General features: G+C 69.7%; 216 protein-coding genes and 6 tRNA genes (1 of these 222 running past the window's edge). 97 read left to right on the forward strand and 125 right to left on the reverse strand.

Annotated features, from left to right (window positions below; translation table 11 throughout):
• Positions 1–62: 62 nt before the first annotated feature.
• Positions 63–833, forward strand: coding sequence for an SGNH/GDSL hydrolase family protein (locus KHU32_RS19535; RefSeq protein ID WP_213671845.1), 771 nt, complete (start codon positions 63–65; stop codon positions 831–833).
• 47 nt (positions 834–880) lie between these two features.
• Here the strand turns inward: KHU32_RS19535 and KHU32_RS19540 are convergent, their stop codons facing one another.
• The 5 genes from KHU32_RS19540 to KHU32_RS19560 form a co-directional block, all read right to left on the reverse strand.
• Positions 881–1,834 carry a beta-ketoacyl-ACP synthase III gene (locus KHU32_RS19540; RefSeq protein WP_213671846.1) on the reverse strand — a complete coding sequence of 318 codons (954 nt, stop codon included), beginning with the start codon at positions 1,832–1,834 and terminating at the stop codon, positions 881–883.
• Between the two features lie 6 nt (positions 1,835–1,840).
• A complete protein-coding gene (plsX, locus tag KHU32_RS19545) occupies positions 1,841–2,920 on the reverse strand; it encodes a phosphate acyltransferase PlsX (RefSeq protein ID WP_213671847.1) in 1,080 nt (359 codons plus the stop codon).
• 33 nt (positions 2,921–2,953) lie between these two features.
• On the reverse strand, positions 2,954–3,154 hold the full coding sequence (rpmF, locus tag KHU32_RS19550; RefSeq protein ID WP_213671848.1) for a 50S ribosomal protein L32: 201 nt from the start codon (positions 3,152–3,154) through the stop codon (positions 2,954–2,956).
• A 118-nt stretch (positions 3,155–3,272) separates the two neighbouring features.
• The gene (locus KHU32_RS19555) at positions 3,273–3,764 is read right to left on the reverse strand and encodes a YceD family protein (protein ID WP_213671849.1); all 492 of its coding nucleotides are present in this window, start codon (positions 3,762–3,764) and stop codon (positions 3,273–3,275) included.
• Positions 3,761–4,291, reverse strand: coding sequence for a ubiquinol-cytochrome C chaperone family protein (locus KHU32_RS19560; protein WP_213671850.1), 531 nt, complete (start codon positions 4,289–4,291; stop codon positions 3,761–3,763). Before KHU32_RS19560 ends, KHU32_RS19555 begins: the two co-directional genes overlap by 4 nt.
• A gap of 71 nt (positions 4,292–4,362) precedes the next feature.
• On the opposite strand from KHU32_RS19560, the gene KHU32_RS19565 reads away from it, so the two are divergent.
• From KHU32_RS19565 to argF, 3 genes are all read left to right on the forward strand, one after another.
• Positions 4,363–4,926 carry an outer membrane protein assembly factor BamE gene (locus KHU32_RS19565; protein WP_213671851.1) on the forward strand — a complete coding sequence of 188 codons (564 nt, stop codon included), beginning with the start codon at positions 4,363–4,365 and terminating at the stop codon, positions 4,924–4,926.
• Positions 4,927–5,030: 104 nt separating this feature from the next.
• Complete coding sequence (locus tag KHU32_RS19570; protein ID WP_213671852.1) at positions 5,031–6,233, forward strand: aspartate aminotransferase family protein; 1,203 nt, start codon at positions 5,031–5,033, stop codon at positions 6,231–6,233.
• Positions 6,230–7,174, forward strand: coding sequence for an ornithine carbamoyltransferase (gene argF, locus KHU32_RS19575; RefSeq protein ID WP_213671853.1), 945 nt, complete (start codon positions 6,230–6,232; stop codon positions 7,172–7,174). Before KHU32_RS19570 ends, argF begins: the two co-directional genes overlap by 4 nt.
• A 100-nt stretch (positions 7,175–7,274) precedes the next feature.
• Here the strand turns inward: argF and KHU32_RS19580 are convergent, their stop codons facing one another.
• The 3 genes from KHU32_RS19580 to KHU32_RS19590 are packed head-to-tail and all read right to left on the reverse strand — an operon-like array spanning position 7,275 to position 10,235.
• Positions 7,275–8,228: a tripartite tricarboxylate transporter substrate binding protein gene (locus tag KHU32_RS19580; RefSeq protein ID WP_213671854.1), complete on the reverse strand. Its 954-nt coding sequence runs from the start codon at positions 8,226–8,228 to the stop codon at positions 7,275–7,277.
• A 49-nt stretch (positions 8,229–8,277) separates the two neighbouring features.
• Positions 8,278–9,234: a tripartite tricarboxylate transporter substrate binding protein gene (locus tag KHU32_RS19585; RefSeq protein WP_249681414.1), complete on the reverse strand. Its 957-nt coding sequence runs from the start codon at positions 9,232–9,234 to the stop codon at positions 8,278–8,280.
• Between the two features lie 11 nt (positions 9,235–9,245).
• Positions 9,246–10,235 carry a tripartite tricarboxylate transporter substrate binding protein gene (locus KHU32_RS19590; protein WP_213671856.1) on the reverse strand — a complete coding sequence of 330 codons (990 nt, stop codon included), beginning with the start codon at positions 10,233–10,235 and terminating at the stop codon, positions 9,246–9,248.
• A gap of 286 nt (positions 10,236–10,521) precedes the next feature.
• Between KHU32_RS19590 and lpdA the strand changes: the two genes are divergently transcribed.
• Positions 10,522–11,925, forward strand: a complete 1,404-nt coding sequence (gene lpdA, locus KHU32_RS19595) for a dihydrolipoyl dehydrogenase (RefSeq protein ID WP_249681416.1) — start codon at positions 10,522–10,524, stop codon at positions 11,923–11,925.
• A gap of 146 nt (positions 11,926–12,071) precedes the next feature.
• Here lpdA and KHU32_RS19600 read toward each other — a convergent pair whose 3' ends face one another.
• From KHU32_RS19600 to tcuA, 3 genes are read right to left on the reverse strand one after another with little or no spacing between them, the layout of a single operon-like run.
• Entirely contained in the window at positions 12,072–13,031 is a 960-nt protein-coding gene (locus KHU32_RS19600; RefSeq protein ID WP_249681419.1) for a Bug family tripartite tricarboxylate transporter substrate binding protein, read from the reverse strand.
• 59 nt (positions 13,032–13,090) lie between these two features.
• Positions 13,091–14,194, reverse strand: coding sequence for a tricarballylate utilization 4Fe-4S protein TcuB (tcuB, locus tag KHU32_RS19605; RefSeq protein ID WP_213671859.1), 1,104 nt, complete (start codon positions 14,192–14,194; stop codon positions 13,091–13,093).
• The gene (gene tcuA / locus KHU32_RS19610) at positions 14,181–15,575 is read right to left on the reverse strand and encodes an FAD-dependent tricarballylate dehydrogenase TcuA (RefSeq protein ID WP_213671860.1); all 1,395 of its coding nucleotides are present in this window, start codon (positions 15,573–15,575) and stop codon (positions 14,181–14,183) included. The genes tcuB and tcuA overlap by 14 nt, the downstream gene beginning before the upstream one ends.
• Positions 15,576–15,673: 98 nt before the next feature.
• Between tcuA and KHU32_RS19615 the strand changes: the two genes are divergently transcribed.
• The 3 genes from KHU32_RS19615 (at position 15,674) to KHU32_RS19625 (ending at position 19,451) form a co-directional block, all read left to right on the forward strand.
• The gene (locus KHU32_RS19615) at positions 15,674–16,399 is read left to right on the forward strand and encodes a GntR family transcriptional regulator (protein WP_213671861.1); all 726 of its coding nucleotides are present in this window, start codon (positions 15,674–15,676) and stop codon (positions 16,397–16,399) included.
• 73 nt (positions 16,400–16,472) lie between these two features.
• Complete coding sequence (locus tag KHU32_RS19620; protein ID WP_213671862.1) at positions 16,473–17,720, forward strand: sensor domain-containing diguanylate cyclase; 1,248 nt, start codon at positions 16,473–16,475, stop codon at positions 17,718–17,720.
• A 63-nt stretch (positions 17,721–17,783) separates the two neighbouring features.
• Positions 17,784–19,451: a M3 family oligoendopeptidase gene (locus tag KHU32_RS19625; protein ID WP_213671863.1), complete on the forward strand. Its 1,668-nt coding sequence runs from the start codon at positions 17,784–17,786 to the stop codon at positions 19,449–19,451.
• Positions 19,452–19,511: 60 nt separating this feature from the next.
• Here KHU32_RS19625 and KHU32_RS19630 read toward each other — a convergent pair whose 3' ends face one another.
• From KHU32_RS19630 to KHU32_RS19680, 11 genes are all read right to left on the reverse strand, one after another.
• A complete protein-coding gene (locus tag KHU32_RS19630; RefSeq protein ID WP_213671864.1) occupies positions 19,512–19,934 on the reverse strand; it encodes a DUF3830 family protein in 423 nt (140 codons plus the stop codon).
• 53 nt (positions 19,935–19,987) lie between these two features.
• Entirely contained in the window at positions 19,988–20,302 is a 315-nt protein-coding gene (locus KHU32_RS19635) for a DUF167 domain-containing protein (protein ID WP_213671865.1), read from the reverse strand.
• A 3-nt stretch (positions 20,303–20,305) separates the two neighbouring features.
• Complete coding sequence (locus KHU32_RS19640) at positions 20,306–20,995, reverse strand: VIT1/CCC1 transporter family protein (RefSeq protein WP_213671866.1); 690 nt, start codon at positions 20,993–20,995, stop codon at positions 20,306–20,308.
• An 18-nt stretch (positions 20,996–21,013) separates the two neighbouring features.
• Positions 21,014–21,178 (reverse strand): DUF3309 family protein, encoded by a 165-nt coding sequence (locus KHU32_RS19645; RefSeq protein WP_213671867.1) that lies wholly within the window; start codon positions 21,176–21,178, stop codon positions 21,014–21,016.
• Positions 21,179–21,313: 135 nt separating this feature from the next.
• Positions 21,314–22,363 carry an energy transducer TonB gene (locus tag KHU32_RS19650; protein WP_213671868.1) on the reverse strand — a complete coding sequence of 350 codons (1,050 nt, stop codon included), beginning with the start codon at positions 22,361–22,363 and terminating at the stop codon, positions 21,314–21,316.
• A 4-nt stretch (positions 22,364–22,367) separates the two neighbouring features.
• Positions 22,368–22,829, reverse strand: a complete 462-nt coding sequence (gene tolR, locus KHU32_RS19655; RefSeq protein ID WP_249681423.1) for a protein TolR — start codon at positions 22,827–22,829, stop codon at positions 22,368–22,370.
• A 6-nt stretch (positions 22,830–22,835) separates the two neighbouring features.
• On the reverse strand, positions 22,836–23,501 hold the full coding sequence (locus KHU32_RS19660; RefSeq protein ID WP_213671869.1) for a MotA/TolQ/ExbB proton channel family protein: 666 nt from the start codon (positions 23,499–23,501) through the stop codon (positions 22,836–22,838).
• A 10-nt stretch (positions 23,502–23,511) separates the two neighbouring features.
• A complete protein-coding gene (locus KHU32_RS19665; protein WP_213671870.1) occupies positions 23,512–23,934 on the reverse strand; it encodes a Tat pathway signal protein in 423 nt (140 codons plus the stop codon).
• Positions 23,935–24,105: 171 nt separating this feature from the next.
• Positions 24,106–27,807 carry a translocation/assembly module TamB domain-containing protein gene (locus KHU32_RS19670; protein WP_213671871.1) on the reverse strand — a complete coding sequence of 1,234 codons (3,702 nt, stop codon included), beginning with the start codon at positions 27,805–27,807 and terminating at the stop codon, positions 24,106–24,108.
• Complete coding sequence (locus tag KHU32_RS19675) at positions 27,807–29,648, reverse strand: autotransporter assembly complex protein TamA (protein ID WP_213671872.1); 1,842 nt, start codon at positions 29,646–29,648, stop codon at positions 27,807–27,809. Before KHU32_RS19675 ends, KHU32_RS19670 begins: the two co-directional genes overlap by 1 nt.
• 144 nt (positions 29,649–29,792) lie before the next feature.
• Entirely contained in the window at positions 29,793–30,632 is an 840-nt protein-coding gene (locus KHU32_RS19680) for an NADPH-dependent oxidoreductase (protein ID WP_249681424.1), read from the reverse strand.
• Between the two features lie 270 nt (positions 30,633–30,902).
• Between KHU32_RS19680 and KHU32_RS19685 the strand changes: the two genes are divergently transcribed.
• Positions 30,903–32,537 carry an ABC transporter substrate-binding protein gene (locus tag KHU32_RS19685; protein WP_213671873.1) on the forward strand — a complete coding sequence of 545 codons (1,635 nt, stop codon included), beginning with the start codon at positions 30,903–30,905 and terminating at the stop codon, positions 32,535–32,537.
• 100 nt (positions 32,538–32,637) lie between these two features.
• Entirely contained in the window at positions 32,638–33,897 is a 1,260-nt protein-coding gene (locus KHU32_RS19690) for a hydantoinase/carbamoylase family amidase (protein ID WP_213671874.1), read from the forward strand.
• Positions 33,898–33,972: 75 nt separating this feature from the next.
• On the opposite strand, the gene KHU32_RS19695 is transcribed toward KHU32_RS19690, so the two are convergent.
• A complete protein-coding gene (locus tag KHU32_RS19695; RefSeq protein WP_213671875.1) occupies positions 33,973–34,299 on the reverse strand; it encodes an NIPSNAP family protein in 327 nt (108 codons plus the stop codon).
• Between the two features lie 111 nt (positions 34,300–34,410).
• The gene (locus tag KHU32_RS19700) at positions 34,411–35,583 is read right to left on the reverse strand and encodes a pyridoxal-phosphate-dependent aminotransferase family protein (protein WP_213671876.1); all 1,173 of its coding nucleotides are present in this window, start codon (positions 35,581–35,583) and stop codon (positions 34,411–34,413) included.
• A gap of 137 nt (positions 35,584–35,720) precedes the next feature.
• Here KHU32_RS19700 and KHU32_RS19705 point away from each other — a divergent pair, with 137 nt between their 5' ends.
• Entirely contained in the window at positions 35,721–36,386 is a 666-nt protein-coding gene (locus KHU32_RS19705; RefSeq protein WP_213671877.1) for a DUF1028 domain-containing protein, read from the forward strand.
• Here the strand turns inward: KHU32_RS19705 and KHU32_RS19710 are convergent.
• Together KHU32_RS19710 and KHU32_RS19715 are read right to left on the reverse strand one after the other, a co-directional pair.
• Positions 36,383–37,186 (reverse strand): TAXI family TRAP transporter solute-binding subunit, encoded by an 804-nt coding sequence (locus KHU32_RS19710; protein ID WP_213671878.1) that lies wholly within the window; start codon positions 37,184–37,186, stop codon positions 36,383–36,385. The two genes, KHU32_RS19705 and KHU32_RS19710, sit on opposite strands and share 4 nt — an antisense overlap.
• Entirely contained in the window at positions 37,183–38,127 is a 945-nt protein-coding gene (locus KHU32_RS19715; RefSeq protein WP_213671879.1) for a glucokinase, read from the reverse strand. The genes KHU32_RS19710 and KHU32_RS19715 overlap by 4 nt, the downstream gene beginning before the upstream one ends.
• Before the next feature lie 199 nt (positions 38,128–38,326).
• On the opposite strand from KHU32_RS19715, the gene KHU32_RS19720 reads away from it, so the two are divergent.
• Complete coding sequence (locus KHU32_RS19720) at positions 38,327–39,091, forward strand: GntR family transcriptional regulator (RefSeq protein ID WP_213671880.1); 765 nt, start codon at positions 38,327–38,329, stop codon at positions 39,089–39,091.
• A gap of 6 nt (positions 39,092–39,097) precedes the next feature.
• On the opposite strand, the gene KHU32_RS19725 is transcribed toward KHU32_RS19720, so the two are convergent.
• Positions 39,098–40,957, reverse strand: coding sequence for an ABC-F family ATP-binding cassette domain-containing protein (locus KHU32_RS19725; protein WP_213671881.1), 1,860 nt, complete (start codon positions 40,955–40,957; stop codon positions 39,098–39,100).
• Positions 40,958–41,040: 83 nt separating this feature from the next.
• Here KHU32_RS19725 and ndk point away from each other — a divergent pair, with 83 nt between their 5' ends.
• Positions 41,041–41,463, forward strand: a complete 423-nt coding sequence (gene ndk / locus KHU32_RS19730) for a nucleoside-diphosphate kinase (protein ID WP_213671882.1) — start codon at positions 41,041–41,043, stop codon at positions 41,461–41,463.
• A 242-nt stretch (positions 41,464–41,705) separates the two neighbouring features.
• Here ndk and KHU32_RS19735 read toward each other — a convergent pair whose 3' ends face one another.
• From KHU32_RS19735 to purM, 3 genes are read right to left on the reverse strand one after another with little or no spacing between them, the layout of a single operon-like run.
• Positions 41,706–41,864 carry an aa3-type cytochrome c oxidase subunit IV gene (locus tag KHU32_RS19735; protein ID WP_213671883.1) on the reverse strand — a complete coding sequence of 53 codons (159 nt, stop codon included), beginning with the start codon at positions 41,862–41,864 and terminating at the stop codon, positions 41,706–41,708.
• A 22-nt stretch (positions 41,865–41,886) separates the two neighbouring features.
• On the reverse strand, positions 41,887–42,513 hold the full coding sequence (gene purN / locus KHU32_RS19740) for a phosphoribosylglycinamide formyltransferase (RefSeq protein WP_249681470.1): 627 nt from the start codon (positions 42,511–42,513) through the stop codon (positions 41,887–41,889).
• Positions 42,514–42,557: 44 nt separating this feature from the next.
• Positions 42,558–43,634 (reverse strand): phosphoribosylformylglycinamidine cyclo-ligase, encoded by a 1,077-nt coding sequence (gene purM / locus KHU32_RS19745; RefSeq protein ID WP_249681425.1) that lies wholly within the window; start codon positions 43,632–43,634, stop codon positions 42,558–42,560.
• Between the two features lie 35 nt (positions 43,635–43,669).
• Here purM and KHU32_RS19750 point away from each other — a divergent pair, with 35 nt between their 5' ends.
• The 6 genes from KHU32_RS19750 to KHU32_RS19775 are packed head-to-tail and all read left to right on the forward strand — an operon-like array spanning position 43,670 to position 50,459.
• Positions 43,670–44,320, forward strand: a complete 651-nt coding sequence (locus KHU32_RS19750; protein WP_213671885.1) for a hypothetical protein — start codon at positions 43,670–43,672, stop codon at positions 44,318–44,320.
• Positions 44,321–44,330: 10 nt separating this feature from the next.
• Positions 44,331–44,903 (forward strand): CDP-alcohol phosphatidyltransferase family protein, encoded by a 573-nt coding sequence (locus tag KHU32_RS19755; protein ID WP_213671886.1) that lies wholly within the window; start codon positions 44,331–44,333, stop codon positions 44,901–44,903.
• On the forward strand, positions 44,900–46,024 hold the full coding sequence (locus KHU32_RS19760) for an AI-2E family transporter (protein ID WP_213671887.1): 1,125 nt from the start codon (positions 44,900–44,902) through the stop codon (positions 46,022–46,024). The genes KHU32_RS19755 and KHU32_RS19760 overlap by 4 nt, the downstream gene beginning before the upstream one ends.
• Complete coding sequence (locus KHU32_RS19765) at positions 46,021–46,740, forward strand: chromosomal replication initiator DnaA (RefSeq protein WP_213671888.1); 720 nt, start codon at positions 46,021–46,023, stop codon at positions 46,738–46,740. The genes KHU32_RS19760 and KHU32_RS19765 overlap by 4 nt, the downstream gene beginning before the upstream one ends.
• Before the next feature lie 10 nt (positions 46,741–46,750).
• Positions 46,751–48,949 (forward strand): RNA degradosome polyphosphate kinase, encoded by a 2,199-nt coding sequence (locus KHU32_RS19770; protein ID WP_213671889.1) that lies wholly within the window; start codon positions 46,751–46,753, stop codon positions 48,947–48,949.
• A 7-nt stretch (positions 48,950–48,956) separates the two neighbouring features.
• Complete coding sequence (locus KHU32_RS19775; protein WP_213671890.1) at positions 48,957–50,459, forward strand: Ppx/GppA phosphatase family protein; 1,503 nt, start codon at positions 48,957–48,959, stop codon at positions 50,457–50,459.
• A gap of 76 nt (positions 50,460–50,535) precedes the next feature.
• Here the strand turns inward: KHU32_RS19775 and KHU32_RS19780 are convergent, their stop codons facing one another.
• The 4 genes from KHU32_RS19780 to KHU32_RS19795 form a co-directional block, all read right to left on the reverse strand.
• Positions 50,536–50,820 (reverse strand): hypothetical protein, encoded by a 285-nt coding sequence (locus KHU32_RS19780; RefSeq protein ID WP_213671891.1) that lies wholly within the window; start codon positions 50,818–50,820, stop codon positions 50,536–50,538.
• 86 nt (positions 50,821–50,906) lie between these two features.
• Positions 50,907–51,845: an AEC family transporter gene (locus tag KHU32_RS19785; RefSeq protein ID WP_213671892.1), complete on the reverse strand. Its 939-nt coding sequence runs from the start codon at positions 51,843–51,845 to the stop codon at positions 50,907–50,909.
• The gene (gmk, locus tag KHU32_RS19790; RefSeq protein WP_213671893.1) at positions 51,842–52,480 is read right to left on the reverse strand and encodes a guanylate kinase; all 639 of its coding nucleotides are present in this window, start codon (positions 52,478–52,480) and stop codon (positions 51,842–51,844) included. The genes KHU32_RS19785 and gmk overlap by 4 nt, the downstream gene beginning before the upstream one ends.
• Positions 52,470–53,372 carry a YicC/YloC family endoribonuclease gene (locus KHU32_RS19795; protein ID WP_213671894.1) on the reverse strand — a complete coding sequence of 301 codons (903 nt, stop codon included), beginning with the start codon at positions 53,370–53,372 and terminating at the stop codon, positions 52,470–52,472. Before KHU32_RS19795 ends, gmk begins: the two co-directional genes overlap by 11 nt.
• A 38-nt stretch (positions 53,373–53,410) precedes the next feature.
• On the opposite strand from KHU32_RS19795, the gene KHU32_RS19800 reads away from it, so the two are divergent.
• From KHU32_RS19800 to KHU32_RS19810, 3 genes are all read left to right on the forward strand, one after another.
• Positions 53,411–54,193, forward strand: a complete 783-nt coding sequence (locus KHU32_RS19800) for an SDR family NAD(P)-dependent oxidoreductase (RefSeq protein WP_213671895.1) — start codon at positions 53,411–53,413, stop codon at positions 54,191–54,193.
• Between the two features lie 72 nt (positions 54,194–54,265).
• Complete coding sequence (locus KHU32_RS19805) at positions 54,266–55,231, forward strand: Bug family tripartite tricarboxylate transporter substrate binding protein (RefSeq protein WP_213671896.1); 966 nt, start codon at positions 54,266–54,268, stop codon at positions 55,229–55,231.
• Positions 55,224–55,667 (forward strand): hypothetical protein, encoded by a 444-nt coding sequence (locus KHU32_RS19810; RefSeq protein ID WP_213671897.1) that lies wholly within the window; start codon positions 55,224–55,226, stop codon positions 55,665–55,667. Before KHU32_RS19805 ends, KHU32_RS19810 begins: the two co-directional genes overlap by 8 nt.
• An 81-nt stretch (positions 55,668–55,748) precedes the next feature.
• Here the strand turns inward: KHU32_RS19810 and rplQ are convergent, their stop codons facing one another.
• From rplQ to KHU32_RS20025, 43 genes are all read right to left on the reverse strand, one after another.
• Positions 55,749–56,171, reverse strand: coding sequence for a 50S ribosomal protein L17 (rplQ, locus tag KHU32_RS19815; RefSeq protein WP_213671898.1), 423 nt, complete (start codon positions 56,169–56,171; stop codon positions 55,749–55,751).
• Positions 56,172–56,192: 21 nt separating this feature from the next.
• Positions 56,193–57,209, reverse strand: coding sequence for a DNA-directed RNA polymerase subunit alpha (locus KHU32_RS19820; RefSeq protein ID WP_213671899.1), 1,017 nt, complete (start codon positions 57,207–57,209; stop codon positions 56,193–56,195).
• A gap of 99 nt (positions 57,210–57,308) precedes the next feature.
• Positions 57,309–57,707, reverse strand: a complete 399-nt coding sequence (rpsK, locus tag KHU32_RS19825) for a 30S ribosomal protein S11 (protein WP_213671900.1) — start codon at positions 57,705–57,707, stop codon at positions 57,309–57,311.
• A 1-nt stretch (position 57,708) separates the two neighbouring features.
• A complete protein-coding gene (rpsM, locus tag KHU32_RS19830; protein WP_213671901.1) occupies positions 57,709–58,086 on the reverse strand; it encodes a 30S ribosomal protein S13 in 378 nt (125 codons plus the stop codon).
• Between the two features lie 168 nt (positions 58,087–58,254).
• Positions 58,255–58,908 (reverse strand): adenylate kinase, encoded by a 654-nt coding sequence (locus tag KHU32_RS19835; protein ID WP_213671902.1) that lies wholly within the window; start codon positions 58,906–58,908, stop codon positions 58,255–58,257.
• A gap of 10 nt (positions 58,909–58,918) precedes the next feature.
• Positions 58,919–60,274, reverse strand: a complete 1,356-nt coding sequence (secY, locus tag KHU32_RS19840; RefSeq protein ID WP_213671903.1) for a preprotein translocase subunit SecY — start codon at positions 60,272–60,274, stop codon at positions 58,919–58,921.
• 95 nt (positions 60,275–60,369) lie between these two features.
• Positions 60,370–60,852, reverse strand: coding sequence for a 50S ribosomal protein L15 (rplO, locus tag KHU32_RS19845; protein ID WP_213671904.1), 483 nt, complete (start codon positions 60,850–60,852; stop codon positions 60,370–60,372).
• 34 nt (positions 60,853–60,886) lie between these two features.
• The gene (rpmD, locus tag KHU32_RS19850; RefSeq protein ID WP_213671905.1) at positions 60,887–61,075 is read right to left on the reverse strand and encodes a 50S ribosomal protein L30; all 189 of its coding nucleotides are present in this window, start codon (positions 61,073–61,075) and stop codon (positions 60,887–60,889) included.
• Positions 61,068–61,697 (reverse strand): 30S ribosomal protein S5, encoded by a 630-nt coding sequence (gene rpsE, locus KHU32_RS19855; protein WP_213671906.1) that lies wholly within the window; start codon positions 61,695–61,697, stop codon positions 61,068–61,070. Before rpsE ends, rpmD begins: the two co-directional genes overlap by 8 nt.
• Before the next feature lie 17 nt (positions 61,698–61,714).
• Positions 61,715–62,077, reverse strand: a complete 363-nt coding sequence (gene rplR / locus KHU32_RS19860) for a 50S ribosomal protein L18 (RefSeq protein WP_213671907.1) — start codon at positions 62,075–62,077, stop codon at positions 61,715–61,717.
• 1 nt (position 62,078) lies between these two features.
• Positions 62,079–62,612 carry a 50S ribosomal protein L6 gene (gene rplF, locus KHU32_RS19865; RefSeq protein ID WP_213671908.1) on the reverse strand — a complete coding sequence of 178 codons (534 nt, stop codon included), beginning with the start codon at positions 62,610–62,612 and terminating at the stop codon, positions 62,079–62,081.
• A gap of 12 nt (positions 62,613–62,624) precedes the next feature.
• Entirely contained in the window at positions 62,625–63,023 is a 399-nt protein-coding gene (gene rpsH / locus KHU32_RS19870; RefSeq protein WP_213671909.1) for a 30S ribosomal protein S8, read from the reverse strand.
• 12 nt (positions 63,024–63,035) lie between these two features.
• Complete coding sequence (gene rpsN, locus KHU32_RS19875; protein ID WP_213671910.1) at positions 63,036–63,341, reverse strand: 30S ribosomal protein S14; 306 nt, start codon at positions 63,339–63,341, stop codon at positions 63,036–63,038.
• A 55-nt stretch (positions 63,342–63,396) separates the two neighbouring features.
• The gene (gene rplE, locus KHU32_RS19880) at positions 63,397–63,939 is read right to left on the reverse strand and encodes a 50S ribosomal protein L5 (RefSeq protein WP_213672090.1); all 543 of its coding nucleotides are present in this window, start codon (positions 63,937–63,939) and stop codon (positions 63,397–63,399) included.
• Between the two features lie 143 nt (positions 63,940–64,082).
• Positions 64,083–64,403 carry a 50S ribosomal protein L24 gene (gene rplX / locus KHU32_RS19885; protein ID WP_213671911.1) on the reverse strand — a complete coding sequence of 107 codons (321 nt, stop codon included), beginning with the start codon at positions 64,401–64,403 and terminating at the stop codon, positions 64,083–64,085.
• A 2-nt stretch (positions 64,404–64,405) separates the two neighbouring features.
• Positions 64,406–64,774 (reverse strand): 50S ribosomal protein L14, encoded by a 369-nt coding sequence (gene rplN / locus KHU32_RS19890; protein ID WP_213671912.1) that lies wholly within the window; start codon positions 64,772–64,774, stop codon positions 64,406–64,408.
• Entirely contained in the window at positions 64,771–65,046 is a 276-nt protein-coding gene (rpsQ, locus tag KHU32_RS19895; protein WP_213671913.1) for a 30S ribosomal protein S17, read from the reverse strand. The genes rplN and rpsQ overlap by 4 nt, the downstream gene beginning before the upstream one ends.
• A gap of 14 nt (positions 65,047–65,060) precedes the next feature.
• Complete coding sequence (gene rpmC / locus KHU32_RS19900; RefSeq protein ID WP_213671914.1) at positions 65,061–65,267, reverse strand: 50S ribosomal protein L29; 207 nt, start codon at positions 65,265–65,267, stop codon at positions 65,061–65,063.
• A 5-nt stretch (positions 65,268–65,272) separates the two neighbouring features.
• Positions 65,273–65,695, reverse strand: coding sequence for a 50S ribosomal protein L16 (gene rplP / locus KHU32_RS19905; RefSeq protein WP_213671915.1), 423 nt, complete (start codon positions 65,693–65,695; stop codon positions 65,273–65,275).
• Between the two features lie 11 nt (positions 65,696–65,706).
• Positions 65,707–66,384, reverse strand: coding sequence for a 30S ribosomal protein S3 (gene rpsC, locus KHU32_RS19910; protein ID WP_213671916.1), 678 nt, complete (start codon positions 66,382–66,384; stop codon positions 65,707–65,709).
• Positions 66,384–66,788, reverse strand: coding sequence for a 50S ribosomal protein L22 (gene rplV, locus KHU32_RS19915; RefSeq protein ID WP_213671917.1), 405 nt, complete (start codon positions 66,786–66,788; stop codon positions 66,384–66,386). Before rplV ends, rpsC begins: the two co-directional genes overlap by 1 nt.
• 3 nt (positions 66,789–66,791) lie before the next feature.
• Entirely contained in the window at positions 66,792–67,070 is a 279-nt protein-coding gene (gene rpsS, locus KHU32_RS19920; RefSeq protein ID WP_213671918.1) for a 30S ribosomal protein S19, read from the reverse strand.
• Between the two features lie 5 nt (positions 67,071–67,075).
• Complete coding sequence (gene rplB, locus KHU32_RS19925; RefSeq protein ID WP_213671919.1) at positions 67,076–67,912, reverse strand: 50S ribosomal protein L2; 837 nt, start codon at positions 67,910–67,912, stop codon at positions 67,076–67,078.
• A gap of 3 nt (positions 67,913–67,915) precedes the next feature.
• Positions 67,916–68,212, reverse strand: coding sequence for a 50S ribosomal protein L23 (locus KHU32_RS19930; protein ID WP_213672091.1), 297 nt, complete (start codon positions 68,210–68,212; stop codon positions 67,916–67,918).
• Between the two features lie 35 nt (positions 68,213–68,247).
• A complete protein-coding gene (rplD, locus tag KHU32_RS19935) occupies positions 68,248–68,868 on the reverse strand; it encodes a 50S ribosomal protein L4 (protein WP_213671920.1) in 621 nt (206 codons plus the stop codon).
• A 10-nt stretch (positions 68,869–68,878) separates the two neighbouring features.
• A complete protein-coding gene (gene rplC, locus KHU32_RS19940; RefSeq protein WP_213671921.1) occupies positions 68,879–69,562 on the reverse strand; it encodes a 50S ribosomal protein L3 in 684 nt (227 codons plus the stop codon).
• 10 nt (positions 69,563–69,572) lie between these two features.
• A complete protein-coding gene (gene rpsJ, locus KHU32_RS19945; RefSeq protein WP_131550998.1) occupies positions 69,573–69,881 on the reverse strand; it encodes a 30S ribosomal protein S10 in 309 nt (102 codons plus the stop codon).
• 15 nt (positions 69,882–69,896) lie between these two features.
• Entirely contained in the window at positions 69,897–71,084 is a 1,188-nt protein-coding gene (gene tuf, locus KHU32_RS19950; RefSeq protein ID WP_213671922.1) for an elongation factor Tu, read from the reverse strand.
• 65 nt (positions 71,085–71,149) lie between these two features.
• A complete protein-coding gene (gene rpsG / locus KHU32_RS19955; protein ID WP_213671923.1) occupies positions 71,150–71,626 on the reverse strand; it encodes a 30S ribosomal protein S7 in 477 nt (158 codons plus the stop codon).
• Positions 71,627–71,637: 11 nt separating this feature from the next.
• Positions 71,638–72,009 carry a 30S ribosomal protein S12 gene (gene rpsL, locus KHU32_RS19960; protein WP_131546751.1) on the reverse strand — a complete coding sequence of 124 codons (372 nt, stop codon included), beginning with the start codon at positions 72,007–72,009 and terminating at the stop codon, positions 71,638–71,640.
• Positions 72,010–72,300: 291 nt separating this feature from the next.
• Positions 72,301–76,482, reverse strand: a complete 4,182-nt coding sequence (rpoC, locus tag KHU32_RS19965) for a DNA-directed RNA polymerase subunit beta' (RefSeq protein ID WP_213671924.1) — start codon at positions 76,480–76,482, stop codon at positions 72,301–72,303.
• Positions 76,483–76,564: 82 nt separating this feature from the next.
• A complete protein-coding gene (gene rpoB / locus KHU32_RS19970) occupies positions 76,565–80,752 on the reverse strand; it encodes a DNA-directed RNA polymerase subunit beta (RefSeq protein WP_213671925.1) in 4,188 nt (1,395 codons plus the stop codon).
• 196 nt (positions 80,753–80,948) lie between these two features.
• A complete protein-coding gene (gene rplL, locus KHU32_RS19975; protein WP_213671926.1) occupies positions 80,949–81,323 on the reverse strand; it encodes a 50S ribosomal protein L7/L12 in 375 nt (124 codons plus the stop codon).
• A 156-nt stretch (positions 81,324–81,479) separates the two neighbouring features.
• A complete protein-coding gene (gene rplJ, locus KHU32_RS19980; protein ID WP_213671927.1) occupies positions 81,480–81,995 on the reverse strand; it encodes a 50S ribosomal protein L10 in 516 nt (171 codons plus the stop codon).
• 324 nt (positions 81,996–82,319) lie between these two features.
• Positions 82,320–83,015: a 50S ribosomal protein L1 gene (gene rplA / locus KHU32_RS19985; protein ID WP_213671928.1), complete on the reverse strand. Its 696-nt coding sequence runs from the start codon at positions 83,013–83,015 to the stop codon at positions 82,320–82,322.
• A 4-nt stretch (positions 83,016–83,019) separates the two neighbouring features.
• Positions 83,020–83,454, reverse strand: a complete 435-nt coding sequence (gene rplK / locus KHU32_RS19990) for a 50S ribosomal protein L11 (RefSeq protein ID WP_213671929.1) — start codon at positions 83,452–83,454, stop codon at positions 83,020–83,022.
• A gap of 338 nt (positions 83,455–83,792) precedes the next feature.
• The gene (nusG, locus tag KHU32_RS19995; protein ID WP_213671930.1) at positions 83,793–84,329 is read right to left on the reverse strand and encodes a transcription termination/antitermination protein NusG; all 537 of its coding nucleotides are present in this window, start codon (positions 84,327–84,329) and stop codon (positions 83,793–83,795) included.
• An 87-nt stretch (positions 84,330–84,416) separates the two neighbouring features.
• The gene (gene secE, locus KHU32_RS20000; RefSeq protein WP_213671931.1) at positions 84,417–84,608 is read right to left on the reverse strand and encodes a preprotein translocase subunit SecE; all 192 of its coding nucleotides are present in this window, start codon (positions 84,606–84,608) and stop codon (positions 84,417–84,419) included.
• Between the two features lie 164 nt (positions 84,609–84,772).
• Positions 84,773–84,849, reverse strand: a tRNA-Trp gene (locus tag KHU32_RS20005).
• A 124-nt stretch (positions 84,850–84,973) separates the two neighbouring features.
• Positions 84,974–86,161, reverse strand: a complete 1,188-nt coding sequence (gene tuf, locus KHU32_RS20010) for an elongation factor Tu (RefSeq protein WP_213671932.1) — start codon at positions 86,159–86,161, stop codon at positions 84,974–84,976.
• A 92-nt stretch (positions 86,162–86,253) separates the two neighbouring features.
• A tRNA-Gly gene (locus KHU32_RS20015) sits at positions 86,254–86,327 on the reverse strand.
• A 68-nt stretch (positions 86,328–86,395) separates the two neighbouring features.
• Positions 86,396–86,478 (reverse strand) — tRNA-Tyr (locus tag KHU32_RS20020).
• A gap of 118 nt (positions 86,479–86,596) precedes the next feature.
• The gene (locus KHU32_RS20025) at positions 86,597–87,724 is read right to left on the reverse strand and encodes a phenylacetate--CoA ligase family protein (protein WP_213671933.1); all 1,128 of its coding nucleotides are present in this window, start codon (positions 87,722–87,724) and stop codon (positions 86,597–86,599) included.
• A 171-nt stretch (positions 87,725–87,895) separates the two neighbouring features.
• Here KHU32_RS20025 and KHU32_RS20030 point away from each other — a divergent pair, with 171 nt between their 5' ends.
• Positions 87,896–88,858 carry an N-carbamoyl-D-amino-acid hydrolase gene (locus KHU32_RS20030; protein WP_213671934.1) on the forward strand — a complete coding sequence of 321 codons (963 nt, stop codon included), beginning with the start codon at positions 87,896–87,898 and terminating at the stop codon, positions 88,856–88,858.
• Between the two features lie 17 nt (positions 88,859–88,875).
• On the opposite strand, the gene KHU32_RS20035 is transcribed toward KHU32_RS20030, so the two are convergent.
• Positions 88,876–89,637 (reverse strand): hypothetical protein, encoded by a 762-nt coding sequence (locus KHU32_RS20035; protein ID WP_213671935.1) that lies wholly within the window; start codon positions 89,635–89,637, stop codon positions 88,876–88,878.
• A 54-nt stretch (positions 89,638–89,691) separates the two neighbouring features.
• On the opposite strand from KHU32_RS20035, the gene KHU32_RS20040 reads away from it, so the two are divergent.
• The gene (locus KHU32_RS20040) at positions 89,692–91,119 is read left to right on the forward strand and encodes a glycosyltransferase (RefSeq protein WP_213671936.1); all 1,428 of its coding nucleotides are present in this window, start codon (positions 89,692–89,694) and stop codon (positions 91,117–91,119) included.
• 12 nt (positions 91,120–91,131) lie between these two features.
• Here KHU32_RS20040 and epmA read toward each other — a convergent pair whose 3' ends face one another.
• Positions 91,132–92,163: an EF-P lysine aminoacylase EpmA gene (gene epmA, locus KHU32_RS20045; protein ID WP_213671937.1), complete on the reverse strand. Its 1,032-nt coding sequence runs from the start codon at positions 92,161–92,163 to the stop codon at positions 91,132–91,134.
• 50 nt (positions 92,164–92,213) lie between these two features.
• Between epmA and KHU32_RS20050 the strand changes: the two genes are divergently transcribed.
• From KHU32_RS20050 to KHU32_RS20070, 5 genes are all read left to right on the forward strand, one after another.
• Positions 92,214–93,197, forward strand: coding sequence for a lysine-2,3-aminomutase-like protein (locus tag KHU32_RS20050; RefSeq protein ID WP_249681427.1), 984 nt, complete (start codon positions 92,214–92,216; stop codon positions 93,195–93,197).
• A 15-nt stretch (positions 93,198–93,212) separates the two neighbouring features.
• Positions 93,213–93,288: transfer RNA gene (locus KHU32_RS20055), tRNA-Lys, on the forward strand.
• 768 nt (positions 93,289–94,056) lie between these two features.
• Positions 94,057–94,989, forward strand: coding sequence for a DMT family transporter (locus tag KHU32_RS20060; protein ID WP_213671939.1), 933 nt, complete (start codon positions 94,057–94,059; stop codon positions 94,987–94,989).
• A gap of 130 nt (positions 94,990–95,119) precedes the next feature.
• Positions 95,120–95,752 (forward strand): dihydrofolate reductase family protein, encoded by a 633-nt coding sequence (locus tag KHU32_RS20065; protein ID WP_213671940.1) that lies wholly within the window; start codon positions 95,120–95,122, stop codon positions 95,750–95,752.
• Between the two features lie 294 nt (positions 95,753–96,046).
• Entirely contained in the window at positions 96,047–97,024 is a 978-nt protein-coding gene (locus tag KHU32_RS20070) for a Bug family tripartite tricarboxylate transporter substrate binding protein (protein WP_213671941.1), read from the forward strand.
• A gap of 101 nt (positions 97,025–97,125) precedes the next feature.
• On the opposite strand, the gene KHU32_RS20075 is transcribed toward KHU32_RS20070, so the two are convergent.
• The 4 genes from KHU32_RS20075 to KHU32_RS20085 are packed head-to-tail and all read right to left on the reverse strand — an operon-like array spanning position 97,126 to position 100,117.
• The gene (locus KHU32_RS20075) at positions 97,126–97,272 is read right to left on the reverse strand and encodes a hypothetical protein (protein ID WP_213671942.1); all 147 of its coding nucleotides are present in this window, start codon (positions 97,270–97,272) and stop codon (positions 97,126–97,128) included.
• A complete protein-coding gene (locus KHU32_RS23175; protein ID WP_249681431.1) occupies positions 97,259–98,062 on the reverse strand; it encodes an ABC transporter ATP-binding protein in 804 nt (267 codons plus the stop codon). The genes KHU32_RS20075 and KHU32_RS23175 overlap by 14 nt, the downstream gene beginning before the upstream one ends.
• On the reverse strand, positions 98,056–99,060 hold the full coding sequence (locus KHU32_RS23180) for an ABC transporter permease (protein ID WP_249681433.1): 1,005 nt from the start codon (positions 99,058–99,060) through the stop codon (positions 98,056–98,058). The genes KHU32_RS23175 and KHU32_RS23180 overlap by 7 nt, the downstream gene beginning before the upstream one ends.
• Before the next feature lie 4 nt (positions 99,061–99,064).
• Positions 99,065–100,117, reverse strand: a complete 1,053-nt coding sequence (locus tag KHU32_RS20085; protein WP_213671943.1) for an ABC transporter substrate-binding protein — start codon at positions 100,115–100,117, stop codon at positions 99,065–99,067.
• A gap of 494 nt (positions 100,118–100,611) precedes the next feature.
• On the opposite strand from KHU32_RS20085, the gene KHU32_RS20090 reads away from it, so the two are divergent.
• From KHU32_RS20090 to KHU32_RS20100, 3 genes are all read left to right on the forward strand, one after another.
• Positions 100,612–100,815, forward strand: a complete 204-nt coding sequence (locus KHU32_RS20090) for a hypothetical protein (protein ID WP_213671944.1) — start codon at positions 100,612–100,614, stop codon at positions 100,813–100,815.
• A gap of 116 nt (positions 100,816–100,931) precedes the next feature.
• A complete protein-coding gene (locus KHU32_RS20095; protein WP_213671945.1) occupies positions 100,932–101,303 on the forward strand; it encodes a hypothetical protein in 372 nt (123 codons plus the stop codon).
• Positions 101,300–102,310, forward strand: a complete 1,011-nt coding sequence (locus KHU32_RS20100; protein WP_213671946.1) for an isopenicillin N synthase family dioxygenase — start codon at positions 101,300–101,302, stop codon at positions 102,308–102,310. The genes KHU32_RS20095 and KHU32_RS20100 overlap by 4 nt, the downstream gene beginning before the upstream one ends.
• Positions 102,311–102,435: 125 nt before the next feature.
• Here the strand turns inward: KHU32_RS20100 and KHU32_RS20105 are convergent, their stop codons facing one another.
• From KHU32_RS20105 to KHU32_RS20120, 4 genes are all read right to left on the reverse strand, one after another.
• Positions 102,436–103,740 carry an O-acetylhomoserine aminocarboxypropyltransferase/cysteine synthase family protein gene (locus KHU32_RS20105; RefSeq protein WP_213671947.1) on the reverse strand — a complete coding sequence of 435 codons (1,305 nt, stop codon included), beginning with the start codon at positions 103,738–103,740 and terminating at the stop codon, positions 102,436–102,438.
• Positions 103,741–104,193: 453 nt separating this feature from the next.
• Complete coding sequence (locus KHU32_RS20110) at positions 104,194–105,180, reverse strand: Bug family tripartite tricarboxylate transporter substrate binding protein (RefSeq protein ID WP_213671948.1); 987 nt, start codon at positions 105,178–105,180, stop codon at positions 104,194–104,196.
• A gap of 37 nt (positions 105,181–105,217) precedes the next feature.
• Positions 105,218–105,898, reverse strand: a complete 681-nt coding sequence (locus tag KHU32_RS20115) for an NrsF family protein (protein ID WP_213671949.1) — start codon at positions 105,896–105,898, stop codon at positions 105,218–105,220.
• The gene (locus KHU32_RS20120; protein WP_213671950.1) at positions 105,895–106,512 is read right to left on the reverse strand and encodes a sigma-70 family RNA polymerase sigma factor; all 618 of its coding nucleotides are present in this window, start codon (positions 106,510–106,512) and stop codon (positions 105,895–105,897) included. Before KHU32_RS20120 ends, KHU32_RS20115 begins: the two co-directional genes overlap by 4 nt.
• A gap of 248 nt (positions 106,513–106,760) precedes the next feature.
• On the opposite strand from KHU32_RS20120, the gene KHU32_RS20125 reads away from it, so the two are divergent.
• Positions 106,761–106,851: transfer RNA gene (locus tag KHU32_RS20125), tRNA-Ser, on the forward strand.
• Positions 106,852–106,925: 74 nt separating this feature from the next.
• On the opposite strand, the gene KHU32_RS20130 is transcribed toward KHU32_RS20125, so the two are convergent.
• Entirely contained in the window at positions 106,926–108,512 is a 1,587-nt protein-coding gene (locus KHU32_RS20130) for an ABC transporter substrate-binding protein (protein WP_213671951.1), read from the reverse strand.
• A gap of 112 nt (positions 108,513–108,624) precedes the next feature.
• On the reverse strand, positions 108,625–109,476 hold the full coding sequence (locus KHU32_RS20135; protein ID WP_213671952.1) for a helix-turn-helix transcriptional regulator: 852 nt from the start codon (positions 109,474–109,476) through the stop codon (positions 108,625–108,627).
• 101 nt (positions 109,477–109,577) lie between these two features.
• Here KHU32_RS20135 and KHU32_RS20140 point away from each other — a divergent pair, with 101 nt between their 5' ends.
• The 5 genes from KHU32_RS20140 to arsB all read left to right on the forward strand — a co-directional run bounded on the left by KHU32_RS20140 (position 109,578) and on the right by arsB (position 113,765).
• Complete coding sequence (locus KHU32_RS20140; protein WP_213671953.1) at positions 109,578–110,468, forward strand: SDR family oxidoreductase; 891 nt, start codon at positions 109,578–109,580, stop codon at positions 110,466–110,468.
• A gap of 63 nt (positions 110,469–110,531) precedes the next feature.
• Positions 110,532–110,903, forward strand: coding sequence for an ArsR/SmtB family transcription factor (locus tag KHU32_RS20145; RefSeq protein ID WP_213671954.1), 372 nt, complete (start codon positions 110,532–110,534; stop codon positions 110,901–110,903).
• A gap of 2 nt (positions 110,904–110,905) precedes the next feature.
• Positions 110,906–112,270, forward strand: a complete 1,365-nt coding sequence (locus KHU32_RS20150) for an FAD-dependent oxidoreductase (protein ID WP_213671955.1) — start codon at positions 110,906–110,908, stop codon at positions 112,268–112,270.
• Positions 112,267–112,704 (forward strand): arsenate reductase (glutaredoxin), encoded by a 438-nt coding sequence (arsC, locus tag KHU32_RS20155; RefSeq protein ID WP_213671956.1) that lies wholly within the window; start codon positions 112,267–112,269, stop codon positions 112,702–112,704. Before KHU32_RS20150 ends, arsC begins: the two co-directional genes overlap by 4 nt.
• Positions 112,701–113,765, forward strand: a complete 1,065-nt coding sequence (gene arsB / locus KHU32_RS20160) for an ACR3 family arsenite efflux transporter (protein WP_213671957.1) — start codon at positions 112,701–112,703, stop codon at positions 113,763–113,765. Before arsC ends, arsB begins: the two co-directional genes overlap by 4 nt.
• 21 nt (positions 113,766–113,786) lie before the next feature.
• On the opposite strand, the gene KHU32_RS20165 is transcribed toward arsB, so the two are convergent.
• Both KHU32_RS20165 and KHU32_RS20170 read right to left on the reverse strand, forming a co-directional pair.
• Entirely contained in the window at positions 113,787–114,749 is a 963-nt protein-coding gene (locus KHU32_RS20165; protein ID WP_213671958.1) for a Bug family tripartite tricarboxylate transporter substrate binding protein, read from the reverse strand.
• A complete protein-coding gene (locus KHU32_RS20170) occupies positions 114,746–116,449 on the reverse strand; it encodes an acyl-CoA dehydrogenase family protein (protein ID WP_213671959.1) in 1,704 nt (567 codons plus the stop codon). Before KHU32_RS20170 ends, KHU32_RS20165 begins: the two co-directional genes overlap by 4 nt.
• A 103-nt stretch (positions 116,450–116,552) precedes the next feature.
• Here KHU32_RS20170 and KHU32_RS20175 point away from each other — a divergent pair, with 103 nt between their 5' ends.
• The 3 genes from KHU32_RS20175 to KHU32_RS20185 all read left to right on the forward strand — a co-directional run bounded on the left by KHU32_RS20175 (position 116,553) and on the right by KHU32_RS20185 (position 118,171).
• Positions 116,553–117,449 carry a LysR substrate-binding domain-containing protein gene (locus tag KHU32_RS20175; protein ID WP_213671960.1) on the forward strand — a complete coding sequence of 299 codons (897 nt, stop codon included), beginning with the start codon at positions 116,553–116,555 and terminating at the stop codon, positions 117,447–117,449.
• A gap of 138 nt (positions 117,450–117,587) precedes the next feature.
• A complete protein-coding gene (locus tag KHU32_RS20180) occupies positions 117,588–117,800 on the forward strand; it encodes a hypothetical protein (protein ID WP_213671961.1) in 213 nt (70 codons plus the stop codon).
• Positions 117,801–117,934: 134 nt separating this feature from the next.
• Positions 117,935–118,171, forward strand: coding sequence for a hypothetical protein (locus KHU32_RS20185; protein WP_213671962.1), 237 nt, complete (start codon positions 117,935–117,937; stop codon positions 118,169–118,171).
• Positions 118,172–118,233: 62 nt separating this feature from the next.
• Here the strand turns inward: KHU32_RS20185 and KHU32_RS20190 are convergent, their stop codons facing one another.
• Entirely contained in the window at positions 118,234–119,028 is a 795-nt protein-coding gene (locus KHU32_RS20190) for an enoyl-CoA hydratase/isomerase family protein (protein WP_213671963.1), read from the reverse strand.
• A 24-nt stretch (positions 119,029–119,052) separates the two neighbouring features.
• Entirely contained in the window at positions 119,053–119,739 is a 687-nt protein-coding gene (locus KHU32_RS20195) for a GntR family transcriptional regulator (RefSeq protein WP_213671964.1), read from the reverse strand.
• A 382-nt stretch (positions 119,740–120,121) separates the two neighbouring features.
• On the opposite strand from KHU32_RS20195, the gene KHU32_RS20200 reads away from it, so the two are divergent.
• The 5 genes from KHU32_RS20200 (at position 120,122) to KHU32_RS20220 (ending at position 124,339) form a co-directional block, all read left to right on the forward strand.
• Positions 120,122–121,306: a CaiB/BaiF CoA transferase family protein gene (locus KHU32_RS20200; protein ID WP_213671965.1), complete on the forward strand. Its 1,185-nt coding sequence runs from the start codon at positions 120,122–120,124 to the stop codon at positions 121,304–121,306.
• 448 nt (positions 121,307–121,754) lie between these two features.
• Positions 121,755–122,390 (forward strand): MarR family winged helix-turn-helix transcriptional regulator, encoded by a 636-nt coding sequence (locus KHU32_RS23185; protein ID WP_213671966.1) that lies wholly within the window; start codon positions 121,755–121,757, stop codon positions 122,388–122,390.
• A gap of 73 nt (positions 122,391–122,463) precedes the next feature.
• Entirely contained in the window at positions 122,464–122,679 is a 216-nt protein-coding gene (locus KHU32_RS20210) for a DUF4170 domain-containing protein (protein ID WP_213671967.1), read from the forward strand.
• A 140-nt stretch (positions 122,680–122,819) separates the two neighbouring features.
• The gene (locus KHU32_RS20215) at positions 122,820–124,040 is read left to right on the forward strand and encodes an NAD(P)/FAD-dependent oxidoreductase (RefSeq protein ID WP_213671968.1); all 1,221 of its coding nucleotides are present in this window, start codon (positions 122,820–122,822) and stop codon (positions 124,038–124,040) included.
• Positions 124,037–124,339 carry a SemiSWEET family sugar transporter gene (locus KHU32_RS20220; protein WP_213671969.1) on the forward strand — a complete coding sequence of 101 codons (303 nt, stop codon included), beginning with the start codon at positions 124,037–124,039 and terminating at the stop codon, positions 124,337–124,339. The genes KHU32_RS20215 and KHU32_RS20220 overlap by 4 nt, the downstream gene beginning before the upstream one ends.
• Positions 124,340–124,359: 20 nt before the next feature.
• On the opposite strand, the gene KHU32_RS20225 is transcribed toward KHU32_RS20220, so the two are convergent.
• The gene (locus KHU32_RS20225) at positions 124,360–125,550 is read right to left on the reverse strand and encodes a mandelate racemase/muconate lactonizing enzyme family protein (protein ID WP_213671970.1); all 1,191 of its coding nucleotides are present in this window, start codon (positions 125,548–125,550) and stop codon (positions 124,360–124,362) included.
• Between the two features lie 151 nt (positions 125,551–125,701).
• Between KHU32_RS20225 and KHU32_RS20230 the strand changes: the two genes are divergently transcribed.
• The 5 genes from KHU32_RS20230 to KHU32_RS20250 all read left to right on the forward strand — a co-directional run bounded on the left by KHU32_RS20230 (position 125,702) and on the right by KHU32_RS20250 (position 132,021).
• Entirely contained in the window at positions 125,702–126,664 is a 963-nt protein-coding gene (locus KHU32_RS20230) for a tripartite tricarboxylate transporter substrate binding protein (protein WP_213671971.1), read from the forward strand.
• A gap of 40 nt (positions 126,665–126,704) precedes the next feature.
• The gene (locus tag KHU32_RS20235) at positions 126,705–127,910 is read left to right on the forward strand and encodes a four-carbon acid sugar kinase family protein (protein WP_213671972.1); all 1,206 of its coding nucleotides are present in this window, start codon (positions 126,705–126,707) and stop codon (positions 127,908–127,910) included.
• On the forward strand, positions 127,907–128,899 hold the full coding sequence (pdxA, locus tag KHU32_RS20240) for a 4-hydroxythreonine-4-phosphate dehydrogenase PdxA (RefSeq protein WP_213671973.1): 993 nt from the start codon (positions 127,907–127,909) through the stop codon (positions 128,897–128,899). The genes KHU32_RS20235 and pdxA overlap by 4 nt, the downstream gene beginning before the upstream one ends.
• Before the next feature lie 81 nt (positions 128,900–128,980).
• Positions 128,981–130,633, forward strand: a complete 1,653-nt coding sequence (locus KHU32_RS20245) for an acetolactate synthase large subunit (RefSeq protein WP_213671974.1) — start codon at positions 128,981–128,983, stop codon at positions 130,631–130,633.
• The gene (locus KHU32_RS20250) at positions 130,630–132,021 is read left to right on the forward strand and encodes an aldehyde dehydrogenase family protein (protein WP_249681434.1); all 1,392 of its coding nucleotides are present in this window, start codon (positions 130,630–130,632) and stop codon (positions 132,019–132,021) included. Before KHU32_RS20245 ends, KHU32_RS20250 begins: the two co-directional genes overlap by 4 nt.
• Positions 132,022–132,031: 10 nt before the next feature.
• On the opposite strand, the gene KHU32_RS20255 is transcribed toward KHU32_RS20250, so the two are convergent.
• Positions 132,032–133,006, reverse strand: a complete 975-nt coding sequence (locus KHU32_RS20255; protein ID WP_213671975.1) for a tripartite tricarboxylate transporter substrate binding protein — start codon at positions 133,004–133,006, stop codon at positions 132,032–132,034.
• A gap of 58 nt (positions 133,007–133,064) precedes the next feature.
• Positions 133,065–134,201: a mandelate racemase/muconate lactonizing enzyme family protein gene (locus tag KHU32_RS20260; RefSeq protein ID WP_213671976.1), complete on the reverse strand. Its 1,137-nt coding sequence runs from the start codon at positions 134,199–134,201 to the stop codon at positions 133,065–133,067.
• A 94-nt stretch (positions 134,202–134,295) separates the two neighbouring features.
• Between KHU32_RS20260 and KHU32_RS20265 the strand changes: the two genes are divergently transcribed.
• Positions 134,296–135,276, forward strand: a complete 981-nt coding sequence (locus KHU32_RS20265) for a LacI family DNA-binding transcriptional regulator (RefSeq protein ID WP_213671977.1) — start codon at positions 134,296–134,298, stop codon at positions 135,274–135,276.
• Here the strand turns inward: KHU32_RS20265 and KHU32_RS20270 are convergent.
• From KHU32_RS20270 to KHU32_RS20290, 5 genes are all read right to left on the reverse strand, one after another.
• Positions 135,273–137,609, reverse strand: coding sequence for an Orn/Lys/Arg family decarboxylase (locus tag KHU32_RS20270; RefSeq protein WP_213671978.1), 2,337 nt, complete (start codon positions 137,607–137,609; stop codon positions 135,273–135,275). The two genes, KHU32_RS20265 and KHU32_RS20270, sit on opposite strands and share 4 nt — an antisense overlap.
• A 113-nt stretch (positions 137,610–137,722) precedes the next feature.
• Positions 137,723–138,208, reverse strand: a complete 486-nt coding sequence (locus KHU32_RS20275) for a CYTH domain-containing protein (RefSeq protein ID WP_213671979.1) — start codon at positions 138,206–138,208, stop codon at positions 137,723–137,725.
• 61 nt (positions 138,209–138,269) lie between these two features.
• Positions 138,270–139,247 (reverse strand): Bug family tripartite tricarboxylate transporter substrate binding protein, encoded by a 978-nt coding sequence (locus tag KHU32_RS20280; RefSeq protein ID WP_213671980.1) that lies wholly within the window; start codon positions 139,245–139,247, stop codon positions 138,270–138,272.
• 29 nt (positions 139,248–139,276) lie between these two features.
• On the reverse strand, positions 139,277–140,782 hold the full coding sequence (locus tag KHU32_RS20285) for a tripartite tricarboxylate transporter permease (RefSeq protein WP_213671981.1): 1,506 nt from the start codon (positions 140,780–140,782) through the stop codon (positions 139,277–139,279).
• Entirely contained in the window at positions 140,783–141,253 is a 471-nt protein-coding gene (locus tag KHU32_RS20290) for a tripartite tricarboxylate transporter TctB family protein (protein WP_213671982.1), read from the reverse strand.
• A 180-nt stretch (positions 141,254–141,433) separates the two neighbouring features.
• On the opposite strand from KHU32_RS20290, the gene KHU32_RS20295 reads away from it, so the two are divergent.
• Complete coding sequence (locus KHU32_RS20295) at positions 141,434–142,561, forward strand: Kelch repeat-containing protein (protein WP_213671983.1); 1,128 nt, start codon at positions 141,434–141,436, stop codon at positions 142,559–142,561.
• A 67-nt stretch (positions 142,562–142,628) separates the two neighbouring features.
• On the opposite strand, the gene KHU32_RS20300 is transcribed toward KHU32_RS20295, so the two are convergent.
• Positions 142,629–143,018 carry a nuclear transport factor 2 family protein gene (locus KHU32_RS20300; RefSeq protein WP_213671984.1) on the reverse strand — a complete coding sequence of 130 codons (390 nt, stop codon included), beginning with the start codon at positions 143,016–143,018 and terminating at the stop codon, positions 142,629–142,631.
• 183 nt (positions 143,019–143,201) lie between these two features.
• Here KHU32_RS20300 and KHU32_RS20305 point away from each other — a divergent pair, with 183 nt between their 5' ends.
• The 4 genes from KHU32_RS20305 to KHU32_RS20320 all read left to right on the forward strand — a co-directional run bounded on the left by KHU32_RS20305 (position 143,202) and on the right by KHU32_RS20320 (position 147,073).
• A complete protein-coding gene (locus tag KHU32_RS20305; protein ID WP_213671985.1) occupies positions 143,202–143,780 on the forward strand; it encodes a hypothetical protein in 579 nt (192 codons plus the stop codon).
• Between the two features lie 123 nt (positions 143,781–143,903).
• Positions 143,904–144,875, forward strand: coding sequence for a UDP-glucuronic acid decarboxylase family protein (locus KHU32_RS20310; protein ID WP_213671986.1), 972 nt, complete (start codon positions 143,904–143,906; stop codon positions 144,873–144,875).
• 58 nt (positions 144,876–144,933) lie between these two features.
• A complete protein-coding gene (locus KHU32_RS20315; RefSeq protein WP_213671987.1) occupies positions 144,934–145,608 on the forward strand; it encodes a hypothetical protein in 675 nt (224 codons plus the stop codon).
• Positions 145,601–147,073: a glycosyltransferase family 2 protein gene (locus tag KHU32_RS20320; RefSeq protein ID WP_213671988.1), complete on the forward strand. Its 1,473-nt coding sequence runs from the start codon at positions 145,601–145,603 to the stop codon at positions 147,071–147,073. Before KHU32_RS20315 ends, KHU32_RS20320 begins: the two co-directional genes overlap by 8 nt.
• A gap of 6 nt (positions 147,074–147,079) precedes the next feature.
• On the opposite strand, the gene KHU32_RS20325 is transcribed toward KHU32_RS20320, so the two are convergent.
• From KHU32_RS20325 to KHU32_RS20370, 10 genes are all read right to left on the reverse strand, one after another.
• On the reverse strand, positions 147,080–147,808 hold the full coding sequence (locus KHU32_RS20325) for a GntR family transcriptional regulator (protein ID WP_213671989.1): 729 nt from the start codon (positions 147,806–147,808) through the stop codon (positions 147,080–147,082).
• Positions 147,809–147,935: 127 nt separating this feature from the next.
• Positions 147,936–148,736: a MetQ/NlpA family ABC transporter substrate-binding protein gene (locus tag KHU32_RS20330; RefSeq protein ID WP_213671990.1), complete on the reverse strand. Its 801-nt coding sequence runs from the start codon at positions 148,734–148,736 to the stop codon at positions 147,936–147,938.
• 53 nt (positions 148,737–148,789) lie between these two features.
• On the reverse strand, positions 148,790–149,071 hold the full coding sequence (locus KHU32_RS20335) for a hypothetical protein (protein WP_213671991.1): 282 nt from the start codon (positions 149,069–149,071) through the stop codon (positions 148,790–148,792).
• A gap of 340 nt (positions 149,072–149,411) precedes the next feature.
• Positions 149,412–149,567 (reverse strand): hypothetical protein, encoded by a 156-nt coding sequence (locus KHU32_RS20340; RefSeq protein ID WP_213671992.1) that lies wholly within the window; start codon positions 149,565–149,567, stop codon positions 149,412–149,414.
• A 285-nt stretch (positions 149,568–149,852) separates the two neighbouring features.
• Positions 149,853–150,611, reverse strand: a complete 759-nt coding sequence (cnbZ, locus tag KHU32_RS20345) for a 2-amino-5-chloromuconate deaminase CnbZ (RefSeq protein ID WP_213671993.1) — start codon at positions 150,609–150,611, stop codon at positions 149,853–149,855.
• A gap of 89 nt (positions 150,612–150,700) precedes the next feature.
• Entirely contained in the window at positions 150,701–151,324 is a 624-nt protein-coding gene (locus KHU32_RS20350; RefSeq protein ID WP_213671994.1) for a response regulator transcription factor, read from the reverse strand.
• Positions 151,324–153,492 carry an ATP-binding protein gene (locus tag KHU32_RS20355; RefSeq protein ID WP_213671995.1) on the reverse strand — a complete coding sequence of 723 codons (2,169 nt, stop codon included), beginning with the start codon at positions 153,490–153,492 and terminating at the stop codon, positions 151,324–151,326. The genes KHU32_RS20350 and KHU32_RS20355 overlap by 1 nt, the downstream gene beginning before the upstream one ends.
• Before the next feature lie 126 nt (positions 153,493–153,618).
• Positions 153,619–154,572, reverse strand: coding sequence for a Bug family tripartite tricarboxylate transporter substrate binding protein (locus KHU32_RS20360; protein ID WP_213671996.1), 954 nt, complete (start codon positions 154,570–154,572; stop codon positions 153,619–153,621).
• A gap of 78 nt (positions 154,573–154,650) precedes the next feature.
• A tRNA-His gene (locus tag KHU32_RS20365) sits at positions 154,651–154,726 on the reverse strand.
• A gap of 85 nt (positions 154,727–154,811) precedes the next feature.
• Positions 154,812–155,999, reverse strand: coding sequence for an aminotransferase (locus KHU32_RS20370; protein WP_213671997.1), 1,188 nt, complete (start codon positions 155,997–155,999; stop codon positions 154,812–154,814).
• A gap of 288 nt (positions 156,000–156,287) precedes the next feature.
• Between KHU32_RS20370 and KHU32_RS20375 the strand changes: the two genes are divergently transcribed.
• The 14 genes from KHU32_RS20375 (at position 156,288) to KHU32_RS20440 (ending at position 175,186) form a co-directional block, all read left to right on the forward strand.
• Positions 156,288–156,626, forward strand: coding sequence for a P-II family nitrogen regulator (locus KHU32_RS20375; protein ID WP_213671998.1), 339 nt, complete (start codon positions 156,288–156,290; stop codon positions 156,624–156,626).
• 131 nt (positions 156,627–156,757) lie between these two features.
• Positions 156,758–158,182, forward strand: a complete 1,425-nt coding sequence (gene glnA, locus KHU32_RS20380; protein WP_213671999.1) for a type I glutamate--ammonia ligase — start codon at positions 156,758–156,760, stop codon at positions 158,180–158,182.
• A 188-nt stretch (positions 158,183–158,370) separates the two neighbouring features.
• Positions 158,371–158,631, forward strand: coding sequence for a DUF3297 family protein (locus tag KHU32_RS20385; RefSeq protein ID WP_213672094.1), 261 nt, complete (start codon positions 158,371–158,373; stop codon positions 158,629–158,631).
• 120 nt (positions 158,632–158,751) lie between these two features.
• Complete coding sequence (locus KHU32_RS20390) at positions 158,752–159,741, forward strand: YMGG-like glycine zipper-containing protein (RefSeq protein WP_249681438.1); 990 nt, start codon at positions 158,752–158,754, stop codon at positions 159,739–159,741.
• A 7-nt stretch (positions 159,742–159,748) separates the two neighbouring features.
• A complete protein-coding gene (locus KHU32_RS20395) occupies positions 159,749–162,640 on the forward strand; it encodes a caspase family protein (RefSeq protein WP_213672000.1) in 2,892 nt (963 codons plus the stop codon).
• A gap of 85 nt (positions 162,641–162,725) precedes the next feature.
• The gene (locus tag KHU32_RS20400; RefSeq protein ID WP_314073846.1) at positions 162,726–164,633 is read left to right on the forward strand and encodes a type VI secretion system Vgr family protein; all 1,908 of its coding nucleotides are present in this window, start codon (positions 162,726–162,728) and stop codon (positions 164,631–164,633) included.
• Position 164,634: 1 nt separating this feature from the next.
• Positions 164,635–165,225, forward strand: coding sequence for a DUF6931 family protein (locus tag KHU32_RS20405; protein WP_213672002.1), 591 nt, complete (start codon positions 164,635–164,637; stop codon positions 165,223–165,225).
• Positions 165,225–165,512 carry a PAAR domain-containing protein gene (locus tag KHU32_RS20410; protein ID WP_213672003.1) on the forward strand — a complete coding sequence of 96 codons (288 nt, stop codon included), beginning with the start codon at positions 165,225–165,227 and terminating at the stop codon, positions 165,510–165,512. Before KHU32_RS20405 ends, KHU32_RS20410 begins: the two co-directional genes overlap by 1 nt.
• Positions 165,513–165,671: 159 nt before the next feature.
• Positions 165,672–167,504: a type VI secretion system-associated FHA domain protein TagH gene (gene tagH / locus KHU32_RS20415; protein WP_213672004.1), complete on the forward strand. Its 1,833-nt coding sequence runs from the start codon at positions 165,672–165,674 to the stop codon at positions 167,502–167,504.
• A 65-nt stretch (positions 167,505–167,569) separates the two neighbouring features.
• The gene (tssK, locus tag KHU32_RS20420; protein WP_213672005.1) at positions 167,570–168,907 is read left to right on the forward strand and encodes a type VI secretion system baseplate subunit TssK; all 1,338 of its coding nucleotides are present in this window, start codon (positions 167,570–167,572) and stop codon (positions 168,905–168,907) included.
• Between the two features lie 124 nt (positions 168,908–169,031).
• Complete coding sequence (gene tssL, locus KHU32_RS20425) at positions 169,032–170,417, forward strand: type VI secretion system protein TssL, long form (protein WP_213672006.1); 1,386 nt, start codon at positions 169,032–169,034, stop codon at positions 170,415–170,417.
• Position 170,418: 1 nt separating this feature from the next.
• The gene (gene tssM, locus KHU32_RS20430) at positions 170,419–173,931 is read left to right on the forward strand and encodes a type VI secretion system membrane subunit TssM (protein WP_213672007.1); all 3,513 of its coding nucleotides are present in this window, start codon (positions 170,419–170,421) and stop codon (positions 173,929–173,931) included.
• Between the two features lie 2 nt (positions 173,932–173,933).
• On the forward strand, positions 173,934–174,482 hold the full coding sequence (gene tagF / locus KHU32_RS20435) for a type VI secretion system-associated protein TagF (RefSeq protein WP_213672008.1): 549 nt from the start codon (positions 173,934–173,936) through the stop codon (positions 174,480–174,482).
• Positions 174,479–175,186 carry a PP2C family protein-serine/threonine phosphatase gene (locus tag KHU32_RS20440; RefSeq protein WP_213672009.1) on the forward strand — a complete coding sequence of 236 codons (708 nt, stop codon included), beginning with the start codon at positions 174,479–174,481 and terminating at the stop codon, positions 175,184–175,186. The genes tagF and KHU32_RS20440 overlap by 4 nt, the downstream gene beginning before the upstream one ends.
• Before the next feature lie 41 nt (positions 175,187–175,227).
• Here the strand turns inward: KHU32_RS20440 and KHU32_RS20445 are convergent, their stop codons facing one another.
• The 3 genes from KHU32_RS20445 to tssH form a co-directional block, all read right to left on the reverse strand.
• Complete coding sequence (locus KHU32_RS20445) at positions 175,228–175,590, reverse strand: H-NS histone family protein (RefSeq protein ID WP_213672010.1); 363 nt, start codon at positions 175,588–175,590, stop codon at positions 175,228–175,230.
• A 196-nt stretch (positions 175,591–175,786) separates the two neighbouring features.
• Positions 175,787–176,266 carry an Hcp family type VI secretion system effector gene (locus KHU32_RS20450; RefSeq protein ID WP_213672011.1) on the reverse strand — a complete coding sequence of 160 codons (480 nt, stop codon included), beginning with the start codon at positions 176,264–176,266 and terminating at the stop codon, positions 175,787–175,789.
• A 229-nt stretch (positions 176,267–176,495) separates the two neighbouring features.
• Positions 176,496–179,129 (reverse strand): type VI secretion system ATPase TssH, encoded by a 2,634-nt coding sequence (gene tssH, locus KHU32_RS20455; RefSeq protein WP_213672012.1) that lies wholly within the window; start codon positions 179,127–179,129, stop codon positions 176,496–176,498.
• A gap of 237 nt (positions 179,130–179,366) precedes the next feature.
• Here tssH and tssA point away from each other — a divergent pair, with 237 nt between their 5' ends.
• From tssA to KHU32_RS20515, 12 genes are all read left to right on the forward strand, one after another.
• Complete coding sequence (gene tssA, locus KHU32_RS20460) at positions 179,367–180,512, forward strand: type VI secretion system protein TssA (protein ID WP_213672013.1); 1,146 nt, start codon at positions 179,367–179,369, stop codon at positions 180,510–180,512.
• Between the two features lie 179 nt (positions 180,513–180,691).
• Positions 180,692–181,198: a type VI secretion system contractile sheath small subunit gene (gene tssB / locus KHU32_RS20465; RefSeq protein ID WP_213672014.1), complete on the forward strand. Its 507-nt coding sequence runs from the start codon at positions 180,692–180,694 to the stop codon at positions 181,196–181,198.
• A 4-nt stretch (positions 181,199–181,202) separates the two neighbouring features.
• Positions 181,203–182,699, forward strand: a complete 1,497-nt coding sequence (gene tssC / locus KHU32_RS20470; protein ID WP_213672015.1) for a type VI secretion system contractile sheath large subunit — start codon at positions 181,203–181,205, stop codon at positions 182,697–182,699.
• A gap of 130 nt (positions 182,700–182,829) precedes the next feature.
• Positions 182,830–184,263 (forward strand): type VI secretion system contractile sheath large subunit, encoded by a 1,434-nt coding sequence (gene tssC / locus KHU32_RS20475; protein ID WP_213672016.1) that lies wholly within the window; start codon positions 182,830–182,832, stop codon positions 184,261–184,263.
• Between the two features lie 20 nt (positions 184,264–184,283).
• Complete coding sequence (locus tag KHU32_RS20480; RefSeq protein ID WP_213672017.1) at positions 184,284–185,084, forward strand: type VI secretion system accessory protein TagJ; 801 nt, start codon at positions 184,284–184,286, stop codon at positions 185,082–185,084.
• A 10-nt stretch (positions 185,085–185,094) separates the two neighbouring features.
• On the forward strand, positions 185,095–185,607 hold the full coding sequence (gene tssE / locus KHU32_RS20485) for a type VI secretion system baseplate subunit TssE (RefSeq protein WP_213672018.1): 513 nt from the start codon (positions 185,095–185,097) through the stop codon (positions 185,605–185,607).
• A 154-nt stretch (positions 185,608–185,761) separates the two neighbouring features.
• Positions 185,762–187,591, forward strand: coding sequence for a type VI secretion system baseplate subunit TssF (gene tssF / locus KHU32_RS20490; protein WP_213672019.1), 1,830 nt, complete (start codon positions 185,762–185,764; stop codon positions 187,589–187,591).
• Positions 187,588–188,775 (forward strand): type VI secretion system baseplate subunit TssG, encoded by a 1,188-nt coding sequence (gene tssG, locus KHU32_RS20495; RefSeq protein WP_213672020.1) that lies wholly within the window; start codon positions 187,588–187,590, stop codon positions 188,773–188,775. Before tssF ends, tssG begins: the two co-directional genes overlap by 4 nt.
• A 72-nt stretch (positions 188,776–188,847) precedes the next feature.
• Positions 188,848–190,335 (forward strand): class I SAM-dependent methyltransferase, encoded by a 1,488-nt coding sequence (locus KHU32_RS20500; protein ID WP_213672021.1) that lies wholly within the window; start codon positions 188,848–188,850, stop codon positions 190,333–190,335.
• Positions 190,336–190,337: 2 nt separating this feature from the next.
• Positions 190,338–191,816: a class I SAM-dependent methyltransferase gene (locus KHU32_RS20505; RefSeq protein ID WP_213672022.1), complete on the forward strand. Its 1,479-nt coding sequence runs from the start codon at positions 190,338–190,340 to the stop codon at positions 191,814–191,816.
• Between the two features lie 140 nt (positions 191,817–191,956).
• Positions 191,957–192,622: an OmpA family protein gene (locus KHU32_RS20510; RefSeq protein ID WP_213672023.1), complete on the forward strand. Its 666-nt coding sequence runs from the start codon at positions 191,957–191,959 to the stop codon at positions 192,620–192,622.
• A gap of 61 nt (positions 192,623–192,683) precedes the next feature.
• Positions 192,684–193,673 carry a hypothetical protein gene (locus tag KHU32_RS20515; RefSeq protein ID WP_213672024.1) on the forward strand — a complete coding sequence of 330 codons (990 nt, stop codon included), beginning with the start codon at positions 192,684–192,686 and terminating at the stop codon, positions 193,671–193,673.
• Positions 193,674–193,685: 12 nt separating this feature from the next.
• Here the strand turns inward: KHU32_RS20515 and KHU32_RS20520 are convergent, their stop codons facing one another.
• Positions 193,686–195,788, reverse strand: a complete 2,103-nt coding sequence (locus KHU32_RS20520; RefSeq protein WP_213672025.1) for a serine/threonine-protein kinase — start codon at positions 195,786–195,788, stop codon at positions 193,686–193,688.
• Between the two features lie 183 nt (positions 195,789–195,971).
• On the opposite strand from KHU32_RS20520, the gene KHU32_RS20525 reads away from it, so the two are divergent.
• On the forward strand, positions 195,972–196,769 hold the full coding sequence (locus KHU32_RS20525; RefSeq protein ID WP_213672026.1) for a hypothetical protein: 798 nt from the start codon (positions 195,972–195,974) through the stop codon (positions 196,767–196,769).
• 19 nt (positions 196,770–196,788) lie between these two features.
• Here the strand turns inward: KHU32_RS20525 and KHU32_RS20530 are convergent, their stop codons facing one another.
• Positions 196,789–197,655 (reverse strand): endonuclease/exonuclease/phosphatase family protein, encoded by an 867-nt coding sequence (locus KHU32_RS20530; protein WP_213672027.1) that lies wholly within the window; start codon positions 197,653–197,655, stop codon positions 196,789–196,791.
• A gap of 214 nt (positions 197,656–197,869) precedes the next feature.
• Between KHU32_RS20530 and KHU32_RS20535 the strand changes: the two genes are divergently transcribed.
• Positions 197,870–199,210, forward strand: a complete 1,341-nt coding sequence (locus KHU32_RS20535; protein WP_213672028.1) for an LLM class flavin-dependent oxidoreductase — start codon at positions 197,870–197,872, stop codon at positions 199,208–199,210.
• A gap of 214 nt (positions 199,211–199,424) precedes the next feature.
• A complete protein-coding gene (locus KHU32_RS20540; RefSeq protein ID WP_213672029.1) occupies positions 199,425–200,402 on the forward strand; it encodes a Bug family tripartite tricarboxylate transporter substrate binding protein in 978 nt (325 codons plus the stop codon).
• A gap of 41 nt (positions 200,403–200,443) precedes the next feature.
• Here KHU32_RS20540 and KHU32_RS20545 read toward each other — a convergent pair whose 3' ends face one another.
• The 5 genes from KHU32_RS20545 to KHU32_RS20565 form a co-directional block, all read right to left on the reverse strand.
• Positions 200,444–200,998 carry an HD domain-containing protein gene (locus tag KHU32_RS20545; RefSeq protein ID WP_213672030.1) on the reverse strand — a complete coding sequence of 185 codons (555 nt, stop codon included), beginning with the start codon at positions 200,996–200,998 and terminating at the stop codon, positions 200,444–200,446.
• A gap of 76 nt (positions 200,999–201,074) precedes the next feature.
• Entirely contained in the window at positions 201,075–201,671 is a 597-nt protein-coding gene (locus tag KHU32_RS20550; RefSeq protein ID WP_213672031.1) for a glutathione S-transferase C-terminal domain-containing protein, read from the reverse strand.
• Positions 201,672–201,744: 73 nt separating this feature from the next.
• A complete protein-coding gene (locus tag KHU32_RS20555; RefSeq protein WP_213672032.1) occupies positions 201,745–202,179 on the reverse strand; it encodes a flavodoxin family protein in 435 nt (144 codons plus the stop codon).
• A 53-nt stretch (positions 202,180–202,232) separates the two neighbouring features.
• Entirely contained in the window at positions 202,233–202,928 is a 696-nt protein-coding gene (locus tag KHU32_RS20560; protein ID WP_213672033.1) for a response regulator transcription factor, read from the reverse strand.
• Complete coding sequence (locus KHU32_RS20565; RefSeq protein ID WP_213672034.1) at positions 202,928–205,084, reverse strand: sensor histidine kinase; 2,157 nt, start codon at positions 205,082–205,084, stop codon at positions 202,928–202,930. Before KHU32_RS20565 ends, KHU32_RS20560 begins: the two co-directional genes overlap by 1 nt.
• Positions 205,085–205,707: 623 nt before the next feature.
• Here KHU32_RS20565 and KHU32_RS20570 point away from each other — a divergent pair.
• From KHU32_RS20570 to KHU32_RS20610, 9 genes are all read left to right on the forward strand, one after another.
• Entirely contained in the window at positions 205,708–206,295 is a 588-nt protein-coding gene (locus KHU32_RS20570) for a helix-turn-helix domain-containing protein (protein ID WP_213672035.1), read from the forward strand.
• Between the two features lie 180 nt (positions 206,296–206,475).
• On the forward strand, positions 206,476–207,480 hold the full coding sequence (locus tag KHU32_RS20575; RefSeq protein WP_213672036.1) for a TRAP transporter substrate-binding protein: 1,005 nt from the start codon (positions 206,476–206,478) through the stop codon (positions 207,478–207,480).
• Positions 207,477–210,440: an ATP-binding protein gene (locus KHU32_RS20580; protein WP_213672037.1), complete on the forward strand. Its 2,964-nt coding sequence runs from the start codon at positions 207,477–207,479 to the stop codon at positions 210,438–210,440. Before KHU32_RS20575 ends, KHU32_RS20580 begins: the two co-directional genes overlap by 4 nt.
• Positions 210,433–212,586, forward strand: a complete 2,154-nt coding sequence (locus tag KHU32_RS20585; RefSeq protein ID WP_213672038.1) for a putative bifunctional diguanylate cyclase/phosphodiesterase — start codon at positions 210,433–210,435, stop codon at positions 212,584–212,586. The genes KHU32_RS20580 and KHU32_RS20585 overlap by 8 nt, the downstream gene beginning before the upstream one ends.
• A 237-nt stretch (positions 212,587–212,823) precedes the next feature.
• Positions 212,824–213,438: a PEP-CTERM sorting domain-containing protein gene (locus tag KHU32_RS20590; protein WP_213672039.1), complete on the forward strand. Its 615-nt coding sequence runs from the start codon at positions 212,824–212,826 to the stop codon at positions 213,436–213,438.
• 188 nt (positions 213,439–213,626) lie between these two features.
• Positions 213,627–214,400, forward strand: a complete 774-nt coding sequence (locus KHU32_RS20595) for an ABC transporter ATP-binding protein (protein ID WP_213672040.1) — start codon at positions 213,627–213,629, stop codon at positions 214,398–214,400.
• On the forward strand, positions 214,390–215,157 hold the full coding sequence (locus tag KHU32_RS20600; protein WP_213672041.1) for an ABC transporter permease: 768 nt from the start codon (positions 214,390–214,392) through the stop codon (positions 215,155–215,157). Before KHU32_RS20595 ends, KHU32_RS20600 begins: the two co-directional genes overlap by 11 nt.
• Before the next feature lie 16 nt (positions 215,158–215,173).
• Complete coding sequence (locus KHU32_RS20605) at positions 215,174–216,139, forward strand: ABC transporter substrate-binding protein (protein WP_213672042.1); 966 nt, start codon at positions 215,174–215,176, stop codon at positions 216,137–216,139.
• Positions 216,139–216,912, forward strand: coding sequence for an ABC transporter permease (locus KHU32_RS20610; protein WP_213672043.1), 774 nt, complete (start codon positions 216,139–216,141; stop codon positions 216,910–216,912). The genes KHU32_RS20605 and KHU32_RS20610 overlap by 1 nt, the downstream gene beginning before the upstream one ends.
• A gap of 18 nt (positions 216,913–216,930) precedes the next feature.
• Here KHU32_RS20610 and KHU32_RS20615 read toward each other — a convergent pair whose 3' ends face one another.
• Both KHU32_RS20615 and KHU32_RS20620 read right to left on the reverse strand, forming a co-directional pair.
• Positions 216,931–218,619: a ShlB/FhaC/HecB family hemolysin secretion/activation protein gene (locus tag KHU32_RS20615; protein WP_213672044.1), complete on the reverse strand. Its 1,689-nt coding sequence runs from the start codon at positions 218,617–218,619 to the stop codon at positions 216,931–216,933.
• A 232-nt stretch (positions 218,620–218,851) separates the two neighbouring features.
• Positions 218,852–220,150, reverse strand: a complete 1,299-nt coding sequence (locus KHU32_RS20620; protein WP_213672045.1) for a hypothetical protein — start codon at positions 220,148–220,150, stop codon at positions 218,852–218,854.
• Positions 220,151–220,515: 365 nt separating this feature from the next.
• On the opposite strand from KHU32_RS20620, the gene KHU32_RS20625 reads away from it, so the two are divergent.
• Positions 220,516–221,490: an SMP-30/gluconolactonase/LRE family protein gene (locus KHU32_RS20625; RefSeq protein ID WP_249681478.1), complete on the forward strand. Its 975-nt coding sequence runs from the start codon at positions 220,516–220,518 to the stop codon at positions 221,488–221,490.
• A 119-nt stretch (positions 221,491–221,609) separates the two neighbouring features.
• The gene (locus tag KHU32_RS20630; protein WP_249681440.1) at positions 221,610–222,326 is read left to right on the forward strand and encodes a CBS domain-containing protein; all 717 of its coding nucleotides are present in this window, start codon (positions 221,610–221,612) and stop codon (positions 222,324–222,326) included.
• 10 nt (positions 222,327–222,336) lie between these two features.
• Here the strand turns inward: KHU32_RS20630 and KHU32_RS20635 are convergent, their stop codons facing one another.
• Positions 222,337–222,541, reverse strand: the end of a protein-coding gene (locus tag KHU32_RS20635) for an NAD(P)/FAD-dependent oxidoreductase (protein WP_213672047.1). It continues 1,127 nt past the right edge of the window; only the last 205 of its 1,332 coding nucleotides appear in the window; its start codon lies off the right edge, out of view; it ends in the stop codon at positions 222,337–222,339.

Genomic DNA, 222,541 nt, shown 5'->3' on the forward strand with positions numbered 1-222,541 from the left:
GCGGCGTGGCCGTCGGTATTGATGATTTCGTGACCTGTCGCCGACGTCTTCTCCGGAGTGCTTTGACACTCCTCCCGCTGTCGGGAGCGGCCCTTTCCGGCCCCGCCACCGCGCAGACCGCCGCCCCGCCCGCACCTGCCCCCACCCCAGCCGGCGATGCCCGCACGCCGCCCGATCAGGTGCGGATCCTTTTCTGCGGCGATTCGCTGGCGCAGGGCATGTTCCTCTCGCTCAACGGCATCCTCCGCCGGCGCGAGGGCGTGCGGGCCGTCAACGGAACGCTGCATGCCACCGGCGTCACGCGCAGCGACGAGCACGACTGGCCCACCGCCGCGCGCGACCTCGTGGCGCGCCATCGTCCCAACCTCGTCGTCTACTGGATCGGCGCCAACGACTTCCGCCCGCTCGTCGTGCGCGAGCAGCGGCTCCGATTCGCCTTCGGCACCGCAGGCTTCGCCGAGGCCTATGGTCGTCGCGTCACCGAGATGGTGGAGCCGGCCCTCGCCTCCGGCGCGCGCGTGGTCTGGTTCGGCCTGCCCAATATGCGCAACGCGCAATTCGCCGGCGCCGCGCGGCAGCTCAACGAAATCCAGCATGATGCGGTGACCATCGCCGGCGGCGCCTGGATCCCGACCTGGGACGCGACGAGCGACCCCGAGGGCCGCTTCACGCCGAGCGTCACGCTCGAGCGCGGGCCGCGCACCTTCCGCGCGGAGGACGGCGTTCACTTCACGGATTGGGGATACCGGCGGATCGCGTCGCTCTTCTTCAACGAGGTCGATCATTTCTTCCCGGAGCTGGCTCCAGGGTTGGGCGGCCTCAGCGTCGCCTGACGTGGCGGACCGCTAACCAGTCTCTGGTCGAATGGCCGCGCCGCCGCTCAGAAGCGGACGAGCGCGGCGCCCCAGGTCAGGCCGCCACCGATGGCCTCGAGCAGCACGAGGTCACCCGGGCGGATGCGCCCGTCGCCCACCGCCTCGGCCAGCGCCAGCGGCACGGAGGCGGCCGAGGTATTGGCGTGCCGGTCCACCGTCTTGACGACGCGGTCGGGGGAGAGGCCGAGCTTGCGGCCCATCGCATCGATGATGCGGATATTCGCCTGGTGCGGCACCAGCCACTTCACATCGGCCTTCTCGACCTTGTTCGCGGCCAGGGCCTCGTCCACCACGGCGGAGAGCTTGTTGACCGCCTGCCGGAAGACGAGGTTGCCCGCCATCTTCAGCGGGCCGGTCGTGCCCTCGACATAGAGAATGCCGGCCTGGCTGCCATCCGCATGCAGATGGGTGGAAAGCACGCCGCGATCGCCCGGCTCGTCCTCGGCCCGCAGCACCACCGCCCCCGCGCCGTCCCCGAAGAGGACGCAGGTCGAGCGGTCGGACCAGTCGAGGATACGGGAATAGACCTCGGCGCCGATGACCAGCACGCAGCGGGCCTGGCCCGCGCGGATCATCGCATCGCCGACGGAGAGGGCATAGATGAAGCCCGTGCAGGCGGCCGAGACGTCGAAGGCGAAGCCCTTCTTCACGCCCAGCGCCGCCTGGATATGCGCGCCCGTCGAGGGGAAGGCGTTGTCCGGCGTGGAGGTGGCGCAGATGATGCCGTCGACCTCGGAGGGATCGATGCCGGCCTGAGCCAGGGCCCGGCGGGCCGCCTCGGCGCCCAGCGAGGTCGCGGTGTCGTCAGGGCCGGCGAGGTGGCGCTGGCAGATGCCGCTGCGCTCCCGGATCCATTCGTCGCTCGTGTCCAGACCGAACTTCGCGGCCAAGGCCGCATTGTCCAGCACGTTGGACGGAAGATGGCCGCCGCAGCCGGCGATCACGGAACGAAGGGACAAGGCTGGTCAGTCCTGTTGAGCGACGATCGGGGGAATGGCCACGGGCGACGAAGCGGCCGCGAGCTGCGAAAGGCTCTCGCGGATCGTCTGCGTGAAGCCGTGCGTCACCATGTCCATGGCCACATCCACCGCATGGGCGAAGCCGGTCGCGTCGGTGCCGCCATGCGACTTCACGACCACGCCGTTGAGGCCAAGGAGAATAGCACCGTTATAGCGGCGCGGGTCCATCCATTCGCGCAGCCGCTCAAGGGCCGGGCGCGCGAGGAGGTAGCCCATGCGGGCCGGGATGCTGGAGGTGAAGACCTGCTTCAGCAGCTCGCGCATCAGCTTGTAGACGCCCTCGCCGGTCTTGAGCGCGACATTGCCGGTGAAGCCGTCCGTCACCACGACGTCGACGGTGCCGGCGGAGATGTCGTGCCCCTCAACGAAGCCGTGGAAATTCAGCCCGGCATGGCCGCGCAGCACCTCGGCCGCCTCGCGCACGCGATCGTCGCCCTTCAGCTCCTCGGAGCCGACGTTGAGCAGGCCGATGGTGGGGCTGGGCAGGCCGAGCACGGCGCGCGCGAAGGCGTCGCCCATGATGGTGAATTCGACGAGGTTCCGGGCGTCGCACTGCACATTGGCGCCGAGGTCCAGCATGACCACGTCGCCGCGCAGCGAGGGCGCGATGGCGGCCAGCGCGGGCCGGCTGATCTCGGGCATCGTCTTGATGACGATCTTGGCGAGCGCCATGAGCGCGCCGGTATTGCCGGCGGAGACGACGCCGGAGGCCTCGCCCGAGGCCACCGCGTCGATGGCCATGCGCATGGAGGATTTGCGGCCCTGGCGCAGGGCCTGGGTCGGCTTCATGTCGCCGGGAATGGCGTCCGGCGCGTGGCGCAGGACGCAGATCTTCGCAGCGCGCGGCCGGCGGGCCAGCGCGTCGCGAAGTCGTGCCTCGTCACCGAACAGCAGGAACTGCGCCTGGGGATGCCGCTCGGCGGCGAGCTCCAGCCCGTCCAGGACACTGTCCGGCGCGTGGTCTCCCCCCATCGCGTCGATGGCAAGGGAGAACCTTCGCAGGCTTCCTTCGGCTGGCGCCGCCATGTTCACCTACGAGGCGCCCCCCTGCCGGTCACGTTAGGCGCGGACCACGCCCTTCAGCGCGTCAGCGGCCGCAACCTCACGGCCGTCGTAGTGACCGCAGGAGGAGCAGACGTGATGCGGGCGCTTCAGCTCGCCGCAGTTGGAGCACTCCAGGTGCGCCTCCTTGGCGACCGCGTGATGGCTGCGGCGCATGCCCATGCGAGAGGGCGAGACTTTCTTCTTAGGGACGGCCATGGAGCCAGCCTTTCAACTCGATTCTGGGGGGCGGACTGCCCAAGCGGGAGCCACCGCGGCGGGCATGCAGCGGCAGAGAGGGGGGCGCTTAGCACCCATTCTCCCCCGCACGCAACCGTCAGGGACGACGAAGCTTCAACAGGGCAGCAAAGGGGCCATGCGTCTCCCGGTCGTCCACCCCTTCGGGGAGGGCGGCACCGGGCGCGCGGGGATAGGGATCGATCGCCAGGGACAGCTGCTGGGCCAGGGCCTCGCCCAGATCGGCGACGCCCTGCTCGCTCTCGATGTCGTCCGGATCGTCCTCGCCGTCGGAGGGCTCCACACCCTCGGGCAGCAGGCGCCAGGCCACCTCCTCCGCGACCGACTGATGGACGGGAACCAGGGTGACCCCGCATTCCTGCTCCAGCTCGGCCGTCAGGCGGCCGGTGACCAGGATGGCCCCCTCCTCGTCCGGGATGAGGCGAAGGTCGGCCTGCAGCACGTGCAGGGCCAGCAGGCCGAGCCGCCGGGACAGTGCCTCGCGATCGCTTGCCGCGGCCTCTAGCCGCATCGCCACGCCCTCCGCCGGCACATGGGCCAGGGCCAGTCGGCGGCTGAATTCCGGATTCATGCGAAATGCACCCTCCCCTGAAGCAGTTCGGCCAGGGCCTGGCCGGCCAGCACGCCGTCGATTCGCAGGGCCTGGGCGGCGAGTGCCTCGGCCGAACCTTCCGGCGCGTCCTCCCGGACCCAGACATTGCGCGCCAGCGCGGCCGCGAGCCCGGCCTCGTCGCCGGCGGCGATCGCCTCGGCATAGGCCTGGGCACGGCCATGAAAGCCTTCCCAGAGCATCTTCACCCGCTTGCCGACGGTCATGTCCCCGATGCCCATCTCACGGAGATTGAGGTCCATGTCGGAGAACATGGCGTCGAAGACCGCCTGCGCCAACGCGTCGCCGACCTTGGTGCCTTCGCCGCGCAGGCGGCGAATCAGCAGGGCGACGTGAAGGGCCACCAGCTCGAAACGGCCTGCCGCGGTGTCGGGCACGCCGAGCTCGGCGTAGAAATCGGGCTCCCGGGCCGCGGCCACCGCGACTCCATAGAGCATGAAGCCGGACCTTTCGTGGCGCGGTCGGCGGAAGAGGCCGAAGAGGCCCATGATGTCAGCTTCCTGGAAGTGCGGCCGAGGCGCGCATTGACCGCGACGGCCGGGTGTCGTTAATCCGGCACATGGCCCGACAACCCGCCCCGGTCAACATCCGCAAGCCCCTGATGGCCGCGCTGCTCCTGGCTGCGCCGGCGCTGGCCGGCTGCGCCTACCTGCCGCCCGCGCCAGAGCGGCCGCGCAACATCTTCTCCACGCCCATCGTGCCGCGAGGCCATGCGGTGTCGGAAGAGCAGATCCAGCAGATCACGCCGGGCGTGACGACGCGCTCCGACGTGCAGGCGCTGCTGGGCAGCCCCAGCCAGACCAGCACCTTCACGGATGACAGCTGGTATTATTTCAGCAGCTCGACGCAGCTGCGCCCCGGCCGGACCCTGGCCGTGCGCGACGAACGGGTCGTGGCCGTCAACTTCGGCCCCGAGGGCACCGTCACCGGCGTCCGCGAGATCGGCGAGGGCGACATGCCGCGGGTGAGCTTCGTGAGCCGCGAGACGCCGACCCCCGGCAACGACCGCTCGATCCTCCAGGCGCTGTTCGGCAATATCGGCCGCTTCAACTCCGGCCCGATGGGCGGGGCCGGCGGCGACATCGTCCCGACGGGCGGGCCGACGCCGAACACGGGGCGGTAACCGCCTCTTCATCGCCACGCGGATTGATTTTCGCCGTTTTTGCGTCAGACTGGAGGTTTCTCCCCGTAATTCGCGGGAAGAAGTCTCCAGAGGAGCGCTGAAGCGTGATCCCCGCCCTGATGCCGACCTACAACCGTGCCGATCTCGCCTTCGAGCGGGGCGACGGCGCCTATGTGTGGACGGAAGACGGGCGACGATTCCTCGACTTCGGCTCCGGCATCGCCACCACCTCGCTCGGCCACGCGCATCCGCATCTGGTGAAGACCATCGCGGAGCAGGCGGCGAAGGTCATGCATGTGAGCAACCTCTACCGGGTGCCCCAGGCTGAGAAGCTGGCGGCCCGGCACGTGGCGAATTCCTTCGCGGACAGCGTCTTCTTCTGCAACTCGGGCGCCGAGGCGAACGAGGGCATGATCAAGGCCGTCCGGAAATACCACGCCGAGAACGGCCATCCGGAGAAGTACCGGATGATCTGCTTCGAGGGCGCCTTCCACGGCCGCACGCTCGCCACCCTCTCGGCGACGGGCAACGAGAAGTACCTGGCCGGCTTCGGCCCGCCGGTGGACGGCTTCGACCATGTGCCCTTCGGCAACATGAACGCGGTGCGCGACGCCATCACGCCGGCCACGGCCGGCATCCTGATCGAGCCCATCCAGGGCGAGGGCGGCGTCCGCCCGGCCGACCTGCGGTTCCTGAAGGATCTCCGCGCGGTCTGCGACGAGTTCGGGCTCCTGCTCGCGCTCGACGAGGTGCAGACCGGCATGGGCCGCTCGGGCAAGCTCTGGGCGCATGAATGGGCCGGCATCGAGCCGGACGTCATGAGCTCGGCCAAGGGCATCGGCGGCGGCTTCCCGCTCGGCGCCGTCCTGGCCCGCGAGGCGGTCGCCAAGCACCTCAAGCCTGGCACGCATGGCACGACCTATGGCGGCGGCCCGCTGGCCTGCTCCGCCGGCAATGCCGTGCTGGACGTGGTGCTGGCCGACGGCTTCCTGGCCGGGGTGGACCGCGTCGCGCGCTACCTCTGGAAGGGTCTCGAGGCGCTGGCCGCCCGCCATCCGCATGTCGCCGAAGGCGTGCAGGGTGCGGGGCTGCTGGTCGGCCTCAAGCTCCGGCCGGAGGTCTCGAACAGCGAGATGCAGGCGGCCTGCGTGGCCGAGGGCCTGCTCACCGTCGCCGCCGGGATGAACGTGCTGCGGGTCGCCCCGCCGCTCATCGTCACCGAGGCGCAGGTGGACGAGGCCCTGGCGCTGATGGACCGCGCCTGCACCAAGCTCACGCCGGCCAAGTCTCCGGCCTTGGCAAAGTGAGCGCGGTGCTCAGGCCCATCGAGGGGGGTGGCGCGCCGCGCCACTTTCTTGAGCTCATGGACCATGATGCGGCGACGCTGCGCCGCATGCTCGACCTCGGCACCCGCGCCAAGCGCGGCGAAGTGGGCGGCAAGCCGCTGGCGGGCAAGCACATCGCCATGATCTTCGAGAAGCCGTCGACGCGCACGCGCGTCAGCTTCGAGGTGGGCATCCGCCAGCTCGGCGGCGAGGTGGTGACCCTGTCCAGCAAGGACACGCAACTGGGACGCGGCGAGACGCCTGCCGATACGGCGCGCGTGCTGTCCCGCTACGTGGATGCGATCATCCTGCGCACCGACCGCGTCTCGAAGATGCGGGAGCTGGCGGAATACGCGACGGTGCCGGTCATCAACGGCCTTACCGACGTGTCGCACCCCTGCCAGCTGATGGCGGACGTGATGACCTTCGAGGAACATCGCGGCCCCATCGCCGGCCAGACGGTGGCCTGGACCGGCGACGGCAACAACGTCGCGCAGAGCTTCATCCAGGCCGCGGCGCGCTTCGACTTCACCCTGAACATCGCGACCCCGCCGGAGCTGGCGCCGGATGCCGGCCTCATCAACTGGGCGCGGAGCCAGGGCGCGCGCGTCGAGCTGACCAACAGCCCGCAGGAAGCGGTCAAGGGCGCGCGCTGCGTCGTGACCGACACCTGGGTCTCGATGAGCGACGACAAGACCAGCGCCCGCCAGCGCCACAACATGCTGGCGCCCTATCAGGTGAACAAGGCGCTGCTCGGCCACGCCGTGCCGGACGCCATCGTGATGCATTGCCTGCCCGCCCATCGCGGCGAGGAGATCACCGACGAGGTGATGGACGGGCCGCAGAGCGTGGTCTTCGACGAGGCCGAGAACCGGCTGCACGCCCAGAAGGGCGTGCTGCTCTGGGCGCTCGGGCTGGCGTAATCCAGGGCGCGCGGCCTGCGCGCGCCCCCTCCCTACGACGAAGTGGCGCTCACCCGCCCGCCAACCGGGCGGCGGCTCCGCCGCCCGGTATCTGGGCGCATCAATCGATGCTCAGGTTCAGCCGCCGCACCATGTCCCGCTCGTAGGGCACCCGTTCCTGCGCGAAGGCCAGGTATTCCTGCGGCCCCAGATATTCGTTGGGCAGCTCCCATCGCCGCATGATCGCCTGGCACAGCTCGTCGTCCAGCGCCTTCTTCAGTGAACGATGCAGCACGTCCACGATCTCGGGCGGCATGCCCTTGGGCCCCACGATCCCATAGGGCGAGGTCACGCTCATCCCGAAGCCGAGCTCCAGCAGCGTGGGCGCATCGGGTGCCGAGCCCAGGCGCGTCGGCGTCCAGGCCGAGAGCAACCGGAACTCGCCGCTCTCCACCTGCGGCCGCCAGCTCTGGGAATCGGCCACCACGTCGATCTGCCGGCCGAGCAGCATGGTGACTCCCTCCTGCGAGCCGCGCGTCGGGATGTGCTCCATCCGCGCCTCGCGTCGGGCGAGGATGTCCTCCATCGCCAGGTGGTTGGTCGTCGCGATGCCGGAGGTGGAATAGGTCAGCGTGCCGGGCCGCTCGCGTGCCTCGCGCATCAGGTCGTCGAAGGTCTGCCAGCGGCTGTCGGCCCGGACGGCGGTGCCGAAGACGAAGCCCGTGACCTGCATGACGTAGGAGAAGTCCGTCACCGGATCCCAGGTGGGCTGCCGCGTCAGGAAGGGATGACGCAGGATCGAGAGGTGGTGATGCGCCAGCGTGTAGCCGTCCGGCCGCGCCTGTTGCGTCAGAAACATGGCGGCGCGCGTGCCCCGGGCGCCCGGCATGTTCTCGATGACGAAGTTCTGCCCCAGGTCCCTCCCCGAGATCTCGAACATCTGGCGGTGCAGCGCATCGAGGCTGCCGCCCGGCGGCCAGGGGATCAGGAACCGGATGGGCCGGTTCGGATAGCGACTTTGTGCCAGCGCCGGCGCCGCCAGGGGCAGCGCGGCCAGCAGAGTGCGTCTTTTCATTGTTGTCCCCCTGTGATGCGGCCTCGGGCGACGCGGCCGCGCGGCTATCTCACTCCATGCGGATGCCCAGCCTCGTCACGATCTCCTGCTCGTAGGCGGCACGCCGCACGATGAAGTCCTGGTATTGCTCGGTGTTGAGGTAGGCGAGCGGCATGTCGAACTGCGCGCGGACGCGCGTGTTCTCCGGGCTCATCAGCCCCCGGTGCATGACGTCGTGCAGGACGCGGACGACCCCCGGATCCATGCGCGGCGGCCCGCTGACCCCGTAGGGCGAGGTCACGACCATGTCGTGGCCCACTTCCTTCAGCGTCGGCACATTGGGGAAGCGGGGCGCCCGCTCCTCCGACCAGACGCAGAGCAGGCGCATCTGCCCGGCCTCGACATTGCCGGCCCAGGCGCTGCTGTCGGCGATCATGCTCACGCTGCCACTCAGCACGGCGGTGATGCCTTCACTGGCACCACGGAAGGGGACGTGGGTGATCTCCACGCCTTCGCGCGCGATGATGTCCTCCATCGCCAGGTGGTTGGAGGTGGCAATGCCGGAGGTGGAGAAGCTGAGCTTGCCCGGATTGGCCTTGGCGTAGGTGATCATCTCCCGGAAGCTCTGGAAGGGGCTGTCCGCCCGCACGGCGATGCCGAAGAGCCAGCCGGTCATGCCGATGATGTGGGTGAAGTCCTTCGTCGCATCCCATTGCGGCGTGCGGACGAGGAAGGGCCGGCGCACGACCGAGAGGTGCATCTGGCCGAGCGTATAGCCGTCCGGCCGCGCCTCGCGCGCCAGGTGCACGGCATGGAGCGTGCCGCCGGCGCCCGACCGGTTCTCGATCACCACGGGCTGGCCGAGCTCACGCGAGGCCAGCTCGGCGATGCTGCGGAGCTGGGAATCGGCGCTGCCGCCCGGCGGCCAGGGGAGGATCAGCCGGATGGGCCGGTCGGGATAACGGCCCTGGGCACTGGCGACGGCAGGGGCCGCAAGCGGCAGGGCGAAAAGGGCGCGACGTTGCATGAGGGCCTCCATCAGCCGTCCATCCGGATGCCGAGCCGGTTCACGATCTCCCGCTCATAGGCGGCGCGGCGGACAATGAAATCCTGGTACTGCTCGGTGTTGAGGTAGGCGACCGGCATGTCGAACTGGCCGCGGACGCGGGTATTTTCCGCGCTGAAGAGGCCTTCCTTCAGCGTGTCGTGCAGGGTGCGGACGATGCCCGGATCCATGCGCGGTGGGCCGCTGATCCCGTAGGGCGAGGTCACGACCATGTCGTGCCCCAGCTCCTTCAGCGTCGGCACGGTGGGGAACCGGCCGACCCGCTCCTCCGTCCAGACGCAGAGCAGGCGCATGCCCCCTGCCTCGACCTGCGGCGCCCAGGAGCTGGAATCGGCGATCATGTCGACCGTGCCGGAGAGCACGCCCGTCACGCCCTCGCTCGAGCCGCGGAAGGGCACGTGGGTGAAGCTCGCCCCCTCCCGCGCCGCGATATCCTCCATCGCGAGGTGGTTGGTGGTGGCGATGCCCGAGGTCGCGAAGCTCAGCTTGCCGGGGTTGGCCTTGGCGTAGGTGATCATCTCCCGGAAGGTCTGGAACGGGCTGTCCGCCTTCACGGCGATGCCATAGAGCCAGCCCGTGAGGCCGATGATATGCGTGAAGTCGGTCGTCGCATCCCATTGCGGCGTGCGGACCAGATAGGGCCGGCGCACGACGGAAAGATGCATCTGGCCGATGGTGTAGCCATCCGGCCGCGCCTCCCGCGCCAGGGTCAGGGCATGGAGCGTGCCGCCGGCGCCCGAGCGATTCTCGGCCACCACGGGCTGGCCCAGCGCCCGGCTCGCCAGGTCGGCGAGGTTGCGAAGCTGCACGTCGGAGCTGCTGCCGGGCGTCCAGGGGATGATCAGGCGGATCGGGCGATCGGGATATCGGGCCTGGGCTCTGGAAACCGCAGGCACGGCGAGAATGCCGGCGCCCACCATCAAGGCGTGACGACGCGAAAGCTCCGACCGAGCATGACTCATTCTAGTTAAACCTCCCGGACACGGCACATCTAACGGTGCCGTCATCTCCGGATCAGGCCATGGAACAGTCCGCCTGCCAAGCCAATTCGCCTGCGCGGACCAAGCCGCCTGACAGCGGGCGCCGCCCCGCCGCCACCCCCAGCCGCGGATGGCAGCGGCGAGCTGGGCGGGAGGCTCGCCGGTGGAACCTTCGGCCGAGGGCGCCTACCATGGCGGCCCATTGCCCCCGGCTTGCACGGGGGCCCCGGGCGCGTCAGTTTGCGCCGGATTTCTTAGAGGAACCCTCATGTCCGCCACCGTCCCTGACAGCTTCGACGTCATCGTCATCGGCGCCGGCCCCGGCGGCTATGTCTGCGCCATCCGCGCCGCGCAGCTCGGGATGAAGGTGGCCTGCGTCGAGAAGCGCGCGACGCTGGGCGGCACCTGCCTCAACGTCGGCTGCATCCCCTCCAAGGCGCTACTGCACTCGACCGAGCATTTCGAGGAAGCCAAGCACAAGCTCGAGACGCATGGCGTCATCGTGGGCGAGGTCCGCTACGACCTCGAGAAGATGATGGGCCACAAGACCAAGGTGGTGGACGCCAACGTGAAGGGCGTCGAGTTCCTCTTCAAGAAGAACAAGATCACCTGGCTGAAGGGCGCGGGCAGCATCACCGCCCCCGGCAAGGTCGCGGTGGACGGCAAGGAATACGCGGCCAAGCACATCGTCATCGCCACCGGCAGCGAGAGCGTGCCGCTCCCCGGCGTCGAGGTGGACGAGAAGCGGATCGTCACCTCCACGGGCGCGCTGGAGCTGGAGAAGGTTCCGGGCCACCTCGTCGTCATCGGCGGCGGCGTGATCGGCCTGGAGCTCGGCTCGGTGTGGCAGCGCCTGGGCGCGCAGGTCACCGTCGTGGAGTTCATGGACCGCCTGGCGCCCGGCCTCGACCTCGAGATCGGCAAGCAGTTCGAGCGCGCCATGACCAAGCAGGGCATGAAGCTCAAGCTCAAGACCAAGGTGACCGGCGCCAAGGCGAGCGATTCGGGCGTCGAGCTCACGCTGGCCCCTGCCGCCGGCGGCGCCGAGGAGAAGCTTTCCGCCGATATCGTGCTGCTGGCGATCGGCCGCCGCCCCCATCTCGCGGGCCTCGGCCTCGACAAGGTCGGCGTGAAGCTGGACGAGCGCGGCCGCGTGGAGGTGGACGGCCACTTCGCCACCAACGTGCCCGGCATCTACGCGATCGGCGACTGCATCACCGGCGCGATGCTCGCGCACAAGGCCGAGGATGAGGGCTCCGCGCTGGCGGAGATGATCGCGGGCCAGAAGCCGCACATCAACTACAACGCCATTCCTTCGGTCATCTACACTTGGCCCGAGGTCGCCGCCGTGGGCGAGACCGAGGAGCAGCTGAAGGCGCGCGGCGTGGCCTACAAGGTCGGCAAGTTCCCCTTCCTCGCGAATGGCCGCGCGCGCGCCATGGCGGAGACGGACGGGCTGGTGAAGATCATCGCCGACGCGAAGACCGACCTCGTTCTGGGCGGGCATATCATCGGCCCGGATGCCGGCACGCTGATCGCCGAGCTCGCCATGGCGATCGAGTTCGGGGCGAGCAGCGAGGATGTGGCGCGCACCTGCCACGCCCATCCGACGCTGAACGAGGCGGTGAAGGAAGCCGCCCTCGCCGTCGAAGGCCGCGCGCTGCATATTTGAGGCCCTCAGACGCCGTGCGCGCGCTCCGCGCGCTTGGCTTCGCCGCGCGACGGTCGCGCGGGATGCAAACGTGAATGGGCGGTGCCGGCCGCCTTGCGGCAGGGTTTAGCTCCAGCCTTTGAGACACCAGGCATGCGGCGAAAATCCTACTCCGCCCGCAGGTTTGCCCGCTGCACGACGGCGCTCCAGCGCTCGCGCTCCGTCACCAGGAAGCGCCCGAAATCCTCGGGCGTCGGGCTCGTCTCGATCTCCACGCCGTTCTCGACCATGCGGGCGCGCAGGCCCGGATCCTCCAGCGAAGCATTCAGCGCGGCATGGAGCCGGCCGATCGCCTCCCTCGGCGTGCCCGCCGGTGCCAGCAGCCCGTACCAGGTGGCGCTCTCGATCTCCGGAAAGCCCTCCTCCACCGAGGTCGGGACCTCGGGCAGGATCGAGGCGCGCTGGCGCCCGGCGATGGCCAGCGCGCGCAGTCGCCCCGAGGCCAGGAACGGCAGGAAGGGCGCGGCGGCATTGGTGATCATCTGCAGCCGGCCCGCGACCACGTCCGTCAGCGCGGGCGCCGTGCCGCGATAGTGGATGAACTCGATCGGGAAGCCGAGCGTGAGCGCCACCATCGCCCCCAGCGCATGCGCCGTGGTCCCCGCCCCCGGCGTGCCGAAGGTGATGGGCGGATGGGCGCGGGCATAGTCCCGCAGCTCCGCCAGGTTGCGGACAGGCAGTTCCGGGTTGACCGCGATGACATTGGGCGCGGCGCCGACGAGGCCGATGGCGGCAAAGCCGTTCACCACATCGTAGGGCACGCGGGGCACCGTGAGGCTCGAGATAACGAAGCTGCCGCTGCCCGCCAGCAGGATCGTGTAGCCGTCCGGCGGCGCCTTCGCGACGAGGTCGTTGCCGAGCAGCCCCCCTGCCCCGCCCCGGTTCTCCACGACGATCGGCTGGCCCAGCCGCGCCGCCATGGCCTCGGCCAGGAGGCGGCCGACGATGTCGTTGCTGCCGCCGGAGGTGAAGGGGATCACGAGGCGCAGCGGGCGGGCGGGAAAGCCCTGCGCCCGCGCCACGGCCGGCGCCGCCAGGAGCGTGAGTACCACGCGTCGTTCGATCATCCCGGCCATCCCCGTTTTGGCGGAGGATGGGCCCGGCGCTCAGCGCCTGTCCAGGCGCGTCAGGCGCGCTTTTCCTGCGCGCTCCGCAGCAGGGCCAGGCCGCGATACACGCCATGGACCATCTTGCTGTAGGGCAGCACCACGAAGAAGGCGAGCACGAGGCCCAGGTGCAGCGCCAGCATCACGCCCATCGCGCCCGTATGCCGCACGACCAGCAGCAGCAGCCCCGTGGCGCCGATCAGGAAGAGCAGCGACAGCATGGCGTATTCGCCGCCCAGCCAGCGCTTCGCCACCGGGCCGGGATCGGTGACCGTCTTCACCCAGAGCAGGCCCGCGGTGCCGATGCACAGCAGCACGCCGCCCCAGGTGCCGAACTGCACCGGCAGGCTCAGGAAGGCATGCGGCGACTTCCAGCCCAGGAAGTGATGATAGATCGTGCCCGTCGTCGTCGCGGCGAAGCAGAGCATGAAGCCGTAGAACATCGCCTGGTGGAACCAGCGCCGCGTCTGCGCGAAGCTGTCGTCGATGTCGTTGCAGCCATGCCCGCCGCCGCCGAGGTTGCGCAGCGTGAGGATGTCCACCGCCGCCGTCGCGACCGGCGCGGCCGCCAGCGGCTTCTGCCCCTTCCCCGGCGCCGTGCCGCGCCAGTAGCGCACCGCGCCCGCCGCCATCGCGATGAGCGCGTAGCCGAAGGTGAGCCCGGCCATGCCCGTCATCAGCCAATAGGGGATGACGCGGAAGAAGGCGCCGGTGCCGGTCTGCGCCGTGTAGAGGATCGCGGGGTCCTGCAGGGCCATGGTCAGCAGCAGCACCAGTGTCACCGCCAGCATCGCCACGGCGGAGACCACCGTGCCGTTGCGCTCGAAGGCCCGGCCCATGGGCGCGGGCCAGGCGTATTCGGCATAGGATTCGTTGCGGATGGTCGCGAAGGTCGCTGGGATGTTCACACCGAAGGCATGCGGCGGCGCGTACTGGCAGGCGTGATAGCAGCCCTTGCAGGAGTGGCAGAGGTTGGCGAGATGCGTGAGATCGCCCTGCGAGAATTCGCGCCGCAGCGTCATCGCCGGGAAGACGGCGCAATAGCCCTCGCAGTAGCGGCAGGCATTGCAGATCTCCATCTGCCGCCGGCCCTCGACGATGGCTTCGGATTCAGTTGCGGACATATTTCGCAGCTCCCTCGCCGGCGAGGCGGCCGAAGACGGTTCCGATGGTCATGCCGAATCCGGCAAGATAGCCCTGGCCCAGGATATTGCCGGCCATGATCTCGCCGGAGGCGAAGAGGTTCCCGCTGGGCTTGCCGTCCGCCATCATCACCTGCGCGCGGTCGTTCACCTTCACGCCGAGGAAGGTGAAGGTGATGCCCGGCGCCAGGGGATGGCCGTAGAAGGGCGGCGTGTCGATGCGGCGCGCCCAATGCGTCTTCTCGATCTCCAGCCCGTCCGTGCGGCAGTCGTCCAGCTTGTTGCCATGGAAGGTGCCGGGCAGCACCGCGGCATTGTACTCGTCCACCACGGCCTGCAGTTTCGCGGCGTCGAGGCCGAGCTTCTGCGCGAGCTCGGGAATGCTGCCCGCCTTCATGGGCGGGAAGACGCTGGGCAGGTAGTTGTGCAGCGCCTGGCTGTCGGTGATGGCGAAGGCGCGCTGATCCGGCTGCTGCGCGATCAGGCGGCCCCAGATGGCATAGCGCTTGGGCCAGACATCCTCGCCCTCGTCGTAGAAGCGCTCGACCTCCTTATTCACGACGATGGAAAAGGGCACGCAGTCGAGCCGCATGGCCAGCCCGCCATCCACCATCGGCGCGCGCGCATCGTTGGCGACGGCGTGGAACTGCGTGGGGTCGCCCACCTCCTGGATGCCGCTGGCCAGCAGGTCCTTCAGCACGGTTCCCTGCGCATAGGGCGTGCCGCGGATCTGGAAGTTGTCGGCCGCGTCGCCCCAGTATTCGCGCAGCCATTCGCGATTGGCCTGGAAGCCGCCGGCGGAAGCCACGATCGCCTTGAAACGGATCCGCTCGGGAAAACCGCGCCAGGAGATGATGGCCTCGGTCGCGAAGCCGTCCTTCACCTCGATATGCTGCACCTCGGTGTCGTAGAGGATGGTGACGCCGAGCGCCTCGGCGGTCCGGTACATCGCATTCACCAGCGCCTTGCCGCCGCCGAGGAAGAAGGCGTTGGTGCGGCTGAGGCTCAGCGTGCCGGAGAGGCTCGGCTGGAAGACCACGCCGCAATCCGCGAGGAAGCCCGGCGCGAACTGGCTCGCGCGGATGGTCATGCGCGCCAGCTCCTCGTTGGTGCGGCCGCCGGTCACGCGCAGCAGGTCGTCCCAGTATTCGTCTTCCAGGTAGCTCTCGGTGAGCACGCCGGTCGGCTTGGGATGCAGTGCGCGCAGATTGCGGGTGTGACGGCTGTTGCCACCGCGCATGGGCTTCGGCGCGTGCTCGGCGACGACGACGCTCGCCCCCGCCTGGCGCGCGGTGATCGCGGCGCAGAGCGCGGCATTGCCGCCGCCCACCACCAGCACGTCATAGGTGCGGGTGAAGTCCATGTCCTGTTCCGTTCCTGCTCCGCCGCGACTGTATCCGGCTGTATCCAAAACGCCAACCGGCCCTGGCTGGCCGCCTCCCGCCATCCTAGAATGCCGCCATGGACGCCAATTCCGGCCAGGGCCGCGGACAGGAAGCCTATCTCCAGGTGCGCGAAGCCATCCGCGACGGCACGCTCGCGCCCGGCCTTCGCCTGACGGAGACAGACCTCGCCGCGCGCTTCGGCGTCTCCCGCACGCCCATCCGACAGGCCATCGCCAGGCTGGAGGCCGAGGGCCTGCTCACTCACCAGGCGCGGCGCGGCCTCGCCGTCACGCGGCCGGATCACGGCCAGGTGGTCGAGCTCTATGTCATGCGCGAGATCCTGGAGGGCGCCGCCGCCGGCCTCGCCGCCCAGCATGCGAGCGAGACCGAGATCGAGGCGATGGAGGAGCTGGTGGCCGGCGAGCCCCAGGTCTTCGCCGATGCGGCGAAGCTCGCCGCCGTGAACCAGCGGCTGCATGGGCTGCTCTATCTCGCCGCGCATAACCGCTACCTGCTGCGCAGCCTGGAGCAGCTTTCCGCGACCATGGCGCTGCTGCCCTCGCTCCTCACCCTCGAGGGCCGCGCGCAGCAGGCGCATGAGGAGCATCTTCGCCTGCTTGCGGCGCTGCGCGCCCGCGACGGCGCGGCGGCGGCCGAGGCAGCGCGGCAGCATTCCCGCGCGGCGCAGCGCCATCGCCTGGCTTGGCTCGTCAATGTCTCCGGCGTGCCGCTCGCCGCCCCCGGCGGACAGACGCAGGCAAATGCGCGCGACGCGCTTGCCCCTCCGCGCCAGGGCCGGTAGGTCCTCCCCGCCGCCATCGGCACGATCCACCGTTGCCGACTTCCCGCCAAAGCCCCCCGCATGAGATGACGAGATGACGGACGCGGCCCTCAAAGACGACGAACGAAGCCTCGCGGATCCGAACGACCGCGTCGCCGCCTATACCGCCTGGGTCAGCGCCCTTCGCCAGGGCAAGACCGTCAAGCCGCCGGAGGCGGAAGGCGACGATGCGCTGGCCCGCCTCGGCCACGAACTGAAGCTCCTTTCGGAGGCCATCGCGCGGCGCGAGGCCGAGCTCACGCGCCTCAACCAGGTGGTGCTGTCCGCGGAGCGCGAGATCCTGGTCGAGGATGTGCTCGACAGCATCTTCAAGGGCTTCATCGGCATCATCCCCTACGACCGCATCGGCTGCGCCTTCCTCTCGGCCGGCGGCACACGGATGACCTCCTACTGGGCCCGCTCGAACATGGGCCCGATGCGGATCAACAAGGGCTATTCGCGGCCGCTCGCCGGCAGCAGCCTGCGCGAGGTGTTCCGCACCGGCGAGCCGCGGATCCTGAACGACCTCGAGGCCTATCTGGCCGAGCACCCGACCTCCAACGCCACGCGGAAGATCGTCGGCGAAGGCGGCCGCTCCAGCCTCACCTGCCCCCTCTTCATCGATGGCCGGCCGCTGGGCGTGATCTTCTTCACCAGCCAGAAGACCAATGTCTACAAGGACATCCATCAGGCCGTCTTCCGACAGATCGCCGGCCAGGTCGCGATCCTGATCAACAAGAGCCAGCTCTTCCAGGAACTGGTCGAGCGCAACCAGTTCCTCCTGCGGCAGGCCGAGCAGCTGACGGAGGCCGCGAACCGCGACGTGCTGACCGGCGTGCTGAACCGCCGCGCCTTCCTGCTCGCGCTGGACCGGCACCTGCAGGCCTGCGCGGCCGCCGGAAAGACGCTGGGGCTGATCATGGCGGATATCGACCACTTCAAGTCGATCAACGACACGCATGGCCATGCCGCCGGTGACAAGGCCCTGTGCGGCTTCACCGAGCGCCTTTCGCCCATGCTGCGCCAGGGCGACTATCTCGGGCGCTACGGCGGCGAGGAATTCCTCATCCTCCTCAGCGAGGTGGGCGCCGCCGAGCTCCCCTCCATCGCCGAGCGCTTCCGCTCGACGATCGCCGATACGCCCTTCGACCTCGGCGTCGCCGAACGCTCGCTGACCGTGAGCCTCGGCGCGACCGTGGCGCACGGCGTGGAGCAATCCGCCGAGGATGTCGTCGCCCTGGCCGACCGCGCGCTCTATGCCGCCAAGGAGGGCGGCCGGAACCGCTGGGTACTGGCCGCCTGACGACCCTGATTTCCTCCTGGCGGAACGGGGCTTAACCTCCCCTCTTCCACCGGAGTTCCGAGCATGCGTTTCGACGAGATCACGGCCCCCCGCCCCACCGCGGAATCCCTGGCGGCGGAGGCGAAGCGCATCGCCTCCCGGCTCGAGGCCGGCGACCGCGGCGCGGCCGTCGCCGAATGGGACACCGCCCGCCGCACGACGGACACCTGGAGCGCGCTCGTCCATCTCCGCTTCGCGCAGGACACGAAGGACGCCGAGGCCAAGGCCGCGCGCGAATATGCCGATGCGCTGTCGCCCGTCGCGACGGAGCACGAGGTCGCGATCAAGAAGCGCCTGATCGACGACCCGGACCGCGCGGGCGTGGAAGCGCTGGTCACGCCGCATGTGCTGAATCTCTGGCGGACCGACATCACCACCTTCGATCCCATCATCGCCGCGGATCTGGAGGAGGAAGCCCGCCTCACCGCGCGCTACACCGAGCTGCTGGCCTCGGCGAGCTTCGAGATCGACGGCGCGACGGTGAACCTCTCCGGCCTCGCGCCCTATGCCGAAAGCCCCGATCGCGAGATGCGCCACCGTGCGGAATCCCTGCGCTGGGCCTTCTTCGAGCAGCACGGCGCCGAACTGGATTCGCTCTACGACCAGCTCGTGAAGCTGCGGCACGGCATGGCACGCAAGCTCGGCGACGAGAGCTTCACTCCGCTGGCCTATCGCCGCATGCGCCGCACGGATTACGACGCGGCCGACGTCGCGCGCTATCGCGACCAGGTGGCCGAGCATGTCGTCCCGCTCATCGCGAAGCTGCTGGAATCCCGCCGCGCCGAGTTCGGCTGGGACAAGGTGCGCTACTGGGACGAGGCCCTGATCGACCCGGCCGGCAATCCCGCGCCCATCGGCGACCACGACACGCTCGTCGCCGCCGCGCAGACCATGTTCGACCGGATGGACCCGCGCCTGGCCGACTTCTACCGGATGATGCGGGCGGGCGGCTTCCTCGACCTGAAGAACCGGCCGGGCAAGGCGGGCGGGGGCTTCTGCACCAGCTTCCCCAGCGTCGGCGCGCCCTTCATCTTCGCGAACTTCAACGGCACGCATCACGATATCGGCGTCTTCACGCACGAGATGGGCCATGCCTTCCAGTGCTGGGAAAGCCGCAGCCTCCCCGGCATCGACCAGCTCTGGCCGACCATGGAGGCCTGCGAGATCCACTCGATGAGCCTCGAGTTCCTCACGCATCCGCAGATGGACCTGCTGGTCGGCGACGACGCGGCCGATCGCTTCCGGCGGATGCACCTGATCTCCTCGCTCGCCTTCCTGCCCTACGGCGTCTGCGTCGACCACTTCCAGCACGAGGTCTTCGCCCATCCCGAGGCCACGCCGGAGGAGCGGCACGCGATCTGGAAGAGGCTGGAGCAGCGCTACATGCCGTGGTCGGATTACGGCGATATCGGCTACCTGGCGAAGGGCGGGCGCTGGCAGGCCAAGCACCACATCTACAACAGCCCCTTCTACTACATCGACTACACGCTGGCGCTCTGCTGCGCGCTGCAGTTCTGGGTGAAGTCCCGGCACGATCCGAAGGCCGCGCTCGATGACTACGTCGCGCTCTGCGAACGCGGCGGCTCGGCGCCGTTCCAGGAACTGGTGAAGTCGGCGGGGCTGGTGTCGCCCTTCGCGCCGGGCGCGCTCGCGGAGGTGGTGAAGGAAGCCGAGAACTTCCTTGGGAACTGAGAGGGCGTCGCCCCCTCGAACTCCCCCGGCAGGAAACTCAGTTTCCTGCCCCTTCGATCATCAGGGCGCGCGGAACTCGATCGCCTTCGCGCCATCCCACAGGACCGAGCGGCCCACCTTCGCCAGCCGCTCGAGGTCGTCGCGGATCGTCAGGAAGTGGTTGCCGGCCAGCTGGCCCGCCTTGCTGGCGAAGCAGCAGGGCCCATAGGCCAGCAGGATCTCCGTCTCGCTCTCGCCGCTCACATGGCCCGGATGCACGATGATCTGCCCCGGCGCCGGATAGCTGGTCGCGTTCTCGTAGCCGATGGAGAGGTCCCGCTCGCCCATCGGGATCCAGCAGGCCTCGCCACTCCAGCGCACGTGGATGATCCGGTCGCGGTAAGGCAGCAGCTCGCGGAAGCGCGCGACCGTCTTCGGCGCGTCCTTCGTCTCGTAAGTCGCTCGGAAGAGCTCGCCGCCGATGTCGATGATGATGTCCGTCATGTGCCGATGTGTCTCCCCTTCGGTCTTCCCCTCGCCAAAGCACGGTCGCGCCGTTACGTCGAGCCCGCGATCCAGGCCTCGACCCTCGCTTTGAGATCCGCGGGATCGCCAGAGAGCTCCAGCAGCTTCAGCCGGGACTTCTCGCCGGTCGCGATCATCACTTCGGATTTACGGAGCCGCAGCGCCTTGGCCACGAAGGCGACCAGTGCCGCATTGGCGGCGCCATCCACGGGCGGCGCGGCTAGGCGAAGCTGCAGCATCCGCCGCCCGTCCGCCCCTTCGATGACGCCGTCGACGCCCTCCCGCGAGGCGCGCGGCGTCAGCCGCACGGCCAGCCGGAGTCCCTTTCCAACGATGCTGAAGGGCATGCGTCAGACCGCCTGACCGACGAGGCGCCCGATGGCGGCGGTCAGCCCCATGGCCAGCGCGCCCCAGAAGGCGACGCGCACCGCCGCCTGTCGCATGCTCGCTCCACCGGCCCAGGCTCCCAGCGCCCCCAGCAGCGCGAGTGAGGCCAGCGAGGCGATGGAAACCAGCGGCGCCGTCAGACGCGTCGGCGCCAGCAGCGCCGCGGCCAGCGGCAGGGCCGCGCCGATCGCGAAGCTCGCCGCCGAGGCCAAGGCGGCGGAGAGCGGCCGCGCGGCCGTCACCTCGGTGATGCCGAGCTCGTCGCGCAGATGCGCACCCAGCGCGTCCTTCGCCATGAGCTGATCGGCCACCTGGCCTGCCAGCGCAGGATCGAGGCCCCGATGCACGTAGATCTGCGCGAGCTCCTCGCGCTCGAAGGCGGGGTCCTCGTGCAGCTCCTGTCTTTCCCGCGCCAGCTCCGCCTTCTCGCTATCGGCCTGCGAGCTGACGGAGACGTATTCGCCCGCCGCCATGGAGGTGGCTCCCGCGACCATCCCGGCGACGCCGGCGATCAGGATGCTGGATCGCGTGCCGTCCGCGGCCGCGACCCCGACGATCAGGCTCGCCGTGGAGACGATGCCATCATTGGCCCCCAGCACCGCCGCCCGCAGCCAGCCGATGCGATCGACGCGGTGGCTTTCGCGGTGCGGCAAGGGGCCTCCTCTAGGCGGTCAGATACGTCCCATCACCAGAAGCACGATGACGACGACCAGCACAACACCCAGCACGCCGACGCCGCCGTGCCCGAAACCGTAGCCATAGCCCCCGAAGCGGCCGCTGAATCCGCCCAGCAGGGCGATGATGAGAATGATGATAAGGATGGTGCCGAGGGACATGGACGTTCTCCGCGATGGGGGCAGCGGGGCGGAAATCACCCCGGCAGCGCCTCGCGGTCATGCGAGGTGCTACGCCAACGCGCGATGGCAGGCGCGGTTGGCGCGGCACCGACGTCTTGCCCGATGCAGCCGCGCCTAGCGCAGCGTGAAGCGCACCGGCACGACCAGCTCCACCGGGTCGCCCGGCATTTCGGGCGGCGGGGCGGGCAGCGGCGAGGCCCGGCGGATCATCGCCGCCACCGCCTGGTCCAGATCCTCGTGGCCCGAGCTCCGCTCGATCCGCCAGGAGGCGACGGTGCCGTCGCGCCGCATGGCGAAGCGCAGCACGACCGTGCCTTCGGCGCGCCGCGTGCGGGCCGCGATCGGATAATCCTTGTGGCGCTCCAGCGCGGCCATCAACCGGCCGATGTAGCTGGCCGGCGGGCGTACCGGCGCCGGGGGCGCGGCGACGCTCGGCGCCGGGGCGGCGGCCGCGGGCTGCGCCTCCTGGGGCGGCGCGGGGCGCGGCGGCGCCGGACGGGGAGGCGTCGGGCGAGGCGGCGGCGGGGGCGCGATGGCGCGCACCGTCTCCTCCGGCGCATCCGGGGTCGGCGGCGGGGGCGGCGGCGGCGTCTCGACGGCCTCTTCCGGCGGCGGCGGGGGCACCGTCTCCTCGGCTTCCGGCGGCTCGGCTTCCAGCGGCGCGATCAGCGGCGTCGGCGCGATCTGCTCGGGCGGGGGCGTGTCCGGCGGCGGCTCGGCGGTGGCCTCGGGCGGCGGCGGAGGCGTCTCGTCCGGGGGCGGAGGGGGCGTGGCGTCAGGGGGCGGCGGCGGCGCCTCGTCCGGCGGCGGCTGGCGCAGGGCCTCGGGCGGCGGGGGCGGCGGGCTGTCGGGCGGCGGCGGCTCGACGGTATCGGGCGGCGGCGGGGTCGGCGCGGCCTCGGGCTGCGCGGCCTGCGTCTCCTCGGTGACTTCGGTGGGCGCCGCGGCCTCGGAAGGCGCGGCCTCCTCGACCGGCGAGACCTCGATCCCCACGGGCTCGGGCGCGGCGGGCGGCGACTGGGTCAGCCAGAGCAGCGGTCCCACGACGGCGGCATGCAGCAGGATCGCGGCCGCGGCCGGCAGGCCGAAGCGACGGACGGTGCCGGGCGGTGGCCTCAGCTCCGTTTCCTCGGGCAGCCTCAGCTGGGCCGAGAAGTCCGGCATGGTCTCAGCGAGCCTGGATGGCGGGGCCGGAGGGTTCGGCCTCGGCGATGAGGGACACGCGCGAGACGCCGGCGGCCGTCACCTTGCCCATGACGCGCATGACGTCGCCATAGGGCACGGTCCGGTCGCCGCGCACATAGACGGGGGCGTCGTTCGCCTCCGCCTCGCGGATGGCGCGGATGCGGTCCGAGAGCTCGGCCTCCGGCACCTGCTCGGCGCGCAGGAAGACCAGCCCCTCGCGATTCACACTGACCACGACCGGCGGCGCCGTCTGCGCCACCCGGGCTGCAGCGGTGCGCGGCAGCTGCACGGGCACGCCGACCATCATCATCGGTGCGGCCACCATGAAGATGATGAGCAGCACCAGCATCACGTCCACGAAGGGCGTGACGTTGATGTCCGACATCGCGGTGCCGGCGCTCTCCTCGTCGTCGTCGCCCGAATTGCCGGAGGTGCTCATCGCCATGGCGCGCTAGCCCGCCACCTGCTGGCGCGGCGCGCGGCTGAGCCGCAGCGCGAGGTCGGAGGCCGCGCCCAGCGCCTCCTGCCGGGCGCCGGTCAGGCCGCCCACGAAGCGGTTATAGGCCATGACCGCGGGAATGGCGGCGACCAGGCCGATCGCCGTCGCGAAGAGCGCCTCGGCGATGCCCGGCGCCACGACGGCCAGGCTGGTGTCGTTGCTGGCCGCGATGCCGGTGAAGCTGTTCATAATGCCCCAGACCGTGCCGAAGAGGCCGACGAAGGGGGCGACGGAACCCGTGGTCGCGAGGATCTGCAGACCCGGCTCCGTGCGCCGCACGGCGCGCAGCACCGCCTTGCGCATCGCGCCGTCGAGCCGCGCACGATACTCGCCGTCGGTCTCCTGCACGCCCTGACCCAGGCGCCATTCGGGCAGGCCCGCCCGCAGCGCGATCGCGGTCAGGTCGTCCGAGCCCTCGGCGATGATGGTCGGCGTCACGGAGGCGCTGGCCAGCGCCCGCACCTCGCGCCGCAGCCGGCCGAGCGCGAAACTCTTCTCGATGATCACCGCCCAGCAGGCGATGGAGGCCAGCGCGAGGCCGATCATCACCGCCTTGACGATCGGATCGGCGGCCAGGAACAGCCCGAGGGGCGTGAAGTCGTGCGGGACGGGGTTCATCGGCCGCGGGTCACTTCTCGAAGGTCACGCCGCTCACGCGGGAGGTCAGCGTGGCGCGCGTCACGCAGGCATTGCGCGCATCGGCCTCCTGGCTGCCGCAGGCGAGCACGTCGTTGAGCAGCATGCTGCCCACTCCATCGCAGCCCTGGCCGGTCATGTCGAAGAGGCGAACGACCGTGCGGCCGGCGGGCACCGGGCCGGCATCGACCGCCAGGCGGCGCGCCACCACGCCATCCTTGCCGAAGATCACGAGGTCGAGCCGCAGGGGGTCGAGCGCCTCGCCGCCGCTGTTGTTCAGCACCATCCACACGCGGCAGGCATTCTCGCGCGCCTCGAGGCGGTTCAGCTCGACGCGGATCGGGGACGCGGTCTGCGCCGCGAGGGGCGAAAGCCCGGCGACGACGAAAAGAGCGGTGAGAAAGCCGCGAAGCATGGCGAGGGTCCTTCGGCCGGGCGGGATCGTCCGGCAGATAGCCTCAACTGCGAGTCGATTGCAATTCGGCCCCGGCCATTATTGCGCACATCTCCGCATCTTCATGGCGCGACCGGCCGGCGCGAAGTTCCCCGCAAGAACCGCGCCCGATCCCCCGGGCACGATCATCGCCTAGTATTCGTACTCCCAGGTGACGCCGAGCCGGTCGCCGCCCGGGCCGGTCGAGGTCTGGCCCTCCAGCCGCAGCCGCGGCGTGAGCTCCACCTGGACGCCGACGCCCGGCGTGCCGCCGCTCGTCCCCTGCCGCACGCCGACATAGACGCCCGGCGCCACGTAGCGCCCGGCCTCGACCGCCGCGCCGCGGGGATTGTCGCCATCGCTGCCGACACCCAGCCGGTCCAGCCCCACCGCGCTGCGCAGGCGGTCCAGCACGCCGGCGCCGGCCGGCATCACGCCCGCCAGCTGCGCCACCGCCTGGGCGATGCCCGCCAGCTCGAAGGGCGAGAGCTTGCTCGTCTCGCGGTCGAAGAGCAGGCGCGCCAGCGCGTCGTCCTGCGGCAGCTCCGGCTCGGCCGTGACCTTCAGCTCGGGCGCGGTGGGCGTCCCCGTCACCGTCAGGTTGATGGTGTGCGAGCGGCTGCGCGAGGTGGCCAGGAAGTCCAGCGTCGGCATGAAGGTGCCGGAATCGAAGCCGATATTGCCGCGCGTGAACTGCAGCTGCCGGCCGATGAGGTCGAAGGTGCCACGCCGCATGCGTAGCCCGCCCGAGGGCACCGGCGCCGCCACCGTGCCGCCGATGGTGATCTCGCCGCCCAGCTCCGCCTCCAGGCCGCGGCCGCGCACGAAGACGGCGCGGGGGGCGGCGATGGTCAGGTTCAGCGTCATGGGCAGTTGCGGCCGCGCGGCCGCCGTCGCCGGGCGCGGCGCGGGCGGCGGGCGGCGCCCTGGCGGCAGGGGGCCGATCTCGCGCACCGGCCCCACGCTCGGCACGCTGCCGCCGAACTGCTCGGGGATGCGGATCTCGGCGCGCTGGATGGTCACCCGGCCCGCGAGGCTGCCGCCATCGGTCAGCGGACCGCGGACGGTGATGTCGGCGTCGATCGTGGCCTCGCCGGTCTCGCCGCTGACGGGGCGCGCCCGGTTGGCGGTCAGGCGGATCTCCGCCGGCAGGCCCTCGCCCATCGGCTCCACCCAGCCCTGGGCCGCAAGGGTGCCGCCGCCGGCCGTCCGCGCGGAGAAGGAGGAGATGACGAGGCGCTGCCCCTGCGCCGCGATCCGCGCCGCCAGCCCGTCCAGCCGCACGCCGTAGATGGGGTTGGAGTAGCTGCCCTCGGAGAGCACCACCGTGCCCGCCAGCTCCGGCGCCGCGGCCGTGCCGCTGGCCCGCAGGTCGAGCACGGCGCGCCCGGCGAAGCGATCCGCCCCGCCGGCCAGGAAGGGCCGCGCGAGCTGGCCGAGATCAAGCCGGCCGCGCACCGTCGCCTCGAAGGGCGCGGCCGGGCCAAGGCCCTGGGACTGCGACGCCTCGATGTTGAGCTGCACGCTGGGGCCGGCATTCACCTGCGCCTGGGCGCGGAAGGCCTGGCCCTGCATCCGTGCCGTGGCGGCGATGGCCGCGGCGGGGATGGAGGCGAAGGAGGGATCCGTCGAACGCAGCCCGGCCACACGGATATTGGCGTCCACCTGCGGCGCGGCGCTCGGCCCGGTGGCGTTCACCTGGCCGGAGACGGTGCCGGCCACCAGCCCGCCGCTGAGCGGGCCGAGCGGCACGTTGGAGATGTCCGCCCGCGCGGTCACATTGCCGCCGGCCAGCTGGCCGTTGAGCGCGAGGGTCCCGCCGCGGCGGCTGGTCAGCCGTGCGGGCTGCAGCGTGAGCTCGCCGGTCTCGGTGACCAGGATGCGCGCGGGGGCCGCCAGGCGCAGCGCGTCCTGCGCGGCGCGCGCCTCCAGGCGGCTCAGGGTGATGACGTTGAGCGCGCCCTCCTGGCCGAGATGCCCGGCGAGATCCAGGCCATAGGCCGGTGCCGTCACCCCGAGCCGGAAGTTCAGCGCGGCCAGCGTGCCCGTCATCTCGACCTGGGCCGAGGCGCGGGTGGCGCCCACGCCGACGCCCGTGCCGTTCAGCCGCAGTTCGACGCCCTGGGCCGCCATGCCGGTGGCGCCGGGGATCGCGCGCGCCTGCAGGTCGAGGGTGAGCCGCCCCGCGAGGCCCATGCCCAACGGTGCGAGATCGGGCGCCTCCAGGCGCAGCGCGCCGTCGAAGGGCCCGGTGGGAAGGCCGCCCTCGCCATGGCCGTTGAAGGCGATGCCGGCATAGCTCCCCTCGAGCTTGGTGAGCCGGAGGCGCTGGTCGTCGCGCCCGGCCTGGAGCGCGACGTTCAACGGCTTGCCGTCCAGCCGGCCGGTGGCCTCGGCGATCACCTCCTGCAGGGTGGCGCGGGCGGTGACGGCGAAGCTTTCCAGCAGGCGGCCGGAGGCGGTCAGGCGCTCGGTGGTGACACGCGCCTCGATATGCGGCGCCTCGGCGGTGCCGGTCAGCCGGCCCTCGGCCGAAACGGTGCCCTGGGTCGTCGGCGGATCGCGCGCCTCCAGGTTGAAGGCGACGTCGAAGGGGCTGGCGGCCGGGCCGCGCACGGTGGCGCGGAGGCGCTCGGCCTGCAGGGTCGCGTCCACGCGCCGGTCGGCGCCGCGCACCGTGGCGTTCAGCATGACGGTCTGGCCCAGCATCTCGTCGGCCGCCCCTGCCCCGTGCAAGCCGGTGCCGGCGACGCGGAGATCGAGTTCCGGCACCGTGACCGTGCCGCCGACCTCGCCGTCCAGGGTCAGGGCGGTCCAGCCCATGCCTTCCGGCAGCAGGCCGGCGAAGGTCTCGGGCCGCGCGGGCTCGGCGCGGAAGCGGAAGGCCAACGCCTGGGCCGCGCTCAGGGTGCCACTCAGCTCCGCACGACCGGCCGGCAGGGCCACGGTCAGGCGCTCGATGGTGATGGCGTTGTCGGCCGCCCGGCGCAGGGAGAGGCTGGGCGTGATGCGATCGGCCAAAGCGCGCTGCGCTTCCGGCACGAAGGGGCCGGGGCGGACCGTGCCGTCGAGGGTGACGGCGGCCGCGCCATCGGGCGCGACGGAAAGGCGGCCGCCCAGCTCGGCCCCGGTCTCGCCGAGCGAGGCGACGAGCCGCCATTCGGCGCCGCTTGCCGGGCCTTCGAGGTCGATCCGGGCGGCGAAGGGCGCCTGGGGCTGGCCGGCCAGCGCGGCCACGAGGCCGCCCGGCGGCTCGGAAGCCTCGACATGCGCGGTCAGCGCCGCGTTCTGCAGGGCCGCGTTCACGACGACGCTGCCCGGCCGGTCGAGCCGCGTCGCGGTGAGCGCCGTCTGCAGCCGCTGCGCCTCCAGCGAGAGCGAGCCGGCGAGCGACAGCGCCGCCGCCTGCCCGGCCACCGCTTCGCCGATCTCGATCCGCTCGGCCTCCAGGGCGTCGATGCGGATCGCGACGGGCAGCTGCGGCACGCTCGGGATCGCGATGGGCGTGGGCTCGGCCGGCGGGGCGTTGGGGTCGGAGGGCGGCAGGCGGTGCAGCGCGATGCGCCCGGCCCGCACGGAGGTCAGCCGCACGCGGCGGTCGAAGAGCTCGCGCCAGGCGAGCTCGATGCGCGCATTCTCGACCTCGATCCAGGCGCCCTGGGCATCGCGCATGGCGAGCCGCCGCACGGCGAGCTGGCCAGGCAGCGGGCCCGAGACGCCCTCAAGCTCCAGCCCCGGCACGAAGCGCATGGCGAGGCCGGCGGCGGCGTTCAGGCCGAAGGGCGTCAGCAGCGCGCCGACCAGCAGCACCGGGATGAGGATCAGGATCGCGAGGAGAAGGCCGAGCCAGCGCATCAGAAGGCGTGTCCGATCCCGATGTAGAAGCCGAAGGAGCCGCTGCCCTGCTGGCGCACCAGCGGGATCGCGACATCGGCACGGATGGGCCCGATGGGCGTGTAGTAGCGCGCGCCGACGCCCGCGCCGACGCGGATCTCGTCCGTGGGCGCGGCGGCGTTGGTGCCCACGGCGCCCGCATCGACGAAGGCCACCGCGCCGTAGGAGGAGCCGAAGCGCTGCCGCAGCTCGACCGAGCCCTCCAGCAGGCTCGCGCCGCCCGAGGGCTTTCCGCGCGAATCCCGGGGCCCGATGGACTGGAAGTCGTAGCCGCGCACGGAGCCGCCACCGCCGGCATAGAAGCGCTGCGGCGGCGGGACGGTGCTGGCGTTGCCGTTCAGCAGGCTGCCCAACGCCCCCCGCAGCGCGAGGATCGTGCGCCCGCCGCCCGAGAGGTCGAAATAGGTCGAGCCCGTGAGGCGCAGCGGAACGAAGGCCTGGCTCTCGGTGAAGGCATAGGAGGGCGTGATGCTGCCGAGCGCACGGATGCCGCGGCGCGGATCGAGCGCGCTGTCCGTGCTGTCGTAGCGCAGCTGCCCCGTGAAGCCCGCGATCTGATAGGGCGACATCCGTCCGCCCGAGGGGGCCGACTGGCCCACCTCGCCCACCGGCCCGGTGGAGAGCGTCCAGCGGTCGGTCAGCCGGCGCTCATAGAGCAGGCTGAAGATGGCGGCGTCGCGGTCGTAGCTGTCCAGCCGCTCGCGCACGAAGGCGAGGCTGCCCACGGCGGTTCCGACATAGCCGAGCGGCAGCGGCTGCCGCCAGGTCACGGCGGCGCGGGCGTTCATGCGGTCGATGTCGCTGCCGAGGCGGCTGCCCTCCAGCTCCACGCGCAGGTTTTCGGCCCCGCCGAGCAGGTTGCGGTGCTCCCAGGAGAGGCGGAGCGTGGCGCCGAAATTCGTCTCGTAGCCGGCCGAGGCGCTGATCGCGCGGAAGGGCCGCTCGCGCACCGTGACGGTGACGGGCAGCCGCCCATTGGCATCCAGCGCGGTGCCCGGGTCGATGCGGACCTGCGAGAAGGGCCCAAGGGCCGAGACATCCGCCCGCGCCTGGGTCAGGCGGCTGGGCAGGTAGGAGCGCTCGGCCAGGCGCAGGGCCGCCACGCGGCGCACCACCTCAGGGTTCACGCGCTCCGTGCCGGCGACCTCGGGCATGGCGAAGTCCGCACGGGGCCCGGGCTGCTCGGTGAAGGTGACGTCCATGGCATGGGCGCCGTGGTCGACCGTGACGGAACGGTCGATCCGCGCGAGGGGCCGGCCGTCCAGCCGCATCGCGTTCCAGGCGGCCTCCTGCGCGGCGATGACGGTCTCCGCCCGCGCGGGCTCGCCCGGCGTGACCGCGACGTCAGGCCCGCCGCCCAGCGTCTGGATGTTGCGGAAGGTGTAGCGCGGGCCCAGCGTGGCGCGGATCTCGATCGCCAGCGGCGCAGTCTGGGCGGCGAGCGCGGCCGGATCCAGCGATCCGCCGGGGACCACGATCTCGATCTGCCCGGCCCAATAGCCTTCGCTTTCCAGGGCCGGACGCAGCTTGTCGGCCTCGGCGCCGATGCGCGAGGCCACGCCTTCCGCATCGGTCGGCGCGCGCTCCTGGAGCGCGATCAGGCCGGAGGAGATGCGCAGCAGCCGGTCGAGCGTGTCGTCGCCCGTCGGCTTGATGGTGGCGCGATAGGGGAGGTTCGGCGCCTCGGCTGCCGCCGCGGCTGGAGGATCGCCGTCGGGCTGCGCCCGAAGCGGCGACGTCGCCGAAGTGAGGCCAGCCAGACAAGCCATCAAGAGCCAGTTGCGCGATATCCCGGGGGACAAGCACCTCTCCTTCCCGAACGCGCCTCAGGCACGCAGATTGCAGCCAATCGTGAACACCCGGAACGGTTTACGGTTTCGCGAAGCATGAAGAAAAGGGGCAAGCCCCCTTCTGCCCTCCCTCGGCGCGAAACCGTTTCCCCGCCTTCAGCGCAGCGGGAAGCCCATCGCCCGCAGCACGCCGCCCAGCTTTTCGCGCCCCGCCAGACCCTTGAGCTTGCCCATGCGGTTCAGCACGCGGCCGGTCCAGGTGGTCTGCGCCATCTCGAAACGGCCCGAGAAAGCGGAGAGCTTTTCGTCATAGGCGGCGACATGCGCGGCCTCGCGCGTGGAGTCGTAGGTTCCGTGATGCAGCACGGCGGCCTGCGAAAGGCGCGGCTTCACCTGGTTGGTGACGCCCGGCGCGGCATAGCCCACGCAGAGGCCGAAGACACCCGCCACGCCCGGAGGCAGCGCCAGCAGCTCGCCCACCCGGGCCGCATCGTTGCGAAGCGCGCCGATATAGACGGTGGAGAGGCCGATCGCCTCGGCCGCGACCACGGCGTTCTGCGCCGCCAGCCCGGCATCGATGGCACCGATCAGGAAGGTCTCGATATAGGGCAGCACCTCGAGCTCGGTGCCGTTGGCGCGGGCCAGGCGCTCGTTGCGCGAGAGATCCGCCAGGAAGACGAGGAAGATCGGGCACTGCTCGATATGCTTCTGCCCGCCGGCGATGCGCGCGAATTCCGCTTTCACGGCCGGATCGGTCACCGAGACGACGGACCAGGTCTGCATGTTGGAGCTGGTGGCGGCCGACTGCGCCGCCGCAATCAGGGTCTCCAGCGTGCCGTCCGGCGGGGCGTCGGGCCGGTAGCCGCGGACGGAGCGGTGCGAGAGCAGCAGCGCGATGTGGTCGTTCCACGGGCCGGCAGCCGGAATGGCATCGGCGCCGTAACGGAGGGCGAGCGCCTCTTCCTTCGAGACGGTAAGGGCGGTGTTCATGTCCATGGCGTTTTCCCGGGGCTTCGCGGCCAGTGTGGCAATGCAGCATGAGGGCGGCAAGCCACGCCAACCCGATGGATCACGGCGCAGCCGCGCGGCAGATGCCTCGGCTTTGGGCATCGGCGCCTGCCCTCCCCGTCGGAATCGTCGCCTTGGCCATCGAATCGATGGCGCTTCTGCGCTTCCGCCGGCTTAGGCTGGGGTCTTGGCCGAGGCGTGGTGGGGCACCGAACAGTGCCCTGCCCTGCTTTCGCTTGGGAAAAGAAGGGAGACCCAATGAAGACGAGCGTGCAGAGGAAGATCACCGTGAAGGGCCTGGCCGCGGCCCTGCTGCTGGCCACGGGCATCGCCCCCGCGATCAGCCCGGCCCAGGCGCAGCAGCCCGGCACCCTGCGCATCGCCATGACGGCGGCGGATGTGCCGACGACCAACGGCGCGCCCAATAACGGCTACGAAGGCCTGCGCTGGCTGGGCTATCCGATCTTCGAATCCCTCACCCTCTGGGATCTCTCGCGCGCGGACACGCTGGCGAGCGTCCGGCCCGGCCTCGCCGAATCCTGGGAGCAGGACCAGGCCGACCCTACCAAGTGGCGCTTCCGCCTGCGCAGCGGCGTCACCTTCCATGACGGCGCGCCCTGGAACGCGGATGCGGCCATCTGGGGCCTCGACCGCTTCTACCGGAACGACGCACCGAACTACGACCCGCAGGGCTCCGCCTTCACGCGGCCGCGCACCGCCGGCTTCGGCAGCTACCGCAAGCTCGACGACATGACGATCGAGATCACCACCGAGCGGCCGCTGAGCTACTTCCCCTATATCCTGCCTTACATCCTCTTCTCGTCGCCGCAGGCCTTCGAGGCGGCGGGGCGCGACTGGTCGCGCGTCGGCAATGCGCCGGCCGGCACCGGGCCCTTCCGCATCACGCGCTTCGTGCCGCGCCAGTCCGTCGAGCTCACGCGCAACGACAACTACTGGGATGTCCCGCGCCGGGCGAAGCTCAACCGCGTCATCCTGCTGCCGGTGCCCGACGCCAATACGCGCGTCGCCGCGCTGCGCTCGGGCCAGGTGGACTGGATCGAGGCGCCGCCGCCCGATGCGCTCCAGCCGCTGCGCTCAGCGGGCTTCAACGTGGTCACGAACTCCTACCCGCATGTCTGGCCCTGGCTCTTCGCCGCCGGCCGGCCCGACAGCCCGACCGCGGATGTCCGCGTGCGCCAGGCGCTCAACTACTGCGTCGACCGCGACGGGCTCGTCACCATGCTGAACGGCACCGCGGAGCCGGCGGTGGGCTTCTTCAACGCGTCCAACCCGCTCTTCGGCACGCCGCAGAACCGCTACCGCTTCGACCCCGCCCGCGGCCGCGCCCTGCTGGCCGAGGCCGGGTACAATGCGCAGCGACCGCTGCGGCTGAAGGTCAGCATCTCCAACTCGGGATCCGGCCAGATGCAGCCGCTGCCGATGAACGAGGCGCTGCAGCAGAACCTGCGCGAGAGCTGCGGCGTGCAGGTCAGCTTCGAGGTGGTGGAGTGGACGGTGCTGCTCGGCACGCTGCGCGCCGAGCCGACGGCGCCGGGCTGGCTGGGCGCGGATGCCGCGAATATCAGCCTCGTCTCCTCGGATGCCTTCCAGATGGCGCGCTGGTTCCTCTCGGCGAATTCGTCGCCGCGTGGCAGCAATGCCGGCCATTGGCGCGACGAGGCCTTCGATACGGCGATGACCGAGGTGGAGCGCGCGCGCTCGCCGGAGGAAGCCGCACCCGCACTGCGCCGCGCGCATGAGCGGCTCGTGGATGGCGCGCCCTGGCTCTACATCGTGCACGACACCAATCCGCGCGCCATGAGCCGGCGCGTGCACAACTTCGTCTCGGCGCAGTCCTGGTTCCAGGACCTCACCAACGTCGAGGTGCGCTGACCGGAACGGCGGCGCCGGGCATTCCGGCGCCGCCATCCGCTACTTCTCTTCTGCCGCAGGCCTGCAATGATGCCTTCTCAAAAACAGGGGGAGAGGTGTCATGAGGCTTTCCGAAGCGGTTTCCGCGCAGACGCCCCTGGTGCAACGGCTGCTGGATGGGGTCGCCACGATCGGCGCCGATCCGCCGGGCATCACCCGTGATGCCTTCGGCCGCGGCGAGAACGACGCCCAGTCCCTCATCGCCCGCGCTGCTGCCGAGCTCGGCCTGACCGCGCGCCTTGATGAGGCCGCCAATCTCTCGCTCCGCTGGCCCTCGGGCCATGACGCGCCGCCCGTGCTCATCGGCTCGCATCTCGACAGCGTGGTGCAGGGCGGCAATTTCGACGGCGCGGCCGGTGTCATCGCGGGCATCGGCGCCATCGCCGCGCTGCAGGCCGCCGGCATCGCGCCGAAGCGCGACATCGAAGTCCTGGCCCTGCGCTGCGAGGAGGCGGTGTGGTTCGGCCTCGGCCTGATCGGCAGCCGCGCCCTGCTCGCCCGCCTTCCGGCCGGTGCGCTGGAGCTGCCGCATGCGCGCAGCGGCCTCACTTTGGCGCAGAGCATCGATGCCTGCGGCGGCCATTCCGCCCGCCTGCGGGAGAACACGCCGCTCCGCGACCCGCGCTCGATCGGCGTCTATCTCGAGGTGCATATCGAGCAGGCACCGCAGCTCATCGAGGCGAATGCGCCCGTGGCGGTCTGCCTCGCCAATCCGGGGAATGTGCGGCACCCCTTCATCCGCATCCGCGGCGAGGACGCGCATACCGGCCTGCCCCACCGCTTCCGCCGCGACGCCGCCCTGGCCGGCGCCGATCTCTCCCTGGCGCTGGAGCGGCTGTGGCTGGACGAGGAAAAGGCCGGCCGGCCCATGGCCATCACCATCGGCCGCTTCCACACGCCGGCGGCGCGGCACAGCCTGACGGCGGTCTCCGGCGGCTTCGAGCTCAGCCTGGATCTGCGCGCCTATGATGCTGCGCATCTCGCGGCGCTGGAGAAGCGACTGGGCGCGATCGCGGCGGAGGTCGCCGCGCGCCGGAAGGTGGAGATCGTGCTGGGCGAGCGCAGCGCAGCCGCGCCGGGGCCGATGGACCCTGCCCTCATCGAGGCGCTGTCCGCCGCCGCCGCGCGCTGCGGCATCGCGGCGCCGCGGCTGAACAGCCCCGGCAGCCACGACGCCAACAACTTCGCGGCCAGCGGTGTGCCGACCGGCATGCTGCTGGTGCGGAACCAGAATGGCAGCCACAACCCCTACGAGGCCATGGACACGCCCGACCTGATGGCCGCCATCGGCGTCCTCGCCGAATGGCTGGCCAACGGCTGAACCGTCACTGGAGCATCTTTACCCGACCGGATGATTCCATCCGATCGGGTGATCATCCGGGGCTCGCGCCCCGGCTCACTTCACCGACGAGAAGGCCGTCGGCTGCAGGATCAGGTTGCTGACGGTGGCGACGATCGCGCCGTCCTTCTCCGTCTCGGCGCGCTTGGCGATCCATTCCGGATCGGCCTGGAACGCGGTCCACTTCTGCTCGCGCTCGGCCAGGGATTCCCATTCCAGCAGGTAGTAGAGATCCTGGTTGGAATCGCCGATCGTCACCGTCCAGAAGCCCGCCTGGCGGATGCCGTGCTTCTTCCAGATGTCGAGGGTGACGGTCTCGAACCGGCGCAGCAGGTTCGGCAGCCGGCCGGAGATGCAGTGATAGATGCGAAGCTCGTGAATCAAGACGGATACTCCCTGTTCTCTTTATGCGGCGAGACGATGCGGGCCGCGCGACGCGCTGTCGAGACGCGGCTATGATGTGGACGCCGCCGGTCGGCGGCGCCCTCCAGATTGTCAGCCCGCGAGGAAGGCCGCGGCTGCCGAAACGCCGGCCCCTGGCGACACTGCATGCCCCAGCTCGCGCAGCACCGATTCCAGCTGCACGAGGTCGGTCAGGACGGTGCCCTCGTCATGCCCCCCCATCACGCCGATGCGGATGACGCGGCCCTGCAGGCGGTTGCGGGCGCCGGCGATCACCGTCGCGTGGCGCTGATACATCAGGCGCACGATGTCGCCGCCCTCCAGCCCCGCCGGCACCTCGAAGACCACGACGGTGGAGGAGCGCCGGGGCGCCTTCGTGAACTCGGCAAGCCCCATCGCCGCGCCGCCGGCCCGCAGCGCCTCGGCCAGGCGGTGATGGCGCGCGAGCACCTTCGGCAGCGTCTCCGTCTCGATCAGGCGGAGTGCCGTGTGCAGCGCTGCCAGGTGCGAGACATTCGGCGTGAAGGGCGTCTCGTGCTTCTCGGCAGCGGCCAGCGCCTTGCGGAAGTCGAAGAAGAAGCGCGGCATCCCCTCGTTGCGCTGGACGCGCGCGCGGGCACGCTCGCTGAGGCTCACGAGGCCGAGGCCCGGCGGGCACATCAGCGCCTTCTGCGAAGCGGAGACGACGATGTCGACGCCCCATTCGTCCTGCCGCATCTCGATGCCGCCGAGCCCGCTGACGGAATCCGTCACCAGCAGCGTGCGCGTGTCGCGCGTCAGCCGGCCGAGCGCCTCGAGATCGGCGACGACGCCGGTGGAGCTCTCGTTATGGGTGACGAGCAGCGCGCCGTAATCGCCCTCGCGCAGCTTCGCGCCGATCACGGCGGGATCCGGCGCCTCGCCCCAGGTGAAGTCCAGCACCTCGACTTCGGCGCCGAGGCAGCGGCCGATCTCGGCGAAGCGCTCGCCGAATTGGCCGTGCGAGGCCACCAGCACGCGCTCGCCGGGCGCCAGGATATTGGCGAGCGTCGCCTCCATCGCGGCGGTGCCGGAACCGGCCAGGAAGACCACCGGATTCCGCGTGCCGAGGACGGGGCGGACCAGTTCCTCCGTCGCGGCCAGCAGCGCGCGGAATTCCGGGCCGCGATGGTTGATCATCGGCCGGCCCAGCGCCGCGCGAACCGCCTCCGGCACCTCCGTCGGCCCGGGAAGGCGCAGGCGATAGCCCGGGGGCGGGGCGAAGGAAGCGTCGGGCAATGCGGTCAACGGGCGAACCTCGGATGGAATGGCGCGCAGGTTGGGAGCGCCCGGGGGCGCCGTCAATTCGCCGGCGACACGTCTTCCACACGAAAAATCGGCCCGATTTCCCGTGACGCGGCGCCGCGGCGCGGTAGCCTGCGGCCATGACCTATTCGCTTCTCGGCCGCTGCGCGCGGACCGGCCAGTTCGGCGCTGCCGTCACGACCTCGGGCCTCGCCGTGGGGTCCCGCGTGCCGCACCTCGCTCCGCGCCTCGGCGGCGTGCTGACGCAGCACCGCACCGACCCCAGGCTGGGCCCGCGCGGGCTCGCCCTGCTCGCCGGCGGATGCTCCGCGGAGGAGACGCTGGCGGCGCTGGTGGCGAGCACGCCGCATCATCGCTGGCGGCAGCTCGCCTGCATCGACGCGCAGGGCCGCACCGCGCATTTCCATGGCGAGGCGGTGAAGCCCGCCCGGGGTGCCGTGCATGTGCAGGACGGCATCGCCCTCGGCAATATCCTCGCCCATGACGGCGTGCCGCAGGCCATGGCGGCGGCCTTCGCCGAAAGCGGGAGCGAGCCCCTGGCCGAGCGCCTGATGCGCGCGCTGGAGGCCGGCGAGGCGGCGGGCGGCGAGGGCCGCGCCGTCACCTCCTCCGCCCTGCTCGTCATGGAGCGGGAGGTCTTCCCCCTCGTCGATCTGCGCGTGGATCTGGCGCCCGAGGCCATCTCGGCGCTGCGCGACCTGTGGGACGCCTATGCGCCCTCGGTCGACGACTTCGTCACCCGCGCCATCGACCCGGATTCCTGGCCGGGCGCGCCCCTGACCTAGATCAGCCCCTGCTCCGCCGCGTAGCGCCGGGCGAGCGCGAGGGGCGCGGCCAGCGCGTCCCAGCCGCGCGGCAGGCCCGAGGACGCTTGTGCGTCGGAGGCCGCCAGCATCCGCAGCAGCTCCTCCACCAGGGCCGGCTCGGCGCGATCGCGGCGCACCACCATCAGATGGTTCACCGGCACGAAGCCATGCCGCTCCACGAAGGCCCGGCCTGCTGCCGCGACATCCGGGAAGACCGGCCGCGCCCATTCCATCGGCGGCGCGTCGGAGCCGAAGATCGCCGCATCCAGCAGGCCGTCCCGCAGCATGGCGCCGATCTCGGCACCCGCCGGCGCGCGCTCGGCCCAGGGCGGATCGCCGGCCTCGGCGACATGCGGATCCTCGAAGGTCGTCCAGCGCATCGCATCCGCCGCCACGCCGTGGAATTCCTGGAGAATGCCCCGCAGCCAGAGCCCCGTGGTCTGGCTATAGGCGCGCACCCCGATGCGCTTCCCCGCCAGGTCCGCCGGTCCGCGAATGGCGGAATCCGCGCGGCAGAGCAGCGACCCCTCCTGCAGGCGGGCGGAGAGGACGACGGGCAGCAGATCCAACGCCTTGCCGTGCGTCTCGGCCTGCAGATAGGTGGCGATGGCCATCTCGCTCACGTCGAAGCGCAGCTCGCGCACCATGGGCGCGAAGGCGCGCGTGATATTGGGGAAATCGGCGACATCCAGCCGCAGCAATTCCGAGGCGATGCGTCCGTCCAGCAGCGCCGCCGTATGGCGATAGCGGCCGATCGCGGCCTTCCAGCTCGTGGTCATCCTGCGCGCTCCTGCCCCTGGGCCGCCAGGCGGGCGAGACCCAGCAGGGCCGGCTGGGCGTAGCGGATCAGCCGGACGGGAATGCGGGTGAGATAGTCGCGCATCCGGGATCGGTCGCGGAAGCGCTCCAGGAACGCCTCGCGCGGGGCCATCTCGGCGAAGGACTGCGCGACGCCGCCGGCGAGGAAGACCCCGCCCCGAGCGCCCAGGGTTAGCGCCACGTCGCCGCAGAAGCCGCCGAGCGCGTGCCAGAACACGGACACGGCCTCCCGCGCCAGCGGATCCCCGGCGAGCGCGGCGGCATCGATGCCCGCCCCGTCCAGGACCGGCGCCGTCACTCCGCGCAGCCGCGCGAGCCCCGCATGCAGCGTGGCGAGGCCGATGCCGCCCAGCAGATCCTCCGTCGAGACCGCGCCCTGGCGCTCGCGCATCCAGGTGAGCAGCGCCTCCTCGGTCGCGTCGCGTGGCGCGAAGCTGGCATGGCCCGCCTCGGTGGCCAGCGCGCCCCGACCGGGCAGGAATCCCGCCACGCCGAGCCCCGTGCCCGGCGCCACCACCGCCATGGGCGCGCCTTCCAAGGGTTCACCCTCTGCCCAGATCTCGACCTCGTCGGCCGGCAGCGCGGGGAGCGACCAGGCGGTGGCTTCCAGGTCATTCACGAGCCGGACGCGGGCGAGGCCGAGCTGCCCGGCCAGGCCCTCGGCATCCAGCACCCAGGAGGCATTGGTGAGGGAGGCCCGCCCCGCCATGACCGGGGCCGCGACGGCCAGGATGGCCTCGCGCGGCGATCCCCCCAGGGAGGCCAGCGCCGCCCGCAAGGCGGAGGCCGGGTCGGCATGGTCGGCCACGCGCTGCGCGGCGACCTGGCCGAATTGTCCCTCGCGAGCGAGGGCGAAGCGGGCACGCGTCCCGCCGAGGTCAGCGATCAGAACATCCTGCATGCCCAAGGAGGTAGCGCGGATTCGCCCGGCGGGCATCCCTTGGCGCAGCGGGCCGCCGCGCCGTCCTCGGATTGCCAACACTTTTGCCCTTGGATTTGTCCGGCCAAGGAAGCGTTGGGGAAGAGTCAACCAAGCGCCATAGGTATGGGAGAAAAATTCCTGCCCTGGCAAGAAAGCTCCCAGGCCACTAGAAGGCGGCATGCAATCAGGGACAACCGTACCAACGAAACGCGATGCCGGTGATCCGCGTCCACGCTATCGGCAGATTGCCGACGAGCTGATCGCGCAGATCCGCGGGGGCATGCACCCCATCGGCTCGATGCTGCCGACGGAGACGGAACTCTGTACGCTCTACAGCGCCTCCCGCCACACCATCCGCGAGGCGCTGCGCCTCGTCGAGGAGGCGGGGCTGGTGTCGCGCCGCCAGGGCAGCGGCACGAGCGTCATCGCGCAGGCGACGCGCGGGCGCTTCGTGCAGGACATCACCAGCATGGGCGGCCTGCTGCAATATCCGGAGGAGACACGCCTCACCGCGCTGCGCGCCCGCGAGACCCAGCTGGATTCCGAGACCGCCTCCCTGCTGGGCGTGGCGGAAGGCGATACCTGGCTGCGCATCGAGGGCCTGCGCCGCGTGCGCGTCACCACCGCGCCCATCTGTTTCACCAACGTGCTGATCCCCACGGAATACGCCGCCGTGGTGGAGGAGATCGGCATGGACCGGGGGCCGATCTATTCGCTGATCGGCAAGCGCTTCGGCGTGCAGCTCGCCGGCGTCGAGGTGGACCTGACGGCCGGCGGCGTGCCGGAGAATCAGGCGGAACTGCTGGATTGCGAGCCGGGCGACCCGGCCCTGATCATCCGCCGGCGCTACATGGACGAGAACCAGCGGATCTTCGAGATGTCGGAGAGCTACCACCCCGCCCCCCGCTTCACCTACCGCGCGCTGGTGAAGCGGGAGAGCTGAGCCGCTTCAGGCGGCTTCGAGCTGTTCCGTGATGCCGAGCCACTCCGTCTCGAGCCGCTCCACATCCTTGGCGATCGCCGCGCGGCGGGCCGTCGCGCGGGCGATCAGGTCCGTCTTGCCGCCCTCATAGAGCTTCGGGTTCGCCAGGGCGCCCTCGATCACCTTGGCCTCCTCGGCGAGCTTGGAGAGCGTGAGCTCGATGCCCTTGAGCCGCGCGCGAAGCGGCGCGTGCTGCGGCCGCGCCTCGACCTGCGGCGCGGGCTTGCCTCCCTTCTTCTCCTCGCGCTTCGTCGCGCCGGAGGTGCGGCCACCGAGCTGCGCGCGGTAGTCGTCGAGGTCGCCTTCGAAGGGCGTCACCTTGCCGTCGGCCACCAGCCAGAGGCGATCGGCCACCAGCTCCACCAGATGCGGATCGTGGCTGATGAGGATGACCGCGCCCTCGTAATCGGCCAGCGCCTTCACCAGCGCGTCGCGTGCGTCGATGTCGAGGTGGTTGGTCGGCTCGTCGAGGATGAGCATGTGCGGCGCGTCGCGCGTGGTCAGCGCCATCAGCAGCCGCGCCTTCTCGCCGCCGGACAGACCGCTGACCTTGGTGTCGGCGCGGTTCGCGTCCAGCCCGAAGCGCGCGAGCTGCGAGCGGCACTGCGTCGCGGTCGATTTCGGCATCGCCTCGGCCATGTGCGTGAGCGGCGTGCCGTCGAGGTCGAGGTCGTCCTCCTGGTGCTGGGCGAAATAGCCCACGCGCATCCGCCGATCGCGATGCACGTCGCCCGACATGGGCGCGAGGCGCCCGGCGAGCACCTTGGCCAGCGTCGACTTGCCGTTGCCGTTGGCGCCGAGCAGCGCGATCCGGTCCTCCTGGTCGATGCGGATATCGAGGTTCCGCAGCACCACATGGTCGCCGTAGCCCGCCTGGCCGCGATTGACCGTGAGGATGGGCGGCGGCAGCTGCTCAGGCTGCGGGAAGACGAATTGCGTCGCGTGGTCCTCGATGACGGATTCGATGGCCGGCATCCGCTCCAGCGCCTTGAGGCGCGACTGGGCCTGCCGGGCCTTCGTCGCCTTGGCGCGGAAGCGGTCCACGAAGGACTGCATATGGGCGCGCTGCGCGGCCAGCTTCACGTTCATCGCGGCCTGCTGGGCCGCGCGCTCCGTCCGCACGCGCACGAAATTCTCGAAGTTGCCGGGATAGAGCGTGATCTTCTGGCGATCGAGATGCGCGATCGAGTCCACGCAGCGTTCCAGCAGCCCGCGATCGTGGCTAATGATGATCGCCGCCCCGCCGAAGCGCTGGATCCAGCCCTCCAGCCACATCGCCGCCTCGAGGTCGAGGTGGTTGGTCGGCTCGTCCAGCAGCAGCAGGTCGGGCTCGAGGAAGAGCGCCCGAGCCAGGGAGACGCGCATGCGCCAGCCGCCCGAATATTCCTTCGAGGGCCGGGCCTGGGCGGCGGCGTCGAAACCGAGGCCGGCCAGGATGGTCGCGGCGCGGGCGGGCGCGGCATCGGCCTGGATGGCGATCAGCCGCTCATGGATCTCGCCGGCGCGGATGGCCTCGGGATGCCCCTCCAGCTCGGCGAGGAGGCCGGCGCGCTCGGTATCGGCCTCCAGCACGATGTCGAGCAGCGAGGTGTCCCCGGCCGGGGTCTCCTGCGCCACATGGCCGATACGGGCGCGCTGGGCGATGCGGATCTCGCCGGAATCCGGCTGCAGCTCCCCCAGAATCGCCTTCAGCAGCGTGGACTTCCCCGCGCCGTTGCGGCCAACAAGGCCGACCTTGCGGCCGTCATCCACCTGCAGCGAGGCACCCTCCATGAGAGGGCGGCCGGCCATGCGGATGGTCAGATCCTGGATTGTGAGAACGGTCATGCCGGCGATTTAGCGATTTCGGGGCTTGCGCGGGAGGCCCCGCTTGGGCATCTGCGCGACAATCGCCCGTAAAGGACTTCCCCATGGCCATCGAACGCACCTTCAGCATCATCAAGCCCGACGCGACGCGCCGGAACCTCACCGGCAAGATCAACACGATCTTCGAGGAGAACGGCCTTCGCATCATCGCGCAGAAGCGCATCTGGATGAGCGAGCAGCAGGCCAAGACCTTCTACGGCGTCCATGCCGAGCGGCCCTTCTTCAAGGACCTCGTCTCCTTCATGACCTCCGGCCCCGTGGTCGTGCAGGTGCTGGAAGGCGAGAACGCCGTGGCCAAGAACCGTGAGCTGATGGGCGCGACGAACCCGGCCAATGCCGCCGAGGGCACGATCCGCAAGCTCTTCGCCGAGAGCATCGAGGCGAACAGCGCCCACGGTTCCGACAGCCTGGAGAATGCGGCGACCGAGATCGCCTACTTCTTCGCCGGCCTCGAGCTGCTGGCTTAAGACCGACCGGGGGGCCTCGCGCCCCCTGGCCCTGCGCCGGGAATCGCCCAACGCGCTTCCCGGCCACGCCGGCCCGTGCACGGCCAGCCTTTCGCCGCGACGCGCATGATCAGCGCGCCCCGATCGCGGCAAACCTTCCGACGATGTGATGCAGATGGCGGGAGCGCGTCCCCCGCGGGCCGGGGCCTCCAGGGGCCCTGGCATGGCCGCGCCCGCGCGATGGCGGGCCGCGGCGCTTCGGCTCAGCCGAAGAAGAGGTAGATCAGCACCAGCAGCACGATCACGGCGCCGACAGCCCAGGTCGACGCCTTGAGGAAGCTCTCATACATCGACCGGCGGTTGGCGATGATGTCCTCGGCCTTCACCTCGACCATATCGATGTGCATCTGCTGCTCGGCCATGATCCCGTAGTCCCTTCAAACCCTACCCGACGTCTCTACGAAGCGGAGCGACCTCGGGCAAGGGGTTGGCGAGCGCCCCGGCCGCCAAATTCGCCGCGACGACCGCCCTTCCCCGCTCCAGCCGGATCTTTCCGGCCGCCAGCCAGGCGAGCGCCGCCGGATAAAGGCGATGCTCCTGCGCCAGCACGCGGTCCCCCAGCGAGGCCTCCGTGTCGCCCTCCAGCACCGGAACGGCGGCCTGGGCGACGATCGGCCCCTCATCCACGCCGGGCGTGACGAGATGGACGGTGCAGCCATGCAGCCGCACGCCCGCCTCCAGCGCCCGGGCATGGGTGTCCAGGCCCGGGAAGGAAGGCAGCAGCGAGGGGTGGATATTGAGCATCCGCCCCTGCCAGTGCCCCACGAACTCCTCGGTCAGCACGCGCATGAAGCCCGCCAGCGCCACGATCTCGATGCGGTGCTGGGCCAGGGCGGCGTTCACCTCTGCCTCGAACTCCGGGCGGGTGCGGCCCTTGCTGGAGACCACCGCTGTCGGAATGCCGGCCGCGGCGGCCCGCTGCAGGCCGGCCGCCTCCGCCTTGTTCGACAGGACGAGGGCGATCGTCGCCGGATAGGCCGGCCGCTCGGCCGCCTCCAGCAGCGCGCCCATGTTGGAGCCGCGGCCGGAGATCAGGATGGCGACGCGCGGCTTGCTCAAAGGGCCAGACTGCCCTGCATGGCGACCTCGGCCTCGCCGGTGGCCGCGACCAGGCGGCCGATCCGGAACGCGGCCTCGCCGGCCTCGGTCAGCAGGGCGATGGCCTTGTCGGCCTCGGCTTCGGCCACGACCACGACCATGCCTAGGCCGCAGTTGAAGACCTTCAGCATCTCCGCCTCGGCGACGCCGCCGGCGCGGGCCAGCCAGGGGAAGACCGGCGGCAGCGGCCAGGAACCGGCCTGCACCTCGGCGGCCAGACCCTCCGGCAGCACGCGGGGCAGGTTGCCCGGCAGGCCGCCGCCGGTGATATGCGCGGCCGCCTTGAGCAGGCCGGCCTTGTGCAGGGCCAGGACGGACTTCACGTAGATCCGCGTCGGCACCAGCAGCGCCTCGCCGAGGGTCTTGCCCTCCGCGAAGGGAGCCGGGGCGTCCAGGGCGATGCCGGAGGCCTCGATGATCCGGCGGACCAGGGAGAAGCCGTTGGAATGCACGCCGGAGCTGGCGAGGCCGATCAGCACGTCGCCGGCCGCCACGTCGCGCGGCAGCAGGGCGCTCCGCTCGGCCGCGCCGACGGAGAAGCCGCCGAGGTCGTAGTCGCCGCCGTGGTACATGCCCGGCATCTCGGCCGTCTCGCCACCGACCAGCGCGCAGCCGGCCTGCCGGCAGCCCTCGGCGATGCCGGAGACGACCTCGGTCGCCTGGGCCACGTCCAGCTTCCCGGTCGCGAAATAGTCGAGGAAGAACAGCGGCTCGCCGCCCTGCACCACCAGGTCGTTCACGCACATGGCCACGAGGTCCACGCCCACATGGCCGTGGATCCCCGCCTCGATCGCCAGGCGCAGCTTGGTCCCCACGCCATCGGTGGAGCTGATGAGCACCGGATCGGTGAAGCCCGCCGCCTTCAGGTCGAAGAGCGCGCCGAAGCCACCGAGCCCGCCCATGGTGCCGGGCCGGTTGGTGCTCTTCGCGAAAGGCTTGATCCGCTCGACCAGCGCATCGCCGGCCTCGATGTCGACGCCGGCCTGCGCGTAGGTGAGACCGTTCTTCTCGGAACTGTTCAGGGCCGCCTCCAATGGGTTAAACCCGGGCCAGTGGAACGAGGATGGCCATGACGGCGAGACACCTATTGGCGGCCCTGGTCCTGGCGCTGCTCTTTTGCCCGCCCCTGAAGGCGCAGGACAACCCCCTCGTACAGCGGGGCGTCCCTGCGGAAGCCGCGGCCGGCAACGCGGTGGCGGCGCGCGACCAGGCCTATGCCAATGCGCGGCGACTCGCCTTCCAGCGGATGGCCGAGGCGCTGGGCGGCAATATCCAGACGCCCTCCGACGCCCAGCTGGAGCGGATGGTGGCCGCCATGATCGTCGAGGACGAGCGCACCAGCTCCACCCGCTACACCGGCCACCTCACCGTGCAGTTCTCGCCGGCGCAGGTCTCGGCGCTGACGGGGCGCAGCTTCGCCGGCACCGGCGCGGCGGGCGCGGCCGGCGGCATGGCGCTGAACATTCCCATGGCGGCCCAGGCCCATATCGAGGCCTCGACGCAGTTCAATTCCTTCCAGGAATGGCTGGAGCTGCGGCGCCGCCTGCGCGCTTCCAACAGCGTGGCCAGCATCGACGTCGTCGCCATCAGCCCGGACGCGGCGCGCATGCGCCTCGGCCTGCGCCAGCCGCCAAACGAGGCCGCGGCGGCCCTGGGTGCCGCGGGTGTCGCCGTCTCGCAGGATGGCGGGCGCTGGCAGCTCGGGCTCGGCGGGGGCTGATCCCCCCTCCATGCTCCCGGAAGGCCCCTCCGCGCATCATCTGCTGACGCTGCCCAATCTGATCACGATGGCACGTCTCGCGGCGGTTCCGGCGACGATCTGGCTGATCCTGCATCACCGGCTCGACATGGCCTTCCTGCTCTTCGTCGCCGCCGGCGTGTCCGACGCGCTGGACGGCTGGCTCGCGCGCTACACCGATTCGCGCACGGTGATCGGCGCGCTGCTCGATCCCGTGGCCGACAAGGCGCTGCTGGTCTCCGTCTATGTGACGCTGGCGGTGATGGGCGTCCTGCCCGACTGGCTGGCCATCCTGGTCGTCTTCCGGGACGTGACCATCGTGGGCGGGCTGCTGCTGCTCTGGGTGCTGGGCGCGCGAACGGCGATCAAGCCGCTCTACGTCTCCAAGCTGAACACGGCGATGCAACTCATCCTCGCGGGCATAGCGCTCTTCCAGGCCGGATTCGGCGTGGGGCTGGGGCCGACGCTGGTGATCCTGATCTGGCTCACGGCGGCCACGACCGCCTGGTCCGGCATCGCCTATATCTTCTCGGCCTCGCGCTGGCTGAAGGCCCCCTCCGCATGAACGAACCCGTCCCCGCCCCCGGCCGTGGCCGCCTCGCCCCCCTGGTGGCGACGCGGCGCCAGCGGCTGATGCTGAGCCTCGGCGCGCTGGGGACGGTGATCGGCGGCCTCTGGCTCTTCTCCGAGATCCTGACGCCCTTCGTCCTCGCGGGCTGCATCGCCTATTTCCTCGACCCGCTGGCGACGCGCATGACGCGCATGGGCCTGCCGCGCGGCCTGGCCGCCATCCTGCTGGTCTTCCTGCTGGTGCTGCTGACGCTGCTGTCGCTGCTGCTGCTCTATCCGCTCATCGTCTCGCAGATGGCCATGCTGCTGAACGCCCTGCCGAGCTACGTCAGCAGCATCACCGCGACGCTGCGGGATCTGCTGGTCTCGCTGGAGGAGGCCGCGGGGCCGGACCTCGTGGGCTCCCGCCTGCGCGAGCTGATCATCAGCCAGGCCAGCGCCATGGTGAGCTGGCTCGGCACCGCCGCGACGCGGCTGATCGGCGGCGGCTTCGCCCTCTTCAACGTCTTCACCCTGGCGATCGTGACGCCGGTGATGAGCTTCTACCTGCTGCGCGACTGGCCGGGGATGATGGCGCGGCTGGAGAGCTGGATGCCTCGCCGCTCCGCCTCGACCCTGCGGCAGCTGGCCCGCGACATCGACCGCGTGCTCTCCGCCTGGCTGCGCGGGCAGCTGCTCTGCTGCCTGATCCTCGGCGTCTATTACGCCGTGACCCTCTCGGCGATCGGGCTGGAGCTCGGCCTCACCGTCGGCCTGGTCTCGGGCTTCCTCTCCTTCATCCCCTATGTCGGCTCCATGACCGGCCTCGCGCTTTCGGTCCTGCTGGCGATCGGCCAGTGGGGCGATTGGAACGGGGTGCTGTGGGTGCTCGCCATCTTCTTCACCGGCCAGGCGGTCGAGGGCTACGTGATCTACCCGCGCCTGATGGGCGACCGGGTGCACCTGCACGCCGTCTGGGTCATCTTCGCGCTCTTCGCGGGCGGCGTGGCCTTCGGCTTCCTGGGCGTGCTGCTGGCCGTGCCCATGGCCGCGGCGATCGGCGTGCTGGCGCGGTACTGGCTGCGGCGTTACCTCGAAAGTCCCCTGTACCTCGACCCCCCAAGGACGGGCCTGTGATCCAGCTGACGCTGCCCATCGAACGTCCTCCCTCCTATGCCGCGGCCGATTTCGTGGCCGATTCCAGCAACGAGGAGGCACTGCACTGGCTGTCCGCCCCCGGTCGCTGGCCCGACCGCCGGCTCGTCCTGGCGGGGCCGTCCGGCACGGGGAAGACGCATCTGCTGCATGCGACGGCCGAGGCCCAGGGCTGGGCGATCATGCATGGCCCCTCCCTGCGCGGCCTTCCGCCCGTGCCCGAGCGCGGCGTGGCGCTGGACGATGCGGACCTGCCTGCCGAGGAGGAAGCGCTCCTTCACCTGATGAACGCCTGCGCCGAGGGCGGCCTGCCGCTGCTGATGGCGGCCCATCGCCCGCCCTCGCGCTGGCGCGTGGCGTTGCCCGACCTCCGCTCCCGCCTCGCCGCGACCGCCGTCGCCATGCTGGACGAGCCCTCGGACGCGCTGCTGGACGCGCTGCTGACCAAGCATCTGGCGGATCTGCAGTTCGACATCCCGGACGCCTTCATCGTGAGCGTCCTGCGCTACCGCCTGCCGCGCCGCGCCTCGGCGATCGCCGAGGCGGTCACGCGCCTGGGGCGGGCCTCGCTCGTCGCCGGGCGCCGGCTGACCCGCAGCCACGCCCTCGATACCATCAGACCCCTATTGGATGACGATTCTGGGACATCGGACGACGACGCGCCCGTTCCAGTCCCCCCCGATCCGGCGCTGCTGTAGAAGTGGTCCCATGACGAGCACCGAGATCCTCCCCTCGCCGAGCCCCTATCCGCAGAATGCGTCGTCCCACGACGACCCGATGACGGACCCGGGCCGGTTCTTCAACCGCGAACTCTCCTGGCTCGACTTCAACACCAGGGTGCTGGAGGAGGCGGCCAACCCGCAGCACCCGCTGCTGGAGCGCCTGCGCTTCGTCGCCATCTCCGGCTCGAACCTCGACGAATTCTACTCCGTCCGCGTCTCCGGCCTCGTCGGCCAGGAGCGTGAGGGCGTGAAGACCCTCTCCCCCGACGGCCTGACGCCCACCCAGCAGCTCGCGGCCATCCAGGCTCGCGCCATGACCCTGATCGAGGGCCAGCAGGAGGCCTGGCGCACGCTGCGGCACCTGCTGCGGCCGGCCAAGCTCGCCGTGCTCGACGCCGAGGAACTGCTGCCGGCGGAGATCGCCTGGCTCGAATCCTACTTCCTCGATCGCCTTTTCCCGATCCTGACGCCGCTGGCGGTGGACCCCGCGCACCCCTTCCCCTTCATCTCCAACCTCGCCTTCTGCATGGTGCTGAAGCTGGTGCGTGAGGCCGATGGCGGCACGATGCGCGCCCTGCTGACGCTGCCGCCCCAGGTGGACCGCTTCATCCGCCTGCCCGCCACGGCCGATGGCGGCATCCGCTTCGCCCTTCTCGAGGATGTGGTGGCGCTGAACCTGCACCACCTCTTCCCCGGCTTCATCCCGGCCGAGCGCGGCCTCTTCCGCCTCATCCGCGACACCGACGTCGAATTCGAGGAGGAGGCGGAGGATCTCGTCCGCTCCTACGAGACGGCGCTGAAGCGCCGCCGCCGCGGCCGTGCCATCCGCCTCGCCGTCGAGGCGCGGATGCCGGCCGACATGGTGGATTTCGTCGCCGAGGAGCTGGGCGCCGACCGCAACGCCGTCATCGTGCTGGAGGGGCTGCTGGGCGTCTCCGACCTCAACCAGCTCATCGTCGACGACCGGCCGGACCTGCTCTTCACGCCCTACACGCCACGCTTCCCCGAGCGCATCCTGGACTTCGGCGGCGATTGCTTCGCGGCGATCCGCGCGAAGGACATCGTCGTCCACCACCCCTATGAGAGCTTCGACGTGGTGGTGCAGTTCCTGCGCCAGGCGGCCCGCGATCCGAACGTCATCGGCATCAAGCAGACGCTGTACCGCACGAGCCGCGACAGCCCGATCGCCCGCGCGCTGATCGAGGCGGCCGAGGCGGGCAAGTCCGTCACGGCCATGGTGGAGCTGAAGGCCCGCTTCGACGAGGAGCGCAACATCTCCATCGCGCGCGAGCTGGAGGCGGCCGGCGTGCAGGTGGTCTTCGGCTTCGTCGAGCTGAAGACCCACGCCAAGATCAGCCTCGTGATCCGGCGCGAGGGCGGCGGGCTGCGCAGCTATGTGCATTTCGGCACGGGCAACTATCACCCGATCACCGCGCGCATCTACACCGACCTCTCCTTCTTCACGACGGACCCGGCGCTGACGCGCGATGCCTCGAAGCTGTTCAACTACATGACCGGCTATGCGCGCCCCGAGGCCATGGAGCGGCTCGCCTTCTCGCCGCTCACCATCCGCCCCTCGATGAATGCGCTGATCGAGCAGGAGATCGCCTTCGCGAAGGAGGGCAAGCCCGGCGGCATCTGGCTGAAGATGAACAGCCTGGTCGACAAGGACCTGGTCGACGCGCTCTACCGGGCCAGCCAGGCGGGCGTGAAGATCGAATGCGTGGTGCGCGGCATCTGCTGCCTGCGCCCCGGCGTGCCCGGCCTGTCCGAGAATATCAGCGTGAAGAGCATTGTCGGCCGCTTTCTGGAGCACAGCCGGATCTATGTCTTCGGCAACGGCCATCGCTTGCCCAGCCGCCGCGCGCGCGTCTTCATCAGCAGCGCCGACTGGATGGCGCGCAACATGGATTGGCGCGTGGAGACGATGGTGCCGGTTGAGAATCCGACCGTGCATGCCCAGGTGCTCGACCAGATCATGGTCACGAACCTCAAGGACGCCGCCCAGAGCTGGAACCTGGAATCGGACGGCACCTGGCGCCGCCAGACGCCCGACCCGCGGGCCTTCTCCGCCCACGAATACTTCATGACCAACCCTTCGCTCTCCGGTCGTGGCTCGGCGCTCAATCCGCCCGCGCCGCGCGCGCCGCGGCGGCACAAGACCGACCGGCTTCAACAGGACTGATTTCCGTATGACATCTCCGGGCCCCGACAAGCCACGCTTCGGCGTTGTGGACCTTGGCTCCAACTCCGTCCGTCTCGTGGTCTATGAGGGCCTGCGCCGGAATCCGCACGCCGTCTTCAACGAGAAGGCGGTGCTCGGCCTGGGGCGCGGCCTGCATGTGACCGGCCGGCTCAACGAGGAGGCGGCGGCCCAGACCCTGACCGTGCTGCGGCGCTATCACGCGCTGGCGCGCGGGATGGGCGCCGAGCCGGTGGAGGTGCTGGCCACCGCCGCCGTCCGCGATGCCAGCAACGGCGCCGAGTTCCTCGAAGGGCTCGAGACGGTGATGCCCGGCGTGCGCGTCACCGTCCTCTCGGGCAATGAGGAAGCGCGGCTCTCGGCCGAGGGGCTGCTCATGGGCGTGCCCTTCGCCGACGGCGTGCTGGGCGACCTCGGCGGCGGCTCGCTCGAGCTCGTGAAGCTGGCGCGCGGCGAGATCGTCGAGACCGTGTCCTTGCCGATCGGCACGCTCCGGCTCGCCGATCGCGCGGAGGGCGACATCGCCCGCGCGCGCGCCATCGTCGAGACGGAGCTGAAGCGCGTACCCTGGCTGGGCGCCACGCCGCTGAAGGATCTCTTCCTCGTCGGCGGCACCTTCCGCGCCATGGCGCGGATGCACATCTCCCAGACGGGCTACCCGCTCGCCATCGTCCATCACTATGCGATCCGCCGCGAGGAAGCGCGGGACCTGGCCGGCGTGGTCATGACCTCGCCCCGGAAGTCGCTGGAGCGCATGCCCTCCGCGCCCACCAAGCGCGTGTCGGACCTGCCCTTCGCCGCGGTGGTGATGCGCCGGCTGCTGCGCGCCTCCGGCGCCGCGCGCGTCGTCTTCTCGGCCAATGGCCTGCGCGAGGGCTGGTATGGCCGCCGCCTCCCCAGCGCGGAGCGCGCGCGGGACCCGCTGCTCGCCGCCGCCATGGAGCTCGGCGAGCGCCTGGGCCGCGACCTTGCTCTGCCGGAAGCCCTGCTCCGCTGGATCGAGCCGCTGGCCGAGGAGGGCACCGACCCTACCCTCCGCGCGGCCGCCTGCTGGATCAGCGACACCGGCTCCCGCGATCACCCGGAATACCGGGCCGAGCAGTCCTTCCTGCGGATCCTGCGGCTGCATGGCGTGGGCCTGGATCACCATGCGCGCGCCTTCCTCGCCCTCACCGCCGCACTCCGCTACGAGGCCGAGGCGGAGGCGCCCTGGCTGCAACCGGCGCGCATGCTGCTCTCCCCGGCGGCCATCCGCCGCGCGGAGATGGCAGGGGCCGCGTTCCGCCTGGCCTATACGCTTTGCGGCGGCGTCCCCGAGCTGCTGAACGCCACGGTGCTGCTGCGGCGTGGGCGCCGGCTGGTCCTGCAGCTGAACGAGGGCGCGGGCGTCTTCGCCGGCGAGAGCGTGCTGCGGCGGCTGGAGGCCCTGGCCGTCACCCTCGGGCTCGATCCGCTGCTGGAAGTGGCCGAGGGCGGCCCGCCGGCCGGCTGACAGGTCCCGGGAGCATTTCCCGTTCGCGGGGGCTCACGGCGAACGACCAGATGATCCCATCTGATCGGGTGATGCTCTAGCGGCGAAAGGCCATGGCGCCGGCGGCCGCCGCGCTGGCCAGGAAGAGGCCGAGCATCTGGCCCATGGGCAGGTCCAGGAAGGCGCCGACGCACCAGCTCGCCAGCGGCAGCAGGGCGATGCGAAGCAGCCGCCCGTCCTCCGGCTCATCCTCCGCGATGCGCGTGGGCGCCGCGCCGCGCCATGCCGGGCGCATGTCGTAGGGGCCAAGACCGCCGGGCGCCATCTGTTCCGCGGCGATGAGGCAGGGGAAAGGCCGGGGGGAGCGAATGCGGTATTCCATGCGGCGAAGATCGCCGCGACCGCCCCCTTGCGGCCAATCCGCGTTTCCTTAGCCGGCGAGAGGCGCCGCCTATCGGCCAGATCGCCTCAGCGAACCCCGGTGAAATAGGCGAGCAGCACCGAGAGGCTGACGATCGAAAGCAGCGTCGAGATCAGGACCGCCGCGCCCGAAGTGTCCGTGCCGGCGGCGTAGCGCCGCGCCAGGAGGAAGGCATTGGCGCCCGTCGGCAGGGCCGCAGCCGTGACGGCCACCGCCATCTCGATGGGCGTAAGTTCCATCGCCCGGCCGACCAGCCAGACGATCAGCGGCAGCCCGGCCAGCTTCAGCACCACCGTGACGCCGGTCTGCTTCCATCCCGCCCGTGCATCGAAGCCGTTGAGGCTCCCGCCCAGGCAGAAAAGCGCGACCGGCGGCGCCGCCGCGCCCAGCATTTCCAGCGTGGTGCGGGCCGGCGCCGGGACGGGCAGCTTCAGCGCGCTCCAGATGATGGCCGCCAGCACGGCCATCACGACCGGGTTGCGCACCACGCCGCTCGCCGTCGCGAGCAGCAGCCGGAGCGGCTCCGCCTTCTCGTTCTGCGCGATCTCCGCGACGATGGTGGCGGTGCCGAGCAGCAGCACGGAATGCAGCGCAAGGATCGAGATCAGCACCGAGAGCCCTTCCGGCCCGAAGCCCGCGGCGATGAGCGGGATGCCCATCATCACGGTGTTCCCGAAGGTCACGTTGAGCGCCAGGATCCCGCCCGTCGCCAGCGGCATGCGCGCCTGCCGGGAACCGATCAGCGTGACGACGTAAAGCACCGCCGCCCCCAGGAAGAAGGCCAGCGCCGCGGAACCGCCGCCCTGGTGCCCCGCCGTGCCGCTGGCGAAGAGCAGCGAGGGCGCAGCCAGGCTGAAGGCGAAGCTGTTGAGGCCGCGGAAGCCCGCGGCATCGATCCATTTGCGGGACGCTGCGAGATATCCCGCGAGGATGATGGCGAAGATCGGTGCCACCACCTGCAGGACCACAAGCGCCGCGCCGGTCATTCCCGCAGCAGCCCCGCGACGAAGTCGGGCAGCCATCGCTGCCGGGCGCGCTCGCCGCGCGCGGCCTGCAGGATCGCCCGCACGGCCTGGGCCGTGTCCTGGAAGTCCTCATTCACCAGCACGTGGTCGAACTCCTCCCAATGGGAAATCTCGTCGCGGGCCGCGGCCATGCGGCGCGCGATCTCCTCGGGGCTGTCCTGGCCGCGGCCGCGCAGCCGGCGCTCTAGTTCCCGGATCGAGGGCGGCAGGAGGAAGACGCCCACGACATCCCCGGGCAGCGCTTCTTTCAGGAGGCGGTGGCCCTGCCACTCGATGTCGAAGAGGACGTCGCGCCCCGATTCCAGCGCGGCCTCCACCGGAGCGCGCGGCGTGCCGTAGGAGCGGCCGAGGAAGCTGGCATGCTCGATGAAGCCATCGGCCTCGACCATCGCCGCGAATTCCTCGGGCGTCTTGAAGAAATAGTGCGTGCCCTCTCGTTCACCGGGGCGTGGCGCGCGGGTCGTGGCGCTGATGGAGAGGGCAAGGTCGCCCTCGGTCGCCAGCAGCTCGCGAGAGATGCTCGTCTTGCCGACGCCCGGCGCCGCCGAGAGCACCAGGCAGACGCCGCGCCGCGCGGCGAGACGATCACTCGACATTGGCGGCCTGCTCCCGGAGGCGTTCGATGGCGGCCTTGAGGTCGAGGCCGATGCGCGTCAGCGCCACGCTGGCCGATTTGGAGCAGAGCGTGTTCGCCTCGCGCACGAATTCCTGCACGAGGAAGTCGAGCTTGCGCCCGGCGCCCTCGCCTTCCTTCACCAGCGCGCGGGCGGCGCCGAGATGCGCGGCCAGCCGGTCCAACTCCTCGCGGACGTCGGACTTGGCGGCCAGCAGGGCCACTTCCTGCGCCAGCCGCTCCTCGGGGAAGCGGGCGCGCCCGGCCTCGCCCAGCAGGCCCGCCAGGGTCTCGTTGAGCCGGGCCTGCTGGGCGGCCGGCTGGTTCGCCGCCTCGGCGCCGGCGGCAGCGCAGAGCGCCTCGATCTCGTCGAGCAGCGCCGTCACGATATCGGCGAGACGGTCGCCCTCGGCGGCGCGGGACTCCCACAGCGTGTCCAGCGCGCCGCGGAAGGCGGCGAGCAGCACGGCACGCCGGGCCTCCTCCTCCGCCTCGGTCAGTTCCACCTGCTCGGCGCGCATGACGCCGGGCAGGGCCAGCAGCGCCTCGGCGCGCGGCGGCGCGGCGCCGGGGATGCGGGCCGCGAGGCTGGTGGCGAGCTCGAGGGCGCGCTCCAGCGCGGCCGGATCGGGCATCAGGGGCGCCCGGCTCTCGCCGCGCAGCGTGAGGCCGATCTGCACGTTGCCGCGCTTCAGCCGCTTCCCCGCAGCCTCGCGGGCCGGCGCCTCGAGGGCATCCAGGCCGGACGGCAGGCGGAAGCGGAGCTCCAGCCCGCGGCCGTTCACACTCTTCAATTCCCAGGCATAGGCGGTGCCATCGGCAAGGGTTCCGGCTTCCCGCGCGAAGCCCGTCATGCTGCATAAGCGCTTCTTCATGCGCAACTTGTCCCGCGCGCCAGCCAAGGAGTCCAGCGATGCCCTGGGCGAATGTTCTCATTACTGGAGCCTCTTCCGGCATCGGCTCGGCACTGGCCGAGGCCTGTGCCGGACCCGGCGTCACGCTCCATCTCTCGGCGCGCACGCCCGCCCGACTGGAGGGCATCATCGCCGCCTGCGAGGCCCGGGGCGCCACCGTCCGCCCGGTCGCGATGGACGTGCGGAATGCCGAGGGGATGGCCGCCTGGATCGGCGCCGCGGGCCGCTTGGATCTCGTCATCGCCAATGCGGGGGTGGGCGCCGGCACGGGCGATTCCTGGGAATCGGCGCGGGACTGCCGCGCCGTCTTCGAGACGAACCTGATGGGCGTGCTGAACACCGCCCTGCCCGCCATCGACGCCATGGCCGCCCAGGCGCCCGGGCCGGGCGGCCTGCGCGGCCGCATCGCCGTGGTGGCCTCCATCGCCGCCTTCGTGGCCTCGCCCAGCGCGCCCGCCTATGGCGCCAGCAAGTCGGCGGCGCAGCGCTGGGCCGAGGCCAGGGACGCGACGGAGCGCAAGCGCGGCATCCGGATGCATTCGGTCAATCCCGGCTTCGTCCGGACGCCGATGACCGCAGTCAACGAATTCCCCATGCCCTTCCTGATGGAGCCGGCCCGGGCCGCCCAAAGGGCGCTGGACGGCATCGCCGCCGGGCGGACACGCATCGTGTTCCCCCGGCGCCTCTATGCGATGGCGCGGATCGTCGATGCCCTTCCCCTCAGCTGGCGGACCCGCCTGCTGATGGCGGCACCGCCGAAGCCGCACGCCGAACCGGGCTGACCCCGCCGGGCGGCCGTGCTTGACGCGCCGCCCGCCCCAGCCGATTCCTCACCTGTATCCCGGGAAGTCACCATGACCCTGTCTCGTCGCCTCGCGATGTCTCTGCCGATCCTCGCCACGCCCGCCCTCGGCCTTGCCCAGACCGCCGCCTATCCGAGCCGCCCGATCCGCATGATCGTCCCCTTCGCGGCCGGCGGCGCGGCGGACAGCGCCACCCGCGCCATCAGCCCGCGGATGTCCGAGCGCCTGGGGCAGCCCATCGTGGTGGAGAACCGCACGGGCGCCAGCGGCTCCCTCGGCGGGGGCGAGGTCGCCCGTTCGCAGCCCGACGGGCTGACGCTGCTGATGGATGCCTCCAGCCACGTCGTGAATCCCGCCCTGATGCGCGGCCTGACCTTCGACTACGCCACCGCCTTCGCCCCGGTCTCCCTGGTGGTGACCTTTCCGCAGGTGCTGGCCGTGAAGGCGGACCTGCCGGTACGGACGCTGGCAGAATTCATCGCCCTCGCCCGCACGCGGCCGCTGAACATCGGCACCCAGGGCAATGCGACGGCGGGGCATCTCGGCCTGATCCAGTTCAGCCAGGCCGCCGGGATCGAGATGACGCATGTTCCCTATCGGGGCGGCGCCGATGCGGCGCGGGACCTCGCGGCCGGGACGCTGGACGGCGCCTTCATCACCATGCTTTCCGCCGGCCCGATCGTGGATAGCGGGCGCGCCCGCTTCATCGCCGTCTCCGCCCCCCAGCGCGTGCCGCTGCGCCCCGACATCCCCACCTTCGCGGAGCTCGGGACTCCCGGGATCGAGATCAGCGAATGGGCGGCCCTCTTCGCGCCGGCTGGCACGCCGGAGGCCATCCTGGCGACGCTCCACACCGCCCTGCGGGAGACGCTGGCGGAGGCGCCGGTCCAGGCGCGCCTGGCGCAGCTGGCCGCCGTCCCGGTCGGCAGCACGCCCGCCGATTTCGCGGGCTTCGTCCGCGACGGCCGGGCCACCATGGCGGAGCTCGTCCGCTCGGCGAATATCCGCCTTGATTAGGCGCACCCTCTTCGCGCTGCTGGCCCTCGGCACCACGGCGCTGACGCCCGCCCGTGCCGCGACGCCGGAGCTGCTCGAGCTCGCGGGTCAGCCGGTTCTGGAGCTGGCCAGGAACCCCCTGGTCGGCCCGCGCCTCCGCGCCATGACCGGCGGCCGTCAGCGCATCGTGAGCGACGCCGTCCGCGGCCCAGGCTCGCCGCTGGCCATCACCGGTTCCTGGATCCATGGCATGGCCTGCCCGACGGCCGGCTGCGACAAGGCGCGGATCTTCCTCGCCTTCGATACACAGACCGAGACGGTGGTGATCATGCTGCTGGAGAAGAACCGGCCGTCGCTCTTTATCCCGCCACGCGTGGCGCCCTGGCCGGCGGTGCTGGAGCCCGCGATCCGCGAATTCTCCCCGGAGCTCGCCGCGGTGATGCGCTTCCGGGACTGATCCCTCCATCGCCACAGAATGCAAAAAGGGCGGGAAGCCAAGCTTCCCGCCCTTTCTGTATGTTCCCGATGAGGGAGCGGCTTACGCCGCCTCCTGCTCCTCGGTCGCCTCGGGCTTCGGCCCGCTGTCGAGGCCCTTGGCGGCCACGTCGCGGTCGACCAGCTCGATCACGGCCATCGCCGCGGCGTCGCCGTAGCGGAAGCCCGCCTTCAGGACGCGGCAGTAACCGCCGGGGCGGCCCTTGTAGCGCTCCGCGATGGTGGAGAACAGCTTGTCCACCACCTTCTCGTCCATGATCACCGCATGGGCCTGACGGCGCGCGTGCAGACCGCCCTGCTTGCCGAGCGTGATGATGCGCTCGACATAGGGGCGCAGCTCCTTCGCCTTCGGCAGCGTGGTCGTGATCTGCTCGTGCTTGAGCAGGCTCGTCGCCATGTTGCGGAACATGGCGGCGCGGTGGGTGGAAGTGACGTTGAGCTTCCGCCCAGAAACACCGTGACGCATCTAACTATCTCCTGGCCGGGCTCAGAACGGCTCTTCGATCTTCTTCGCCAGGTCCTCGATGTTCTCGGGCGGCCAGCCGGTGATCGGCATACCGAGCGAGAGGCCCATCGAGGCCAGCACTTCCTTGATTTCGTTCAGCGACTTGCGGCCGAAATTCGGGGTCCGCAGCATCTCCTGCTCGCTCTTCTGAACGAGGTCGCCGATATAGACAATATTGTCGTTCTTCAGGCAGTTCGCCGAGCGGACGGACAGCTCGAGCTCGTCCACCTTGCGGAGCAGGTTACGGTTGAAGGGCAGGTCGTCCTGCACCTCGTCGCGCACCTTCTCGCGCGGCTCCTCGAAGGTCACGAAGAGCGCCAGCTGGTCCTGCAGGATGCGGGCGGCGAGCGCCACCGCGTCCTCGGGCACCACGGTGCCGTTGGTCTCCAGCGAAAGCACCAGGCGGTCGTAGTCGGTCACCTGACCCACGCGGGTCGGCTCGACGCGGTAGGACACCTTGCGGACCGGCGAGTAGATCGCATCGACGGGGATGAGCCCGATCGGCGCGTCCTCGGCACGGTTCTGCGAGGCGGGCACGTAGCCGCGGCCGACCTGCACCAGGAGCTCCATGGAAAGCTTGGCGCCGTCGTCGAGCGTGCAGATGACCAGCTCGGGATTGGCGATCTCGATGTCGCCCGAGGTCTGGATCTGGGCCGCCGTCACCTCGCCGGGACCGGTCGCCGTCAGGAGCAGGCGCTTCGCGCCCTCACCCTGGTAGCGGACGGCCAGCTGCTTGAGGTTGAGGATGATGTCGGTCACATCCTCGCGCGCGCCCGTCAGGCTGCTGAATTCATGCAGCACGCCGTCGATCTTCACGCCCGTCACCGCCGCGCCCTGGAGCGAGGACAGCAGGATCCGGCGCAGCGCATTGCCCAGGGTCTGGCCGAAGCCGCGCTCAAGCGGCTCCGCCACCAGGGTCGCCTGGCGCAGGTCCGTGCTGCCCGACTCGACCTGCAGCTTCTCGGGCTTGATCAGTGATTGCCAGTTGCGTTCGAGCAAGTGCGTCTCTCCTGGGAGCGGACCTGCCCGATTCCGGGGAACCGGGCAGGGAGATGCTCGCGATACATAAACCCGACGGCCTTGCGGCCGCCTTTGAAATCAGACCCGCCGGCGCTTGCGCGGGCGGCAGCCATTGTGGGGGATGGGGGTCACGTCGCGGATCGCGGTCACGTGGAAGCCCACCGTCTGCAGAGCGCGCAGCGCCGACTCACGCCCCGAACCCGGACCGGACACCATCACCTCGACGGTCTCCATGCCGTGCTCGCGCGCCTTCATGCCCGCATCCTCGGCGGCCATCTGCGCGGCGTAGGGCGTGCTCTTGCGGCTGCCCTTGAAGCCCTTCGAACCCGACGACGACCAGGCGATCGAATTGCCCTGGGCGTCCGTGATCGTCACGATCGTGTTGTTGAACGTCGCGAGAACATGCGCCACGCCGGAGCTGATGTTCTTCCGCTCCTTCTTGCGAGGGCGGTTCGAGGCGGAGGGTTGGCGCGCCATATTACTTCGTCACCTTCTTCTTGCCGGCAATGGCCACGGCCTTGCCCTTGCGCGTGCGCGCATTGGTGTGCGTCCGCTGACCACGGACCGGCAGGCCGCGGCGATGACGCAGGCCGCGGTAGCAGGCCATGTCCATCAGCCGCTTGATGTTCATCGCAACTTCACGCCGGAGGTCGCCCTCGACGCGGTAGTCACGGTCCACCACTTCACGCAGCTTCATCACCTCGTCGTCGGTGAGCTGGTTCACGCGGCGCTCCGCCGGAATGCCGACCTGCTCGCAGATCTGCTCGGCGTGCTTCGGGCCAATGCCGTAGATATAGCGCAGCGAGATCACCACGCGCTTGTTGGTGGGGATGTTAACGCCAGCGATGCGCGCCACGTTCCAGCTCCTGTGGGCCTGACGGCCCCGTCCAAATGGTTACCGCTCGACCGAAATACGGAGTCGCGGCGATACGTCCTGATCGAGCAAAGCAGAACACGGCCGAAGCATGCACCAGCACGCCGCGTCCGTGAGAGGCGGGGACTTAGGCCCAACCCCTCCCGTCCGTCAAGCACCCGATGTCAGAATCCTCTCTAAATCCGCCGTCACGACGGACATTTCCGCCATGCCGTCGACACTGCGCAGCTTACCCTGCGCCGCATAGTAGGGCAGCAACGGCGCCGTCTGCCGGTGATAGGCGGCCAGGCGGGCCCCTACCGTCTCGGCCTTGTCGTCGGCGCGCCGCGTGAATTCCTTGCTGCCGCAGACGTCGCAGACGCCCGATACCTTCGGCTGCTTGAACTTGTCGTGATACCCCTCGCCGCAATTGGCGCAGGTGAACCGGCCCGAGATCCGCTCGACCATCTGGGCGTCGTCGACCTTGAGCTCGATGACGTGGTCCAGGGTGAGCCCCTTCCCCGCCAGCATGCCGTCCAGCGCGGCCGCCTGGGGCGTCGTGCGGGGGAAGCCGTCCAGGATGAAGCCACGGGCCGCATCCGGCTGCTCGACGCGCGCGGCGAGCATGGAGGTGATCACCGAGTCGGGGATCAGCTCCCCGCGCTCCATGATGGCCTTGGCCTCGAGCCCGATGGGAGAGCCCGACTTCACCTCGGCCCGCAGCATGTCGCCGGTCGAGATCTGGACCAGGCCGAAGCGCTCCTCGAGCCGCTTGGCCTGGGTTCCCTTACCCGCGCCCGGTGGGCCCAGGAGAATGAGATTCATCGTCATGGTCTCACCGAGTCCGGGGGCCGCGGCCGCCCAGGCGGGCCTTCTTGATCAACCCTTCGTACTGGTGGGCGAAGAGGTGCGACTGCACCTGCGCCACCGTGTCCATCGTCACCGTCACGATGATCAGCAGCGAGGTACCGCCGAAGTAGAAGGGCACGCCGTAGTTCGAGATCAGGATCTCGGGGATGATGCAGACCACGCAGAGGTAGGCCGCGCCCACCACCGTCAATCGCGTCAGCACCCGGTCGAGATAGTCCGCCGTCTGCTGGCCGGGCCGGATGCCGGGCACGAAGCCGCCGTACTTCTTCAGGTTGTCCGCCGTCTCGGTCGGGTTGAACACCACGGCCGTGTAGAAGAAGGCGAAGAAGACGATCAGCGCGACGTAGAGCGCCATGTAGAGCGGCTGCCCGTGGGCGAGCATGTTCGCCATGGTCTGCAGCCAGGTGTCGGCCGTCCGGTCCGCGGAGAAGCCCGCGACCGTCGCCGGCAGCAGCAGCAGCGAGGAGGCGAAGATCGGCGGAATGACGCCCGAGGTGTTCAGCTTCAGCGGCAGGTGGGTGTTCTCACCGCCGAACATCCGGTTGCCGACCTGGCGCTTCGGATACTGGACGGGAATTCGTCGCTGCGCGCGCTCCATGAAGACCACGAGCGCGATCGTGCCGAGCGCGGCCAGCAGGAAGAAGATGATGAAGAAGGTGGACAGCGCGCCCGTCCGCCCGAGCTCCAGCGTCGAGATCAGCGCCGAAGGCAGGTTGGCCACGATGCCCGCGAAGATGATCAGCGAGATGCCGTTACCCACGCCGCGCGCGGTGATCTGCTCGCCGAGCCACATCAGGAACATGGTGCCGCCGACCAGCGTGATGGTGCTGGAGATGCGGAAGAACATCCCGGGATCCGAGACCGCTGGCCCGCCGGCGCCGCGGATCGCCTCCAGCCCCACAGCGATGCTATAGGCCTGCACGATCGCGATGACGAGCGTGAGATAGCGCGTGTACTGGTTCAGCTTCTTGCGGCCGCTCTCGCCCTCCTTCTTGAGGGCCTCCCAGCTGGGAATGGCGGCGGTCATGAGCTGAACGATGATGCTGGCCGAGATGTACGGCATGATGTTCAGCGCAAGCACGGTCATGCGGCCCAGAGCGCCGCCCGTGAACATGTCGAACATGCCGAGGATGCCGCCGCCATGCTGGCGCAGCATCTCGCCCATCACGGCGGCATCGACGCCCGGCACCGGCACATAGGTGCCGATCCGGTAGACGATGAGGGCGCCGAGCGTGAACCAGATTCGGTTCTTGAGCTCCGTCGCCTTGGCGAGGACGCCGAAGTTGAGGCTGTTACCAAGCTGATCGGTGGCCGAGGCCATGCGTCCATCCTTCTCCGGGCGCCACGCGCCCGGGCCTATGGATAATGCCCGGGGGCGCCACGTTCCAGAGTGGAGAGGCGCCCCGCGCCGCGGATTTACTCCGCGGCGGCTTCCGCAGCCGGGAGGTTCACCTTGCCGCCAGCGGCCTCGACCGCCGCGATCGCCGCCGCCGAAGCGCCGGAAACCGAGATGTCGACGGCGCGCTTGATCTCGCCGTTGCCCAGCAGGCGGACACCGACGAACTTCTTACCCTGCCGGACGATACCCGCGTCCCGCAGCGAAACCTCGGTGACGGGCTCGCCCGCCTTCAGCTTGCCTTCCTCGAACGCCTTCTCCAGCGTGCTGAGGTTGATGGTGGCGTACTGCAGGCGGAAGATGTTCTTGAACCCGCGCTTCGGCAGACGCCGATAGATCGGGAGCTGACCACCCTCGAAGCCGTTCAGCGACACGCCGCTCCGGGCCTTCTGACCCTTCACGCCGCGGCCGGACGTCTTGCCCTTGCCCGAGCCGATGCCGCGACCGACGCGCTTGAACTTCGGCCGCGCGCCCTCGTTGTCACGCAATTCGTTGAGCTTCATGACCATGTCCTTCGGAGATCCGACCGCTAAGCGGTCAGCTCTCCACCTTCACGAGATGCGCGACCTTGCGGATCATCCCGCGCACCGCGGGCGTGTCCTCAAGCTCGCGGGAGCGGTTGATCTTGTTGAGGCCGAGCCCGACCAGGGTCGCCTGCTGGCCCGGCTTCTTGCCGTTGCCCGAGGCGATCTGCGTCACGCGGACCGTCTGCTTCGTATCAGCCATTTGCCGCCTCCGCGGTCTCGACGGCGCCGTCCTTGCGCGGGCCAAGCAGGTCAGCGACCTTCTTGCCGCGACGGTTCGCCACCGCGCGCGGGCTGCTCGCCCGCGTCAGGGCGGCAAAGGTCGCCTTCACCATGTTATGCGGATTGGTCGAGCCGGTGCACTTCGCCACGACGTCGCCCATGCCGAGCGTCTCGAAGACGGCGCGCATCGGGCCACCGGCGATGATGCCCGTACCGGCCGGAGCCGAACGCAGCGTCACCTTGCCGGCGCCGAACTCGCCGATCACGTCGTGGTGCAGCGTGCGGCTCTCGCGCATCGGCACGCGGATCATGCCCTTCTTGGCACGCTCCGTCGCCTTGCGGATCGCCTCGGGCACTTCGCGTGCCTTGCCGCTGCCCCAGCCCACGCGGCCCTTCTGGTCGCCCACGACGACGAGCGCGGCGAAGCTGAAGCGACGACCGCCCTTCACCACCTTCGCGACGCGATTGATGGTGACCAGCTTGTCCTGCAGCTCGTCGCCACCGTCCTGATGAGCCTGCGGGCCACGATTGTTGTCGCGGTCGCGGCCACGGCCACGGCCCCGGTTCTCGCCCTCGCCGCCACTGCGCGGTTCACGTGCCATATTCGCTCTCCCCGCGCTCAGAAGGAGAGACCGCCCTCACGGGCAGCCTCCGCCAGAGCCTTGACGCGGCCATGATAAAGGAAGGGCCCGCGGTCGAAGACGACCGCATTGACGCCGGCGGCGATCGCGCGCTCGGCCACCAGCTTGCCCACGGTCGTCGCCGCGTCCTTGTCGGCGCCGGTCTTCAGGTCGCCCCGAAGATCCTTCTCGATCGTCGAAGCGGAAGCGACCGTGCGACCGGCCACGTCGTCGATGACCTGCGCGTAGATGTGGCGCCCGGAGCGGAACACCGAAAGCCGAGGGCGACCGGCGCCCTTGACCTTCAGCTGGTAGCGCAGACGGGCCCGGCGGCGCTGCCGCAATGCGAGTTTGTCGGCCATCTTACTTCTTCTTCCCCTCCTTCCGGAGGATGGTCTCGTTGTCGTACTTCACGCCCTTGCCCTTATAGGGCTCGGGGCCGCGATAGCCACGGATCTCAGCGGCGACCTGGCCGACCTTCTGCTTGTCCACACCCTCGACCTTGACCGAGGTGGGCTTCTCGCAGGTGATCTTGATGCCGGCCGGCTGCGGGTAGCGGATCTCGTGGCTGTAACCGAGGTTCATCACGAGATCGTTGCCCTGCATCGCGGCGCGATAGCCGGTACCGGTGATCTCCATCGACTTCGAGAAGCCGGCGGAAACGCCCGTAACCATGCCGTTCACCAGGCTGCGCGTCGTGCCCCAGAGGGTACGGCTGCGAGTATCGGAGCCGCGCGGCGTGACCGCGACTTCCTTTTCGCGGACCTCGACGTCGACGGCGTCCGTCAGATCGAGCTTCAGCTCACCGAGCTTGCCCTTGGCCACCAGCGTGCGACCGGCCAGGGAGACCTGGACGCCCGCGGGAATGGGGACCGGATATTTACCTACGCGTGACATATCGGCCCCCTATCAGAACACGCGGCAGAGGACTTCGCCGCCAACATTGGCAGCGCGGGCCTCATTGTCGCTCATCACGCCGCGAGGCGTGGACAGGATCTGGATGCCGAGGCCGTTGTAGAACTTCGGCAGCTCCTTGATCTTGGAATAGACGCGGCGGCCCGGCTTGGACACGCGCGCGATCTCCTTGATGGCGGGCTCGCCCTCGGAATACTTCAGCTCGATCTCGATCTGGCTGATGCCGGCGCGCAGCTCTTCGACGCGCCAGGCGCGGATGTAACCCTCGCGCTTGAGGACGTCGAGAACGTCGGTCTTCAGACGGCTGGCGGGCGCGACGCAACGCGTCTGCCGGGCGCCATGCGCGTTACGGATGCGGGTGAGCAGGTCGCCCAACGGGTCGGACATAGACATGTGCCGGGCTCCTTACCAGCTCGCCTTGACCACACCGGGGAGCTGGCCCTTGTTGGCCAGGTCCCGCAGCTGGTTGCGGCAAAGCTTGAACTTCCGGTAGTTACCGCGCGGGCGGCCAGTGATCTCGCAACGCAGGCGGACGCGGTTCTTCGCGCCGTTGCGCGGCATCTGCGCCAGCTTGAGGCTCGCCTCGAAGCGGTCCTCGATGGGGGCCTCGCGGTCCATCACCACGGTCTTCAGGGCGGCGCGCTTACGGGCGTGCTGCCCCACGAGCTTCTCGCGGTGCTTGTTCTTCTCGATGGAAGAGGTCTTGGCCATTAGGTCTATGGTCCTCCGGAACCTGCCGGCTGCCAGCCGGCGGTTTTCCAATGATTCAGTTGACGAAGGGGAGATCGAAAGCCTTCAGCAGAGCCTTGGCTTCCTTGTCCGTCTTCGCCGTGGTGACGAACACGATGTCCATGCCGCGCACCTGATCAACCTTATCATAGTTGATCTCGGGGAACACGATCTGCTCCTTCATCCCAAGGGAATAATTCCCCCGGCCGTCGAAGCCACGGTTGCCCGGGATACCGCGGAAGTCGCGAACGCGCGGCAGCGCGATCGTGACCAGGCGGTCCAGGAATTCGTACATGCGCGCCTTGCGGAGCGTCACCTTGCAGCCGATCGCCTGACCCTCGCGGATCTTGAAACCGGCGATCGCCTTCTTCGCCCGCGTACGGACGGGGCGCTGGCCCGAGATCAGCGTGAGGTCGGCAACGGCGGCGTCCAGCTTCTTCTGGTCGCCCGCGGCTTCACCCACGCCCATGTTGATGACGATCTTCTCGAGCTTCGGCACTTCCATCACGTTCGCGTAGCCGAACTCCTCCTGGAGCTTCGCCTTCACGGTCGCGAGGTAGAACGCCTGCAGGCGGGCCATCTCGGCCGGCGCGGCCGCAGCCTTGCCAGGAGCGCCGGGAATCGCCTCGACGCGACGGCTCGTCGTGTCGGGGGCGTCCGCCTTCTTCGAGTTCGCGACCGGCTTGTTCTTGTTGCCGGGCGCGTTGCCCTTCTTCGTTCCGCTCATGCGTCGAGCACCTCACCAGAGCCCTTCGCCACGCGGACCTTCTTCCCGTCCTCGAGGACGCGGAAGCCGACGCGGGCGGGCTTGTCCGTCTTCGGATCGATCAGCGCCAGGTTCGACAGGTGGATCGTCGCCTCAACGGAGACGATGCCCCCGGTCTCGCCCACGCGCGTCTGCTTCGTGTGCTTCTTGACCAGGTTGACACCCTGAACCACGGCGCGGTTCGCGTCCGGGATCACGCGGAGCACTTCGCCCCGCTTATTCTTGTCGCGACCGGACAGCACGTGCACCCGGTCGCCCTTCTTGATCTTGGCGGCCATGGTTAGAGGACCTCCGGCGCCAGCGAGATGATCTTCATGAACTTGCGCGCGCGCAGCTCGCGGACCACCGGTCCGAAGATGCGGGTGCCGATCGGCTCGCCAGCCTTGTTGATGAGCACGGCGGCGTTCCGGTCAAACCGGATCGCCGAGCCGTCCGAGCGGCGGACGGGATAGGACGTGCGCACGATGACCGCGCGCTCGACCGAGCCCTTCTTCACCTTGCCCCGGGGAATGGCTTCCTGAACGGCCACGACGATGATGTCGCCGACCGAGGCCGTCTTCCGCTTGGAGCCGCCCAGCACCTTGATGCACTGAACGCGACGCGCGCCGGAATTGTCGGCGACGTCCAGATTGCTCTCAACCGAGATCATGCCGCGGCTCCTTCGCTGACGTCAGCGGCAAGGGCCTCGCCATTGCGCGCGACCACGAGCCAGGCCTTGCGCTTGCTCAGCGGCGGGCACTCCTCGATGGAGACGAGATCGCCCTCCTTGCAGAGGTTGAGCTCGTCGTGCGCCGCGTACTTCTTGGAGCGCCGGATGAACTTCTTGTAGAGCGGATGCATCACGCGACGTTCGATCAAGACGGTAACCGTCTTGTCCATCTTGTCACTGACGACCCGTCCGGTGAGGACTCGCTTCGGCATCGCCGGGGTCTCCTCTATGCCTTGGCGGCCGTGCGCGAACGCTCGGCCAGGACGGTTTTCACACGGGCGATATCACGACGAACCGCCTGAATGCGGCCCGTCGCCTCCAGCTGCCCGGTGGCACGCTGGAAGCGAAGATTGAACTGCTCCTTGCGGAGGTCGATCAGCAAACCGCCGAGCTCGTCCTCCGACTTGGTGCGGATATCCACGATCTTGGTCATGATCCTCAGGCCTCCGCGCCGCCGAGGCGCGCAACGATCTTCGTGCGGATCGGCAGCTTGGCGGCCCCGAGCGTCAGGGCCTCCTTCGCCGTCTCCAGCGGGACGCCGTCGATCTCGAACATGATGCGGCCGGGCTTAACCCGCGCCGCCCAGAACTCCGGCGCACCCTTGCCGGAGCCCATACGGACTTCTGCGGGTTTCGTCGAGACCGGCACGTCCGGGAAGATGCGGATCCACACGCGCCCGGCACGCTTCATCGCACGCGTGATGGCACGGCGAGCGGCCTCGATCTGGCGCGCGGTGACGCGCTCCGGCTCGAGGGCCTTCAGGCCATAGCCGCCAAAGGACAGCGTGAAGCCGCCCTTGGCAACGCCCTTGATCCGGCCCTTATGGGCCTTCCGGTAATTGGTTCGCTTCGGCTGCAACATTTCAGTTCACCTTAACGCTGCGGCGCTTGTTCGTGAGCGCGCTTGTCCTGCGCTCCCGGATCATGGGCCATGATCTCGCCCTTGAAGATCCAGACCTTCACGCCGCAGGTACCATAGGTCGTCTTCGCCGTCGCGACGCCGTAGTCGATGTCGGCGCGCAGCGTGTGCAGCGGCACGCGGCCTTCGCGGTACCACTCCATGCGCGCGATCTCGGCGCCGCCGAGGCGGCCAGAGCAGTTGATCCGGATGCCGAGCGCACCCAGGCGCATCGCGGACTGCACGGCGCGCTTCATCGCACGGCGGAAGGCCACGCGGCGCTCCAGCTGCTGGGCGATGCTCTCGGCCACGAGAACGGCATCGAGCTCCGGCTTGCGGATCTCGAGGATGTTCAGCGAGACCTCGGCGCCTGCCTTGGCCGACAGCTCCTTGCGGAGGCTGTCGATGTCGGCGCCCTTCTTGCCGATGACGACGCCCGGGCGCGCGGCATGGATGGTCACGCGCGGCTTCTTCGCCGGGCGCTCCACCACCACCTTCGACACGCCGGCGGACTTCAGGCGGTCCTTCAGCGTCTCGCGCAGCTTCAGGTCGTCGTGCAGCTGCTTGGCATAGCCGTTATCGGCGAACCAGCGGCTGTCCCACGTCCGGTTGATGCCGAGGCGCAGACCGATCGGATTGACTTTGTGACCCATTACGCGGCCCCCACTTCGTTCGACGCCGCCGGCGCCTGCTGCTCGGCCACCACGATCTTGAGGTGGCTGAACCACTTCTCGATGCGGGAGGACTTGCCGCGACCGCGCGCCGCGAAGCGCTTCATGACGATCGAACGGCCCACTTCCGCCTTGGACACGACCAGGCGGTCGACGTCCAGCTGGTGGTTGTTCTCGGCATTGGCGATCGCGCTCTCGAGCGTCTTCTTCACCGTCTGCGCGATGCGGCGCTTGCTGAAGGTCAGCGTAGCGACAGCCTCGTGAGCCTTCGCGCCGCGGATCATCCCGGCGATCAGGTTCAGCTTACGCGGGCTCACGCGGATGTTGTGCGTGATGGCCTGCGCCTCGGAATCCGCGAGCCCGCGGGCATGCTTCGGCTTGCTCATGGCTTAGCCCCGCTTCGCCTTCTTGTCGGCCGAGTGACCACCGAAGGTCCGCGTCGGCGAGAATTCACCGAGCTTATGGCCAACCATGTTCTCAGAGATCTGCACCGGCAGGAACTTCTTGCCGTTGTAGACGCCGAAGGTAAGCCCGACGAACTGCGGCAGGATCGTGCTGCGGCGCGACCAGGTCTTAATGAGCTCGTTGCGGGTGGAGGCGCGAGCGGCCTCCGCCTTGGCGAGCAGATAGCCGTCGACAAACGGCCCCTTCCATACACTGCGCGGCATCGCGATCAGCCCTTCGTCGCGTTGCGGCGGCGCACAATCTGGCGATCCGTCCGCTTGTTGTTGCGCGTCTTAGCACCCTTGGTCGGCTTGCCCCAGGGCGTCACGGGGTGACGGCCGCCGGAGGTCCGGCCCTCGCCACCACCATGGGGGTGGTCGACGGGGTTCATGGTGACGCCACGGTTATGCGGCTTGCGGCCCAGCCAACGGCTGCGACCGGCCTTGCCCAGCTCCTGGTTGCTGTTGTCCGGGTTGGACACGGCACCGATGGAGGCGATGCACTCGCCACGCACCGTCCGGAGCTCGCCGGACATGAGCTTGATCTGCGCCAGGCCGGCATCCTTGCCCACCAGCTGCGCAAAGGTGCCCGCGGAGCGCGCGACCTTGCCGCCGGCACCCGGCTTCAGCTCGATGTTGTGGATGACCGTACCGACGGGGATCGCACCCAGCGGCATGGCATTGCCCGGCTTGATGTCCGCCTTGTCGCCGGCCACCACGGTGTCGCCCACCTTCAGGCGCTGCGGCGCCAGGATGTAGGCGAGCTCGTTGTCCTGATACTTGACCAGGGCAATGAAGGCCGTGCGGTTCGGATCGTACTCGATGCGCTCGACGGTCGCGGGGATGCCCCACTTCGCGCGGCGCTTGAAGTCGACGATGCGGTAGGTCTGCTTGTGCCCGCCCCCACGGAACCGCACGGTAATGCGGCCGTGATTGTTGCGGCCGCCGGAGTGGCTCTTGCCCTCCGTCAGCCCCTTCAGCGGCTTGCCCTTCCACAGGCTGGTCCGGTCGATCAGCACCGTGCCGCGCTGGCTCGGCGTGGTCGGATTGTAATGCTTGAGCGCCATGGCTTAGCTGAGCCCCGTGGTCAGATCGATGCTCTGGCCTTCGACCAGGCGCACCATCGCCTTCTTCCAGTCAGAACGCTTGCCGGGACGACCCTTGAAGCGCTTCGTCTTGCCCTTCACGAGCAGCGTGTTCACGGCCAGCACGTTCACGCCGAACAGTCCTTCGACCGCCTGCTTGATCTCGGGCTTGGACGCGTCGATCGCCACGCGGAAGGCGTACTGACCCATCTCGCTCATCAGCGTCGCCTTCTCGGTCACCAGCGGCGAGAGGATGCACTGGTACATCCGCTCCTTGCTGATGGCGGGCGCCGCCTTCGGCTTGCTGAACGTCGCGCTCATGCCAGGCGCTCCTTCAGGGCTTCCACGCCGGCGCGGGTAACCACCAGCACGTCGTGGTTGAGGATGTCGTACACGTTGGCACCCGCCGTCGGCAGCGCGTCCATCCCGGGGATGTTGCGCAGCACGCGGAGGAAGTTCGTGTCCACCGTCGCGTCGATGACCAGCGCCTTGGTCCAGCCCAGCGCCTTCACGCGCTTGGCCATCGCCGAGGTCTTGGCGTCGGCTTCGGTCGTCGCCGCATCGAGAACGATGAGCTTGCCGTCAGCGGCCTTCTGGCTGAGCGCGGAGATGAGGCCGAGGCGGCGCACCTTCTTGTTCAGCGAGTAGCCATGGTCGCGCACGACGGGGCCATGCACCACGCCGCCCTTGCGGAACTGCGGAGCGCGCAGCGAGCCCTGACGGGCCGAACCGGTGCCCTTCTGGCGGTACGGCTTCTTGGTCGTGCCGGAAACCTCGCCCATGCCCTTGACCTTGTGGGTCCCGGCACGGCGCTTGGCCAGCTGCCAATGCACGACGCGAGCCATGATATCGGCGCGCGGCGAAGTGCCGAACAGCTCGTCCGGCAGCTCGGCCTCGCCGGCCGGAGCATTGTCCAGCGTGATAACGGAAACTTGCATTATCCTACCCTCAGACCGTCGCCGTGGGGAACGGCGCCTCGGCCGGACGCGCGCGCTTCACAGCATCCCGCACCAGCACGTAGTCCCCGGCGGAGCCCGGGACCGCACCCTTGATGATCAGCAAGCCACGCTCGGCGTCGTGACCAGCGATCACGAGGTTCTGCGTGGTGATGCGATCAACGCCCAGGTGACCGGCCATCTTCTTGTTCTTGAAGACGCGACCCGGATCCTGCCGCTGACCCGTCGAGCCATGCGAACGATGGCTGATCGACACGCCGTGCGACGCCTCGAGGCCAGCGAAGTTCCAGCGCTTCATGACGCCGGCAAATCCCTTGCCCTTCGAGGTGCCCGTGACGTCGACCTTCTGGCCAGCCACGAAATGAGCGCCCGTGAGGACGGTGCCCGGCGCGATCAGCGCCTCGGCGTCCACGCGGAACTCGGTCACCTTCATCGGCGCCTCGACGCCAGCCTTCGCGAAGTGGCCGCGATTGGCCTTCGAGACGTTCTTCGGCTTCGCGTTGCCGATGCCCACCTGCAGAGCGGTGTAGCCATCCTTGTCGGCCGTACGCTGCGCCACGACGCGCACCGCATCGAGATGCAGCACCGTCACCGGCGTCGTCGAGCCGTCCTCATTGAAAAGCCGAGTCATGCCGAGCTTGCGCGCGATCAGCCCGGTGCGGACCTGGGTCGCCATGGTTCCGTCCTCAGATCTTGATCTCGACGTCCACGCCCGAGGCGAGGTCGAGCTTCATCAGCGCGTCCACGGTCTGCGGGGTGGGGTCGACGATGTCGAGAAGCCGGCGATGCGTCCGAATTTCGAACTGTTCGCGGCTCTTCTTGTCCACATGCGGCGAGCGGTTCACGGTGAAACGCTCGATCTGCGTCGGCAGCGGGATGGGCCCGCGCACGCGCGCACCCGTCCGCTTCGCGGTCTGGACGATCTCCCGCGTGCTGCCATCCAGCACGCGGTGATCGAACGCCTTGAGGCGGATTCGGATATTCTGGCTGTCCATGGCGAAGTGATCCGATTACTTCGAGATGGCGGCGACGACGCCGGCGCCGACGGTGCGGCCGCCTTCGCGGATGGCGAAGCGCAGGCCCTCATCCATCGCGATCGGCGCAATCAGCTCGACATCCATCGAAACGTTGTCGCCAGGCATCACCATCTCAACGCCCTCGGGCAGCTGCACGATGCCCGTCACGTCCGTCGTCCGGAAGTAGAACTGCGGACGATAGTTCGTGAAGAACGGCGTGTGACGGCCGCCCTCGTCCTTCGTCAGGATGTACGCCTCGGCCTTGAACTTCGTGTGCGGCGTGATCGAGCCCGGCTTCGCCAGAACCTGACCGCGCTCCACGTCCTCACGCTTCGTGCCGCGCAGCAGAGCGCCGATGTTGTCGCCCGCCTCGCCGCTGTCCAGCAGCTTGCGGAACATCTCGACGCCCGTCACCGTCGTCTTCACCGTCGCCTTCAGGCCGATGATCTCGACTTCCTCGCCGACCTTCACGATGCCGCGCTCCACGCGACCCGTGACCACCGTGCCACGACCCGAGATCGAGAACACGTCCTCGACCGGCATCAGGAACGGACGGTCCACCGCGCGCTCCGGCTGCGGAATGTAGCGGTCCACCTCGGCCATCAGCTTCAGAACGGCCTCTTCGCCGATCTCAGGCGTCTTGTCCTCGAGCGCCGCAACCGCAGAGCCACGAACGATGGGGATGTCGTCGCCCGGGAACTGGTAGGACGACAGCAGCTCGCGCAGCTCCATCTCCACCAGCTCGACCAGGTCGGGGTCCGCCAGATCCATCTTGTTCAGGAACACCACCAGCGCCGGAACGCCAACCTGGCGCGCCAGAAGGATGTGCTCGCGCGTCTGCGGCATCGGGCCGTCAGCGGCCGAGCACACCAGGATCGCGCCGTCCATCTGCGCCGCACCCGTGATCATGTTCTTCACGTAGTCGGCGTGGCCAGGGCAATCCACGTGCGCATAGTGACGGTTCGCCGTCTCGTACTCAACGTGAGACGTCGAGATCGTGATGCCGCGAGCCTTCTCCTCAGGAGCACGGTCGATCTGGTCATACGCCGTGAACGACGCGCCACCAGACTTCGCCAGAACCTTCGTGATCGCCGCCGTCAGGGACGTCTTGCCATGATCAACATGGCCGATCGTCCCAATGTTGCAGTGCGGCTTGTTCCGCTCAAACTTAGCCTTCGCCATCGTCGTGCATCCAATTCAAAGGGGGTTTACCAACGCCCGCGCGCGTCAGCGCGCCCTGTCATCTCTTACCAGCGGTAGTGGCTGAAAGCCTTGTTGGCCTCGGCCATCCGATGCGTGTCTTCGCGCTTCTTGACGGCCGTGCCGCGGTTGTTCACCGCGTCCATCAGCTCCGCCGAAAGGCGCTCCTCCATCGTGCTCTCGCCGCGCTTGCGCGCCGCATCGATGAGCCAGCGGATCGCGAGCGCCTGGCGCCGCTCCGGCCGAACCTCGACGGGCACCTGGTACGTGGCACCACCGACGCGGCGCGAGCGCACCTCGACGGCCGGCTTCACATTGTCCAGCGCCTCATGGAACAGGCGAAGCGGGTCGGCATTGGCGCCACCCTTACGCTTCAGCGTGTCCATGGCGGCATAGACGATGCCTTCCGCGGCGCTCTTCTTACCATCGTACATCAGCACGTTCATGAAACGGCTGAGCACCACGTCACCGAACTTGGGATCCGGCAGGACTTCGCGCTTCTCAGCGCTATGACGGCGAGACATCTCTCAGTTCCTCACTTCGGCCGCTTGGCGCCGTACAGCGAGCGCCGCTTGCGCCGCTTCGGCAGGCCCTGCGTATCAAGGACGCCGCGCAGGATGTGGTAGCGCACGCCCGGAAGATCCTTCACGCGGCCACCGCGGATCAGCACCACGGAGTGCTCCTGCAGGTTGTGGCCCTCGCCAGGAATGTAGCTCACGACCTCGAAGCCGTTCGTCAGGCGCACCTTGGCAACCTTACGAAGGGCCGAGTTCGGCTTCTTCGGCGTGGTCGTGTAAACGCGCGTGCAGACGCCGCGCTTCTGCGGGCAGCCTTCGAGGGCCGGAACCTTGTTCTGGCTACGGCGCGGCTCGCGCCCCTGCGCGATGAGCTGGTTGATCGTCGGCATGACGCCCCTTCGTAAACCCGTTCTGTGCGATCCACCCGCCAAAACGACACAGGGCCCGACGGGCGCTTGCGCGCTCCGACCGGGCCACCGCGTCAACCCCGGGCCTGAACGACTTCCCAGAGGGAAGAAGGGGCGACCGAAGCAAGGCGTTTGAACCAACATGCCGGCAGGCCATCTCTGACTGTCCCGGCGAGTTGCGCGTCTTACCCACCCCCCCGCTTTGAGTCAAGCGAGACGGGGCAGGATTCGCCCGGCGGGAGCAGACGCGCCCCCCGCCGTTTCCGCATACCGCTACTCGGCGGCGGCGGGGCTCGCATCCGGCTCGGGAAGAGCCGGGGTCGCAGGCAGGCGGCCGCTGTCGCGCTTGGCCGCCAGGATCTTCAGACGGTTCATCACGGAGCCCGTCCCTGCCGGGATCAGGCGGCCCACGATGACGTTCTCCTTGAGGCCGCCCAGGGTGTCCACCTTGCCGGCCGTGGCCGCCTCGGTGAGCACGCGGGTGGTCTCCTGGAAGGACGCCGCCGAGATGAAGCTCTGCGTCTGCAGGGAGGCCTTGGTGATGCCCTGCAGCACCGGCTCGGCACGCGCAGGACGCTCGCCCAGCTTCAGGCGCTTCTCGTTCTCCGCATCGAACTCGAAGCGGTCCACCTGCTCGCCGATGAGGTAGGTCGTCTCGCCCCCGTCGAGAATCTCAACCTTCTGCAGCATCTGGCGAACGATCACCTCGATGTGCTTGTCGTTGATCTTCACGCCCTGGAGTCGATAGACGTCCTGGATCTCGTTGACGAGGTAGTTCGCCAGCGCCTCGACACCCAGCACGCGCAGGATGTCGTGCGGCACGCGGGGGCCGTCGACCAGCGGATCGCCGGCCTTCACGTAGTCGCCCTCCTGCACCGAGACGTGCTTGCCCTTCGGCACCAGGTACTCGCGCTCGATGGCGGGCTCGTCGCCCATGGGCTCGCTCTTCACGATCACGCGGCGCTTGGCCTTGTAATCCTTGCCGAACTCCACCCGCCCGTCGATGTCGCTGATGATCGCGGCATCCTTGGGCCGGCGCGCCTCGAAGAGCTCCGCCACGCGCGGCAGACCGCCCGTGATGTCACGCGTCTTCGACGATTCGCGCGGCATGCGGGCCACCACGTCACCGGCTTCGACCGTCGCGCCGTTATCGACGCTCAGCACCGTGTCGGGGCTGAGGAAGTAGCGGGCCTCGGCGCCGTTCGGCAGCTTCATGATCTCGCCGCGGGCGTCCTTCATGACGATGCGCGGACGCAGGTCCACCGACTTGGTCGAGGCCTTGTAGTCCACCACCACCTTGGAGGTGAGGCCCGTCACGTCGTCGGTCCGCTCGACCAGGGTCACGCCCTCGATCAGATCGGCGTATTCGACCTTGCCTTCGCGCTCCGTGATGATCGGAAGGGTGAACGGGTCCCACTCGGCCAGCTTCTGGCCACGCACGACCGCCACGCCGTCGGTGATCAGCATCTTGGCGCCGTAGGGCACGCGGAAGCGCGCGCGCTCGCGGCCGTTGGCGTCAAGCAGCGCGACCTCGCAGTTACGGCTCATGACGATGGGCGAGCCGGAGCTGTTGGTCACGAGCTGGAGGTTGAAGAGCTTCGTCGTCGCGTCGACCGTCGCCTCCACCGCCGACTGTTCGGCGCCACGCTGCGCCGCACCGCCGATGTGGAAGGTACGCATCGTCAGCTGCGTGCCCGGCTCACCGATGGACTGCGCGGCGATGACGCCGACCGCCTCACCCATGTTCACGGGCGTGCCGCGCGCCAGGTCGCGGCCGTAGCAATGGCCGCAGACGCCCTGGAGCGACTCGCAGGTCAGCACCGAGCGGATCTTCACCCCCTCGACGCCGGCCTTCTCGATGCGCTCCGCATCGGCTTCCTCGACCAGCATGTTGTTCGCGAGGATGACCTCGCCCGTCGCCGGGTCGATCACGTCCTCCTGGGTCGTCCGACCCAGGATCCGCTCGGACAGCGACGACACCACGTCACCGCCATCCATGATCGCACGGACGTTGAGGCCGCGTTCGGTGCCGCAGTCCTCCTCCATGATGATGCAGTCCTGCGCCACGTCGACGAGACGGCGCGTCAGGTAACCCGAGTTCGCCGTCTTCAGCGCGGTGTCGGCCAGGCCCTTACGGGCGCCGTGCGTCGAGTTGAAGTACTCGAGGACGGTGAGGCCTTCCTTGAAGTTCGAGATGATCGGCTGCTCGATGATCTCGCCCGAAGGCTTGGCCATCAGGCCGCGCATGCCGGCCAGCTGGCGCATCTGCGCCGGCGACCCACGCGCACCGGAGTGAGACATCATCCACACGGAGTTGGTCGGCTTGCCGATCTCCTGCTTCTGAATCTCCTTCATCATCGCGGTCGCGACGGAGTCGGTGCAGCGCGACCAGGCGTCGACCACCTTGTTGTAGCGCTCGCCCGAGGTGATGAGGCCGTCGAGGTACTGCTGCTCGAACTCCTTCACCTCGGCCTTGGTCGTCGCGATGAGCCCTTCCTTCTCAGCGGGGATCATCATGTCGTTCTTGCCGAAGGAGATGCCCGCCTTCGCCGCGTGACGGAAGCCGAGACCCATCAGGCGGTCGGCGAAGATCACCGACTCCTTCTGGCCGCAATGGCGGTACACGGCGTCGATCACGTCCGAGATGGACTTCTTCGTCAGCAGCCGATTGATCAGCGAGAAGGGCAGCGCCGGATGCGGCGGCAGGAGCGCGCCCATCAGCATGCGGCCCGGCGTGGTGATCACGCGCTCAACGATCGGCTTGTTGTCGGCATCGACCGTGGCGCGGCGCGTCATGATCTTGCTGTGGATCGTCAGCGCGCCGACGGCCAGGGCATGCTCGATCTCGCCCAGATCGGCGATGCGCGGCGCCTTGTCGTCCTCGAACGCGCGGAACTCGGGCGTGTCGAGGCTGAGGTAGTAGAGGCCGAGGACGATGTCCTGCGACGGCACGATGATCGGCTTGCCGTTCGCGGGCGAGAGGATGTTGTTGGTCGACATCATCAGCACGCGCGCCTCCAGCTGAGCCTCGAGGCTCAGGGGGACGTGCACGGCCATCTGGTCACCGTCGAAGTCCGCGTTGAAGGCGGTGCAGACGAGCGGGTGCAGCTGGATCGCCTTGCCCTCGACGAGGACGGGCTCGAAGGCCTGGATGCCCAGGCGGTGCAGCGTGGGCGCCCGGTTCAGCATGACCGGGTGCTCGCGGATGACCTCTTCCAGGATGTCCCAGACCTCGGGACGCTCCTTCTCCACCATCCGCTTGGCCTGCTTGATGGTGCTGGCGTGGCCGTACTTCTCAAGCTTCGAGTAGATGAAGGGCTTGAAGAGCTCGAGCGCCATCTTCTTCGGCAGGCCGCACTGGTGCAGCTTCAGCTCGGGACCCACCACGATGACCGAACGGCCCGAGTAGTCCACGCGCTTGCCGAGCAGGTTCTGACGGAACCGGCCCTGCTTGCCCTTCAGCATGTCCGAGAGCGACTTCAGCGGGCGCTTGTTGGCGCCCGTGATCGCCCGGCCGCGACGGCCGTTGTCGAACAGCGCGTCCACCGACTCCTGCAGCATGCGCTTCTCGTTGCGCACGATGATGTCGGGGGCGCGCAGCTCGATCAGCCGCTTCAGGCGGTTGTTGCGGTTGATGACGCGGCGATAGAGGTCATTCAGGTCCGAGGTCGCGAAGCGGCCACCGTCCAGCGGCACCAGCGGGCGCAGCTCGGGCGGGATGACCGGCACGACGTCGAGGATCATCCACTCCGGACGCGCACCCGACTCGTTGAAGGCCTCGATCAGCTTCAGGCGCTTCACGAGCTTCTTGCGCTTGGCCTCGGAGGTGGTCTCCTTCAGCTCGGCGCGCAGGCGCACGCCGTCCTTGGCCATCTCCATGCCATGCAGGATCTCCTTCACGGCCTCGGCACCGATGCCGACGCGGAAGGCGTCCTCGCCGAACTCATCCTGCTTCGCGACGAACTGGTCCTCGTTCAGCAGCGAATGCAGCTTGAGGTCCGTCAGGCCGGGCTCGAGCACCACGTAGGATTCGAAGTACAGGACCTTCTCGAGCTCCTTCAGCGACATGTCGACCATCAGGCCGACACGGCTCGGGAGGCTCTTCAGGAACCAGATATGCGCGACGGGCGCCGCCAGCTCGATATGGCCCATGCGCTCGCGCCGGACCTTGGCGAGCGTCACCTCGACGCCGCACTTCTCGCAGACGATGCCGCGGAACTTCATCCGCTTGTACTTGCCGCACAGGCACTCGTAGTCCTTGATCGGGCCGAAGATGCGGGCGCAGAACAGCCCGTCCCGCTCCGGCTTGAAGGTGCGGTAGTTGATCGTCTCGGGCTTCTTGATCTCGCCATAGGACCAGGAGCGGATCTGCTCCGGCGACGCCATGGAGATCTTGATCTGGTCGAAAGTCATCGCCTGGCCGGTCTGGCCCAGGATCTTCATCAGCTCGTTCATGCCGCCTCGCTCTCCGCCCGGCGCGCACGCCGGGCCATGCATGGGGGAGGACGGGATGTCGTCGACACCCCGTCCGTCATACTCAGGACCCGCGGTTTTCCAGGTCCACGTTCAGGCCGAGCGACTTCAGCTCCTTCACCAGAACGTTGAAGCTTTCCGGGATGCCGGCCTCGAAGCTGTCCTGATCGCGGACGATGGCCTCGTAGACCTTGGTGCGCCCGGACACGTCGTCCGACTTCACCGTCAGCATCTCCTGCAGCGTGTAGGCAGCGCCATAAGCCTCGAGCGCCCAGACCTCCATTTCGCCGAAACGCTGTCCGCCGAACTGGGCCTTGCCGCCCAGCGGCTGCTGCGTGACCAGCGAGTAAGGACCGATCGAACGCGCGTGGATCTTGTCGTCGACCAGGTGGTGCAGCTTCAGCATGTAGATGTAGCCGACGGTCACCTTCCGCTCGAAGAGCTCGCCGGTGCGGCCGTCGATCAGCTGCATCTGCCCCGAAGTGTCGAGGCCCGCCTTGGTCAGCATTTCCTCGATGTCGGAGATCCGCGCACCGTCGAAGACCGGCGTGGCGATGGGGATGCCCTTCTTCAGGTTATCCGCCAGCTCCATCAGCTGATCTTCGCTCATCGGCACGATGTCGCGCTCGTAGACCTCGTCGCCGTAGACGTCCTTCAGCTTCGCCAGCAGCTCTTCCCGCATGGCCGAGGAGCGGCGGAAGTCTTCCACCAGCTCGCCGACCTCACGGCCGATATTGGCGCAGGCCCAGCCCAGATGCGTCTCGAGGATCTGACCGATGTTCATGCGCGAGGGCACGCCCAGCGGGTTCAGCACGAGGTCGACCGAGGTGCCGTCCTCGAGGAACGGCATGTCCTCCACCGGCACCACGCGCGAGACCACGCCCTTGTTGCCGTGGCGGCCGGCCATCTTGTCGCCCGGCTGAAGCTTGCGCTTCACGGCCACGAAGACCTTGACCATCTTCATGACGCCCGGCGGCAGCTCGTCACCACGCTGCAGCTTCTCGACCTTCGACTCGAAGCGCTTCTGCAGCCGCTCGACCGCGGCGTCGAACTCGCGCTTCAGCGCCTCGATCTCGACCATCGCCGCATCATCCGACACGGCGATCTGGCGCCAGGTCGCCTTGGCGAACTGCTCCAGCACCTCGTCGGTGATCGGCGTACCGGCCTTGACGCCCTTGAAGCCGCCGCTGGCCTTGCGGTTCAGCAGCCGCTCGCGAAGACGGCCGTAGAAGCTGCGCTCCTGGATGGCGCGCTCGTCATCGCGGTCCTTCGCCAGACGCTCGACCTCGGCGCGCTCGATCGCCATGGCGCGCTCGTCCTTGTCCACGCCGCGGCGGGAGAAGACGCGCACGTCGACGATCGTGCCGGCGACGCCGGGCGGCAGGCGCAGCGACGTGTCGCGCACGTCCGACGCCTTCTCGCCGAAGATGGCGCGGAGAAGCTTCTCCTCCGGCGTCATCGGGCTCTCGCCCTTCGGCGTCACCTTGCCGACGAGGATGTCGCCCGGATGCACCTCGGCGCCAACGTAGACAATGCCGGCTTCGTCCAGGTTGCGGAGCGCCTCTTCACCCACATTCGGGATGTCGCGGCTGATCTCCTCCTGGCCGAGCTTCGTGTCCCGCGCCATCACCTCGAACTCTTCGATGTGGATGGAGGTGAACACGTCGTCGCGCGCGATGCGCTCGGAGATGAGGATCGAGTCCTCGAAGTTGTAGCCGTTCCAGGGCATGAAGGCGCAGAGGACGTTGCGGCCGAGCGCGAGCTCGCCCAGCTCCGTCGACGGGCCGTCGGCGATGATCTCGCCCACGGCGACGCGGTCACCCACCTTCACCAGCGGACGCTGGTTGATGCAGGTGCTCTGGTTGGAGCGCTGGAACTTGCGCAGGCGGTAGATGTCGACGCCGACCGTCTGGCCGTCCTCGCCCGTCGCACGCACCACGATGCGCGCGCCGTCGATCTGGTCGACAACGCCCTCGCGCCGCGCGGAGATCGCCGCACCCGAGTCGCGGGCCACGGCGGCTTCCATGCCGGTGCCCACGAGCGGAGCGTCGGCGCGGATCAGCGGCACGGCCTGACGCTGCATGTTCGAGCCCATCAGCGCGCGGTTCGCGTCGTCGTTCTCGAGGAACGGGATGAGCGCGGCCGCGACCGAGACGAGCTGCTTCGGCGAGACGTCGATGGCCGTCACCTCGACGGGCTTCACCAGGCGGAAGTCGCCGCCCTGGCGAACCGAGACGAGGTCGCTGAGGAACTCGCCGGTCTCGGCGTCCACATGGGCGTCAGCCTGCGCGACGACCAGCTTCTCCTCCTCCATGGCGGAGAGGTAGCGCGGCGCGCCGGTGATCTTGCCGTCCTTCACCAGGCGGTACGGCGTCTCGATGAAGCCGTACTTGTTCACCCGCGCGAAGGTGGCCAGCGAGTTGATCAGACCGATGTTCGGGCCTTCCGGCGTCTCGATCGGGCAGATGCGGCCGTAATGCGTCGGGTGCACGTCGCGCACCTCGAAGCCGGCGCGCTCGCGGGTCAGACCGCCCGGGCCAAGCGCCGAGAGGCGGCGCTTATGCGTCACTTCCGACAGCGGGTTGGTCTGGTCCATGAACTGCGACAGCTGCGAGGAGCCGAAGAACTCGCGCACGGCGGCGGCGGCCGGCTTCGCGTTGATCAGGTCATGCGGCATGACGGTGTCGATATCGACCGCGCCCATGCGCTCCTTGATCGCGCGATCCATGCGCAGCAGGCCGACGCGGTACTGGTTCTCCATCAGCTCGCCGACCGAGCGCACGCGCCGGTTGCCGAGGTTGTCGATGTCGTCGATCGCGCCGCGGCCGTCCTTGAGGTCCATCAGCACGCGCATCGTGGCCACGATGTCCTGCTTGCGCAGGGTACGCAGATGGTCGGGCGCCTCCTCGAGGGAGAAGCCCAGGCGCATGTTCATCTTCACGCGACCCACGGCCGAGAGGTCGTAGCGGTCGCCGTCGAAGAACAGGCCCTTGAACAGCGCCTCGGCCGTCTCCGGCGTCGGCGGCTCACCCGGGCGCATGACCCGGTAGATGTCCATCAGCGCTTCTTCGCGGTTGGTGTTCTTGTCCACCGCGAGCGTGTTGCGCATCCAGGCGCCGACGGACTGGTCGATCGCCAGCGTCGGCAGGATGTCGATGCCCGCCTCCTCGATGGCCGCCAGCTTGGCCTCGGTCAGCTCTTCGCCGGCCTCGGCCCAGATCTCGCCCGTCTCCAGGTTCACCAGGTCCACGGCGACGAAGCGGCCGAGCAGGTCGGTCCGGCCCACGAGCACCTCGGTGGTGCCGGCCTCGACGATCTTGCGGGCCGTGCGGGGCGTCATCTTGACGTCCTTCTCGGCCACCACGGCGCCGGTGCGCGCGTCGATCAGCGGCTCGAAGAGCTTGACGCCCCGGAAGCTGTCGGGATCGAAGGCGCGCGACCAGCCCTTGGGACCGCGGCGGAATTCCACCTGGCCGTAGAAAGCGCCAAGGATTTCCTCGGCGTCCATGCCGCGGACCTCGCCGGGCTCCATCTCGAGGCCCTGGGCGGCACGCTCGACGCGCTTCGCCTCGGTCGACTCGCCATCCAGGGCGAGCAGCAGGGTCGAGGCCGGCAGCTTGCGCTTGCGGTCGACGCGCACGTAGCAGATGTCCTTGGCGTCGAACTCGAAGTCGAGCCAGGAGCCGCGATAGGGGATGACGCGCGCGGCGAAGAGATACTTGCCGCTGCTGTGGGTCTTGCCCTTGTCGTGGTCGAAGAACACGCCGGGCGAGCGGTGCATCTGCGAGACGATGACGCGCTCGGTGCCATTGATGATGAAGGTGCCGTTATCCGTCATGAGCGGCATGTCGCCCATGTAGACGTCCTGCTCCTTGATGTCGCGGACGGAGCGGCTGCCGGTGTCCTCGTCGAGGTCCCAGACGATCAGGCGCAGCTTCACCTTCAGCGGGGCGGCATAGGTCAGCCCGCGGGCGATGCATTCCTCGACGTCATACTTCGGCTCTTCGAGCTCGTACTGGACGAACTCCAGGCGGCCGCGGCCAGCGAAGTCATTGATCGGAAAGACCGACTTGAAGACTTCCTGGAGACCGGTGTTGGTCCGGCTGTCCGGATGCGTCTCCATCTGCAGGAAGGTCGCGTAGGAGGCGCGCTGCACGTCGATCAGGTTGGGCATCGGCGCAACCTCGGGCAGCCGCCCGAAGCTCTTGCGAATGCGCTTGCGTGCCGTGAACGACTTGCTGATGGCGTTCATGCGTGTCCCGCTTCCTTAATGCTGGCCTGCGGAGAGGGCTCCGCCGCCATAAATCCGTGTCCCCGCAAGCATCTCAGGGGCACCGTGCCCCCAAAACGGCGAGAGGGGCGGCAATCAGACCCGATTGCCACCCACCCCGACTTCAAAACAACTTCCACAGGTGCCGGCGCGGAGCCCCGGCACCATGTGGCCGACGTTACTTGACCTCGACGGTCGCGCCGTTCTCTTCCAGGACCTTCTTGATCTTGTCCGCTTCGTCCTTGGAGACGTTCTCCTTGACGACCTTCGGAGCGCCTTCGACCAGGTCCTTGGCTTCCTTGAGGCCCAGGCCCGTGATCGTGCGGATCTCCTTGATCACGTTGATCTTCTTGTCGCCGGCGGCGGCAAGGGTCACCGTGAACTCGGTCTGCACCTCGGCGGGCGCAGCGGCGGCAGCCGGACCGGCGGCGGCAACAGCCACCGGCGCGGCGGCGGAGACGCCCCACTTCTCTTCGAGCAGCTTGGAGAGCTCGGCGGCCTCCAAGACGGTCAGAGCGGACAGCTCGTCAACGAGCTTTGCGAGATCGGCCATGTTTGTGTTCCTTCGATCTAATGGCTTGACAGTGGCTTGACAACCCCACCGCACCACGCGGCGAGGTCAAAGTGATTCGAGAGGCCAATCGCCCCTACGCGGCAGGCTGCGGCATCGCCTTTCGGACAGCGTCCTCCAGGCGATCCCCCGTCCCGTTTAGGCGGCTTCCTTATCCGCGTAGGCCTTGAGCACCCGTGCCAGCTGCCCTGCCGGGGCCTGAACCACCCCGGCAATGCGCGTCGCCGGGGTCTGGATCAGACCCACAAGCGAAGCGCGCAGCGTGTCGAGCGAGGGAAGCTCGGCCAGCGCCTTGATACCATCGAGGTTCAAGGCCTGCGTGCCGAGCGCCCCGCCCAGGATAACGAACTTGTCGTTCCCCTTGGCGAACTCCACGGCCGTCTTCGCCACTGCCACCGGATCCACCGACCACGCAAGCGCGGTGGGGCCCTTCAGCAGGGGAGAGACGCCCTGGAAACGGGTGCCGTCGAGGGCGCGAGTGGCCAGCCGGTTCTTCGCAACCTTATACGTCGCCCCGGCGGCCTTCATCTTCCGGCGCAGATCATCCACCGCCGCGACCGTCATGCCCTTGTTCTGGGCGACGAGCACAAAGGAGGTCTGCGCGAAGACAGAGCCCATCGAGTCGACGAAAGCGCGCTTTTCCGTACGGTCCAACGTCACGTCTCCGTCGGTGGCCGGAACCTTCTGGAAGGGCCCCGACCGGTTCACACGGGGGCAAGGGGACCACCCCCTCACCCCGTCCGCTGTCGTTGCCGGAAAGCCAAGCCATGCCATCCCCGATCAAGCCGGTGGAGGCAAATCTCGGTTCCCCGTCTCATGCTGGCGGGCGGCTGCCCTTTAGGCCCCACCCTCGGGTGGGACACCTGCAATCTCCGACAGGTCGGCGGAGCCCCGAGGGGCCCCACCTAGCCATCCCGGCCGAAGCCGGGAGGTATCTCTTGATATCGGCGCCGGGCCGGAGCCCGGGCCGATGCCGCCTCAGGCGGAGAGGCTGCTCACGTCGACGCTGACGCCCACGCCCATGGTCGAGGAAACCGCGACCTTCTTGACGTAGGTGCCCTTGGCGCCGGTCGGACGCGACTTCTGGATCGCCTCGACGAAAGCCTTGGCGTTCTCGACCAGCTGGTCGGCGCCGAAGCTCGCCTTGCCGATGCCGGCATGCACGATGCCGGCCTTCTCGGCGCGGAACTCCACCTGGCCGCCCTTGGCAGCGGCGACCGCGCCCTTCACGTCCATGGTCACGGTGCCGAGCTTCGGGTTCGGCATCAGGCCGCGCGGGCCCAGCACCTTACCGAGGCGACCCACGAGCGCCATCATGTCCGGCGTCGCGATGCAGCGGTCGAAGTCGATCTTGCCTTCCTGGACCAGGGCGGCGAGGTCGTCGGCGCCCACCACGTCGGCGCCGGCGGCCTTGGCCTCCTCGGCCTTCGGGCCGCGGGCGAAGACGCCCACGCGGACAGTCTTACCCGTGCCGTTCGGCAGGCCGACCATGCCGCGGACCATCTGGTCGGCGTGGCGGGGATCGATGCCGAGGTTCATCGAGATCTCGATGGTCTCGTCGAACTTCGCCTTGGCATTCGCCTTGGCGAGGTTGATCGCCTCGGCGAGGGGATAGGCCTTGGTGGCGGTGACCGTCTCGGCCAGGGCCTTCATGCGCTTCGTCAGCTTGGCCATCGGATCAGCCCTCCACCACGGTCATGCCCATCGAGCGGGCGGATCCGGCCAGCATGCGAACGGCACTCTCGATATCGGTGCAGTTCATGTCCTTCATCTTGACCTTGGCGATCTCGGCCAGCTGGGACTTCGTCACGCGGCCGGAGGTCGCGCCCTTGCCCGGGGTCGTGCTGCCCTTCTCGATCTTCGCCGCCTTCAGCAGGAAGAAGGTGTTAGGCGGGGTCTTCGTGATGAAGGAGAAGCTGCGGTCCGTGTACGCGGTGATCACGACCGGCGTCGGCGTGCCGGGCTCGATCTGCTGCGTCGCCGCGTTGAATTCCTTCACGAACTGCATGATGTTCAGGCCGCGCTGACCGAGCGCGGGACCGACGGGCGGCGAAGGGTTCGCCTTGCCGGCCGGGATCTGCAGCTTGATATAGCCGGCGATCTTCTTTGCCATTACCAAGTCCTCTCACAATGTGGAGAGACCCGTGGTGCCGTCGGTCCCTCGGCCTCGTCAGCCGGTGAACCTCCCACGTTTCTCTACGGCCGAAGGGCGAGCCCCTCACCGGAAGGCGGGCCTTTATAGGGATGCGGCGCGGCTGTCGAGCCCCCTCCCCTTGGCAGCAGGCTTCGGGAGGGCTTGGGCGCCATGCGCCACGCACATGCCGGCGAAAGCTCTTCGGGGACGGGCCCCGATTCGCGCCGGAAGGCGTGGCCGGCGATCGGCAGGGCCCGAACATGGCTGCGGGGCCCTGAAGGCCCCGCGCGCATGACAGTCCAGCAAACTGGAGAAGCCTAGAGCTTCTCGACCTGGCTGTATTCGAGCTCCACCGGGGTGGAGCGACCGAAGATCGAGACGCTGACCTTGAGGCGCCCCTTCTCCTCGTCGACTTCCTCCACCGTGCCGTTGAAGCTGGTGAAGGGGCCGTCGGAGACGCGGACCTGCTCGCCGACCTCGAAGAGCACTGCCGGACGGCGGGGCTTCTCGGCGCCCTCGACCATGGCGTTGACGATGCGCATCGCCTCGGCCTCGGTGATGGGCTGCGGCTTGTTGCGCGCGCCGAGGAAGCCCGTGACCTTCGGCGTGTCCCGCACGAGGTGCCAAGTATCGTCGGTCATCTCCATCTTCACCAGCACATAGCCGGGGAAGAACTTCCGTTCGGTGTCGACCTTCTGGCCGCGGCGGACTTCCACGACCTGCTCGGTGGGAACGAGGATGTCCTCGATCCGGTCGGCGAGGCCCGACTGGGCGGCCTGCGCGCGAATCTGCTCAGCGATCTTCTTCTCGAAGCCCGAGTAGACGTGCACGACATACCAACGCTTATCGGCCATCGGCCAGAACCTCGCTTCGCCGTCCGGGGACCCCAGAGGACGGCCCAATGGCCACCCGGACTCTACGATTGAATTGTTGCGCCTTTGCTAAAGCCCGAAGACCCAGCGCATGGCAAGCTGGATGATCTGGTCCGCCACCAGGAAGAAGATCGCCGCAAGCGACGACAGGGCCAGCACGAGGCCGGTCGTGATCAAGGTCTCGCGACGCGAGGGCCAGGTGACCTTCGCGACTTCCTGACGAACTTCCCGGGAGAACTGGACGGGATCGAGCTTGGCCAAAACTTCGTGTTCCTGACTGTGCCGCTACGGGGAACTCCCTGGCGGCGGTCCCCTGAAAGCATGTCGGCGGCCGCCTTGCAATGCGTGCCGCCGGATCAAGGCCTTCTGTGGGCCCGATTCACGCCTTCGGCGAAAACGCCGTCGACGATCGGGCCGGGGAAAGGTGGCAGGGGCGGAGGGTCTCGAACCCACAACCTCCGGTTTTGGAGACCGGCACTCTAGCCAATTGAGCTACGCCCCTATTAGTCCCGCACTAAGCGCCCCGGGCCTTCCCGCTTCCGTTCCGAGGAACCTGAAGCTTTCCGACCCGGCGGCCGTACGGATAACCGAACCCGGCGCGATGTCCAGCGCCGGGTTGAAAAAAATTACTTCGAGATGGCGGCGACGACGCCGGCGCCGACGGTGCGGCCACCTTCGCGGATGGCGAAGCGCAGGCCCTCATCCATCGCGATCGGCGCAATCAGCTCGACATCCATCGAAACGTTGTCGCCAGGCATCACCATCTCAACGCCCTCGGGCAGCTGCACGATGCCCGTCACGTCCGTCGTCCGGAAGTAGAACTGCGGACGATAGTTCGTGAAGAACGGCGTGTGACGGCCGCCCTCGTCCTTCGTCAGGATGTACGCCTCGGCCTTGAACTTCGTGTGCGGCGTGATCGAGCCCGGCTTCGCCAGAACCTGACCGCGCTCCACGTCCTCACGCTTCGTGCCGCGCAGCAGCGCGCCGATGTTGTCGCCCGCCTCGCCGCTGTCCAGCAGCTTGCGGAACATCTCGACGCCCGTCACCGTCGTCTTCACCGTCGCCTTCAGGCCGATGATCTCGACTTCCTCGCCGACCTTCACGACGCCGCGCTCCACGCGACCCGTGACCACCGTGCCACGACCCGAGATCGAGAACACGTCCTCGACCGGCATCAGGAACGGACGGTCCACCGCACGCTCCGGCTGCGGAATGTAGCGGTCCACCTCGGCCATCAGCTTCAGAACGGCCTCTTCGCCGATCTCAGGCGTCTTGTCCTCGAGCGCCGCAACCGCAGAGCCACGAACGATGGGAATGTCGTCGCCCGGGAACTGGTAGGACGACAGCAGCTCGCGCAGCTCCATCTCCACCAGCTCGACCAGGTCGGGGTCCGCCAGATCCATCTTATTCAGGAACACCACCAGCGCCGGAACGCCAACCTGGCGCGCCAGGAGGATGTGCTCGCGCGTCTGCGGCATCGGGCCGTCAGCGGCCGAGCACACCAGGATCGCGCCGTCCATCTGCGCCGCACCCGTGATCATGTTCTTCACGTAGTCGGCGTGGCCAGGGCAATCCACGTGCGCATAGTGACGGTTCGCCGTCTCGTACTCAACGTGAGACGTCGAGATCGTGATGCCGCGAGCCTTCTCCTCAGGAGCACGGTCGATCTGGTCATACGCCGTGAACGACGCGCCACCAGACTTCGCCAGAACCTTCGTGATCGCCGCCGTCAGGGACGTCTTGCCATGATCAACATGGCCGATCGTCCCAATGTTGCAGTGCGGCTTGTTCCGCTCAAACTTAGCCTTCGCCATCGCCAGGTCCCGCTCCGAGAATTGATCGTTCCAGAAGCCGCCTTGGCGCAAGGCAGCGCGATGGGAGCACCACCGCCCATCTCTGTGGAGAGTGGAGCGGGTGAGGGGAATCGAACCCCCGTAGCCAGCTTGGAAGGCTGGTGCTCTACCATTGAGCTACACCCGCGCCTGGGCGGATTGTCGCTAGTCAGGAGCGCCACCGCAAGCGGTGAGCCCACTATCCATCGGGGAATATGGAGGGGGCTGGATTCGAACCAGCGTAGGCGCAAGCCAACGGATTTACAGTCCGTCCCCTTTAGCCACTCGGGCACCCCTCCTCAGTAACTAGGCGCGCTTTCGCTCGCCTGACCGATGGAAGCGGGCGCGTTCAAGCGTGTTCGCGGGCCGCTGTCAATCAGCCCCACGCGCTTCGCGGCAAACATGTGTCCCGAGGCGTCACAGCGGGCGCTCATCCACGATGACCCGGCCATCGGCAGGCAGGCTTCCCGGCGGGCGGAATTCCACCCTCCCCCGCAGGCCGGTCGCGGCCTGGAGTGCCGCGACGAGCGGCGCTTCCCCGCCCTCCCCGCCTTCCGCCAGCAGGCACATGGCGTCCGTCTCCCCCTCCCGCGTGATCACCAGCCGAAGTCGGCCAAGGCCGGGATTTGCCCGGGAGATGGCGGCGATCTGCTCCGGGCGGATGAACATGCCCTTCACCTTGGCGGTCTGGTCCGCCCGCCCCATCCAGCCCTTGATGCGCGCCCCTCCCGGCAGGAAGGCCGACATGTCGCCCGGCGAGAATCGCAGGATCGGATGCCGGGGATCCAGGACGGAGACGACCACCTCGCCCACCTCGCCCTCCGGCAGCGGCTCCCCCGTCCCGGGCCGGACGATCTCCAGCACGATGCCCGGCGCCACCGCCATCCCGGGCGCGCCATCGGCCGTGGCATGGGCGATCAGGCCAAGCTCGGCCGTGCCATAGGCCTCGATGGCGAGAAGGCCGCGCGCCGCCACCCATTCCCGCAGCGAGGGCGGAAAGGCCGCGCCCGAGACCACGGCGCGGGTCAGGCAGGTCGCGTCCAGGCCTGCCTTGTCGGCGGCTTCCAGCAGGATCTTCAGGAAGTCCGGCGTGCCGGCATAGGCATTCGGCCGATAGGCCTCCAACACATGCAGCAGCGCCTCGGTATTGCCGGGGCCGCCGGGGATCACCGCCGCGCCCAGCTGCCGCGCCGCCGAATCGAAGATGAAGCCGCCGGGCGTGAGGTGGTAGGCGAAGCAGTTGAGGAGGATCGTGCCCGGACCGATTCCCGCCTCGCCCAGTGCCGGCGCGAAGCGCCAGGGGTCGGCGCGATCCGGCATGCCCTCGAAGATGGGCCCCGGCGAGGCGAAGAGGCGCGCGAATCCCTCGGGACCGGGGGATAAGCCCCCGAAGGGAGGCGCGGCCTTCTGCAGGCCCGGCAGGTCGGATTTCCGGAGCACCGGCAGGTCGGCCAGGCGCACCGTCGCCGGATCCACCTTGCCCAGATGCGCGGCCCAGCCCGACAAGGTGAGCGCCGTCCGCAGGGCCTCGGCCAAGCCTTCCATGTGGGTTCCTCCCTTTTGCCCGAGTCGGGCACGCCGCCGCCCCGATCGCAAGCGAAGTGTTCAGGAAGGAGGCGACGGAGCCCACGAATCGGCCCGATCAGGGGCCCCGGTGGTCTTGCACGCCCGCATCCGCGCCCTGATCCTGCCACCCGCACATTTCCGGAGCGCAGAATGCCACGTCTCGTGACCCTCGCCGCCGCCCAGCTCGGCCCCATCCAGAAGGCGGAGGGCCGCGACGTCGCCGTCGGCCGCATGGTCCGCCTCATGGAGCGCGCGCATCAGCGCGGCGTGGAGGTCGTGGTCTTCCCCGAGCTCGCGCTGACCACCTTCTTCCCGCGCTGGTATGAGGAGGACATCGCCAAGGCCGACAACTGGTACGAGCACGCGATGCCGTCCAACGAGACCGCGCCCCTCTTCGAGGCCGCCAAGAAGTACGGGATCGGCTTCCACCTCGGCTATGCGGAGAAGACGCCGGACGGCCGCCGCTTCAACACCGCCATCTACGTCCATCCCTCGGGCGAGATCGTGCTGAAGTACCGCAAGATCCACCTGCCGGGGCACAAGGAATACGACCCCATCCGCAAGGTGCAGCACCTCGAGAAGCGGTATTTCGAGGTGGGCGACCTGGGCTTCCCGGTCATCCGCGCCCCGGTCGGCCAGCAGGAGGCCAATATCGGCATGATGATCTGCAACGACCGCCGCTGGCCCGAGGCCTGGCGCGTCATGGGCCTGCAGCAGGTCGAGATCGTGATGCTCGGCTACAACACACCCAGCCTGAACATGGATAATCGCGGCTTCGAGGCGCACCACCTGCGCGTCGAGCATTCGCACCTCTCCATCCGCGCCGGCTGCTACCAGAACGCCTGCTTCGGCGTGGGCACGGCCAAGGGCGGCACAGAGGACGGGCACGAGCTCTTCGGCCATTCCATCATCGTGAACCCCTCGGGCGAGATCATGGCCCAGGCCACCACCTGGGACGACGAGCTGATCACCGCCGATTGCGACCTCGACACCTGCACCCTGGGGCGGACGACGATCTTCAACTTCGCCGCTCACCGCCGGCCGGAGGCTTATGGCCGCATCCTGGAGCAGGTGGGCAGCGAGGCGCCGAAGAGCTGGACGCCGTCCCGCTGATCGGATGGCGGCCGCCCTCAGGCGGCCGCCACAACTCCCGATGCGGGTCGCAACAGCTGTCCCCGAAGGAGGCGTGCGATGGGCAGAACGTGGTCGCGATAGGTGACCACGGAGCTGTACCGCCCCTCGCGAACCCTCGCATGCCCAAAGGCCTCGTAGGCCGGCGGCTGCGGCAGTTCGTCCGGCCAGTCGAACCGGCAGGGCAGCAACCGCTCCCGGCCCAGGCAGGACGGATCGGCGGTAAGCAGACGGCGGGCCTCCTCGGCCAGGGGCGCATAGTCCAGGACCGCCTGGCGCTTGCGCGCCAGCGCCGCCCCATCCAGGGCCCAGGCTTCCTGTTCCGCTGCCTCCGGCGCCACGGTTTCCGTGAGGTCAAAGGTGCGGCGCTGAACAGACGCCCCCAGCCGGGCGGCGACCCCATCGGCCAGGGCCGAGCACAGGTCGTGCATCGGATTATAACCCTCGACCGGATCGGCCACGACCAGCGACGGCGCGCCCGCCCTCCGCACTTCCGCGGTGATCTCCTCCAGCGCCGAGACGAAGGGCACCGCATCGCCCGCGTTGAGCGCGGCATACCAGGCGCGGTCCGGCTGCTTGCCGAAGACCGATCCACCGATGCGGGCGCCGGCGCGACGGATCGTCTCGACGGAATGGTCGGTGCGGGACCTTGCCTCGCCCCCCGAACCGTCCGTCAGGATGAAGACCAGCGGCCGCGTCCGCTCCATCCAGTGAAACAGGCGCAGCTCGTGGCCGGGATGGGCGAGGAGCAGCAGCGGCATACGGAACCTTATCGGCGAAAGATCTCCGGTAGCGCCGCGGCGAGGGTCGTGGCAATGCGCAGCATGCCCTCGCCGCCGCTCACCGTTCTGCTGACCAACCTCTTCGTCGCGAACAACACCGGCTCCGAGACGGTCACCGAGCTCTATGCCGACGGGCTCCGGCGCGCGGGGCATCGCCCCATCATCTATGCGCACCACCTCGGCCCACAGGCCGACCGCATGCGCGCCCGCGGGCACCGGCTCATCGATCGCCTCTCGGCACTGCCCGAGCGGCCCGACATCATCCACGCCCAGCACGGCCCGACGGCCATGGCCGCCATCGCCGCCCTGCCCGGCATGCCGGCCATCTTCCTCTGCCACAGCGCGCAGTTCGAGGTGGAGGCACCGCCCGCCCATCCGCAGATCCGGCATGTCATCGCGGTCGACGAGCTCTGCCGCGACCGCTGCCTCGCCCGCGGCGTGCCGCCCTCGCTCATCTCGATGGAGCTCAACCCCATCGATCCGGAGCGCCTGCACCTCCGCGGCCCCCTCCCCGCCCGGCCGGCGCGCGCCCTGCTGCTCACCAAGAATCTTGGCCATCAAAGGGCGATCCGTGCCGCCTGCGAGGCCGCGGGCATCGCCCTGGAGGAGCTCGGCCCGGCCAGCGGAAGGGTCAGTGCCTCGCTGGAAGCCGAGCTCCCCCGTTTCGACCTGGTCTTCGCAACGGCGCGCATGGCGCTGGAAGCCGCGGCGACCGGCTGCGCCGTCATCGTGTGCGATGCCCGGGGCTTCGCGGGCCTTCTGACGGAGGCGCGGCTGGAGGCCTGGCGGCGGCTCAATTTCGGCGCGGGCCTCCTGGCACGCCCGGTCACCGAGACGGCCGTCGCCGAGGCCCTCGCCGCCTATGATCCCGGGGATGCCGGCCGTGTCGCCGCAAGGCTGCGCGCGGAAGCCCGGCTGGAGGACTGCATCGACCGGCTGGTGGCGCGATACCGCGAGGCGATGGCGGAGCCGCCACCCACCTCCGCCGAGGCCGCCGCCGCGCTGGCGGCCTGGATGGAGGACAATGTGCCGAGCGCCGAGCCGCGGAACTGGATGACCGTCGCCCGGGAGATGCATGGCCTCGAGGGCACGTCCTTCGAGCTTGCGGTCCGCGCCGCGGAGGACCGGTTGGCACGGGAGATGGAGGCGGGCTTCGCACGGCTGGGGGACGGCGTTGTTTCGGCGCAGGTTGCCGAGGCCCGGTTGTTCCAGGCCATGGAGTCCGGATCCGTCCAATGGCGGGAGGAGCTGGGCGTAACGGCGGCCCAGCACCATCTCCAACTGGAGGAGCGTATCGCCGGGCTGGAGCGCCAGCTCGCCGAAGCGGTCGATCGGCTGAGCGCCCCAGGACGAATCGAGCGCCTGGTGCGCAGCACCTATCGGCGCGTGGTGCCACTCTCCCTCCGGCGGCCGCTGCACGATCTGCGGCGCAGCTTCACCGAAAGAGACGGCCGGCCGTAGCCCCGGCCGTCCTCAGCCGTAGGGGAAGCCCCCCAACCAGAGCACATCCTCGATCCGCCGCGCGCCGCTCGCCAGCATGGCCAGTCGGTCGAAGCCGAGCGCGATGCCCGAGCCCGCCGGCATGCCCTGCGCCAGGGCGGCCAGGAAGTCGGCGTCCACCGGCCAGGAATTCTCGGCGCCGTAGAGCCGCTCGCGCTCGGCCACGTCATGGGCGAAGCGCGCCGCCTGCTCTTCCACGTCGGTCAGCTCGTCGAAGGCATTGGCCAGCTCCACCCCGGCCGCGAAAAGCTCGAAGCGCAGGGCCACGCGCGGGTCGGACGGGTCGCGGCGGGCCAGAGCCGCCTGGGGTGCGGGCCAATGGGTCAGGAAACTCGCGCGCTCACGGCCCAGGCGCGGCTCCACATGCTCCAGCAGGAGGCGGAAGAAGGCCTCTTCCCAGCTCTCGTCGTCGCGCGCGCCGAGTGCTGCGGCATCCCCCGTGCCGTCCTCCCGGATGGAGGCCAGGACGTCGATGCCGACCCATTTGTGAAAGGCCTCGGCCACGGTGATGCGCTCGAAGGCCAGAGCGAGGTCGGTCGTCACCTCCTCATGGGCGACCAGCCGCGGGCAGAGCCGGCGGACCAGCGCCTCCGTCTCGTCCATCAGCCCGTCGAGGGCGAGGCCGGGGCGGTACCATTCCAGCATGGTGAATTCGGGCGCGTGGCGGCTGCCGATCTCGCCATTGCGCCAGACCCGCGCCAGCTCGAAGACCGGCCCCGCGCCGCCCACCAGCAATCGCTTCAGCGCCAGCTCGGGTGAGGTGCGCAGCCACAGCTTGCGGCGCTCCCCCTGGCCCAGATGCGGGTCGAACTCGGCGGAAAAACCGCGCAAATGCACCTCCATGCCCGGTGCCGGCACCAGGCAGGGGGTCTCGACCTCGCGATAGCCGCGGGCGGTAAACCAGGCCCGGGTTTCCGCCGTCAGCCGGGCGCGGGCCTCCAGGAAGGGCAGGCGCGCGGCGAGGCGCTCGGGATGCCAGGGCGGGGACGCGGGCGTGTTCGACATTGCGTTAGGGGGCTTAACAGGGCAGAGCCTGCCTCGCCATGCAACGAACGATGCGATCCGCCGCAGATCTGGCCGAAGCCGGCCTGATCGCGGCTGCCGAAGTGCCCGCGCTGGACCAGGTCGCCCAACGCTATTCCATCTCGGTCACCCCACTCCTCGGACGCCTGATTGCGGAGCACGGCCCGCCCCTCGCCCGGCAATATCTTCCGGAGCCGGAGGAGCTCGTCACCGCCCCGCACGAGATGGACGATCCCACGGCCGATGCGCCCTTCACGCCGTTGAAGGGCGTCGTCCACCGCTATCCGGACCGCGCGCTGCTCAAGCCGCTGCTGGCCTGCCCGGTCTATTGCCGCTTCTGCTTCCGTCGCGAGGCGGTGGGGCCCGATGGCGGCCTGCTCACCGAGGCCGAGCTCGAGGCCGCGCTCGACTGGTTCGCGCGCACCCCCCAGGTGCGCGAGGCGATCCTGACCGGCGGGGACCCGCTGATGCTCTCGCCGCGCCGGCTGGAGCGCATCCTCACGCGCCTGGCCGCCATTCCGCATCTGGAGGTGCTACGCATCCATTCGCGCGTGCCGGTGGCGGATCCCGGACGCATCGACGCGGCGATGCTGCAGGCCCTGACCCTGGATCGGCCGCTCTACCTCTGCGTCCATGCCAACCACGCCGCCGAGTTCTCCACCGAATCGGCGATCGCCCTGCGCGCATTGCATGGCACGGGGGCCGTCCTGCTCGGGCAATCGGTGCTGCTGCGTGGCGTGAACGACAGCCCGGCCGCGCTGGAGGGCCTGTTCCGCACCATGCTGCGGCATCGCGTGAAGCCCTACTATCTGCATCAGCTCGATCCCGCGCCGGGAACCGCGCGTTTTCACGTGCCGGTCGAGGAAGGGCTTGCGCTCCTGCGCAGCCTGCGCGGCCGGGTGACGGGCCTGGCTTGGCCGACCTACGTCCAGGAAAGACCCGCCGGCGGAGGAAAATTTCCGCTTGGGATGGAAGTCTTGCTTTCGGGGGCTGGACAACCGCCGCGAGACGGTTAGAAGGCCCCTCACGGCGGGCGCTTAGCTCAGTTGGTAGAGCAGCTGACTCTTAATCAGCGGGTCGTAGGTTCGAGCCCTACAGCGCCCACCACTTCCTCCCTTATCTTTACCGCCGAACATTTACTCCGCACGGGGTAAAGTTTTGGAACGTTCCATAATTAGTTGGCTTGCGCGCCTTCAGTGCCGTCAGAACCACTACATTGCTGACCGCAGGCGGCGCCTTCTCCCATTTCTCGACACCACCGAGGGCTACTTCGCCACGCCGGGGCAGATAGACGTCCAGGATCTTCCGCATCTGGTCGACAGAGCTGCAATCTGCGGGACAGTGCCCCCGGCTATCGCCAGCATGACCGTAGAGTCTGCAGGGTGGCATTGGCCTGGAAGGGCCGCCCCTCATATTGCCGAGGAAGCGCCCGCGCGGCCGTCCGAGTGATATCTGTAGAGCTTCTGGGTCTTAGGCGCGAGTTTCCCAGAGGGCGGTCTGCCCGGATAGAGCGCGCTGAGGTCATCCTCCAGCGCGCGGGCGCTCGCCTCCGTACGCCACATGCCGTCCCGCCCTCGGCCGCCGGCTATCGCACCTGATGGCGGCATCCACGGCCGCCTTAAGAGACCGATTGAGAATGTTTGTGGCAACGCCGCTTATGGTGCTTCAAGCCTGGATATGAACCCGAGAGACCCGAATGTCGCTCGCGGAGCTCACACAATCCTCGTGCTGGTCATGGCCTGCCAACAACCGACCCAGGCAAGGCCGGCGACGCCATTACCATCGGCGATGATACTTTGATTGGACAGCAATAGGCGGAGTGCGGGCCGCGTGTCCGCATCGCACAGGTGCAGCGAAGCTCAAGGGACCGTAACCATGACCGCTGCCCCCATCATCAACCGCCCAATGACCTCGCACGAATGGGGAATGCTGATTGCGCTTTCCGCGTTGTGGGGTGGATCGTTCTTCTTCACCGATATCGCCTTGCAAGCCTTGCCACCCTTCACACTGGTGCTCCTACGCGTCGCCGGCGCTGCGCTCATCCTCAATGCAACAATCCCGCTGATGGGCCTGCGGCTTCCGACGGATGCTCGCAGCTGGGTCGCTTTTTTCGGTATGGGCTTTCTCAACAATGCCGTGCCCTTCTGCCTAATCGTCTGGGGTCAGACCCAAATCGACTCCGGCCTTGCCGCGATCCTCAACGCCACCACGCCGCTTTGGACAGTGATCGTTGTGCATTTCCTCACGGCTGAGGAGAAAATGACCGGCAACCGCCTCGCAGGCGTGGTGATCGGCCTGATCGGCGTAACTGTGATGATCGGTCCTCAGGTGTTCGACGGATTAGGCGCAACGATCCTGGCCCAGCTGGCCGTGCTGGGCGCCGCGATTTCCTATGCCTTTGCAGCGCTGTTCGGCCGTCGTTTCCGCCGGTTGGGCGTGGCGCCGATGATTACCGCCACCGGCCAGGTCACGGCCTCCACGCTGATGTTGATGCCGATCGCGCTGTTCGTTGACCATCCCTGGACGCTTGCAATGCCGGGCTTGTCGGTGTGGGCAGCGGTGCTCGGAATTGCAGCTCTCTCCACCGCGCTGGCTTACGTGCTCTATTTCCGTATTCTCGCCACCGCCGGCACCACCAACCTGATGCTGGTGACTTTTCTCATTCCGGTCAGCGCCATTCTGCTCGGTGCGTTGGTGCTGGGCGAACGCCTCGATACCAAGCAGGTCATCGGCATGATGCTGATCGGCATGGCACTCGCCGCCATCGACGGCCGGGTCATGAGAAAATTTCGGCCCAAAACGGCCTAAGAGAACGCGCGCCGCCCGTCTTCCTCGCGGGGGCGGGCGTTTTTGCGGTAAGAATAGCCAGTCAGCCGCCCGAGCTGGCGCCGACTAACACTCTTGCGCCGACGAGTTCACGACTGGACGGAGGTCACCAATGGGCAAGGTGCGCGTAACGGGTTTTGCGGTATCCACCGACGGCTTCGGCGCCGGTCCGGACCAGAGCCTGGAACATCCGCTCGGCAAGCGGGGCGGGGAGCTGATGAATTGGTTCTACCCGACCCGGGCCTTTCGATCGATGATCGGGAAGGACGGCGGGACGGACGATCGCTTCGCAAGCGCCGCGATGGAAGGCTTCGGCGCCTTTATCCTCGGTCGCAACATGTTCGGGCCTGCCGGCGACGATTGGGGCGGGCCTGACTGGAAAGGCTGGTGGGGCGATGATCCGCCGTATCACGCGCCGACCTACATCCTGACTCACCACGCACGGGGCCCCATCGTGATGGAGGGCGGGACGACTTTCCATTTCGTCACCGGCGGGATCGAAGCTGCACTCGCTCAGGCCAAGGCCGCCGCGGGCGAGCTGGACGTGAAGATCGGCGGCGGCGTTTCGACGGTCCGTCAGTACCTGCTCGCCGGCGCGATCGACGAGATGCATCTGGCAATGTCGCCCGTCTTTCTGGGCCGTGGTGAATCCCTGTTCGCAGGCATTGACCTGCCCGGTCTCGGATATCGGGTGACGGAGGCGGTCCCGACGGAGCTGGCGACGCACGTCATGCTAAAACGCTGACCCGTGTCATCGCACGGCCCAACTCGAAGGCTGCTTGCCCGCACGCAGGATCAGCTGTTCCGGGGGGCCTCCTGGCGGGCAATTCTAAATTCCTAATCAGCGGGTCGCAGGTTCGGGCAGCGCCCACATTCCCTTCCGCCCATCTTCCGTTTTTCAAGCCGCTTCGCGAACGTTCAAGCGCGGCTTCTGCTTCGCTCTGCGAAGGCAAATCCGGTCGGGTATACAGCCGGTTGCAGGCTATTTAGTTTGCCGTCTCACCGGCCCGAACATGCGGCCGGACGATGGAGAAAACGCTTGCAACGCCGTACTTTTCTGACCGCAGCCGCTGCGGCCACGCTCGCCACCCCGCCCCTCGTGAGCGCCCGCGCGCAGGACTATCCGACCCGCCCCGTCCGCATCATCGTCGGCTTCGCGCCGGGTGGCGGCTCCGACCTCGTCGCCCGCCCGCTGGCGCAGAAGCTGCAGCCGCTGCTCGGCCAGCCCTTCGTGGTGGAGAATCGCGGCGGCGCGAACGGCAACCTCGGCCTGGACGCCGTCGCGAAGAGCGCGCCGGACGGCTATACCTTCGGCCATGTGAACAACAGCGTCATCGCGATGAACCCGCTGCTGTATCGCAACCTGCCCTTCAACGCGAAGCGCGACCTGGTGCCGCTCGTCACCGTCACGCAGAGCGCGCTGTTCATGATGATCCCGGCGAGCCTGCCGGTGCGCACGCTGCCCGAGTTCATCGAATATGCGCGCCGCCGCCCGGGCGAGCTGAACTTCGGCTCGGGCGGCGCCGGCGGCATCACCCATCTCGGCTTCGAGCTGTTCCGCAACCAGATGAACCTGGACATCTCGCACGTTCCGTACCGCGGCAGCGCCCCTGCCCTGCAGGACATGCTGGGCGGCCGTATCCAGCTGATGATGGACGCGATCAGCCTCGCCAAGCCGCAGGTGGATGCGGGCCTCGTGCGCGCCATCGCCTTCCTCGGGCGCGAGCGCCATCCGGCCCTGAACACGGTGCCGACGGCCGTCGAGCAGGGCTATCCGGATCTGGTGGTGCCGAGCTGGCAGGGCTTCGTGGCGCCGGCCGGAACGCCCGCGCCGGTACTCGCTCGGCTGGAGGACGCCTTCCGCCGCGCGGTGGCCGATCCCGACATCCAGTCCGTCTTCGCCACCCAGGGCCAGAATGCCGTCTTCCGCGGGCAGCAGGACATGGCCCGGATGATCCAGGAGGAAGAGGCACGCTGGGCGCCGATCATCCGCGACCTTAACATCCAGCTCGACTAAGGGCGGAACTGGCGCCCGCGCGACGGCCTGACCATCGCGCGGGCGCCCTCTCTCAAAGCCTCGTCACCCGACCATGCGCAACGGCACGATCGGGTGACGCCCTATCGGGCAGGCGCGCCCCTTTCCACGCCCACCCGGCAGATCACATCCTCGGGCAGCCCCTTGCTGCCCGCCTCGGCCAGCGCGATCGCGCTCGCCGCCAGGGCCAGCGCAAGGACGCCGGCGACGGCCGTGTCAGCCCGTCGCATCGCCCACGCCCAGCAGCGCGAGGACTTCGCGGCGAAGCTCCACCAGGCGCGGATCGTCGCGGTGGCGCGGGTAAGGCAGGTCCACCGGCACCTCCGCGCGGATACGGGCCGGACGCGGGCTGAAGACCACCACGCGCGTCGCCAGCAGCAGCGCCTCCTCCACGTCATGCGTCACCAGCAGGGTGGTGAAGTTTTGCCGCTGCCAGAGGCGCACCAGCTCGCCCTGCATGGCGATGCGGGTCAGGCTGTCGAGCTTGCCGAGCGGCTCGTCGAGGATGAGCAGCCGGGGCTCGTTCACCAGGGCACGGGCCAGCGCCGCGCGCTGGGCCATGCCGCCCGAAAGCTGATGCGGATAGGCCGAGGCGAAGCCGTCCAGCCCCACCAGCGTCAGCGCGGCGTCCACGCGGCCGCGCTGGCTCTTCAGCAGCCCGCGCGCCTCCAGCCCCAGTGCAGCGTTCCGCCAGACGGTCCGCCAGGGGTAGAGGGTCGGATCCTGGAAGACCACGACGCGCGACGGGTCCGGGCCGGTGACGGGCGCGCCGTCGACGAAGAGCTCGCCCCGCGCCGGCGGCTCCAGCCCAGCGACCAGCCGCAGCAGGGTGGATTTGCCGCAGCCGGAGGGGCCGAGCAGCGCCACGAACTCGCCGGGCGCGGCAGTCAGCGACACGTCGTCGAGCACCGGCAGGGGCTCGCCCTTCAGCTGATAGGCGTGGCTGACATGACGCAGGTCCAGCGCCGAGCCGGCCGGCAGCGCCGAGGCCGGGCGCTCGAGGGTTGCGGCGCTCACCATTTCACCACCCCCTTCTGCCAGGAGAGCAGCCGGTCGCGCAGCTTGAAGAGCAACGTGATGAGGCCCGAGCACATCAGCGCCATCACCAGCAGCGCGGCGTACATGTTGCCATAGGCCGCCCAGCCCTGCGCCCAGCTCAGATACCAGCCGAGGCCCGCGCGCACGCCCAGCATTTCCGCCACGACCAGCACGGCGAAGCTGGCGCCCAGGCCCATGAACAGCCCCACGAAGACATGCGGCAGCGCTGCCGGGACCGCGACCTTCAGCACCAGGAAGCGCTGCTTCGCGCCCAGCGTCCGCGCCACGTCGTAGAAGTCGGGGTTCACGGAGGCGACGCCCGACCAGGTGAGGACCGCGACCGGAAAGCCCGTGGCCAGCGCGATGAGGAAGGTGCTGGCGCTCGCCGAGGACGGGAAGAGGAAGAAGGCCAGCGGCAGCCAGGCCGTCGCCGGCAGCGGCCCGACCAGGCGCATCACGGGATGCGCCCAGTAGCCGAAGCGCGGCGACCAGCCGAGCCCGAGGCCCACGAGGAAGCCGATCCCGGCCCCCAGCGCATAGCCCCGCGCCAGCAGCCAGAGTGAGGCGAGCACGCTTTCCCCCAGCCGCACCCAGTCGTCCTGATACACCTCGATCAGCTGCTGCGGCGGCACGAAGAAGGGCATGGGCAGCAGCGAGAACTTCGCCGTCACCGCCTGCCAGGCCGCCAGGAACAGCCCCAGCGCGACGAACCAGGGGCCGAGGCCCTGGACGCGCCGGAACAGCGGCGGAATCAGCCGCGCGGTGAAGGCCAGCAGCAGGAAGGCCGCGGCGACCAGCGCCTGGGCCACCGCGAAATTGCCCGTCTGCGTCCATTCCACGATCTCCGACTGGTCGGGAAAGTGGTGCGTGACATAGGCGGCCAGCGCCCAGGCGGCCGCGGCCAGGAGGCCGGACCACCAGACGGCCGGCCAGCGAAGCGCCAGCGGCGCCTCATCCGTGAGCGGGAGGGAGGTGCTCATGGCTTCAGCTGAGGACCGTGGCCGAGATGCGCTCGGCCATGCGCGCCGGGTCGGTATTGGCGCGGATGACGTTGATGCGCTTCAGGTCGGTGATATAGGCCTGCAGCTCGTCGCGCAGCTGCGCGCCGACGGGGCTGTGGCCATGGGTGTGGCTCTGCAGGATCTCCGACATCTCGGCCACGCTCACGCCGCCGGGCGCATAGGCGGCGAAGGTGCGGGCGGCGAGGTCGTGATTGCCGTTCACCAGCTGCTGCGCATCGATGAGCGCCTGGGTGAGCGCCGCGGCCACGGGGCGGTTGCTGCGGATCAGGCTGCCGCGCACGCCGAGCACGCAGCAGGCGCGATGGGCATAATCCTCATGCAGGTTTGTCGAGACCTCGACCAGGTCGAGGCGGCGGCGGAACTGCCAGGCCAGCGGGTCGCCCAGCGCGATGGCCTGCACCTCGCCCCGGCTCAGCGCCAGCTCGAAGACATTGGCGGGATAGACCTTCCAGGTCACGTCGCGCTCGGGATTCACGCCGTGCCGCGCGAGAAGGATGGAGAAGAAGTTCTTGTCCGGCGCGGCCATGTCGGTGACGCCGATGGTCTTGCCGCGCAGGCTCGCGAGATCCTCGGTGATGCCGGTGCCCTTGCCGCCGAGCAACCGCATGCAGCCGCCATGGGTTCCGGCCGTGATACGCACGTCGAAACCCTGCTCCAGCGGCTTCAGCCAGCGCAGCGCCATGCCCACGCCTGCATCGGCATGGCCGGTGGCGATGGCCTCCAGCAGCGCCTCGGTGGAAGCACCGAAATTGATGAGCTCCACGTCGAGATTGTAGCGATCGAAGATGCCCTCGCGCTCCGCGACCGCGATGGGCGAGGTGCAGAGGGCCGTCGCGTTCCAGGTGAGCTTCAGCTTCGTGCGTTCGGGCAGCCGCGCCGCGCCGGCGGCCGGGGCGGCTGCCGTGTGACCGGCATGGCTGTGCTGTTGGGCCAGGGCCGGCGCGAGCGGCGCGGCGGCCAGGGCGGCGGAGGCGGCGAGGAGGGCGCGGCGGCCCCGGAGGCTGTGCTGAGTCATGGAATCTCCAATGCACGGCAGGGCGCCGGCGTGAGGAACGGGATGTCTGGCGATGGGAGGCGTGCGGGCGGCCGGGGCCGGCCGTTAGGCGCGCGTCAACAGCTCGCGTCGGAAGCGCGGTGGGCGAGACAGGTCGGGAGAATGCGCGAGGAGGACATTCGGTCTTTCCGCCTTGGAACCGACGTTGCGACGGCTACCCCGAAAAGTTTTCACGATCAAAAATTGGAGTCAACATTTTAAAACTAAAATTTTTAGTAATTATCAATGCGCTGAAATTGCTTGGTTTTCTTGAGTCTGCGGAACGCCTCCTTGAGGACCACCGGTTCCGCCCATTGCTCCCGCGGTGTCGACGAGAAAATAGCCGGCAGGTCTTTCTTGGATTTTCAGCAACTTAAACTAGAGCCTGCCGAAGTCGGATTGGACGGAGAAACGGGTGAATTTGGCCGAACCCCTGGACAAGGCCGCCCGATATATTCACTATCCATGATTGGATTATGAGTGTTGGACAAAACATGACGGTGAATGGCGCCAGCACAGCCCCAGCGACGCATCTCTACCCGGCCCAGCCGGATGAGGGCGCCGCGGACATGATGCTCAGCGAATTCGACGGGCCGCGGGTCTGGCGCCCGGCCGGTGAGCTCACGCTGGTGACGGCGGGGGTGTTTCTGCTCGTGGCACTGATCGCATGGCTCTCCTGATCCTCCGGCCCTGCCCCTTGGCCCGATGTCGCGGCGAGGCCGCGCGCCGCTAGGCCGGCGCCGCCCGCCCAGAGCCGGTTCCCGACAGCCCCCGCGCCTGCCCGCTGGGAGATCCCATGAGTAACGAACCCCTGAAGCTGCAGCACATCCCGCGCCGTCTCGGTGCGGAGAAGCAGGACATCGGCACCGCGCGCGCCATTTCCGACCAACGGGCCGGCCTATGCGGCCGCGGCCGCGCTGGTTACCTTTCCGACGCTTCCGGTGATGGCCCGCGCCTTCGTCGGCAGGCGCCCCTTCCCTTTCGACATGTTCAGGCCGTTGCCAGCTCTTCCGCCTCCTGCCTCGCCTCGGCCCGGGCCACGCCCTTTCGCCGCCGCATGAAGATCCTGCGCGCGCCGCGCCTGATGACCCGCTTCGTCGCGGGCTTCACGACCGCTCCGCGCGGCGCCGGCCCGACGAATCCCGTTTTCCTGGAGACCCTACGATGACCAAAGCCTCACTCCCCGTCCTCGACCTGTCGCGCATCGACGGGCCGGACCGGGCCCAGTTCCTCGTCGAGCTGCGCGATGCCGCGCGGAATGTCGGCTTCTTCTACCTGGTGGGCCATGGCGTTCCCGCCGAGCTGGAGGCCGAGGTGCGGCGCGAGGCGAATGCCTTCTTCGCCCTGCCGGAGAAGGACAAGCTCGCCGTCGAGATGATCAACTCGCCGCATTTCCGGGGCTATAACCGCGCGGGCCGCGAGCTCACCCGCGGCGCGCCGGACTGGCGCGAGCAGTTTGACGTCCATGCCGAGCGCGAAGCCCTGCCCCAGACCCCGGGCGCCGCCCCCTGGACGCGCCTGCAGGGCCCCAACCAGTGGCCCGAGGCCCAGCCCGCCCTGCGCCCTGCCCTGCTGGCCTGGCAGGCCCAGCTGACCGCCGTCGCCATCCGCCTGCTTTCCGCCTTCGCCGAGGCGCTGGAGCAGCCGAAGGACACCTTCGACGAGATCACGCGCGACAAGCCCAACCAGTCGATGAAGATCATCCGCTACCCCGGCCGCAAGACGGTCGAGAGCGACCAGGGCGTCGGCGCGCATAAGGACAGCGGCCTGCTCACGCTGCTCATCCAGGATGCGATCGGTGGGCTGCAGGTGCAGGGCGAGAATGGCTGGATCGACGCAACGCCCATCCCCGGCGCCTTCGTCGTCAATATCGGCGAGCTTCTGGAGCTGGCCTCCAACGGCTACCTGAAGGCCACGATCCACCGCGTGGTGAGCCCGCCCGAGGGGCGCGACCGGCTTTCCATCGCCTTCTTCCTCGGCGCCCGGCTGGACGCGGAAGTTCCCCTCCTCGCGCTGCCCCCGCACCTCGCCGCCGAGGCCACGGGCCCCACGGCCGATCCGCAGAACCCGCTCTTCCGCAACGTGGGCGAGAACTACCTCAAGGGCCGGCTCCGCTCGCATACCGACGTCGCCGAACGCTACCACTCCGATTTGCTCGCCCCCGCGCGCGCCTGATCGGTGAACAACAGAAAGCCCGCCGGCCCCTCGGGGTCGGCGGGCTTTTTCTTGCCCGGAGCATGGCCCTGAAACGAAAAACCCCCAGCCTTGCGGCCGGGGGCTTCGTCGTCAGCGTCGGCTGGTCACTCGGCCGCCACGGGCAGCGCGACGGCGTCCAGCGCCTGCTCCAGATCCTCGATGATATCGTCGATATGCTCGAGGCCGATGGACAGGCGCACATAGCCCGGCGTCACGCCCGTCGCCGCCTGCTCCTCCTCGGAGAGCTGACTGTGCGTGGTGCTGGCGGGGTGGATCGCGAGGCTGCGCGCATCGCCGATATTGGCGACGTGGTAGAAGAGCTTCAGCGCGTCGATCAGCTTTGCCCCGGCCTTCACGCCGCCGCGCAGCTCGATGCCCACCAGGCCGCTATAGCCGCCGCTGAGATAGCGGTCGGCGCGCGCGCGGGCCTCGCCGCCCTGCTGCGAGGGGTGGATGACGCGCCGGATCTCCGGCCGCCGCGCCAGCCATTCCGCCACCGCCGTCGCATTGATGGAATGCTGGCGGATGCGCAGCGGCAGGGTCTCGACGCCCTGCAGGATCTGGAAGGCGTTGAAGGGCGAGAGCGGCGCGCCCAGGTCGCGCTGGACGGAGCTGCGCACGGCCGCCGCATAGGGCTGGATGCCCAGCTTAGGCGCGGCCTCGGTCCAGATGGCGCCGTGGTAGCTCGGGTCGGGCTGGTTCAACGCCGGCTGGCGCTCCGGATGCGCCTTCCAGTCGAAGTTGCCGCCGTCGATGATGGCGCCCGCGATGGAGGTGCCGTGGCCGCCGATATACTTGGTGGCGGAATAGACCACGATCGCCGCGCCATGGTCGAAGGGCCGCGCAAGGAGCGGCGCCGCCGTGTTGTCCAGGATCAGCGGAATGCCCAGCGGACGGCCGATGGCCGCGACCTCGGCGATCGGGAAGACCACCAGCTTCGGGTTGGGCAGCGTCTCGCCGTAATAGGCGCGCGTGCGGTCGTCGGTGGCGCGGCGGAAATTCTCCGGGTCGGACGGATCGACGAAGCGAACCTCGATCCCCTGCCGCTTCAGCGTATTGGCGAAGAGGTTCCAGGTGCCGCCATAGAGGTCGGTCGAGGAGACGATGTTGTCCCCGGCCTGGGCCAGCGCCAGCACGGAGAAGGCCGAGGCCGCCTGGCCGGAGCCCAGCGCCAGCGCGCCGGCGCCGCCCTCGAGCGCGGCGAGGCGCCGCTCCAGCACGTCCACGGTCGGGTTGCCGGTGCGCGTGTAGATGTAGCCCAGCTTCTCGAGGCCGAAGAGGCTGCGGGCGTGCTCCGCATCCTCGAACTGGTAGGAGGTGGTCTGGAAGATCGGCACCGCGACGGCGCCGTTGGTCGGGTCGGCGCGCCAGCCGGCGTGCAGGGCCTGGGTTTCGGGGCGATAGGCCATGATCTCTACTCCTCAGCCGGCTGCCGGGCCTTGAGGCCGGGCGAGCGCCGTGCGTGGTCGTTACGTCTTTGCGGGATTCGGAATTCTACGGTCTTGGCCGCAGCGGACGGAGCTCGCGGGACGCTTGCTTGAAGCGACCGGTCGAGCAGCACCCTGGCGTCATCGATCGTGACGACAGCGCTTCGCGAAGGAGGTGAGAATCGGCATCGGAACTCCGGCGGCTTGGCGAGCACGCGGCTCGTAGCCGACCATATAAAACATTTTTTTGTTGTTCAATACGATTTTCACCGGAAAATCTCGCCGACATAACGATCGGCCCATAGGTGCGATCCGCGCGGAATTCCGCATGCCGGCCCGTGCTTTTCTAGGAATCCAGCTTGCCCGCAGGCTCGCCAGCGTTGCCGGCGCGGTGTCTTCGCGGCCGCGGGGAAAATCCCGCGGCCGCCTATAGGCTCAGTCCAGGGTGATGTTGGCGCTGCGGATCACGTTGCCGAGCTGCTCGATCTCGCGCTTCGCCAGGGCGTCGAGCTCGGCGATGGTCATCGGCACGACGGTCGCACCGCCCTCCTCCGCCCGGCGTCGCACGGTCGGGTCCTGGGCCAGCTTGCGCAGCTCGGCATTCAGCCGCTCCAGGATGGGCCGCGGCACGCCGCTCGGCGCGAAGAAGGCGAACCAGGCATCGATGGTGAAGCTGGGCAGGCCGGCCTCGGCGGTGGTCGGCACATTGGGCAGTCCCGGGCTGCGCTGCGCGCTGGCCATGGCCAGGGCCTTCACCTGGCCGCCCTGGATGAGGCCGATGGCCGAGGAGGGCGTGGTGATGAAGAGCTCGACCCGCCCGCCCGCGACGTCCTGCAGCGCCGGCGCCGCGCCGCGATAGGGGACATGCACCATCTGGGCGCCGATCTGGCGCGCCAGCACCTCGCCCGCGATATGCTGGATGGAGCCGTTGCCCGCCGAGGCGAAGTTCACCTTGCCGGGATTGGCGCGCGCATAGGCGATGAATTCCTGCAAGGTGTTGGCCGGCAGGTTCGGCGCGCCGACGATGACATGCGGCGCCATGGTGCCCATGCCGACCGGCTGCAGGTCCCGCACCGGATCCCAGGTCAGGTTGCGCATCATGGCGGGGTTGCCGGCGTGGTAGCCGGAATACTGCATGAGCAGCGTGTAGCCGTCGGGCGCGCTGCGGACGGCCGCCTGGATCGCGATATTGCCGTTGGCGCCGGGGCGGTTATCGATGACGACCGTCTGGCCGAGCGCCTGGGTCAGCCCCTCCACGAAGAGCCGCGCCGCGAAGTCGCTGCCGCCGCCGGGCGGGTTGGGGACGAGAATGGTGATGGGGCGCGTGGGCCAGGAAGCGGCGCTTCCCTGAGCGCGGGCCGCAACCGGCAGGGCCAGCGCCGGCGCCCCCAGCAGGAGCCGGCGTGTGGTGCGGGCAGTCATGGCGTTTCCTCTTATGTCAGAACCGCCGGCAGTCTCGTCATCCGGGACGGGAGGACAAGGGTCCATCGGCGGGCGCCGCGCCCTGAAGGAGCCGCCGCCCCAGCAGGGTGCCGACGCCCACGACCAGGGTCATGCCGAGGCCGTGCCAGAAGAGCACCTGGGCCGTGGCACTCTCCTCGTGGATCAGCGTCATCCCGATATTCGCGAAGGCCGCGGCCGAAAGCCCGCCGAGCGCCGCCACGGAGAGGGGCCGCAGCGCGGCATGCCGGGTGGCCCAGAGGATCACCAGGGTCAGCGGCACGCCCAGGCCGACGATGAAGCCGAGACAGCCCAGATCCACGCCCAGGCTCATCCCGGCCCAGCCGAGGCGTGCGACATCGCCGGCGCAGCCCCATCCCATGACCGCCAGCCAGCCCGCCACCGCCGCCACCGGCAGCAGCGCCCAGCGCCGGTCGCGATCCGGCAGGGCGAGCTGGAAGGCCGCGAGGCCGGAGAGCAGCGCCACCGCCGCCGCCGCCACGACCGAAAGCGGATCGACACGATCCATGGCGTCCCGCAGCAGGTGCTGCCGCAGCCCGAGGGCCGAGAGGGCCAGCACCACCACCGCGACGCAGAAGACCGTCCAGAGCACCAGCAGGACCAGGGGCGAAGGCAGCCTCCGCACCGGGCGAAGGCCGCAGGCGAGACGGGAGACGAGCTCCTCGGTGGGGCACTTCATCGCTCGCCTCCGAGCTTGCGCCGCAGCGACTGCACGGCCCGGTGCGTCGCCACCTTCAGCGCCCCGATGGACATGCGCGAACGCTCGCTGGCTTCCGCCAGGGACATCGCCTCGATCTTGGTGAGTTGCAGCGCGGTGCGCTGGGAGGCCGGAAGCTCCCTCACCGCCTCGCGCAGGTCGGCGGAGAGAAGCCGCGCCTCCGCATCGCCCGCCACGCCGACATGCTCCGCCGCCTCGAGATCCGCCTCCCGCCCGCGGCGCCGCGCGAGCGAGCGCAGGCGGTCGAGCGCCCGCCGGTCCGCGATGGCGGCCAGCCACGGGCGGAAGGGGCGCGAAGGATCATAGGTGTGGCGGACGCGATGGAGCGTCAGCAGCGTGTCCTGCACCGCCTCCTCCACCTCGGCCGGTTCCCGAAGGCGCTGCCGGCAGATGGCGCGCAGCAGGGGCAGGCATTCCCGCAGAAGCTGCTCATAGGCCCGCGAATCGCCCTGCTGGGCCGCCTGCATCCATCCGGCCCAGCGCTCGTCCCGGGCCGTGCGGTCCGCTTCGTCGGTCACCCGGCGAAGGGCCAGGCCGGGGAGCGGCCCAGGAAGCGGAAAGGTAGCCGACGACATCGTACATCCCTCAAGGCCGCGCCGCGGGGGCGCATGGATCGACAGCCTGCCCCGCCTGGGTCCCAGGATGGATGCGGTCCGGGCATCTGTTCCCTTCTACGTCGGATGAAGGGCGGAGGTTACCATGCCGATCGGCGCCGCCGCGATGGCCCCTTTGGCGGCGATGTCCCTGGCTTGGACACCACGCGCGGAAAATCGCCAGAGGGTGCTTGCCCCCGCGCGCGAGTGCCCGTAAGGAAGCGCCCTCTGGATGGGTGGCCGAGCGGTCGAAGGCGCGCGCCTGGAAAGTGCGTATAGGTCAAAAGCCTATCGTGGGTTCGAATCCCACCTCATCCGCCATCTGACCAACATGACGCTGACCTGCGTAGAGGTCCCTGAGGCTCGCGCCTGCATCCCTCGGCTAGGTCATCCGCCTAACCCTTCTGCACGTTCCAGAACACCGGCACCGGCCCCTTCAGCAAGCCGGTGATGTTCCGCCGGAAGGCCGCCGGCGGCATGTATTGGCCGAGCGGGATGAAGGGCACCGTCTCGAAGGCCCTTTGCTGAATCTGGCGGTCCAGCCGCTGCTGCTCCGCCTCGTCCGTGCTGTCCATCCAGGCGTTGCGCATCGACTCGACCTGCGGATCCTCCGGCCAGCCGAACCAAGCCGCCGCCCCGTTGCCGCGGAGGTTGGTGGCGTTGATGGGATCGCGGTACTCCGCCGCCGGGAAGCCCGAGGGGAACAGCGACCAGCCGCCCTTGTCGAGCGGCTCCCGGCTGGCGCGCCGCTGGACGACCGTGCCCCAGTCCATCGACTGTTCGTCGATGTTGAAGCCGACATCCCGGAACCGCGCCCCCACCACGCTGGTCATGGCGTGGTAGAAGCTCTGGTCGGTCGGGTGCATCAGCACGATCCGCTCCCCGGCATAGCCGGAGGCAGCCAGCATGCGCTTCAGCTGGGTCAGGTTGGGGCGGTTGAGCACCGCCTCCATGCCGGCATCGTTGGCCGAGGGCGTGCCCGGCAGGAAATAGCCGACGGGGGCGCGGAACAGCGACCTGTCATCGCCCATCGCCGCCGTCATGCAGGCGAGCTGGTCGGTCGCGGCGAGCATCACCCGGCGGATGGCGGGGTCGGCGGTCGGCCCCTGCAGGCTGTTAGGCCGCATCGCGCCGAAGGTGCCGTAATTGTCCAGCACCTCCACGCTGACGCCGCGGGCGCGGCGCAGCAGCGGCAGCAGGTCCGGCAGCGGCTGGTCGATCCAGTCGACCTCGCCGTTCATCAGGGCGCTGGCGGCGGTCGAGGCGTCCGGAATGAAGCGCCATTCGACGCGGTCCACCATCACGCGATAGCCGCCAGCGCAGAAGCTCGCGGGCTCGTCGCGCGGGCGGTAGCGGTCGAACTTCGCGAAGATCGCGCGGCTGCCGGGCACGTATTCGTCGGCCACCCAGCGGAAGGGGCCGCTGCCGATGAATTCCGGCACCTGCCGATAGGGATCGGTGAGGGCCAGCCGCTCCGGCATGATGACCGGCGTCGGCTGCGTCCGCGCCAGCGCATAGGGCAGCGAGGCGAAGGGCTTGCTCAGGCGGAACACCAGGGTCCGGTCGTCGGGCGCCTCGAGCGCGTCCAGCCGCGCCTCGATGGTCTGGCCCACCAGGTCGCGCTTCATCCAGCGGCGGATGGAGGCGACGCAGTCGCGCGCCCGCACCGGCTCGCCGTCATGGAACATCAGCCCTTCGCGGAGCCGCATGGTCCAGCGCTTGCCGCCGTCTTCGACCCTGTGGCCTTCGACCATCTGCGGCTGGGGGTTCAGGCGCTCGTCGCGGCCGTAGAGGGTCTCCCAGAGCATCGCGCCGGCGTTGCGGGTGACGACGGCGGTGGTCCAGACCGGATCGAGCGTGGCCATGCTGGCCTGCGGCACGTGGATCAGGGTCTTGGGCTCCGCCCCGAGCGCGGGGGCGGTGAGATGGCGGCCGACCGTCATGGCCGAAGCTGCGCCCAGGAGCAGTTCACGACGTTGCATGAGCCAATTCCTCGCAGAGCCCTCGTTGACGATGGGGGCTTTGGGGAGAGCCTATCATGCAGGGCCACGGCACAAAGCATTTCCGGCGCGGTGGCGCGGCCCTATCGCAGCTTCAGCTTCTCCGTTCCCCCGGAACGGGAGCGGCAGCAACGAGCATCGCCCGGATGCGATCGGCATCCGAAGACGTCACCGGCTGATAGACGACCATGCCCAGATCCGGCCGGCCATCCACGACGAAGGCGGAATACTCCAGCTCGATCAGGCCAAGCACGGGATGCCGGAGCCGCTTGAGCCCCTCGCCATGCGCATGCACGTCGTTGTCGTGCCAGAGCGCCCTGAATTCGGGGCTGAGCCGGCAGAGCTCGTCCACAAGCTCACCGACTTCGGAGACGGCGCCGGCGCGCGCGGCATCCGCTCTGAAGGCGCCGACCACGAAGCGCGCCACGCCTTCCCAGTCGTGCTGCCTGGCCCGGATGCGCGGGTCGCAGAAGATCAGGCGCAATATGTTGCGCCCCTCCGGCGGCAGCGCGCCGTAGTCGGTGAGCACGGCGGCTGCGGCGCGATTCCAGGCGAGGACGTCCCAGGTCGCGGTCTTGATGAAGGCCGGGCTGACTTCCAGCGCGTCGAGCAGGCGCTGAAGGCGGGGCGTGACGCCCTCGGCGGCCCTGTAGCGAACCTCCGGCGGACGGCCGAGGCCGAGCAGGAAAAGGTGCTCGCGCTCGCTCTCGGTCAGCATCAGGCCGCCGGCGATGCGGTTCAGCACGTCGGCCGAGGGCGCTCCGCCCCTCCCCTGCTCCAGCCAGGTGTACCAGGTAGGGCTGATATTGGCGCGCTGGGCCACTTCCTCCCGGCGCAGACCCGGCGTCCGCCGGCGGCCGATCGGGAAGCCGAGGGCCGCCGGATCGAGACGGCCGCGGCGATCCCTCAGATAGGCGCCCAGCAGGTTCCTGTTCTCGATGGGCATGGCAGAGCCTGTTGGTCCTTATACCAGGATAAGATCACTAATTTAATGGAATAGATCGCTGGCCGATATGCGCCCTCACGACCGTATCGAGAGGCGCTTCCATGCATGTTTTCGTCACCGGCGCGACCGGCTTCGTCGGCTCCGCCATCGTCCGTGAGCTCCTGGCGGCTGGCCATGGCGTCCTGGGCCTCACCCGCTCCGAAAGCGGCGCGGAGAAGCTCGCGGCCCTGGGCGCCGAGGTCCATCGCGGCGCGCTCGAGGATCTGGACAGCCTTCGCGATGGGGCGCGCCGGGCCGACGCCGTCATCCACGCCGCCTTCAACCATGACTTCTCGAAGTTCGCGCAGAACTGCGCCGACGACCGGCGAGTGATCGAAGCCATCGGCGCCGTCCTGGAAGGATTGGCCCGGCCGATGATCGTCACCTCCGTCCTCGCCTTCCTGGCGACCGGCCGCGTCTCGGCCGAGGCCGACCGCCATTCCCCCGATTTCCCGCGCGCCGCCTCGGAGGCCGCGGTGGCCGCCATCGCGTCGCGCGGCGTCCGCATCTCCGCCGTGCGCCTGCCGCCTTCGACCCACGGCGCCGGCGATCGCGGGGGGCTGGTGCCGCATATGATCGCCCTGGCGCGCGAAAAGGGCGTCGCGGCCTATGTCGGCGACGGGCTCAACCGCTGGCCAGCCGTGCATCGGCTCGATGCCGCCCGCCTCTACAGGCTGGCACTCGAACGCGGCGTCGAGAGCGGGCCCTATCACGCCGTCGACGATGAGGGCGTGCCGTTCAGGGAGATTGTGGAGGTGATTGGCCGCCGGCTCGGCGTGCCGGTGGTTTCCCTTTCGCCTGACGAGGCGGCCGGGCATTTCGGCTGGTTCGCGAAATTCGCCGGCATGGATGTGCCGAGCTCCAGCGCCGGAACCCGCGCGGCGCTGGGATGGCAGCCGGAGCAGCCCGGCCTCCTCGCCGATATCGACCGGCCTGGCTATTTCGGGGCCTGACCAGGGCCGCCACCGGAAGCATCCCGCTTGACGGCCATTCTATATGTCGATAATTCTCGACATATGGACACAAAGACCGCCCTCGACGCCTTCGCGGCGCTCTCCCAGGAGACCCGGCTCCGGGTCTTCCGCCTTCTCGTGGAAGCCGGCTTCGATGGCCTTCCCGCCGGCGACATCGCCCGCGACCTCGGCGTGCCTCACAACACCATGTCGTCGCATCTCGCGGTCCTCGCCCGCGCCGGGCTGGTCGCCTCCCGGAAGGACGGCCGGTCCGTGATCTATGCCGCGAATTTCGACGGCGTCCGGGCCCTGATCGCCTTCCTCCTCCAGGATTGCTGCCGGGGCCGGCCCGAGGTCTGCGCGCCGCTTCTCGATGCCGCCCTCGGCCCCATCGCCGCGCTCTGCTGCCCCCCATCCCCCCGCACGGAGGCCTGACCATGCCCAGTTCGATCGAGACCAATGCCGCCCTGCCCATCGCCATCATCGGCGCGGGTCCCGTCGGCCTCGCCGCGGCCGCGCAGCTGACCGCCCGGGGGCTCAGGCCCCTCGTGATCGAGGCCGGCGCCGGGCCCGGCGCGGCCGTGCGGCAATGGGGCCATGTGCGGATGTTCTCGCCCTGGCGCTTCAACGTCGATGCGGCAGCACGCGCCCTCCTGGAAGGACAGGGCTGGAAGGCCCCGCCCCCGGCGAGCTTCCCCACCGGCAACGAGCTCGTCGCCGATTATGTCGAGCCCCTGGCGCGCGCGCTGAGCCAGGCCGGCGTCGACCTCCACTACGGCGCCCGGGTGACCGGGATCTCGCGCCGGCATCACGACCGGCTGCATGACGGCGCCCCGGGCCGTGGCCGCGCCGAGGCACCCTTCGTGCTGCAGGTCGAGGGCGCGGATGGCCACACCGACACCATCGAGGCGCGCGCCGTCATCGATGCGACCGGTACCTGGTCCAGCCCCAACCCCGCTAGCGCCCATGGCCTTCCGGCACCGGGGGAAACGCCCGCGAGCGCCCACATCCGCTACGGCATTCCGGACGTGCTGGGCGCCGACAGGGCGACCTACGCCGAGGCCACGACGCTGGTGCTGGGCGGCGGCCATTCGGCGATGAACACCGTCCTCGACCTCGTGAAGCTGGGAGACGGGGCGCGCATCCTCTGGGCCTTCCGGCGCCCGCTCGGCGCGGTGAATTTCGGCGGCGGCGCGGCCGATGGCCTGGCGGCGCGCGGTGCCCTGGGCGCCCGGGCGCAGTCGCTCGTCGAGGCTGGCCGGATCGAGGCCCTCGCCCCCTTCCTCGTCCATCGGATCGAGCAGAAGGGCGGAAGGCTCGAGGTCCAGGGCGAGCGCGAAGGCCAGGCGGCCAGCGTGACGGTCGACCGCCTGATCGTGGCCACGGGCTTCCGACCGGATCTCTCGATGCTGGGTGAGCTTCGCCTCGACCTCGACCGGGCCGTGCAGGCCACGCCGGCACTGGCGCCGCTGATCGATCCCAACCTGCATTCCTGCGGCACCGTCCGCCCGCATGGCGAGGCCGAGCTTCGCCACCCGGGCGAGCCGGGCTTCTACATGGCCGGCATGAAGAGCTACGGGCGCGCGCCCACCTTCCTGCTGGCGACGGGCCATGAGCAGGTGCGCAGCATCGCCGCCTATCTGGCCGGGGACCTGGAGGCCGCACGGCGCGTCGAGCTCGAGCTGCCGGAGACCGGGGTCTGCTCCGCCTCACGCCCGGTCATCGAGATCAAGGCGCCGGCCGCCGCGGGATCCTGCTGCGCCGCCTCCCCTGCCCCGGCCGCGAAGGAGTGCTGCGGGTGACCCGCGTCACGATCTACCACAACCCCGATTGCGGGACGTCGCGGAACGCCCTCGGCCTCATCCGCAACAGCGGCGTCGAGCCCCAGATCGTCGAGTACCTGAAGACGCCGCCCTCCCGGCCAGAGCTGGCGGCGCTGATCCGCCGGATGGGCCTGCCGGTCCGCGCCGTGCTGCGGGAGAAGGGAACGCCCTATGCCGAGCTCGGCCTGGCCGATCCCGCACTGACGGAGGACGCGCTGCTGGACGCGATGATGGCCCACCCCATCCTGATCAACCGCCCCATCGTGGTGACGCCCCTCGGCGTGCGCCTCTGCCGCCCTTCGGAGACGGTGCTGGAGATCCTGCCCGACCCGCAACGCGCAGCCTTCGCCAAGGAGGACGGCGGGAAGGTCGTGGACGAGCTCGGGCGGCCGGTCGCGGGAGAGGCGCGATGAGCCTCTTCGAGCGCTACCTGACGCTCTGGGTCGGGCTCTGCATCGTCGTCGGCATCGGGCTGGGCCAGGCCGCGCCGGACGTCTTCCGTCTGCTCGGCGCGGCGACGGTCGCCGAGGTGAACCTGCCCGTCGCCGTGCTGGTCTGGCTCATGATCATCCCGATGCTGCTCCGGATCGACCTCGGCGCCCTGGGCAAGGTCGGCGCGCATTGGAAGGGCATGGCCGCCACGGTGGGCATCAACTGGCTGGTGAAGCCCTTCTCCATGGCGCTGCTGGGCTGGCTCTTCATCGGCCTGCTCTTCCGCCCCTGGCTGCCTGCCGACCAGATCGACAGCTACATGGCCGGCCTCATCCTGCTGGCCGCGGCACCCTGCACGGCCATGGTCTTCGTCTGGTCCAACCTCGTGGACGGCGAGCCGCATTTCACGCTGGGGCAGGTCGCGCTCAACGACCTCATCATGATCGTCGCCTTCGCGCCGGTAGTGGGGCTCCTGCTCGGCCTCTCCGCCATCACCGTGCCCTGGGACACGCTGCTGCTCTCGGTCGTCCTCTATATCCTGGTGCCGGTCGTGGTCGCGCAGGTCTGGCGCCGGGCGCTCCTCGCCCGGGGAAGCGCGGCGCTGGAGCACCGGCTACGGAGGCTCGGCCCGCTCTCGCTCCTGGCGCTGCTGTCGACGCTGGTGCTGCTCTTCGGTTTGCAGGGTGAGCAGATTTTGCGCCAGCCGCTGGTGATCGCGCTGCTGGCGGTGCCGATCCTCATCCAGGTCTATTTCAACGCCGGCCTGGCCTATGTGCTGAACCGGCGCCTCGGCGTGGAATGGTGCGTGGCCGGCCCCTCCGCCCTCATCGGCGCGTCGAACTTCTTCGAGCTTGCGGTCGCGACGGCCATCGCGCTCTTCGGCTTCCAGTCGGGGGCGGCGCTCGCGACCGTCGTGGGCGTGCTGATCGAGGTGCCGGTCATGCTCTCGGTGGTGCACATCCTGCGCCGCTCGCGCCCCTGGTACGAGCGCGGCGCCGCCCCGCGGAAGCGCGCGCCCGAGGGGGCGAAGATCGCCGGCTGAAACCGGCGATCGGCCCGCGGGTTAGTCGGCCCGGGCGCCCGTCTCGCGGATCACCACGCCCCAGCGCGCGGTCTCCTCGGCCATGAGCGCGGTCAGCGCGGCCGGGGTGAAATCCGGCGCGAGCTGCATGCCCTGCTGCTCCAACCAGCGCCGCAGCTCGGGCTGCTTCAGGACCGTCTCCGTCGCGGCGCGCAGGGTCTCGCGGGCGGGCGCGGGCGTCGCCACCGGCACCACGAGGCCGAAGAAGACCGAGGCGTCGTAGCCCGGCAGGCCCTGCTCGGCGACGGTCGGCACATCCGGCAGCACCGAGGAGCGCGCCTCCGTCGTGACGCCGAGCGCGCGCAGCCGCCCGTCCCGCACATGCGGCAGCGCGGTCAGCACGTCGGTGAAGACCATGGCGATATGGCCGGCCAGCAGGTCGTTCAGCGCCGGGCCCGTGCCGCGATAGGGGATGTGCTCGAAGCTGGTTCCCGCCATCCGGTTGAACAGCGCGCCCGCCAGATGCGAGGAGGCGCCGTTGCCCGAGGAGCCGAAGGACAGCCGCTCGCCGCGCTTGCCCAGCGCGATGAGCTCCTGGACGTTCCGCGCGGCCACCGAGGCATTCACCGTCAGCACATTGGGGATACGGCCGATCGGCGAGATCGGCGCGAAGTCGCGCACCGGGTCGTAGGGCTGGTTCGGAAAGAGCATCTTGTTGATGGCGAGCGGGCCGGAAGTGCCGAAGAGGATAGTGCTGCCATCGGCCGGCGCGCGCATCACGAATTCCGCACCGACATTGCCGCCGGCGCCGCCGCGGTTCTCCACCAGCACGGTCTGGCCGAGCGCGTCGTGCAGCGCCATGGCGAGGCGCCGCCCGATCAGGTCGGTGGGCCCACCCGGCGCGAAGGGAACGACCAGCGTGACCGGCTTGGACTGCGCCAGCGCCGGCGTGGCGAGGACAGGCACCGCCAGCGCGGAGCCGAGGAGGATACGACGGCGGATCATGCGACGTCTCCCGCCAGGGCGCCGGGATCGGCGAGCAGCGCCTCCGGCACCTCCCCCGCATCCGCCGGATCGAGCGGATCCCGCGGCAGGAGGCGATGGCGCATCACCAGCCGCGCGAGCACCAGGCGCTCGGGCAGGCCGAGCCGCTCGGCCTCCGAGGCCAGGGCGACGGCCGAGGTCAGGTGGTACAGCGCCGAGGCCGCCTGGCGCGCCAGCGCGGGATCTTCCAGCGCCGCCCCGGCCAGGGCGAGGACGCGCTCCAGCGCCGGCAGCGCCTCGGGCAGGGCCTGGCCATTGCCGAGCAGCTCGCGGATCTTCGCGGCCAGCACGGGCAGCGAGCCCTCGCGCTGGGCGGCGCGCATCACGTCGAGCGCGACGATGTTGCTGGTGCCTTCCCAGATGCTGCCGAGATGGGAGTCGCGCAGCAGGCGAGCATCCGAGAATTCCTCGATGTAGCCGCAGCCGCCACGCACCTCCATCGCGTCGCCGGTGACGCGACGCGCGTCGCGGCAGGCGCGGAACTTCAGCAGCGGCGTGAGGATGCGCAGCAGGGCATAGGCCCCCTCCTCGCCCGCATCGGAGCGGCGCAGCGCCTCGGCGGTGAGGAAGACCATGCTGCGGGCCTGCTCGGTCGGCACCAGCATCTTCATGAGCTGGCGGCGCATCAGCGGCATCTCGGCGATGCGCTTGCCGAAGGCCACGCGGCGATGGGCGATGTACAGCGCCTCGGTGGTCGCGCGGCGCATCAGGCCGGCCGCGCGCACGCCGTTCGACAGGCGCGAATTGTTCACCATGTCGGCCATCTGCTTGAAGCCGGCGCCCGGATCGCCGACGAGCCAGGCCGTCGCGCCCTCGAGCCGGATCTCGCCGCTCGCCATGGAACGGGTGCCGAGCTTCTCTTTCAGCCGCACGATCCGGTAGCTGTTCGGCGTGCCGTCCGGCAGCACCCGGGGCAGCAGGAAGAGCGAGACGCCCTTCAGGCCGGGCGGGCCGCCCTCGCGCCGGGCCAGCACCATGGCGAGCTCGGCATCGGCATTGGAGCAGAACCACTTGTCGCCGCTCAGCGCCCAGCTGCCGTCCTCGTTCGGTGAGGCGGAGACGACCGTCGCGCTGATGTCGGAGCCCGCGCCCTGCTCGGTCATGAACATCGCGCCCTGCGAGAGCGCGTCGAGGTCCTGGCTGGTCAGCGCCGGCAGGTAGCGGGCGACGAGGTCGGCATCGCCGAACTTGCGCAGCGTGCGCGTCAGGCTGTCCGTCATGCTGACGGGGCAGCAGAGGCCGAACTCCGCCTGCACGAAAAGGTAGGTGAGCGCGTATTTCGCCGCCGGCGGCATGGGCTTGTCCCAGCCCAGCACGCCGCCGCGATGCGACAGCGCGGCGAGGCCGTATTCGCCGAAGGCTAGGCGCTCCATCTCCCGATAGGCGGGGTGATATTCGATGTGCTGGGTGTCCTCGCCCCGGCGGGAGCGGTTGTGCAGCTCCGGCCCATGACGGTCGGCCGTGAGCGCCAGCGTCTCTAGCTCGCCGCCCGCGAGCGCGCCCAGGCGATCGAGATGCGGCGTGAGATGCGCGGCGAGATCGGCCGGGAGATAGAGGCCGAGCAGCCGCGAGAGGGTGGGATCGGCGCGGTAGAGGTTGATGCCGTGACTGTCCGGAACCGCGGCGGCGCCGGAGGGCGGCGCGATGGGGCGCAGATGCATGGCGTATGTCCTGGTTGTTTCCTCGAGGCGCCCAGTATGCCGGCAGCGCCCCCGCCGCCAATCGATTTGTAGGCCGGGGGTGTTGAGCTAAGCTCAACACGGCATGACCTATCGGCGTCTCCCTTCCCTCAATGCCCTCCGCGCCTTCGAGGCAGCGGCCCGCCACCGCAGCGTCACGCGCGCGGCGGACGAGCTGTCGGTGACGCCGGGCGCCGTCAGCCGGCAGATCCGCTCGCTGGAGGAAGGGCTCGGTCTCGCCCTTTTCCTGCGCAGCACCTCGGGCCTGGCGCCCACCCCGGCGGGCGCGGCGCTGCTGGCGGCCAGCGGCGCCGCCCTGGATCGGCTGGAGGAAGGCGTGGCCGAGGCGCGGCGGGCGGCGCGGCCCGTGCCCCTCACCGTCGGTGCCTATGCGCTCTTCGCCAGCCGATGGCTGATCCCCCGCTGGGGCCGCCTGCGGGCGCGCCACCCCGAGCTGGAGATCGCCCTGACCACGAGCGCCGATCCTCTCGAATTGCGGCCGGGGAAATTCGATGCCGTGATCGCCGTGGCGGAGGACCGGCCGCGCCCCGGCTTCCGGGTGGACCGCCTGCTGCCGATCGAGACCGGCCCGGTCTGCGCCCCCTCGCTGATCGAAGACGGCGGGTTCCGCTGGGCGGGCAAGACGCTGCTGCATTCGCGCCAGCGGCCGAACGACTGGGCGCGCTGGCTTGAATCCCAGGGCATCACCGGCCCGGACCCTGAGGCCGGACCGTCCTTCGAGAGCATCAGCCTCGCCCTCGATGCGGCGCGCGAAGGGCTGGGCGTCGCGCTGGCCATCCGCGGGCTGATCGGCCCCGACCTCGCCTCGGGGCGCGTGGTGGTGCCGGTGCCCGGCCTGCGCCGCTCGACCCGGAGCTTCGTGCTGATGATGGAAGCCGGGCGACTCGGCGAACCGGCCCTGCAGCGTTTCCGGGACTGGCTGCTGGAACAAGCGGCGGAAGGATGGGGCGAAGGCGAATAGAGACGGCGCGGACCGGAACTGCGTCGTAGAGCGCGCCGAAACACCAAGTGTCGGAAACTCGAAGCCTGCGCCGATTTAGTTAGGCCAAGCAGAAAAATGGCATCATTTTCCGCCTCCCATCAGGGAGGGAGGCGCGCCATGGGTCGTCACCTTAACAGTGAGGAGCATGCCCTGCTGATTCTTCAGGGCGACCGCAACAGATACTATGCCCTGGGAGAGCTGCCCCGCGGGATCGGCCAGGGCATCATGCACCAGCTCACCCGGCTGGGGCTGACCGAGACGGGCCGCTCGACACGCTTCCCGACACGCGAGGGCTGGCGGATCGTGACGAACCGGGACGACGGGATGTAGCGGGACATCGGCCATGCCGGGCTCGCGGCTGCCGCGATCCCGCCGCCCCTCAGACGCTGCCGCGCCCCTGCGATTTCCGCGGCGTGATTGGCAGGCGGTTCGCGGGAAGCGAAGGATGGCAGGAGGCCCCCACCATGGCTCAATCCCCTGAATACAGCCCCCTGGTCATGCCCGTCTTCCTGACCGGGATTTCCTTCGAGCTCCTGACCGACTTCGCGATCGTGAGCGTCGAATATCCGGCGGAGCTGGAGCATCTCGACGGGCCGAAGAAGGAAGCGATGTTCCTGGTCGATGCCGCCCAGCTGCGCGCCATCGGCGTGCGGTTCATCGACATGGCCGACCTCCTGGAAACGCCCAAGGGCGGGCACTAAGCCGAGTTCACCGCTAGGCGGTGTGGAACCGTGACCCGAGCGGGATCACGGTTCCTTCGCTCCTACTCTTCGAGCTGCGGCAGGCGGTAGCGGTCCTGCGGATCGTTCCAGCCCTTGAAGTTCGGCGCGCGCTTCTCGGCGAAGGCAGCACGGCTTTCGATGAGGTCGCTCTTCGCGCCATGCTCGTGCAGCGCCTCGGCGAGCTTCTGCTGGGCTGCGTTCGGCATGGGGCGCATGCGCCGCATCATATGGACGGTGTTCACCCGCGCAGCCGGCGGCAGGGTCAGCAGGTGGCGGGCCATGCCCATGGCCTCCTCCATCACCTTCTCCGGCTCGACGACCCGGTTGATGAAGCCGATCTGGTGGAAGCGCTCGGCCGTGAAGCGAAAGCCCAGCGCCATCTCCATCGCCAGCGGGAAGGCCAGGTTCGCCATGTGCCCGTGGTTGTAGCCGCCGAGCAGCCAGCGCTTGGCCTCGGAGACCTCGAAGATCGCGGTGCTGGCCGCGACGCGCAGATCCGTGCGCTCGACCATCATGAAGCCGCCGCCCATGGCGAAACCGTTCACCGCGGCGATGATGGGCTTCTCCAGCGTGCCGGCGTTGAAGGGATCCTCCTGCTCGGCGCGGCGGCCGCCGGGATTCTTCTCGGCCAGCGATTCCTTCATGTCCTCGCCCGCGCAGAAGCCGCGGCCGGCGCCGGTGAGGATCGCGACCTCGAGCTCCGCATCGTGGCGGAACTCGGTCCAGATGCGCGCCAGCTCCACGCGCATCTCGTGGTTGAGCGCGTTCAGCCGCTCGGGGCGGTTCATCCGGACGACCAGGATCTGGCCGTGGCGTTCGGTTTCGACGACTGACATGGGTGTATTTTCCCTTGGTTGGCCTCAGGCCTCGCGATAGGCGATGGCCCGGAGGAATCGGGTGCGGCCGGCGCGCCCATGGCGTTCGGCCACCTGGCGCGCAAGCTCCGCGTCGCCGGAGAGGATGGCGTCCATGATCTCGCGATGCTCGCCGTTCGACTGCAGCATGTGGGGCGACTCGTCGAAGGACCGGCGGCGCAGCAGCAGCAGCTTGCGCGTATGGGCGAGGTACACGGCCTCGACCGGCGCATTGCCGGCATAGCTGAACATGAGCTTGTGGAAGCGGACGTTGGTGTCGAAGAAGACGTCCTGCTGCCCGGCCTGGGCGGCGGCTTCCATCTCGCCGACATGCGCCTGCAGCTCCAGCAGCTGGGCGGCGGAGATGGAGGTCGCGAGGCGGCCCGCGACATAGCCGAGCAGCACGGCCGTGAGGTCGTAGATCGCCAGCGCCTCGTCGATCTGCAGCTCGCGCACGAAGGCGCCCCGGTTGAGGATGACGGTGACGAGGCCCATGCGCTCCAGCGCGCGGGCGGCCTCGCGCACGGGGCCGCGGCTGACGCCGAGGCGGCGGGCCAGGGCCAGCTCGTTGATGTGCTGGCCGGGTCCGAGCTCGCCGCGGGCGATCATGGCCTCCAGCTCCGCCTCGACGGAGGCGGCCAGGGCCGCGCCGTCGCTTTCGGGCTTCGTTGCCAACAATCTACGCTGCGCCATAAACCTTCTTACTCCTTGCATCACAGATATATTCGAGAGCTTGCCGCCCTGTCACCCACTAAAGTGTTGGCAATCTTCAATCGACCTGCCAGTCTCCCTTCATGAAGGGTATCATGATGGCAAGGCGAGGCATCCGCCGCCGGCGCCCCAGGACATGTCCCGGTGAACATGCCCGGGACATCGGGGCCCATAGCCGCCTCGGCGTGCCCGTCATGAATGCGCCTCTCCCACCTTCGGATGGGCCGCCCGCCACCTGGACGGGAGCGCTGCGCCCCGACTTTCTTCCTGGGCGACAACGGCCGGCTCCGCAAGGACCGGCGCCCCGAGCCTTCGCCTCACGGCGCCTTTCGCTTTCCCTGCAACAAACAACGAGGATTTTGTCATGAGCAACGGCCCTCTTTCCCGCTTCAAGGTGATCGATCTCACGCGCGTGCGCTCCGGCCCCACCTGCGTTCGGCAGCTCGCCGATTGGGGCGCGGACGTCATCCAGATCGAGGCGCCGGAAGGCATGGAGGGCTCGGATGGCGGCTTCGGCGGCGCGCGCCACGGTCCCGACTTCCAGAATCTGCACCGCAACAAGCGCAGCCTGACGCTCGACCTGAAGTCCCCCGAGGGCATCGAGATCCTCAAGAAGCTCGTCGCCGACGCGGATGTGGTGGTGGAGAATTTCCGCCCCGACGTGAAGAAGCGCCTGGGCATCGACTATGAGGCGCTATCCGCCCTCAACCCGCGCCTGGTCTACGGCTCCATCTCGGGCTTCGGGCAGGATGGCCCCTATGCCAAGCGCCCGGGCTTCGACCAGATCGCCCAGGGCATGGGCGGCCTCATGTCCATCACCGGCCTGCCCGGCCAGGGCCCGGTGCGCGTCGGCATCCCCGTCGCGGACCTCACCGCCGGCATCTTCTGCGCCATGGGCATCCTGATCGCCCTGCTGGAGCGCGAGGAGAGCGGCAAGGGCCAGTGGGTGCAGTCCTCGCTGCTCGAGGCGCAGATTTCCATGCTCGACTTCCAGGCCGCGCGCTGGCTGGTCTCCAACGAGGTGCCGAAGCAGGCGGGCAACGACCACCCGACCGGCATTCCCACCGGCGTCTTCAAGACCTCGGACGGGCTGATGAACCTGGCCGCCACCGGCAAGGCCATCTTCACGCGCTTCTGCGAGGCGACCGGCGCGCAGCATATCCTCGACAATCCTGACTATGCGACGGGCCCGCTGCGCTCGACCAACCGCGTGGCGCTGAACCGCGAGATCGGCGAGGTGCTGGCCACCAAGACGACGGCCGAGTGGATCAAGCTGCTGAACGACGCTGGCGTGCCTTCCGGCCCGATCAACAGCATCGACGAGGTCTTCGCGGACGAGCAGGTGCAGCATCTGGGCATCGCCAAGCCGGTGAAGCACCCGACGGCGGGCGACATGCGCATCGTCGGCCAGCCGGTCCGCCTCTCCCGCACGCCGAGCCAGATCCGCACCGCGGCGCGCGACAAGGGCGAGGACAGCGCCGCGATCCTGAAGGAGCTCGGCTACGACGAGGCCCGCATCGCCTCCTTCCGCGAGCGGCACGTGATCTGAGAGCGCCAGCCGCTGGCCTTCGCCGGAAACGGCGGGGGCCGAGCGGCTCGGCGGCGATATTCTTCCGGGCGCTCGACACCGGGTGTCCGGCCTTTCGGCCGCCACGGACGCCGCCGGACATTTTCCGGCGAAAAATCCAGAAATCCGCCGACACAGGGGCAAATCACATGCCCTCGCCAGTCATTCCGAAAATCCCGGACAAAGACGATTTGCCTCCCGGGCAGACGGGACGCAAAGCTTTCCGGCCATTGCGGTCAGGAACGCACCGATAACGCTGACCTTGATCGATCATAACGCCAAATATATTTCCAGGCATATTTATCATATCAGTAATTGTCAGGAATCTCGTACAATTACGTGATTTTTCCATTATTGACGGGCAATATCCGGCAAGCGTACGTCCCAGGCCAAGCGACGAAATAAGGGCTCGATTGTGCAGAAGCCGAAAGTGGTCAGGACACGCAGACCGAGAACAAAAGCCATCCCGGGCCTCGGCGAGGGCTACGAACTGACGATTTCTGTTCCCGCTTTCCTGAAGCAGGGCTCCGATCTCGAATTCCGCCGGCTGATCCATCACCTCTTCGGCTTCCTGGCCCGGCTCGAGGCGATCCGGGAGGGCCATGGCGCCACCATCGGGCTTGCCGGCATCGAGTACACCGTCCTCGTCTCCATCGCGCATCTCTCCATCGCCGCCGATGTGAGCGTCCGCGACGTGGCTGAGCACCTGCATCTCAGCGGGGCCTTCGTCACCACGGTCACCAACCGGCTGCTGAGCAAGGGGCTGGTGGCCAAGCGCATCGATCCCACCGACCGTCGGCGCCTCTGCCTCACCGTCACGAACCGGGGGCGCGACCTCCTCGCGAAGCTGGCGCCCATGCAGCGCCAGGTGAACGACGCGCAGTTCGAAGACCTCTCGGCGGAAGAATTCCGCCAGCTTTCGGAGCTGATGGAACGGCTGGTCGCCTCCAGCACGCGGGCTCTTTCCCTCCAGCGCTACCTGGCCGACCACACGGCCAACGCTACCAAGCCTCGCTCCGCCAAGGCATCCCCGCGCAGGAAGACCGCCCGCGACACGGGAGAGTAACGCGATCGCAAGATCGCGGACGCTAGATTGCCGTCGCCTCCCGTGAGATACGGACGCATCGAAGAGGTGGCGGATGTCGGAACGTAAGATCTGGATCGTCTGGGGCGGTATCTTCACGGACTTCACTTTCGAAGTGCTGGAGCCCGGCACCGAGGAGCTGCATGGCCCCTATCATGACGAGGCCACGGCGCTGCGCGCCTGGCGGGACGAGACCCGCCGCAAGGTGGATATCGCAACGCATCGCCTGTTCGTGCTGATCGCGACCCCCGCCCCGCCCACCGCCACCTGATTGACGCCACGACGGCCAACCCTCGCCGGAAGGCGGGGCACGGCCGCTGCGCAAACATGACCTGACGGCGGAGATCCGCCGCCGACGGCGAACCGTGCCCGTTCCGTAACTTGTCGGGACTGGCAACGTTGGTGGGACGCATGGCCCGTCCCACCCCCAAACGCGACCTCCGCACCGGCGAACCCGTCTGGATGGAGGGCGTGCCGCCCTCGCCGCATTTCCCGCCGCTGGAGGGCGACCTCGAGGTGGACGTGGCCGTGATCGGCGGCGGCATCAGCGGGGCACTGGCCGCCGATGCGGCCCTGCAGACGGGAAAGCGTGTCGCGGCCTTCGACCGGCGCGGCATTGCCGTGGGCTCCTCCGCCGCCAGCACCGCCCTGCTGCAATTCGAGATCGACCAGCCGCTGACCTCGCTGATCCGGCGCCTGGGCCGGGAGAAAGCGGTGCGTGCCTGGTGGCGCTCGGCCGCGGCGGTGGATCACCTCGCCGCCCGCGTCGCCGATCTCGGCCTGCGCTGCGGCTTCCGCGAGCGGCATGCGGTCTATCTGCCGGGCAATGTCCTCGATATCGCGGCGCTGAAGCGCGAGGCCGCGGCCCGCGCCAGGTTCGGCCTGCGCTCGCGCTTCATCGAGGCCGAGGAACTGCGCGAGCTGACCGGGATCGAGCGCGAGGGCGCCATCTGGTCCGGCGGCGCGGCCGAGGTGGATCCGGTGGCGCTGGTACGCGGCCTCTGGCGCTCCGCGCTGAGGCGCGGCGCGGCCATCCATGCCCCCTGCGACATCGTGCAGATCGAGCCGGGCCGCGACCAGGTGAGCCTGACCACGGATTCCGGCCATCGCATCCGAGCCCGGCATCTCGTCCTGGCCACGGGCTACGAGCTTTCGAAGCTCGTGAAGCTGCGCGGCTACAGGATCACCTCCACCTGGGCCTATGCCACGGCCCCGCAGCCGGACCGGCTCTGGCGCAGCCGCTGCCTGATCTGGGAGGCGGCAGACCCGTACCTTTATCTGCGCAGCACCGCGGACGGGCGCGTGGTGGTGGGCGGCGAGGATGAGGACTTCTCGGACGAGGCGCATCGCGACCGCCTGCTGCCCCGCAAGATCGCGAAGCTCCGGAAGAAGCTCGGCGCCCTGCTGCCGCAGCTCGACACGGCGCCGGAGTTCGCCTGGGCGGGCTCCTTCGGCGAGAGCTCCACCGGCTTGCCGGCGATCGGCCCGGTGCCGGGCGCGGAGCGCTGCTTCGCCGTCGTCGGATTCGGCGGCAACGGCATCACCTTCAGCGCCATCGCGGCGCAGATGCTGCAACGCTGGCTGCTGGGCCTGGCCGACCCCGATGCGGCCATCTTCGGCTTCCGGTCATGACGCTCGATGGGCCGACGCTGATCGGCGCGGCGGCCACCGCGGCCTCGATCGCGAGCTTCACGCCCCAGGCCTGGAAGATCATCCGCACCCGGGACACGAAAAGCATCTCCGCCGGCACCTATGTGCTGACCGTTACGGGCTTCGCGCTCTGGCTCGCCTATGGCGTGCTGCTCGGGCAATGGCCGCTGATCGCGACCAATGCTATCTGCTGCCTCCTCTCCGCCTTCATCCTGATGATGAAGCTGCTGCCCGCGGAAAAGAAGAAGGCCGTCGCCGAGGCCATCGACCCCAGCGACTGACCCTGCTGCCCCCCAGCGCCTCAGACCGAGGTGCGCACTTCCCGCGGCGGGCGCGCGCGGATCGCGGCCTCGTTGACCTCGACGCCCCAGCCTGGGCCGGCCGGCAGGATGTAGTCGCCATCCTCGAAGACGGGCACCGACATCACGTATTCGTCGCGCCAGGGCACGCTGTCGATGTCGATCTCCATGACGCGGAAGTTCGGCACGGCCGCGCAGAAATGCGCGCTGATGGCGCTGGCGAGATGGCCGTAGAAATTATGGGGCGCCACGTTCACGTCATAGGCATCGGCCATCGCCGCGATCTTCAGCGATTCGTTGAAGCCGTTCCACACGACATCGACGATCGCGACATCCATCGTGTTCTGCTCGAGGTAAGGCCGGAAATCCCGCCGCTCCAGCAGCGTCTCGCCGGAGGCGATGGGCATCTTCGCATCGCGCCGCAGCAGCGCCAGCGCCTCGGGATTGTGGATGTCGAGCTCGAGCCAGGTCAGGTTCTGCTCGGCGAGCGCATCGGCCATCCAACGGAAGCCCTCGGTGCGGAAATGGAAATTGAGATCGAGCATGATCTCCATCTCCGGCCCCGCCCCCTCGCGGAAGGCCTGCACCGTGCGCACCGCGGATTCCGCGACGTGCCTGTTCCAGTTGCGCTCGGGAAAGCCGCGGCCCACCAGGAAGCCCGGCCGGTACTGCTCGATATGATCACCGACGGCGAGCGCGGTATTGGTCTTGAGGCCCTTGAACCCCCTTGCGCGGACTTCCTCGCCCACGCGGGCCATGTCGTCATAGGTGCGCACCGGCTTGCAGCCAAGGATCTCCGGATTGCGCATGCGGTAGGAGCCGCAATGCGACCAGTAGACCGGCAGCCGGTCGCGCAGCTTGCCGCCGAAGAGCTGATAGACCGGCACGCCCAGGTCCTTGCCCTTGATGTCGAGCAGCGCGTTCTCGATCGCGCCGATGGCCTGCCGCGCGATGCCGCCGCGCGACTGCACGGAGCGCGACCCCAGCACCGCATTGATCAGCTCGATGCGATGCGGATCCTGGCCGATGACGCCGGGCATCAGGTGGTTGATGGCGCCGCTCAGGCCCGGGCTGCCGAAGCTCTCGTTGAATTCGGACCAGCCGGTGATGCCGGCATCGGTGTCGATCTTGAGAAAGGAGAAGGTGCGCCAGCCCGCATCGCAATGCAGGATTTCGAACGCCTTGACCTTCATGGGCTTTCCTCCGTGTTTTCGTCAGCCTTGTCGAAGGCCCACAGGGGGTCAAGGCAAGTTGCCGCGCCTGACGGCGAAGCAAATCCTGGCGATGGCGCCGGTCCTCGGGAATAATCCCCCTGCGCCGGAAAGAGCGCGGGAGGACGATCCGATGGCCCAACGCCGCCAGTTCCTTGCCCTGGGCGCGCTGTCGCCGCTCGCCGCCCCGGCGCTCGCCCAGCCCGCCTGGCGTCCCGAGAAGTCCATCACCATGGTCGTGGCCTTCACGGCCGGCGGCGGGACGGACATCGCGGCGCGCCTCATCGCGCGCTTCATGGAGCGCGACCTCGGCCAATCCATCGTCATCCTCAACCGGCCGGGCGCCGCCGGCGAGATCGGCTTCTCGGAGATCGCGCGCGCCCGCCCTGACGGCTACACCATCGGCTTCGTCAACACGCCGCCCATCGTGACCATCCCCATCGAGCGGCGGTCGAGCTTCGCCTTTTCCGACTTCGCGATGATCGCGAATGTGGTCGACGATCCGGATGGCCTCTGGGTCATGCCCAACAGCCCCTACCGCTCCCTCGCCGACCTCATCGATGAGGCGCGCCGGCGGCCGGAGACGATCGGCTACCGCACCACCGGCGTAGGCTCGGACGACCATCTCGCCATGCTCGCGCTGGAGCGCGCGGCGGGGGTGAAGTTCGTGCACGTGCCCTATCCCGGCGCGGTGCAGATCAAGGTCGACCTCGCCTCGGGGCTGCTGCCGCTGGCCTGCACCAATCTCGGCGACTGCATCAACGACTGGCGGCAGGGCACGCTGCTGCCGCTGGTGCAGATGGGCGCCACGCGCTGGGACCGCGCGGCCGAGCTGCCGACACTGCGCGAGCTCGGCTACGACGTGGTGATGGGCGCCATGCGCGGCCTCGCCGCCCCCGCGCGCACGCCATCCCCAGCGTTGCAGCGCCTGGCGCTCTCGGTGGAGCGCACGGTGGAGAATGCGGAGTTCCGCGAGCAGGCGAGCCAGCAGAACCTGCCGCTGCGCTTCCTCGGCCCGGATGCCTTCGCCACCGAGCTCACGGCCATGGATGCCCAATACCGCGAGCTCTGGTCGCGCCACCCCTGGCGCGACTGACGCGGACGCGCATGATGCGCGCGCTGAATCGGGAGTTTCCATGCCGCCGGACCGCTGGCTCATCCTCGCCGACGACCTGACGGGCGCGGCGGACACGGCGATCGCCTTTGCGCGACGCGGCTGGCGGGCCTCCGTCGAATGGGGCACGCAGGCGCCCGGCGACGAAGTACTGGCGCTGGATGCGGAGACGCGCAGCGAGGCCGACCCGGCTGCCGCGGCCGCGCAGCATGTCAGCCTGATCCGGGCCTATCGCCGGGGGCGCACGCGCTTCTTCAAGAAGATCGATTCGACCCTCCGTGGCCATCCGGCGGCCGAGCTCGAGGCGAGCCTGCGCGCGCTAGGCCCTGGCACCGTCGCCCTGGTGGCGCCCGCCTTCCCGACGCAGGGCCGCACCACGCTCGACGGGCGGGTGCAGCTACACGGCCTTCCCCTAGAGGCCTCGCCGCTCTGGGCGCGGGAGCACAGCTATGCCCGGGCCGACCTGCGCGAGATCTTCGGCCGCGACGGCCAGGCCGTGCGCCATGCCTGCCTCGACGCGCTGCATGACGGCCACCTGCCCGGGCTGATCCAGGCCGCGCTGGCCGAGGGCCGGGGCACCGTCGTCTGCGACGCGCTGGAGGAGCGCGACCTCTCCCTCATCGCCCATGCAGCCCTTCCGTTTGCCGAACGGCTGCTCTGGGTGGGCTCGGCCGGCCTGGCCCATGCCATCGCCGGCGTCACGCCGCGCCGGGGCGATCCCCCTGCCCCGCCCGCCGTCGCCGGCGGGATCCTGATAGTGGTGGGCAGCATGGCCGAGGCCTCGCAGGCCGGCGCCACGCGCCTCGCCGAGGAGGGTGACCTGCGCACCGCCCTGGTCTCGACGGCCATGCTGCGCGGCGGCCCCGATGCCTGGAAGGCCACGCGGAGCTCGGTGCAGGAGACCCTGTCACGAGGACAGGATGTGATGGTGACCATCGCGGGCCAGGACGGCATCGACCCCACGCTGGTGCGGGATTTCGGCGCCCTGCTGCTGGATGCCCGGCTCGGCGGCCTGATCGCCACGGGCGGCGGCACGGCGCGCGCACTTCTGGAAGGCCAGGGCGCTACCTCGCTGACCATGGTGGACGAGGTCGAGCCCGGCGTGCCGCTCGGCCTGGCAGGCCACCTGCCCGTCATCACCAAGGCCGGCGCCTTCGGCGATGCCGGGACGCTCGGCCGATGCCTCGCCTATCTGCGCCGTTTGCGCGCGACGGAGACCTCAGCATGACCAAGCCCGTCATCGCCATCACCATGGGCGATGCCTCCGGCATCGGGCCGGAGATCATCATGAAGGCGCTGGCGCGCGAGGATGTCCGCGCCCTGTGCCGGCCGCTGGTGGTGGGCGACGCCGGCCGCCTGCGCGAGGCGGGGTTGCTCGTCGGCAGCACCCTCCAGCTGCGGGCGCGCGCCACGCCCGGGGAGGCCGAATATGCCCCCGGCACCGCGGAGGTCATCGACCTCGGGCTGATCCCGCCGGGGCATCCCTTCGGCACGCTCTCGCCGCTCTCGGGCGAGGCGGCCTATCGCTACATCGAGCGCGCGACGCGGCTCGTCGAGGCCGGCGAGGCGGATGCCATCTGCACCGCGCCCCTCTCCAAGGAGGCGCTGCACGCGGCCGGCCACAAGTATCCGGGCCATACGGAGCTGCTGGCGCATCTGACCGGCACGCCGGAGGTGTCGATGATGCTGGTGGCGCCGAAGCTGCGCGTCATCCACGTCACCACCCATATCGGGCTGATCGACGCCATCCGTCGCATCGAGCCCGGCCTGGTGGAACGCGTCATCGCCCGCGGCCGCGCGACGCTGGTGAAGGCGGGCATCGCCGAGCCGCGCATCGGGGTCTGCGGCATCAACCCCCATGCCGGCGAGAACGGCCTCTTCGGCCAGGGCGAGGAGGAGAAGAAGATCATCCCCGCCGTCCAGGCCTGCCAGGGGCGCGGCTGGGACGTCACGGGCCCGCTGCCGGCGGACACGCTGTTCTTCCGCGCCGCCCGCGGCGACTTCGACCTGGTGGTCGCCATGTATCACGACCAGGGGCATGGGCCCGTGAAGGTGATGGGACTTGAGGCCGGGGTGAACATCACCATCGGCCTGCCCGTCGTGCGGACCTCGGTCGACCACGGCACGGCCTTCGACATCGCCGGCAAGGGCATCGCCGACGAGGGCTCGCTGGTCGAGGCCCTGCGGCAGGCCGCGGAGCTGGCGCCCCGGCGCTGACCTTGGCCGCCGCGCCCGGCCGCCCATATCCGGTCCATCGAGGGAGCTTCCTGCAGGCTCCCGCAGCGCGAGGACCATGCATTGACCAAAGGCTCTGATCTGCTTGTCGCGGCCCTGGAGAATGAGGGTGTCGATCGCATCTTCGGCATCCCAGGCGAGGAGAATCTCGACGTCGTCGAATCCCTTCGGAAATCCTCGATCCAGCTGGTCCTGACGCGGCACGAGCAGGCGGCGGCCTTCATGGCCGCGACCTATGGGCGCCTCACCGGCAAGCCCGGCGTCTGCATCACGACCCTCGGCCCGGGGGCGCTGAACCTCTCGACCGGCGCGGGCTATGCCCTGCTCGGCGCCATGCCGATGATCATGATCACCGGCCAAAAGGGCATCCTTTCCTCCCGCCAGGCGCGCTTCCAGATCGTCGACACGGTCGCGGCCATGAAGCCGCTGACCAAGCTGTCGCGCCAGATCGTCTCGCCCCAGATGATCCCGACCCTGGTGCGCGAGGCCTTCCGCGTCGCGCAGGAGGAACGGCCCGGCCCCGTCCACCTGGAGCTGCCGGAGGACATCGCCGCCGAGGAATGCGAGGAGGTCGCGCTGATCCCGCCGCATCCGGTGGAGCTGCCGCTGGCGGGCGCCGAGGCGCTGGACCGCGCGGCCGAGATGATCCTGCAGGCCCGGCGCCCCCTGGTGATGCTGGGCGCCGCGGCCTCGCGCCCGCGCTCCACCTCGGACCTCGCGCAGTTCGTCGTGCGGACGCGCATCCCTTTCTTCACGACGCAGATGGGCAAGGGCACGGTGCCCGGCGGCACCGAGCTCTACATGGGTACCGCCGCGCTCTCCGAGCGCGACTATGTGCACGAGGCCATCGAGCGTGCCGATCTGATCATCACCATCGGCCATGACACGGCCGAGAAACCGCCCTTCATCATGGGGGCGGACGGGCCCAAGGTGATCCATGTCGGCTACCAGCCGGCCAGCGTCGAGCAGGTCTATTTCCCGCAGGCCGAGGTCATCGGCGATATCGGCCCCTCGCTGCGGCTGCTGGCGGACCGGATCGAAGGCCGGATCCCGCATGCCCAGGCCCTGCTGCCGCTGCGCGAGGGCATCCTGGCGCGGATCGCCGCCCGCGCGACCGAGGACCGCTTCACGCCGCAGCGCCTGGTGCACGACATCCGTGAGGTGATGCCGGCCGACGGAATCCTCGCGCTCGACAACGGCATGTACAAGATCTGGTTCGCGCGGAACTACCGCACGCGCGTAGCGAACACGCTGCTGCTCGACAATGCGTTGGCGACGATGGGCGCGGGCCTGCCCTCGGCGATGATGGCGGCGATGCTCCATCCCGGCCGCCGCGTCATGGCGGTCTGCGGCGACGGCGGCTTCATGATGAACAGCCAGGAGATGGAGACCGCCGTCCGGCTCGGCCTCAACCTCGTGGTGCTCGTCATCGAGGACCACGCCTATGGCATGATCCGCTGGAAGCAGTCCGTCGACCAGTTCCCGGATTTCGGCATGACCTTCAACAATCCGGATTTCGTGAAATACGCCGAGGCCTATGGCGCGAAGGGCACGCGCGTCTCGGCCATCGGCGAGCTGCGGCCCACGCTGGAGAAGGCCTTCACCGAAGGCGGCGTGCACCTCGTCGTGGTGCCCATCGACTATTCGGAGAACCAGCGCGTCCTCGTCGAGGAGCTGCGGGACCGCCTGCCCGTCCTCGGGGAGGGCCAGCCATGAGCCGGCTGATCCAGGTCGTCCAGGCCTTCGACCGCGCGCCGATCGCCGAGGTCCCGGCCGACGACGCGGCCGCGCTGGAGAGGAAGCTGGCGGCCGCAACCCGCGCGATGCGGGACCGCGACGGCTGGCCCAAGCCGCATCGGCGCATCGCCATTCTGCGCCGCGCGGCCGAGCTGCTGGAGGAGCGGCAGGCCCGCTTCGCCCTGCTGATCGCGCGCGAGGGCGGCAAGCCGCTCACCGACGCGACGGTGGAGGTGGTCCGCGCCGTCGACGGCCTGCGCAACGCGGCCGACGAGATCCGCAACTTCGCCGGCAAGGAGATCCCGATGGGCCTCACGCCGGCGAGCGACGGGCGTTGGGCCTTCACGACCAAGGAGCCGATCGGCGTCGTGGCCGCGATCTCGGCCTTCAATCATCCGCTTAACCTCATCGTCCACCAGGTGGCGCCGGCCGTGGCCGTGGGCTGCCCGGTGATCGTGAAGCCCGCCACCACGACGCCCCTCAGCTGCCTGGAGCTCGTGGCCCTGCTGCGGGAGGCGGGGCTGGACGAACCGTGGTGCCAGACCCTCGTCACCGACGACAACGCGCTGGCCGAGGCGCTGGCGACCGATCCGCGCGTCGCCTTCCTGAGCTTCATCGGCTCGGCCCGGGTCGGCTGGCATCTGCGCAGCAAGCTGCCGCCGGGCACGCGCTGCGCGCTGGAGCATGGCGGCGCGGCGCCGGTCATCGTGGACCGCAGCGCGGCGATCGAGCGGATCATCGAGCCGATCGCGAAGGGCGGGTACTACCATGCGGGCCAGGTCTGCGTGTCGGTGCAGCGCATCTTCGTCCATGCCGAGATCCTCGACGCCTTCACGGAGCGCTTCGCGGCGCGCGTCGCACAGCTGCGCGTGGGCGATCCGATCCTGCCGGAGACCGAGGTGGGGCCGCTAATCCTGCCGCGGGAGACGGAGCGCGTGGCCTCCTGGATCGAGGAGGCGACCGCACGCGGGGCGCGGCTGCTGGGCGGCGGAAGGCTGTCCGAGACGACGCTTGTTCCCGGAATCGTGCTCGACCCGCCGGCCGATGCGAAGCTCTCCCAGCTCGAGGTCTTCGGGCCGGTCACCTGCATCTATGGCTTCACGGAGATGGATGCCGCGATCGGGATCGCGAACAGCCTGCCGCACGCCTTCCAGGCCGCGGTCTTCTCCAGGGACATCGGCCCGGCGCTGCGGGCGGCGCAGCGGCTCGACGCCTCGGCGGTCATGATCAACGACCACACCGCCTTCCGGACGGACTGGATGCCTTTCGCCGGGCGGCGCCATTCCGGCTACGGCGTCGGCGGCATCCCCTGGACCATGGAGGAGATGGCGGAGGACAAGATGATCGTCCTCCGCCAGGAGGGTTAGCGCAGGCCGGTCAGCCCGCGCTGAAGACGCCGAGGTTGTTGCCCACGGCCAGCATCGCGCGCTGCACCTCGTCGCAGAGCTTCGCGAAATCCTCTCCCGCGAGGCCATCGGCGAGGAAGCCGTTCTCCGCCGCGAAGGCCTGGAACTCCGGCGTCAGCACGGCGGAGCGGAAGGCCTCGCCCAACCGCGCGGAGACCGCCGCCGGCATGCCCGAGGGGCCGGAAAGGTAGGTCATCTGCGTGATGGGGCCATAGGGGAACATGTCGATCCCCGCCTCGCCGAAGGTCGGCAGGTCAGGGAACTGGGCCAGCCGCCGCGGCGCGAAGGTGGCGAGCGGCCGCAGGCTGCCGTCGCGGATCTGCGACATGGTCTCGTTCGGCTTCAGGATCACCGAGTCGATATGGCCGCCCATGATGTCGGCGATGGCCCGCGCCCCGCCCGGATAGCCGGAGAAGACGTAATCCGCGCCCAGCCCGCGCGCCATGAGCACCGAGAAGATGTGGCTCACCGTGCCGCGCGTGCCGGCGACGCCCACGCTCATCGCGCCCGCCTTGTCGCGGAAGGCGGCGCGATACGCTTCGAGATCGCGCCAGGGCGAGTTGCCGGAGACCAGCAGCAGCATCGGGTCTTCCGACACGCGGACGAGATTGTCGAAATTCTCGTTGCGCAGCGAAATGGTGCCCGAAGCCATGAGCGCTAGGATGCTCGTGGAGGCGAGGCCGATCGTGTAGCCGTCCGGCCGCGAGCTCGCCACGCGCTGCATGCCGACCACGCTGCTGCCGCCGGGCGCGTTGTCCACCACGAGATGGACACCGCGCGCCGCCAGCAGCGGCTGCAGGCGCCGGCCCAGGATGTCCGTGCCGCCGCCCGCGGCCCAGGGGATGACCATCCGGACCTCGCGTGTCGGGAAGGACTGCGCGAGGGCGCCCCCCGCCGCGAGAAGGGCGGGCGCCGCGAGAATGCCGCGTCGTGTTGCCTGGTACATGGGCGTTTCCTCCTGCCTCTGCTTCTTCAGACCTGTTCTTCGCGCGTCGCCCCTGCCCTCAGACGTAGCCGGGCCCAGGAACGCCCGGGTAGCGGCGCAGAAGATCCTCATCGACCTCGATGCCGAGGCCCGGGCCGTCATTCGGGCGAACGGTGCCGTCGGCCGCGATCTTGTAGGCCGGGATCACCAGCTCCTCGCGCAGCGGGTTGTTGGGCGAGCAGTCGGCCTCGAAGTAGCCGGCATTCTCGATCGCGCTCATCACATGCAGCGTCGCCGCCATGCAGATGCCCGCGCTGGAATGGCAATGGATCGGCAGCTTCCAGGCGGAGGCCATGGCCGCGATGCGCATCGTCTCGGTGATGCCGCCGGTCTTGGAGATATCCGGCTGCAGGATGGTGATGTTGCCGTCCTCGATGAGGCGATGGAACTCGAAGCGCGTGTAGTGGTTCTCGCCGGCGGCCAGCGGCACGGAGGGCGCGATCAGCCGCGCCTCGGCGTAGCTGCGGTGGTCATGGGCGGGGAACGGCTCCTCGAGCCAGCCCACCCGGGCGGCGGCGAAGGCCGACAGCACCTGGCGCGCGTCGCGCACGGAATAGCCGGTATTGGCGTCGGTCAGGATGGTGAGGTCCGGGAAGGCGGCGCGCACGGCCTCGACGCGGGCGATGTCGCGCTCGGGGCTGTCGCCCACGCGCAGCTTCACGGCCTTGTAGCCCTCGGCGAGGAAGCCACGGACCTCCTCCACCAGCGAGGCCGGCTCCTGGTAGCCGAGGCAGATGCCGCCGACATAGGCCGGGATGGCACGGGAGGCGCCGCCGAGCAGCTTGTAGATCGGCCAGCCCACCGCCTTGCCGCGGATGTCCCACAACGCGGTGTCGATGCCGCTCATGGCCATGGCGCAGGCCGCGCCCATGCCGTGGCTGCCGAGCTGGAACTTGTAGACCTTGGCCCAGATGCCCACGACGTCGGTCGCGTCCATGCCGAGGATGAGGTCGCTGAGCGTGGTGCTGATGAGCTTGCCGATGGCGAGATGCGCGCGCCCGTGATGGGATTCGCCCCAGCCCACGATGCCGTCCTCCGTGGTCACCTTCACGACGACGGCGTCGCGCTTCACCTGCCGGCCGATGCCGAGGGTGACCTGGCGGTCCTGCGCGACGGGTACGCTGATGGGAAAGGCTTCGATGGCGGTGATTTTCACGGCGGTCCTCCTGAGGCGCCGAATGAATACGTATTCTCGGCCCTTTCAGTCAATTCCTTGAGATATTTGACGGACCTGGATACGTATCCCCCATATGTCCACCAGTCGTGACGTCGCCCGGCGCGCCGGGGTTTCCCAATCCACCGTCTCCCGCGCCCTGGCCGGGCATCCCGGCGTCACCGGGGAGGTGCGCGCCCGCGTGCAGGCTGCGGCGCGGGAGCTCGCCTATGTCCCCAATGCGGCCGCGCGCGCCATGCGCACCCGCAGCAGCGGCAATATCGGCGTGGTCACGGCGCGGCTGCACAACCCGATCTATCCGGAGATGCTTCAGCTCCTCGCCCGGGAGCTGCGCGGCGCGGGGCTGCGCATGATCGTCTGGAACTCGGACGAGACGGACGAGGATGCGGCGGCGGACGCGGCGCGGCAGGGCATGGTGGACGGCATCATCTTCACCTCCGCGACCCCGGCCTCCACCGCCCTCTACGAGGAAATCGCCCGCCGGCTGCCGGTGGTGCTGGTGAACCGCACCGTCGAGGGCTGGCCCTGCGACCAGGTGGAGAGCGACAACCGCGCCGGCGGCCGGGCCGTGGCCGCGCATTTCCGCGCGGCGGGGCGGCGCCGGCTCGGCCTGTTGAGCGGCCCCCTGCTGCCCAGCACCATCCGCGACCGCGAGGCCGGCTTCCTGGAGGCCTGCGAGGAAGCGCCCGTCACCGTCCGCACCGAGGCCTTCACCTACAAGGCCGGCGTCGAGGGGATGGAGCGGCTGCTGGCCCTGGCCGACCGGCCGGACGCCGTCTTCTGCGCCAACGACGTGCTGGCGCTGGGCGCGCGCGACGCCGCGCGCCTCGCCGGCGTCGAGGTGCCGCGCGAGCTCTGGCTTGTGGGCTATGACGATATCGCCATGGCGGGCTGGACGGCCTTCGACCTCACCACCGTGCGCCAGCCCATCGAGGAGATGGTGCGCGAGGCCGTGCGCCTGCTGCGCCAGCGCCTGGCCGGCGAGGATTTTCCCCGCCAGCGCCTGCGCCTGCCGGCGCCGCTGGTGCTGCGCGGCTCGACCGGGCGCCCGGGCTAGCCGGCCTTCTTCTCGCGCACGACGTAGGTGAAGAAGCGCACCGAGCCGTCCTCGGCCTTCTCGCGGTACAGCCCCTGCACCTCGTTCTCGAAGCCCGGGAAGAGGTTCGCCGCGCGCTCGAAGGCCTTTAGATAGGCGATCATGGGGCGCGAGCGCTGGCCCAGCCGCTCGCCGGGGATCACCGTCGCGATGCCGGGCGGATAGACGAGCCAGAGCGTGGCCGCGATGCGGCCGTCCGCCTCGTCGAGCGGCACGTAGTCCACGCGGTTGCGCACCATCTCGCGCACCGCGGCATGGGGCGGCATCACCATGTCCGGGAAGTGCTCGGCGCGGAACTGCGCCTTCTGCAGCGCGCTGATATTCTCGCGCCGGTAGAAGGCCTGCATCTCGGCGCAGAGGTCGCGCAGCCGCACGCCGGCGTAGCGCTGAGGCCGGCGCGCCACGAAGTTCGGGATTACTTCCTCCAGCGGCGCGTTGCGGTCGTGCAGCTTCTTGAAGGTCACGAGGTGGGAGAGCAGCGTGCCTGCCTTGCTGCTCTCGCTGCCCGGCGTCAGCAGGAAGAGCAGGCTGTTGAGGTCGTTCTTCTCGGGCACGATGCGGTTCTGCCGCAGGTACTCCGCCACGATCGGCGCCGGCACGCCATGCTCGTCATAGGTGCCGTCGCGGAAGCCCGGCGTCAGCACCGTCAGCTTGTTGGGATCGGTCATGGCCCAGCCGTGCGGCACCGCGCCGAAGCCGTGCCAATCCGCGCCCGAGCGGAACTCCCAGTGCCGCGGATCGGAGGCGAGCAGGTCGGTCGGCACGTCCTCCCAGCGCGTGGTCACGCCGTCCACCTCGGTGGTCTTGGGCACGAAGGGCTCGAAGAACCACTGATGCGCCGGGTCCTGCTCGGCGAACTCGCGGGCCATGAGGCGCAGCTTCTTCCGCATCTCGATGCCGAGGCGGATGGTATCGTCCCACAGCACCTCGCCCGAGCGGCCCTTCATCATCTGCGCGCCGACGTCGAGCGAGGCGAAGAGCGGGTAGAAGGGGCTGGTCGAGGCGTGCAGCAGGAACATCTCGTTGAAGCGGCGATGCTCCACGCGACGCTCCTGCCCGCGGATGTGATTGTCCCGCACATGGATCTGCGAGGCCTGCGAGAAGCTGGCCAGCTGCTTATGCGTGCTCTGCGTCACCAGGATGCCGGGCGCGTCGGCCCCCAGCTTCTCCAGCCCCATGCCGAAGCGGCCGCGGAAGAGCGGGTGGAACTTCATGAAGCCGGCCCAGGCCTCGTCGAAGAGGATGTAGTCGCAGAGATGGCCGATGCGCTTCAGCACCTCCTCGGCCGAATAGATCGTGCCGTCATAGGTGCACTGCTCGATCACCGCCGCGCGGAAGGGGCGTGGGCGCTGCCAGGCCTCGGGGTCCTTCACCAGCGGGTTGTCGCGGATCGCCTGGCGCAGCCGGTCCTCGTCCAGCGCATCGGGGTGCATCGGGCCGATCAGCCCGTGCGGGTTGCGCGAGGTCTCGATGAAGATGGGCGTCGCCTCGCCCAGGAAGAGCGCGCCGTGATGCGCCGCCTTGTGGTTGTTGCGGTCGAAGAGGACGAGATCGTCCTCGGCCAGCAGGGCCTGCAGCGCGATCTTGTTGGAGGTGGAGGTACCGTTCAGCACGAAGTAGGTGCGCTCGGCCCCGAAGATCTTCGCGGCCTCCTTCTGCGCCTTCAGCGCCGGCCCCTCATGGGTCAGCAGGTCGCCCAGATCCAGGACCGAATTGTCGAGGTCGTCGCGGAACACGGCCTCGCCCAGATGCTCCACGAAGATGCGGCCCACGGGGCTGCGGCTGTAGAACATGCCGCCGTTATGGCCCGGGCAGGTCCAGAGCATGTTGCCGGCCTCGGCATAATCCACCAGCGCGCCGAAGAAGGGCGTCTTCAGCGTCTCGGCATATTGGCGCAGGCGGGAGACGAGGTTCTTGGCGATGAAGTCCGGCGTCTCCTCGGCGAGGAAGACGAAGCCGTCCACATCGTCCAGCACGTCCACCGGGATGTCCTCCAGCCGGCGGCGGCGCACCAGCAGGATGATCGGCACGTCGAGCCCGCGCTTGCGCACGAGGGCGATGAGCGCCGCCGCCTTGCCCTGCAGCCCGCGCTTGCCCCAGTCGACCAGGATGCAGCCGATGGCGCTGTCCGTCCGGATGACGAGCTCGGCATCGTCGTCGCGGCGGGCGCGGAGCACGGCATAGCCCATGCCCTCCACCTCGGTGAGGATCTGGCGCAGGCGCGCGCCCTCGAGATCCGTCTCGTCGAAATTCGGGGCGCAGACCAGCACCTTGAAGCGGCGGGCGTATTCCATCCAATGCTCTCCCTGACGAACGGCGCCTCAGGCATCGAAGCGATCCTGGTAGCCGGCGCCCCGCCTGGGGCAATGGGCCCGGCGTGACGCTTCGATGAAACTGCGGCCTGGCCTCAGGGCGCGCGCGGTACCGGCACGGCCTCGGCGCGGGCCAGCGCGGCATTCTGGAAGCGGGAATCCTCCGTGACCTCGGCGCCGACCCAATCCGGCAGGGCCACGGACTGCCCCGCCTCCGAAAGCTCGATCTCGGCGAGGACCAGACCCTGAAGGCGCCCCTCGAACTCGTCGACCTCCCAGACCAGGCCGCCATGGCCCACGCGGCTGCGCTGCTTGGCGATGGGCGGAGAGACGCAATGGCCGGCGATCAGCGCCTCGGCATCCGCGGCGGGGATGGGGTACTCGAACTCGGCGCGGGCCATGAGGCCGGGGGATTTCAGGGTGATCCAGGCGCGGTCGCCGGATTGGCGCACCCGCACGGTCATGCCGGTGCCGGCACCGTCCACCACATAGCCCTGGCGGATGGGCATGGGCGGGCCGAGGGCCGCGTCGCGCCACCCCTCGCCCACCACCAGAAACTTGCGTTCGATCTCGACCGGCATGGCCGGCCTCATAGCATGATGGGGCCCGGCGGTCAGGCGCCGCCGGGCCCCGAGGCCCGTCTCAGCTCCGGGCGAGGCCGGCCGCCTTCATGGCGTCGCCGAGCGCGGCGTCCGAGGCGGCTAGATGCCGGCCGAAGCCCTCGGCATCGGCATAGGTCAGTCCGAAGCCGCGGCTGTTCATGAAGGCCACGTATTCGCTCGACTTGAAGACGCGATCGAGCGCGGCGTTCATCGCCGTCCGCACCGCGGCCGGCAGGTTGGGCGGGCCGGCGATGCCGCGCCAGGCGCCGTTGGAATAGTCGATGCCCATGGCCTCCTTCAGCGTCGGGATGTTCGGGAAGGCGCCGAGCCGCTCCGTGGCCATGACGGCGAGGCTGCGGGCCCGGTTGGCGTCGAGCATGGCCCGCGCCTCCACGACGGAGTTGGTCGTGAAGTCGAGCCCGCCGGCGACGAGATCCTGCATCGCGGGCGCCGCGCCGTTGGAGGGCACCCAGCGCACATGGGTCGCCGGCACGCCGATCGCCATGAGCCAGCCGGCCAGGGAGAGATGCCAGATGCCGCCCTGCCCCGTGCCGCTCGCCTTGAACTGCCCGGGCCGGGACGCCTTCACCGCCTCTGCCAGTGCCCGCACGTCCTGGTGCGGGCCGTTGCTCGCCACCTGGATGCCCGCCGGGTCGTTGTTCATGAGGCCGAGCGGGGTGAAGTTCCGGAAAGTGACCTCCGTCAGCCCCTGCCAGTGCAGCATGCAGATCTCGGAGGTGATGATGCCCATCGTATAGCCGTCCGGATTGGCGCTCGCGATCGCGGCATGGCCGACCACGCCGGAGCCGCCCGTGCGGTTCACCACGTTGATCGGCTGGCCGAGATCCTTCTCCAGCAGGGTCGCGATGATGCGCAGGACGGCGTCGGTCCCGCCGCCCGCGGCCCAGGGACAGATCATCTGGATGGGACGGGCGGGCCAGCGCGGCTGGCCGAGCGCCGGGGCGGCCAGCAGCGCGCCGGAGGCACCCAGCAAGGTGCGGCGACGGGTAGCGTTCATGATTTTTCTCCCTTTGGTTTCTTATGGTTTCAGCCGACGGCCGCGGGGGCACGGCGCGGCGCCAGCCGCTTCCACGCCCAGGCGGCAACCGGCCAGAACAGTGCACCGAGCGTCAGGGCCGCGAGGAAGGCGGAGACCGGACGCTCGAAGAAGGGCAGCACGTCGCCATCCGACTTGATGAGGCTGGTGATGAAGCTCTGCTCCACCATGTTGCCCATCACGATGCCCAGCACCATGGCGGCGATCGGGTAGCCGTTCTTCTCCATCACGTAGCCGAGGCAGCCGAAGAGCCCGACCAGCAGCACGGAGAAGAGGTTGTTCCCCGTCGCGAAGGAGCCCACCGCGCAGAGCAGCAGGATGATCGGCATCACCGCCGCGCGCGGCGCGCGCAGCACGCGCGAGGCCACGCGGATCATCACGATGCCGAGCGGGATCATGATGATATTGGCCAGGATGAAGATGATGTAGAGCGCGTACATGCTCCCCGCGCGCTCGGTGAAGAGCGTTGGGCCCGGGTTCAGCCCCTTCATGTAGAGCACGCCGATGGCGATGGCCGTGATGGTATCGCCCGGAATGCCGAAGAGCAGGCTCGGCACCCAGCCGGAAGCCAACGAGGCGTTGTTGGAGGCGCCGGCCTCCACCAGCCCCTCGGCATGGCCGGTGCCGAACTTCTCGGGCGTCTTCGAGAACTTCTTCGACATCGCGTAGCTGACCCAGGCGGCCATGTCGGCACCCGCCCCCGGCAGTACGCCGATGACGATGCCCACGAAATTCCCCCGCCACATCGGCCACTGATACTGCTTCGTGAGCTTCCACTGGTTCGCGAGGATGGAGCCGAAGCGGCGGAAGGGCATCTTCGGCGGCTCGACCGAGGCCATGGCGCGCATCACCTCGCTCACGGCGAAGACGCCGACCAGCGCGGGAATGGGCTCAATGCCGCCGAGCAGGTCGGGGATGCCGAAGGTGAAGCGCGGCGTGCCGGCCGGGTTCTCCATCCCGATGCAGGCGATGAGCAGGCCGAGCAGCATCGAGGCGATGGCCTTGATCGGCGAGGAGCGCGCGACCAGCGTCGCGCACATCAGGCCGAGCAGGGCCAGCCAGAAATACTCGTAGGTCGAGAAGGAGAGCGCGACCTCGGCCAGGGCGGGCGCCAGCAGCATGAGCGAGAGCGTGCCCACGATGCCGCCGATGGCGCTGAACCAGAGGCCTGCTCCCAGCGCCAGCTCGGGCTGGCCCTTGCGCGTGAAGGCATAGGCTTCGTCGGTATAGGCGGCGCTGGCCGGCGTGCCCGGGATACGCAGCAGCGCGCCGGGAATGTCGCCCGAGAAGATCGCCATGGCCGAGGCGGTGATGATCGTGGCGATGGCTGCGATCGGCGAGAGCCAGAAGGTGACGGGCACCAGCAGCGCCGTCGCCATGGTGGCCGAAAGGCCCGGCAACGAGCCCACGACCAGCCCATAGACGGCCGAGGCGAAGATGGCGATCAGCACATCCGGCGCGGCGACGAGGCGAAGCCCTTCGAGGAGTGGATCCATCTACCAGGGTGCTCCCAGCAGCCCTTCAGGCAGGGGCACGCGCAACAGCCTGTAGAAGGCCAGGTGCACGAAGAAGGGCGCGATGATCGCCAGCGGCAGGGCCAGTTTCACGCTCGCACGCAGGGCCAGGGCGCCGAGGAAGACCATCACCCCGGCCGTCAGCAGGAAGCCCAGATGGTCCACGGCCAGCGCGTAGAAGAGCAGCAGCGCGGGCGGCACCAGGACGCGAAGACCGAGGCGCGCCATGAGGCTGCCGGAGTTCTCCTGCGGCTCCTCCTCGACCTCGAAGCTGCGGCCGACGCCGAAGGCGATCAGCGAGCCGCAGAAGATGAGGCCGAAGCCGATCAGCATGGGGAACGCGGCAGGCCCCACATCCTGCCCCGGCACCGCCGGCAACTTGGAGCCGCCCCAGGCGGCCGCCGCGCCCAACAGCACCAGCGCCCCGCCGGTGATCCGGTCGGATAATTGCACGCGTCGCCTCCCTCGGCTTTTGCAACGAGTGTAAGCGCTCGCCAGGGGGTGAATACCAGCCGAAAATGGAAGCGCGGCGACCGGCTTAACCCGCCTAATCCGGCCGGGACGGCCGTGCGGAAAGTCCATGCAGAACGGCCGGCCTTCCGACTAGGCTGCCCGCCTCGAGGGAGGCCTTAGATGAAAAGACGCCATGTCCTGGGCGGTACTGCTGCCCTGCTTGCCACGCCGGCGCTCGCGCAGAACCAGCACCCGCATCACGGCCCCGCCTTGCAGGCGATGCCGCCCTCCTCCCAGCCCTACGCGAACGTCTTCCAGGGCGGCGCGCCGCACCACATGACGCCGCAGCAGGAAGCGCAGCGCGTGACCGAAAGCCCGGCCCCCGCCGGCCCGCCCGGCCGCTGGGTCGCGCGGGCCGACATGCCCATCCCGCGCAGCGAAATGGCCTGGGCAACCGCCTGGGCCGGCCGGATGCACGTGGTCGGCGGCTATGGCGAGGGTCGCTTCAATCAGGCCTACCACACCATCTACGACCCGGCCTCGGACCGCTGGTATGACGCCGCACCGCTGCCGCGCGGGGCCAATCACGTCGCCGTCGTGGCGGAGGCCGGGAAGGTCTATGCGCTGGGCGGCTTCATCCAGCAGAACCGCCTCTGCGACGACCTCGCCTTCGCCTATGACGTGGCCAGCGACCGCTGGAGCGAGATCGCCCGCCTGCCCCGCCCGCGTGCAGCCGCCGCGGCGGTGGCGATGGGCGGCAAGATCCACCTGATCGGCGGCGCGACCGACCCGGCCGACGAGCGCGCCAGCGTCTCCTGGCACGAGGTCTACGACCCGGCGACCGATCGCTGGGAGCGGCGGCGCCCCCTGCCCGCCGCGCGCGACCATGTGGGCTGCGTGGCCCATCGCGGCGTGATCCACGTGGTCGGCGGCCGCTTCAACACCTTCCAGTACAACACCGACCTGCACCACGCTTACCTGCCGGAGGGCGACACCTGGGAGGTCCGCGCGCCGATGCCCACCGTCCGCTCGGGCCACGGCATGGTCGTCTATCGCGACCGCTTCTTCTGCATGGGCGGCGAGGGCGGCATCCTGCGCAACGGCGTGCCGCATGACGCGAAGGTCTTCGGCCAGATGGAGAGCTACGACCCGGCGACGGACAGCTGGCAGAAGCACGCCCCCATGCCGACGCCGCGCCACGCCGTGGCGGCCACGGCGATCGGCGACTGGATCTATGTCGCGGGCGGCGGCGCGGTCCTCGGCGGGATGGTGCAATCCGCCATCCACGAGGCCTTCACGCTGGGCTAGGGCCGAGCCCGATCATGCGTTTTCGCATGATCGGGTGACGAGGCCCGTGGAGCGGAAGCTCCGTCGGTCAGGCCGTCACGTTCTTGATGTAGGTGTCCTTCTTCGTGATCTTGCCATCGCGGAAGGCGTAGACGTCCACGCCGTACCATTCGGACTTCTTGCCGTCGGTTCCGGTCGCGCTGCGGTGCCACTGCGTCACCGCCTGGTCGTCGCCGATGACCAGCGCGGGGCTCCGCGGCTTCCAGGCGGCGTCGGGCGCCTCGGCGAAGACCTTCTCGAAATAGCCCTTCACTTCCTCGGGCCCGGTGTAGGTGTCGCCCTTCAGCGGCCCCACGGCATTGATGAAGACGCCGTCCGGCGCGAAATGCGCGGCGATGCCGGCCGCATCATGCGCGGCGAAGGACTTGCCGAGGGAGGCGAGAATCTCGGTCACGGGAATGGCGGCGGTCTTCGTCATGCTTCTGTTCCTTCAAGATTGAGCCCAGGCGATCGCGCCGCCCGGTGGAGCCTAGGCAGGACGGCACGCCGCGTCACGGGCCGCCCTCGGGGAAAGCCGGGTTTGCAGCCGCCTTGCTCCCGACCCATTTATGCCGAGACTCCGGAAACGCCCCCTGGGGCAGAAGCAGGCAATCGTCACCCAATGTCCCTGAGCCGCCCCTCCCTGCTGCGTCGCCTCGCCAGGCGGATCCTTTCGCCGCTGGTGATCGTGCTCGCCGTGCTTTGGGCGTTGCTGGATGCCACCCTCTGGCGGTGGCTCTCCGCCCTCGGGCGCCAGCTCTCCCACCTGCGCTTCTTTGCCTGGCTGGAGCGGCAGATCGACCGCATGAGCCCCGGCTGGGTCGTCACGGTCTTCGCCGTCCCCTTCGTGCCGCTGATCCCGCTTCTCAAGGTGACGGAGCTCTGGCTGCTGGCCAATGGCCACTACTTCACGGCCATCCTTTTCATCGTCGGCACCAAGGTGGTCGGCGTCGCCTTCTCCACCCGCGTCTTCGCCATCGCCAAGCCGAAGATGATGCAGGTGCGCTGGTTCGCCTGGCTCTACGGCGTGCTGACCGAGCTGGTGGAGCTCGGCCACCGGACGCTCGAGGGGATTTCGGCCTGGCGGGCGACACGGGACTGGCTTCGGCGCGCGAAGGCCCGCATCACCGCGGGCGGCCGCGGCTTTCTGCGGCGCAAATGGGAATCGGCACGCCGCTGGGTCCGACGCAAGGCTTCCTGAAGCTCCACATGCCCCGAAATACAGGGCTCGGGCCGCAGATCCGCCGGCGTGTTTGGCACTTGCCAAGGCACTTCACAGGAAGATCAGCCTCTCCTAAAAAATCTCCCCCCGAGGGTTTCCCCGATGCTTGTCAAAAAGAAGATACTTGTCACCGGCGGATCGGGCTTTCTTGGATCGCATCTCGCAGATCAGCTGATCCGGAAAAACAATTCCGTTATATGCCTCGACAACTTCTGCAGCTCATCCTCGGACAACATCAGCCATCTTATTTCGCACCCGGATTTTCGCCTGATCCGGCATGACATCTCCCAGCCTTTTCATGAAACGGTCGACGAGATTTATAATCTCGCCTGCCCCGCCTCCCCCAAGCGCTATCAGACCGACCCCATCCAGACGATGAGGACGAGCATCCTGGGGGCGTTCCATCTCCTGGATCTCGCCAGAAATCTGGGCTGCAAGGTGTTCCAGGCCTCGACCAGCGAGGTCTATGGCGATCCCGAGAGCCACCCCCAGCGCGAAGATTACTGGGGCCACGTGAACCCCATTGGGGTCCGGGCCTGCTACGACGAAGGCAAGCGCTGCGCCGAGACGCTGTTCTTCGACTACCGGCGTCAGCATGGCCTCGGCATCAAGGTCGCCCGCATCTTCAATACCTATGGCCCCCGGATGCAGGCCGAGGACGGGCGCGTGGTCAGCAACTTCATCGTGCAGGCCCTCACCAACCAGGACCTGACCATCTACGGCCAGGGCGAGCAGACGCGCGCCTTCTGCTATGTCGACGACATGATCGAAGGCATCACCCGCCTCATGGCCACGCCCGATGAGGTGACGGGCCCGATCAACCTGGGAAACCCCAGCGAATGCACGGTCATCGAGCTGGCGGAGACAATCCTGCGCCTGACAGGCTCACGGTCGCGCCTCGTCTGCCATCCCCTGCCGCAGGACGATCCGAGGCAGCGCCGGCCCGACATCACCAGGGCGCGGGAGACGCTCGGCTGGGCGCCGCGCGTGCCGCTGGAGGACGGCCTGAAGGCAACGATCGAGTATTTCGAGCAGCACCTCAGCCGGCCCGATCGTCAGCTCCCCGCCGCCTGAACCGAACGCCCCTCGACGCCCAGCCCCCCTCCTACGTCTCGAGCTCAACGGAGCGATTGTGAACACCGAAGCCAACTCCGGCCCTTTCGACGACGTCGGCGAAATCGAAGCCCTGATCCAGGCCGAGGGGCGACGCCTGCTGGCCTTGGCAGCGGTGGCCGGCTGGATCACCGACCGGCGCATCCTGCTTGGCCTGTTGCGGCGGCCCGGGGTTCGGCGCGTGGCACTCCTGCAACAGCAGGCCATCACCGAGGGCGGCGGCGATAACCTCATCCCAGAGGAGTTCGGCCACTGGCTCTGCCGGCGGCGGACGCTCCTCGGATTGCTGCGGCGCTCCCCCGCAACCGGCCGCAGGATCATCCTCGGCCATCTGCCTCACCTCGATCTCCCACGACGGACGGTGGCGCGACCGGAGCTGGCGGCCCGCCTTCGCCGACAAAGCACCGAGGTCACGCAGCACCCGGCGGAAGCCACCGAGCGAAACCGCTTGCTGGAGGAGGATATCCAACGGCTCAGCGTCTCCCTCGAAGACCTCCGTCTCCGCTTCGACACCCTCGCGTTGGCGAAGATCGCGGACGAGGAGGAGATTCAACAGCTCAGCGCCTCTCTCGAAGGCCTTCGTTTCCGCTTCGACGCCCTCGAACTGGCGAAGATCGCGGACGAGGCGGAGCTCTTGGAGTTCCGGATCCGCTTCGCCGCCGCCCGCAAGGCCGAGGATCGCGCCGATGGCTGACGTCGTCCTCGTGACGCCGGAGCTCGCAGGCTTCGGCCCGGACAGCCCGGCTGGTCTCGCCTGCGTCCTTCAGGCCAAGGCGCTGCGCCGTGCCGGCTTCTCCGTGGAGGTGCTCCTCTCCACCCCCTGCGAGGCGGTAACGGCCGAGCGCTGGACTGAGGAGCATCGGGACGCGCAGATCGGACTGCTGACCTGGAATGACCTTCCACCACCTCCCACGAAGGTCTCGGGGACACGCTGGTACAGTAGCCGCTCCCTCGCCCTGATGCAGATCCTTCGCGCCCGGAAGGATCGCTGCCTTCTGTTCCTGGACCAGCAGGGAAATGGCTTCTGGAGCACTCGAGCCAAGAGGATGGGAACCGGCTTCGCCGGCATCCCCATCGGCATCCTCGCCCATTCCCCGACCGCGAGAGTCCGGGAAACCGAGCTCAGCTTCGGCGAGAATCCACTGGAGGACAGCGACATCTCCTGGATTGAGCAGCAAGCCATCGCTGATGCCGACTTCGTCGTGACCACGGATGACGCCGCCGCGCTGTGGCTTCGCGACAGCGGCTATGCCCTGCCGGAGCGGGTCGAGCACTGCCCTGGCGAGCAAGAGGCATCCGCGCTGCAGACGCCTCCGCGGGCGCTTCCCGATATTGTCCGTGAGCTTCTGGAGGAGAAGACGGCCCCGCTTCCCGCCCCTGCCCTGAGCAACTCGCTGCCCGGCGTTTCCGTCTGCATCGCCTTCTACAATCACGACCGCTACCTGCCGCGCCTGGTGAATTCCTTCCTGAAGATGAGGAACGACCGGCTGCAGCTGGTCTTCGTGAACGATGGGACGTCGGACGAGAATTGCCCGATCTTCCGCTCCCTGGCGAAGAAGCTCAGCCCGCTCGGCCATGTCTTCCACGACCAGGACAATGCCGGCTCCGGTCCCGCCAGGAACAAGGCGGTCAGCCTCGCCCGCCACGAGCGCATCATCTTCTTCGACAGCGACAACGTGCCGTTACCGAACATGGTGAACGACCTCGGTAACGCCCTGAGCCATTCGGGCGCCGACATCGTCTCGTCGCCGTACCTCGTCGTTCCGCCGACCTTACGGGAACCGACCCTCGCCGACGTATTCCATCGTTACCATCCGGCCGGCGGCTCCCTCGCACTCGGCCTGCTGGAGAACATTCTGGGCGACACCTGCTGCATCACCAGCAAGAAGGTCTTTGAGGCCGTCGGAGGCTTCGAGACGTGCCGGATGTACACGGATGACTGGCAATTCTATCTCCGTGCCAAGGGCAAGGGCTTCGAGCAGATCGTCCATACCGACCCACTCTTCTTCTACACCTGGGAAGACAACGAGCGCCGGTCGCAGACGACCAAATATGCCAATAACACCGTCCTCTGGTCGAGGCTGGAAACCCTGGATCGCGAGGTGCTGGCGGGGCTGCTGAGGACCTATGTGCAGCAGGTCCAGCAGCGACCTGGCTGAAGAGGCCTATCCCGCCGCGCCCGCTGGCGGGGGAACCCGGAGCCGATCGAAGCCGCCCACCTCCGCCGGATCGTCCGCGAAAGCCATCTGCTCGAGGAGATAGGCCGTGGTGCCCTCGATCTCGGCCTTCAGTTCCGCCGCGGCCTGTTCACCGTCGCCTGCGCGCAGCGCCGCCAGCATCTCCGCATGCCGGTGCCCGGGCGGAGAGCGCCCGGCGATGATCCAGCGCGCCTCCCAGAAATGCGGCCCCCGCCGCATCCAGAGCGCCTCGATGATCGAGAGCAGCATGGGTGCCGCCGCCGCGTGGTAGAGCGCGAAAAGGAAGTCGCGGTCGGCGCGCAGCACTTCCTCCGGATTATTGCCGTCGCGTGCCGAATGGCCGGACTGGATGATGCCCTCCATCTCGGCGAGGCGCGCCTCGTCGAGATGCGGCGCGGCCAGGCGCACCGCCAGCGGCTCCAGCTCCGCCCGGATGGCGCCGAGCTCCTGGAAAGCGATGCGCGTCAGCCGCGGAACGACGGCCGTGCCGGAGGCGAGGACGTCCACGGCCTGCTCGGTCGCCAGGCGGCGCAGGGCCGTGCGCGCGGGCATGGCGCTCGTCCCCAGCGCGGCGGCCAGGCGGCGGATCGAAATCTTGTGGCCCGGCGCGAAGGCGCCCTCCATCAAGGCCTGCCTCAGCCGACGGTAGGTCGTCTCCTCGAGAGACAGGGGAGCGAGGTCGGAATCGTCTGCCATGGCGGTGTTGTGATCACGATATGGCAGGCTTGGAAATGCCGGGCCAGGGAAGCGGCCGCGAAAGACGCGGCCGGACCAGCTTCATATAAGCCGGCCCGGCCGTCGTCATCCGCGCGGGATTGGAAGATCAGGCGCCGACGATGACCGCGCCGCCGAAGGTCCGCTCCACGAATTCCTTCACTTCCGGGCGGGCATAGGCCTGCGCGATGCGGCGCGCCCAGGCCTGCTCGGCATCGGCCCGGCGGACCACGACGAGGCAGGTATAGACGCTCTGCTCCGTCTCCCGCGCCAGCGCGTCGCGCAGCGGGTTGAGGCCGGCCGGAACGGCGAAGTTGCCGGTGATGGCCGCGGCATCCACGTCATCGAGCGCGCGGACGATGGAGGCCGCCTCCAGCTCCACGATCCGGATACGCTTCGGATTGGCCGCGATGTCGGCGATGGTGGCGCGGTGGTCGGCGCCGGCGCGCAGGGTGAAGGCGCCGTTCTGCGCCAGCAGCAGCAGCGCGCGGCCGCCATTGGTGGGATCGTTGGGGATGGCCACGCGCGCGCCGTTCGGCAGGGCGTCGAGGCTGCGATGCTTGCGGGAGAAGACGCCCATCAGCGTCAGCACCGTCTTGCCGACCGGCACGAAGTCGTAGCCGCGCTGCGCCCGCTGGGCCTCCAGGAAGGGCAGGTGCTGGTAGGCATTCGCCTCGAGGTCGCCCGCCGCCAGGGCCGCGTTGGGCTGGATGAAGTCGCCGAACTCGATCGAGCGCGTGAAGAAGCCGTCGGCCGCCAGCAGATCCCGCACCTTCTCGAAGGTCTGGCCATGCACGCCCTGGGTCACGCCGACGCGGACCGGGCGGGCCTGCGTTCCCAACTCGCCCGCCTGGGCGACCGCGAGGCCGGGCAGGAGCGTGGGAAGGGCAAGAAGGGAACGACGCAGCATGGGCACGGAACTCCGGATGGGGGCCCGAACCTCGTCGGGCCGGGCGGGTTGGGTCAAGACCGGCGGGTGGATGGCGGCTTTCGCGTCTCGTGCCGCAGAAGGGCACGGGCGGCGGCCTCGATCTCGCGCGCACTGCCGAAATGGGCGTGACTGAGCTCTTCGAGGCGGGAATCGATGGCGATGAGGAACCAAGTCTCCTCCTCGCTCTGGGCGGCAATGGCAATGAAGGATCCGTGATCGGTCACGGGAACTGAAAGACGCATCGGCAAGTTCTCCCCCTGAACGGCGCGCGAGCGGCGGTCGTCATGACGGGAAAACCAGGGCAGCACTGTCATTGCCCGGCCACCCGACCGGCGAGGCGGATTTGCATCCGTCAGGCCGCGGTTCGCTGCCGGGACCCTCGAGGGCCCGGTGGGGCATCTTGTCGCCTCTCGGGGGCATTCAAGACCGACCATCGTCGATTCACCCTTGGCGAAAAAATGGCCGGAACCCGAAGGTCCCGGCCAAGTCACTGGGAGGAAACGCTAGCAAGGCATCGCCTGTCACGGCCAAAGAGACCGCTCCGCCGGCGATAAGCGGAGAAAGCGCCGGGGCGATGACCTTCTGCGAAGCGTCAAAGGCCCGGCCGGGCCGCAAGGTTCCGCCCCTATGGCGCGGAACCTTGCGACCCTGTTCCTAGGCCGCGCAGCAGGCGGCGAGGACCGCGTCCGCGACCTCCTCGGAGGGCGGCGGAAAGGCGCCGTGGAGGACCACGCCGGTTCCGGCGATCGCGATGAGGAACAGGAAAGGGGCGGCGAAGCTGGCAGCTTCGATGAGAGCGATCAGGGACACGGGTTCATCCGGGGAAGGGGTGGCACAGGGAGGGTCGCGGGTCAGCCGCAACAACACCGGCCTTCGAGGATTGTCCGTTCGGTCATCATGAGGTGAGGCTAACCACCCATGATTTTCGCGTCAAGCAGTTTATACTTTTTAATGATGTGATTTTTGTAAATCACACTCAGTTCAACCTGACGATCTCATGCGCCGTTGCGGAACTTCTCGAAATCCACAGCCCGAAACGGCATTTTCCGGCGCAGTTCCCTGACGAGATCTGAGAATTCCACCGCCCAGGCCGGCTTATCGGACAGGCAGCACGCGCTCCACCGAAACGCCGCGGCAATCCATCTCGAATTCGAGGTCCTGCACGGGCGGGCGGCAGAATTGCCAGGTGAGCCCATGGCGGCCCGCGCCGCGCGCGACAATTTCGTCGGCCAGGAAGGGATGCAGGTCATGCACCGTATAGGCCTGGACCCCGGTGGCATCGCGCCAGCCGAAGCCGAGCGCGGTCATCCGCCGCTCCATCTCCCCCAGCACGAAGCGGGCCTTCTTGCGGAGCCCCTCCGGCGAAAGGTCCCCGAGCGCGACCGTGTGGTCGCGATAGTTCCCCTTCCCTTCCGTCGACTCCCCGCTGCCGGCGACGACGAAGCTCGGCGCCGCGCCTTCGTCCGGCACGGTGTAGCAGAAGGCGTGGAAGCCCGGCTCGGAGGGCGGGTCCACTTCCGGGCAGACATTGCTGCGGGCGATGGGATTGGCACCGTCGAGGAAGATCCCCCATTCGGTCAGCACCCCGCCATAGATCTTGTTGAAATCCGCGAAGCCCTGCTCGGTGAAGGGCGCAGGCGAGCGCAGTTCGCAGGCGCAGAAGGCCGTCTTCGGCCTACCCGCTGCGGCCAGCGCCTCGGCGATGCGCGCGAAGCCCGCGGCCATCGGCACCGGTTCCGCGAAACGCACCCGCTCGATCCGGAAACCCGGCTCGGCCGCCACCCCCGCGGAGTATTGATAGACGCCGGGGACGTAGCGGAAGCCGCGATCGGCGGCGAGGCGGGTCGAGGACATGCGGCAGGCTCCTGCGGGGCAAGCCCGGATGCTGGCGCGCGGGTCGGCTCGGTGCAAGCCGAACCGTCAACCCGCCAGCGGCCCCTGCCCTACCCCATCCGCCCGACGCCGCCCGCAAGGCCGATGCGCACCGCCTCCGGAAGGCTGCGGACGCCCAGCTTCTCCATCAGGTTCGCGCGATGGACCTCCACCGTGCGCGGGCTGATGCCGAGGTCGTAGCCGATGACCTTGTTGGCCTTGCCCTCCACCAGCGCGGCCAGGACCTCGCGCTCCCGGGGCGAAAGCGCGCTCACCTTCGCCTGGGCCTGGACGGTCAGCAGCCGCTGCCGGTCGGCCTGCCGCGAGGAGGCCAGCGCGGTTCCGACCGCCTCCAGGATCCGTTCCTCGGCATAGGGCTTCTCGACGAAGTCCTGCGCGCCGGCCCGCATGGCCCGCACGGCGAGGGGGATGTCGCCATGCCCCGTCACGACCACGACGGGAAGATGGATCGCGCGGCGCGACAGCAGGTCCATCAGCGAAAGCCCATCCATGCCCGGCATGCGGACGTCGAGGATGATGCAGCCGGCAGCGAGCCCCTCGGCCGTCTCCCCTTCCTCCAGCAATGCCTCGGCGCTGGCATAGGTCGCGACCTGATGCCCTGCCGAGCGCAGCAGCATCGCCAGCGAGCGCCGGACGGCGGTGTCGTCGTCCACGACATGCACCATCTGGTCCATCAGGCCTTCACCCCCTCGGATGCGAGCGGAAGCTCGATGCGGATCACGGTGCCGCCCCCCTCTCGCGCCAGCGCCTCGATGCGGCCGGCATGGGCCTCCACGATGGCGCGGCAGATGGCCAGGCCGATGCCCATGCCTTCCTCCTTGGTCGAGACGAAGGGCTCGAAGAGCCGCTCACCGACCTCGGCCGGAATCCCGGGCCCGGCATCAGCGAAGCGGAGCACGGCGCGCCCCTCCTCCTGCTGGAGCGAGACCGACAGTCCGCGGTCCCGCTGGCCCTCCGTCGCCTCGATTGCGTTGCGCAGCAGGTTCACGAAAACCTGCTGGAGCTGGACCTCGTCCGCCATCACCACGCAGCCGGTGAGCGCGAGATCGAGGGCGATCGGCAGGCTTTCCTCGCCGCGCGCGGCGCAGGTCAGGGCGACGCCGTCGGCCACCAGCGGGCCGAGCGCCACCACCTTCTGCTCCGTCTCGCCGCGACCGACGAAATCGCGGAGGCGGCGCACGATCTCGCCGGCGCGCTGCGCCTGGGCCGCGGCCTCCTGCATCGCCTCCCGGGCCGCGCCGATGCGTGCGGGGTCTGCCGTATCGTCCTGCAGCCAGCGCGCGCCAGCCCGCAGGAAATTGGCGACGGCGGTGAGCGGCTGGTTCAGCTCATGCGCCACGCCCACGCCCATGGCGGTGAGGCTGTCCGCCCGCGCGATGCGCCGCATCGCCTCGTCGGCGGCGCGCAGGCGCTCCTCCGTGGCGCGGCGCAGCGTCACATCGCGCGCGACGCTGACGAGGCCGGCGATCCGCCCCGTCGAATCGCGCCAGGGCGCCTTCACGGTCAGGTAGGTCCTCGGCTCGTTGCCATGTCCCGGCAGGCGGATGCGGGCCTCGTATTCCTGGGTCATGCCGCTGTTCATCATGGCCCGGTCGGCCAAGCTCATCTCCCGCGCCACCTCCGGATGCGCGAGGTCCGCATCGGTGCGGCCGAGCAGCTCGTCCTCGCTGCGGCCGAAGGCACCGGCGGCGGCGCGGTTGACCAGCACGTAGCGCAGCTCGGTATCCTTCACGAAGATCGCCTCCGGCACGGACTGGACGATGGATTTCAGCAGGCGCCGCTCGTCCTCGGCCTCGCGCGCCAGCTGCAGGTTCTCCGCCGCCGCGCGCCGGGCGGCCTCCGCCTCGCGACGGGGCGCATTCCGGGCGGCCATCACCGCCGTCGCCAGCGCCTCGAACTCGGCCACGCGCGCCGCACCCTCCGGCGGGTCGGACTGGCCCTCCACCAGGCTTTCGAGCGGCTGGGTGAGACGTCGGCTGATTATCCGCAGCGCCGCCCAGCCCGCCCCCAGCAGCGCGACCACGGCCAGGCCGCTCCACAGGACCGGGGGCACCCAGGCATCGCGCTCCTCGGCCAGCGTCGCACTGGCGACGACGATCCAGTCGTTGATCGGCAGGCGCTCGAAGGCCAGCACGGCCGGCTGCCCGTCCAGCCCCTCGCCGCGGATCACCCCGCGCGGCCGGTCGCCGATCGCCTCCGCCATCCAGGCCGGGGCGTGGCGCGTGATGGTCCGCTCCGGCTCGGGCTGGCGGGCAACGAGCCGGCTACCGGGCCCCAGGATGAAGGCGGAGGAGCCGAGCCGGCTCGGCAGCCGCAGCGCCTGCTCCAGCCGGCCGAGGGGGATCGGCATGGCCAGCGCGCCCTCGATCTCGCCGCCGCGCCTCACCGGCACGGCGACGACGGGCAGCGCGCGGTCGATCTCGGGCATGTAGGTCGGCGGCACGAAGGCGGGGCGGCCTTCCCGGATCGCGGTCAACGAGGCTGCGCCCTCGGGCACGCTCGGCAGCGGGCCGCCCAGCGGCTGGCCCGTATTGACCGCCTGGCGCCCGATATTCTCCGTCCGGACCAGGATCACGAAGGACCGCATCTGGGCCGCGACCTCGGCCGCCTGCCGGTGGAAGGCGGCCAGCTGCCTGTTCTCAGGATCCAGGTACGGCGAGGTGGCGAGGGCGGAGAGCACGTGCACCACGCTCTCCAGCTGTTCGTTGACGGTCAGCCCGATCGCTTCCGCGCTGCCGCCGATATCCTCCTCGGCCTGGAACTGAAGCCGAAGCGCGAGGTCGCCGGTCAGGCCGACGCCGAGAAGCAGTCCCGGGGCAAGGGCGGCCAGTCCGAGCAGCATGAGGTGGCTGCGCAGGCCGCGCGCGCGGCGCCTGGATGGTCCCTGTCCTGTCGCCGCCAATCGCTGCCCCACCTTAACGCCGACAAGCATGCCATAGGGGGCAATCCTCGTCCAAGCGCCTGGGCGCTAGCCGCCGGGATTGATCCGCCCCCGCATGAGCCGCTCCCAGCGCTCCACCTCCCCCGACACGTAGCGGGAGGCCTCGTCCGGCGAATTGGCCAGGATCCGGTCCACCCCCAGGCCGAGCATGCGCTGGCGCACGGTCTCCTGGGCGAGGGCGGCGGCCATGGCGCGCTGGAGCTCGAGCTTCACCGGCTCGGGCGTGGCGCTGGCGGTGAAGATGGCCTGCCACACGTTCATCTCGGCATCGAGGCCGATCTCCCGAAGGCTCGGAACCTCCGGCAAGGCGGGGCTGCGGCCCGCGCTGGTCACGGCGAAGGCGCGGGCCTGGCCGCCGCGCGCCGTCTGCACGGCGGTGAGCGCCACGTCGAAGACCAGCGCGATCCGGCCCGCCGCCAGATCGAGGGTGGCGGGGGCGCCGCCGCGATAGGGAATCTCGTTCAACTGCAGCTGCGCGGCGTTCAGGAACAGGAGTGCCGCCATCTGCAGCGTGCCGCCGCCGCCCGTGCTGCCGTAGTTGAAGCCGCCCGGATTCGCGCGCGCCAGCGCGATGAACTCACGCACATCCCGGCCTGGGAAGGCGTTGGAGACCAGCATCACCATCGGCATCTCGGACAGCACCGTCACGGGCGCCAGCGCCGTCGTCACGTCGATCGGCGCATTGGGGACCACCAGGCGCAGCACGGCATGGGAGGTGTTGTTGATGAGCAGCGTGTGGCCGTCGGCCGGGGCGCGGGCCACCAGCTCGGAGGCGACGATGCCCGCGCCGCCCACCCGATTCTCGATCACGATGGGCTGGGACAGCTGGGAGGACATGGCCTCCGCCAGCACGCGCGCGCCCACATCGGTGGCGCCGCCGGCCGAGAAGGGGACGATCAGGCGGATCGGGCGGTCAGGAAAGGCCTGGGCCGGGGTGGCGGCGATCCAGGCCAGCAGGCCCAGCATGAGGGCGCGTTTCATTTTCGGCGTTTTCTCCCGTTTTGGTTAACGGCAGACTACGCAGAACCCCGTCCCGCGAACAATTTGAAGATTTGAATATGGGGCGATCGACGGGACTCGAACCCGCGACATCCAAGACCACAACCTGGCGCTCTACCATCTGAGCTACGACCGCCGCACGGCGCGCTGGATAGGCCCGGCGTGCCATATGCGTCAACCCGGTGTCGTCACCGGGCGACGCGATATCCTTTCCGGGAGGGTCAGCCCGCGGCGCGCTGCGCGGTGCGCCGCTCCATCCAGGCGCCGATCCGGGCCAGCGCCTCGCGCAGCACGCTCTCGTTCTTGCAGAAGGCGAAACGGGCGTAATGGTTCGGCGGATTCTCCCCGGCATAGAAGGCCGTCACGGGAATCGCCGTCACCTTGGCCTCCTCGGTGAGCGTGCGGCAAAAGGCCACGTCGTCCCCGGTGAAGCCGATCGAGCGGATATCCGCCGTCACGAAATAACTGCCCATGGCCGGCAGGACCTGGAAGCCGAGCGCCGTCAGCCCCTCGGCCAGCAGGTCGCGCCGCTCCGCGAGCTGGTCGGACAGGCCCGCGAAATAGGCATCGTCCTTGGCGAGCCCGACCGCCACGCCGCGCTGCAGGTTCGGCGCCGTCGTGAAGGTGAGGTTCTGGTGCGCCTTGGCGACATTGGGCGCCAGCGAGCGGTCGCAGGTGACGTAGCCGACCTTCCAGCCCGTCAGGTTGAAGGTCTTGCCCGCGCTGCCGATGCGCATGCAGCGCTCGCGCATGCCCGGCAGGGTCATCAGCGGGATGTGGCGCCAGCCGTCATAGGTCAGGTGCTCATAGACCTCGTCGCAGACGGCGTAGCAGTCGTGGCGCTGCACCAGGTCGGCGATGAAGGCGAGCTCGGCCGTGGTGAAGACCTTGCCGGTCGGGTTCATCGGCGTGTTGAAGAGGATCGCCTTGGTCCTGGACGAGAAGGCCGCGGCCAGCTCGTCGCGCGGCAGCTCCCACTTCGGCGGGTTCAGGCGGACCAGCTTCGGCACGGCGCCCAGCAGCTTCACCACCGGCAGGTAGGTGTCATAGAGCGGCTCGATCAGCACGCATTCGTCGCCGGGGTTGAGCACGGCCATCAGGCTGGCGGTGATCGCCTCCGTCGCGCCCGAGGTGACGATGACCTCGGCGTTGGGGTCCACCTCGATGCTGTAGAAGCGCTTGTTGGCGGCGGCCACGGCCTGGCGCAGCTCCGGCACGCCGGTCAGGGGCGGGTACTGGTTGCGGCCGTCCATCAGCGCATCGGCCGCGGCCTTCAGCACGTCGGGCGGGCCGTCATAGTCGGGGAAGCCCTGGCCGAGGTTGATCGCGCCATGCTGCACCGCGAGCGCGGACATGACGGTAAAGATCGTCGTCCCGGTGGCGGAAAGCAGGTCATTCATCGGCTTCATCGGCGACATACCTTGGGTCTGGGCTGGCGGAATGAGGTGTAGCATGAGGGCCCTCCCCCGGCAGCGCAATGGTCGGGGCCGAGACATGCCCATAACGCAGGCACCCCGCCTCATTTCCGGGCGTTTCCGGGCTGGGGAGGCCGTCTATCCGGTTTCCATGCCGATTGCGCCGACGGCAGGCCGCGTGCAAAACAGAGGCGGCTGGACGGGCGTCGGCAAACCGGCGACTGGGCCATCGGGGAAACGCCGCGGGCCAGGCTTCCGCCCGCGCAATTCATGACGGATGCGATGAAGAAGATCGAGGCCATCATCAAGCCCTTCAAGCTCGACGAGGTGAAGGACGCGCTGCACGAGATCGGGCTCCAGGGCCTGACCGTGCTCGAGGCCAAGGGATTCGGCCGCCAGAAGGGGCACACGGAGCTGTACCGAGGCGCGGAGTACGTCGTGGACTTCCTGCCCAAGGTGAAGATCGAGGTCGTCTGCGCCGACGACATGCTGGAGCGCGCCGTGGAGGCCATCCAGGCTGCTGCCCGCACCGGGCGCATCGGCGACGGCAAGATCTTCGTCTCCGACATCTCGGAGGTCATCCGCATCCGCACCGGCGAACGCGGCGAGGACGCGGTCTAAGCAAAGGGGCGCGACGCCCCCACGAGCTTCGTCGAGCGCCGGCACTGGGGGCGTCCCTGGTCGGCGATCCGGCGGCCGCGCGGCCATTCCGCGCGGAACACATCTAGGGACGCAGTGAGCAGGACAGAGACATGGCGATGAATTCTCCCGAGGCCGTCTCCAAGGTCATGGAAATGATCAAGGAGAACAGCGTTGAGTACGTGGACTTCCGGTTCACGGATCCGCGCGGCAAGTGGCACCACACGGCGCAGCACGTCTCGACGGTCGAGGAAGAGACCTTCGAGGAAGGCCTGATGTTCGACGGCTCCTCGATCGGTGGTTGGAAGGCCATCAACGAGTCCGACATGATCCTGATGCCGGACGCGACCTCGGCCTGCATGGATCCCTTCTCGGCCAAGCCGCAGTTGATCCTGATCTGCGACATCTACGAGCCCTCGACCGGTCAGCGCTACAACCGCGACCCGCGCTCGACGGCGAAGAAGGCCGAGCAGTACCTGAAGAGCACGGGCCTGGGCGACACCGCCTTCTTCGGCGCCGAGGCCGAGTTCTTCATTTTCGACAACGTGAAGTTCGGCACGGGCGGCAACTTCGGCCACTTCTCGCTGGAGAGCATCGAGGGCCCCGGCGCCTCGATGAAGGACTTCCCCGAGGGCAACATGGGCCACCGCCCGGGCCTCAAGGGCGGCTACTTCCCCGTGAACCCGGTGGACAGCGAAGTCGACCTGCGCGCCGAGATGCTCTCGACCATGATCGAGATGGGCGTCGAGGGCGAGAAGCACCACCACGAGGTGGCGCAGTCGCAGCACGAGCTCGGCACCAAGTTCGGCACGCTGGTCACGCATGCGGACCATATGCAGATCTACAAGTATGTGATCCACAACGTGGCCCATAGCTACGGCAAGTCCGCGACCTTCATGCCGAAGCCGATCTACGGCGACAACGGCTCGGGCATGCACGTGCACCAGTCGATCTGGAAGGACGGCAAGCCCGTCTTCGCCGGCAACGGCTATGCGGACCTCTCGGAGACGGCGCTCTACTACATCGGCGGCATCATCAAGCACGCCAAGTCGCTGAACGCCTTCACCAACCCGCTGACCAACAGCTACAAGCGGCTGATCCCCGGCTTCGAGGCGCCCGTGCTGCTGGCCTATTCGGCCCGCAACCGCTCGGCCTCCTGCCGCATCCCCTACGCGACGAGCCCCAAGGCGAAGCGCGTCGAGGTGCGGTTCCCCGATCCGGGCGCCAACCCCTACCTCGCCTTCTCGGCGATGCTGATGGCCGGCCTCGACGGCATCAAGAACAAGATCCATCCCGGCGACGCGATGGACAAGGACCTCTACGACCTGCCGCCCGAGGAGCTGAAGGACATCCCGACGGTGTGCGGTTCGCTCCGCGAGGCGCTGGGCGCGCTCGAGGCCGATCACGACTACCTGCTGGCGGGCGACGTGTTCTCGAAGGATCAGATCGAGAGCTACATCACCCTGAAGTGGGACGAGGTGTACCGCTTCGAGCACACCCCGCACCCGGTCGAGTTCGAGATGTACTACTCGGTCTGAGGCCGACACGCCGGGCGCCCGCGCCCGGCCCTTCTGGAACCCGTCGCCAGGCTCTGGCGGCGGGTTTTTCTTTGGGCTGCCGGCGGGACGGCTCCGTGGCCTCCCGGTCGCCGTGGCGGATCCATGTCCGGGACGAATTCCCAAGCGCCCGCGATCTGCGCTAGGACGGCGCCATGTCCGATGATGCCATCCCCTCCGTGCCTCCCGACCGCCTCGCGAGCGATCCGAAGAGCCCCTTCCACGATGCCGCCGCGCTCGAGCGCGGCGTGGGCATCATCTTCAAGGGCGTCGAGAAGACCAATGTCGACGAGTATTGCGTCAGCGAGGGCTGGGTCCGCCTTGTCGTCGGCAAGGCCGTCGGTCGCAACGGCCTGCCTTTGACCATGAAGGTCCAGGGCAAGGTCGTCCCCTACTTCCGGGACCTGCCCCGCCCCGACGCCGAGGGCTGAGCGCCGATCGAATCCTCCCCGCCCGGGCCCATTCCACGCACTATTGTGCCGCGGATTGTGTCTAGTCGTTTCCAGATGCGCGCATTAGCATGCATTTCTCTGGATTTAGGGATGTAATTGATGGCCAGCCGCCCGCTCCTCCGCGCAACCGCCCTGCTGACAGCCACGATGATGCTGGCAGGTTGCGTGACAACCCAGGCCGGCCGCATCGGCTCGGATGACGGCCGGGATGTCTGCCGCCAGTACCTCGTCGCCCTCGACAGCACCGGCGACTATTATGGCGAGGACATCCTGCAGGGGGCCGCCGTCGGCGCCCTCGGTGGCGCGGTGGTGGGCGGCCTCGCCTCCCGCAGCTGGCAGGGTGCGCTGATCGGCGCGGCCGTCGGCGGCGCGACCGGCGCGGCCGTCGGCTACTACGCCGCGCTGCAGCGCCAGGCCCGCGACCAGGCCGGCATCTTCGCCCAGATGAGCAGCGATCTCTCGCGCGAGAACGCCCAGCTCGACCGCACGCAGGTCGCCTTCGACCAGCTGTCCGACTGCCGTCTCCGCACGGCCCAGACCGTGCGCGACGCGGTGAAGGACGGCCGTCTGGCCCGCGACGTCGGCCAGGCCCAGCTCGCCGAGATCCGCGCCCGCTTCCAAGGCGACATCCAGGTGGCCCAGCGCATCAACCAGAACATCACCGGCCGCGGCGCCCAGTTCGACAGCGCTTTCGACAACGCCATCCCGGGCGGCAAGGCCAGCGTCGTGGCGAGCTATCGCCGCCCGCAGCCCGTCCGCGTCGCGCCCCGCCGCGCGGTCGTCGTGAAGTACCGCCCCGATGCGGGCAGCGCCGACGTCGCGCAGATCAATGCCCGCGAGGTCGTGACGACCCGCCCCGGCCCGGCCGGCTTCGTCCAGGTCGAGACCGCCTCGGGCGTGCGCGGCTATGCGCCGGCCGATGCCTTCCCCGCCGCGCGCGGCCGGCAGCAGGCGGCGTCGCCCGAGGGCGGCTCGGACGTCCGCTCGCTGGCGGCGACCAATATCTCGCGCCGCGACAACTTCAGCGAGAGCATCGGCAATGCCGAGCGGCTGGCAGCGGCCGGCGGCGGCTTCGAACTCGCCGGCTGAGGCCCGCTTGCGCCGGTTCCTCGCGCTCGCCATCGCCGCGGGGCTTGCCCTCGCCCCGGTCGCACGCGCGCAGGAGCCGCCGCAGGCTCCCATCCTCCGGGTGGAGGCGGCGGCACACACTGCCCCCATCACCCGGCTCTCGACCGATGCGGGCGGACGCATCCTCGCCTCGGTCTCCGACGACAAGACGCTGCGCCTCTGGGCGCTGCCGGACGGCACGCCGATCGGCGTGCTGCGCCCCCCCATCGGCGACGGCGAGGAGGGCGAGCTCTACGCCGTCGCGCTGACGCCGGATGGCAGCCGGGCCTTCGCCGCCGGCTTCACCGGCCGCAACTGGGACCGCTCCTTCTCCGTCTATCTCTTCGAGACCTCGACCGGGCGGCTCCTCGCGCGGCTGCCAAACCAGCCCGCGCCGATCTTCCACCTCGCCGTCTCGCCGGACGGCTCGCGCGTCGCCGCCGCGCTCGGCGGCCGCTCGGGCATCCGGATCTGGGACGCGCGCAACGGGCGACAGCTGGCCGAGGACAATGCCGGCTGGACCGGCCCCGCCCGCATGGTCGCCTTCGACGTCAACGGCCGCCTCGCCGCCACCTCCGCCGACGGGCGGGTCCGGGTCTACGACGCCAATGGCCGCCGCGTCGCCGAGCGCCAGCCCGTGCAGGGCGGCCGCCCCTACGGCCTGGCCTGGTCGCCGGACGGCGCGCTGCTCGCCATCGGCTTCGAGGATCGGCTGCGCGTCGAAGTCCTCCAGGCGCACGACCTGCGGACGGTGCTGGTCCCGGACACGACCGGCCTGCTGGGCGAAGGCCTCCCGGCGGTGACCTGGGCGCATGATGCGCGCGGCGGCGTGCAGCTCTACGCCGCCGGCTATGCGCGGCGCACCGCCGCCGTGCCGGGCGAGACCAATTTCCTGATCCGCCGCTGGTCGGATTTCGGGCTTGGCCCGGCGCGCGACACACCCGCCGCGCGCGACGCCATCTCGCACCTCCTGCCGCTTCCGCAGGGCGGCCTGGCCTTCGCGGCGGCCGATCCCGGCTGGGGCCGCCTCGCACCCGACGGGTCGCTGGTCCAGGCGCCCATGCCGCCGGGCGGCGACTTCCGCAACACGGCCGGATCCTTCGCCATCAGCGCCGACGGCCAGCGCGTCCGCTTCATGCTGCGGACCGGAACGCCCAGCCTGGTCTTCGACGGGCAGACGAGCCAGCTGGCGGCGGATGAGGGCCGGGACCTGCAGCCCGCCGTCCAGCAGTCCCAGCGCCTCGTCGTCTCGGACTGGCAGAATCGCGACCGGCCGCGCCTCAACGGCCAGCCGCTCCGCCTCGGCGAGGGCGAGTACAGCCGCAGCCTCGCCATCATGCCGCGCGAGGAAGCCTTCCTCCTGGGCACGGACACGCATCTGCGCCTCTTCGACCGCTCCGGCCGGCTGATCGACCAGCTGTCCATGCCCGGCACGGTCTGGGCCGTGGCCGCGACGGAAGGCATGGCCGTGGCCGCGCTGGGCGACGGCACCATCCGCTGGTTCGAGGCCAGCGATCATCTCCGCGAACGCGGCGCCCTCTTCGTGCATGCCGATGCCCGCCGCTGGGTCGCCTGGACGCCCGAGGGGCTGTTCGACCACGCCCCCCAGGGCGGGCAGGAACTCGTAGGCGTCCATCTCAACAACGGCCGCGCGCAGACGCCGGAATGGGCGAGCTTCCAGCAGGCCTATCGCGCCCTCTACTCGCCGGGCGCGGTCCACGCCCGCCTGCTCGGCGACAACGGCCCCGCCCAGGCCCGCATGAACGAGCTCGGCGAGGTGCGTTCGCGCATCGGACGCCTGCCGACGCTGGCCGCCGGCGAGGCCTGCGCCGTGATCGGCGAGAGCTGCACGCCCGTGGGCTGGGGCGCCGCCGAGCTGCCGGCGGGCGCCAGCGCGCTGCGCCTCACCTTCAGCACCACCGATCGCGGCCTCGGCCTCGGCCCGCTGGACATCATGGTGAACGACCGTATCGCCGTGCGCAGCCCCGCACAGCCCGGCCAGAACGCGATCGAGGTGCCGCTGGATCCCGGGCCGAACCGCGTGGCCGCACGGCTCTATGCCGATGACCGCACGCTCTTCGCCGAGGGGCCGACGCTCGAGCTGCGCCGCCCCGGCGAAGCGGCGCCCCCGCCGGGCGCCGGGCGCCTGATCCTGGTCGCGATCGGCGTGGACCAGTACCAGCTCGCCGATCTCAACCTGCGCTTCGCCGTCGCCGATGCGCGCAGCGTGGTCGAGGCGCTGCGCAGCCGCGCGCAGGGCGTGTTCCGCGAAGTGATCTCGACGGTCCTGACCGACCGCGAGGCGACGCGGGCCAATATCCTCGCCGCACTGGCCTCGGCCGCGCAGGTCGCCCGGCCGGAGGATACCTTCGTGCTCTACCTCGCCGGCCATGGCGTGCGCAGCGAGCCCGACCGGCGCTTCCTCTTCCTGCCGCACGACACCACCAGCACCGCCAATTGGGACGCGCTGCGCAGCACCTCGCTCGACGAGGGCACGCTGGTCGCGGCGCTCGCGCGCATCCGCGCCCGGGATGGTTTCCTTTTCATAGATACCTGCCACGCCGGCCAGGTGACGATCGACAGCCTCGCCGCGCTGGGCAATGAGACGGGCCGCTTCCTGCTCGCGGCCAGCACCAGCGTCCAGGAAGCGCTGGACAGCTACGACGACCGCAACGGCGTCTTCGCCTTCGCCATCCGCGAGGCCATGAACGGCCGCGCCGCGACTGACAGCGAGGGCCATGTTTCGGCCCTGGCACTGGGAGAATGGGTCACGCGCCGCGTTCCGGTGCTTGCGGCCGAGAAGCACCATCGACAGGATGCCGTCTTCAGGACGGCGCAGCGTGAATTGCGCTCCTTCTCGATGGGGGCCATCGCGCGATAGACATGACAATTCTTCCGGCCTGGACCCATGTCGGGCGACCTATGCTCGCTTTGACGACTCGTGGGGAAAACCTGTTTTGAGCGACGTGTTCGACCTGGCGCAGACGGAGCGGATGCTGGAGATCACTTCTCCGCTCGGCGCCGACAAGCTGATGCTGCGTCGCTTGTCCGTGCAGGAGGCGATCGGCCACCCCTTCTCGCTGACGGCGGAAGTGCTCAGCCAGGACCTGAACCTCCAGCCCTCCTCGCTGATCGGCAAGGCGGTGACCTGCACCATCAAGGTCCGCCACGTGGAGCCGCGGCACTTCCACGGCGTCGTCCGGGCCTTCTCGCGCATCGGCGCCATGGGCCGCGGCCTCGCCTCCTACCGCATCGAGGTGGTGCCGAACCTCTGGCACCTGTCGCGGACGGCGGATTGCCGGATCTTCCAGGACAAGTCGGTGAAGACCATCGTCTCCACCGTGCTGAGCGACAGCAGCGTGGCGCCCGTCCGCTGGGGCGGATCGGTGCCAACGGCGGCGCGCACCTACTGCGTCCAGTTCAACGAGACCGACCTCGACTTCGTGCAGCGGATGCTCGACGAGACCGGCTGCGGCTACTACTTCGAGCACAAGGCCAGTGAGCACACGCTCGTCGTCTGTGGCGCCAATGGCGACTACCCGCTGATCGGCGGCGATCCGCAGGTCGTGCGCTCGGATGCGGGCGAAGTCGGCACGCTGACCGACTGGAAGCCGGTCTCGAGCCTGCAGCCCGGCAAGGTCGTGGCCGAGGATTTCGATGGGCTGAAGCCCGCGAGCCTGCTGCAGAAGCAGACGGGCACGATCCTCAGCTCGCCCAACGCCTCCAAATACGAGATCTACCACTGGCCGAGCGGCCAGACGGTGCGGCCCGAGGGCGACCTCGCGAAGCTCGGCATGGAGGTCTACGAGACGGTCGCCGACCGCATCAGCGCCACGGGCAACGATCCCACCATCTTTGCCGGCGGCCGCCTCAAGGTGCGTCCGGGCATCGACGAGACGGCGGCGGTCACCTGGCTCGTCGCCGCCACGCGGCACGAGGCCTTCGATGAGACGCATCTCTCGGGCGGCGGCGCCTCCGGCTACAGCAACAACCTCGTCCTCATGCCGGCCGACCGCCCCTGGCGCCCGGCCGACCCGCGGCCGCGCCCGCCCATGCTCGGCGTGCACAGCGCCGTGGTCACCGGCCCCAGCGGCGAGGAGATTCACTGCGACGAGTACGGCCGCATCAAGGTCCATTTCCTGTGGGACCGCGCCGGCAAGCGCGACGACACCTCCTCCTGCTGGGTGCGGGTGGCGCAGAGCTTCGCGGGCAAGTGGGGCGGCTCCTGGACGCTGCCGCGCGTGGGCGACGAGGTGCTCGTCGCCTTCGAGAATGGCGACCCGGACCGGCCCATCGCGATCGGCAGCGTCTACAACGCCGAGCAGAAGCCGATCTATTCCCTGCCTGCGAACAAGACCCAGTCCGGCTTCAAGACGCGCTCCAGCAAGGGGGGCGGCGCCGCGAACTTCAACGAGCTGCGCTTCGAGGACAAGAAGGGCTCCGAGGAGATCAACATCCAGGCCGAGAAGGACATGACCCTTCTCATCAAGAACGACCGAACCGAGACGATCAAGCGCCACCGCACCGAGACCGTCGACGGCAAGCATACGGAGACGACGAAGCTCGACCGCACGGCCACGGTCACCCAGGGCAACGACAAGCTGACCATCGACATGGGCAACCTCGACCGTCTGGTGAAAATGGGGAACATCACCGAGAAGGCCTCGATGGGCACCATCAAGTACGAGGCGATGCAGTCGATCACGCTCACCTGCGGGCAGAGCAAGATCCACATGACGCCCATGAGCATCAGCATCGAATCCCTGCAGATCGACGTGAAGGCGTCGCTGGCGCTCAACACCCAGGGCCTCATGGCCACGCACAAGGCCGACGCGATGCTGACGCTCAAGGGCGGCCTGGTGATGATCAACTGACATGAGCATCACCTCTCCCAACAAGCTCGCGACGGCCCTCGAGCCCCTCCTGCCCCGCCTGGAGCTCGACGGCGCCGGCATTTCCCTTGTCGCCGGCCTGACCGATGCCGCGGCCGGCGTCGCGCGCCTGGCCGAGGCCGGCCGCATGCCGGATGCGCTGCGCCTCGTCGCCCATGCCCTGCCCAAGCGCGAGGCCGTGTGGTGGGCCTGCATGTGCGCCCGCGCCGTCCCCGTCGAGGAGACGCCCGCCTGCGACGCCGAGGCCCTGGCCGCCGCCGAATCCTGGGTGCGCCGGCCGGACGAGGCCGCGCGCCGGGCGACGATGGAGGTCGCGCAGAAGGGCGGCTTCCGCAGCCCCGAGGCCTGGGCGGCCGTCGCCGCCTTCTGGTCGGGCGGCAGCATGGCGCCCGAAGGCCAGCCCGTCGTGCCTCCGGCCGATCACCTGACCGGCGTCGCCGTCGCCGGGGCCATCATTCTGGCGGCCACGCGCATCAAGCCGGAAAAGGCGGAGGACCGCTTCCTGCGCTTCCTGCAATCGGCGCGCGACATCGCCGATGGAGGCGCCGGCCGCCTCGAGCCGGAGAACGTCTGATGGGCATGCCCGCCTCGCGCATCGGCGACCTGCATGTCTGCCCGATGTTCACCGGCCCGGTTCCGCATGTTGGCGGGCCGGTGGTGCTCGGCTGCTTCACGGTCCTGACCTCGATGATGCCGCAGGCCCGCGTCGGCGACATGTGCACCTGCGTCGGCCCGCCCGACACGATCGCGATGGGCAGCTTCACCGTGCTCGTCGGCGGCATGCCCGCCGCCCGGATCGGCGACATGACGGCGCATGGCGGCTCGCTGGTGGTGGGCGCGCCGACGGTCCTCATCGGGTAGCCCCCCGGGCTTCCCGCGCATGACGAGCCCATCGGCACTTTCGTCATACAGCTTTGCTTGACGCGATTGTCTCGCGGAAAGCCTACTGTGACGGCGCAAGCCGATGTAAAAATGCCCGACATGCGCCCCAGGGCGCCGGGGAAAGGTGAAGAACGTCGCATGGTGCTGGTCCTTTCCGTCATCCGCTGTCCCGATCAGGCCGTGCCCGAGCAGCGGCGCGTGCCGGGCGGCGAATACGTCATGGGGCGCGGCGCAGAATGCGACTGGCCGCTGCGCGATCCCGAGCGGGTGCTCTCCAAGCGCCATTGCGCCGTCGAATATCTGTCGGGCGCCTGGCAGGTCCGCGACCTCTCGACCAACGGCACCTTTCTGAACAGCGGCGCCGAGCCCGTGGGGCGTGACCAGGTGCGCGTGCTGCGCGACGGGGACCGGCTTCGCCTCGGCGCCTATGAGATCGAGTGCCATGTGGAGGAGGAGGCCGGCTATGGCGAAGGCCGCTGGCAGTCGGCGGCTGCCGTGCCGGACCCCATGGCGCCTGCGCCGGCCCCGGTCTCGGACATCTTCTCAGCCCCCCTGCCGGGGCTCTCTCCGGGCGACAGCAACCCCTCCGGCCATTCGCCGCTTCTTCCCTCCGACTTCGACCCCTTCGCGGCCGACGATCACGGCCCCGTGATGCCCGACCACCGGCCGAGCACGAACGACGTCTTCACGCCGCCGCGCGCCACCATGCCGGACCTGCTGCCGAACGACTGGAACGCGCCCACCGCGCCGCGCCCCTCCGCGCCCTCGGCGGATCCTTTCGCGAGCCTGCCGGATCCCTTCGCCGACGCCCCGCCGGGCGCCGCCGCTCGGCCCGCAGCACCTTTCTCGCCGCCGCCGGTGGCCCCGACTTCGCTGGGCGACCCCTTCGCCGATCTGGCGCCCCAGGCCGCGCCGCTTCCTGCCGCGCCACAGCCTGATCCCTTTGCGATAAACCCCGCCTTGCCCCCTCTGGCCTCGCCGCCCCTGGGCGACCCCTTCGCCGATCTCTCGCCGCAGGGCCTGCCGCCTCACCCCGTCGTGGCGCAGCCCGATCCCTTCGCGGCGCCACCGGCCTCCTCCTCCCTCGGCGATCCTTTCGCCGACCTCGCGCCGCAGGCCGCGCCTCTGCATCCCACAGCGGCGCCGGATCCCTTCGCGGCACCGCCCGCTTCGCCATTCCCTGACCATGGCTTTGCCGAGCAGGTACCGCCTCCCCTGCCGCAGCCCGATCCCTTCGCGGAACCTCACCTGCCCGCGTCCCGCGCGCCGGAGCCCGTCGCCTTCGCCGAACCGCCCCCGGCGCCGGCGGCGATCCCCGCGGATCCCTTCCTCGAGGCGCCGCCGCCGGCCTCCACGGTCACGGTCGCGGTCAACGCGCCTTCGCCGGCCGTGGCCGCTGCGCCGGGCGGCGACCTGCACGCGGCCGCCGCGCTGCTGTTCCAGGCGGCCGGCCTGCCGCCGCCGCCGCCGAACCTCGACCCGGCCGCCGCGCTCAGCACCGCCGGCCTCGTCCTGCGGGCGGCCGTCGCCGGCATGCGCGCCCTGCTCATCGCCCGGGCCGACGTGAAGCGCGAGTTCCGCATCGAGCAGACCATGCTCCGCGCCGCCGGCAACAACCCGGTGAAGTTCGCCGCCGATGACGATGCGGCGGTCCAGGCGCTGCTGACGGCCCCGCGCCACGCGGCGGGCGCCATCCGCGAGACCGTGCAGGACCTGACGGCGCATCAGCTCGCCACCCTCGCGGCCACGCAAGCGGCGGCCAAGGCCCTGCTCACGCGCCTCTCCCCCGCCCCGCTGGAGGGCGAGATCACCAGCGGCGGCCTGCTGCCGGGCGGGCGCGAGAAGAAGCTCTGGGAAGCCTATAAGCGCCTGCACCATCAGGTCACCGACCAGTTCGAGGATGACTTCGACAGCGCCTTCGGCAAGGCCTTCGCCCGCGCCTATGAAGAGGCCGCGCGCGGCGGTTCTTGACCAGCATCTGAACCCATCGGGGCCAGCACTTTCAGGGCCAGCATTTTCGAGGAACGTCACGCGGCATGGCTTGGAACGACAAGGTTGTCTGGCAGGAGGGCATGTTCCTCCGCGCGCAGCACTACCAGCAGCAGGACCGCTATTTCGAACACCTGCTCCAGGCACGCAGCGCGCCGCTGCGCCCGCATCCCTGGGGCGTGACCGAGATCGCGCTGGACCGCGACCTGCTGGGCGCCGGGAAATTCGCGCTGTCCAACATCGCCGGCGTGCTGGAGGACGGCACGCCCTTCGCCATCCCCGGCACGGCCGACCAGCCCGCGCCGCTCGACCTGGTGGAAGGCACGCGCAACCAGATCGTCTACCTGGCCCTGCCCGTCCGCCAGCCCGGCAGCCCGGAAGTCACCGCCACCGACGGGCCCGAGGGCGCGGCCGCGCGCTACGGCCTGCGCGCCTTCGAGGCCTATGACACACATTCCGACGCGACGCTGCCGGCCGAGCTCGCCGTCGGCCGCCCGCGCCTGCGCTACATGCTGGAAAGCGAGGAGCGCGCGGGCTTCACCTGCCTCGGCCTCGCCCGCATCGTCGAGGTCCAGGCCGATCGCCGCGTTGTCGTCGACGACCGCTTCATCCCACCCTGCCTGCGCGTCTCGGCCGTGCCGCCGCTCTCCAATGTGCTGGGCGAGCTCGTCGGCATGCTGGGCCAGCGCGCCGAAGCGCTGGGCGCGCGGCTCTCGCAACCCGGCGCGCGCGGCGTGGCCGAGGTGGCCGACTTCCTGTTGCTGCAGACGGTAAACCGCTGCCTGCCGCTGCTGGCGCATTACGCCGATGCCGGCAACGTGCATCCCGAGACGCTCTACTCCACGCTGGTGCAGATCGCGGGTGAGCTCGCGACCTTCACGGCGCCGGACAAGAAGGCCACCACCTACCCGGCCTATCGCCATGACGACCTTCAGCGCAGCTTCGCGCCGGTCATCGCCGACCTGCGCCGCAGCCTTTCCGCCGTGCTCGAGACCAATGCCGTCGAGATCCCGCTGCAGGAGCGCAGCCACGGCGTGCGCGTGGGCCCGATCCTCGACCGGAACCTGCTGCGTGCCGGCCAGTTCGTGATGACGGTGATGTCCGACATCCCGGGCGAGACCATCCGCCGGCAATTCCCCAACCAGGTGAAGATCGGCGCCGTGGAGCATATCCGCGAGCTGGTGAACGTGGCGCTGCCCGGCATTATCGTGCGCCCGCTGCCGGTCGCGCCGCGGCAGATCCCCTTCCATGCCGGCGCCGTCTATTTCGAGCTCGATCGCGGCTCGCCGCATTGGCAGCAGATGCAGACGAGCGGCGGCTTCGCGATCCACGTCTCGGGCGACTTCCCCAATCTGCGCCTCAGCCTCTGGGCGATCCGCGCATGAGGCCCGACGCGCTGTCCGCGGGACCCGGGCATCAGGCGCGGACCCGCCCGGGCAGCGCGTCAGGCAGACAGGCAAGCCGGCATGACGCCGGCAGGCCGCAAACTTCAGGACCAACGGGGCCGGCATGAGCGACAATCCCTTCGGCGAACCCGACGACAATGACCGCACCGTCGTAGGACGCGTGCCGCAACGCCCGGTGGCCAGCGCCGCCCCGGCCACATCGCCGCCGCGCCCGGCGCCTGTTGCCGCGGGCGGGGGCGCCGCGCCGCGACTGGCCGGCGAGGCCGAGGCACTGCCCAAGGTCGGCCCCGGGCCGCTGGCCGCGGCCGCCTCGCCGCTGCTGCAGATCCTGGCACGGCTGGCCAATGCCGGCGTGGCCGGCCAGCCCCCGGTCGAGGAGCTGCGCGAGCGCGCGCTCCGGGCCCTGCGCGCCTTCGAGGCCGATGCCCGCGACACCGGCGCGACGGCCGAGGAAATCCGCGCCGCGCATTACGTGATCTCCGCCGCGCTGGACGACGTGGTGCTCGGCACCCCCTGGGGCGCGCAGTCCGCCTGGGCGCAGAAGTCGCTGGTCTCGACCTTCCACCAGGAAGTCCGCTCGGGCGAGCGCGTCTTCGACCTGCTGACCGGCATGCAGAAGGATCCCGGCCGCTACAAGGGCGCGCTGGAGATCACCTACCTGGCCCTCTCGCTCGGCCTGCAGGGCAAGTACCGGCTGATGCCGCGCGGCGCGGCCGAGCTCGATCGCGTGCGCGAGGGGCTTTACCAGCTCCTGCAGCAGCTGCGCGGCAATTACGAGCGAGAGCTGTCCCCGCATTGGCGGGGCGTCGACGCGCCGCATCGCGGCCAGAGCCGCAACGTGCCGGCCTGGGTGGCCTTCGCCCTTGCCTTGGCCCTGCTCGGCGGCGGCTGGTACTACATCTCCGACAAGCTGGGCGCGCAGGCCGAAGGCCTCTATGAGCGCATGGCCGCGCTGCCGCCCGGCGCGCTTCCTTCCATCGACCGCACGGCGCCGCCGGTGCCCCCCGCGCCCCCGCCACCTCCGCCGCCCACCGCCACCCCGGCGCCCGACGCGCTGCCGACGCTGCGCCAGTTCCTGGCGCCCGAGATCGCGCAGGGCCTCGTCACCGTGGAGGGCGACGCGCAGCGCATCCTGGTCCGCATCCGCGGGCGCGGCATGTTCCCCTCGGCCTCCTCCACGGTGGCCGCGAGCTTCCACGACCTGCTGCGCCGCATCGGCGAGGCGCTGAAGATCGAGCCCGGCCGCGTGCTGGTGCAGGGCCATTCGGACAACCAGCCCATCCGCACGGTGCGCTTCCCCTCCAACTTTGCGCTGTCGCTGGCACGCGCGCAGGAGGCGGCGAACCTCATCATCGCGGCCAACGGCACGCCCGCCCGCTTCACCGTCGAGGGCAAGGCCGATGCCGAACCGCTCGCCCCCAACAACACGGCCGAAGGCCGCGAGCAGAACCGCCGCATCGAGGTGATCCTGCTGCGAGGGAACCGCTGAGATGCGCAGCCTTGTCACCATCCCCGCGCTCGGCGCGCTGGCCGGCGTCCTGCTGCTCGACGTCGTCATCTGGCTCTTCTCCCCGCTGCTCGGCGAGGCCTTCGACGCGATCTGGCTGCGCGCGATCCTGGTCGCGATCCCGGTCCTCATCTGGTTCCTCGCCTTTCTCCTGATCGGCCGCCGGCGCGAGAGCCGCGACGCCGGCCTCGTCGAGGCCGCCGCCGCGCCCGACCCGCAGGCGAAGAAGGACGAAGCCGCCGCCGAGGAGGAGGCCGAGCTCCGGGCCAAGCTCACCGACGCGCTCGCCAAGCTGAAGACGGCGACGGGCGGCAAGGGCACCTATCTCTACGACCTGCCCTGGTACGCCATCATCGGCCCGCCGGGCTCCGGCAAGACAACCGCGCTGCTCAATTCCGGCCTCGAGTTCCCGCTGGCCGAAGGCCGCGTCGCCGGCGTCGGCGGCACGCGCTTCTGCGACTGGTGGCTGACCGAGCGCGCCGTGATGATCGACACGGCCGGCCGCTACACGACGCAGGACAGCGATGCCGGCGCCGACAAGGCCGGCTGGGAGCGCTTCCTCGACCTGCTGAAGAAGAACCGCCCGCGCCAGCCGCTGAACGGCGTGCTGGTGGCCTTCGGCGTCGACATGCTCTCGCGCCTCGATGCAAGCCAGCGCGAGGCGCATGCGCGCAGCGTCCGCCGCCGCATCAAGGAGCTGGAGACGCGGCTCGGCCAGCGCCTGCCGGTCTATTTCGTCGTCACCAAGTCGGATCTTCTGCCGGGCTTCATCGAATTCTTCGACGATCTCGACAAGACGACGCGCGAGCAGGTCTGGGGCTTCACCTTCCCCGTCGGCAACACGCCGGAAGGCGCGGTGACGCAGTTCGGCCAGGAGTTCTCGGCGCTTTCCGAGCGGCTGATGACCCGCCTCATCGAGCGGCTGCAGACCGAGCGCGGGCCGCAGCAGCGCGCGCTGATCGCGGGCTTCCCGACGCAGCTCGCCTCGCTGGAGAATGCGCTCAGGGAATTCGCACAGGCGGCCTTCGGCGGCTCCAAGCTCGATCCCGCGCCCTTCCTGCGCGGCGTCTACTTCACCTCCGGCACGCAGGAAGGCACGCCGCTCGACCGGCTGGCCGGCGCGCTCTCGCGCTCCTTCGGCCTCGATCCGAGCCGGCCTGCCGCCATCATGGGCCAGAAGGGCCGCGCTTACTTTCTCTCGAAGCTGCTCAAGGATGTCGTGTTCAACGAGGCGCGGCTCGCGGCCAATGACCGTGGCCTCGAATCACGCCGCCGCATCATCCAGATCGGTTCCTGGGCGGCCGCGCTGCTGCTCGTCCTGGGCGGCGGCGCCCTGGGCTGGTCGGCGATGAATGCCGAGGGCGGCCGGGGCGAGCGCCTGGCCACGGCCGTGGGCTCCGCCGAGCAGGCCGGTGCCGCCGCGCCGCTCGACCGCGTGCGCAGCTCCGACCTCGCCCCCGTCCTCGCCTATCTCGAGGCCAACAAGGCCCTGCCGGCGGCCGCCGCCGGCAATGGCGCGCCCTTCGGCCTCAGCCAGGAGCAAATGCTCCAATCCGGGGCCGAGAGCGCCTATGGGCGCGCGCTGAACCGCGTGCTGCTGCCGCGCCTCCTCGCCCGGACGGAACAGCAGATCCGCGAAGGCATCCAGCGCCCTGACTACCTCTACGAGGCCGTGCGCGTGTACCTCATGCTCGGCAAGCAGGGGCCGATGGACCGCACGCTGGTCCGGGAGTGGTTCGCGCTCGACTGGCAGTCCGCCTTCCCGGGTGCCGTGAACCAGCCGGGCCGCGACGCGCTCGGCCATCACCTTGATGCGCTGCTGGCCGGCGCGCTCGCCACCTATCCGCTGGACGGCGCGCTGGTCGATCAGGCGCGGCGCGTCTTCTCGCGCCTGCCCATGGCCCAGCGCGTCTATGCGCGGCTGCGCACCTTGGCCGACAACACGCCCGGCTGGGCGCCTGCCTCGGCGCTCGGCGCTGCCGGGCAGCGCTACTTCGTCCGCCCCAGCGGCCGCCCCCTGACCGAGGGCGTGCCGGGTGTCTTCACCGTGGACGGGCTCTATCGCAGCGTGCTGCCGCGCCTGCCGCAGGCGGCGCTCGAAGCCGCCAGCGAATCCTGGGTGCTGGGCCCGGACGCCGCGCAGGCAGCGGGTGATCCCCGCCGGCTGGAGGCCGATGTGCTCGCCCTCTACGCCGCCGACTACATGCGCGCCTGGGAGGCCCTGCTGCAGGATCTCGTGCTGCCGCCGGTGGTGGGCCTGAACGCCTCCGCGGAGGCGCTGAACCTGCTCGGCGCGCCCAATTCGCCGATGAAGGATCTGCTGCGCAGCATCGCGCGGCAGCTCTCCCCGGGCACTGCGCCGGAAGCGCCCGCGGCCGCCGGTGCTGCGGCGCAGGCCGCCGCGGCGGCTACGGGCGCGGCGGGTGCCGCCGCCAGCCGCGTCGCGGCGGCCGTCGGCACCCAGCTCGGCAGCGGCGCCGCGCCGGTCGCCGAGGTGGTGGAACGCCGCTTCGAAGCGCTGCGCGAGGCGGCCGGCCAGCCGCTGGACGGCGTGCTCGCCATCCTGAACGACCTCTATGTCCAGGTCGCGCGCCTCGCCAATTCGCCTCCCGGCACGGTGATGCCGCCGAGCGTGGGGCTCGATCCCGGCCAGCGCCTCCTGGCCGAGGCGCAGCGCCAACCCGAGCCGCTGCGCGCCTGGATGACCGCGCTGGCCCAGGCCACCGGCCGCGCGCGCGCCGGCGGTGCCCAGGCGGCCATCGCCGCCGCTGCCGGTGGTGGTGGTGGCGGGGGCGGCGGTGGTGGCGGCGGGGGAGGCAGCAGCCTCGTCGGCCTCTGCCGCGGCATCGAGGCCCAGTTCCCCTTCCGACGCCAGCCGAACGCCCCCGACATGCCGGTGGACGACTTCATCCGCCTCTTCGCGCCCGGCGGCACCTTCGACACCTTCTTCGCGCAGTATCTGCGCCCCTATGTCGACGTGACGCAGCGCCCCTGGCGCCCGGTCGCGACGGACGGGCTGCCGCCGCCCATCTCCGCCTCGGACCTGATGCAGTTCCAGCGCGCGCAGGCGATCCGCGATGCCTTCTTCCCTGCCGGCGTCGCGAACGGGTTCCGCTTCCAGATCGTGCCGAACGGCCTCTCGGCCGGGACGACGAGCGCGACGCTGGAGGCCTCGGGCGCGCGCATCTCCCTGCCCGCGGGCGGCGGCGGCCGACCGATCGACCTGCAATTCCCAGCGCTGCAGCCGATCACGCTGACCTTCGACCCGGCCTCCAGCCGCGGCGACCTCGCCTATGACGGCGCCTGGGCGACGCTGAAGCTCGTCTTCCTGCATCGCCTCGTGGCGACGCCGCAGCCCGACCGTTTCCGGCTGACCGTGACCTATGGCGACCGCTCGGCGGAGTTCAACCTCCAGGCCGCCAGCCGCATCAACCCCTTCGCGCTGCGGGAAATGACCGACTTCCGCTGCCCGACCTTCGTGCCGCCGCAGAACTGACCATGGAGGAGAGGCACACCGGACTGTTCGGCAAGCTCCCCGCCCATGGGGACTTTGTCCGGCGCGCCCTGCCGCGCAGCTTCGTGGCCCCCTGGGATGCCTGGGTGAGCGAAGGCATCGCCGCGGCCCGCGAAAGGCTCGGCGACGAATGGGAGACCGCCTGGGCCGAGGCGCCCGTCTGGCGGTTCCGGCTGGCGCCCGGCGCCTGCGGGCCGGACGCGGCCTATGGGGTTCTCGTCACCTCGGCCGACACGGTGGGGCGGTGCTTTCCCCTCACCCTCGCCGCAGTCCTCCCCATAGTGGGCCAGGCCCCGCCCGAGGCCTGGTACGATGCCCTGGAGGCCGCGGCCCTCGACGGCCGCGCCGGCAGCCTGGACGCCGACCAGCTGGCCGCCAGCCTCCCCGAGCCGCCGCCCGACGAGGATCCGGACGGCACGCTGGACGGGCGCAGCCTCTTCTGGTCGGCGACACAGCCTTCGCGCGCCATGCCATCACCGGCCGATTTCCTGCTCCTGCTGGAGCGTCACGAGGCGGAGCAGCCCCGGATATGAGCGCGACCCTGACCTCCAGCGCCGCCACGCATCCGGGCGCAGTCCGAACGCGCAACGAGGACAACCTCGTGGACCGGCCCGATATCGGGCTCTGGGCCGTCGCGGATGGCGCCGGCGGCCATGGTTCGGGCGACGTGGCGAGTGCGGCGATCGCCGAGGCACTCTCCTCCATCCCGCCCGGCATGAGCGCCGCGGAAATGCTCGCCCAGGTGCGGCTGCGGCTGGACGGGGTGCATGCGCAGCTCCAGGCCAAGGCGGAGGCCCGGGGCACCGGCGGCGTGATCGCCTCCACGATCGTGGTTCTGCTCGCCCGCGGTCAGCACTTCGCAGCGCTCTGGGCAGGCGACAGCCGCATCTACCTGATGCGCGACGGCCAGCTCCTGCGCCTCACCCGCGACCACAGCCTGGTGCAGGAGCTCGTCGATGCGGGCGAAATCCAGGCCGCCGATGCCGAGGCGCATCCCAAGGCCAATGTCATCACCCGGGCCGTGGGCGCGGGCGAGGCGCTGATCCTCGACAAGGTGGCCGACCGGATCCAGCCCGGCGATCGCTACATGCTCTGCAGCGATGGGGTGTTTAAGGAATTGTCCGAGGAGCGCATCGCGACGCTGCTCGCGCGCGGCGCGCAGGCCAACGATCTCGTCCGCCTGGCCGTCGAGGCTGGCGGGCGCGACAATGTCAGCGTCGTGGTGGTCCAAGCCTAGAGGCCGGTGAAGCGCCCTTCACAGGGCGCCCGGGCCATCTGTCAGATCAGAAACTCGCTCTTGTCCCGGCCCTCGGCCTCGAGGGCAGCCAGCCAGTTCGGCATGCGGCCGCGGCCGGTCCATTCGTCGCCGTTCGGGCCACGGTACTTCGGGACCACCTTCTTCCCGGCATCCGAGCGCTGGCCGCGGGGCTTCTCCGCGGCGGCCTCGCCGATCAGCTGCTGGACGGACAGGCCCAGGCGCCCGGCCTTCTGGCGGAACTCCTCCAGCAGGGCAACGCGGCCCGCGGTCACCATGTGCTCGCGGGCCTTTTCGATGGCCTCCGAAAGCCGCCCGAGCTCCTCCATGGACAAAGCCGGGAGAGCGGCGATCAGCGTGTCGAGTTTGCCATCATTATCGGCCATCAAAAGTACCTTCGAAGGAAAGGAAGCGGCGGGGATGGGCCCGGATCGGCCACAGCCCGTACCGCATATGTCAACAATCCTCGAGGAGCAAGCAACGTCTTGAAACGACCGCGCGCCGCGATCCTTTCGGATGCGGCGCGCCATGGCCTTATTGGTCGAGCGAAGGGTGCGAAAACGCACCCTTCGTGCCATCGCTTTACGACAGGACGGACTTGCCGATGTCGTAAACGACGTGGCCCGTTGTCGTGGCGGCGAACTTGTCGTCGATGCTCAGGTACTCGCTGTCGATCTTCGCGAAGTTCAGGCTCAGGCTCTCCGAGGGGCGGTCGCCGCCCGAGGAGATGCTGTAGCCGGAGATCAGCGTGTCGGTCAGGATGTACTTCTGGAAGGCAACGTGCTTGCCGTTGTTGTCCGTCTGCGTCAGCTCGATCTTGACCTCGACCGCCTTGCCGCCGATCGCTTCCTTGAAGATCAGGGGCGAGGCCTTGTCCATCGTCTTGGTCAGCGTGATCTCGCTCACCGACGGGGCCGAGGCTTCGCGCTTGGAGCCACCGCCGACGCCCATGGAAATGCCGCGGCCGACGCCGAACTGGAAGCTCGAGATCTCGATCCAGTCCTTGTGGGTGACCTGGGTCGTCTCGCCCTTGACCGCACCGTACTTCAGGAAAATGGCCATGTTCTCTTCTCTCCGTTGCCGCGCGCTAAGCCGATCCGAGCGCCGCGGCGGCGCCTTGGTCGGTTTGAACTGGCGGCGAGCCCATCTCGCCACCTGGCAGGAACCCGCTTCCCCGGCCCACTCCGTGGTACCGATGCTTGCGGAAGCCTGAAACCCACCGTCGCAGCCTCACGCGAACCACCCCCGGCTGCAACGGCATATTCTTCGCGTTTGTCGCGTCGCCTCAGACTTACGCCAGCGCGTAGCTGAAGGCTCCATCCTCGGTCAGGCCGACGCTCACCTTGCCGATGGGCTGGCCTTCCGAGAGGCGCTCCAGCACTCGGGCAGAGAGCTCCGGCAGAAGCGTGCGATTGAGGATGTTCTCGATGTTGCGCGCACCGCTCTCCACCTCGCGGCAGCGCTCCACGATCGCCTCGACGACGGTGGGATCCACCTCGAAGGAAGCGTCGTAGGATTCGCGCACGCGCTTGCCGATGCTGCGCAGCTTGAGGCCGATGATCTGCTTCAGCACGTGGTCCGCCAGCGGATAGTAGATCACCACGTTGCAGCGGCCGAGGAAGGCCGGCTTGAAGGACTTCAGCAGATCCGGCCGCAGCGCCTCCGCCAGCGCCTCGGGCTCGGGCGAGGTCTCGGGATCGGCGCAGAGCTTGGCGATGGTGTCCGTGCCCGCGTTCGACGTCATGATGATGACGCAGTTCTTGAAGTCGATGTCGCGGCCTTCGCCGTCCTTCATGTTCCCCTTGTCGAAGACCTGGTAGAACACGTCCTGGACGCCGGGATGCGCCTTCTCCATCTCGTCGAGCAGGATCACCGAATAGGGCCGCCGGCGCACCGCCTCGGTGAGCACGCCGCCCTCGCCGTAGCCGACGTAGCCGGGCGGGCTGCCCATCAGCGTCGCGACCTTATGCTCTTCCTTGAACTCGCTCATGTTGATGACGGTGAGGTTCTGCTCGCCGCCATAGAGCAGGTCCGCCACCGCCAGCGCCGTCTCGGTCTTACCGACGCCCGAGGTGCCGGCCATCATGAAGACGCCGATCGGCTTGCGCGGATCGGCGAGGCCGGCGCGGTTGGTGCGGATCGCCTGCGCGATGGCCGCGAGCGCATGGCTCTGGCCGACGACCCGCTCCTCCAGCTTCTCCTGGAGCTGCATGACGGCCTTGATCTCGTCGCCGGCCATGCGGCCCAGGGGGATGCCGGTCCAGGTCGCGACGACCTCGGCAACGGCCTGGCCGTCCACCACCGGATGCACCAGCGGCTCCTCACCCTGCAGCGCGCGGAGGTCGGCCGTGGCCTTGCCCAGCTCGGCGAGGGCCGCGACCGTGTCCTGGCCCTCCGCCGGATTCTCCAGCTTCTCGCGCAGCTCGCGGATCTGCGTGACGAAGGTCTTCTCCTGCTCCCAGCGCTCCTTCAGCGCGGCGAGCTCGGCCTCGACCTCTGCCTGCTCGATGACGAGCGCACCCGTGCGCTTGTCGTGATCGCCGCCCGTCGCGGCCTCGCGGCCGAGTGCCGACAGCTCCGTCGCGATGAGGGCGAGGCGGCGCGTGCGGTCCTCGATCGGCGCGGGGATCGCGGCCTGACTCATCGACACGCGCGCGCAGGCGGTGTCGAGCAGCGAGACGCCCTTGTCGGGCAGCTGGCGCGCGGGGATGTAGCGGGCGGAGAGACGCACCGTCTCGGTCACCGCCTCGTCGAGGATGCGCACGCCGTGATGCTTCTCCAGCGTGGCGACGAGGCCGCGCAGCATGGCATTGGCCAGCGGCAGCGTCGGCTCCTCGACCTTCACGACCTGGAAGCGGCGGGTGAGCGCGGCGTCCTTCTCGAAGTACTTCTTGTACTCGGCCCAGGTGGTGGCCGCCACGCAGCGCATCTCACCGCGCGCAAGCGCGGGCTTCAGCAGGTTGGCCGCATCGTTCTGGCCGGCCTGGCCGCCGGCGCCGATCAGCGTATGCGCCTCGTCGATGAACATGATGACGGGCTGCGGCGAGGACTTTGCCGCGTCGATCACGCCCTTCAGGCGGTTCTCGAACTCGCCCTTCATGCCCGCACCGGCCTGCAGCATGCCAAGGTCGAGCGACATCAGCTTCACCTTCGCGAGAGCTTCCGGCACATCGCCCGACGCGATGCGCAGCGCGAGGCCCTCGACCACGGCCGTCTTGCCGACGCCGGCCTCGCCCGTGAGGATCGGGTTGTTCTGGCGACGGCGCGTCAGGATGTCGATCATCTGCCGGATCTCGGCATCACGGCCGAGAATCGGGTCGATCTTGCCGGCCTTGGCCTGCGCGGTGAGGTCCGTGCAGAACTGGTCGAGCGGGCCGCCGGAGCGCGGGGTGCCCTCGGCCGGCGCGCCGCTGGCGCCCGGAGGCGCAGCGATGGAGGCCTGCGCCTCCTCCTCGCTGCCCTTGGTGAGCGCGTCGAGGTTCTTGCGCAGCGCATCGGTCGGGATGTTGAGCAGCGTCGGCGCGCTGTCCTTCACCGTGCGGGCCAGCGTCTCGTCGCTGATCAGCGCGGCCAGCATGTGGCCGGTGCGGATCTTGCCCTGGTTCGCTTCGAGGCTCGCGATCATCCAGGCTTCGCGCAGCCAGGTCACGATGTCGGGGGAGAGGCCGGGCGCGCGGGCATTGCCCGTCCGCATCTTGTCGAGCGCGCGGGTGAGCTCGGAGAGGACGCGACCGACATCGATGCCGGCCTGCTTGAGGATCATCGAGACGTCGGATCCCGGTGTCTCGATCAGTTTCATGAGGAGATGCTCGATCTCCACATTATAGTGAGTGCGGGAGAGCGTGAGCCCGGCCGCGGATTCAAGCTGCCGGCGGCCCAGCTCCGTCATGCGGGCCACCAGGGACTTCAAGTCGATCGCTACCATGGAACAGCCGTCTCCCTCGCCGCGCGTGCGACGTACCCTGCCAAGATGGGCGCGAAGCTAGGGTTCGTCCTCGCCGCCTGTCCAGGGAAGAACCGACGGTTCCGCCGCCCCGCGACACACACGCGACACAACTGGGGAAGACAGCCTGCTAGCCGAGTGTTCCATGTCCGATTCTTCGTGCTCTATTCTGCCGTGGCGACGCCCGGCCGGCGCGCGCATGGGCAATAGGGGTTTCGGATGGTCGACGACGTCGTGGATGTGGCTGCGCTCGTGGAGCCGCTCGGCAACGGCGATGGCGCCGGAGAGGATCTTCGCCAGGACTATTCCCCGTCATCCATTTACCAGAAGCTGCGCGACGCCCGCGCCGAGGCCCGTGCCGAGGAGCGCGCGCGGGACAGCGATGGCGAGGGCGACGCCGGCCCCGCAGAAGGCTGGCGCGAGGTCCGCCGCCTCGCCGTCGAGGCGCTGAGCGGCAGTTCCAAGGATTTCGAGATCGCCGCCTGGCTGACCGAGGCGCTGGTCCGGCAGGAGGGGCTGGCCGGCCTCGCGGCCGGTGCCCGCGTGCTGGCCGGCCTGCTGGAGCAGCATTGGGATGCCGGCCACCCCCAGCCGGACGAGGACGGGCTGGAAGGCCGGTCGGCGCCGCTGGGCGGCCTCGCCGGCGGCGATACCGACGGCACCGTGATGCAGGCGCTGCGCCGCGCGCCGCTCTTCCGCCGCCCCTCCGGCGAGGGCTTCAGCATCTATCAGTATGAGGCCTCGATCGACACGGCCGGCATCGCGGACGAGACCCGCCGCGAGCAGCGCTTCTCCCAGGGCGTCATCGCGCTGGAGACGGTCGAGACGGAGGCGAAGTTCGATCGGGCGGGCCTGCGAGCCACCGTCGCCCTCGCCAACGAGACCCGTGCCGCCTGGCAGCTCTTCCAGGACCAGATCGACGCGCGATTCGGCTATGACGCGCCGTCGACGCGCCGCGTGGCCGAGGTGCTCGAGCGCATGGCGGAGGCCGCGACCCTGCTCGGGGGTGCGGCGGAGGCGTCGCCTGAGGCGGCCTTCGTCGGCGAGGTCGCCGGCAGCGGCGAGACGGCGGCACCGGGCGCGGTGGCCACCGCGGGCGGTGGCGGCGTCGGCATGGTGATGCCCACCGCCTTCAACGTCGCCGGCCGCGAGCAGGCGCTGAAGGCGCTCGAGCAGCTGGCCGAGTTCTTCCAGAAGACGGAGCCGCAGTCCTTCCTGGCCTATACCCTGAACGACGCCGTTCGCCGCGGCCGGATGACCCTGCCCGAGCTCCTGGCGGAGGTCATGCAGGACGAAAGCGCCCGCACCGGGATGCTCATGGCCCTTGGCATCCGGCCGGAATCCATGGAGCCTTCCGAGTACTGATCACGCCCCAGGTGTAGTTTTGTCGCGTGTGTCTCGCGCCCCTGCGAGCCCCCCATGCGCGTCATTGACGCCCTCATTTCCAGTGGCATAGGCTCCGGCCAGGCGAGACCCGGGGCCGGGTCACATGCTCTGCGTTCTCGACAACCGGATGGCGGCGCCGTGGCGCCGGGGGAGATGCCATGGCCAGCGTTCATGACAAACTGAATCGCGTGCGCAAGCCGCGCGTGCACATCACCTATGAGGTCGAGACCGAGGGCGCCGCCATCGAGCGCGAGCTGCCTTTCATCGTCGGCGTCATGGGTGACTTCGCGGGCGACCCGACCGAGCCGCTGAAGCCGCTGGCCGAGCGCAAGTTCACGCAGATCGACCGCGACAACTTCAACGACGTCATGGCGCGTATCGCGCCGGGCCTCAACATGAAGGTCGAGAACACGCTCGCCGGCGACGGCAGCGAGATGGGCGTGAACCTGAAGTTCCGCCACATGGACGATTTCGAGCCGGCCAAGGTCGCCGAGCAGGTGCCCGCGCTCAAGGCGCTGCTGGACACCCGCTCCAAGCTGCGCGACCTCATGAGCAAGGTCGACAACTCCGAGAAGCTTGAGGAACTGCTGGACGAGGTCCTGCAGGACGAGGCGAAGCTGAAGCAGCTGTCCGACCAGCTCGGCCTCGGCCAGGCGGAGGGCTGAGCGCATGAGCGGCACGCAGACCCAGCCCGGCGCGGCCGGCACCACCACCACGGAAGAAGGCGGCGCCTCCTTCCTCGACCAGGTCATCGGCGCGACCCGCCAGACCGAGAAGGACCGCGCGCAGGACCTCATCAAGGCCCTGACCGAGGAAGCGCTGAAGGGCACCGTCACCTACAGCAAGAACCTCACGCAGACCTTCAACCGCGCCATCGCGGAAATCGACGCGAAGCTCTCCGCACAGCTGAACGCGATCATCCATAACCCGAAGTTCACGAAACTCGAGGGCTCGTGGCGCGGCCTCAACCATCTCGTGATGAACAGCGAGACGGGTTCGAGCCTCAAGATCCGGATGCTGCAGGCCTCCAAGCGTGAGCTCAACCGCGACCTGACGCGCGCCGTCGAGTTCGACCAGAGCGGCCTGTTCAAGAAGATCTACGAGAACGAGTTCGGCACGCCCGGCGGCGAGCCCTACGGCGCCCTGATCGGCGACTACGAGTGGACCAACCACCCGGACGACGTCGAGACGCTGCGCCTCATGTCCAACGTCGCGGCGGCGGGCTTCGCGCCCTTCGTCTCGGCCGCCGGCCCGGGCATGTTCGGCTTCTCCGACTACCGCGAGCTCTCCAAGCCGCGCGACCTCACGAAGATCTTCGAGACGCAGGAATACGCCAAGTGGCGCTCCTTCCGCGACAGCGAGGACAGCCGCTTCGTGACCCTGGTGCTGCCGCGCGTCATCGCCCGCCTGCCCTATGGCGCGAACACCAAGCCGATCGACGAGTTCGCCTATGAGGAGGCGCCCTTCAACGCCGACGGCACCGCCCGGGCGATGGAGCATAACGACTACTGCTGGATGAACGCGGCCTACGTCCATGCCACGCGCATGACCGACGCCTTCGCCCAGTACGGCTGGTGCACCGCGATCCGCGGCGCCGAGGGCGGCGGCAAGGTGACCAACCTGCCGACTCACGTCTTCACCTCGGATGACGGCGACGCGGACACCAAGTGCCCGACCGAGATCGGCATCACCGATCGCCGCGAGGCCGAGCTGTCCAACAACGGCTTCCTGCCGCTCTGCCACTACAAGAACACCGACTACTCGGTCTTCTTCGGCGCGCAGACCACGCAGAAGCCGAAGAAGTACGACCGGCCGGAAGCCACGGCGAACGCGGCGATCTCCTCGCGCCTGCCGTACATCATGGCGACCAGCCGCTTCGCGCACTTCCTCAAGGTGATGGCGCGCGACAAGATCGGCTCCTTCATGGAGGCGTCGGACTGCGAACAGTGGCTGAACCGCTGGATCCAGAACTACGTGAACCCGATCGAGGGCGCCGGCCAGGAAAGCCGCGCGAAGTACCCGCTGCGCGAGGCGCGCGTCGAAGTGAAGGAAATCCCGGGCAAGCCCGGCTCCTACAACGCCGTCGCCTATATGCGTCCGTGGCTGCAGATGGAGGAGCTCAGCACCTCCATGCGCATGGTCGCGCGCATCCCGCAGAAGGCCTGATCAGGCGGGAAAGGGGCGAGACATGGCGGGGCTTGGCGCCATCTCGCCCGAAACACGAGTTGCCGATGCGGGTCTCCGCTCGGCAGCCCTTGCGGGGCGACACTTCTCCGCAGGGGCACCGGCGGCCGAAATGGCCGCCTTCCTCACCGAAAGCGATCCCGGCACCATCCTGCGCAGCTGGATGGGCCGAGAGCGCCTGCGCGCCATCGCCACTTCCGGAAAGAGCCGCAAGGCCATCCTGGAGGAAGCGCTGGACCGCGATATCGCGGCCCTCGATGCCGCCATCTCCCGCCAGCTTGACGCCGTCCTGCACCAGCCCCGGCTGAAGCGGCTCGAAGGCTCGTGGCGCGGCCTGCAATGGCTCGTCGAAGGCTTCGTGCAGGACCGCCTGGTGAAGGTCCGTCTCCTCACCGCCCGTTGGCAGGAGCTCGCGCGGGACCTGGAGCGCGCGGCCGAGTTCGACCAGTCGGCCCTCTTCCGCCTCGTCTACGAGGACGAGTTCGGCTCGCCCGGCGGCGAGCCCTACGGCATGCTGGCCGCCGATTTCGAGATCCGCCCCGGCCCTGGGCCCGGCCATCCGGTGGACGATGTGCGCGTGCTCGATCAGCTCGCCGCCGTGGGGGCCGCCGCCTTCTGCCCGATCGTGATGCCGGCCTCCCCCGCGCTGGTCGGGCTCGATTCCTGGCACGACCTCAGCACCACCACCTCGATCGCGGACATCCTCCGCGCGCCCGAGCGCACGCGCTGGCGCAGCCTGGCCACGCGCGACGACACGCGCTTCCTCGCCCTGGTCCTGCCGCGCACGCTCGGCCGCCCGGCCTGGCGCGATCAGGGCAACCGCGCCGATCGCTTCCGCTATCGCGAGAAGGCAGGCGCGCCGGACGAACGGGTCTGGACCACGCCGGTCTACGCCTTCGCCTCCGTCGCCGCCCGCGCCTTCGCCCGCTACCGCTGGCCCGCCGAGATCCGCGGCACGGAGCCGGGCTGGGACGCGCAGGGCGGCGTGGTCGAGAGCCTGGTGCATGAGCGTTTCCGCGCCGATCCGCCGGGCCCGCCGCCCCGCCCGCCGCTCGAGGTCGCGCTCACCGACGACCAGGAGCGCGAGGCCGCCGATGGCGGCATGATCGCCTTCTGCGGTCTCGAATCCCTGCCGGAAGCCTCCTTCGGCGCGGTGCCCAGCCTGCACAAGCCGCCGCGCATGACCACGCAGGTGGCCGATGCGAACCAGCGCATCTCTGCCCAGATCAACAGCGTGCTCTGCGTCTCGCGCTTCGCGCATATCGTGAAGCTGATGGGCCGCGACATGGTGGGCAGCTTCATGGCGGCGGACGAGGTCGAGCTCCGCCTGCAGCAATGGCTGAACAAGCATGTCACCGGCCTCGCGGGCGGGAGCGAGGCCGCGGCCCGCTATCCCCTGCGGGATGCGCGCGTCGAAGTCCGGGACCGGCCGGGACGGCCGGGCTCCTACGGCTGCACCATTCATCTGCAGCCGCATTATCAGCTGGACGAGGTGGGTGCCTCCTTCCGGCTCGTGACAGACCTCGCCGCGCCCCGCGCGGCCTGACAGCAAAGGGAAACGGGTTCATGGCCACTGCAGGCGAAGCGTTCAAGGCGGGTGATCTGGCGGCAGCGGTCGCGGCCGCACAGGCGGCGGTGAAGGCCGCGCCCCGCGATTCCGGGGCGCGCTGGCTCCTGGCCGAGCTGATGCTCTTCGCCGGCGATGCCGAGCGCGCCGACCGCATGCTCGATGCCGCCGTGCTGGACGAGCCCTCGCCCGCGGTGCTGGAGTTCCGCAAGCTGCTGCGGGCCGAGGTCGTGCGTCAGCAGGTCTGGAACGAGGCGCGCGCGCCGAAGTTCTCCGCCGACGACGCGACCGACGCGCAATCCGCCGTCATCCGCGCCTCCGTCCTCGCCCGCTCGGGCGCGGTGGAGGAGGCCGTGGCCGAGGCAAATGCCGCCGAGGAGGCGCGCCCCAAGATCTCCGGCGAGGCCGACCTGGCCGACGGCACCACCATCAAGTTCGACGACTTCCGCGATGCCGACGACCTGCTGGCGCCGATGGTCGAGGTGCTGACCACCAATGGCGAGCACATCCTGGTGCCGGTGGAGCGCCTCGTCGCGCTCGACTTCGACGCGCCGCGCCGCCCGCGAGACCTCGCCTGGCGCCGCACCACCATCGAGCTGAAGGACGGCACGGAGGGCGTGGTCTACATGCCCTCCGTCTACGCCGCGCCGGCCGGCCAGCCGGACCCCGTGAAGCTCGGCCGCGTCACCGAATGGACCGAGGATGCGGGCCCCGTGCGCGGCCGCGGCCAGCGCCTGTTCCTCATCGGCGAGGAGGCGATCGCCCTCTCCGACCTCGCCGCGATCCGCTTCGCCCCATGAGCGGGATGCCATGAGCGGGACGGGCGAGCGCAGTTCCGGTACGCGGCCGACGCAGCGCGTCCGGCTGCCGCTGCTCGACCGGCTCCTGGACGCCGATCCCGGCACACGGGAAGAGAAGCTGCCCACGCCCGCCGAGGCGCTGGACACGCTGCGCGCGGCCGTCCGGCGGGATCTGGAAGCGCTGCTCAACGCCCGCCGCCGCCGCTGGCCGCTTCCGCCGACCGCGCCGGAGCTGCTCGCCTCGCCGCTCGGCTATGGCATTCCCGATGCGACCTCCGGCGCCTATGCCCTGCCGGAGCGCCGGGAAGGCCTGGCCCTGGAGGTCGAGCGCATCATCCGCCGCTTCGAGCCGCGCCTGCTCTCGGTGCGCGTTCAGCTTCGTGAATCCGGCAATGAGCTCGACCGGACCCTTCGTCTGAAAGTGGATGCCGTCCTGCGCACCGACCCCATTCCCGAGCCCATCAGCTTCGAGACGGTGATCGAGGCCGTGTCGCACGAAGTCATCGTGACGGAACGGGGCTAGCGCGCATGCGGACTCTCTTCCTTTCCAATCCCGGGCTGCGGCGCGCCGGCGGCTTGCTTACCCGGCCTGCCGATCCCTCCGCTTCGCTCCGGGGCAGGACGCGGGCTGGCCGGCCTGCCGATCCCTCCGCTTCGCTCCGGGGCAGGACGGCGCCATGAGCGAAAGCCTCCTCCCCTTCTACAACCGCGAGCTGGCGGCGCTGCGCCGCCTCGCGGGCGAATTCGCCGAGGCCTATCCCAAGGTCGCGGGCCGGCTGCGAATCACCTCCGACGGCACGGTCGACGACCCGCATGTGGACCGCCTGCTGGAAGGCGTGGCCTTCCTGGGCGGCCGCGTGCAGCAGCGCCTCGAGGACGAGCTGCCCGAGATCACGGATGCGCTGCTGGAACTGCTGTCGCCGCATCTCCTGGCGCCGGTGCCGAGCATGACCACGGTCCGCCTCCAGCCGAAGGCCGAGGCGCGCGGCCCCGCCATCGCCGCGCGTGGCACACCGCTGGAGACCGAGCCCGTGCGCGGCGAAGTCCTGCGCTACGTCACCTGCCACGACGTCACGCTCTGGCCCGTCACCGTCGAGGCGGTGCGGCTGATGGGCCTGCCGCTGGCCGCGCCCGCCAATCCGCGCGCGCCGGGCGCTTCGGCCTGCCTGCGCATCACGCTGCGCACCCAGGTGCCGGACCTCAATTTCTCCGAGACGGGGCTCGACACGCTGCGCCTGCACCTGCGCGGCGCGCCCCAGGTCGCGGCCGGGCTGCACGAGCTGCTGGCCACCGCCTGCGTCGGCATCGCGCTGGCGGACGGGCCGGGCGATCCCTCGCCCACGCTCATCGGCCCCGAGAAGATCCGCCCCTTCGGCTTCGAGCGCGAGCAGGCCGCCCTGCCCTGGCCGCGCCGCGCCTTCGACGGCCACCGGCTGCTCACCGAGTACTTCGCCCATCCGGAGAAGTTCCTCTACCTGGAGATCGACGGGCTGGAGGCGCGCAGCCTGCTCCAGCAGAACAACAAGCTGGAGATCTTCCTCTACCTGAACCGCGCCGCGCCTGAGCTGGAGCGCACCGTCGGCAACGACACGCTGGCGCTGCATTGCACGCCGGCCGTGAACCTCTTCCCGCAGCGCTGCGAGCCCATCCCCATGGACGGCACGCAGTCGGACTGGCTGGTGATCCCCGACGCCCGGCGCCCGGCGGCGCTGGAGATCCAGAGCATCGACGAGGTGCGCGAAAGCCGGCCCGACGGCGCCCGCCGCGCCGTCCTGCCCTTCCAGCGCCTGGCGCGCGATGGCGCGCCCGAGGAAGACGCGGCGCCGATGCAATGGATCGCGATGCGCGGCCCCGCCCCCGCGCCGCTGACCGGGACCGAGACGCGCCTCATGCTGCGCGACGCCAATTTCGACCCCGACGCGCCGGCCGACGGCGTGCTCACCGTCAACGCCACCTGCTGCAATCGGGACCTGCCGGAGCTGCTTCCCTTCGGCGGCGGGCAGCCGCGGCTGCGCATCGCCGAGCCGACCTGCCCGGCCGCCGGGGCCGAATGCCTCTCCGCCCCCACCTCGACGCTGCGGCCCAAGCTCGGGGAGCGCGGCGCCTGGCGGCTCGTCTCGCACCTCGCGCTCAACCATCTCGGCGTGATGGGCGGCGAGAGCGCGGCGGTGGCGCTGCGCGAGATGCTGCGCCTGCACGACCTGCGCGATACGCCCGAGACCCGCACCGCCATCGCGGCGCTGGTCGCGGTGAATTCCGGCCCCGGCGTGGCGCGCATTCCGGGCCAGCGCCCGGGCGTCTTCGTCCGCGGGCTCGACGTCTCCTTCACCTTCGAGGCGCAGGCCTGGAACTCGGGCGGCCTCTACCTGCTCGGCTGCGTGCTGGAGCGGTTCCTGGCGCTGCAGGTCTCCGTGAACGGCTTCGTCCGCTCGCGGGCCTTCCTGCGCGGCCGCGCCACCCCCGTGGCCAGCTGGGCGCCGCGAAGCGGGACGCGCGTGCTGCTGTGAGCGCCGAGGAGGAGGATCCGGAAGCCACCATGGTGGTGCGGCGCGCACCTGTGCCGCCGCCCGTGGTGGCGACGCCGGCTCCGCCCGCCGAGCCGGCGGAACCGGGCGAACCAGCCTTTCTCGCGCCGGCCGAGCCTGAGGAGGAGGCCCCGGCCGTCGTCGTCATCGCCCCGCCCGTGACGGAAATCCTCGAGCAGCCGGCCGAACCCCTCGCCGTGCCGCCGGGGCCACAAGCGCCGAGCCCGATGGCCACGCTGATGGCGCATCCCGATCGCTTCGACCTCGACCAGGCGGCCTATGTCATCGCCCGCGGCCGCGATCCCGTGGAGCTTCCCTTCGCCAGCGTCTCGCGCCTCGGCCTGCCCCTCTCCGAGGTGACGGCGGCCGATGAGGAGACGAGCGGCCTCACCTCCCCGCTTTTCGGGTTGATCGGCCCCGGCGGCACCCTGCCCCGGCACTACACCGCGACGGTGGGCGCCGAGAGCCGGCGGCGGAACGCGACGCTCCGGCCGCGCAGCCCCGCGCTCCATGCCTTCCTCGACATGCTGGCCCGCCGCTTCACGGGCATGTGGGTCAGGGCCGGCGCGAAGTACCGGCCCACGCGGGATTCCGGCCCCACCCGCCGCGCGCTCGATGCGGCGGTCGGCATGGGCACGCCGGGACTGTCGGGCCGCCTCGCCGTGCCGGCGGAAAGCCTGCGCTACCATGCGGGCCATCTGGCCGCCCGCACCCGCAGCGCCGAGCGGCTGCGCGCCATGCTCGCCGAGGAGGCGGGGGCCGAGGTGGAAATCGTGGAATTCGCCGGCGGCTGGCTGCGCCTTCCGCCCACCGAGCAGTCGCGGATGGGCCAGGCGCATGGGCGCCTGGGCGTGGATGCCGCCATCGGCGCGCAGGTCTGGGATCCGCAGGCGCGCTTCATCATCCGGCTCGGCCCGCTCGACGCCGAATCCTTCGCGCGGCTGTTGCCGGGCCAGCCGCTCTTCGAGCAGATCTGCGGGCTGACGCGGCTCTTCGTCGGCCCCGAGCAGGATTTCGTGCTGAACCCGATCCTGGCCGCCGACGCGGTCCCGGTCACGCGCCTGGGCGAGGGCGGCGGCCGGCTCGGCCTGACCTCCTGGATGGGGGCGTCGCGGCGCCGGCACACGCCCGCGGGCGATGCCTATCTCCGGCCGAGCGGCGCGTGACGATGCCTGCCCGCCCCTTCATTTCGTTCGCGGTCACGCCGGTCGCGGCCCTCACTTCCTAAGGATACCGCAATGACCTCCTGGTCCCATGGCTATGTCGCGGACAGTCCCTACACCTTCTCCTACCAGGCCGCGCAGGCGCCGGGGAATCTGGCGCTGATCTGCGCGATGATGGGGGTGGACTGGCAGCCGACGGCGCATATGAACGTGGCCGATATCGGCTGCGGGCGGGGCTACACGGTCAATACACTGGCGGCGGCCAATCCCGGCTGGAACGTCTTCGGCCTCGACTACAACCCGGCCCATATCGCCGAGGCCGCCTCGGTGGCCGAGCGTGCGCAGATCAACAACGCGACCTTCGTCGAGGCCGACCTCGCCGAGATGACCGATGCGGAGATCGACCAGCTGCCGGAGCTGGACCTGGTCAGCCTGCACGGCGTCTGGACCTGGGTGGCCGACCCTGTGCGCGCGGGCATCGTGCGGCTGCTCTCCCGCCGGCTGAAGCCCGGCGGCCTCTGCTACATCGGCTACAACGCCCTGCCCGGCTTCGGCGGCGACATGGCGCTGCAGCGGCTGTTCCGCCACCTGACCGCGCTGCATCCCGTGGGCTCCTCACCGGAGAAGGCGCGCGCGGCGGTGCCCATGATCCGCGCCTTGCACGCGACCAAGCCCGCCAACCTGCCGCCCACCAACATGCTGAAGCGCATCGCCGAGGACGAGACGGAGCTCGACGCCTCCTACCTCGCGCACGAGTTCCTGACCGCCCATTGGCGCCCGGTCTTCTTCGAGGATCTCTGCGCCGACCTCGCCCCCGCCAAGCTCGACCATGTGGGCAGCGCCGGCTTCCACGAGAACGTGGCCGACCTGCTTTTCTCGCCCGAGCAGCGGGAGATCTACGAGGCCCTGCCCATGGGGACGCCGCGGGAATTCCTGAAGGACCTCGTGCTGCAGCGCCCCTTCCGCCGCGACATCTTCATCCGCGGCCTGCGCCGCACCGACCCCGTCCCCGCCTTGGACCGGCTCGTCTTCGGCATCTCCAAGACCCTGCCCGACAAGAGCCCCAACATCGCCGTCCCCGTCGGCTCGGCGGAGATCGGTCCGGAACTGTGGGAGCCCATCGTCGCCGCGCTGCGCGAGGGGCCGCAGAGCCTGGGCCAGCTGAGGACGCTCACGCCCGGCCGCAACCCCAATGCCGCCGAGCTGCTGACCGTGCTGGCGGGCGCCGGCTGCGTCCTGCCCATGCTGCGGGATGTCGGCCCGAGCGAGGCGACGCGAAACTTCAACCGTACCGTCGCCGAGACCTACTGGCGCGAAGGGCGGCGCGGGGGGCAGTATGCCATGGCATCGCCCGTCCTCGCGGCGGGGATTCCCTGTTCCTGGATGGAGCTCGCCGTCGCCGTCCAGCTGGGCGACGCCGGCGGCGAGACGCCCGACCCGGAGACGATTGCGAGACGTATTCTCCCCGATATCTCCGGGGACGCGCTGGAGGGCGCCAAGGACATGGTTTCGGAACTGCTTCGCGAGCGCCCGGACGTGTGGCGCCGCTTCGGCATCATCTGACGATGGCGGACTGGTCCCACGGCTACGTCGCCGGAAGCACCTACGGCATCGCCTGGCAATCGGCGCAGACGCCGGCCCACATGGCCATGGTCTGCGCCGCCGCGGGCGTCGAATGGCGGCCGCGCTCGAGCATGACGGTGGCCGATATCGGCTGCGGCCGCGGCTATGCGGTCAACACCCTGGCCGCCGCCAATCCCGACTGGACGGTGATCGGGCTGGACCACAGCCCCGTCCATATCGCCGAGGGAACGCAGACGGCAGCCCGGGCCGGGCTGAGCAACGCGCTGTTCCTGGAAACCGACCTCGCCGCGCTGGACGAGGCCGCGCTCGACCGCATCCCGCTGCTCGACGTCGCCATGGTCCATGGCGTCTGGTCCTGGGTGTCGGACGAGGTGCGGGAGGGGATCGTCCGCATCCTGGCGCGGCGGCTGAAGCCGGGCGGCGTGGCCTATCTCGGCTACAACGCACTGCCGGCGGCGGGCGCCGATCTCGGCCTGCAGCGCCTGCTCCGCCACCTCGCCGGACCGGTGGGCACCCGGCCGGGCGAGGCCGAGGCCGCGGCCGCCCTGGCGGTGGAGCGGCTGCGCGGCATGGCGGAGCATCTGCCCCTGCGGCAGACGCCGATGCTCAAGCGCCTGCTGGCCGATCCGCCGGTCCTGGAAGCCGCCTTCGTCGCGCACGAATTCCTCACCTCCCATTGGCGCCCGGTCTTCTTCGAGGATCTCTGCGCCGCCCTGGGTCCGGCCAAGCTCGACTTCGTGGGCAGCACCAACCTCTTCGAGGCGGTGCCCAGCCTGGTCTGCGACGGCGCCCAGCTCGAGGTGATGGCGAAGCTGCCCGAAGGCGCGCCGCGCGAGTTCCTGAAGGACCTCAGCCTGCCGCGCACCTTCCGGGCCGACGTCTTCATCCGCGGCGGGCACCGGGCCGATCCGCGGACACTGGAATCCCTCCTCCTCGCCGCCGCTGCGCCCCTGCCGGAGGAAAGCCCCGTCCTGGAGACCGGCACCGGCCGCGCCGCGATGCCCCAGCCCGCCTGGGAAGCCATCGCCGCCGCGTTGGCGACGGGCCCGCAGCCCCTGGGCGCGCTATGCGCGCTGCCCGAGAGGGCGCTGCACCCGCTGGAGGCGCTCGCCCTTCTCACGGGCACCGGGATGGTTCTGCCCGTCTATCGCCCGCCCGAGCGCGCGCCGGCGGCCTCGCGCTTCAACATCGCCGCCGCCGCGATCCACGCGCCGAACGGCGAGGGCACCGGGCATTTCGCCCTGGCCTCGCCCGTCGCGGCCGGCGGGCTGCCGGCCACCGCGCTCGACCTCGCGCTCGTAGCGGCCCTCCTGCAGGGGGCCGACCCCGAGGATCCGCTGGCCCTGGCGCAGCGCCTGCAGCCCGATCTCAGTCCCGAAGGCCAGCAGCGCGCGGCCGAGATCATCGCGGACCGGTGGGAGGAGCGCATCCCCTTCTGGCGGAGCTTCGGCGTGCTGTGATCCGGCCAATCGCCGCGCCGATCGACGCGGCGGATGCGACAATTCTTTGCATGACAACAGCGCGGGGGGCTGGTTCCCTGAAGGCCACTCCCGTTCAGGGCTGTACTGCCCCGCGGCCGCACACCCAGGAGACGCACACCATGTCACGAGCCTTCCTCTTCGCCACTGCCGCGCTGATCGGCGCGAGCGCGTTGCCCTTCGCCGCCCCCGCTTTCGCCCAGAACGACCCCGCCGCGCGCCAGCTCATCGAGCGCCTGCGTCCCTCCGAGAATCAGACGCGCGGCATCCGCATGCCGGGCAGCGATGCCGGCACGGTCACGACCCCGGCGGCCGCGCCCAGCAACGCGCCGACGCTGACCCCGGCCTCGCCGCCCACGGGCGGCATGACCAGCCCGCGGCCCAGCGGCGAAGGACGCCGCCCCCCGCCGCAGCCGCAGACCACCGCGCCCGCCGGCGTCGCCGCCGTCTCCATCACGGTGAACTTCGCCACCGGCTCGGCCACGCTGACGCCGCAGGCCATGTCGTCCCTCACCTCGCTCGGCCGGGCGCTCAGCTCGCCGGAGCTGGCGCCCTTCCGCTTCCGCATCGAGGGCCACACCGACACGGCCGGCGATGCCGACCTGAACATGGCGCTGTCCCAGCGGCGGGCGGAGGCAGTCGCCAGCTTCCTGCACACCCGCTTCAACGTCGCGGCCGATCGCCTCGTGCCCGTCGGCATGGGCGAGAGCCAGCTCCTGGTGCCCACGCCCGATAACGTCCCCGAGGCGCGGAACCGTCGCGTCCAGGTCGTGAACGTCGGCGGCTGAGCCGCGCCGGCGGCGTCCCCTCCGGGCGCCGCCACCTCTCATCCGGCGCGAGGAAGCGGACATGCAAGAAGACGACACTGTCCGTTTGCCGCGGTCGGAGGCGCGCGGCCGTGAGGCCATCGCCGCTCCCGCTGCTTCCCCCGCTCCGACCAGGCGCTCCTTGGGCCTCTGGGCGGCGGGCGCCCTGGGGCTCCTCGCCGCGGGCGGCGGCGCCATCTGGTGGTGGAGTGGCCGCCCCCCTCCCCCTCCCCCTCCCCCCGAACCGCCGCCGGCCCGCCGGCCGGCACCGCCCGCCCCCCCGCCCGAAGGGCCGGATATCCTCGACACCGCCGGGATCATGGCGCATCGGGCGACGGAGCCTACCGCCCTGCGATGGGCGTCGAACCCGCTGGTCTGGGTGCTCGACTTCCCCAACCTCGAGCTGCAAGGCCGCGCCATGAACCGCGCCGCCGCCCTGATCGAGAAGGCCCGGACCCCGCGCGACCGCGTGCTGGCCGACGAGGCGCTGGCCGGGGCCATCCTGGCCGATGGACGCACAAGCGCGACCTGGTATTTCGGCCACAACTACCGCGCCTCGGACCTCGCCCGGTTCTTCGAATGGGCGGAGCGGGACGGCGTGCCGCTCAATCCCCTCGAGCTCTGGGTGCGGGAGAAGGTGGAGCTGGCCAGGCGGGTCGACCGCTCGCGCGATGCGGCCTTCCTCACCATCCCGGCGCTGGGCCCGAATGTCGACGAGACGATGCGCGCCGCCATCCTGCGGCACGAGCTGGGCCACGGGCAGTTCTTCACCCTGCCCTTCTTCGGCGCGCATGTAATGCGGGTCTGGGAAAGCGGCTTCAGCGAGACGGAGCGGAGCGAGTTCCGCCGCTTCCTCGCCTCCGAGGGCTACGACACGCAGCAGCCGGAGGTGATGGCCAACGAAGCCATGGCCTATCTGCTCTACACGCCCGACCGGCGCTTCTTCGATCCGGCGCGCGACCTCGGCTGGTCCGACGAGCAGGCGGAGCGGCTTCGCGCGATGCTGCGCAGCGGGGCGCCCGAAGATCCGTGATTCGGCGCGCGCTCAGCGCGCCGCGGTCTCGATGACGAAGGGCCGGATCTGCACGCGGCGGTTCTGCTGCCGTGCGTCGCGCAGGGCATCGGCCAGCGCGGCCAGATAGGCTTCCTGCTTCTCGACCACGGGCCGCGCGACAGCGAAGAGCGGCCCCTCGCTGACGATCGCGACCAGGAGATCCGTGCCGAAGGGCTCGCTCACCTCCCAACCCGGGAAGCCGGCCCGGGGTTCGCCCAGCCGCACGGTGGAATTGCCGGGATGCGGGGCCGAGGGCACGAGATGCGCGACCTCGCCCGACTTCATGAAATAGGCGACGTACAGGTTGCCGCCCCATTCGGGCATGGTGACGTCGAAGCGCAGCAGCTGGCCGTTGATCAGTGGCAGATTGCCTACCGGGCGAACCTGCGGCGCGAGATCGGGCGAGGCCAGATAGGGGCGCAGCACATCCGTCGCGGGGCAGTAGGGCCCGTCGAAGCCCTGCACCGCGAGGCGCGTCGCGGCCAGCGGGATGTCGCGCGCGGCGAGCGCGCGGCGCAGCGTGTCGTCCTGCCCGCGGCGCAGCACGCCCTCCAGCGAGAGGGCGTCGTCGGAGGCGGAATAGGCGATCAGGCCACAGGCCGGCGCGGCGGCGGCGGCCTGCGCGGCGGCCCGGAAATCCGGCACCGCGCGGGGAGCGAGCGCGATCTGCTGCGGCGGCGCGGGCGGGATGGGGGCCTCGGTCGAGGCCGTCGCGGCATTGCCTGATCCGCCGGCGGCCGGGAAAGGCGTGGGCGGCGGCGTCAGCACGGGCGTCGAGGCGGGCGGTGCGGCTGCCGCGCTCGGCACGGCTGGCGTCTGGGCGGGCGGGACGAGCAGCGGCGGCGCGGGCGGCGGGGCCGTCGCCTGGCTCGGGGGCGCGGGCGCCGGGGAGGAGGCCGGCGGGGATGGCGGGGGCGAGGTTGTCGCAGTGCTCGTCGGCCGGGGCGGGTCCACCGCCGGCGGTGCGGCGACCGGGGCGGCCGGCGGGGAGGCAGCGGGCGGGCTCACGGGCGTCAGGGCCACGGTGGTCGAGCTCGGGGTGGGCTGGGGCGCGGGGTCCCTGCCAAGCAACAGGAAGGCAGCCGCCCCGGCCACGAGCGCCGCGGCGACACCGCCCCCGATGAGCATCACCGGCGGGCCGCTCTTCGCGGGCGCGGAAACGGAAGGCGACGGGGCCGGTGCCGGAGCGGCAGGCGCCGGCCGCATGGTGCCCGAGACCACGGTCGCGTCGGAATCGACCATAGGAAGCGGTACCTGGGCCGGAGCCGCCGCAGCAGGGGCCGTCAGCGCCGCACGGATCGCCTCGGCGAAAGCGGCGGCGGTGGCGAAACGATCCTCGGGCCGCTTGGCCATCGCCTGGGACACGACCGCATCGAAGGCGCGCGGCGAGGTCACGGACAGGGTGGAGGGCGGCGTCGGCTCGGTATGGATGGCCTTGTGCTGCACGGCCGAGAACCCGCCCTCGAAGGGCTTCTCGCCCGTCAGCAGCTGGTACAGCAGCACGCCCGAGGCCCAGATATCGGCGCGCGCATCCACCGGCTCGCCGCGCAGCTGCTCGGGCGCCATGTAGGAGGGCGTGCCCATCACGGTGCCCACCTGCGTCATCGAGGAATTCTCGATGCGGGCGATGCCGAAATCGGCAATCTTCACCGTGCCGTCGGCGGTCAGCATGATGTTCGCGGGCTTGATGTCCCGATGCACCACGCCGCGCTTGTGGCTGTAGTCGAGCCCCGCGAGGATCTGGTCCATCAGCCGGACGATCTCGGTCACCGGGAAGCGCTCGCGGCGATCGAGCATCTGCTTCAGCGTGCCGCCCTCGACCAGCTCCATGGCGATCCAGGCGTTCTCGTGGTCCTCGCCATAGTCGTAGACGGCGACGATGTTCGGGTGGTTCAGGCGGCCGGCCGCCTGGGCCTCGCGCTTGAAGCGCGCCAGCGATTCCTCGCCCTCGACATCACCGGTGGCAGGCCGCGGGATTACCTTCAGGGCAGCGCGGCGCTCGATCACGACGTCGAAGGCATCCATCACGGTGCCCATCGCCCCTGCGCCCAGTCGGCCGCGGATTTCGTACTTGCCGACCTGCTGGACCGTCATGAACCCTGCCGCTTCCTGTCGAGACGCAGACTACCGCCAATCTCTGCTGCTGCCATCTGGCATTATCGTCTCGTGCCCTCAGGGTCCATCGCGATTCGGCTCCTTCCCGGCCCGCAGCGAGACGCCTTCCTCGACACATCGGGAGCATGGGCTAGCATGCTTCCTCCAGCATGAGGTGAGGCCATGACCTTCGTCGTTCCGCCATTCCGCTCCATCGCCTTCCTGGGTGCCTTCGGTGTTCTCGCCGGCTGCGTCGCGCCCGAGCCTCCCCCACCCGCGCCCCTCCTCGCCACGCCGGGCGATCCCTGCGGCGCGCAGACCGTGGCCTTCTCTGGCGCCGGCGATCTCTTCGCCGAGCCGCCGGGCACCCGTGCCCCCTTCACCCGCGCGGAGATCGAGCCGCAGCTCGTCCATGACAACATCGCGATGGAGAGGCTGCAGATCGCCTTCGACGCGCTGCTCCACTGCCGGGCAGCGGAGGCGTACCGCCTGCGCGCCGGAACCTCGCCGGGCTTCGACAATGCGCTGCGCCGCGACATCGGCCATGCCGCCCAGCTCAACCGCATGCTGGCCGATCGCGGCGCCCGCCTCGATGCCGCCGTGGAACGGGTGTCGCCGGGCAGCCGCGCCGCCGTCTCCGCGGCGCTGACGAGCCCCGTCCCGCCGCAGGCGGTCACGCCGGCGCCGGTCGTGCTCCGCCTGCGCCCGGACCACACCTCGCCGATCGTGGCGCGGCTCCCCGCCAACACGCGCGCCACGCTGCGGGCGGCGGCCGGCAGCTTCTCGCTGGCCGATGCGGGCCCGCAGGCACGCGGCTATGCGCTGACGACCGCCTTCACGGTGGTGCCGGAAGTGCAGGTCGCGGGCGATCCGCTCTGGGGCCTCACGGCCACCAACCTCGCCCGCCGCCAGGCCTTCGCGCAGGATGTGGCGATCGCCGAGCGTTCGGGCACCGAGGGCCGCTTCACGCCGGCCGATTGAGGCCGGCCATCGGCACCGCTCAGGCGGCCAGGGCCCCCTGAGCGGCGTCGAGGTCGATCCGCGCCTTCAGCGGAAGGTGGTCCGAGGCGAGGCGCGCGAGCGGCGTGCTATGCGCCTCCACCCCCGAGACCAGCCCCGGCGTGCCCAGGATGCGGTCCAGGGCCAGGAAGGGCAGCCGGGAGGGAAAGCTGGGCGCGCCCGTGGTCAGCGGGCCGAAGACCTCCTCCAGCGGGACCAGCGAGGAGGGCACGCCCGGGCGCCATTCGTTGAGGTCGCCCATCAGCAGGGTGGGCATGGGGGAATGGGCGCGGCGGTCGCCCTCGGCGATGGCCTCCCGCAGGGTTTCGGCCTGCATCTCGCGATGGCGACGCATCAGGCCGAGATGGGTCGCGATGACGCGCAGCCGGCCGGCCGGCAGCTTGAGCTCGGCGATCAGGGCACCACGGGGCTCGGCGCCCGGCAAGGCGATGCGGCGCAGGCGCAGCAGCCTCCCCTCCCGCACCAGCAGCGCGTTGCCGTGCCAGCCATGGCCGCCCGGCGTATTGGCCACCGGCAGCACCGTCAGGCCCGTGCGCCGCTCCAGCGAGGCGGCATCCAGCAGGCCGACCCGCTGGCCAAAGCGGCGATCGGCCTCCTGCAGGGCGAGGACATCGGCCTTCAGCTCGTCGATGACGCCGATGATCCGGTTGGGATCGAAGCGCTTATCGATGCCCACGCATTTATGGACGTTGTAGGAGGCCGCGACGATGCACCCCTCGGCGCCCCCTTCGGATGCCGGATGGCGGATGCCCCCCCTGCGCCGGGCGAGCGCCCCCTGCAGCTGCCGGAAGGCGCCCTGGATCTCGATGGGGAAGCCGGTACGTGGTGAACGTGGCGGAGAGGCCATCCAGAATTCTCTTGATATGGCCAGATCGGCCCGGATGTATCAGAAAAGAATGGGGGTCATGGCCGCCAATGCCAAGCTTCGGCAAGGGAAATGGCCCGGAAAAGCGCGATTTTCACCCGCCCTCCATCCGCCTGTCAGCCTGGAGGGGGGCCCTTGCAATCCGCTTCCGATACGTGACGATGCCGTCCTCATAATAACCTGCCGGACGTCCTCCATGCCCATGATTCTTGCCGCCAATGCCAATGCCCAGGGCAGCCATGTGGGCGAGTGGCGGCATCCCACCGCCTGGGAAAAGCCCGCCGCCAACCTCGAGAACGCCGTCCGCCTCGCTCAGATCGCCGAGGCCGGGAAGATGGACATGCTGTTCCTCGCGGACGGCAACGGCGTGCGCAACCTCGACAAGCCCGACCTCTTCGCCGCCACCTCGCCCTCCGACCGGCCGGGGATCTTCGAGCCGGTGACCCTCCTTTCGGCCCTGTCGATGGTGACCCAGCATGTCGGCCTCGTGGCCACGGCGACCACTACCTATGACGAGCCCTTCAGCGTCGCCCGGCGCTTCGCCTCGCTGGACCAGCTGAGCAAGGGCCGCGCCGGCTGGAACCTGGTCACCACCTCCAACCCCGGCGACGCGCTGAACTTCTCGCATGACGAGCACGTGGCCCGCGCCGATCGCTACGAGCGGGCGGGCGAGTTCGCGGCGATCGTGAAGGGGCTGTGGGATTCCTGGGCCGACGACGCCTTCCCCCAGGACAAGGCGACCGGCCAGTTCCTCGACCCGCGGAAGGTCCATGCGCTCAACCACAAGGGCAAGCACTTCCAGGTCGCTGGGCCGCTCAATGCGCCGCGGCCGCCGCAGGGCCATCCGCTGATCTTCTCCGCGGGGCAATCGGAGGCCGGGCGGGAGCTCTCCGCCTCGACGGCCGATTGCGTCTTCGCGATCGAGGGCACGATCGAGAATGCCCAGAAGCTCTATGCCGACCTCAAGGGCCGCATGGCCAAGTACGGCCGCCAGCCGGACGAGATGAAAATCCTGGCGGGGACCACCATCGTGGTGGGCGAGACCGAGGCCGAGGCCGACCGCATCCTGCAGGAGCTGGAGGACCTGGTCCCGATCCCCGTGGGCCTGGACTACCTGTCCAAGATGGTCGGCACCAAGATGTCCGAGTTCCCGCTGGACGAGCCCATGCCCGCGCTGGATTCCGAGCATGTGGGCCCGACGGCCATCGGCAAGTCCATCATCGCCATGGCGCGCGCCAAGGGCCTCACCGTCCGCGAGACCTATAAGAGCGTGCTGCCGCAGATGGCCGGCAATATCTTCAAGGGCGACCCGGTGCAGGTCGCGGACCGGCTGGAGGCCTGGTACCGCGGCAAGGCCTGCGACGGCTTCATGGTCGCCGCCCCCGTGGTGCCGACCGGGATGGAGTGCTTCACGAAGCTCGTGATCCCCATCCTGCAGGAGCGCGGCCTGTTCCGCCGCGAATATGAAGGCCGCACCCTGCGCGAGAATCTCGGCCTGGCTCGGCCCGAGAACCGCTTCTTCCTGGGCGCGAAGTAGCCCGGCCCGAAGCGGCGACGGAGCCGATGCCCGCCCCTCCGCGACGCGCAGGCGGCGGGCTGCCCCTTCGCGGGCAGGTCTCCCTCGCCGCGCCCAATCCGGCGGCAACGGCCCTTTTCCTTCCGTATTTCCCGCATCGTCCGGCGCCCCGCGCGGCCCGGACATGCCCTAGCTTGCTCTCCCGAGCCTTGACCCTTCCGGCGAAAGACGACCCATGACCCTTCCGAAACTGTCCCGACGCACCCTGCTCGGCGCAATGGCCGCGCCGGCCCTGGCGGGGCCCGCCGTCGCCCAGGCCTGGCCCAACCGGCCGATCCGCGTGATCGTCCCCTTCGCCGCGGGCGGCACCACCGACCTCATGACGCGCCTCATCGGCGAGCGCCTCGGCGCGCCGCTCGGCCAGCAGGTGGTGGTGGAGAATCGCGGCGGCGCCTTCGGCATGCTGGGCGCGGACGCTGTCGCGAAGGCACCGGCCGACGGCTACACGCTGCTGGCCGGAAGCCCGGGGCCGATGGTCGTCAATCCCTTCGTGTACAAGTCGCTGCCCTACGACCCCGAGCGGGACCTCTGCGGCGTCTGCATGATCGCCTCCGTCCCCTATGTGATGGCGGTGCCGACCTCGCTGGGCGTGAACTCGGTGCAGGAGCTCCTGGCGCTCGCGCGGGCGCGCCCCAATTCCATCAATTTCGCGACCTCGGGCATGGCCTCGCGGCTGACGGTGGAGCTGTTCCGGGCTCTGGCCGGCGGCGTGCCGATGGAGATGGTGCAGTATCGCGGCGGGGCGCCGGCGCGCACCGACCTGCTGGCCGGCCGGGTGCAGCTGGTCATCGAGCAGGCGCCGGCCTTCCTGGAGGATTTCCGCGCCGGCACGCTGAAGCCGCTGGCCGTCGGCGGCACGCGCCGCTTCCGCCTGCTGCCGGACGTGCCGACGCTGCAGGAGGTGGGCATCGCCGGCTACGAGGCCGAGGCCTGGATGGGCTACGGCGCACCGGCCGGCACGCCCATGGCGATCCGCGAGCGGCTCGCCACCGAGATCGACCGGATCGTGAAGATGCCCGAGGTGCAGGAGCGCCTGCTCTCCTGGGGCTCCGAGCCGGTCGGCGGCACGGTGGCCGACATGGAGAGGATCCTCGCCGAGGAGCGCCGCCGCTGGGGCGAGGTCGTGCGGATCGCCGGCATCGAGAGGGAGTAGCGCGCGGCGCGCACCTCCATCTCCGCTGCCGGCACTGCCCGTCAGGCCGGCAGGATGACCTCTTCGACATAGGGCAGGAAGTGCGAGGCGGGCGGCGTCTGCAACCCCTTCACCTTCGCCTGCTCGTCGAAGCGGCGGAGCTGCACGGCGTCGCGGTACTGCGGGACGGCCTCGAACTCCGCGACCTCGTCCTTGGACATCGGGCCGCCCTGCAGGCTGAGGCTGACCACGGAATCCCGTGACAGCCGGCCGAAATAATCCGGCTCGACCGCGCAGAGATAGCGCTTCGCCGCGACATGCAGCCGCACGGGCTCCGTCACGTCGGGGCCGAACATGGAGGCGAGGAACTCGTAGCCGAGCTCCTCGTGCTTGTCGTCCACGCCGTTCTCGGCAGCGTCATGGCCGAGATCGTGGATCATATGGCCGATATCATGCAGCAGCGCGGCCGCGATCAGGCTCGCCGGGCAACCTTGCCGCTCGGCGAGCCAGGCCGCCTGCAGGGCGTGCTGGCGCTGGTTGATCTCGGCCAGGCCGTACTGCCCGTCGGCCTTGAGTTCGATCAGCTCGGAGATGCGGATAAGGCGCGGGTCGGTCACGCGGGCGCTCCCAGGAATTGGTGAGCCCGACGTTACCGGCCGCCCCTTATTGGTACAATCATCCGGATGATGAACATCATGCGACAGGCATGGTTCTCGCCAGCGCCGGCAGGGCGACCACCTTGGCGTACCAGGCCTCGAGCTTCGGATGGCCGGCGCGCCAGGGCTCGTTCTGGTAGCGGAAGTCGAGGTAGCCGAGCGCGCAGGCGACCGCGATCTCGCCGATCGTGGCCAGCTGGCCGAGCTGGTCGGCCTCGGCCTCCAGCTGGTCGAGCGCGCGCTCGACCTTGCTGCGCTGCGTCGCGATGTATTCCTGGCGGCCCTCGTCCTGCGGCAGCCCGATCTCGCGGCGGCGCGGCTGGCTGGCATCCATGATGCCGTCTCCCAGCGCCTGCAGCTGCAGCGCCTTCCAGCGTGCGGGCCCGGCCGCCGGGAAGAGCTTCGGCGCATCGCCGACGCTGTCCAGATACTCGCAGATCACCGGGCTGTCGTAGAGCGCGATGCCCTCCGGCGTGACCAGGGTCGGGATCTTGGCGAGCGGGTTCAACGCGGCCAACGCGGGGTCCGAGGTGCGCAGGCCGAGATTTTCGAGCCGGCCGTCGATGCCGCGAGCGATGGCGCAGGCCAGCGCCTTCCGGACATAGGGGCTCGCGCCGGAGAAGGTGAGCTTCATATAAGGACGCTTCCGTTTTCTTGTTGGTGGGGAACTGTCCCCGCCGCCGGAGGATCCGGCAAGACGCCCGCCGTCAGAAGATGCCCATGGCGAGGCCCGCGGCGAGCGCCGCACCCAGTTCACGGCAGGGCGCGAGCTGCGCCTCGGCGAGATGCTTCGGCGCCAGGATCGCCTCGGGCGTTTGCGCCCCGGTGAGCACCAGCACCGGCTCCGCCACCTCGCGCAACCGCCAGCCCGTGACGATGCGGCGCATCTGGCGGATGGCGCCCTGCCCGTCCGTCCCGGCGCAGACCATCAGCGCATAGGGGCGGCCCTCGATGCAGTCGAGCAGCGGATAGTAGCAGCGGTCGAACAGGTCCTTCATCGGACCGGAGACCGTGGCGAGATTCTCGGGGGAGGCGAAGATATAGCCCCCTGCGGCCAGCAGGTCCTGCGGGCCCGCCTCCTCCGCCCGCAGCAGCCGGGTCGGCAGCTCGGCCGCCGCGGCAGCATGCGCAGCCTCGGCCATGGCCGCCGTGCCGCCGGTCCGCGAATGCCAGAGGATCAGCAGGCGCGGCGTGGTCAGGGGAAGCCGACGAAGACGTAGCCGAAGGTGCGCACCGCCTGGATGGAGACGAAGTCGCTCGCATCGGGCTCGATCTTGCGGCGCAGGTTCTTCACGATGGTGTCCACCGCGCGGTCGCCCACGCGGAAGGGACGCCCGAAGACCTCGCGGCACAGCTCCGCGCGGCTGACCGGATTGCCCTTCGCGGCGTGCAGGATCTGCAGCGTCTCGAACTCGGCATTGGTCAGGGAGCAGACCGCACCGCCCGGCCGCCGCAGCACACGCCGCTCGCCATCCAGGTGCCAGCTCGGCCGCGCGGGCTCGGCGGGCACCTCGTGCTCGCGACGGCGGCGGCGCAGCACCGAGCGGATGCGGGCCAGCATCTCGCGCGGCGTGACCGTCTTCTCCATCTCGTCATCGGCACCGATCTCGAGATTGACGATGCGGTCCATCGTCTCGGAGGTGCCGGTGACGATGATGACGGGAACGTCGGAGATGGCGCGCAGCCCGCGCAGGACATCCGTTCCCGAGACGTGTCCGAGCCGCTGATCCAGCAGCACGAGGTCGGGCACGAAGGTGGTGACGGCCGATTGGAGCTGCGGTTCGTCCTGCACCGCCAGCACCTGGCAACCATGGAGGCCGAGATAGTCGCTCAACAGCTGAGCGAAGTCGGGATCGTCGTCGACGACGAGAATGCGCGGCTGATTGGACATCAACATAGGTGTCCCATCTTGGCGCCGTCCCTGGCAACCGTTGAGGGAAGCTTTTCCAGCGACGTGGACCCCGCCGCTTCCGGAGCTGGCAGAAGGCGCAGACGGATTACCACCTCCGCACCACCGCCGGATCGGTTGCCCAGCGTGATCTCCCCACCGAAGCCGAGGATCGTTCCATAGGCGATGGAAAGGCCGAGGCCCGTCCCCTGGCCCGGTGGCTTCGTGGTGAAGAAGGGCTCGAAGGCGTGCTGGTCGATACCCTCCGGCAGGCCGTGGCCGCGGTCGCGCACGAAGATCGTGATCCAGTCCGCGTCCGGCGAAGGCTCGATATCGATGCTGACGACGCGCTGCACCGTGGGCAGATGCATCATCGCGTCCCGCGCGTTCACCAGGAGGTTCACCAGCACCTGCTCGAGCGGGATCAGGCGCCCCTGCACGCTGGGCAGGCCGTCCAGATCGGGATGGTGGACGACGACCCCGTCCTGCCGCAGCGAGGCACCGACCACCTCCAGTGCCCCCCGCACCACATCCTCGAGCGGAACCTCGTCGAGCGGCCCGTCATCCGTGCGGGAGAAGGTCCGCAGGTGCTTGGCGATATCGCGCATGCGGTCCACCTGGCGGACGATGTTCTCGACGTATCGCTTCGCCTTGGCCGTGTCGCCGGGGACCACCAGATGCGCGAGCGTGACCTCGGCCGCGATGGAGATGGCAGCCAGGGGCTGGCTGATCTCATGGGCGATGCTGGCCGCCATCTGGCCGAGAACGGTGAGCCGCGCGCTGGCCTCGGCCTGGGCGCGCATCCGCCGCTCCTCCTCGATGTCGGTCACGACGCCCACGACCTCCGCCTCGGTGGGCGAGACCCAGCCGACGATGCGGCAGCGCTCGCGGATCCAGAGCCCGGTGCCGTCCGCCATACGCAGGCGGTATTCGCGGACATGCTCGCCGAATTCGAGCACGCGGCGGAAGAAGGCGCGGCGGGCGGCCGCGCCGCCAGGCATGACCGGCAGGTCCGCCCCGCCGGTGAGCCTCAGCATCTCGGGCCCGATCTCCTGGTCGTCTAGGTCGCCCTCCTCGTCGATCTTGCCCCGGTAGGCGGCGCTTGGCTGCGGATCGAAGGTGGAAAGCAGGCGCGTGTGCTCGGCCTCGTCGCGCTCCAGGCTTTCCTGCGCACGCTCGAGCTCCGCCAGGCCACGTCGCCGGTCGAGGGAGGACGCGACGGCCATGAAGGCCGCGGCCATCAGCAGAAGCCCCACGGCGAGCATCGCGATGCCGTGGCGCCGCTCCGCCTCCGCCTGGGCGACATAGGAGGTCGGGTCGATGCCGGCCATCACGATCATCTGCGTGCCGTCCAGCTGGCGCCAGGCCAGGTGGAGGGGCCGGCCATCGATGGCGCTGGAGGTGCGGATCAGGCCCTGCGGTCCCCGCGCATCCAGCATCGCCCTTTCCGGCACCACGGCCCCCACATGCAGGCGGGGATTGTCGCTGCGGGCGACGATGGCGCCATCGTTGCGGAGCAGCGTGGTCACGCCCGCATTATCACCCAGGGCGTCCCGCAGGCGGAGGGAGAGCCGCTCCGCATCGAAAATCCCGGCCACGAAGCCCAGGACGTCGCCCGTGGGGCCGCGGACGGCCTCGCGCAGGCAGACCACCGGCAGCTGCTGGGTCGCCGCGCGCCGGGGACGGCCGATCTGGATCTCATCCAGGCTGCCGAGATGATCCCAGCAGGCGGTGACGGTTCCCCGCGCCTGGGTGGTGCTGGAGGTCCCGGCCGACCAGAGCGGGGATCCCGCCCCGTCGAAGACGATCAGGTCGACCAGACTGGGGCGGCTCTGAACCATGCCGCGCAGATGGAGGTCGAGAGCATCTGCGGGGGCGGCCAGCCGGCCGGAAGGCAGGACGAGCTGTGCCTGCGCCAGGGCCTGGAAGGCCCGCACCGTCTCAAGGCTGCGCTGGACCTGGAGGCCCGCGCCGATCAGGGCGGTGCGGGCGAGGCCGTCCACCCGCTGTTGCGCCAGATGCTGGGTGGAGGTGAAGGCCCGCCAGGCGGTCACGACCGGCACGCTGGCGGCCAGGAAGAACAGCCCGACGAGCGAAAGGTAGATGGCGGCCCCCTCGTTCAGGCGAGGTCCGCGCAGGGGCCAGCCGCGGGCGATCATCCGGTGAGGGCCCTTGATCGCCCGCCGCCATCGCGGCCGTGCTCCTGCATCGCGAAGATGTGAGCCCTGACGGCGAGGCTCGCGGGCGCCGCCGCCCCGTGGCGGGCCAGCGGCGTCGCACTCGCCGTCCGACGGCCCCGGCACCCAACGGCCGGGGCGGAATGCCGCCCGGAAGCCTTCACATCGCCACGCGCCCGGTCAGCGCCCGCATAGGTTGCATTCATTTGCGCCCAAATGGTTTTGTCGAGTTTTTCGGTCGCAACACGTCTAGCCAGGGCCCTCTTCGAGTCAACGAGAGGGACACCTTCACAGGATAGGAACTTCGTAGCCAGTCTTGGGTTTACGCAAAGCGAAGAAAATTTTTACAGGCGATCAAAGGGATTGATCATCCGCCCGGTACCCGAGAAAATAATTCCATGGAATTTAAGAACCTCTTAAGGGCGGCTCAGATGACGTCTCTACAAAACACGACACATCACTCTTTGCACAACCTTTCCGAGCAATTCATTCCTTAACATGCGAAAAACCGTGCAGATTGCCTGAACCGAAATCGGTCGGGCGATGGGCATGACCGTCACCCTGGCCAAGACTAAGACCGGGCAGAGAGGAAAGGAGTCCAGGCCATGGTTGCGAAGAAGCTTCGCGAGCCGCCCGTGAGCGCCGATGCCGCCGACCTCGCCCTGGGCGTCCGCCTCCGGCAGATACGCGAATCGCGCCGCATCTCCCGCCGCGTCGTCGCGACGGGCCTGGGCGTCTCCCCGCAACAGATCGAGAAGTACGAGACCGGCCTCACGCGCCTTTCCATCGGCCGTCTGCTGCGCTTTGCCGCCGTGCTGGACATCGCGCCGGCAGCGCTGCTCACCCATCTCCAGCCCGAATCCGGGGAAGGCAGCCTCGGTCCCGATGATCCTGTCTTCGCCGATGCCTGCGCCGCCTTCGGCCACCTCGCGCGGATCCACGACCCCGCGCTGCGGCATGCGATGCTGGACGTGCTGGCGGTGCTGGCGGCCCAGGGCGGCCAGCCGCCCCGCTCTTCCACGACCTCGGGCGTCGAGGCGCTCGCCGCGATGATTCCTGAGCGCAGGGCGCCCGCCCGTGTGCCAGTAGCCACCGCCCCGGCTTCCCGCCAGAAGGGAACTGCGACAAATCTCTTCAACTTGCCTGGGCATCGCCGCTACCGTGAGCCTGAGCCGGAAGATACTATCTCTTAGTGATTTAATGATCCGTCGCTCAACTATAGCGAGACACTCATGCGAAGTCCGCGCTTGGCGGCGACACCATCGGCAGCCGGTCCCCGCTTCTGGGGAGCCCGAGCGCTTCTTGCGGCCCTGCTGACGGTCGGCATCGCGGGAGGAGCGCACGCCCAGGGCGCGGCCCCTTCCCCACCGGCCGTGCGACAACCGGCCGTTCCGACCGCGGCGGATCCCATCCGCATCAAGGTGATCGGCGGGCTCGCGGGCGTCAGCCAGTACCTGCGCTACGAGGCGCCCTTCTGGCAGCAGCGCCTGGGCGAGATCACCCAGGGCCGGATGGTCGCCGATATCGAACCGTCGGACCGAAGCGGCATCCGACAGGCCGAGACCCTGCACCTCATGCGGCTCGGCGTGGTACCCTACAGCACCCTCCTGCTCGCAACTACCTCGGCGGACGAGCCCGAGCTCGCGGGGGCCGACCTCCCCGTCCTCAATCCGGACATGGCGCGGCTGCGTGCGAACACCGCCGCCTATCGCCCGCGTATCGAGCGCCTTCTCGCCAACAATTACGACATCGAGGTGCTGGCGGTTTACGCCTATCCGGCACAGGTGCTGTTCTGCACGCGGCCTTTCACCAGCCTGTCGGACCTGGGCGGCCGCCGCATCCGGACCTCCTCGGTGGGCCAGGCGGATGTCATCACCGCCCTCGGCGCCATCTCGGTCGTGACGCCCTTCGCCGAAACCGCCAATGCCGTGCGGAATGGCCAAGTGGAATGCGCGATCACAGGCTCCCTGTCGGGCAATGCCGTCGGCCTCGCGGAGGTGACGGGCTACGTCCATCGCATGGCCCTGACCTGGGGCATCAGCGTCTTCGGCGTTCACCGGCCGACCTGGAATGCGCTCCCGGCCGACCTCCAGCAAATTCTCCGCCAGGGCATCGAGGAGCTGGAGCGCGATATCTGGGAGGCCGCCGAGCGGGAAACCGAGGACGGCTTCGCCTGCAATTCCGGCCAGCCCTCCTGCCAGGCCGGGCGACCCGGCCGGATGCAGATCGTCCCAGTCACCGAGGAGGATGAGCGGCGTCGCCGGGTGTTGCTGCGCGACGTCGTGCTGCCCAACTGGCTGGAGCGCTGCGGCCCCGACTGCGCCGATTCCTGGAACGCCACACTTGCCGCTTCGGTTGGCATCCCCGCGCGCCCATGAGCGCTAGCTCGGATCGCCAGGATGGCGCGAAGCGCCCCCCGACCCGCATGCCCGCGGGCGCGGGGCAGGCGCCGGCCGTGACCTCCAGCTCGATCCGCCGGATCCGGATCTCCATCATTCTCGGCGTGGGCCTGCTGTTGGTGGCGCAGATTCTCGCGGTCTCGCAGCTCGTCTTCAAGGCGCGAGACACGGCGCTCACGGCGGCAACGCAGCTGGCGGATCGCGTTGGCCGCTCGGTGGAAAGCGCAGTCAATCGCAGCTTCGTCCAGGTCGATGCCACGCTGATCGGCCTGCCCCTGCTGCTCGCGCCGCTCGCCGGCGGGGACAGGCTTAATATCGCCGGGGTGAACGCCGCGCTCCGCCAGATCAACACGCAGAACTTCGCCTTCCGCGACCTGCTGCTGGTCGGCGACGACAACAAGCCGATCGCCGCCGCGCTGTCGGCCTCGCGGCGGCGCTCCCTTCCAGTGCCCATCGGCCCTGATTACGAGGAAGCCGGCCTTTATGCGGGCGGGCTCGCTCTGGGGGGACCGGCGCTCAATCCCGCCACGGCGGAATTCGCGCTCTTCTTCGGCCGCCCGCTGCAGCTCCCCGGCTTCGGCGCGGTCCACGGCATCGCCGAGGTGACGCTGTCCAGCATCGCCGTGCTGCTCAATGCCGGTGGCGAAGCGCCGGGCCTGCGGGTCTGGCTCGAGCGCTCCGACGGAACACTCCTCGCCTCCTCCATGCAGGACAACAGCCTGCTGGGGCGCAGGATGACGGCACCGACCGAGCCCGGCCCCGCCATCAGGAGGCTGTCGCCGCTGGATGGCCGCGAGGTCATCGTCGCCGCGCGCCCGACCATCTATCCGCGCCTGCGCATCGTGGCGGAGCTGGATCTCGACCCGGTCCTGGCGAACTGGCGCCAGGACCGTGACCGCGCCGCGCTCTTCTCCGCGGCCCTGGCCCTGGTCCTGATCGCGCTCATGATCTCACTCCTGGTCTGGGTGACGCAGCGCAGCCGCGTGGAGGAGGAGCGCCTGAACTGGCGGCTGCGGCTGGAAAGCGCGCTGAACAGCATGACAGACGGCTTCGTCATGTTCGACGCCGAGGACCGGCTGATCGTCTGCAACCAGAGCTATCGCGAGATGTACCAGCTCTCCTCGGACTTCATCCGGGAGGGCGCGCGCTTCGAGGACATCATCCGCGAGGGCGCCCGGCGCGGCCAATACCCGCAGCTCAAGGGCGATATCGAGAGCTTCATCCGCGAGCTGAAGGAACAGCGCCACGCCGGCGGCCTCAGCGTCGAGCGGCTGCTGCCCGGCGGCCGCTGGGTCCTCATCACCGTCCGCACCATGCCGGATGGCGGTACGGTCGGCATCCGCACCGACATCACGGCCCTCAAGGCGGCGATGACGCAGCTGGCGGTGGCGCGCGACGATGCCGAGAAGGCCACGATGGCGCGCGGCATGTTCCTCGCCCGCATGTCGCACGAGCTGCGTACCCCGCTCAACGCCGTGCTCGGCTATGCGCAGGTGCTGCTGCAGGACCCCGGCATCTCGGACGAATCCCGCGACCGGCTGCGCCTGATGCACGATGCCGCGGCGCATCTGCGGGACGTGGTGAACACGCTGCTCGACCTCAGCAAGGCGGAGGCCGGGAAGCTGGAGCTGCGGCCCGTGCCGACGGCGCTGCGTCCCCTTGCCGAATCCTGCATGGCGCTGGTCATGCCGGAGGTGGAGCGCAAGCACATCGCCATCGCGCTCGACACCGAGGCCAGCCTGCCCACCACTGTCTCGGTGGATGCGATGCGCCTGCGGCAGGTGCTGCTGAACCTGCTGTCCAATGCCGTGAAGTTCACCCCTCAGGGCGGGCGCGTCGTGCTGCGGCTGCGCGCGACGCCGCGGCCCGACGTCATCCGCTTCGAGGTCGAGGATTCGGGCCCGGGCATCCCGGCCGAGCAACGGGAAAGGCTGTTCCGCGACTTCAGTCAGCTGCAGGCCGGCGCGGAGAGCGGCGGGGGCACCGGTCTCGGCCTCGCCATCTCGGCGCAGCTGGTCAGCGCCATGGCGGGCGAGATCGGCATCGGGGACGGGATCGGCCAGGGCGCCATGTTCTGGGCCGAGCTGCCGCTGCCCGCCGTCGACACGACGCCGTTCTCGAAGCCCGCGCTGCCCCTTTCCCTTCACCTCGATGAGGAGGAGCCGGCGAAGGCCGCCGCGGACCAGGCCCTGCGCCTCCTCGTGGTCGACGACATCGCCGTCAACCGCACCCTCGCGCGCGTGATGCTCGAGCAGGCGGGCCATCAGGTGACGCTCGCCTCGGATGGCGGCGAGGCGCTGGCGGCGGTCCAGGCCAATACCTACGACGCCGTGCTGATGGACGTGCAGATGCCTGTCATGGACGGGCTGGAAGCGGCCAGGCGCATCCGCCAGCTTCCGGGTGCGGGCCGCCGCGTCCCGATCATCGCGCTCACCGCCTCGGCCATGACGGATCAGGTCGAGGCCTGCCGTGCGGCCGGCATGGACGCGCATCTGGCCAAGCCCATCAACCGCGTGGAGATGCTAGCCGCCGTCGCCGAGATCGCCCGGCGCCGCCACGAAGAGCAGGACGCGCCGCTTTCCCCGGCAGCGCTCGATCGCCTCCGCGCAGATAGCGGCGAGGAGGCGGATCGGGTCGTTGCCGAGCTGGTGCAGGAGGTTCGCGCCGCGCTTCTTCGCCTTCCAGAGGTCATCGAGGAGGCCAATGCGAGGGTGGAGACCGTGCTTCATCTCCTGGCCCTGCTGCGCCGGTTGGGCGCGGAGCCGCTGGCACAGGCCACCGCCGTGCTCGAGGCCGCCGCGATGGGCGAGGGAGACCTCGACGCCCCCCTCCAGGCTTGGCGCGAGGCCGTGGCGGCGCTAGAGCCCCATCTCGATGCCCTCGCGCGACCGCCCTCCGCGCCAGGAAGCGCTTCCCAACCGGCCTTGCACCATGGATGACGCGCTCGAGGATGCCTGGGCCAGGAACAATGCCCCCTGGCGCACGGCCGCGAGATCGACGCCGATCGAGGCCGATCCCCTGGCCGATGCCCTCGCCATGGCCGGCATCGGCACTTGGTGCATCGACGCCCGCACGGGTCGGGTCACCTGGAGCCAGCTGACCCAGCAGATCCATGAAGCGGCCGATGCAGCGCCACGCAGCCTCGAGGAGGCTTTGGATTTCTTTCCCGGCTCCGCGCGGGACGACATGGCCGCCGCCATCGCCCTCGGCATCGCCGAAGGCCAGCCCTGGGACTGGGAGGTGCCCTTCGTCTCCGCGCGCGGCCGGTCGCTGTGGGTGCGCATCTCGGGCCGCGCGGTCCAGCGCGAGGGCGTCGTCACCCAGCTGACCGGCACCTTCGAGGATGTCACGGCCCAGCGCGAGCTGGACGCCGCCATGGGGCTGGAAGCCGCCCGCCGGACCGCCGCGGAGACCCTCCTCTCCGAGGTGCTGGACGCGCTGCCGAATGCGGTCGTCGCCTATGACCGGGAGGAGCGCGCCATCCTCTTCAACCGCGCCTATGGCCGTATCTTCGACAGGACTGCGCCCTCGATCGGCGTGGGCGCCAGCCTGGAGGAGGTGCTGCGCGCGGGCCTCGCCCACGGGCAGTATCCCGATGCGGGGGACAGCGTCGCCGCGCGCGAGGAATGGCTGCACGACCAGATCGCCGCGCACCGGATGCCGGGCCCTTCGCGCTTGGTGCGCCTGCCGGACGGCCGCTGGCTCCAGCAGCGCACGCGCCGCTTCGCCAATGGCTCCTTCATCTCCATCGGCACCGATGTGACGCGGGTGAAGACGATGGCGGAGAGCGTGCTGCGGCGCGCCAGCGAGGATCCGCTGACCGGCCTCGGCAATCGCGCCCTGCTGCAGCGCCGCCTCAGCGGCCTCGTGGCCCGGCGCCGCGCCGAGGACCGCGCGACCGCGTGCCTCGTCTTCTTCGACATCGACCATTTCAGCACGATCAACGACACGCGCGGCCATGATTGCGGCGATGCGCTGCTGCGCGACCTGGCCGACCGGCTCCGCGGCTTCCTGCGCGACGGCGACACCGCCGCCCGCCTGAGCAGCGACGAGTTCGGCCTCCTGCTGCCCGGCATCTCCACCGCGACCGAGGCGGCCGCCTTCGTCCGGCGCCTGCGGCAGGAGCTGGAGCGCCCCTACCAGATCGGCCAGGCGCGCCTCACCCCCTCCTTCTCGATCGGCCTCGCCCTCTATCCGACCGATGCGACGGATGGGGACGGCCTGTTCCGCTGCGCCGACACGGCCCTCCACCACGCGAAGCGCAGCGGCTCGGGCGGCGTGGCCTTCTTCGAGCCGGCCATCACGGCGATGCTCGCGCGTCGCTCGCATCTCGCCACGGCGCTGCGCGAAGCCCTCGACGCCGACCGCATCGAGGTCGCGCTGCAGCCGCAAGTCCGCCTGAGCGACGGCGTGCATGTCGGCTTCGAGGCCCTCGCCCGCTGGACGGATGGCACGACGCCCATTCCGCCCAGCGAGTTCATTCCGGTGGCCGAGGAGACGGGGATGATCGTCCCGCTGGGCGCCCGGATCACGGGGCTGGCGCTCTCGGCGATCACGCGGCTGCGCGCGCGCGGCCTCAATCCCGGCCGGGTCTCGGTAAACGTCGCCGCCTCGCAGCTGCTGTCCCCAGGCTTTTTCGACTTCGTGCGGCACCAGCTCCAGACCCACGGCATCGAGCCCTCCTGCCTGGAGGTCGAGGTGACGGAGACGGTGCTGCTCGACCGCGCCTCCGACCGGATCGCTCATGTGCTGGCGGAGCTGGAGGGCCTCGGCGTCTCGATCGCGCTGGATGATTTCGGCACCGGCTATGCCTCCCTCTCGCACCTCACGCGGCTTCCGGTGCATCGCCTGAAGATCGACCGGCACTTCGTTCGCGATATCGCCACCGGTTCGGTTCCGAACCCCATCGCGCGCACGGTGATCGGGCTCGCGCATGGCCTCGGCATGCAGACCGTGGCCGAGGGCGTCGAAACCGAAGCCCAGCGCGACTACCTGGCCGCGCATGGCTGCGACCTTATCCAGGGCTATCTCATCTCGCGGCCGCTCACCCCGGACGAGGCGGGGGATTATCTCGCGCGGCTCTGACCGCCGGCGGTATCACGCGAGACCCCAGGTGAGGCCGACGGGAATGGCGGTCCGCCTCTTAAACCACATGCCCTTGAACAACGGCTTCATCGCGCCTGGGGGCACGTTTGGTCGTTCGATTTGACATTCCATGCGACGTTATTTTCGCCGAATGCACAAAGCATTAAAATATAAAGGAAAATCGATTCGGCGCGGAATTTGCATGAGAGCCCCCGCACTCAATCAAGGGAGAGTTCCATGCCCCGCCTCGTCCTCCTCCTCCTTCTCGCGGCCGGCCTGCTCCCCATGGCAAACCAAGCATCCCGGGCGGACGTCATCCTCGACTTCACGCAGGTCGGGCCGACCATCGAAACCCCCTATGGCGGCGGGGCGCCCTTTCCCAACGCCATCCTCAGCGACATCACCCTCGTCCTCACGGACGAGGCCTATAGCTGGGGCGTGAAGCTGAGCCAGCGCAACGGGGGCGGCGTGCCCCATGCGCAACTGGACGGCCTTTCTGACCTCCGGATCGAGATGCGGAACCTCCTCGAGGCCTTCTCGGTCTCGCTGGCCGATTTCACGAAGGACATCCCGATCCATAGCACCGAGCGCTCCGCCATCGAGCTCACCAGCAGTCCCAGCGGGCTTCCCGTGGGCTCGGTCTTCTACAGCAGCCCCCTGGACCTGAGCGTCCGCTTCACCTTCGACGGAACGGACCATGTGTCGGGCTACATCTCGGGCGACGGCAGCTGCTTCATGGGATGCCGCTTCGGCGGCGTGCTGACCGTCTCGGTTCCCGAGCCTGCCTCGCTGCTGACCTTCGGCCTGGGCCTTCTGGCCCTGGGAATGGTGGTGCGCCGCCGCCAGGCCTAGCCGCCGCAGCCGATCGCGGAGGCCGCGGCAAGGCCTTCCGCGACGGCCCTCCCCGGAAGGGACGCGGGACTCCCGCCCCGGCCAAGGTGACGGAATGGGAACCTCTGGCGTATCCTCGCCCCACGACGCGAGGGATTCGGAGGCCGTCTCCCGAACCGCGAAGACGGCCGCCCGGAGAGGAAGGGTTCATGGATTTCCTCGAACTCGAGGGCATCACCAAGGAGTTCCCCAGCCGCTCCGGCCCGCCGGCCAGGGTGATGGAGCGCGTCTCCTTCTCGGTGCGCGAGGGCGAGTTCATGGCCGTGCTCGGCCCCTCGGGCTGCGGCAAGTCCACCCTCCTGCAGATGGCCGCCGGCCTGCTGCCGCCGAGCTCCGGCGAGGCGCGCATCGGCGGCCGCCGGGTCGACGGGCCGCCGCCCGAGGCCGTCTACGTCTTCCAGCAATACACGCGCTCGCTGCTGCCCTGGCGCAATGTGCGCGACAACGTCGCCTTCGCCGTCGAGCACCGGATCGGCCGCCGCCGCGCGCGGGCGGCCGCCGAGGTCCAGCTCGCCCAGGTCGGCCTCGCGGGCTTCGGCGATCATTTTCCCTGGCAGCTCTCGGGCGGCATGCAGCAGCGCGTGGCCATCGCCCGGGCGCTGGCCGCCGAGCCCGCGCTGCTGCTGATGGACGAGCCCTTCAGCGCCGTCGACGCGCTCACCCGCCTCGACCTCCAGGCCCTCATCCTCGACATCTGGACCCAGCGGAAGCTCACCGTGATGCTCGTCACCCATGACGTGGAGGAGGCCATTTATCTGGCCGACCGCATCGCCATGCTGACCCGCCGACCCACCACGCTGGCCGAGATCGTCGAGGTCGGGCTGCCGCGCCCACGCGATCCCATCGCCACGCGTGAGCTGCCGCGCTTCCTCGAGCTGCGGCACGACCTGCTCGGCAAGCTACTGACGCGCCATGCTGTCTAGAAGCGTCCTGTCCTGGCTGCCGGGCCTGCTCGTGCTCGGCCTGATCCTGCTCGGCCTGGAGCTGGCGGTGGAGACCGGATGGGTGCGCCGCGCCCTGATGCCGCCGCCGACGGCCATCGCCCTCACCCTCTGGGACCTGCTGGCCTCCGGCGAATTCGTGGCGCCGCTGCTCTCCACGATGGAGCTGGTCTTCACGGGCTTCGCCATCGGCAGCGCCCTCGGCATCGCGGGCGGGCTGGCCATGGGCTGGTTCCCCGCCGTCTTCCGCCTGCTGGAGCCGCTGGTCGAGCTCATGCGCCCGATCCCCAAGGCCGCGCTGGTACCGCCGCTGATGCTCTTCCTGGGCATCGGCACCACGATGAAGGTCACCTCCGTGGCGCTGGCGGTGCTCTTCCCCGTGCTGGTGAACACGCTGCAGGGCGTGCGTGGGACGGACCGCGTGATGCTGGATGCCGCCCGCACCCATGGCTGGGGCACGGCGCACACGCTGCGCCACCTCGTGCTGCCGGCCGCACTGCCCTTCATCCTGGCGGGCATGCGGATCAGCCTCGGCCTCGCCCTCGTGCTCGCGGTGCTGGCGGAGATGCTGTCGGGCCAGGGCGGCCTCGGCTTCCTCATCCTGGACATGCAGCGCAGCTTTCTCATCCGCCAGATGTACGCCTGGCTGATCATCCTCGCCGTGCTCGGCCTCGCGCTGAACGGACTCTTCCTTCTCGCCGAAAGGCGCGCGCTGCATTGGCAGCCCCAATCCAACTGATCCGGAGAAACCGTCCATGACCCAGATCACCCGCCGCGCGGGCCTCGCGCTCACCGCCCTGCCCCTCGCCGCACCGCCGCTCGTCGGCCAGACGCTGACCCGGCTGCGCGTCAGCGTCATCCCGGTGACGGATGTCGCGCCGCTCCATGCCGCCATGCGCCTGGGCCATTTCGCGGCCGAGGGGCTGGAGATCGACACCTCGACCACCGCCGGCGGCGCGACCGGCCTGCCCGGCCTGGTGGCCGGACAGTTCCGCGTCGTCTTCTCCAACACCGTCTCCATCCTGCTCGGCATCCGGGAGGGGCTGGATTTCCGCTTCGTCGCCGGCGCCGCCGCCGGGAACCCGGCGCCGCCCGACATCTTCGCCATCCTCACCCGCAAGGGCAGCAACATCCGCTCCGGCCGCGACCTGGAGGGCAAGCGCATCGCCTCCAACACCCGCAACAACATCGTCTGGCTGCGCGGCATGGCCTGGGTAGAGAAAACGGGCGGCGACTGGCGCAAAGTCACCACGGTCGAGGTGCCCTTCCCCCAGATGGCCGACGCGCTGGCCGCCGGGCAGATCGATGCCGGCATCTTCAGCGAGCCCTTCGCCTCCGGCGCCCTCGTCTCGCATGGCGAGCGGCTGGAACGCGTGGCCTGGCCGATCATCGAGACGGCGCCGGGTGCCACCGTCGCGCAATACGTCACGATGAAGGATGATCTGGAGCGCAATGGCGAGGTCTTCGAGCGCTTCGCGCGCGGCCTCTTCAAGGGCGTCGACTGGGTGAACGAGCGCCGCCACGATCCCGCGCTGCTCGACCTCATCACCGCCTTCAGCCGCGTGCCGGTCGAGCGCCTGCGCCAGACCGCGCTGCCGACCTACCCCAAGGCGGTGACGCCCGCCGAGGTGCAGGAGGTCATCACCACCATGGCGCGCTTCGGCATGGGCGGGCGCTTCCCCGCCCCGGCCTCGCTGATCTTCCGCACCGCCAACGGCTGATGCGGGCGCTCGCCCGCCCCTCCTCGGGCTTCCTGCTGATCCTGGCCCTCCTGCTGCTGTGGGAGGTCTCGGCGCGGTTCGACTGGATGAACAGCCCGAACTGGCCGCCGCTGAGCGTGGTGCTGGCGGCCCTCGCGCGGGACAGCCTGGGGGGCGAGCTGCCGCTGCTGCTGGGCGGGACCCTGTGGCGGATGTTCGCGGGGCTGCTGGCGGGTGGCGCGGCGGGCGTGATCGTGGGCCTGCTCTTCGCCTCGCTGCCGGTCACCAGGCGGCTCTTCGGCCTGACCGTGGAGCTGATCCGCCCCATCCCCATCCCGGCCATCATCCCGCCGCTCGTGCTCTTCCTCGGGCTCGACAACACCATGAAGGTGACGGTGGTGGGGCTGACCGCCTTCTTCCCGGTGCTGACCAACACGATGCAGGGCGTGCGCGCCGTGGAGGCCGATGCCCTGGCCATGGGGCGCACCTTCGGCATCGGCTTCTGGCGCCGGTCGCTCCACATCGTGCTGCCGGCCTGCCTGCCCTATGTCTTCGCGGGCTTCCGCGTCGCGCTGGCGCTGGCGCTCGTCGTCACCGTCGTGGCCGAGATGATCGCGGGGGAGCAGGGCGTGGGGCACTACCTCGTGCTCATGCAGTTCGCGGGTCGCGCACCGGAGATGTACGCGACCGTCATCCTGCTCGCGGTCCTGGGCTATGGCCTGAACCGCGGCTTCCTGGCCTTCGAGCGGCGCGCGCTCCACTGGTACTTCGCCCTCGGCGCGCAGCGGAACTGAGCGGCGCGCCGGGCGCCGTCAGAAGTTCCGCCTGAACACCGCGACGAAGCGCGCGCCGCGATCGACATGGCGGTTGTGCGGGCGGAGGAACGGCACCGCGACCTCGAGGTTGAGGTTGGTCTCCTCCGCCACCGCGAAGCCCAGGCCGAAGCCCGCCGAGGCCGCGCGATCGCCGCGCGGGGCGGGGGCGGGCGCCAGATTCTCCGCCCTGCCGCCATCGACGAAGACATAGGCCTCCGCCCGGCGGATCAGCCGCCCCACGAACTCCGATTGCCCGGCCGCCAGGCTGTCGACATCCATGACCGTCTTGAAGGGCATGGCGAGCGTGACGGAGCCGGAGATGCCGCGATCGCCGAAGAGGGTCGCCGCCTCGAAGCCGCGGCCGAACATCACGCCGCCATAGGTGAAGAACTCCGTCGAGGGCAGCCGTTCGCCGGTGTACTGGCCGAGCGCGCGCAGCCGCAGCATGAAGCGCTGCCCCCAGAAGGCGTGCTGGTAGTTGGCGATGGCCGTCACCTTGGTGAAGCCGGGATCGCCGTAGAAGAAACCGAGCCGCTGCCGCGCGCCGGCGCCGTCGATGCCCTGGCTCAGAATGACGGCCAGCGAGCCGCCGCGTGTCTGTGCCTCGCTGGCCCGGCCATAGACCGCGCCCACCCGGATCACCCGCGTCGCCTCGTCCGCAAGGCGGCCAAGCGGCACGGAGACGCGGGAATCCACGATGTCGAAATTGCCGAAGACCTGCAGCGTCTCGGTCTGGCGGCGAATGATCGGATAGGTCGCCTGCAGGCTGAATGTCGTGGTCTCGCCCTTCAGGTTGGATTCCGACGTCCGGCGCTGCTCGAGATGCGTGGCGTTGACCGAGACCGTCATGCCGTTGGTGCCGATGGGCTGCTGGTGGCGGAAAGCGAAGTAGGTGAAGCGCTCGAAATCCACCACCGGGAAGCCCACGGTGAAGCGGGTGGAATCGCCTTCCTGCAGCAGGGCGTTCAGCGTCACGCCGGTGGTGATCTGCACATTGCCGAGGAAGTCCGCGCCGAGGTTGTCGAAGCCGAGGCCATAGCGCTGGGAGATGCGGCTGACGTTCAGCACCAGGCGTACCTTGCCGGGCGTGTCGAGTTGCTCGAAGCGGCCGGTGACGCGGCGGCCGGGGATGTCGGCCATCAGCAGCAGCGCGCGCTCCATCGTCGCGCGGCGCAGCGGACGCTCACCGCGCATGGCTTCCGCATAGGCGCGCGTCAGGCTGAGGTCAGCGCCCTCCGTGTCGCCTTCGATGGCGATCTCGGCGACCTCGCCTTCGATGACGCGCAGGATGACGACGCCCTGGGCGAAATCCTGCTGCGGCACCACCACGCCGAAGAGGGCCAGGCCGGCCTCGCGATGGGCGGCGGCGATCGCATTGGCGAGCTCGTTGATCACCTCGCGCGACAGGCGCCGCCCCGCGAAGGGTGCGGCTGCGCGGGCCAGTGCCGCGCGCTCAATGAGCTGATCGCCCGTCACCGCCACGTCGCGGATCGTGATGTCCGGCACGGCGGCGGGCACGATCTGGCGCTCGGCGGGCGGAATGGCGGTACGGCCCTGCGGGCGGGGGGGAGCGATGTCCGGCCGGTCGGTGTCGAAGCCGCGGGCGCCGAGGCCCGCCTGGGCGAGGGCTTCCATAGGCAGGGCGGCCAGCAATACGAGGACCAGGGCCGCCTTGATGAGGGTCATTGATGGGACCTCTTTGCTCTTCGGCGCTGCGCGCATGATTCGGATCGGCTCGATGGATTTGCTCGGGACGAGAACCAGGAAGCGGCGTTGGCTCTTCGGCCACGCCGGTCCTCTCGATTCTCTGTCGAGGAGGTGGCCGGACCGGGATCCAGTTCGTTGGATCCCGGTCCGGTACCGCGCCAGGGCGGCGTCGGCGGATCGCCGCAGCAGGGCGTCCGCCAGGCCGCCAACGCTAACGGCGCAGCAGGCCGCCGGTCACCCCGCCCAGCACGCCGCCCACCGTGTTCAGGGTCCCGCCCACGATGTTCTGCACCGGGCCCGAGGGCGGCGCACCGCCACCGCCCGGCGCGGCACCGCCGCCACCGAGGATTCCGGCGACAGGCGCCGTCACCCCGGCGAGGACACCGCCCACCGGTCCGGCCGCGCCGCCGCCGCCCGGCGCGGCACCGCCGCCACCGAGGATTCCGGCAACGGGCGCCGTCACCCCAGCGAGAACGCCACCCACCGGTCCACCGCCGCCGCCCGGCGCGGCACCGCCACCCCCCAGAATTCCGGCAACGGGCGCGGTCACCCCAGCGAGAACGCCACCCACCGGTCCGGCTCCGCCGCCGCCGCCGCCGAGGATTCCGGCGACGGGCGCCGTCACTCCGCCGAGAACCCCGCCTGCGCCGCCGGCCAGGGCTGCGCCGGAGCCGCCGCTCAGCACATTGGCGGTGATGGGCGAACCCGCCGCCGCCGTCGGCGAGACCAGCGCCACGTTCACGAGCGATGGCGTCTGCCCGTTACCCAGAAGCGCCGTATGGCCGAGGCTCGCGCCGATGAGCGGTACGGAGCCAGGCGCCGCCCCGGGCAGGAGGCCGCTCGTCAGCTGCGACACGACTGGCAGGGTGCCGGAAGCGCCCAGCAGGGGCTGGGCCGTCGCCAGCACGCTGTTCACGAGGTTTTGGGGGCTGGAGGCCGTGGCCGTGACGCCCGTCAGCAGGCCCTGGATCTGATTGCCCGGGCCGGAAAGGACACTGGCGCTGATGGGCGCATTGGGCGCCGCGTTCGGCCCAAGGGCCGAGACCGCCACCACGCCCGGCGATCCGTTGGCACCGGGACCGCCGACCTGCAGGCCGCCGGCATTCACGTTGGCAACGCCGCCGAGAGCGCCTGCCAGCAGGCCCGGCGCCGCGGCGCCCGCGGCGCCCGTGGGGCCGGTGGCGCCAGTCTGACCGGTGGCGCCCGGCAGGCCCGCAGGGCCCTGCGCCCCAGGAGGGCCCGCAGGTCCCTGCGGGCCGGTCGCGATGGTCTGGCCGCCCCCGCCCGAGCCGTTATCCGCCGTGCCGCCCCCGGAACCGGAACCGGAGCCACCACCGCCGGCGCCGCCAGCGCCGTTCCCGCCACCATTGGAGGAGGAGGAACCACCGGCCACCGCTCCACCTTCACCCGCGGCAAGACCGACGGAGGAGCGCCCCGAGCAGGCGGCGACCGAGGACAAGAGAAGCGCGGCAAGTCCACCGCGCAGGATCACCCTGCTGAATTCGATCATTGTACGCTTCCTTCTCACGAGAGATTTCCCCGCTCCAAGCAAACGCCGATAGATCAAATAAATCGTTATACAATTTGAATTGTTTACGAAGGGATTCTTACCATCATCCCATTCCAGGTCGACATTTGTTGAGCACCGTCGAGTACATCTATTATCGATGCACGCCTGACAGTCTGACGCACAGAAGGCCTCTACATTTCCCGTGCCCCTGGATCGGAACAGCCAGCCGCCCGCTCTCCTCTGAACCCTGGCGGAGGCGGGCCGCCGTGTTAGCGTCCTCGCGGCCGGGTCCCCGGCCCGACAAGAAACGTGGAGGAAACCCAATGGACGCCAACCGCCGCGGCCTGCTGTCAGCCGCAGGGGCCATGCTCGCCTTGCCCGGCCTCCTGTCCACAGCCCGGAGCCAGAACGTGGAACGCTACCCCGACCCTGCTGTGCAGGTCCTCGACCCGTCCTTCAACCGATACCGCCTGCTGCTGGCGGGCGTGGAGCAGCTCTGGACCGGCGCGCGCTGGAGCGAGGGGCCCGTCTGGTTCGGCGACCATCGCTGCCTCGTCTGGTCGGACATCCCGAACAACCGGATGCTCCGCTGGTCGGAGGAGACGAGCCAGGTGGACGTGTTCCGCGGCCCCTCCAACAACGCCAACGGCAATACGCGCGACCGCCAGGGCCGGCTGATCACCTGCGAGCACCTGACCCGCCGCGTCACGCGCACGGAGCTCGACGGCAAGATCACCGTCATCGCCGACCGCTTCGAGGGCAAGCGCCTCAACAGCCCCAACGACGTGGTCGTGAAGTCCGACGGCAGCATCTGGTTCACCGACCCGCCCTTCGGCCTGCTCGGCTTCTACGAGGGGGAGATGGCGGAGCCCGAGCTGCCCACGAACATCTACCGCGTGGACGGGCAGACCGGGCAGATCACCGTCGCGAGCGGGGATATCGGCCGGCCGAACGGCCTCGCCTTCTCGCCGGACGAGTCCAAGCTCTACGTGGTCGAGGCCTCGGCAACGCCGCGCGTCATCCGCGTCTTCGACGTGGACAGCGCCACGGGCCGGCTCTCGAACAACCGCATCTTCATCCAGTGCAAGGAGGGCGAGACGCCGGACGGCTTCCGCGTCGACGTGGACGGCAACCTCTGGTGCGGCTGGGGCATGGGCACGCCCGAGCTCGACGGCGTGCGCATCTTCAACAAGGACGCCGCGCCCATTGGGCATATCCGCCTGCCGGAGCGCTGCGCGAATCTCGCTTTCGGCGGCCGGCACCGCAACCGCCTGTTCATGGCGGCGAGCAAGTCGCTCTACTCGCTCTACGTGAACACGCAGGGCGCGCCCGGGGGCTGATCACGGGCAGTTGAGCTCCGACGCGGCGGCGCGACCGGCGCCGCCGCATCTTGACGTATATCAAGGCAATCCCCGGCCAAAGGAACCACAAGGCCTCCAGAACAACAGGAGACAGTGCCATGACCGCCGAGACGCTGCTTGCACGCGACCTGATGGCGACCGCCCTCATCACCGTGCCGCCCGACATGCCCGTCAGCTCCATCGCCCGCCTGCTGGGCGAAAGGGCCATCTCTTCCGTCCCGGTCACGGATGCCGCCGGCAAGCTGCTCGGCATCGTGACCGAGGCCGACCTGCTGCGTCGGGTCGCAGGGGCGGAAGATCCCGCGCGGTCCTGGATCGCGCGCCTCCTGCGCGACAACGACAACGAGGCCCTGCGCTATGCCAAGACGCATGGGCGCATCGCCCGCGACCTCATGACCACCGATCTGATCACCGCCGGTCCAGAGGCCTCAGTCGGGCATTGCGCGCAGCTGATGGAGAAGCGGCGCGTGAAGCGCCTGCCGATCGTGACGCCGGACGGCCGGCTGGTCGGCATGGTCTCCCGGGCGGACCTCCTCTTCGCCGCCATGGAGCCGCCCGCCGAGATCGGGACGACGCGGAACCTGGATGCGCGCATCCGCCTGGCCCTCAAGAAAGAGATCGACCGAGAGCCCTGGGCGCATAGCCTCTACGTCTTCCCGGACGTCAAGGACGGCGTCGTCACCTTCCACGGCTTCGTCCAATCGGACGCCGTGCGCCGCGGCCTCTGCGTCCTCGCAAGCCGCATCGAGGGTGTCAGGGACGTGGTCGACCAGATGGAGAAGGCGCCGCCCTTCCTCCCGGGCGAATTCGTCTGAGGCCCGCCCCTCAGATCATGCCCGGCACGGTCAGGTCCGAGCCGTCGATCAGGCGCTCATAGCGAAAGGGCGTCGGGTCGATGCTCGGCGTGGCGCCCGTCACCAGGTCGGCGGCCAGCTTGCCGGCCGAGGGCCCCGTGCCGAAGCCGTGGCCCGAGAAGCCGGCCGCCACCGTAAGCCCCGGGATCCGCGCGAGGGGCGCGATCACCGGAATG

Source organism: Roseococcus pinisoli (assembly GCF_018413645.1).
Taxonomy (GTDB): Bacteria; Pseudomonadota; Alphaproteobacteria; order Acetobacterales; family Acetobacteraceae; genus Roseococcus; species Roseococcus pinisoli.

What these genes read in the sequence shown, in the direction of transcription:
- KHU32_RS19600 (WP_249681419.1), bottom strand. Translation starts at nt 13,031, where the DNA reads ATGATCGAACGACGCGTGGTACTCACGCTCCTGGCGGCGCCGGCCGTG.
- KHU32_RS20520 (WP_213672025.1), bottom strand. Translation starts at nt 195,788, where the DNA reads ATGACGGTCCAGCAGGTCGGCAAGTACGAAATCCGCGGCCGACTGGGC.
- KHU32_RS19650 (WP_213671868.1), bottom strand. Translation starts at nt 22,363, where the DNA reads ATGCCGGACTTCTCGGCCCAGCTGAGGCTGCCCGAGGAAACGGAGCTG.
- tssF (WP_213672019.1), top strand. Translation starts at nt 185,762, where the DNA reads ATGAGCGAAAGCCTCCTCCCCTTCTACAACCGCGAGCTGGCGGCGCTG.
- KHU32_RS20480 (WP_213672017.1), top strand. Translation starts at nt 184,284, where the DNA reads ATGGCCACTGCAGGCGAAGCGTTCAAGGCGGGTGATCTGGCGGCAGCG.
- KHU32_RS19670 (WP_213671871.1), bottom strand. Translation starts at nt 27,807, where the DNA reads ATGCGCTGGCTCGGCCTTCTCCTCGCGATCCTGATCCTCATCCCGGTG.
- tssE (WP_213672018.1), top strand. Translation starts at nt 185,095, where the DNA reads ATGAGCGGGACGGGCGAGCGCAGTTCCGGTACGCGGCCGACGCAGCGC.
- KHU32_RS20620 (WP_213672045.1), bottom strand. Translation starts at nt 220,150, where the DNA reads ATGATCGAATTCAGCAGGGTGATCCTGCGCGGTGGACTTGCCGCGCTT.
- tssH (WP_213672012.1), bottom strand. Translation starts at nt 179,129, where the DNA reads ATGGTAGCGATCGACTTGAAGTCCCTGGTGGCCCGCATGACGGAGCTG.
- KHU32_RS20350 (WP_213671994.1), bottom strand. Translation starts at nt 151,324, where the DNA reads ATGGACCAGATGGTGCATGTCGTGGACGACGACACCGCCGTCCGGCGC.
- KHU32_RS20025 (WP_213671933.1), bottom strand. Translation starts at nt 87,724, where the DNA reads ATGGAAGGCTTGGCCGAGGCCCTGCGGACGGCGCTCACCTTGTCGGGC.
- tssK (WP_213672005.1), top strand. Translation starts at nt 167,570, where the DNA reads ATGGCTTGGAACGACAAGGTTGTCTGGCAGGAGGGCATGTTCCTCCGC.
- KHU32_RS20560 (WP_213672033.1), bottom strand. Translation starts at nt 202,928, where the DNA reads ATGTCCAATCAGCCGCGCATTCTCGTCGTCGACGACGATCCCGACTTC.
- KHU32_RS20190 (WP_213671963.1), bottom strand. Translation starts at nt 119,028, where the DNA reads ATGTCAGTCGTCGAAACCGAACGCCACGGCCAGATCCTGGTCGTCCGG.
- KHU32_RS19750 (WP_213671885.1), top strand. Translation starts at nt 43,670, where the DNA reads ATGACGGCGAGACACCTATTGGCGGCCCTGGTCCTGGCGCTGCTCTTT.
- tolR (WP_249681423.1), bottom strand. Translation starts at nt 22,829, where the DNA reads ATGGCGATGAGCACCTCCGGCAATTCGGGCGACGACGACGAGGAGAGC.
- rplX (WP_213671911.1), bottom strand. Translation starts at nt 64,403, where the DNA reads ATGGCCGCCAAGATCAAGAAGGGCGACCGGGTGCACGTGCTGTCCGGT.
- rpmC (WP_213671914.1), bottom strand. Translation starts at nt 65,267, where the DNA reads ATGACCAAGATCGTGGATATCCGCACCAAGTCGGAGGACGAGCTCGGC.
- KHU32_RS19555 (WP_213671849.1), bottom strand. Translation starts at nt 3,764, where the DNA reads ATGAATCCGGAATTCAGCCGCCGACTGGCCCTGGCCCATGTGCCGGCG.
- KHU32_RS20600 (WP_213672041.1), top strand. Translation starts at nt 214,390, where the DNA reads ATGCTGTCTAGAAGCGTCCTGTCCTGGCTGCCGGGCCTGCTCGTGCTC.
- KHU32_RS20075 (WP_213671942.1), bottom strand. Translation starts at nt 97,272, where the DNA reads ATGCGACGGGCTGACACGGCCGTCGCCGGCGTCCTTGCGCTGGCCCTG.
- purN (WP_249681470.1), bottom strand. Translation starts at nt 42,513, where the DNA reads ATGGGCGCGCTGCTGGAGGCGGCCGAGCGGCCGGCCTATCCGGCGACG.
- KHU32_RS19615 (WP_213671861.1), top strand. Translation starts at nt 15,674, where the DNA reads ATGGACGCCAATTCCGGCCAGGGCCGCGGACAGGAAGCCTATCTCCAG.
- KHU32_RS20210 (WP_213671967.1), top strand. Translation starts at nt 122,464, where the DNA reads ATGTCGGAACGTAAGATCTGGATCGTCTGGGGCGGTATCTTCACGGAC.
- KHU32_RS19590 (WP_213671856.1), bottom strand. Translation starts at nt 10,235, where the DNA reads ATGAGTCATGCTCGGTCGGAGCTTTCGCGTCGTCACGCCTTGATGGTG.
- KHU32_RS19710 (WP_213671878.1), bottom strand. Translation starts at nt 37,186, where the DNA reads ATGACCACGAGCTGGAAGGCCGCGATCGGCCGCTATCGCCATACGGCG.
- tssC (WP_213672015.1), top strand. Translation starts at nt 181,203, where the DNA reads ATGAGCGGCACGCAGACCCAGCCCGGCGCGGCCGGCACCACCACCACG.
- rpsQ (WP_213671913.1), bottom strand. Translation starts at nt 65,046, where the DNA reads ATGCCGAAGCGAGTCCTCACCGGACGGGTCGTCAGTGACAAGATGGAC.
- KHU32_RS20305 (WP_213671985.1), top strand. Translation starts at nt 143,202, where the DNA reads ATGTCCCTGAGCCGCCCCTCCCTGCTGCGTCGCCTCGCCAGGCGGATC.
- KHU32_RS20145 (WP_213671954.1), top strand. Translation starts at nt 110,532, where the DNA reads ATGGACACAAAGACCGCCCTCGACGCCTTCGCGGCGCTCTCCCAGGAG.
- rplD (WP_213671920.1), bottom strand. Translation starts at nt 68,868, where the DNA reads ATGCAAGTTTCCGTTATCACGCTGGACAATGCTCCGGCCGGCGAGGCC.
- rplP (WP_213671915.1), bottom strand. Translation starts at nt 65,695, where the DNA reads ATGTTGCAGCCGAAGCGAACCAATTACCGGAAGGCCCATAAGGGCCGG.
- KHU32_RS20450 (WP_213672011.1), bottom strand. Translation starts at nt 176,266, where the DNA reads ATGGCCATTTTCCTGAAGTACGGTGCGGTCAAGGGCGAGACGACCCAG.
- rplQ (WP_213671898.1), bottom strand. Translation starts at nt 56,171, where the DNA reads ATGCGTCACGGTGTTTCTGGGCGGAAGCTCAACGTCACTTCCACCCAC.
- KHU32_RS19645 (WP_213671867.1), bottom strand. Translation starts at nt 21,178, where the DNA reads ATGTCCCTCGGCACCATCCTTATCATCATTCTCATCATCGCCCTGCTG.
- KHU32_RS20585 (WP_213672038.1), top strand. Translation starts at nt 210,433, where the DNA reads ATGGATGACGCGCTCGAGGATGCCTGGGCCAGGAACAATGCCCCCTGG.
- rpsN (WP_213671910.1), bottom strand. Translation starts at nt 63,341, where the DNA reads ATGGCCAAGACCTCTTCCATCGAGAAGAACAAGCACCGCGAGAAGCTC.
- KHU32_RS19580 (WP_213671854.1), bottom strand. Translation starts at nt 8,228, where the DNA reads ATGAAAAGACGCACTCTGCTGGCCGCGCTGCCCCTGGCGGCGCCGGCG.
- ndk (WP_213671882.1), top strand. Translation starts at nt 41,041, where the DNA reads ATGGCCATCGAACGCACCTTCAGCATCATCAAGCCCGACGCGACGCGC.
- KHU32_RS20605 (WP_213672042.1), top strand. Translation starts at nt 215,174, where the DNA reads ATGACCCAGATCACCCGCCGCGCGGGCCTCGCGCTCACCGCCCTGCCC.
- KHU32_RS20270 (WP_213671978.1), bottom strand. Translation starts at nt 137,609, where the DNA reads ATGGAATACGCCCGCCGCTTCAAGGTGCTGGTCTGCGCCCCGAATTTC.
- KHU32_RS20200 (WP_213671965.1), top strand. Translation starts at nt 120,122, where the DNA reads ATGAGCAACGGCCCTCTTTCCCGCTTCAAGGTGATCGATCTCACGCGC.
- KHU32_RS19690 (WP_213671874.1), top strand. Translation starts at nt 32,638, where the DNA reads ATGAGGCTTTCCGAAGCGGTTTCCGCGCAGACGCCCCTGGTGCAACGG.
- rplV (WP_213671917.1), bottom strand. Translation starts at nt 66,788, where the DNA reads ATGAGCAAGCCGAAGCATGCCCGCGGGCTCGCGGATTCCGAGGCGCAG.
- KHU32_RS20355 (WP_213671995.1), bottom strand. Translation starts at nt 153,492, where the DNA reads ATGCTGCTCGGACTGGCCGCCCTTGCCCCGGGACTGCTTCTCGGCGTC.
- KHU32_RS20540 (WP_213672029.1), top strand. Translation starts at nt 199,425, where the DNA reads ATGACCCTTCCGAAACTGTCCCGACGCACCCTGCTCGGCGCAATGGCC.
- KHU32_RS20040 (WP_213671936.1), top strand. Translation starts at nt 89,692, where the DNA reads ATGCGCAGCATGCCCTCGCCGCCGCTCACCGTTCTGCTGACCAACCTC.
- KHU32_RS20510 (WP_213672023.1), top strand. Translation starts at nt 191,957, where the DNA reads ATGTCACGAGCCTTCCTCTTCGCCACTGCCGCGCTGATCGGCGCGAGC.
- plsX (WP_213671847.1), bottom strand. Translation starts at nt 2,920, where the DNA reads ATGGCGGCGCCAGCCGAAGGAAGCCTGCGAAGGTTCTCCCTTGCCATC.
- KHU32_RS20530 (WP_213672027.1), bottom strand. Translation starts at nt 197,655, where the DNA reads ATGGCCTCTCCGCCACGTTCACCACGTACCGGCTTCCCCATCGAGATC.
- KHU32_RS20445 (WP_213672010.1), bottom strand. Translation starts at nt 175,590, where the DNA reads ATGGCCGATAATGATGGCAAACTCGACACGCTGATCGCCGCTCTCCCG.
- KHU32_RS20295 (WP_213671983.1), top strand. Translation starts at nt 141,434, where the DNA reads ATGAAAAGACGCCATGTCCTGGGCGGTACTGCTGCCCTGCTTGCCACG.
- KHU32_RS20085 (WP_213671943.1), bottom strand. Translation starts at nt 100,117, where the DNA reads ATGACTCAGCACAGCCTCCGGGGCCGCCGCGCCCTCCTCGCCGCCTCC.
- rplC (WP_213671921.1), bottom strand. Translation starts at nt 69,562, where the DNA reads ATGGCGACCCAGGTCCGCACCGGGCTGATCGCGCGCAAGCTCGGCATG.
- KHU32_RS20335 (WP_213671991.1), bottom strand. Translation starts at nt 149,071, where the DNA reads ATGACAGTGCTGCCCTGGTTTTCCCGTCATGACGACCGCCGCTCGCGC.
- KHU32_RS20610 (WP_213672043.1), top strand. Translation starts at nt 216,139, where the DNA reads ATGCGGGCGCTCGCCCGCCCCTCCTCGGGCTTCCTGCTGATCCTGGCC.
- KHU32_RS20120 (WP_213671950.1), bottom strand. Translation starts at nt 106,512, where the DNA reads ATGTCGTCGGCTACCTTTCCGCTTCCTGGGCCGCTCCCCGGCCTGGCC.
- rpsL (WP_131546751.1), bottom strand. Translation starts at nt 72,009, where the DNA reads ATGCCGACGATCAACCAGCTCATCGCGCAGGGGCGCGAGCCGCGCCGT.
- rplL (WP_213671926.1), bottom strand. Translation starts at nt 81,323, where the DNA reads ATGGCCGATCTCGCAAAGCTCGTTGACGAGCTGTCCGCTCTGACCGTC.
- KHU32_RS20325 (WP_213671989.1), bottom strand. Translation starts at nt 147,808, where the DNA reads ATGGCAGACGATTCCGACCTCGCTCCCCTGTCTCTCGAGGAGACGACC.
- KHU32_RS20320 (WP_213671988.1), top strand. Translation starts at nt 145,601, where the DNA reads ATGGCTGACGTCGTCCTCGTGACGCCGGAGCTCGCAGGCTTCGGCCCG.
- tuf (WP_213671922.1), bottom strand. Translation starts at nt 71,084, where the DNA reads ATGGCGAAGGCTAAGTTTGAGCGGAACAAGCCGCACTGCAACATTGGG.
- rpsH (WP_213671909.1), bottom strand. Translation starts at nt 63,023, where the DNA reads ATGTCTATGTCCGACCCGTTGGGCGACCTGCTCACCCGCATCCGTAAC.
- KHU32_RS20215 (WP_213671968.1), top strand. Translation starts at nt 122,820, where the DNA reads ATGGCCCGTCCCACCCCCAAACGCGACCTCCGCACCGGCGAACCCGTC.
- KHU32_RS19630 (WP_213671864.1), bottom strand. Translation starts at nt 19,934, where the DNA reads ATGACGGACATCATCATCGACATCGGCGGCGAGCTCTTCCGAGCGACT.
- KHU32_RS20255 (WP_213671975.1), bottom strand. Translation starts at nt 133,006, where the DNA reads ATGTACCAGGCAACACGACGCGGCATTCTCGCGGCGCCCGCCCTTCTC.
- KHU32_RS19715 (WP_213671879.1), bottom strand. Translation starts at nt 38,127, where the DNA reads ATGCAGGATGTTCTGATCGCTGACCTCGGCGGGACGCGTGCCCGCTTC.
- KHU32_RS20180 (WP_213671961.1), top strand. Translation starts at nt 117,588, where the DNA reads ATGGGTCGTCACCTTAACAGTGAGGAGCATGCCCTGCTGATTCTTCAG.
- tcuB (WP_213671859.1), bottom strand. Translation starts at nt 14,194, where the DNA reads ATGTCCGCAACTGAATCCGAAGCCATCGTCGAGGGCCGGCGGCAGATG.
- KHU32_RS20515 (WP_213672024.1), top strand. Translation starts at nt 192,684, where the DNA reads ATGCAAGAAGACGACACTGTCCGTTTGCCGCGGTCGGAGGCGCGCGGC.
- tssB (WP_213672014.1), top strand. Translation starts at nt 180,692, where the DNA reads ATGGCCAGCGTTCATGACAAACTGAATCGCGTGCGCAAGCCGCGCGTG.
- KHU32_RS20050 (WP_249681427.1), top strand. Translation starts at nt 92,214, where the DNA reads ATGCGATCCGCCGCAGATCTGGCCGAAGCCGGCCTGATCGCGGCTGCC.
- KHU32_RS20330 (WP_213671990.1), bottom strand. Translation starts at nt 148,736, where the DNA reads ATGCTGCGTCGTTCCCTTCTTGCCCTTCCCACGCTCCTGCCCGGCCTC.
- KHU32_RS20275 (WP_213671979.1), bottom strand. Translation starts at nt 138,208, where the DNA reads ATGCCGGTCGAGATCGAACGCAAGTTTCTGGTGGTGGGCGAGGGGTGG.
- KHU32_RS19660 (WP_213671869.1), bottom strand. Translation starts at nt 23,501, where the DNA reads ATGAACCCCGTCCCGCACGACTTCACGCCCCTCGGGCTGTTCCTGGCC.
- KHU32_RS20110 (WP_213671948.1), bottom strand. Translation starts at nt 105,180, where the DNA reads ATGACTGCCCGCACCACACGCCGGCTCCTGCTGGGGGCGCCGGCGCTG.
- rpoB (WP_213671925.1), bottom strand. Translation starts at nt 80,752, where the DNA reads ATGAACGCCATCAGCAAGTCGTTCACGGCACGCAAGCGCATTCGCAAG.
- KHU32_RS20090 (WP_213671944.1), top strand. Translation starts at nt 100,612, where the DNA reads ATGAGTGTTGGACAAAACATGACGGTGAATGGCGCCAGCACAGCCCCA.
- KHU32_RS19685 (WP_213671873.1), top strand. Translation starts at nt 30,903, where the DNA reads ATGAAGACGAGCGTGCAGAGGAAGATCACCGTGAAGGGCCTGGCCGCG.
- rpmF (WP_213671848.1), bottom strand. Translation starts at nt 3,154, where the DNA reads ATGGCCGTCCCTAAGAAGAAAGTCTCGCCCTCTCGCATGGGCATGCGC.
- KHU32_RS20505 (WP_213672022.1), top strand. Translation starts at nt 190,338, where the DNA reads ATGGCGGACTGGTCCCACGGCTACGTCGCCGGAAGCACCTACGGCATC.
- rpsJ (WP_131550998.1), bottom strand. Translation starts at nt 69,881, where the DNA reads ATGGACAGCCAGAATATCCGAATCCGCCTCAAGGCGTTCGATCACCGC.
- rplN (WP_213671912.1), bottom strand. Translation starts at nt 64,774, where the DNA reads ATGATCTCGGTTGAGAGCAATCTGGACGTCGCCGACAATTCCGGCGCG.
- KHU32_RS20595 (WP_213672040.1), top strand. Translation starts at nt 213,627, where the DNA reads ATGGATTTCCTCGAACTCGAGGGCATCACCAAGGAGTTCCCCAGCCGC.
- secY (WP_213671903.1), bottom strand. Translation starts at nt 60,274, where the DNA reads ATGGCCTCGGCCACCGATCAGCTTGGTAACAGCCTCAACTTCGGCGTC.
- KHU32_RS19760 (WP_213671887.1), top strand. Translation starts at nt 44,900, where the DNA reads ATGAACGAACCCGTCCCCGCCCCCGGCCGTGGCCGCCTCGCCCCCCTG.
- arsB (WP_213671957.1), top strand. Translation starts at nt 112,701, where the DNA reads ATGAGCCTCTTCGAGCGCTACCTGACGCTCTGGGTCGGGCTCTGCATC.
- KHU32_RS20555 (WP_213672032.1), bottom strand. Translation starts at nt 202,179, where the DNA reads ATGGCCGAGGCTGCGCATGCTGCCGCGGCGGCCGAGCTGCCGACCCGG.
- KHU32_RS20060 (WP_213671939.1), top strand. Translation starts at nt 94,057, where the DNA reads ATGACCGCTGCCCCCATCATCAACCGCCCAATGACCTCGCACGAATGG.
- rplE (WP_213672090.1), bottom strand. Translation starts at nt 63,939, where the DNA reads ATGGCCCGCCTGCAGGCGTTCTACCTCGCGACCGTGAAGGCGAAGCTC.
- KHU32_RS19780 (WP_213671891.1), bottom strand. Translation starts at nt 50,820, where the DNA reads ATGGAATACCGCATTCGCTCCCCCCGGCCTTTCCCCTGCCTCATCGCC.
- KHU32_RS20220 (WP_213671969.1), top strand. Translation starts at nt 124,037, where the DNA reads ATGACGCTCGATGGGCCGACGCTGATCGGCGCGGCGGCCACCGCGGCC.
- KHU32_RS20095 (WP_213671945.1), top strand. Translation starts at nt 100,932, where the DNA reads ATGAGTAACGAACCCCTGAAGCTGCAGCACATCCCGCGCCGTCTCGGT.
- rpoC (WP_213671924.1), bottom strand. Translation starts at nt 76,482, where the DNA reads ATGAACGAGCTGATGAAGATCCTGGGCCAGACCGGCCAGGCGATGACT.
- KHU32_RS20185 (WP_213671962.1), top strand. Translation starts at nt 117,935, where the DNA reads ATGGCTCAATCCCCTGAATACAGCCCCCTGGTCATGCCCGTCTTCCTG.
- KHU32_RS20230 (WP_213671971.1), top strand. Translation starts at nt 125,702, where the DNA reads ATGGCCCAACGCCGCCAGTTCCTTGCCCTGGGCGCGCTGTCGCCGCTC.
- KHU32_RS20360 (WP_213671996.1), bottom strand. Translation starts at nt 154,572, where the DNA reads ATGAAACGCGCCCTCATGCTGGGCCTGCTGGCCTGGATCGCCGCCACC.
- KHU32_RS20525 (WP_213672026.1), top strand. Translation starts at nt 195,972, where the DNA reads ATGACCTTCGTCGTTCCGCCATTCCGCTCCATCGCCTTCCTGGGTGCC.
- KHU32_RS19635 (WP_213671865.1), bottom strand. Translation starts at nt 20,302, where the DNA reads ATGCCCTTCAGCATCGTTGGAAAGGGACTCCGGCTGGCCGTGCGGCTG.
- rpmD (WP_213671905.1), bottom strand. Translation starts at nt 61,075, where the DNA reads ATGGCTGATACGAAGCAGACGGTCCGCGTGACGCAGATCGCCTCGGGC.
- rplK (WP_213671929.1), bottom strand. Translation starts at nt 83,454, where the DNA reads ATGGCAAAGAAGATCGCCGGCTATATCAAGCTGCAGATCCCGGCCGGC.
- cnbZ (WP_213671993.1), bottom strand. Translation starts at nt 150,611, where the DNA reads ATGTCCTCGACCCGCCTCGCCGCCGATCGCGGCTTCCGCTACGTCCCC.
- KHU32_RS20140 (WP_213671953.1), top strand. Translation starts at nt 109,578, where the DNA reads ATGCATGTTTTCGTCACCGGCGCGACCGGCTTCGTCGGCTCCGCCATC.
- rpsC (WP_213671916.1), bottom strand. Translation starts at nt 66,384, where the DNA reads ATGGGTCACAAAGTCAATCCGATCGGTCTGCGCCTCGGCATCAACCGG.
- KHU32_RS20500 (WP_213672021.1), top strand. Translation starts at nt 188,848, where the DNA reads ATGACCTCCTGGTCCCATGGCTATGTCGCGGACAGTCCCTACACCTTC.
- rpsG (WP_213671923.1), bottom strand. Translation starts at nt 71,626, where the DNA reads ATGTCTCGCCGTCATAGCGCTGAGAAGCGCGAAGTCCTGCCGGATCCC.
- KHU32_RS20300 (WP_213671984.1), bottom strand. Translation starts at nt 143,018, where the DNA reads ATGACGAAGACCGCCGCCATTCCCGTGACCGAGATTCTCGCCTCCCTC.
- rplR (WP_213671907.1), bottom strand. Translation starts at nt 62,077, where the DNA reads ATGGCCGACAAACTCGCATTGCGGCAGCGCCGCCGGGCCCGTCTGCGC.
- KHU32_RS20285 (WP_213671981.1), bottom strand. Translation starts at nt 140,782, where the DNA reads ATGGATCCACTCCTCGAAGGGCTTCGCCTCGTCGCCGCGCCGGATGTG.
- rplA (WP_213671928.1), bottom strand. Translation starts at nt 83,015, where the DNA reads ATGGCCAAGCTGACGAAGCGCATGAAGGCCCTGGCCGAGACGGTCACC.
- KHU32_RS20170 (WP_213671959.1), bottom strand. Translation starts at nt 116,449, where the DNA reads ATGCATCTGCGCCCCATCGCGCCGCCCTCCGGCGCCGCCGCGGTTCCG.
- KHU32_RS20195 (WP_213671964.1), bottom strand. Translation starts at nt 119,739, where the DNA reads ATGGCGCAGCGTAGATTGTTGGCAACGAAGCCCGAAAGCGACGGCGCG.
- epmA (WP_213671937.1), bottom strand. Translation starts at nt 92,163, where the DNA reads ATGTCGAACACGCCCGCGTCCCCGCCCTGGCATCCCGAGCGCCTCGCC.
- KHU32_RS20030 (WP_213671934.1), top strand. Translation starts at nt 87,896, where the DNA reads ATGCCACGTCTCGTGACCCTCGCCGCCGCCCAGCTCGGCCCCATCCAG.
- KHU32_RS23175 (WP_249681431.1), bottom strand. Translation starts at nt 98,062, where the DNA reads ATGGTGAGCGCCGCAACCCTCGAGCGCCCGGCCTCGGCGCTGCCGGCC.
- KHU32_RS20570 (WP_213672035.1), top strand. Translation starts at nt 205,708, where the DNA reads ATGGTTGCGAAGAAGCTTCGCGAGCCGCCCGTGAGCGCCGATGCCGCC.
- KHU32_RS20250 (WP_249681434.1), top strand. Translation starts at nt 130,630, where the DNA reads ATGAGCCGGCTGATCCAGGTCGTCCAGGCCTTCGACCGCGCGCCGATC.
- KHU32_RS20265 (WP_213671977.1), top strand. Translation starts at nt 134,296, where the DNA reads ATGTCCACCAGTCGTGACGTCGCCCGGCGCGCCGGGGTTTCCCAATCC.
- KHU32_RS19800 (WP_213671895.1), top strand. Translation starts at nt 53,411, where the DNA reads ATGCCCTGGGCGAATGTTCTCATTACTGGAGCCTCTTCCGGCATCGGC.
- KHU32_RS19755 (WP_213671886.1), top strand. Translation starts at nt 44,331, where the DNA reads ATGCTCCCGGAAGGCCCCTCCGCGCATCATCTGCTGACGCTGCCCAAT.
- KHU32_RS19560 (WP_213671850.1), bottom strand. Translation starts at nt 4,291, where the DNA reads ATGGGCCTCTTCGGCCTCTTCCGCCGACCGCGCCACGAAAGGTCCGGC.
- KHU32_RS20165 (WP_213671958.1), bottom strand. Translation starts at nt 114,749, where the DNA reads ATGATCCGCCGTCGTATCCTCCTCGGCTCCGCGCTGGCGGTGCCTGTC.
- KHU32_RS19625 (WP_213671863.1), top strand. Translation starts at nt 17,784, where the DNA reads ATGCGTTTCGACGAGATCACGGCCCCCCGCCCCACCGCGGAATCCCTG.
- KHU32_RS19705 (WP_213671877.1), top strand. Translation starts at nt 35,721, where the DNA reads ATGACCTATTCGCTTCTCGGCCGCTGCGCGCGGACCGGCCAGTTCGGC.
- tssL (WP_213672006.1), top strand. Translation starts at nt 169,032, where the DNA reads ATGAGCGACAATCCCTTCGGCGAACCCGACGACAATGACCGCACCGTC.
- KHU32_RS20225 (WP_213671970.1), bottom strand. Translation starts at nt 125,550, where the DNA reads ATGAAGGTCAAGGCGTTCGAAATCCTGCATTGCGATGCGGGCTGGCGC.
- rpsS (WP_213671918.1), bottom strand. Translation starts at nt 67,070, where the DNA reads ATGCCGCGCAGTGTATGGAAGGGGCCGTTTGTCGACGGCTATCTGCTC.
- KHU32_RS19795 (WP_213671894.1), bottom strand. Translation starts at nt 53,372, where the DNA reads ATGAAGAAGCGCTTATGCAGCATGACGGGCTTCGCGCGGGAAGCCGGA.
- tssM (WP_213672007.1), top strand. Translation starts at nt 170,419, where the DNA reads ATGCGCAGCCTTGTCACCATCCCCGCGCTCGGCGCGCTGGCCGGCGTC.
- rplO (WP_213671904.1), bottom strand. Translation starts at nt 60,852, where the DNA reads ATGAAGCTCAACGAATTGCGTGACAACGAGGGCGCGCGGCCGAAGTTC.
- tagF (WP_213672008.1), top strand. Translation starts at nt 173,934, where the DNA reads ATGGAGGAGAGGCACACCGGACTGTTCGGCAAGCTCCCCGCCCATGGG.
- KHU32_RS19680 (WP_249681424.1), bottom strand. Translation starts at nt 30,632, where the DNA reads ATGGACATGAACACCGCCCTTACCGTCTCGAAGGAAGAGGCGCTCGCC.
- tssC (WP_213672016.1), top strand. Translation starts at nt 182,830, where the DNA reads ATGGCCGCCTTCCTCACCGAAAGCGATCCCGGCACCATCCTGCGCAGC.
- KHU32_RS20035 (WP_213671935.1), bottom strand. Translation starts at nt 89,637, where the DNA reads ATGCCGCTGCTGCTCCTCGCCCATCCCGGCCACGAGCTGCGCCTGTTT.
- KHU32_RS20590 (WP_213672039.1), top strand. Translation starts at nt 212,824, where the DNA reads ATGCCCCGCCTCGTCCTCCTCCTCCTTCTCGCGGCCGGCCTGCTCCCC.
- KHU32_RS19565 (WP_213671851.1), top strand. Translation starts at nt 4,363, where the DNA reads ATGGCCCGACAACCCGCCCCGGTCAACATCCGCAAGCCCCTGATGGCC.
- KHU32_RS19720 (WP_213671880.1), top strand. Translation starts at nt 38,327, where the DNA reads ATGCAATCAGGGACAACCGTACCAACGAAACGCGATGCCGGTGATCCG.
- KHU32_RS20440 (WP_213672009.1), top strand. Translation starts at nt 174,479, where the DNA reads ATGAGCGCGACCCTGACCTCCAGCGCCGCCACGCATCCGGGCGCAGTC.
- nusG (WP_213671930.1), bottom strand. Translation starts at nt 84,329, where the DNA reads ATGGCCGATAAGCGTTGGTATGTCGTGCACGTCTACTCGGGCTTCGAG.
- KHU32_RS20175 (WP_213671960.1), top strand. Translation starts at nt 116,553, where the DNA reads ATGACCTATCGGCGTCTCCCTTCCCTCAATGCCCTCCGCGCCTTCGAG.
- rplB (WP_213671919.1), bottom strand. Translation starts at nt 67,912, where the DNA reads ATGGCGCTCAAGCATTACAATCCGACCACGCCGAGCCAGCGCGGCACG.
- rpsE (WP_213671906.1), bottom strand. Translation starts at nt 61,697, where the DNA reads ATGGCACGTGAACCGCGCAGTGGCGGCGAGGGCGAGAACCGGGGCCGT.
- rplF (WP_213671908.1), bottom strand. Translation starts at nt 62,612, where the DNA reads ATGTCACGCGTAGGTAAATATCCGGTCCCCATTCCCGCGGGCGTCCAG.
- KHU32_RS20580 (WP_213672037.1), top strand. Translation starts at nt 207,477, where the DNA reads ATGAGCGCTAGCTCGGATCGCCAGGATGGCGCGAAGCGCCCCCCGACC.
- KHU32_RS20150 (WP_213671955.1), top strand. Translation starts at nt 110,906, where the DNA reads ATGCCCAGTTCGATCGAGACCAATGCCGCCCTGCCCATCGCCATCATC.
- tcuA (WP_213671860.1), bottom strand. Translation starts at nt 15,575, where the DNA reads ATGGACTTCACCCGCACCTATGACGTGCTGGTGGTGGGCGGCGGCAAT.
- KHU32_RS20630 (WP_249681440.1), top strand. Translation starts at nt 221,610, where the DNA reads ATGACCGCCGAGACGCTGCTTGCACGCGACCTGATGGCGACCGCCCTC.
- KHU32_RS20105 (WP_213671947.1), bottom strand. Translation starts at nt 103,740, where the DNA reads ATGGCCTATCGCCCCGAAACCCAGGCCCTGCACGCCGGCTGGCGCGCC.
- lpdA (WP_249681416.1), top strand. Translation starts at nt 10,522, where the DNA reads ATGTCCGCCACCGTCCCTGACAGCTTCGACGTCATCGTCATCGGCGCC.
- KHU32_RS20550 (WP_213672031.1), bottom strand. Translation starts at nt 201,671, where the DNA reads ATGAAGCTCACCTTCTCCGGCGCGAGCCCCTATGTCCGGAAGGCGCTG.
- KHU32_RS20565 (WP_213672034.1), bottom strand. Translation starts at nt 205,084, where the DNA reads ATGATCGCCCGCGGCTGGCCCCTGCGCGGACCTCGCCTGAACGAGGGG.
- KHU32_RS19835 (WP_213671902.1), bottom strand. Translation starts at nt 58,908, where the DNA reads ATGAATCTCATTCTCCTGGGCCCACCGGGCGCGGGTAAGGGAACCCAG.
- KHU32_RS19585 (WP_249681414.1), bottom strand. Translation starts at nt 9,234, where the DNA reads ATGCAACGTCGCGCCCTTTTCGCCCTGCCGCTTGCGGCCCCTGCCGTC.
- KHU32_RS20235 (WP_213671972.1), top strand. Translation starts at nt 126,705, where the DNA reads ATGCCGCCGGACCGCTGGCTCATCCTCGCCGACGACCTGACGGGCGCG.
- KHU32_RS19620 (WP_213671862.1), top strand. Translation starts at nt 16,473, where the DNA reads ATGACGGACGCGGCCCTCAAAGACGACGAACGAAGCCTCGCGGATCCG.
- tuf (WP_213671932.1), bottom strand. Translation starts at nt 86,161, where the DNA reads ATGGCGAAGGCTAAGTTTGAGCGGAACAAGCCGCACTGCAACATTGGG.
- KHU32_RS20370 (WP_213671997.1), bottom strand. Translation starts at nt 155,999, where the DNA reads ATGAAGCCGATGAATGACCTGCTTTCCGCCACCGGGACGACGATCTTT.
- KHU32_RS19775 (WP_213671890.1), top strand. Translation starts at nt 48,957, where the DNA reads ATGACATCTCCGGGCCCCGACAAGCCACGCTTCGGCGTTGTGGACCTT.
- KHU32_RS20115 (WP_213671949.1), bottom strand. Translation starts at nt 105,898, where the DNA reads ATGAAGTGCCCCACCGAGGAGCTCGTCTCCCGTCTCGCCTGCGGCCTT.
- KHU32_RS20135 (WP_213671952.1), bottom strand. Translation starts at nt 109,476, where the DNA reads ATGCCCATCGAGAACAGGAACCTGCTGGGCGCCTATCTGAGGGATCGC.
- gmk (WP_213671893.1), bottom strand. Translation starts at nt 52,480, where the DNA reads ATGTCGAGTGATCGTCTCGCCGCGCGGCGCGGCGTCTGCCTGGTGCTC.
- KHU32_RS20130 (WP_213671951.1), bottom strand. Translation starts at nt 108,512, where the DNA reads ATGCAACGTCGTGAACTGCTCCTGGGCGCAGCTTCGGCCATGACGGTC.
- KHU32_RS20390 (WP_249681438.1), top strand. Translation starts at nt 158,752, where the DNA reads ATGGCCAGCCGCCCGCTCCTCCGCGCAACCGCCCTGCTGACAGCCACG.
- KHU32_RS19725 (WP_213671881.1), bottom strand. Translation starts at nt 40,957, where the DNA reads ATGACCGTTCTCACAATCCAGGATCTGACCATCCGCATGGCCGGCCGC.
- KHU32_RS20065 (WP_213671940.1), top strand. Translation starts at nt 95,120, where the DNA reads ATGGGCAAGGTGCGCGTAACGGGTTTTGCGGTATCCACCGACGGCTTC.
- tagH (WP_213672004.1), top strand. Translation starts at nt 165,672, where the DNA reads ATGGTGCTGGTCCTTTCCGTCATCCGCTGTCCCGATCAGGCCGTGCCC.
- KHU32_RS20410 (WP_213672003.1), top strand. Translation starts at nt 165,225, where the DNA reads ATGGGCATGCCCGCCTCGCGCATCGGCGACCTGCATGTCTGCCCGATG.
- tssA (WP_213672013.1), top strand. Translation starts at nt 179,367, where the DNA reads ATGGTCGACGACGTCGTGGATGTGGCTGCGCTCGTGGAGCCGCTCGGC.
- KHU32_RS19665 (WP_213671870.1), bottom strand. Translation starts at nt 23,934, where the DNA reads ATGCTTCGCGGCTTTCTCACCGCTCTTTTCGTCGTCGCCGGGCTTTCG.
- rpsK (WP_213671900.1), bottom strand. Translation starts at nt 57,707, where the DNA reads ATGGCGCGCCAACCCTCCGCCTCGAACCGCCCTCGCAAGAAGGAGCGG.
- KHU32_RS20535 (WP_213672028.1), top strand. Translation starts at nt 197,870, where the DNA reads ATGCCCATGATTCTTGCCGCCAATGCCAATGCCCAGGGCAGCCATGTG.
- KHU32_RS20375 (WP_213671998.1), top strand. Translation starts at nt 156,288, where the DNA reads ATGAAGAAGATCGAGGCCATCATCAAGCCCTTCAAGCTCGACGAGGTG.
- KHU32_RS20405 (WP_213672002.1), top strand. Translation starts at nt 164,635, where the DNA reads ATGAGCATCACCTCTCCCAACAAGCTCGCGACGGCCCTCGAGCCCCTC.
- KHU32_RS23180 (WP_249681433.1), bottom strand. Translation starts at nt 99,060, where the DNA reads ATGAGCACCTCCCTCCCGCTCACGGATGAGGCGCCGCTGGCGCTTCGC.
- KHU32_RS20280 (WP_213671980.1), bottom strand. Translation starts at nt 139,247, where the DNA reads ATGAACGCTACCCGTCGCCGCACCTTGCTGGGTGCCTCCGGCGCGCTG.
- KHU32_RS20100 (WP_213671946.1), top strand. Translation starts at nt 101,300, where the DNA reads ATGACCAAAGCCTCACTCCCCGTCCTCGACCTGTCGCGCATCGACGGG.
- KHU32_RS20310 (WP_213671986.1), top strand. Translation starts at nt 143,904, where the DNA reads ATGCTTGTCAAAAAGAAGATACTTGTCACCGGCGGATCGGGCTTTCTT.
- KHU32_RS19805 (WP_213671896.1), top strand. Translation starts at nt 54,266, where the DNA reads ATGACCCTGTCTCGTCGCCTCGCGATGTCTCTGCCGATCCTCGCCACG.
- KHU32_RS19735 (WP_213671883.1), bottom strand. Translation starts at nt 41,864, where the DNA reads ATGGCCGAGCAGCAGATGCACATCGATATGGTCGAGGTGAAGGCCGAG.
- KHU32_RS20615 (WP_213672044.1), bottom strand. Translation starts at nt 218,619, where the DNA reads ATGACCCTCATCAAGGCGGCCCTGGTCCTCGTATTGCTGGCCGCCCTG.
- glnA (WP_213671999.1), top strand. Translation starts at nt 156,758, where the DNA reads ATGGCGATGAATTCTCCCGAGGCCGTCTCCAAGGTCATGGAAATGATC.
- KHU32_RS19785 (WP_213671892.1), bottom strand. Translation starts at nt 51,845, where the DNA reads ATGACCGGCGCGGCGCTTGTGGTCCTGCAGGTGGTGGCACCGATCTTC.
- KHU32_RS19770 (WP_213671889.1), top strand. Translation starts at nt 46,751, where the DNA reads ATGACGAGCACCGAGATCCTCCCCTCGCCGAGCCCCTATCCGCAGAAT.
- KHU32_RS20625 (WP_249681478.1), top strand. Translation starts at nt 220,516, where the DNA reads ATGCTCGCCTTGCCCGGCCTCCTGTCCACAGCCCGGAGCCAGAACGTG.
- pdxA (WP_213671973.1), top strand. Translation starts at nt 127,907, where the DNA reads ATGACCAAGCCCGTCATCGCCATCACCATGGGCGATGCCTCCGGCATC.